The organism is Streptomyces sp. NPDC051555, assembly GCF_044454405.1.
Classification (GTDB): domain Bacteria; phylum Actinomycetota; class Actinomycetes; order Streptomycetales; family Streptomycetaceae; genus Streptomyces.
Genome location: NZ_JBITDP010000013.1, coordinates 57,092 through 254,627, shown reverse-complemented (window position 1 = coordinate 254,627; position 197,536 = coordinate 57,092). Strand labels below are relative to the sequence as shown.

General features: G+C 71.9%; 170 protein-coding genes, 14 tRNA genes, 1 rRNA gene, 1 other RNA gene and 2 pseudogenes (1 of these 188 only partly in view). 95 read left to right on the top strand and 93 right to left on the bottom strand.

Going from position 1 to position 197,536, the window contains the following annotated elements:
• Positions 1–136: 136 nt before the first annotated feature.
• Together ACIBEA_RS26005 and ACIBEA_RS26000 are read right to left on the bottom strand one after the other, a co-directional pair.
• A complete protein-coding gene (locus ACIBEA_RS26005) occupies positions 137–1,906 on the bottom strand; it encodes a SpoIIE family protein phosphatase (RefSeq protein WP_399264836.1) in 1,770 nt (589 codons plus the stop codon).
• 131 nt (positions 1,907–2,037) lie between these two features.
• Positions 2,038–3,456: an NAD(P)/FAD-dependent oxidoreductase gene (locus ACIBEA_RS26000; protein WP_399264795.1), complete on the bottom strand. Its 1,419-nt coding sequence runs from the start codon at positions 3,454–3,456 to the stop codon at positions 2,038–2,040.
• A gap of 343 nt (positions 3,457–3,799) precedes the next feature.
• Here ACIBEA_RS26000 and ACIBEA_RS25995 point away from each other — a divergent pair, with 343 nt between their 5' ends.
• Together ACIBEA_RS25995 and ACIBEA_RS25990 are read left to right on the top strand one after the other, a co-directional pair.
• The gene (locus ACIBEA_RS25995) at positions 3,800–4,582 is read left to right on the top strand and encodes a TetR/AcrR family transcriptional regulator (protein ID WP_399264793.1); all 783 of its coding nucleotides are present in this window, start codon (positions 3,800–3,802) and stop codon (positions 4,580–4,582) included.
• Positions 4,583–4,845: 263 nt separating this feature from the next.
• Positions 4,846–6,816: a sigma-70 family RNA polymerase sigma factor gene (locus ACIBEA_RS25990; protein ID WP_399264791.1), complete on the top strand. Its 1,971-nt coding sequence runs from the start codon at positions 4,846–4,848 to the stop codon at positions 6,814–6,816.
• A 287-nt stretch (positions 6,817–7,103) separates the two neighbouring features.
• Here the strand turns inward: ACIBEA_RS25990 and ACIBEA_RS25985 are convergent, their stop codons facing one another.
• Positions 7,104–10,490, bottom strand: coding sequence for an ATP-binding protein (locus tag ACIBEA_RS25985; protein WP_399264789.1), 3,387 nt, complete (start codon positions 10,488–10,490; stop codon positions 7,104–7,106).
• 184 nt (positions 10,491–10,674) lie between these two features.
• Positions 10,675–12,933, bottom strand: coding sequence for an asparagine synthase-related protein (locus ACIBEA_RS25980; protein ID WP_399264787.1), 2,259 nt, complete (start codon positions 12,931–12,933; stop codon positions 10,675–10,677).
• Positions 12,934–13,524: 591 nt separating this feature from the next.
• On the opposite strand from ACIBEA_RS25980, the gene ACIBEA_RS25975 reads away from it, so the two are divergent.
• From ACIBEA_RS25975 to ACIBEA_RS25960, 4 genes are all read left to right on the top strand, one after another.
• Positions 13,525–15,210 carry a sporulation protein gene (locus ACIBEA_RS25975; RefSeq protein WP_399264785.1) on the top strand — a complete coding sequence of 562 codons (1,686 nt, stop codon included), beginning with the start codon at positions 13,525–13,527 and terminating at the stop codon, positions 15,208–15,210.
• Between the two features lie 76 nt (positions 15,211–15,286).
• On the top strand, positions 15,287–16,483 hold the full coding sequence (locus ACIBEA_RS25970; RefSeq protein ID WP_399264783.1) for an FAD-dependent oxidoreductase: 1,197 nt from the start codon (positions 15,287–15,289) through the stop codon (positions 16,481–16,483).
• Between the two features lie 103 nt (positions 16,484–16,586).
• Entirely contained in the window at positions 16,587–17,393 is an 807-nt protein-coding gene (trmB, locus tag ACIBEA_RS25965) for a tRNA (guanosine(46)-N7)-methyltransferase TrmB (protein ID WP_399264781.1), read from the top strand.
• A 56-nt stretch (positions 17,394–17,449) separates the two neighbouring features.
• On the top strand, positions 17,450–18,868 hold the full coding sequence (locus ACIBEA_RS25960; protein WP_399264779.1) for a PrsW family intramembrane metalloprotease: 1,419 nt from the start codon (positions 17,450–17,452) through the stop codon (positions 18,866–18,868).
• Here ACIBEA_RS25960 and ACIBEA_RS25955 read toward each other — a convergent pair.
• From ACIBEA_RS25955 to ACIBEA_RS25940, 4 genes are all read right to left on the bottom strand, one after another.
• Positions 18,777–19,874 carry a M23 family metallopeptidase gene (locus tag ACIBEA_RS25955; protein WP_399264778.1) on the bottom strand — a complete coding sequence of 366 codons (1,098 nt, stop codon included), beginning with the start codon at positions 19,872–19,874 and terminating at the stop codon, positions 18,777–18,779. The two genes, ACIBEA_RS25960 and ACIBEA_RS25955, sit on opposite strands and share 92 nt — an antisense overlap.
• Positions 19,875–20,169: 295 nt before the next feature.
• Positions 20,170–21,270, bottom strand: coding sequence for a PP2C family protein-serine/threonine phosphatase (locus ACIBEA_RS25950; RefSeq protein ID WP_399264834.1), 1,101 nt, complete (start codon positions 21,268–21,270; stop codon positions 20,170–20,172).
• Positions 21,271–21,576: 306 nt separating this feature from the next.
• Positions 21,577–21,653 (bottom strand) — tRNA-Met (locus ACIBEA_RS25945).
• Between the two features lie 72 nt (positions 21,654–21,725).
• The gene (locus ACIBEA_RS25940; protein ID WP_399264776.1) at positions 21,726–22,220 is read right to left on the bottom strand and encodes an FBP domain-containing protein; all 495 of its coding nucleotides are present in this window, start codon (positions 22,218–22,220) and stop codon (positions 21,726–21,728) included.
• Between the two features lie 87 nt (positions 22,221–22,307).
• On the opposite strand from ACIBEA_RS25940, the gene ACIBEA_RS25935 reads away from it, so the two are divergent.
• Together ACIBEA_RS25935 and ACIBEA_RS25930 are read left to right on the top strand one after the other, a co-directional pair.
• Positions 22,308–22,910 (top strand): TetR/AcrR family transcriptional regulator, encoded by a 603-nt coding sequence (locus tag ACIBEA_RS25935; RefSeq protein WP_399264774.1) that lies wholly within the window; start codon positions 22,308–22,310, stop codon positions 22,908–22,910.
• A 176-nt stretch (positions 22,911–23,086) separates the two neighbouring features.
• Positions 23,087–23,159 (top strand) — tRNA-Lys (locus ACIBEA_RS25930).
• 142 nt (positions 23,160–23,301) lie between these two features.
• On the opposite strand, the gene ACIBEA_RS25925 is transcribed toward ACIBEA_RS25930, so the two are convergent.
• The 3 genes from ACIBEA_RS25925 to ACIBEA_RS25915 are packed head-to-tail and all read right to left on the bottom strand — an operon-like array spanning position 23,302 to position 26,762.
• Positions 23,302–24,531: a hypothetical protein gene (locus tag ACIBEA_RS25925; RefSeq protein WP_399264772.1), complete on the bottom strand. Its 1,230-nt coding sequence runs from the start codon at positions 24,529–24,531 to the stop codon at positions 23,302–23,304.
• Positions 24,532–24,555: 24 nt separating this feature from the next.
• Complete coding sequence (gene xerC, locus ACIBEA_RS25920; RefSeq protein WP_399264770.1) at positions 24,556–26,094, bottom strand: tyrosine recombinase XerC; 1,539 nt, start codon at positions 26,092–26,094, stop codon at positions 24,556–24,558.
• Positions 26,091–26,762: a helix-turn-helix domain-containing protein gene (locus ACIBEA_RS25915; protein WP_399264768.1), complete on the bottom strand. Its 672-nt coding sequence runs from the start codon at positions 26,760–26,762 to the stop codon at positions 26,091–26,093. Before ACIBEA_RS25915 ends, xerC begins: the two co-directional genes overlap by 4 nt.
• A 129-nt stretch (positions 26,763–26,891) precedes the next feature.
• Between ACIBEA_RS25915 and ACIBEA_RS25910 the strand changes: the two genes are divergently transcribed.
• The 6 genes from ACIBEA_RS25910 (at position 26,892) to ACIBEA_RS25885 (ending at position 33,234) form a co-directional block, all read left to right on the top strand.
• Positions 26,892–27,086, top strand: a complete 195-nt coding sequence (locus tag ACIBEA_RS25910; RefSeq protein WP_399264832.1) for a hypothetical protein — start codon at positions 26,892–26,894, stop codon at positions 27,084–27,086.
• Positions 27,087–27,316: 230 nt separating this feature from the next.
• A complete protein-coding gene (locus tag ACIBEA_RS25905) occupies positions 27,317–28,600 on the top strand; it encodes a DUF3631 domain-containing protein (RefSeq protein WP_399264766.1) in 1,284 nt (427 codons plus the stop codon).
• Between the two features lie 413 nt (positions 28,601–29,013).
• Positions 29,014–29,796, top strand: a complete 783-nt coding sequence (locus tag ACIBEA_RS25900; RefSeq protein WP_399264830.1) for a DUF2637 domain-containing protein — start codon at positions 29,014–29,016, stop codon at positions 29,794–29,796.
• A gap of 96 nt (positions 29,797–29,892) precedes the next feature.
• Positions 29,893–30,546: a plasmid mobilization relaxosome protein MobC gene (locus ACIBEA_RS25895; protein WP_399264764.1), complete on the top strand. Its 654-nt coding sequence runs from the start codon at positions 29,893–29,895 to the stop codon at positions 30,544–30,546.
• Complete coding sequence (locus tag ACIBEA_RS25890) at positions 30,547–32,214, top strand: relaxase/mobilization nuclease domain-containing protein (RefSeq protein WP_399264762.1); 1,668 nt, start codon at positions 30,547–30,549, stop codon at positions 32,212–32,214.
• 150 nt (positions 32,215–32,364) lie between these two features.
• Entirely contained in the window at positions 32,365–33,234 is an 870-nt protein-coding gene (locus tag ACIBEA_RS25885) for a ParB N-terminal domain-containing protein (protein WP_399264760.1), read from the top strand.
• A gap of 93 nt (positions 33,235–33,327) precedes the next feature.
• Here ACIBEA_RS25885 and ACIBEA_RS25880 read toward each other — a convergent pair whose 3' ends face one another.
• Together ACIBEA_RS25880 and ACIBEA_RS25875 are read right to left on the bottom strand one after the other, a co-directional pair.
• Entirely contained in the window at positions 33,328–33,741 is a 414-nt protein-coding gene (locus tag ACIBEA_RS25880; RefSeq protein ID WP_399264758.1) for an NUDIX hydrolase, read from the bottom strand.
• Complete coding sequence (locus tag ACIBEA_RS25875; protein WP_399264756.1) at positions 33,738–34,397, bottom strand: NUDIX hydrolase; 660 nt, start codon at positions 34,395–34,397, stop codon at positions 33,738–33,740. The genes ACIBEA_RS25880 and ACIBEA_RS25875 overlap by 4 nt, the downstream gene beginning before the upstream one ends.
• Positions 34,398–34,804: 407 nt before the next feature.
• Here ACIBEA_RS25875 and ACIBEA_RS25870 point away from each other — a divergent pair, with 407 nt between their 5' ends.
• The 7 genes from ACIBEA_RS25870 (at position 34,805) to ACIBEA_RS25840 (ending at position 40,079) form a co-directional block, all read left to right on the top strand.
• Positions 34,805–35,314 carry a nucleoside-diphosphate kinase gene (locus tag ACIBEA_RS25870; protein WP_327253757.1) on the top strand — a complete coding sequence of 170 codons (510 nt, stop codon included), beginning with the start codon at positions 34,805–34,807 and terminating at the stop codon, positions 35,312–35,314.
• A gap of 80 nt (positions 35,315–35,394) precedes the next feature.
• On the top strand, positions 35,395–35,694 hold the full coding sequence (locus ACIBEA_RS25865; RefSeq protein ID WP_399264754.1) for a hypothetical protein: 300 nt from the start codon (positions 35,395–35,397) through the stop codon (positions 35,692–35,694).
• A gap of 164 nt (positions 35,695–35,858) precedes the next feature.
• Positions 35,859–36,443 (top strand): CYTH domain-containing protein, encoded by a 585-nt coding sequence (locus ACIBEA_RS25860; protein WP_399264752.1) that lies wholly within the window; start codon positions 35,859–35,861, stop codon positions 36,441–36,443.
• Positions 36,444–36,484: 41 nt separating this feature from the next.
• Entirely contained in the window at positions 36,485–37,249 is a 765-nt protein-coding gene (locus ACIBEA_RS25855) for a hypothetical protein (protein ID WP_399264751.1), read from the top strand.
• A 2-nt stretch (positions 37,250–37,251) separates the two neighbouring features.
• Positions 37,252–38,646, top strand: a complete 1,395-nt coding sequence (locus ACIBEA_RS25850) for a hypothetical protein (RefSeq protein WP_399264749.1) — start codon at positions 37,252–37,254, stop codon at positions 38,644–38,646.
• Between the two features lie 60 nt (positions 38,647–38,706).
• Positions 38,707–39,444 (top strand): class I SAM-dependent methyltransferase, encoded by a 738-nt coding sequence (locus ACIBEA_RS25845; protein ID WP_399264747.1) that lies wholly within the window; start codon positions 38,707–38,709, stop codon positions 39,442–39,444.
• A 113-nt stretch (positions 39,445–39,557) separates the two neighbouring features.
• Positions 39,558–40,079 (top strand): ATP-binding protein, encoded by a 522-nt coding sequence (locus ACIBEA_RS25840; protein ID WP_399264745.1) that lies wholly within the window; start codon positions 39,558–39,560, stop codon positions 40,077–40,079.
• Between the two features lie 90 nt (positions 40,080–40,169).
• Here ACIBEA_RS25840 and ACIBEA_RS25835 read toward each other — a convergent pair whose 3' ends face one another.
• Positions 40,170–40,832 carry an HAD-IA family hydrolase gene (locus tag ACIBEA_RS25835; protein WP_399264743.1) on the bottom strand — a complete coding sequence of 221 codons (663 nt, stop codon included), beginning with the start codon at positions 40,830–40,832 and terminating at the stop codon, positions 40,170–40,172.
• A gap of 399 nt (positions 40,833–41,231) precedes the next feature.
• Between ACIBEA_RS25835 and ACIBEA_RS25830 the strand changes: the two genes are divergently transcribed.
• Together ACIBEA_RS25830 and ACIBEA_RS25825 are read left to right on the top strand one after the other, a co-directional pair.
• Positions 41,232–42,062 (top strand): DUF6192 family protein, encoded by an 831-nt coding sequence (locus tag ACIBEA_RS25830; protein WP_399264741.1) that lies wholly within the window; start codon positions 41,232–41,234, stop codon positions 42,060–42,062.
• Positions 42,059–42,499 (top strand): hypothetical protein, encoded by a 441-nt coding sequence (locus ACIBEA_RS25825; protein WP_327305441.1) that lies wholly within the window; start codon positions 42,059–42,061, stop codon positions 42,497–42,499. The genes ACIBEA_RS25830 and ACIBEA_RS25825 overlap by 4 nt, the downstream gene beginning before the upstream one ends.
• Before the next feature lie 276 nt (positions 42,500–42,775).
• Here the strand turns inward: ACIBEA_RS25825 and ACIBEA_RS25820 are convergent, their stop codons facing one another.
• Complete coding sequence (locus ACIBEA_RS25820) at positions 42,776–43,753, bottom strand: BsuBI/PstI family type II restriction endonuclease (RefSeq protein ID WP_399264739.1); 978 nt, start codon at positions 43,751–43,753, stop codon at positions 42,776–42,778.
• Positions 43,750–45,210 carry an Eco57I restriction-modification methylase domain-containing protein gene (locus ACIBEA_RS25815; RefSeq protein WP_399264737.1) on the bottom strand — a complete coding sequence of 487 codons (1,461 nt, stop codon included), beginning with the start codon at positions 45,208–45,210 and terminating at the stop codon, positions 43,750–43,752. Before ACIBEA_RS25815 ends, ACIBEA_RS25820 begins: the two co-directional genes overlap by 4 nt.
• 115 nt (positions 45,211–45,325) lie before the next feature.
• Here ACIBEA_RS25815 and ACIBEA_RS25810 point away from each other — a divergent pair.
• The 3 genes and pseudogenes from ACIBEA_RS25810 to ACIBEA_RS25800 all read left to right on the top strand — a co-directional run.
• Positions 45,326–45,753, top strand: a pseudogene (locus ACIBEA_RS25810) (DNA translocase FtsK); the annotation flags it as partial.
• A gap of 176 nt (positions 45,754–45,929) precedes the next feature.
• A 5S ribosomal RNA gene (gene rrf, locus ACIBEA_RS25805) occupies positions 45,930–46,046 on the top strand.
• A 510-nt stretch (positions 46,047–46,556) separates the two neighbouring features.
• A complete protein-coding gene (locus ACIBEA_RS25800; protein ID WP_399264735.1) occupies positions 46,557–47,480 on the top strand; it encodes an exonuclease domain-containing protein in 924 nt (307 codons plus the stop codon).
• Positions 47,481–47,780: 300 nt separating this feature from the next.
• Here ACIBEA_RS25800 and ACIBEA_RS25795 read toward each other — a convergent pair whose 3' ends face one another.
• From ACIBEA_RS25795 to ACIBEA_RS25760, 8 genes are all read right to left on the bottom strand, one after another.
• Positions 47,781–50,363, bottom strand: a complete 2,583-nt coding sequence (locus tag ACIBEA_RS25795) for an ABC transporter permease (RefSeq protein WP_399264733.1) — start codon at positions 50,361–50,363, stop codon at positions 47,781–47,783.
• Positions 50,364–50,444: 81 nt separating this feature from the next.
• Positions 50,445–51,230, bottom strand: a complete 786-nt coding sequence (locus tag ACIBEA_RS25790) for an ABC transporter ATP-binding protein (protein ID WP_399264731.1) — start codon at positions 51,228–51,230, stop codon at positions 50,445–50,447.
• A 126-nt stretch (positions 51,231–51,356) separates the two neighbouring features.
• The gene (locus tag ACIBEA_RS25785; RefSeq protein WP_399264729.1) at positions 51,357–52,694 is read right to left on the bottom strand and encodes an ATP-binding protein; all 1,338 of its coding nucleotides are present in this window, start codon (positions 52,692–52,694) and stop codon (positions 51,357–51,359) included.
• Positions 52,691–53,398, bottom strand: a complete 708-nt coding sequence (gene cseB, locus ACIBEA_RS25780; protein ID WP_399264727.1) for a two-component system response regulator CseB — start codon at positions 53,396–53,398, stop codon at positions 52,691–52,693. Before cseB ends, ACIBEA_RS25785 begins: the two co-directional genes overlap by 4 nt.
• 291 nt (positions 53,399–53,689) lie before the next feature.
• Complete coding sequence (locus tag ACIBEA_RS25775; RefSeq protein WP_399264725.1) at positions 53,690–55,888, bottom strand: DEAD/DEAH box helicase; 2,199 nt, start codon at positions 55,886–55,888, stop codon at positions 53,690–53,692.
• Between the two features lie 287 nt (positions 55,889–56,175).
• Entirely contained in the window at positions 56,176–56,715 is a 540-nt protein-coding gene (locus ACIBEA_RS25770) for a hypothetical protein (RefSeq protein WP_399264723.1), read from the bottom strand.
• A 115-nt stretch (positions 56,716–56,830) separates the two neighbouring features.
• Positions 56,831–57,208 (bottom strand): fluoride efflux transporter CrcB, encoded by a 378-nt coding sequence (gene crcB / locus ACIBEA_RS25765; protein WP_399264721.1) that lies wholly within the window; start codon positions 57,206–57,208, stop codon positions 56,831–56,833.
• The gene (locus tag ACIBEA_RS25760; protein WP_399264719.1) at positions 57,205–57,711 is read right to left on the bottom strand and encodes a CrcB family protein; all 507 of its coding nucleotides are present in this window, start codon (positions 57,709–57,711) and stop codon (positions 57,205–57,207) included. The genes crcB and ACIBEA_RS25760 overlap by 4 nt, the downstream gene beginning before the upstream one ends.
• 101 nt (positions 57,712–57,812) lie before the next feature.
• On the opposite strand from ACIBEA_RS25760, the gene ACIBEA_RS25755 reads away from it, so the two are divergent.
• From ACIBEA_RS25755 to ACIBEA_RS25740, 4 genes are all read left to right on the top strand, one after another.
• Entirely contained in the window at positions 57,813–58,163 is a 351-nt protein-coding gene (locus ACIBEA_RS25755) for a metallopeptidase family protein (RefSeq protein WP_354378996.1), read from the top strand.
• A 122-nt stretch (positions 58,164–58,285) separates the two neighbouring features.
• Positions 58,286–58,358 (top strand) — tRNA-Glu (locus ACIBEA_RS25750).
• A 39-nt stretch (positions 58,359–58,397) separates the two neighbouring features.
• A tRNA-Asp gene (locus ACIBEA_RS25745) sits at positions 58,398–58,471 on the top strand.
• Between the two features lie 22 nt (positions 58,472–58,493).
• Positions 58,494–58,567, top strand: a tRNA-Phe gene (locus ACIBEA_RS25740).
• A gap of 40 nt (positions 58,568–58,607) precedes the next feature.
• Here the strand turns inward: ACIBEA_RS25740 and ACIBEA_RS25735 are convergent.
• From ACIBEA_RS25735 to ACIBEA_RS25725, 3 genes are read right to left on the bottom strand one after another with little or no spacing between them, the layout of a single operon-like run.
• Positions 58,608–59,462 carry a cytochrome c biogenesis CcdA family protein gene (locus tag ACIBEA_RS25735; RefSeq protein ID WP_399264717.1) on the bottom strand — a complete coding sequence of 285 codons (855 nt, stop codon included), beginning with the start codon at positions 59,460–59,462 and terminating at the stop codon, positions 58,608–58,610.
• Positions 59,459–60,214 (bottom strand): DsbA family protein, encoded by a 756-nt coding sequence (locus ACIBEA_RS25730; RefSeq protein ID WP_399264715.1) that lies wholly within the window; start codon positions 60,212–60,214, stop codon positions 59,459–59,461. Before ACIBEA_RS25730 ends, ACIBEA_RS25735 begins: the two co-directional genes overlap by 4 nt.
• Positions 60,215–60,274: 60 nt before the next feature.
• On the bottom strand, positions 60,275–60,670 hold the full coding sequence (locus ACIBEA_RS25725; RefSeq protein ID WP_399264713.1) for a hypothetical protein: 396 nt from the start codon (positions 60,668–60,670) through the stop codon (positions 60,275–60,277).
• Between the two features lie 118 nt (positions 60,671–60,788).
• Between ACIBEA_RS25725 and hrpA the strand changes: the two genes are divergently transcribed.
• From hrpA to ACIBEA_RS25710, 3 genes are all read left to right on the top strand, one after another.
• The gene (hrpA, locus tag ACIBEA_RS25720) at positions 60,789–64,712 is read left to right on the top strand and encodes an ATP-dependent RNA helicase HrpA (protein ID WP_399264711.1); all 3,924 of its coding nucleotides are present in this window, start codon (positions 60,789–60,791) and stop codon (positions 64,710–64,712) included.
• 78 nt (positions 64,713–64,790) lie between these two features.
• Positions 64,791–64,864, top strand: a tRNA-Asp gene (locus tag ACIBEA_RS25715).
• Between the two features lie 138 nt (positions 64,865–65,002).
• Positions 65,003–65,194, top strand: coding sequence for a DUF6274 family protein (locus ACIBEA_RS25710; protein WP_399264709.1), 192 nt, complete (start codon positions 65,003–65,005; stop codon positions 65,192–65,194).
• A gap of 348 nt (positions 65,195–65,542) precedes the next feature.
• On the opposite strand, the gene bldC is transcribed toward ACIBEA_RS25710, so the two are convergent.
• Both bldC and ACIBEA_RS25700 read right to left on the bottom strand, forming a co-directional pair.
• The gene (bldC, locus tag ACIBEA_RS25705; RefSeq protein ID WP_003949541.1) at positions 65,543–65,749 is read right to left on the bottom strand and encodes a developmental transcriptional regulator BldC; all 207 of its coding nucleotides are present in this window, start codon (positions 65,747–65,749) and stop codon (positions 65,543–65,545) included.
• A gap of 512 nt (positions 65,750–66,261) precedes the next feature.
• Positions 66,262–67,116, bottom strand: coding sequence for a hypothetical protein (locus ACIBEA_RS25700; protein ID WP_399264708.1), 855 nt, complete (start codon positions 67,114–67,116; stop codon positions 66,262–66,264).
• Positions 67,117–67,320: 204 nt separating this feature from the next.
• Between ACIBEA_RS25700 and ACIBEA_RS25695 the strand changes: the two genes are divergently transcribed.
• Positions 67,321–68,427, top strand: coding sequence for a Leu/Phe/Val dehydrogenase (locus tag ACIBEA_RS25695; protein WP_399264706.1), 1,107 nt, complete (start codon positions 67,321–67,323; stop codon positions 68,425–68,427).
• A 348-nt stretch (positions 68,428–68,775) separates the two neighbouring features.
• Positions 68,776–69,045: a DUF3073 domain-containing protein gene (locus ACIBEA_RS25690; protein ID WP_399264704.1), complete on the top strand. Its 270-nt coding sequence runs from the start codon at positions 68,776–68,778 to the stop codon at positions 69,043–69,045.
• A 118-nt stretch (positions 69,046–69,163) separates the two neighbouring features.
• On the opposite strand, the gene purM is transcribed toward ACIBEA_RS25690, so the two are convergent.
• Positions 69,164–70,234 carry a phosphoribosylformylglycinamidine cyclo-ligase gene (purM, locus tag ACIBEA_RS25685; protein ID WP_399264702.1) on the bottom strand — a complete coding sequence of 357 codons (1,071 nt, stop codon included), beginning with the start codon at positions 70,232–70,234 and terminating at the stop codon, positions 69,164–69,166.
• 49 nt (positions 70,235–70,283) lie between these two features.
• Positions 70,284–71,801 carry an amidophosphoribosyltransferase gene (purF, locus tag ACIBEA_RS25680; protein WP_399264700.1) on the bottom strand — a complete coding sequence of 506 codons (1,518 nt, stop codon included), beginning with the start codon at positions 71,799–71,801 and terminating at the stop codon, positions 70,284–70,286.
• Between the two features lie 158 nt (positions 71,802–71,959).
• On the opposite strand from purF, the gene ACIBEA_RS25675 reads away from it, so the two are divergent.
• Positions 71,960–72,055: a putative leader peptide gene (locus ACIBEA_RS25675; protein ID WP_399264828.1), complete on the top strand. Its 96-nt coding sequence runs from the start codon at positions 71,960–71,962 to the stop codon at positions 72,053–72,055.
• Positions 72,056–72,165: 110 nt separating this feature from the next.
• Positions 72,166–73,611 (top strand): sulfatase-like hydrolase/transferase, encoded by a 1,446-nt coding sequence (locus ACIBEA_RS25670; RefSeq protein WP_399264698.1) that lies wholly within the window; start codon positions 72,166–72,168, stop codon positions 73,609–73,611.
• Positions 73,612–73,622: 11 nt separating this feature from the next.
• Here the strand turns inward: ACIBEA_RS25670 and ACIBEA_RS25665 are convergent, their stop codons facing one another.
• The 5 genes from ACIBEA_RS25665 to purS all read right to left on the bottom strand — a co-directional run bounded on the left by ACIBEA_RS25665 (position 73,623) and on the right by purS (position 78,296).
• Complete coding sequence (locus ACIBEA_RS25665; protein WP_399264696.1) at positions 73,623–74,414, bottom strand: sterol carrier family protein; 792 nt, start codon at positions 74,412–74,414, stop codon at positions 73,623–73,625.
• Positions 74,415–74,458: 44 nt separating this feature from the next.
• Positions 74,459–74,998: a hypothetical protein gene (locus ACIBEA_RS25660; protein WP_399264694.1), complete on the bottom strand. Its 540-nt coding sequence runs from the start codon at positions 74,996–74,998 to the stop codon at positions 74,459–74,461.
• Positions 74,999–75,121: 123 nt separating this feature from the next.
• Positions 75,122–77,371, bottom strand: a complete 2,250-nt coding sequence (purL, locus tag ACIBEA_RS25655) for a phosphoribosylformylglycinamidine synthase subunit PurL (protein ID WP_399264692.1) — start codon at positions 77,369–77,371, stop codon at positions 75,122–75,124.
• Positions 77,368–78,048 carry a phosphoribosylformylglycinamidine synthase subunit PurQ gene (gene purQ / locus ACIBEA_RS25650; RefSeq protein WP_399264690.1) on the bottom strand — a complete coding sequence of 227 codons (681 nt, stop codon included), beginning with the start codon at positions 78,046–78,048 and terminating at the stop codon, positions 77,368–77,370. The genes purL and purQ overlap by 4 nt, the downstream gene beginning before the upstream one ends.
• A gap of 2 nt (positions 78,049–78,050) precedes the next feature.
• Positions 78,051–78,296, bottom strand: a complete 246-nt coding sequence (purS, locus tag ACIBEA_RS25645; RefSeq protein WP_030009438.1) for a phosphoribosylformylglycinamidine synthase subunit PurS — start codon at positions 78,294–78,296, stop codon at positions 78,051–78,053.
• Positions 78,297–78,623: 327 nt separating this feature from the next.
• On the opposite strand from purS, the gene ACIBEA_RS25640 reads away from it, so the two are divergent.
• The 8 genes from ACIBEA_RS25640 to ACIBEA_RS25605 all read left to right on the top strand — a co-directional run bounded on the left by ACIBEA_RS25640 (position 78,624) and on the right by ACIBEA_RS25605 (position 83,318).
• Positions 78,624–78,941, top strand: coding sequence for an Lsr2 family protein (locus tag ACIBEA_RS25640; protein WP_354378979.1), 318 nt, complete (start codon positions 78,624–78,626; stop codon positions 78,939–78,941).
• Positions 78,942–79,029: 88 nt separating this feature from the next.
• Positions 79,030–79,101: transfer RNA gene (locus tag ACIBEA_RS25635), tRNA-Gly, on the top strand.
• A 93-nt stretch (positions 79,102–79,194) separates the two neighbouring features.
• Positions 79,195–79,267: transfer RNA gene (locus ACIBEA_RS25630), tRNA-Gly, on the top strand.
• Positions 79,268–79,454: 187 nt separating this feature from the next.
• Positions 79,455–80,402 carry an ABC transporter ATP-binding protein gene (locus ACIBEA_RS25625; protein ID WP_399264687.1) on the top strand — a complete coding sequence of 316 codons (948 nt, stop codon included), beginning with the start codon at positions 79,455–79,457 and terminating at the stop codon, positions 80,400–80,402.
• A complete protein-coding gene (locus tag ACIBEA_RS25620) occupies positions 80,399–81,208 on the top strand; it encodes an ABC transporter permease (protein ID WP_399264685.1) in 810 nt (269 codons plus the stop codon). The genes ACIBEA_RS25625 and ACIBEA_RS25620 overlap by 4 nt, the downstream gene beginning before the upstream one ends.
• 15 nt (positions 81,209–81,223) lie before the next feature.
• Complete coding sequence (locus ACIBEA_RS25615; RefSeq protein ID WP_399264683.1) at positions 81,224–82,516, top strand: sensor histidine kinase; 1,293 nt, start codon at positions 81,224–81,226, stop codon at positions 82,514–82,516.
• A gap of 110 nt (positions 82,517–82,626) precedes the next feature.
• A complete protein-coding gene (locus tag ACIBEA_RS25610; RefSeq protein WP_399264826.1) occupies positions 82,627–83,223 on the top strand; it encodes a response regulator in 597 nt (198 codons plus the stop codon).
• A gap of 22 nt (positions 83,224–83,245) precedes the next feature.
• A tRNA-Gly gene (locus tag ACIBEA_RS25605) sits at positions 83,246–83,318 on the top strand.
• Between the two features lie 113 nt (positions 83,319–83,431).
• Here the strand turns inward: ACIBEA_RS25605 and ACIBEA_RS25600 are convergent.
• The 6 genes from ACIBEA_RS25600 to ffs form a co-directional block, all read right to left on the bottom strand.
• The gene (locus ACIBEA_RS25600) at positions 83,432–84,343 is read right to left on the bottom strand and encodes a phosphoribosylaminoimidazolesuccinocarboxamide synthase (protein ID WP_399264681.1); all 912 of its coding nucleotides are present in this window, start codon (positions 84,341–84,343) and stop codon (positions 83,432–83,434) included.
• 85 nt (positions 84,344–84,428) lie between these two features.
• Positions 84,429–85,904 (bottom strand): N,N-dimethylformamidase beta subunit family domain-containing protein, encoded by a 1,476-nt coding sequence (locus ACIBEA_RS25595; RefSeq protein WP_399264679.1) that lies wholly within the window; start codon positions 85,902–85,904, stop codon positions 84,429–84,431.
• Positions 85,905–86,194: 290 nt separating this feature from the next.
• Entirely contained in the window at positions 86,195–87,871 is a 1,677-nt protein-coding gene (locus ACIBEA_RS25590) for a hypothetical protein (RefSeq protein ID WP_399264677.1), read from the bottom strand.
• Between the two features lie 308 nt (positions 87,872–88,179).
• The gene (gene purD / locus ACIBEA_RS25585; protein WP_399264675.1) at positions 88,180–89,433 is read right to left on the bottom strand and encodes a phosphoribosylamine--glycine ligase; all 1,254 of its coding nucleotides are present in this window, start codon (positions 89,431–89,433) and stop codon (positions 88,180–88,182) included.
• 60 nt (positions 89,434–89,493) lie between these two features.
• Positions 89,494–91,662 (bottom strand): DNA polymerase III subunit gamma and tau, encoded by a 2,169-nt coding sequence (locus ACIBEA_RS25580; protein WP_399264673.1) that lies wholly within the window; start codon positions 91,660–91,662, stop codon positions 89,494–89,496.
• Between the two features lie 123 nt (positions 91,663–91,785).
• Positions 91,786–91,884, bottom strand: an RNA gene (gene ffs / locus ACIBEA_RS25575) — signal recognition particle sRNA small type.
• Between the two features lie 128 nt (positions 91,885–92,012).
• Here ffs and ACIBEA_RS25570 point away from each other — a divergent pair.
• A tRNA-Ser gene (locus tag ACIBEA_RS25570) sits at positions 92,013–92,100 on the top strand.
• Positions 92,101–92,517: 417 nt separating this feature from the next.
• On the opposite strand, the gene ACIBEA_RS25565 is transcribed toward ACIBEA_RS25570, so the two are convergent.
• The 3 genes from ACIBEA_RS25565 to ACIBEA_RS25555 all read right to left on the bottom strand — a co-directional run bounded on the left by ACIBEA_RS25565 (position 92,518) and on the right by ACIBEA_RS25555 (position 93,721).
• The gene (locus tag ACIBEA_RS25565) at positions 92,518–92,793 is read right to left on the bottom strand and encodes a hypothetical protein (RefSeq protein WP_399264671.1); all 276 of its coding nucleotides are present in this window, start codon (positions 92,791–92,793) and stop codon (positions 92,518–92,520) included.
• Between the two features lie 257 nt (positions 92,794–93,050).
• A complete protein-coding gene (locus ACIBEA_RS25560; protein WP_354378972.1) occupies positions 93,051–93,344 on the bottom strand; it encodes an SCO5918 family protein in 294 nt (97 codons plus the stop codon).
• A 173-nt stretch (positions 93,345–93,517) separates the two neighbouring features.
• Positions 93,518–93,721 carry a cold-shock protein gene (locus ACIBEA_RS25555; protein WP_399264669.1) on the bottom strand — a complete coding sequence of 68 codons (204 nt, stop codon included), beginning with the start codon at positions 93,719–93,721 and terminating at the stop codon, positions 93,518–93,520.
• Positions 93,722–94,095: 374 nt separating this feature from the next.
• Here ACIBEA_RS25555 and ACIBEA_RS25550 point away from each other — a divergent pair, with 374 nt between their 5' ends.
• Positions 94,096–94,527: a TOBE domain-containing protein gene (locus ACIBEA_RS25550; protein WP_399264667.1), complete on the top strand. Its 432-nt coding sequence runs from the start codon at positions 94,096–94,098 to the stop codon at positions 94,525–94,527.
• 27 nt (positions 94,528–94,554) lie between these two features.
• Here the strand turns inward: ACIBEA_RS25550 and ACIBEA_RS25545 are convergent, their stop codons facing one another.
• Positions 94,555–96,033 carry a PucR family transcriptional regulator ligand-binding domain-containing protein gene (locus tag ACIBEA_RS25545; protein ID WP_399264665.1) on the bottom strand — a complete coding sequence of 493 codons (1,479 nt, stop codon included), beginning with the start codon at positions 96,031–96,033 and terminating at the stop codon, positions 94,555–94,557.
• A gap of 275 nt (positions 96,034–96,308) precedes the next feature.
• Here ACIBEA_RS25545 and ACIBEA_RS25540 point away from each other — a divergent pair, with 275 nt between their 5' ends.
• The 3 genes from ACIBEA_RS25540 to ACIBEA_RS25530 all read left to right on the top strand — a co-directional run bounded on the left by ACIBEA_RS25540 (position 96,309) and on the right by ACIBEA_RS25530 (position 100,547).
• Positions 96,309–97,196, top strand: a complete 888-nt coding sequence (locus ACIBEA_RS25540; protein WP_399264663.1) for an FAD binding domain-containing protein — start codon at positions 96,309–96,311, stop codon at positions 97,194–97,196.
• Complete coding sequence (locus ACIBEA_RS25535) at positions 97,193–99,961, top strand: molybdopterin-dependent oxidoreductase (protein WP_399264661.1); 2,769 nt, start codon at positions 97,193–97,195, stop codon at positions 99,959–99,961. The genes ACIBEA_RS25540 and ACIBEA_RS25535 overlap by 4 nt, the downstream gene beginning before the upstream one ends.
• Positions 99,962–100,043: 82 nt before the next feature.
• Positions 100,044–100,547, top strand: coding sequence for a molybdopterin-dependent oxidoreductase (locus ACIBEA_RS25530; RefSeq protein WP_399264659.1), 504 nt, complete (start codon positions 100,044–100,046; stop codon positions 100,545–100,547).
• 159 nt (positions 100,548–100,706) lie between these two features.
• On the opposite strand, the gene ACIBEA_RS25525 is transcribed toward ACIBEA_RS25530, so the two are convergent.
• On the bottom strand, positions 100,707–101,855 hold the full coding sequence (locus tag ACIBEA_RS25525; RefSeq protein ID WP_399264657.1) for an alpha/beta hydrolase family protein: 1,149 nt from the start codon (positions 101,853–101,855) through the stop codon (positions 100,707–100,709).
• A gap of 146 nt (positions 101,856–102,001) precedes the next feature.
• Between ACIBEA_RS25525 and ACIBEA_RS25520 the strand changes: the two genes are divergently transcribed.
• Complete coding sequence (locus ACIBEA_RS25520; protein WP_399264655.1) at positions 102,002–102,517, top strand: SRPBCC family protein; 516 nt, start codon at positions 102,002–102,004, stop codon at positions 102,515–102,517.
• 29 nt (positions 102,518–102,546) lie between these two features.
• Here the strand turns inward: ACIBEA_RS25520 and ACIBEA_RS25515 are convergent, their stop codons facing one another.
• Positions 102,547–103,359 carry a VOC family protein gene (locus ACIBEA_RS25515; RefSeq protein ID WP_399264653.1) on the bottom strand — a complete coding sequence of 271 codons (813 nt, stop codon included), beginning with the start codon at positions 103,357–103,359 and terminating at the stop codon, positions 102,547–102,549.
• 140 nt (positions 103,360–103,499) lie between these two features.
• Between ACIBEA_RS25515 and ACIBEA_RS25510 the strand changes: the two genes are divergently transcribed.
• Positions 103,500–104,105: an HhH-GPD-type base excision DNA repair protein gene (locus tag ACIBEA_RS25510; RefSeq protein ID WP_399264651.1), complete on the top strand. Its 606-nt coding sequence runs from the start codon at positions 103,500–103,502 to the stop codon at positions 104,103–104,105.
• Positions 104,106–104,168: 63 nt separating this feature from the next.
• Positions 104,169–104,675, top strand: coding sequence for a cupin domain-containing protein (locus ACIBEA_RS25505; RefSeq protein ID WP_399264649.1), 507 nt, complete (start codon positions 104,169–104,171; stop codon positions 104,673–104,675).
• On the opposite strand, the gene opcA is transcribed toward ACIBEA_RS25505, so the two are convergent.
• Together opcA and ACIBEA_RS25495 are read right to left on the bottom strand one after the other, a co-directional pair.
• Positions 104,624–105,556 carry a glucose-6-phosphate dehydrogenase assembly protein OpcA gene (opcA, locus tag ACIBEA_RS25500; RefSeq protein WP_399264647.1) on the bottom strand — a complete coding sequence of 311 codons (933 nt, stop codon included), beginning with the start codon at positions 105,554–105,556 and terminating at the stop codon, positions 104,624–104,626. The two genes, ACIBEA_RS25505 and opcA, sit on opposite strands and share 52 nt — an antisense overlap.
• A gap of 131 nt (positions 105,557–105,687) precedes the next feature.
• On the bottom strand, positions 105,688–107,271 hold the full coding sequence (locus ACIBEA_RS25495; protein ID WP_399264645.1) for a helicase HerA-like domain-containing protein: 1,584 nt from the start codon (positions 107,269–107,271) through the stop codon (positions 105,688–105,690).
• An 88-nt stretch (positions 107,272–107,359) separates the two neighbouring features.
• On the opposite strand from ACIBEA_RS25495, the gene ACIBEA_RS25490 reads away from it, so the two are divergent.
• Positions 107,360–107,656: a type II toxin-antitoxin system VapB family antitoxin gene (locus ACIBEA_RS25490; RefSeq protein ID WP_330331599.1), complete on the top strand. Its 297-nt coding sequence runs from the start codon at positions 107,360–107,362 to the stop codon at positions 107,654–107,656.
• A gap of 158 nt (positions 107,657–107,814) precedes the next feature.
• A complete protein-coding gene (locus tag ACIBEA_RS25485) occupies positions 107,815–108,486 on the top strand; it encodes a LytR C-terminal domain-containing protein (protein WP_399264643.1) in 672 nt (223 codons plus the stop codon).
• 151 nt (positions 108,487–108,637) lie between these two features.
• Here ACIBEA_RS25485 and upp read toward each other — a convergent pair whose 3' ends face one another.
• Positions 108,638–109,273 (bottom strand): uracil phosphoribosyltransferase, encoded by a 636-nt coding sequence (upp, locus tag ACIBEA_RS25480; protein WP_399264641.1) that lies wholly within the window; start codon positions 109,271–109,273, stop codon positions 108,638–108,640.
• A 284-nt stretch (positions 109,274–109,557) separates the two neighbouring features.
• Between upp and ACIBEA_RS25475 the strand changes: the two genes are divergently transcribed.
• The 9 genes from ACIBEA_RS25475 (at position 109,558) to ACIBEA_RS25435 (ending at position 115,739) form a co-directional block, all read left to right on the top strand.
• Positions 109,558–109,755 carry a hypothetical protein gene (locus ACIBEA_RS25475; protein ID WP_354378963.1) on the top strand — a complete coding sequence of 66 codons (198 nt, stop codon included), beginning with the start codon at positions 109,558–109,560 and terminating at the stop codon, positions 109,753–109,755.
• Positions 109,756–110,104: 349 nt separating this feature from the next.
• Positions 110,105–110,662, top strand: coding sequence for a hypothetical protein (locus ACIBEA_RS25470; RefSeq protein ID WP_399264639.1), 558 nt, complete (start codon positions 110,105–110,107; stop codon positions 110,660–110,662).
• A 104-nt stretch (positions 110,663–110,766) separates the two neighbouring features.
• Entirely contained in the window at positions 110,767–111,195 is a 429-nt protein-coding gene (gene tadA / locus ACIBEA_RS25465) for a tRNA adenosine(34) deaminase TadA (protein ID WP_399264824.1), read from the top strand.
• Positions 111,196–111,325: 130 nt separating this feature from the next.
• Positions 111,326–111,412: transfer RNA gene (locus ACIBEA_RS25460), tRNA-Ser, on the top strand.
• A gap of 230 nt (positions 111,413–111,642) precedes the next feature.
• Complete coding sequence (locus ACIBEA_RS25455) at positions 111,643–111,933, top strand: hypothetical protein (RefSeq protein ID WP_399264637.1); 291 nt, start codon at positions 111,643–111,645, stop codon at positions 111,931–111,933.
• A 437-nt stretch (positions 111,934–112,370) separates the two neighbouring features.
• Positions 112,371–112,532 (top strand): hypothetical protein, encoded by a 162-nt coding sequence (locus tag ACIBEA_RS25450; RefSeq protein WP_351050749.1) that lies wholly within the window; start codon positions 112,371–112,373, stop codon positions 112,530–112,532.
• 470 nt (positions 112,533–113,002) lie between these two features.
• Positions 113,003–113,788, top strand: a complete 786-nt coding sequence (locus tag ACIBEA_RS25445) for an RNA polymerase sigma factor SigF (protein ID WP_399264822.1) — start codon at positions 113,003–113,005, stop codon at positions 113,786–113,788.
• Positions 113,789–114,008: 220 nt separating this feature from the next.
• A complete protein-coding gene (locus tag ACIBEA_RS25440; protein ID WP_399264635.1) occupies positions 114,009–114,869 on the top strand; it encodes an RNA polymerase sigma factor SigF in 861 nt (286 codons plus the stop codon).
• A gap of 84 nt (positions 114,870–114,953) precedes the next feature.
• Positions 114,954–115,739 (top strand): hypothetical protein, encoded by a 786-nt coding sequence (locus ACIBEA_RS25435; RefSeq protein WP_399264633.1) that lies wholly within the window; start codon positions 114,954–114,956, stop codon positions 115,737–115,739.
• Positions 115,740–115,832: 93 nt separating this feature from the next.
• Here the strand turns inward: ACIBEA_RS25435 and ACIBEA_RS25430 are convergent, their stop codons facing one another.
• Positions 115,833–116,051, bottom strand: a complete 219-nt coding sequence (locus ACIBEA_RS25430; RefSeq protein WP_399264631.1) for a hypothetical protein — start codon at positions 116,049–116,051, stop codon at positions 115,833–115,835.
• 120 nt (positions 116,052–116,171) lie between these two features.
• Here ACIBEA_RS25430 and ACIBEA_RS25425 point away from each other — a divergent pair, with 120 nt between their 5' ends.
• Positions 116,172–116,618, top strand: a complete 447-nt coding sequence (locus ACIBEA_RS25425) for a MarR family winged helix-turn-helix transcriptional regulator (protein ID WP_399264629.1) — start codon at positions 116,172–116,174, stop codon at positions 116,616–116,618.
• Between the two features lie 15 nt (positions 116,619–116,633).
• On the top strand, positions 116,634–118,316 hold the full coding sequence (locus ACIBEA_RS25420; protein WP_399264627.1) for an MDR family MFS transporter: 1,683 nt from the start codon (positions 116,634–116,636) through the stop codon (positions 118,314–118,316).
• 60 nt (positions 118,317–118,376) lie between these two features.
• On the opposite strand, the gene ACIBEA_RS25415 is transcribed toward ACIBEA_RS25420, so the two are convergent.
• The 11 genes from ACIBEA_RS25415 to ACIBEA_RS25365 all read right to left on the bottom strand — a co-directional run bounded on the left by ACIBEA_RS25415 (position 118,377) and on the right by ACIBEA_RS25365 (position 128,343).
• A complete protein-coding gene (locus ACIBEA_RS25415) occupies positions 118,377–118,988 on the bottom strand; it encodes a TetR/AcrR family transcriptional regulator (RefSeq protein WP_399264625.1) in 612 nt (203 codons plus the stop codon).
• A gap of 93 nt (positions 118,989–119,081) precedes the next feature.
• On the bottom strand, positions 119,082–121,238 hold the full coding sequence (locus tag ACIBEA_RS25410) for an ArnT family glycosyltransferase (RefSeq protein WP_399264623.1): 2,157 nt from the start codon (positions 121,236–121,238) through the stop codon (positions 119,082–119,084).
• 16 nt (positions 121,239–121,254) lie between these two features.
• The gene (locus tag ACIBEA_RS25405; RefSeq protein WP_399264621.1) at positions 121,255–122,523 is read right to left on the bottom strand and encodes a glycosyltransferase; all 1,269 of its coding nucleotides are present in this window, start codon (positions 122,521–122,523) and stop codon (positions 121,255–121,257) included.
• Between the two features lie 25 nt (positions 122,524–122,548).
• On the bottom strand, positions 122,549–124,201 hold the full coding sequence (locus ACIBEA_RS25400; RefSeq protein WP_399264619.1) for a sensor histidine kinase: 1,653 nt from the start codon (positions 124,199–124,201) through the stop codon (positions 122,549–122,551).
• The gene (locus tag ACIBEA_RS25395) at positions 124,201–124,968 is read right to left on the bottom strand and encodes a response regulator transcription factor (RefSeq protein ID WP_399264617.1); all 768 of its coding nucleotides are present in this window, start codon (positions 124,966–124,968) and stop codon (positions 124,201–124,203) included. The genes ACIBEA_RS25400 and ACIBEA_RS25395 overlap by 1 nt, the downstream gene beginning before the upstream one ends.
• Before the next feature lie 114 nt (positions 124,969–125,082).
• Positions 125,083–125,991, bottom strand: a complete 909-nt coding sequence (locus ACIBEA_RS25390; protein WP_399264615.1) for an amidohydrolase family protein — start codon at positions 125,989–125,991, stop codon at positions 125,083–125,085.
• 46 nt (positions 125,992–126,037) lie between these two features.
• The gene (locus tag ACIBEA_RS25385; RefSeq protein WP_399264612.1) at positions 126,038–126,916 is read right to left on the bottom strand and encodes a DUF2797 domain-containing protein; all 879 of its coding nucleotides are present in this window, start codon (positions 126,914–126,916) and stop codon (positions 126,038–126,040) included.
• Positions 126,917–126,933: 17 nt separating this feature from the next.
• Positions 126,934–127,368 carry an Lrp/AsnC family transcriptional regulator gene (locus tag ACIBEA_RS25380; RefSeq protein ID WP_399264610.1) on the bottom strand — a complete coding sequence of 145 codons (435 nt, stop codon included), beginning with the start codon at positions 127,366–127,368 and terminating at the stop codon, positions 126,934–126,936.
• Between the two features lie 118 nt (positions 127,369–127,486).
• A complete protein-coding gene (locus ACIBEA_RS25375; protein ID WP_330331580.1) occupies positions 127,487–127,852 on the bottom strand; it encodes a PH domain-containing protein in 366 nt (121 codons plus the stop codon).
• An 87-nt stretch (positions 127,853–127,939) separates the two neighbouring features.
• Positions 127,940–128,012: transfer RNA gene (locus ACIBEA_RS25370), tRNA-Arg, on the bottom strand.
• A gap of 240 nt (positions 128,013–128,252) precedes the next feature.
• Positions 128,253–128,343: transfer RNA gene (locus ACIBEA_RS25365), tRNA-Ser, on the bottom strand.
• Between the two features lie 189 nt (positions 128,344–128,532).
• On the opposite strand from ACIBEA_RS25365, the gene ACIBEA_RS25360 reads away from it, so the two are divergent.
• From ACIBEA_RS25360 to ACIBEA_RS25350, 3 genes are all read left to right on the top strand, one after another.
• Positions 128,533–128,961, top strand: a complete 429-nt coding sequence (locus ACIBEA_RS25360) for an SSI family serine proteinase inhibitor (RefSeq protein ID WP_399264608.1) — start codon at positions 128,533–128,535, stop codon at positions 128,959–128,961.
• A 130-nt stretch (positions 128,962–129,091) separates the two neighbouring features.
• Positions 129,092–132,379, top strand: a complete 3,288-nt coding sequence (locus ACIBEA_RS25355) for a PAS domain-containing protein (protein WP_399264606.1) — start codon at positions 129,092–129,094, stop codon at positions 132,377–132,379.
• Between the two features lie 13 nt (positions 132,380–132,392).
• The gene (locus ACIBEA_RS25350) at positions 132,393–132,968 is read left to right on the top strand and encodes an antibiotic biosynthesis monooxygenase (RefSeq protein WP_399264603.1); all 576 of its coding nucleotides are present in this window, start codon (positions 132,393–132,395) and stop codon (positions 132,966–132,968) included.
• A gap of 51 nt (positions 132,969–133,019) precedes the next feature.
• Here ACIBEA_RS25350 and ACIBEA_RS25345 read toward each other — a convergent pair whose 3' ends face one another.
• From ACIBEA_RS25345 to ACIBEA_RS25275, 15 genes are all read right to left on the bottom strand, one after another.
• Positions 133,020–134,669, bottom strand: a complete 1,650-nt coding sequence (locus ACIBEA_RS25345; RefSeq protein ID WP_399264601.1) for a long-chain fatty acid--CoA ligase — start codon at positions 134,667–134,669, stop codon at positions 133,020–133,022.
• 118 nt (positions 134,670–134,787) lie between these two features.
• A complete protein-coding gene (locus tag ACIBEA_RS25340) occupies positions 134,788–135,369 on the bottom strand; it encodes a SigE family RNA polymerase sigma factor (RefSeq protein WP_399264599.1) in 582 nt (193 codons plus the stop codon).
• 171 nt (positions 135,370–135,540) lie between these two features.
• Positions 135,541–136,707: a lipid-transfer protein gene (locus ACIBEA_RS25335; RefSeq protein ID WP_399264597.1), complete on the bottom strand. Its 1,167-nt coding sequence runs from the start codon at positions 136,705–136,707 to the stop codon at positions 135,541–135,543.
• Complete coding sequence (locus tag ACIBEA_RS25330; protein WP_399264820.1) at positions 136,704–137,096, bottom strand: MaoC family dehydratase; 393 nt, start codon at positions 137,094–137,096, stop codon at positions 136,704–136,706. The genes ACIBEA_RS25335 and ACIBEA_RS25330 overlap by 4 nt, the downstream gene beginning before the upstream one ends.
• 18 nt (positions 137,097–137,114) lie before the next feature.
• Complete coding sequence (locus tag ACIBEA_RS25325; protein ID WP_399264595.1) at positions 137,115–138,170, bottom strand: acyl-CoA dehydrogenase family protein; 1,056 nt, start codon at positions 138,168–138,170, stop codon at positions 137,115–137,117.
• Complete coding sequence (locus tag ACIBEA_RS25320) at positions 138,170–139,114, bottom strand: bifunctional MaoC family dehydratase N-terminal/OB-fold nucleic acid binding domain-containing protein (RefSeq protein WP_399264818.1); 945 nt, start codon at positions 139,112–139,114, stop codon at positions 138,170–138,172. Before ACIBEA_RS25320 ends, ACIBEA_RS25325 begins: the two co-directional genes overlap by 1 nt.
• Positions 139,115–139,209: 95 nt before the next feature.
• The gene (locus tag ACIBEA_RS25315; RefSeq protein ID WP_399264593.1) at positions 139,210–140,376 is read right to left on the bottom strand and encodes an acyl-CoA dehydrogenase family protein; all 1,167 of its coding nucleotides are present in this window, start codon (positions 140,374–140,376) and stop codon (positions 139,210–139,212) included.
• Between the two features lie 154 nt (positions 140,377–140,530).
• A complete protein-coding gene (locus ACIBEA_RS25310; protein WP_399264591.1) occupies positions 140,531–140,842 on the bottom strand; it encodes a hypothetical protein in 312 nt (103 codons plus the stop codon).
• Between the two features lie 753 nt (positions 140,843–141,595).
• Positions 141,596–141,937 (bottom strand): DUF6344 domain-containing protein, encoded by a 342-nt coding sequence (locus tag ACIBEA_RS25305; protein ID WP_399264589.1) that lies wholly within the window; start codon positions 141,935–141,937, stop codon positions 141,596–141,598.
• A 209-nt stretch (positions 141,938–142,146) separates the two neighbouring features.
• Positions 142,147–142,233 (bottom strand) — tRNA-Ser (locus ACIBEA_RS25300).
• Positions 142,234–142,279: 46 nt separating this feature from the next.
• Positions 142,280–143,233 (bottom strand): trypsin-like serine peptidase, encoded by a 954-nt coding sequence (locus ACIBEA_RS25295; RefSeq protein ID WP_399264587.1) that lies wholly within the window; start codon positions 143,231–143,233, stop codon positions 142,280–142,282.
• A gap of 252 nt (positions 143,234–143,485) precedes the next feature.
• Positions 143,486–144,538, bottom strand: coding sequence for a YeiH family protein (locus ACIBEA_RS25290; RefSeq protein ID WP_399264585.1), 1,053 nt, complete (start codon positions 144,536–144,538; stop codon positions 143,486–143,488).
• Positions 144,538–145,092 (bottom strand): cysteine dioxygenase, encoded by a 555-nt coding sequence (locus tag ACIBEA_RS25285; RefSeq protein WP_399264583.1) that lies wholly within the window; start codon positions 145,090–145,092, stop codon positions 144,538–144,540. The genes ACIBEA_RS25290 and ACIBEA_RS25285 overlap by 1 nt, the downstream gene beginning before the upstream one ends.
• 101 nt (positions 145,093–145,193) lie before the next feature.
• Positions 145,194–146,099: a LysR family transcriptional regulator gene (locus ACIBEA_RS25280; RefSeq protein WP_354378917.1), complete on the bottom strand. Its 906-nt coding sequence runs from the start codon at positions 146,097–146,099 to the stop codon at positions 145,194–145,196.
• 116 nt (positions 146,100–146,215) lie between these two features.
• Positions 146,216–147,799 carry a S1C family serine protease gene (locus tag ACIBEA_RS25275; RefSeq protein WP_399264581.1) on the bottom strand — a complete coding sequence of 528 codons (1,584 nt, stop codon included), beginning with the start codon at positions 147,797–147,799 and terminating at the stop codon, positions 146,216–146,218.
• A 241-nt stretch (positions 147,800–148,040) separates the two neighbouring features.
• Between ACIBEA_RS25275 and ACIBEA_RS25270 the strand changes: the two genes are divergently transcribed.
• The 3 genes from ACIBEA_RS25270 (at position 148,041) to ACIBEA_RS25260 (ending at position 150,775) form a co-directional block, all read left to right on the top strand.
• Complete coding sequence (locus ACIBEA_RS25270) at positions 148,041–148,877, top strand: glycerophosphodiester phosphodiesterase (RefSeq protein ID WP_399264579.1); 837 nt, start codon at positions 148,041–148,043, stop codon at positions 148,875–148,877.
• 85 nt (positions 148,878–148,962) lie between these two features.
• The gene (locus tag ACIBEA_RS25265) at positions 148,963–149,565 is read left to right on the top strand and encodes an ATP-binding protein (RefSeq protein ID WP_399264577.1); all 603 of its coding nucleotides are present in this window, start codon (positions 148,963–148,965) and stop codon (positions 149,563–149,565) included.
• A gap of 235 nt (positions 149,566–149,800) precedes the next feature.
• Positions 149,801–150,775, top strand: a complete 975-nt coding sequence (locus tag ACIBEA_RS25260; protein ID WP_399264575.1) for a DUF5926 family protein — start codon at positions 149,801–149,803, stop codon at positions 150,773–150,775.
• A 256-nt stretch (positions 150,776–151,031) separates the two neighbouring features.
• Here ACIBEA_RS25260 and ACIBEA_RS25255 read toward each other — a convergent pair whose 3' ends face one another.
• Positions 151,032–151,580, bottom strand: coding sequence for a hypothetical protein (locus ACIBEA_RS25255; RefSeq protein ID WP_399264573.1), 549 nt, complete (start codon positions 151,578–151,580; stop codon positions 151,032–151,034).
• Positions 151,581–151,766: 186 nt separating this feature from the next.
• Positions 151,767–152,570 carry a bifunctional DNA primase/polymerase gene (locus ACIBEA_RS25250; RefSeq protein ID WP_399264571.1) on the bottom strand — a complete coding sequence of 268 codons (804 nt, stop codon included), beginning with the start codon at positions 152,568–152,570 and terminating at the stop codon, positions 151,767–151,769.
• 406 nt (positions 152,571–152,976) lie between these two features.
• Between ACIBEA_RS25250 and ACIBEA_RS25245 the strand changes: the two genes are divergently transcribed.
• Both ACIBEA_RS25245 and ACIBEA_RS25240 read left to right on the top strand, forming a co-directional pair.
• Positions 152,977–154,533: a PP2C family protein-serine/threonine phosphatase gene (locus ACIBEA_RS25245; protein WP_399264569.1), complete on the top strand. Its 1,557-nt coding sequence runs from the start codon at positions 152,977–152,979 to the stop codon at positions 154,531–154,533.
• An 86-nt stretch (positions 154,534–154,619) separates the two neighbouring features.
• Complete coding sequence (locus tag ACIBEA_RS25240; protein ID WP_399264567.1) at positions 154,620–156,086, top strand: aminopeptidase P family protein; 1,467 nt, start codon at positions 154,620–154,622, stop codon at positions 156,084–156,086.
• Positions 156,087–156,153: 67 nt separating this feature from the next.
• Here ACIBEA_RS25240 and ACIBEA_RS25235 read toward each other — a convergent pair whose 3' ends face one another.
• Positions 156,154–156,645 carry an ATP-binding protein gene (locus ACIBEA_RS25235; RefSeq protein WP_399264565.1) on the bottom strand — a complete coding sequence of 164 codons (492 nt, stop codon included), beginning with the start codon at positions 156,643–156,645 and terminating at the stop codon, positions 156,154–156,156.
• Between the two features lie 201 nt (positions 156,646–156,846).
• Between ACIBEA_RS25235 and ACIBEA_RS25230 the strand changes: the two genes are divergently transcribed.
• From ACIBEA_RS25230 to ACIBEA_RS25190, 9 genes are all read left to right on the top strand, one after another.
• The gene (locus ACIBEA_RS25230) at positions 156,847–157,650 is read left to right on the top strand and encodes a hypothetical protein (protein WP_399264563.1); all 804 of its coding nucleotides are present in this window, start codon (positions 156,847–156,849) and stop codon (positions 157,648–157,650) included.
• A gap of 114 nt (positions 157,651–157,764) precedes the next feature.
• Positions 157,765–158,487, top strand: coding sequence for a YcnI family protein (locus ACIBEA_RS25225; RefSeq protein ID WP_399264562.1), 723 nt, complete (start codon positions 157,765–157,767; stop codon positions 158,485–158,487).
• Positions 158,488–158,533: 46 nt separating this feature from the next.
• Positions 158,534–159,184, top strand: a complete 651-nt coding sequence (locus tag ACIBEA_RS25220) for an SCO family protein (protein ID WP_399264560.1) — start codon at positions 158,534–158,536, stop codon at positions 159,182–159,184.
• The gene (locus ACIBEA_RS25215; protein WP_399264558.1) at positions 159,181–159,654 is read left to right on the top strand and encodes a copper chaperone PCu(A)C; all 474 of its coding nucleotides are present in this window, start codon (positions 159,181–159,183) and stop codon (positions 159,652–159,654) included. The genes ACIBEA_RS25220 and ACIBEA_RS25215 overlap by 4 nt, the downstream gene beginning before the upstream one ends.
• Positions 159,655–159,677: 23 nt before the next feature.
• Positions 159,678–161,612, top strand: a complete 1,935-nt coding sequence (locus ACIBEA_RS25210) for a copper resistance CopC/CopD family protein (protein WP_399264556.1) — start codon at positions 159,678–159,680, stop codon at positions 161,610–161,612.
• Positions 161,613–161,617: 5 nt separating this feature from the next.
• Complete coding sequence (gene efeB, locus ACIBEA_RS25205; protein WP_399264554.1) at positions 161,618–162,877, top strand: iron uptake transporter deferrochelatase/peroxidase subunit; 1,260 nt, start codon at positions 161,618–161,620, stop codon at positions 162,875–162,877.
• Between the two features lie 42 nt (positions 162,878–162,919).
• Positions 162,920–163,855 carry a prephenate dehydratase gene (gene pheA / locus ACIBEA_RS25200; RefSeq protein WP_354378902.1) on the top strand — a complete coding sequence of 312 codons (936 nt, stop codon included), beginning with the start codon at positions 162,920–162,922 and terminating at the stop codon, positions 163,853–163,855.
• Between the two features lie 557 nt (positions 163,856–164,412).
• On the top strand, positions 164,413–165,702 hold the full coding sequence (gene serS / locus ACIBEA_RS25195; protein WP_399264552.1) for a serine--tRNA ligase: 1,290 nt from the start codon (positions 164,413–164,415) through the stop codon (positions 165,700–165,702).
• A complete protein-coding gene (locus ACIBEA_RS25190; RefSeq protein ID WP_399264550.1) occupies positions 165,699–166,511 on the top strand; it encodes an HAD family hydrolase in 813 nt (270 codons plus the stop codon). The genes serS and ACIBEA_RS25190 overlap by 4 nt, the downstream gene beginning before the upstream one ends.
• Before the next feature lie 129 nt (positions 166,512–166,640).
• Here the strand turns inward: ACIBEA_RS25190 and ACIBEA_RS25185 are convergent, their stop codons facing one another.
• The 5 genes from ACIBEA_RS25185 to ACIBEA_RS25165 all read right to left on the bottom strand — a co-directional run bounded on the left by ACIBEA_RS25185 (position 166,641) and on the right by ACIBEA_RS25165 (position 170,920).
• Complete coding sequence (locus ACIBEA_RS25185) at positions 166,641–167,342, bottom strand: rhomboid-like protein (protein WP_399264548.1); 702 nt, start codon at positions 167,340–167,342, stop codon at positions 166,641–166,643.
• 85 nt (positions 167,343–167,427) lie between these two features.
• Positions 167,428–168,147, bottom strand: coding sequence for an ABC transporter permease (locus ACIBEA_RS25180; protein WP_399264546.1), 720 nt, complete (start codon positions 168,145–168,147; stop codon positions 167,428–167,430).
• A 16-nt stretch (positions 168,148–168,163) separates the two neighbouring features.
• Positions 168,164–169,075, bottom strand: a complete 912-nt coding sequence (locus ACIBEA_RS25175; RefSeq protein WP_399264544.1) for an ABC transporter ATP-binding protein — start codon at positions 169,073–169,075, stop codon at positions 168,164–168,166.
• Positions 169,072–169,959, bottom strand: a complete 888-nt coding sequence (locus ACIBEA_RS25170; RefSeq protein ID WP_354378896.1) for an ABC transporter permease subunit — start codon at positions 169,957–169,959, stop codon at positions 169,072–169,074. Before ACIBEA_RS25170 ends, ACIBEA_RS25175 begins: the two co-directional genes overlap by 4 nt.
• Positions 169,949–170,920: an ABC transporter ATP-binding protein gene (locus tag ACIBEA_RS25165; protein ID WP_399264542.1), complete on the bottom strand. Its 972-nt coding sequence runs from the start codon at positions 170,918–170,920 to the stop codon at positions 169,949–169,951. Before ACIBEA_RS25165 ends, ACIBEA_RS25170 begins: the two co-directional genes overlap by 11 nt.
• A 223-nt stretch (positions 170,921–171,143) precedes the next feature.
• Between ACIBEA_RS25165 and ACIBEA_RS25160 the strand changes: the two genes are divergently transcribed.
• Genes ACIBEA_RS25160 through ACIBEA_RS25145 form a run of 4 tightly spaced genes read left to right on the top strand, consistent with a single transcriptional unit; the run spans position 171,144 to position 175,737 of the window.
• Positions 171,144–172,058: a M24 family metallopeptidase gene (locus ACIBEA_RS25160; protein ID WP_399264540.1), complete on the top strand. Its 915-nt coding sequence runs from the start codon at positions 171,144–171,146 to the stop codon at positions 172,056–172,058.
• A gap of 5 nt (positions 172,059–172,063) precedes the next feature.
• On the top strand, positions 172,064–173,827 hold the full coding sequence (locus ACIBEA_RS25155; RefSeq protein ID WP_399264816.1) for an SDR family oxidoreductase: 1,764 nt from the start codon (positions 172,064–172,066) through the stop codon (positions 173,825–173,827).
• Complete coding sequence (locus ACIBEA_RS25150; protein ID WP_399264538.1) at positions 173,824–174,726, top strand: metal-dependent hydrolase; 903 nt, start codon at positions 173,824–173,826, stop codon at positions 174,724–174,726. Before ACIBEA_RS25155 ends, ACIBEA_RS25150 begins: the two co-directional genes overlap by 4 nt.
• A gap of 54 nt (positions 174,727–174,780) precedes the next feature.
• The gene (locus tag ACIBEA_RS25145) at positions 174,781–175,737 is read left to right on the top strand and encodes a MerR family transcriptional regulator (RefSeq protein ID WP_385773651.1); all 957 of its coding nucleotides are present in this window, start codon (positions 174,781–174,783) and stop codon (positions 175,735–175,737) included.
• Positions 175,738–176,117: 380 nt separating this feature from the next.
• On the opposite strand, the pseudogene ACIBEA_RS25140 reads toward ACIBEA_RS25145, so the two are convergent.
• Positions 176,118–176,864, bottom strand: a pseudogene (locus tag ACIBEA_RS25140) (aquaporin); the annotation flags it as partial.
• Positions 176,865–177,007: 143 nt separating this feature from the next.
• Here ACIBEA_RS25140 and ACIBEA_RS25135 point away from each other — a divergent pair.
• The 3 genes from ACIBEA_RS25135 (at position 177,008) to ACIBEA_RS25125 (ending at position 182,856) form a co-directional block, all read left to right on the top strand.
• The gene (locus tag ACIBEA_RS25135; protein ID WP_399264536.1) at positions 177,008–177,547 is read left to right on the top strand and encodes an RNA 2'-phosphotransferase; all 540 of its coding nucleotides are present in this window, start codon (positions 177,008–177,010) and stop codon (positions 177,545–177,547) included.
• A 246-nt stretch (positions 177,548–177,793) separates the two neighbouring features.
• Complete coding sequence (locus ACIBEA_RS25130; RefSeq protein WP_399264534.1) at positions 177,794–179,695, top strand: HSP90 family protein; 1,902 nt, start codon at positions 177,794–177,796, stop codon at positions 179,693–179,695.
• Entirely contained in the window at positions 179,692–182,856 is a 3,165-nt protein-coding gene (locus ACIBEA_RS25125) for a hypothetical protein (protein WP_399264532.1), read from the top strand. Before ACIBEA_RS25130 ends, ACIBEA_RS25125 begins: the two co-directional genes overlap by 4 nt.
• A gap of 103 nt (positions 182,857–182,959) precedes the next feature.
• Here ACIBEA_RS25125 and ACIBEA_RS25120 read toward each other — a convergent pair whose 3' ends face one another.
• A complete protein-coding gene (locus tag ACIBEA_RS25120; RefSeq protein ID WP_399264530.1) occupies positions 182,960–183,862 on the bottom strand; it encodes an LLM class flavin-dependent oxidoreductase in 903 nt (300 codons plus the stop codon).
• Between the two features lie 69 nt (positions 183,863–183,931).
• On the opposite strand from ACIBEA_RS25120, the gene ACIBEA_RS25115 reads away from it, so the two are divergent.
• Positions 183,932–184,816, top strand: a complete 885-nt coding sequence (locus ACIBEA_RS25115; protein WP_399264528.1) for a Cof-type HAD-IIB family hydrolase — start codon at positions 183,932–183,934, stop codon at positions 184,814–184,816.
• A 38-nt stretch (positions 184,817–184,854) separates the two neighbouring features.
• Here ACIBEA_RS25115 and ACIBEA_RS25110 read toward each other — a convergent pair whose 3' ends face one another.
• The 4 genes from ACIBEA_RS25110 to ACIBEA_RS25095 form a co-directional block, all read right to left on the bottom strand.
• Complete coding sequence (locus ACIBEA_RS25110) at positions 184,855–186,570, bottom strand: GAF domain-containing sensor histidine kinase (protein ID WP_399264526.1); 1,716 nt, start codon at positions 186,568–186,570, stop codon at positions 184,855–184,857.
• 63 nt (positions 186,571–186,633) lie between these two features.
• Positions 186,634–190,185 (bottom strand): thiol reductant ABC exporter subunit CydD, encoded by a 3,552-nt coding sequence (gene cydD / locus ACIBEA_RS25105; protein ID WP_399264524.1) that lies wholly within the window; start codon positions 190,183–190,185, stop codon positions 186,634–186,636.
• 31 nt (positions 190,186–190,216) lie between these two features.
• Positions 190,217–191,218 carry a cytochrome d ubiquinol oxidase subunit II gene (gene cydB / locus ACIBEA_RS25100; protein WP_399264522.1) on the bottom strand — a complete coding sequence of 334 codons (1,002 nt, stop codon included), beginning with the start codon at positions 191,216–191,218 and terminating at the stop codon, positions 190,217–190,219.
• Positions 191,219–191,236: 18 nt separating this feature from the next.
• Positions 191,237–192,742, bottom strand: a complete 1,506-nt coding sequence (locus ACIBEA_RS25095; RefSeq protein ID WP_399264520.1) for a cytochrome ubiquinol oxidase subunit I — start codon at positions 192,740–192,742, stop codon at positions 191,237–191,239.
• Between the two features lie 188 nt (positions 192,743–192,930).
• Here ACIBEA_RS25095 and ACIBEA_RS25090 point away from each other — a divergent pair, with 188 nt between their 5' ends.
• A complete protein-coding gene (locus ACIBEA_RS25090) occupies positions 192,931–193,299 on the top strand; it encodes a cyclophilin-like fold protein (protein WP_385773669.1) in 369 nt (122 codons plus the stop codon).
• A gap of 37 nt (positions 193,300–193,336) precedes the next feature.
• Here ACIBEA_RS25090 and hisC read toward each other — a convergent pair whose 3' ends face one another.
• The gene (gene hisC / locus ACIBEA_RS25085) at positions 193,337–194,419 is read right to left on the bottom strand and encodes a histidinol-phosphate transaminase (protein WP_399264518.1); all 1,083 of its coding nucleotides are present in this window, start codon (positions 194,417–194,419) and stop codon (positions 193,337–193,339) included.
• Positions 194,420–194,769: 350 nt separating this feature from the next.
• On the opposite strand from hisC, the gene ACIBEA_RS25080 reads away from it, so the two are divergent.
• From ACIBEA_RS25080 to ACIBEA_RS25070, 3 genes are all read left to right on the top strand, one after another.
• Entirely contained in the window at positions 194,770–195,885 is a 1,116-nt protein-coding gene (locus tag ACIBEA_RS25080) for a LacI family DNA-binding transcriptional regulator (protein ID WP_354378879.1), read from the top strand.
• A gap of 175 nt (positions 195,886–196,060) precedes the next feature.
• Positions 196,061–197,344, top strand: a complete 1,284-nt coding sequence (locus ACIBEA_RS25075; protein ID WP_399264516.1) for a metallophosphoesterase — start codon at positions 196,061–196,063, stop codon at positions 197,342–197,344.
• Between the two features lie 147 nt (positions 197,345–197,491).
• Positions 197,492–197,536 carry the 5' portion of a hypothetical protein gene (locus tag ACIBEA_RS25070; RefSeq protein WP_399264514.1) on the top strand. The gene runs 765 nt beyond the window's last position, so only the first 45 of its 810 coding nucleotides appear in the window; its start codon is at positions 197,492–197,494; the stop codon falls past the right edge of the window.

Here is a 197,536-nt window from a genome sequence, read left to right as displayed (position 1 = left end):
GGGTGGGGGGGGGGGCGGCGGGCGGGCCCCGCGCGGGGGGGGGGGGGGGGGGGGGGGGGGGCCGGCGGGGCGGGGGGCCGGGCGGGGGGCGGGGGGGGGGGCCCCCCCCCCCGCGTCCTGCTCCTCGCCCTCGCCCCTACTCGCCCGGCTTCTTGTCCGGGAGGGCGAACTCGCACCAGACGGCCTTGCCGCCGCCCGGGGTGCGCCGGGTGCCCCACGAGGAGGCGATGGTCGCGACGATCGAGATGCCGCGGCCCGTCTCGTCGGCCGGTTCGGCGCGGCGGCGCCGCGGCAGGTGGTCGTCCCCGTCGGTGACCTCGATGATCAGGCGGCGGTCCGTACGGCGCAGACGCAGGCGCATCGGCGGCGTGCCGTGCTGGAGGGAGTTCGCCACGAGTTCGCTGGCGGCCAGCACGCCGAGGTCGCACAGCTCCATCGGGAAGCGCCAGGAGGCGAGGACGCCCTGGGCGAAGGCCCGGGCGCGCGGGGCCGCCTCGATGCCGCCCAGCAGCTCCAGGGCCGCGTTGTGGAAGAGCTCCGCCTCCGAGCCGACGCGGGCGGGCTGCTGGAGGACCATCACGGCGACGTCGTCGTCGTGGTCGGCGTCCACGCCCAGGGCGCGCATCAGCCGGTCGCAGATGACGGCGGGGGTGCCCAGGGCGCCGGAGAGGGCGCGTTCCAGGGCGGCCACGCCCTCGTCGATGTCCTCGCCCCGGCGCTCGACGAGGCCGTCGGTGTAGAGGACCGCGGTGGAGCCGGGGCCCAGCGCGATGGTGCCGGAGGTGTGCAGCCAGCCGCCGGTGCCGAGCGGGGGCCCGGTGGGGTCGGCGGCGCGCCGGACGGTGCCGTCCTCGTCGCGGACGAGGATGGGCAGGTGGCCCGCGGAGGCGTAGGCCAGCAGGCCCTCGCTGGGGTCGTGGACGGCGTACACGCAGGTCGCGATCTGGCTGGCGTCGATCTCGGCGGCGAGTCCGTCGAGGAGCTGGAGCACCTCGTGCGGAGGCAGGTCGAGCCGGGCGTAGGCGCGCACCGCGGTGCGCAGCTGGCCCATGACGGCGGCGGCGCGGACGCCCCGGCCCATGACGTCGCCGATGACGAGGGCGGTGCGGCCGGCGCCGAGGGTGATGACGTCGTACCAGTCGCCGCCGACCGCGGCCTCGGTGCCGCCGGGTTGGTAGGTGGCGGCGATGCGCAGGTCGTCGGGCTGTTCCAGCTCCTGCGGGAGCAGGGAGCGCTGGAGGGTGACGACGGCCTCGCGCTGGCGGCGCTCGGCGGTGCGCAGCCGTTCGACGGCTTCGGCGTGGTCGGTGACGTCGGCGAGGTGGATCAGTACGCCCGCGCTGCGGCCCGCGCCGTCGGCCTCGGGGAAGTCCACGGGGGTGCAGGTGGCGGTGTAGGAGCTGCCGCCGGGTGCCTTGCGGTTCTTGGCGGTACGGGGCTTGCCGCTGCGCAGGACCTGGTCGAGGAGCGGGAGCAGCCCGAGCTCGCCGAGTTCGGGCAGGGCTTCGTGGGCGGCGGCGCCGGTGGGCCGGGGGCCGAAACCCGCCGTGTAGGCGTCGTTGACGTAGGCGATGCGGTGCTCGGGACCGTGCACGAGCGCGACGCGGGCCGGGAGGCACCCGAGGACCTCGCGCACGGAGAGCACGTCGAGGGAGGGCACCGCGGCGAGCGCTGCGGCGGATCCGGTTCCGGTCCCGGAGACGGTGGGGTCCGTGGGGCCGGCGGGGCCGCCGTCCTGGGTGGACGGGCTCCGCTCGGTGCCACTGCCGGTGGGGTCGGCGCGGACGCCGCGGGCTGCCGGGACGGAGCCTTCGCCCCGCTTGGCCTGGGCTGCGGCATGTTCGGTCCGGGCGGCGGCGCGGCGCTGCGTTCCTGGAAACCGGGCGCTCCAGCGCGTGAAGTTCACTGCGTTCAAGCCTCGTGGTGTCGCTATTGGTCGCTACATCGCTCGTGGTCGGTCGCTCGGCGGTGTCACTCTGTGCAGGTGTGAGCCCACCTATGGTCACACGTCCAGTGTGGCCGACCACACTGACAACGTCAGCGCTGGCTGTCCTTCGGGGGGTTGGGGGCGGACGGGGGTGGGGGTTCCTTGGGTCCGCCGCCCGCGGCGAGTTCGAATTCGGCCCTGGGGTGTTCGAGGGACCCGAGGGAGACGATCTCGCGCTTGAACAGCCCGGAGAGGGTCCATTCGGCGAGGACGCGCATCTTGCGGTTGAAGGTGGGGACGCGGCTCAGGTGGTAGACGCGGTGCATGAGCCAGGCCGGGTAGCCCTTGAGCTTGCGGCCGTACACGTGGGCGACGCCCTTGTGGAGGCCGAGGGAGGCCACGGAGCCGACGTACTTGTGGGCGTACTCGGTGAGCACTTCGTCGCGCAGGGCGTGGATCAGGTTGTCCGCGAGCACCTTGGCCTGACGGACGGCGTGCTGCGCGTTGGGGGCGCATTCGGTGCCCGGTGCGGCGGCGGTGATGTCGGGGACGGCGGCCGCGTCTCCGGCGGACCAGGCGTGTTCGACGCCCGCGACGGTGAGGAAGGCGGTGCAGGCGAGCCGGCCGCGTTCGTTGCGGGGCAGGTCGGAGGCGGCGAGGACGGGGTGGGGTTTGACGCCCGCGGTCCACACGACGGTGCGGGTGGGGAAGCGGGCTCCGTCGCTGAGGACGGCGACGCGGTCCGCGCAGGATTCCAGGCGGGTCTCCAGGCGCAGGTCGATGTTGCGGGCGCGCAGCTCCCGGATCGTGTACTTGCCCATGTCGGGGCCGACCTCGGGGAGGATCCGGTCGCTGGCCTCCACCAGGACCCATTTCATGTCTTCGGGCTTGATGTTGTGGTAGTACCGGGCGGCGTAACGGGCCATGTCCTCCAGCTCCGCGAGAGCCTCGACGCCCGCGTATCCGCCGCCGACGAAGACGAAGGTCAGGGCCGCGTCGCGGATGGCCGGGTCGCGGGTCGAGGAGGCGATGTCCATCTGTTCGATGACGTGGTTGCGCAGGCCGATGGCCTCTTCGACGGTCTTGAAACCGATGGCGTACTCGGCGAGTCCCGGAATGGGGAGCGTGCGGGACACCGAGCCGGGGGCGACGACGATCTCGTCGTACTCGATCTCGACGGCGCCGGTGCCCTCCTCGGCGGTGGCGAGGGTGGTGATGGTCGCGGTCCGTTTGGCGTGGTCGATGCTGCGGGCCTCGCCCACGACGATGCGGCAGCGGTCCAGCACGCGGCGCAGCGGTACGACGACGTGGCGCGGGGAGATGGAGCCGGCGGCCGCCTCCGGGAGGAACGGCTGGTAGGTCATGTACGGCTCGGGACTGATCACCGTGACCTCGGCCTCGTCGGCTCTCAGCTTTCGCTGGAGCCGGAGCGCCGTGTACATGCCGACGTAACCTCCGCCGACGACGAGGATGCGTGTCCGGGGCGGGGTGCCGGGGGCCGAGCCCCGGGAGTTAGCAGCCTTCACCATCCCATGACGCAACGTGGCCGGGAGTTTGTCCACAGGCTCGACAAATTGTGTGACCGGAGGTGGGGGTGTGAAGGGCTGGTTCACAGATGTGGATGGGAGGTGAGGTGCGCAGGTCAGGCAGTGCGGAGGGGGTGATTCCGGGGGCTTGGAACGGAAAAGTGGGGGTCAATGCTCCGATCGAGCGATGGTCCGTACGGAGCTGCCTCTTCTGAATTGACTCTGGCTCAACTATGTTCGTAGCCCGTCGAGGAGTTAGGACCAGGGCCCACATGACTGTGGCCCCCCTCGACACGAAGGCGGGGACTGTCTCCGGGGGGAGACAAATGATTACCGGGGGAAACATATGAACATTTCCGATTTCCATGGGTCTGCGACCGCGCTCTCGGCCGAGGGCGCCACTCGTGTGATCGCTGGTGGAACCTCGCACGGCGTGGGCCGCTCCACGCCCCTGCGGGTCGACGCACAGCGCAACCTCGAACACGTCCTGCGCGCCGCGCGCGAGGTGTTCGGTGAACTGGGCTACGGGGCTCCGATGGAAGACGTCGCGCGGCGCGCCCGCGTCGGTGTCGGCACCGTCTACCGGCGCTTCCCGAGCAAGGACGTCCTGGTCCGGCGCATAGCCGAGGAGGAGACCTCCCGGCTGACCGAGCAGGCCAGGGCCGCGCTCGGCCAGGAGGAGGAGCCGTGGCAGGCGCTGTCGCGCTTCCTGCGCACCTCCGTCGCCTCGGGCGCCGGGCGGCTGCTGCCGCCGCAGGTGCTGCGGGTCGGCTCGACCAACGAGGACGGCCAGGACGTGCTGGAAGCCGTGGACACGGCGCGGGTGCCGCAGCAGCGGCAGGCCGTGGTGGTCGGCGGTCAGCCGGACCTGCGGGTCGTGGGCGGGCGTACCTCGATCGAGGACGAGCCGTCGGAGGACGCGGGCGCCGGTGCGCTCCTGGAGGTCGTCGGCCGGCTGGTCGACCGCGCCCGGGAGGCCGGTGAACTGCGCCGCGACGTCACGGTGGCCGATGTCCTGCTCGTCATCGCGACGGCCGCGCCCGCACTGCCGGACCCGGCCCAGCAGGCGGCCGCTTCGGCCCGACTGCTGGACATCCTGCTGGAGGGGCTGCGCTCGCGGACCGTCTGAGCGGACCGGCACGGCTGAGTCACCTTCGCGCGGTCGGTCCGCCGGGAAACCGGGTGGACCGGCCGCGCGTTCGGCTCCCGCGGGTGAATCCGTGGAGCGGGCCCCTCGAACGGACGGTCACCCGGACGGGTGAGGTGGGGTGCGGGAACTCGCCGAATCCTGCCCGGATGAGTGGATGCCGTCCGGAGCGGTCCGGTGCGCGGTCGCCGTGTGACACGCTGGTTCGGTGTACCGGCTGAGTGTGTCCTGCGGGGGCTTGCGCGATGGGCGTTGACGGGCGGGAAGATCCGGTCTCCGGTGCGGCGGGCCCCGGCGGCGAGTCCGACGCGGGTGAGTTGCCCGCCCGGCAGGTCCCCGCCCAGCGCGAACCGAGCGGCGCCCGGACCTCCGCTGCGAGCGCGGCGTCGGCGGGCTCTGCCGGTGCGGCCGGTGCGGAACCGCTCTCGTCCGACGCCGAGTTGATCGCGCGGATGCGCGGGGGTGACGACGGCGCCTACGAGGAGCTCTTCCGGCGGCACGCCGATTCCGTACGCCGCTACGCGCGCACCTGCTGCCGCGACGCCCACACCGCCGACGACCTGACCGCCGAGGTGTTCGCCCGGACCCTCCAGGCGGTGCGCGGCGGAGCCGGGCCCGACCAGGCGGTGCGCGCGTACCTGCTCACCACCGTCCGTCGGGTCGCCGCGGCCTGGACGAAGACCGCCAAGCGGGAGCAGCTCGTCGAGGACTTCGCCCTGTTCGCGGAGCAGGCCGGCGCGGGAGCCGAGGCGGGGACGGGTCTGGCGCCCGGCGCGGACACCCTGGAACTGGGCGCGGACGTACGGGCCATGCACGAGGCCGAGCAGTCGCTGGCCATGCAGGCCTTCCGCAGCCTGCCCGAGCGGTGGCAGGCCGTGCTGTGGCACACCACCGTCGAGGAGGCCTCGCCGAGCGCGATCGCCCCGCTCTTCGGGCTGACCCCCAATGCGACGGCGGTGCTGGCCAGCCGGGCCCGGGAGGGGCTCAAGCAGGCCTACCTCCAGGCCCACGTGAGCACCGCGCTGAGCGAGGGCGGGGACTGCGCCCGCTACGCCGATCGGCTGGGCGCCCATGCCCGGGGCGGGCTGCGGGTGCGGGCCGAGCGGGGGCTGCGCAAGCACCTGGAGGAGTGCGTGAAGTGCCGGCTGGTCGCCGGTGAACTCAAGGACGTCAATGCCGGGATCCCGGCGCTGCTTCCGGTCGCGGTCATCGGGTGGTTCGCCGCCGGGTACGCGGTCAAGGCGGCCGGGGTGGTGGCCGGCGGGGTCGTGGCCGCGGGCGGTGCGGGGGCCGCCGCGGCGGCCGCGGGCGGTTCGACGGCCGGGGCCGGGGCCGGGGCCGGGGCGGCGGGGGCCGCCGGTGGGTCCGGGGCCGGTGCCTCGGGGGCGGGGGCGCTGGCCTCCGAAGGGCTGGGGCTGCCCGCCAAGGCCGCCATCGCCGCCGGTGTGGTGGTGGCCGCCGCGGCCGGGGTGGTGTTCGCGCTGGCCGGGGACGACGCGAAGCCCGAGGCCCAGGTGGCGCCGAAGCCGACCGCCGTCGCGCCCGCGCTCCCGCACGCCCCTGCTCCCCTCTCCCCTGAGCCCGATGCGCCCGCGCCGCGGCCGCCGGTCGTGCGGGCGCCCGTACCGTCGCCGCGCGGTTCGGCGCCGCACGCGCCCTCGCCGTCGCCGCCCCGGTCGTCCTCGCCGCCCGCGCCGACCCCCGCGAAGCCGAGCCCGCCGCGGGCGACGCCGAGTCCCCCGCGGCCTTCGCCCAAGCCGAGTCCGTCGCCCGCCCCCGCGACCGGCTACCAGCTGGTGCGACTGGAGCAGTCCGCGCTCGGCGACCACGACGGGCCCGAGGTGCAGACCTGGCGCAGCAGCTGGGTGTGGCAGCGGTGGGGGCTGGTGGTCGGCGACCGGCGCTACGGGCACGGGATCACCGTCAACGCCCGGTCCTCGGTGGAGATCACCCTGAACCGCGTGTGCCGCTCCTTCTCCGCGCGGGCCGGGGTGGACGGGCTGTCCCTGCCGGGTGACGGGGCCGTGCGCTTCTCCGTGTACGGCGACAGGGTGCGGCTGTGGCGGTCCGCCCCGGTCTCCTACGGCGAGCCCGCGGTGCCGGTCGAGGTCCCGCTCACCGGTCGCAAGACGCTGCGGCTGGTCGTGGAGCATGCCGATCGGCGCGCCGACCTGACGTTGGCCGCCTGGGCCGACTCGGTGATCAGCTGTCGGTGAACCGGCCGAGGGCGCCTGCGGCTGGGGGCGCCAGCGGCTGGGGGGCGCCAGCGGCTGGGGGCGCCAGCGGCTGGGGGGCGCCAGCGGCTGGGGGCGCCTGCGGCTCGGTGGGCCCTCCGGGGGCGCCTCAAACGCCGGCGGGGCTGGGATGGTGCGGCTCGGGTGCCAGGGCGGCGGGGGCTGGCCAGGAGGTGGGCGCTCCAGGGGTGCCTCGAACGCCGGCGGGGCTGGGGTGGTGCGGCTCGGGTGTCGGATCGTGGCGGGCTCGAAGGCTGGGGACGGGGTGGTCAGGGGGTGTTCAGGTCCGAGAGCAGAGCGCGGGGGGACAGGGCCGCGCCCGCCGCCGCCTCGCGGTCGTAGGCGACCTGGCCGAGGGTGGAGCTGTTGCGGGCCGGTAGGGCGTGCACCAGTGCCTCTTCGGGTACGGACCGGGGGAACCCGCCGCGCCAGGCGGTGGCCGCGGCCAGCGCGCGTACGGACCCGGCGGGCCGGTCCACGTCCGCCAGCAGCGCCGCGGTCGTTTCGGCGAGGACGGCCAGCACCCGTTCCGCGCAGTGCTCGGTGAACGCCTTCTCCAGCGTCGGCACGATCACCGCCAGTGCGGCGGCCGGACCCTCCTCCAGCGCCTTGAGCCGGGCGTCCAGGTTCGCCAGGCCCGCCACGAACTGCGGCGGCACGTTCGCCCGGAGCGACTCGACCCCGGCCCGCTCGTGCTCGGCGCGCGCCCGGACGGTATCGCCCTGGTCGAGCGCGATCATTCCGCCGAGGAGGTGGGAGAAGGCCAGGACGTCGGTCACTTGGGTGTCGTACGCCTCGGCGTCGGCCTCCGCCAGCAGCCGCAGGGCGTCCGCCGAGTCGCCCAGGCAGTAGGCGGTCTCGGCGATCCGGGCGAGCGCGAACGGCGCCTCGAAGTGCGAGCCGACCTCGCGGGCGAGGCGCAGGCACTCCTCGTACTCGGCGCGCGCCCAGTCGAACCGGCCGCGCGAGAGCGCGACCTCGCCGGCGGCGCTGGAGACCTGGGCGCGGGTCCAGCGGTCACCGACGCGACGGGCGATCTCGTGGAGCTCCGCCAGGTCCTCGTCGACCGTCGTCAGTCCGCCGGTGATGTCGATGGCGACGTGCGTACGGAGCATGAGGGTCACCCCGAGCTCCCACTCGCCCGCGTGCTCACGGCAGTTGGTGACGGTCTCGTCGAGCCCGGCGTGGAAGTCGAGGGAGTCGCCGGTGAGGTAGCAGGTCAGCGGCCACAGCATGCCGGGGAAGCGGGCGGCCTCCGGGCCGGGTCTGCGGAAGGCCCGCTGGATGCGATCGGCCATGGCCAGGCGCTCGGGCGTGCGGAACTCCCCGGCCGGGAGGGTTTCCGACAGCAGGAACACGTGGAGGAGCTGGAGGCGCATCCAGCGCCAGTACGCGGGGGTGTCGGCGGCCGGCTCCACCGGGTCGAGCTCGATCACCCGACCGGTCCACTCGGCGCCCTCGGTCCGGTAGTTGCGCAGCCACCAGAACCAGCCCAGGGCGAAGATGAGCCGCTGGGAGGTCTCCCGGTCGGCGTCGGAGACCGCTGCGGTGAAGGCGGCGCGCAGGTTGTCCAGCTCGGTCTCGATCCGCACGATCCAGGGAAGCTGGGCCGAGGAGCGCAGGCGGGGTTCCGCTTCCTCGACCAGGGCCGTGAAGTGGGCGGTGTGCCGGCGGACGGTGGCGGCCAGGTCGGCGGGGACCTCGGCGGCGCGCTCGGCGGCGTACTCGTGGATGGTCTCCAGCATGCGGTAGCGCATCGCGGTGGCGCCCTCGGCGGCGGAGGAGACCCCGGGCGAGACCCGGACCGGGGCCGGGTCGGCCACGACGAGGGACTTGTCGACCAGGGCGCCGAGTACGTCGGCCACATCAGCGATGTCGGTCCCGGACCAGGCGTCGGGTTCGGAGTCGGAGTCGGAGTCGGGGTCGCGTCGTGCGCAGACGGCTTCGGCCGCGGTCAGGTCGCAGCCGCCGGCGAAGACGGACAGGCGGCGCAGGACCGTGCGTTCGTCGGCGTCCAGCAGTTCCCAGGACCAGTCGACCACCGCCCGCAGCGTCTGCTGGCGCGGCAGCACCGTACGGCTCCCGCTGGTCAACAACCGGAACCGGTTGTCCAACCGGTCCGCGATCTGCCGCGGGGTCAACAACCGCAGCCGCGCCGCCGCCAACTCGATCGCCAACGGCAACCCGTCCAACCGGGCGCAGATCTCGGCGACGGCGGCCGGGTCGTCGGCCACGGCGAACCCCGGCCGGGCGGCGGCGCCGCGCTCCGCGAAGAGGCGGTGCGCGTGGTCGGGCGGGAGGGGTTCGACGGGGCGGACGTTCTCGCCGGGCACGCCGAGGGGTTCGCGGCTGGTGGCCAGGATCCGCACGCCCGGACAGTGCGTGAGCAGCCGCTCCGCCAGCTCGGCGGCGGCCCCGATGACGTGCTCGCAGTTGTCGAGGACGAGGAGGAGGCGGCGCTGGGCGCAGTGTTCCAGCAGTTGGGTGGTGGGGTCCTGCGCGACGGGCTTCTCGCGGCCGACGAGGACGGTGTCGCGCAGGCCGAGGACGCTGAGGACCGCGCCGGGGACGGCCGCCGGGTGGTCGAGGCGGGCCAGCTCGACCAGCCAGACCGGTTCGGCGGGGGTGGCCGGGGTGGCGGGGTCGGTGCGCTCGGCGTGGCGGGCGGCCGCGTGTTCGGCGAGGCGGGTCTTCCCGGAGCCGCCGGGGCCGGTGAGGGTGACGAGGCGGGCGCGGGACAGGTCGGTGTGGAGGGCGGCGAGTTCGGGTTCGCGGCCGACGAAGGAGGTGAGGCGGGGGCGGAGGTTGCCGCGGCGCTCGGTGGGGGCGGGGCCGGGGGCGGGGGGTGTGGTCGTGGGCGCGGGTGCCGGTATGGGGCGCAGGAGGTCGGCGTGGAGGGCGGTGAGTTCCGGGCCGGGGTCCGTGCCGAGGCCGTCGGCGAGGGCGCGGCGGGTGCGGTCGTACGCGGCGAGCGCGTCGGCGGTGCGGCCGGCGGCGCGCAGGGCGCGCAACTGCTGGGCGCGCAGGGGCTCGTCGTACGGGTGGACCGCGATCAGCGCCTCGATCTCGGGGAGCAGAGAGGCCGGATCGGTGGTGGGGGTGCGCAGTTCGGCCTCGATGAGGTCGCGGACGGCGGCGGCGCGCCGGGCCTCCGGGCCGATGGCGTGCGCGGCGCGGGTGGCGGGGTCGGGGAGGTCGGCGAGGGCCGGGCCGCGCCAGAGGGCCAGGGCGGTGCGGAGGATGTCGGCGGTGTGGAGGATGTCGGTGGTGCCGAGGACCTCGGCGGGGGGCCGCGCTCCGGGCGGGGGCGCGGAGAGGGCCTGGGCGGCCTGGCGGGCCAGGCGCTGGAAGACGTACAGGTCCACGTCGTCCCGGGTGGCGGACAGGCGGTAGCCGCCGGTGGGGTCGGCCTGGACCGTGTCCTTGCCGCCGAGGGTGCGGCGCAGGCGGGATACGAGGGCCTGCAGGGCGGCGGGTGCGTCGTGGGGCGGGTCCTCGCCCCAGATCTCGTCGATGAGGACGGACACGGGGACGGCGGGGCCGCCGGCCCGGAGCGCGAGGGCGGCGAGGAGCGCGCGGAGGCGGGCGCCGCCGATGGGGAGGGGGGCGCCGGAATCGTCACGGGCTTGGGTGTTGCCGAGGATCAGGTACCGCACAGGGTCATTTTGCCTTGGGGGTGAGGGGCGGGGGGCATGGGTGTGGGGGGCGGGGGGTGCGGGGGCGCTGCGCGGGGCCGGCCCTTCCCCGCCCCTTCCCGAGACCGGGCTCCGCCCGGACCCGCGCCTCGATCTCCCCCGGCCACCGCTGGGAGGTACCCCCGAGCGGACGGGCGGGCGGTGGTCAGGAGAGGGCCGGGCGGCGGAGGGGGATGCCGGTGGGGACGGCGCGGCGGCGGGGGGAGGAGGTGCCCGTCCAGCAGGTGCCGCGGCGGCCCAGGAGGCGGCGCAGCCACAGTTCCACGGAGACCAGTTCGGCGAGGCCGTCCAGCGGGACCGGATGGCCCTGCGCCGCATCGATCAGGGCCTGCTGGATGACCCGCGCCTCGATCAGGCCCGCGTCCGCCAACAGCGGTGCGGTGAAGAGCGCCAGCAGCGGGTCGAGGGCGGCGCGCAGCCCGAGCCGGACCGCCGTTTCGTTGGCGGAGTGGGCCGGGGCGCCCCAGCCGGGCGGGAGTTCGCGCACGCCCGTGCCCGCGAGGACGGTCCGCAGGATCGCGGCGCGGGCACCGGGCTGGACCCGCAGGGATTCGGGCAGGGCGCGGGCCGCGCGGACGACCTGGTTGTCGAGGAACGGGGCGTGCAGCCGCTGGCTGCGGACCTCCACGGCCTGTTCGAAGACCCGGTGGTCGGCCGCGTGCCGGGCCAGGACCGATCGGGCCCGGGCCTCCCCGGGGCGCAGCGAGAGCGGGGGGCGGCCCGCGGCCGCGGCGAGCCGGACGGCGACCTCGGCGAGGGCTTCGCCGGTCAGCCAGCTCGCGGCGGGCCCGGGCCGGCACCAGGTGAGGGCGGCGAGGGAGGCGTCGAGCGGGGTGGCGGCGCCCCGGGGCAACAGGCCCTCGCGCAGCCGGGCGGCGGCCGCTTCCATGCCCGCGCGGTAGGGCGTACGGGCGAGGCGGCGGGCGGCGGAGTACACGGTCAGGGGGACGAGCAGCGACTGGCCGGAGGACTGGCCTTCGGCGCCGACCGAGCGGGCGAGGGCGGCGACGGGCCGCAGCAGGTGGCGTCTGCGGCGGTCCATGAGGAGGTCGGCCAGCCGGGCGGGGTGCGCGTCGAGGACCTGGCGGGCGCCGTGGCCGACGAAGTGGTCGGCGCTGCCCGAGGCCAGTCGGCGCCGGTCGCGGGCGGCGAGGACGAGGGAGGGGCCGGGTTCGTCGGTGAGGGGGCCGTCGAGGTCGGCGTACGGGAGGGCCTCTTCGGCCGCGGCGACGACGACGTGGTGCAGGCGGGGGTCGGCGGCGATGGCGTGGGCGCGTTCGAGTTCGCCCTCGCGGCCCTGCGGGGTGGTGAGGTCGTTGAAGGTGACGGCGAGCAGGCGTTCGCCGGCTCCGGAGCCGTGCCCGAGGACGGTGCCGGGGGCGCCGGGCAGTCCGGCGGCGAGGAGGGCGAGGGTGGCGGAGGCACTGCCGCCGGAGAGGTCGGCGCCCACGCCGGCGGTGGGGGCGCCGCGGGCGGCGCGGCGGTCGGCGGGGCCCATGCCGGGAACCGGCCCGGGGTCGTGGGGCAGGGTGTCGGGGGCATGGCGGGGCGCCGTGAGCCGGGCGCGCACCGCGTCGACGAGTGCTTCGCGCACGCCCTCGGTCGCGGCCTCGGCCTCCATCTCGGGCGCGGCGACGGCGAGGGAGGCGACGGGCTCGTAGCCGGTGATCTCGCGGGAGCCCTCGCGCAGGATGATCGCGTGCCCGGGCGGGATCCGGCGGACGCCCGCGTACGGTGTGCCGTCGCCCAGTGCCTCGGGGCTGTCGGGACAGGCCAGCAGGGCGGCGAGGTGGCCGATGTCGAGCTGGGCCTCGATCAGGTCGGCGAGGGGAAGGGCCGCGGTGGCGTACGCCGTTCCGCCCGCCCAGGGGGTGTAGAAGACGGGCCGGGCGCCGGCGAGGTCGCCGACGACGGTGATCCGGCGGCCGGCCTGGACGACGGCGGTGTAGCTGCCGGGCCACTGGGTGAGGTGGCGCAGGGCGCCGCCCCGGGCGGCGTAGAGGGCGCGGCGCAGTTCGGCGTCGCCGGCGCCGCAGCAGCCGAGGACGGCGAGCCGGGTGAAGGGGTCGGCGGGATCGGCGGTGACGGTGCGGATCTCGTCGGGGCGCCAGTCGCCGACGGCCCACAGCGGGTCGGGGTCGCCCCACAGGAGTTGGGCGCCGACCGGGTGCAGGGTGCGTTCGGTGTATTCGTCCGGCTCGCCGTAGGCGCCGCCGTACGCGCCGGCGGATCCCGGGGAACCGACCGGGCCCGTGGAAGCGTAGGGGGTTTGGGAGGCGTACGAGGTGCGCGGGACGTCCGCGAGGCCGCCGCGCAGCCCGTCGGGCCCTCGGCCGGGTTCGCCGACGCGCCCGGCCGTGCCGAAGCTCGCGGCGATACTGCTCCAGCCCACCAACCACCGCATAGCCGTCTCCCCAGCCCGTGGGCATGTGACCGGGGCCGGACGGCCGGACGGCGGGACCCCGGGTGGCTCGGGTCCATGCTGCCACGAGACAGGCGTGCGAGAGTGGTTAAGGGGGGCGCACATGCAAACGAACACGCCCCGCCCACGCGGTATTTGGCGTTCCGTGCCCACCGCCCCATAGGTCGGTTTCGGCCATTCTTCGGCCGTACTGAGTGCCCGCGCGGGGGCGCGGTCCGGGAAGCGGCGTCCACCTCCCGGACCGTACCGCCACCCGCGGGGATTGAGGCGGCGGTCCCTCCCGGCCCGCCGGATCCACGCGTCGGGCCGACCCACGCACCGCACATCGAATCGCCGGGCCCCGGGGCGGGGCAGAGCGCACGGGCGGGCGCACGGCCACACGGGCGGAGCACGCACTGACACGTGCGCCCCGGGCACGACCCCGGTCCCGACTGTGCGTACGGACAACAATCTCGCCATCCGGAAGGCGGGGCCTTAACGCTTGGGATGCGGCGAACTACGCTGGGTTTACGTTGCCGGGCGCCTATGCCCCGACGACGGTCTGCGTTCCACGTGTGTGACGAGGGGTGGCGCATGTCCAGGGAGCTCCGTGAGCCGAACGAGAAGCTCGGCGCCGTCCTCGCCCTCGCGGGCATCAGCAACGCGGGGCTGGCCCGGCGGGTCAACGACCTCGGGGCGCAGCGTGGACTGACGCTCCGGTACGACAAGACCTCGGTCGCCCGGTGGGTGTCCAAGGGCATGGTGCCGCAGGGTGCGGCCCCTCATCTCATCGCCGCCGCCATCGGCGCCAAGCTGGGGCGGCCGGTACCGCTGCACGAGATCGGACTGGCGGACGCGGACCCCGCGCCCGAGGTCGGCCTCGCCTTCCCGCGCGACGTGGGCGCGGCGGTGCGCTCGGCCACCGACCTCTACCGTCTCGACCTCGCGGGCCGGCGCGGGGGCGGCGGGATCTGGCAGTCCTTGGCCGGCTCCTTCTCCGTGGCGGCGTACGCGACGCCCGCCTCGCGCTGGCTGATATCTCCGGCGGACGGCTCGGTCGCGCGTGAGGCCAATGCTCCGGCCCCCCTTCTCTCGGACGGTGCGGCGGGAGGTGCGGGCGGTACGGGTGCTGCGGGTCCTGCGGGTTCTGCGGGTTCTGCTGGAGGTACGAGCGGTACGGGCGGCACGAGCGGCACGACGGGCGGCAGCACGTCGGGCGGCGCGGCGAGCGGCGCTCCGGGCGGTGGCCCCGTGGTCCCGGTCACATCGCCGCCGACCTCCTTTGTGCCCGCGCAGTCCGGCGCCGAAACGCCGCGCGCACCAGGCCAGTCGACGGCCGCGCACTCCCCGGACCCGACCCCGCAGCGGGTCGGCCACAGCGACGTGGCCAAGCTGCGCGAGGCGGCCGAGGACGCGCGCCGCTGGGACTCCAAGTACGGCGGCGGGGACTGGCGTTCCTCGATGGTCCCCGAATGCCTCCGGGTGGACGCGGCCCCCCTGTTGCTGGGCTCCTACACCGACGAGGTGGGCCGGGCGCTGTTCGGGGCGACCGCCGAGCTGACCCGGCTGGCCGGGTGGATGGCCTTCGACACCGGCCAACAGGAGGCGGCCCAGCGGTACTACATCCAGGCGCTGCGCCTGGCCCGCGCGGCCGCCGACGTACCGCTCGGCGGGTACGTCCTGGCCTCGATGTCCCTCCAAGCCACCTACCGGGACTTCCCGGACGAGGGGGTGGACCTCGCGCAGGCCGCCGTCGAGCGCAACCGGGGGCTGGCCACGGCCCGCACCATGAGCTTCTTCCGGCTGGTGGAGGCCCGGGCGCACGCGAAGTCGGGCGACCCGGTGGCCGCCGGCGGGGCGCTGCGGGCGGCGGAGGGCTGGCTGGAGCGGGCGCGGGAGGGGGACCCCGATCCGACCTGGCTCGGTTTCTACTCGTACGACCGTTTCGCGGCGGATGCGGCGGAATGCTACCGGGACCTCAAACTGCCCCGGCAGGTGCGGCGGTTCACCGAGCAGGCACTGTCGCGCCCCACCGAGGAGTACGTGCGCTCGCACGGGCTGCGGTTGGTGGTGAGCGCGGTCGCCGAGCTGGAGTCCGGCAACCTCGACGCCGCCTGCGCGGCCGGGACCCGGGCGGTGGAGGTCGCGGGCCGGATCTCCTCGGCGCGCACCACGGAGTACGTACGGGACCTGCTGCACCGGCTGGAACCGTACGGCGACGAACCGCGCGTCGCCGAGCTGCGCGAGCGGGCCCGGCCGCTGCTGGTGACTCCGGCGTAGCCGCTTCCGCGCACCGCTCCCGCGCCGCGTTGTCAGTGGTGGGGTGCAGTATGCGGGGGTGGGAGGTGGCAGCGACGTGGACTGCGATGTGCTGGTGATCGGCGGGGGGATCGTCGGCCTGTCGACGGCGCACGCGCTGTCGCGCCTCGCCCCCGGCACGCGGGTCGTGGTGCTGGAGGAGCGGGGGGCCGACCCGGTCGGGCCCCGCGACGGGCTCCACGGCGGGGCTACCGACGACGGGGCCGTCGACAGCGGGGTTGTGGACAGCGGGGCCGTCGGCAGCGGGGTCGTGGACAGCGGGATCCACCACCGGCCCGGATCGCTCACGGCCCGCTTCGCGGTGCGGGGCGCGGCCGAGATGGCCGCGTTCTGCGCGGAGCACGGCATTCCGCACGAGGTGACCGGGAAGCTGGTCGTCGCCACCGAGCGGGCCGAGCTGCCGCGGCTGCACGCGCTGGTCCAGCGGGGCCGCCGGCTGGGGGTACCGGTGCGGGAGCTGGGCCCGGAGCAGATCAGGGAGTACGAACCGGAAGTCCGCGCACTGGCCGCGATCCGGGTCGGGACGGCCGCGGTCGTGGACCACGGCCGGCTGGCGGCGCAGCTCGCGCGGTCCTCCGGCGCGGAGATCCGGTACGGGGCGCGGGCGGAGGGCATCCGGCGGCGGCCGGGCCGGGTCGCGGTGCGGACCGCCTCCGGCGAGGTGCTGCGGGCGAGGGTGCTGGTGAACTGCGCCGGGATGCGCAGCGACCGGGTGGCCCGGCTGGCCGGGGACGACCCGGGGGTGCGGATCTCGGCGTTCCGGGGGGAGTACTACGACCTGGCGCGGCCCTCGCTGCTGCGCGGCCCGATCGACGCGCTCCCGGATCCCACGCGCCCCTTCCGCGGTGTCCACCTGCTCCGCGGGATCGACGGCGAGGTCCACATCGCGGCGGGGGCCGATCCCCGACCCGCTGCCCGAGCCGGGGCCCGGCACGGAAGCGGAACCGGAACCGATGCCGGGGCGGTGCCGGTGAAGCGGGAGTTCGTGGAGGCGGTGCGCAAGGTGTTGCCCGGGGTGTCGGAGGCGGACCTCGTCCCCGCGGCGGGGGCCGCCGGGCTGCGGGCGCGGGCCGTCCGCCCGGACGGGACGCAGGTGGACGAGGTCCTGGTCCGGGAGACGCCCGGCGCGGTGCACGTGGTGGACGTGGCGCTGCCCGGGGTGACGGGCGCGCTGCCGGTGGGGCGCGCGGTGGCCCGCCGCGCCCTGCGGATGCTGCGGATGCCGCGGGACTGAACCGGCCCGCCCGGGTCGGCGCCCGGCCCGGACCGGCGGACCCGGTCGGGGCGGGGGCCTTCGAAGCGTGGGGGAGACGGGCGGGTCGTAGAATCGGGGCATTGTGTCTGAGTCACTGAATCCGCAGCCCGGTACCCCCGACGCCCCCGAGGGGGCGGCTCCCCACGTTCCGCCGCGCTGGCGCACGGAGCCCCGGTTTCCCGACGGGCCCGCGCCCGACCCGGCGGGCTCGCACCACGAGCGCCGGATCCGCAGCTTCCAGCCGCGCCGCAGCCGGGTGACCACCGGCCAGGGCGAGGCACTGCGCCGCAAGTGGGGGACCTGGGGCCTGGACATCGACGGGCACGAGGTCATCGACCTGAACAAGCTCTTCGACGGCCGCCCCGTCGTCCTGGAGATCGGCTTCGGCATGGGCGAAGCCACCGCGCAGATGGCCGCCGCCGACCCGGACACCGGGATCCTGGCCGCCGACGTGCACACGCCCGGTCAGGGCAACCTGCTCGCGCTCGCCGAGCGCGGCGGCCTCGACAACATCCGGGTCGCCAACGGCGACGCGATCATCCTGCTGCGCGAGATGCTGGCGCCCGACTCCCTCGCCGGACTGCGCGTCTACTTCCCGGACCCGTGGCCCAAGGCCCGCCACCACAAGCGGCGCCTCATCCAGCCCGAGTTCCTCGACCTGGCCGGGACCCGGCTGGCCCCCGGGGCCGTGCTGCACTGCGCGACCGACTGGGAGCCGTACGCCGAGCAGATGCTCGAAGTCCTCGGCGCGCACCCCTTGTTCGAGAACACGCAGGCGGACGGCGGTTACGCGCCGCGCCCCGACTTCCGACCGCTCACCCGCTTCGAGGGCCAGGGGCTCGACAAGGGGCACGTCGTACACGACCTCCTGTTCCGCCGTACCCCGTAACGGGGATAACGGCCAACGTCACCGCACGTGTCGGACCCGCTCGCTAGGGTGATGACGTGTTCCGAGCGCTCCCCGGTGTGCTCGCACGTCCGTCGGGCGCGGTCCGCACGTGCGTGCTCGTCGCCCTGCTCTCCTGCGTGACCCTGTCCGGCGTGGCCATCCTGGAGCTCGTGCGGGAACAGACCGGCACCGCCGGGTTCTTCGTCGGGCTCGGACTGGCTCTGCTCCCGGTGGCACCGCTCATGGCGGCGTTCCGGTGGCTGGGGCGGGCCGCGCCGCTGCCCTGGTCCCGGCTGCTGTTCTGCGCGGGGTGGGGGGCCTGCACCGCGGCGCTGATCGCCATAGTGGCCAACAACTTCGCGAGCGAGTGGATGGCCGCGGCCGCCACCGACCCCTCCGCCGCCGACCGGCTCGGCTCGGTGGCGGTCGCCCCCGTCGTCGAGGAGAGCGCGAAGGCGGCCGCCCTGCTGCTGGTGTTCACGTTCCGAAGACGACACTTCACCGGTCCCGCGGACGGGCTGGTCCTCGCCGGTTTCACCGCCACGGGCTTCGCCTTCACCGAGAACATCCTCTACCTCGGCAACGCCTTCGGCGAGGACCTGGACAGCGGCACCACCGTGCTCGACTCCACGACGGCGGCCACCTTCTTCGTGCGGATCATGCTGTCGCCCTTCGCCCACCCGCTGTTCACCGCGCTGACCGGGCTTGGCCTGGGCCTGGCCGCGCGCAGCGCCCGCCGCCCGGTCCGGACCTGGTTGCCGCCGCTGGGGCTGGGGCTCGCCATGGGCGCGCACGCCCTGTGGAACAGCTCGTCCGAGCTGGGCGCGTACGGCTTCTACGTCGTCTACGGCTGCGTGATGGTCCCGGTCTTCGCGGCGCTGGTGGGGCTGGCCGTCCGGATCCGCCGCGGCCAACTGCGTACGGTCGCGCGCGAGCTGAGGGTCTACGCGGGCGCCGGATGGCTCGGCCCCGCGGAGGCGGCCGCGCTCGCGTCGGTACCCGCCCGCTCGCTGGCCCGTGCGCTGGCCCGGAGCGCGGGCGGTCGCCCGGCGGCCCGGGCGGTCGCCGCCTACACGGCGGACGCTGCCGCCCTCGCCCTGCTGCGCGACGGGGCCCGTAGCGGCGGTCCGCGGCGCGTGGCGGACTTCGCGGACCGGGAGCGGGAGTTGCTGGAACGGCTGTGGCGGGCCCGGGCGGCCGCGGGCCCGGCGCTGGCCAGGGCGGCCGTCATGGAGGAGCTGTGCGCGGCGCCGCCGGCGCGGACGACGGCCGCGGGGCTGCCGATGCGGGCAACGCCTTTGGCGCACGAGGTCATTCGACCCCCGGAAGCGGAAGAGATCGCGGCTGCGGTCGCCGCTCCCGTCACCGCCCCCGTTCCCGGTCCTAGACGTTCAGGCCCTTGCCCTGGAGCCACGCCAGCGGGTCACGCGTCGCCCCGTCCGTACGCACTTCCAGATGGAGGTGGGGTCCGGTGACGTTGCCGGTGGCCCCGACCCGGCCGATGGTCTCGCCGGTGGCGACCGTGCCCGAGGTCACCGACATGGAGGAGAGGTGGCAATACCAGACCTCGGTGCCGTCGGAGAGTTGGAGCACGATCCGGTAGCCGTACGAGCCGGACCAGCCCGCAGAGATGATCTTCCCGTCGTGCACCGCCTTGACCGGGGTGCCGGTCGGCGCGGCGAAGTCGAGCCCGGTGTGCATGCCGGAGGACCACATCGAGCCGGCGTCGCCGTAGTGCGAGGTCAGTGTGTAGGCCGAGGTGGGGAGCGCGTACCCGCCGGCGGTCGGGGCCGTGGAACCGGACGGGCCGGAGGTGGACGGGCCCGCGTCGGCCGACTGCTGCTGCGCCGCGGCCGCCTTCGCCTTCGCCTCTTCCTGGGCCTTGGCCTCCGCCTCCGCCTTGGTGCGCGCCGCCTCCTCGGCGGCGACCTGCTGCTGCTTGGCCTCCTCCGCGGCGGCCTGCTGCGCGGTCCGCTCGGCCTCCGCCTTGGCCGTGGCCGCGGCGGCGTCCTGCTGGGACTCGGCCTGCTGCAGGATCCGGTGGCGCAGCACCTCGCCCGCGTCGAAACCGGAGGCCCGCTGCTCCTGGCCCCGACCCGCGCCCGCGTCGAAGCCCTGGTGCGCGCCCTCGGCGCCGCCGCGGACGATCCCGTTGGCCGAACCGTCCCCGGCGCGCCCCGCGCCCTCGACCGCCGCGCCGTCGGAGCCGGTCAGGTCGCTCAGGTCGCCCAGCGACGGGATGCTGATGGCCACCTGCGGGCGGCCCTGCGCGGTGGCGATGCCGCCCGCGCCGACGGCCGCGATGACGCCCACCCCGAGCACGGTGGAGCTGCGGGCCAGTCCGCCGCGCTGGCGCGCCACGCGGTGCTTGCCGCGCACCGGGCGGGCCGAGTCCTCGGTCGGATTCCACTCACCCCACGCGCCGGCGGTGGGGGATTCCTGGACCTCGACGCCGTCGGGGGCGGGCAGTTGGGACGGCACCGGGGCACACTCCTCGAAATCCGCGCGCACGCGCACTGTGCCGTCTCTTGCGACGGTTGTGGCGACCGCGCTGCGTTATCGAACGGTAATAGACACCAGGGAGTGATTCCAAGCAGTTGCGATTGATCGTTCATACCAATCGGCCACCTACCGACCGGCTTTGGCCTGGACTTTCTAGGGCTTTACTTAATAAACAGCGACAAAAGGTCACACCTTTTTGTGTACCTCCAGCCACACGCTCTTCATGATGGTCCGTCAAATGGGCTGCGGAGCGCGCCCTTTCGCTCACCCACCGTCACATTGCATCATCGTCACGTCGCACCACCGGTACCGTCCTCCGCCGCATCGGCTGCCCCTCCCCCGGCCGGGCCACCGCCAACAGCGCCAGGTCGTCCGTCGCCCCGCCGCCGGTGTGGCGGCGCACGTCGGTGATGAGCGCGTCCAGGACCTCCTCGGGGCCCGGGAAGATCCGCCCCCGCAGTCGGGCCGGCGGATCGTAGAACTCCCCCGCCCCGTCCCGGGCTTCGCTCAACCCGTCGGTGTGCAGCAGCAAGGTCGCGCCCGCCGGGAAGGCCCACTCCTCGGCCCGGTCCGGCCAACTGCCCAGCTCCCCCATGCCCAGTGGCAGCGCCGGCTCGCCCGGGTGGAGCACCGCCAAAGAGCCGTCCGGGCCGAGCAGCAGCGGTTCGGGGTGCCCCCGGTTCACGATCCGCAGGGTCCCGGTCCCGCGGGGGATCTCGGCCAGCACACAGGTGGTGAACCCCTCGACGGCGTCCAGGCTGTCGCGCCGGTTGCCCTCCCGGGCCAGCGCCCGCTCCAGGCGCCGGGCCACCCCCTCCAGCGCGGGCTCCTGCTCGGCCGCCTCCCGGAAGGCCCCGAGGACCACCGCCACCGCTTCCACCGCGCCCAACCCCTTGCCCCGTACGTCGCCCACGGCCAGCCGCACGCCGTACGGGGTGTCCTGTACGGCGTACAGGTCCCCGCCGATGAAGGCGTCCGCCTCCGCCGCCACGTAGCGCGCGGCGATGTGCAGGCCCGCGATCCGGTCGGCGGGCGTCGGCAGGACCGCGCGCTGCGCCGCCTCGGCGATGCCGCGCGCGGAGGCGAGCTGGGCGCCGCTGCGCCGGACCACCCGGTTGATGAGGATGGCGAGTACCGAGACGGTCAGGACGGTGACCAGCTCGGTGATGGCCTCGCCCCGCCAGGTGGTGCCGTTGCGGACGTGCAGCGCGACCACCGCGAGCGAGGCGAAGGCGCCGGTCAGCACGGTCGTACCGAGGGCGAAGAGGGGCGCGGCGACCAGCGGGGCGGCGGAGAAGAACGGCGAGCCCGTGTAGTTGGGCGGGGTGGCCACGTCGAAGACCAGGCCCAGCAGGACCAGCAGCACCGGGAGCATCCGCACGAAGCGCCGGGTCAGCCGGCTCGTGCCGGTGGTGACCGTGCCGCTCTCATCGCCCTGTTGACCCAGCCCCACCAAGGTGTTCTCCTGCCGGCTCCCTCGCACGGGCACGGGCCGCTGCCGCCTCGCCCCCCAAGACTGTGGGCTCCGGCGGCGTCGGGCGAGGCGGCCGGAGCGTCCGGGTGAACCGCACCCGCGGGACCACCCCACACCGACATGCACCGGCATGCACGGAAGCACGCGGGAACAACGAAGGCCCGGATCCGTGAGGATCCGGGCCTTCGTCTTCGCCCCTGAGGGCTTTGGTAGCGGGGACAGGATTTGAACCTGCGACCTCTGGGTTATGAGCCCAGCGAGCTACCGAGCTGCTCCACCCCGCGTCGGTAAACCCAACTCTACGCCATCCGGGACGGCCCCTCGACCACTTGACGACCGGGGGGGCCGTCCGGGCCTCACAGCTTGGCCAGAAACCCGGACAGATTGCCCGTCATCCGCTCGATCTGCTCGTCCACGGTCAGCGTCTCCTCGAACCGGCCGCCCGCCTCCGGCAGCTTCTTGCCCCGCACGTAGAGCGAGCAGGCCAGGTCGGTGCACATGTAGAGGCCGAGCGAGTTCCCCTCGCGGCCGTCCTTGCCGCGCTTGCGGGCGGTCATCAGCGAGACGCCGCTGCTGGGGTGGATCGTCAGGCACAGGCCGCACATGCTGCGGTGCAGCGCCCCGCGCTTGACGGACGGGAAGCGCAGCGTCACCCCGACCGGTCCGCCGTCGTCGGACCCGCCGGTCACCAGGTAGCTGCGGTCGGGGGCGGACAGGTCGCGCCAGCCGAGGAAGTCGAGGTCTTCCCACGGCCGGGTGGCGAGGTCCCGCGGCAGCGGGATCCGGGCCGCCTCGCCCTTGGAGCAGTTCACGAACGAGCCCCGGATGTCCTTCTCGGTCAGTGCCTTCATGACACCCACGGTAGATTTACCTAGGACATCTAGGCAAATGATTAATACTTATCGTCGATCGCAGAGACCCACCCAAGGAGCCGGACGTTGTCCCGAGCAGGCCTCACCCCCGACCGGATCGTCGAAGCGGCCGCCGAGCTGGCGGACTCCGCGGGCCTCGACCAGGTCACCGTCTCCGCCCTGGCCCGCGGCTTCGGCGTCAAGGACGCCAGCCTCTACTCCCACATCCGCGGCCTCGACGACCTGCGCACCCGCCTCGCCGTGCGGTCGGCCGCCGACTTCGCCGACCGGCTCGGCGAGGCCCTGGCCGGCCGCGCCGGGGAACAGGCGCTGACCGCCTTCGCCGACGCCTACCGCGCCTACGCCCTCACCCACCCCGGCGGGTACGCCGCCACGCAGCTGCGGCTGCCACCCGACGTGGTCGCCGCCTCGCCCGGGCACCAGCGGATGATCGAGTTCACGGTGTCGATGCTGCACTCCTACGCACTGCCCGAACCCGACCTCACCGACGCGGTCCGGCTGCTGCGCAGCACCTTCCACGGCTTCGCGGCCCTGGAGGCCACCGGCTCCTTCGGCCACCCGCGCGCCGTCCCCGAGTCCTGGAGCCGGATCACCGCGGCCCTGCACACCCTGCTGACCGACTGGCCGCGCACGGAACCGCGCACCGACCCGAACACCCCGGGTGCTTAACTCGGCTCCCGCACACAGGGTTTGACGCATCGGGCGGCGCTACCCCGACGAACCCGCCACCCGCACCCGGCCGTTCGCCCGAACGGGCCGTGGCGGGAAACCGCCGGAGCCACTCCGGGCGATACCCGATCGGCCTCGCGTCCCTCTCCGGCTATGCTCTGGGGTGAGCACTCCGCGGGCCATTAGCTCAATTGGCAGAGCAGCGGACTTTTAATCCGTTGGTTGTCGGTTCGAGTCCGACATGGCCTACTGCTCGCAGGCGGGGGACACGTCCTCTGACCTGCTACTGAGCGCCCCACCCGATTCCGATTGGGTGGGGCGCTCAGTCGTTTCTGGGCCCGTGCGTGAGCGATGCGTGAGCGGACGGCCCTGGACGGGGCGCCATACAGCCCTACGAGACGGGCTCGCCCGGTACCGGCGGTGTCTCCAGAGCAGCTTCGATGGCCTCTACGGCATCCGCGAGGCGGCGGTAGATCTGCGTCGAGAGTCCCGTCCGCTTCAAGCCGTGCTGGAGGGGATCGCGCATGTGCTTCTCGCAGACGACGAAGTCCGCGTACCCGGCCGCACAGGACAGATAGACCATGTCCGTCAGATCGTTCGGGCGCCACGTCGTGCCCTTGTTGAGGTGCCGGCTGTGCAGCATCTCCCGGAAGAGCCCGAGAGCCGGAGACCCGCCGACCGCTCGGACCAGCCCGTTGAAGCCCCATTCTCGGAACAGCTCCTTCGGAACGTCTGCCGCGGCTGCCTCCTCGGCCAGCTCCTGCTGCAGATCGTTCAGAAGATGGATATCGATGGCCCTGCGCTTCTGCTGAGAATCCTGATCCAGCCCGTCCAGCCAGTCGCTGAACCGCTGGCTCAGCGCCGTCCACCCGGTGTCCGGCCCCGGCTCCACCTGCTGGGTATCGAGCATCGAGTCGATGGAAACGGAGGCGGCGAGCAGCGCCTCGTACTGGAAGGCGAAACCGCTCTGGAACCTTGGCGGTACATCGGGAGCGGTCCAGCGAGTGGGAGAGAAGAGGGCATCCGGGGCGAGGCTGATGACCGGGGCGGAGCGCGCGCTGCCGGAGCGGTTCATGCGGTGGCAGAAGGCATCGTGAAGCTCGTTCCGCCGGACCTGTAGTGGATCGCGCATCTGCCAGCCACGGCTGTACTGCAAGATCGTCAGACCTAGGGCGTATCGCTTCTCCGTGCTGAAGCGCTTGCTGGTCTCGTAGTAGTGGCCGGCAGAAGCGGGGAGGACGATGCGGCGTTGGTCCACCCAGCCCCTGAGCTTCTGGGCAGCGGCTTGATCCGCCTCGCTGCTCTTCTCGCTGCCCCGATCGGCATTGCTCAGCAGGCTCCACTGGTTCTGGTCGAGGTACACGACGAGTCGCCCTCCGAGCTGGTCCCCAACTCCTTCCAGCGGCAACTCGAACAGGACCTGGTCCCCTGTCAGGGTGGTGGCGAGGAGGGCTCCGTATGCCGGGGTGAAGTCCAGCCTGGCCACGACACTCGTGTCTTCGAACATGGAGGTGTCCAGCGGGAACCGCGCCTCCTTCCCGTCAGAGCGGGTGAAGACGGTGCAGGCCGCTGCGCGATCCATGGTGATCAGCGTGATGGACAGGTTGCTCTCGTTTGCCACGAGAGCAATCGTGCGCGGATTTCCTCAGGATGTGACCTGGTTTGTTTCCGAGGCCGTCGCCGAGCGAGCGCGAGGCACCAACTGGGCCGCTGCTTCGGCCGCTGCCTGGTCGACCTCCGGGAGCAGGCTCGTGTACGTGTCCGAGGTCAGCGTGATCGTGGAGTGCCGGAGCGTCTCCTTGATCGTGTGGAGGTCGCCGCCACCGCCGTGGGTGAGGGTGGCCGCGACGTGGCGTAGATCACGAAGGGTGATCGGCGGCAGGTCCGTGCGGGCCAGGATCTGCCGGAAGGTCTCCGAGGCGGTCTCGGGGTGGAGCCAGGAGCCGTCTTCTTGGGTGAAGACCTTGCCTGTGTCCTGCCAGGCCGGGCCCCACTTCTCCCGCTCGGCGAGCTGGCGTTCGCGGTGCTCACGCAGGGCGGTCACGTTCAGGCTGTCCAGCGCGATGGTGCTGGCGCTGCCGTCCGTCTTCGGTGCGGACTCGTACGGGTCCCAGCCGTCCACCACGATCTCCTTGGCCGGCGTGATCTGCCCGCCCTCCAGGTCGACGTCGGACCACTCCTGGCCGACGCACTCGCCGCGCCGCAGACCGCGGGTGCCGGAGAGGTGGAAGAAGGCGTACAGCCGGTCGCCCTCGGCCTCGTCGAGGAAGGCACCGAACTGGGCCGGGGTCCAGACCATGACGGGGGAGGGCTTCTCGCCGGTGAGGCGCCACCGGGCCACGCGGGCGTCCGTCCACAGCAGGGGCTTGGGGCGCTTGCCGGACTCCAGCTCCACGTGGGACGCCGGGTTGAAGATGATGAGCTGTTGGCGTATCGCCCCGTTCAGCGCCGCCCGCAGGGTGCGGCGGATGCTCTGCCGGGTTGAGGGCCCGGTGGGCTTCCGGAAGGGCTCCATCGCGGCGAGCTTGGCCCGCTCGGCGGCCAGGAGCGCCCGCTCGGCCGCGACCGGTCTGCCGGCCTTGCTCGGCTTGCAGCGGGCGATCTGCTCGCGCCGGGCCAGGTTGTGGGCCTCGATCGCCTCGTTGGCATCGGCAAGGGCGTCGAACATCTCGACCAAGTGGGCGACGTTCAGCCGGTCGAGGCGGAGGTGCCCGATGCGGGGCCGGAGGTGGACGCGGATGTGGGAGGCGTAGCCGTTCGTCGTGGTCTTGCGCGTCTTCTTTGACGCGAGCCAGCGGTCCAGCCATTCGCCGACGGTGATCGACCCGAGGAGAGAGGTTCCGGCCCGCAGTCGGCGCCGGGTCTCCTCGACGTCAGGGAGCGGCGCCTTCTCATCGGCCACTTGCTCCAGGAGCGCCGCGACGCTGGCGACGCTCTCGGGGTCGTCCGCCGCCGGTATGCCGAGGAGAGCACGTACGTGGTCCAGGTCGGCCTGCGCTGCCTTCAGGCTCTCGTACCCGGCGCGGTTGAAGGAGCGGCGGGTGCCGTCCTCGCGGGGCGGGAGTTCCTGGCGTACGGAGTAGGAGCCGTGCCTGCGGCTGGAGAGCTTGGGGCACGTCTTGCCTAGCGGCTTGCCGGTCTTCGGGTCGCGGCAGTAGCAGCGGCGGTGGGTGGAGCCCTTCAAATGTCGTCCTCTTCGTCGGTGTCGGGTGGGTCGATGTCGGCGAGTGCCGGTGGCAGCTCTGGCGGGGTGGCGGCTTCGTCGCGGATCTGTCCGCGGACCATCTGGAGTTGCCAGGTGGCCTCTTTGACCTGTGCGTTGTAGCTGTCCCTCTTGCGTTCGGCTTCTTCGCGCTGGGCGGGGTTGGCCGCCGTCTCGGCGGCGAAACCGGCCCGTTCCGCTTCGCGCAGGGCGGCCTCGATGGTGCGGACCAGGCTGGCGTGGCGGTTGAAGTCGGGGATCAGCCCGGCATCGGAGTAGTAGCCCGGTTCCTCACCGGTGAACATCCGCATGGCGTCCCAGGTCGAGATGGGGTGGCTGAAGGGAAGTTCCTGGGTCTCCTCGACGTAGCCGATGGGGAAGATCAGGCAGATCGGGGACGTATACAGGGCGGCGGCCAGGATCATGACGTCGACCAGGGGCAGGTTGGCCCTGCGGCCTGACTCCAGGTTGGCGATCACGTTGCGCGGGATGGGATGGCCGAGCTCCTCGCATCGCCCTGCCAGCCGCTGCGCGCTCCATCCCATCTCCTTCCTCCGCCGGCGGACTTCGCCGGCGACGTTGTTCTTGATCCGGTCGACCCATTCCGGGACGTCGTCCTCGTCTCCATCATCCAAGCGATGTTGTGTCATGCAGACACAATAACTTTCTTACCGTGGAAGTCATACGCCTGGAGCCGGACGCGATGACGTGTTCGCCGTGGGCTGTGACGAGAGGAGCGCCTCGTGCGCGACGAAAGGACCGCAAGCCGGGTGAAGGGGATGGGCCGTGAAGAGCTACTGGCCCTTCCTGTGGCCGTTGACCTGGACACGGGCAACCGGGCTCTGGGTCTCGGGCGGAGCAAGGGGTACGAGCTGGCGAAGCGAGGTCAGTACCCGTGCAAGGTGCTGCGGATGGGCAATGCCTACCGAGTGGTGACCGCAGACCTGCTGGGCCTGCTGGGTCTGGCGGCTTGAGGGGGCGGCACGTTAACAGACGATTCTGCGCGGAGCTGACACAGAAACGCTGGACTGTCCCCGGGGTCGTACGTACTGTTCGTGTTCCCCCGGCGCGGCCAAGTGCCCCTGGGAAATGGGCGAGCCCCCGACGCGCCAACGTCGGAGGCCCTGGCAATACCCACACACGCGATCACACGGTCGACCCGAGTGGCCTGCACGCACGCGGCCACAAGAGAAGGAGCTGCCTCTTGAAACCTACGACATCCACGCCCCCTGCCGCACCCGCCAAGACGGACTGGCCCGTGACCGCGATCCCCGGCCAGCCGGGTGCCCACCTGCACGGCGAAGAGGACGAGGGACTCGACGCAGCAGCCGAATCCTCTGCCGAGGCCGACAACCCTCCGGAGTCGCAGGCCCCCGCCTCGGAGGGGGAGCGGATCCTGGACGAGCTGCGGACCACGATCCGCCGCTATGTGGTCATGCCCAGTGAGGAGGCTCTGACAGCCACCACGCTGTGGGCGGCAGCCACCCACTTGCAGACGGTGTGGCAGCACGCCCCGCGCCTGGCGGTCGTGGGACCTGCGAAGCGGTGCGGGAAGTCGCGGCTGCTGGAGGTCCTGATCGAGACCGTCCACGATCCGCTGATCACGGTCAACGCGTCAGCGGCGGCGATCTTCCGATCGATCGACGGGAGCAACCCGCCCACCCTGCTGGTGGACGAGGTCGACACGATCTTCGGGTCGGCGAAGGTCGCGGAGAAGAACGAGGAGATGCGCGGCCTGCTCAACGCGGGGCACAGCCGCAACCGGCCCACCCTCCGAGTCTCTGGGCCGAACCACGAGGTGCAGAAGTTCTCCACCTACGCCATGGCCGCCCTGGCTGGGATCGGAGACCTGCCGGACACGATCATGGACCGGTCCGTGGTCATCCGCATGCGTCGCCGCGCCGGCAACGAGAAGGTGACCGCCTGGCGATACGGCCGAGACGACGTGGTGGTCCGGGAACTGCGGGAGCGGCTGGCCGCCTGGCTGGGCGGCCTTCACGACGAGGCCAGGGCCCTCGAACCCAAGCTCCCCGTCGATGACCGCGCCGCCGACACGTGGGAGCCGCTGATCAGCGTCGCCGACCTCGCGGGCGGCGAATGGCCGCGGATGGCCCGCGCCGCATGCAAGGTGATGACGGACTACGAGTCCGGTCGTGACGAGGACGGCGGGCTGAAGATCCGCATCCTCACGGACATCCGGCGTGCTTTCGCAGGCGAAGGTAACCCGCCGGCTCTGCGGACCAACCGCCTGCTGGACATCCTCAACGCCGACCCAGAGGCGCCGTGGGCCGAGCACAGTCCCAAGGGACTGACCTCGCGTGGGCTCCAGATCCTGCTCGACGACTACGGCATCGGCTCGGGCAACCGCCGCTTCCCGGGCGGGAACCAGGCCAAGGGCTTCACCCCGGGCCAGTTCGCCGATGCCTGGATGCGGTACTGCCCGCCGGAGAATCCCGCCCCCGAGGCCGCGCCCGCCACCGGCGCCTGACCCTCCACGAATCGTCCCACCCGTCCCCGCGCAGGTCAGCGCGGGGACGGGTGAACAGCCCGCAACGAGTCGACTCGACATCAACAGGCGGGTTGACCTCGTCAAACGCCCCCGACGAGTTTCGTACCCGCCTGCTTGGGCGCCCGCCGCCCTGCCACGAGGCGCCACCCGTACCAACTCGTCCCCACTCGTCTCGCCGACCGCCCCGACGATCGTGTGGCGTTTCGTGCAACGAGTCGAGTCGACATCAGCCGCTCACCCGTACCTGCCCTGACCAGCGACGGGACGAGTGGGACGAGTCCGCGCCCTTCTCGGCCACCCGCCCCGGTGGCCCCCGCCAACTCCCTGGAGCCCCACGCTTGCCCTCGCACGCCATCCCCTCTTTCCCGGTCTCACCCCCGGCTAGGCCCGCCCTGGCCGTGGCGATCCGTACCGGGGTCGCGCTCATGGCACTCGGCGCGTTCGCGCTGTCCTACGACGCCCTGCGTCAGATGGCCGCCGCCAGCCACGTCCACGCAGCCCTCACCTACGTCTTTCCCCTCCTCGTGGACGGCTTCATCGCCCTGGGCATCGGCGCGCTCTTGGTCCTGCACGCCGGCCCCCTGCGCGCCCGCCTCTACGTGGCCACGCTGGTCGCACTCGCCACCGTCACCAGCATCTGGGCCAACGTGCTCCACGCGATCCGCCTCAACCAGCAAGCCCGCCACACCGGGCTCCCGCTGGACGACATCACCGTCGGCGCCATCTCCGCCATCGCCCCGCTCGCGCTGGCAGGCGCGGTCCACTTCTACCTGCTCGTCCAACGCCAACCCGCCACCCGCCACAACACCGCAGACACCGAAGTCGCCACCCGCCACAAGCCCGCCGCTGTGCCCGAACCTCGCCAGGCGCCGGCAGCCGACGCTGCTGCGCCAACACCTGTGGAAACGAGCCGGGATGTGCCCGAGCCCGCACGGAAACAAGAGGCGGAAGCCGCTACCCCGCCCAAGCGCAAGGGACGCAAGTCCAGCGCCACCTTGGAGCAGGCCGTCGAGATAGGCCGCACCACGCAGCCCGGCCGGGAGGGACACGCCTCCCGCCGTCGCATCGAGGACGCCGTCCGTGACAAGGGCTTCACCATCAACAAGGACCTCGCCGAGAAGGCCAAGGACATCCTCCAGGCCGAACTGGACGAGCACGCCGTCGCCGTCCGCTGATCCAGCCCTGCCCCCTCGCTCCGGCGCCGTGGGCGGGCTGGCGCTCTCCCCGCACAACGCCCGCTGAGGCGACCCCACCTCCGAAGGAGGCCCGGCATGCCGGACCTGCACACCCCCGATCCCACCGTCCACCAGCAGCAGAACACCCGTACTCCAGCCCCAGACCAGGCAGCAAGGTATGACGTTGGACCGTCCAAGGGCCGGTCCAACACTGCCTCCGCCCCAGGGGTGGCGGAGGCAGGACCCCGGCGCGAGGGCGCACCGGGGCAGGAGGCGGTCGGTGCCGACGCCGGCCTGCCCGTCGTCGTCCGGGCCGCCGACGAGGCCGCGCTGTACCGGGTTGCCCGCCGCCGCGCACGTCAGAAGGTGCAGCGCAAGGAGCGCGTCGACGTCCGATACAGCGTCGCCGAGAAGCAGGCGATCCTCGCCGAGGCCCGCAGCCTGAACCTGGCTGGCGCGCACCTCGTCGGCGCCCTCGTCGTGGCCCACCTGAACGGCGACCTCGCGCTGCCCGGCCAACGGACCTCGCAAGATGACCTGATCGACGAGCTCGCCGCCCTGCGGTTCCAGGTGGCCGCCATCGGCAAGAACGTCAACCAGATCGCCTTCAAGCTGAACTCCGGCGGCCATCCACACCCTGGGGACGCAGCCCTCCTCGCCGAAGCCCGATGCGTCCTCGGCCTGGCCCGTGATGCCGCCAGGTCGATCGATGTGGCAGCGGACAACGCCGCCACGTCGAAGGCGGCCTGATTGATCACGAAGATCAGCAAGGCCGGCGCCAACACCCACGGCGTCCTGCGCTACCTCTACGGGTCAGGCCGCGCCAACGAACACACCGACCCCCACCTGGTCGCCTCCTGGGACGGCTTCGCTCCCGACCCCGGCCGTGACGAGGCCTCCACACTCGCCCAGCTCGCCACGGTTCTTGACCTGCGGGTGAAACAGGCCGGCGACCGCGCACCGGACAAACACGTGTGGCACTGCTCGGTCCGGGCCGCACCCGAGGACCGGATCCTGACAGATGACGAGTGGGCGGTGATCGCCCGCCGGATCCTGAACGCCACTGGCATCGCACCGGCCGGCGACCCCGATGCCTGCCGGTGGGTCGCGGTCCGCCACGCGGAGGACCACATCCACATCGTCGCCACCAAGGTCCGAGGCGACCTCAGCACACCCCGCAACTGGAACGACTACCCACGTGCCGACAAGGAGTGCGCCGCGATCGAGAAGGAGTACGGCCTACGCCAGGTCGTGCGTGGCGACCGCACCGCCGCCAAACGCCCCACCCGCGCCGAGCAAGAGAAGGCCCGCCGCACCGGCTCCGCCACAACCCCGCGCGAGCGTCTGCGCACCACCGTCCGCACCGCTGTGGCGGCTGCCACCAGCACCGAGGAGTTCTTCACCATCCTCCGCAACACCAACATGCTCGTGGACGTCCAGCACTTCCCCTCCGGCGACATCCGCGGCTACAAGGTCGCCCTCCCCGATGACACCAACGCCAAGGGCGAGCCTGTGTGGTTCTCCGGATCCACCCTCGCCCCCGACCTCTCCTACCCCAAGATCAGCGAACGCCTCGCGCCCACCGAACCTGCCCCCACTGATCGGCACACTGGTCGTCGGCGTACGGCGTGGCAGCAGGTCACCGCAGCGGCCGACCGTATCCCCGATCTGCTGGCGGAGACTGATGACGCTGTGGGCCAGGCGCACATCTCCGTGCTCGCCGAAACCCTCGACGCCCTCCCCCTGATCGCCCCCGCCGCCTACAAGCCGCAGCTGGCCCAGGCAGCCGCGGCCTTCGAGCGGGCCAGCCGCTCCCGCATCCGTGCCCGCCACCAGCAGGCCGAGGCCACACGGCGGGCGATCAAGGCGATCGTGCGTGAACCCGCGCCCAAGGACGGCGCCCTCCTCGCGATCCTCCTCGACGCCGTCCTCCTAGCGGTCGTCGCAGCCCAGCACTGGCACGACACCCGCCACCACGACCAGCAGGCCGAAGCCGCCCGCCAGGCAGCCGAACACCTGCACGCCGCCTACCAGGCAGCCACCCTCCAGCCCCTGACGGTGTTCCACCAGCGCGGCCTGAGCCTGGCTCTACCCGTGCAACAGAGGCAGGCCGTCCTCGTCCGCCAGGCCCTGCCGGACCTGGCCGAGCAGATCCTCGCCGAACCCGGCTGGCCCGTCCTCGCCGCCATCCTCTCCGACACCCAGAGCGCCGGCCACGACCCCGCCGCCCTGCTCACCCAGGCCGCCCGTTACCGGGAGCTCGACACCGCCGGCTCCGTCAGCGAAGTCCTCGTCTGGCGACTGCACCGCATCGCCGACCTGAACCCGCAACCCGCCACAGGTGCCGCACGAAGGTCAGCCCCGCCCCTGGTCACCAAGCCTGCCACGTCCGCCGACCGCCCCCGCAGGACCCGATGACACCAGCCGCCCCACCGCGTCCCTCAGCCCGAGCTCCCCCCAGCAACGGCATACCTCAGCCCGCACCCGCCGCGCCCTCCCGGGCCTGCGGCAACACCAGCCGACAAGGAGTCACCCCTGAAGATCCACCCCTACGCCGACACCTTCCCGATGCTCACCGAGGCCGAACTGTACGATCTCGCCGAGTCCATCAAGACCGAGGGCCAGCACAAGCCGATCATCCGCGACCGCGACGGCGTCGTCCTAGACGGCCGCAACCGCCTCGCCGCCTGCAAGCGCGCCGGCATCGAACCCCGCTTCACCACATACGACGGTGACAACCCCACCCGCCTGATCTTCAGCAACAACGTCGTCCGCCGGCACATCAGCAAGGGCCAGCAGGCCATGATCACCGCCATGGCGTGTTCCGTTTCGGGACACTCCCTGCGGACCCAGGCCAAGCTCCACGACATCAGCCGCAGCCGCCTCTCCGCCGCCAACGTCGTACTCCAGCACGCCCCCGACCTCGCCGAACGAGTACGCCTCGGCACACTCGGCCTCGACGCCGCCCACGACCAGGCCCGCGAACGCAAAACCCACACCGAAGCCCTCCTCGCCCAGAACGAACGCCTGCAACAGCACGCCCCCGACCTCGCCGAGAAGGCCGCCGAGGGCCACCTCACCCTTGACGCCGCCATCGCCGCCCTCGACAGGCGACTCGAAGAGGAACGGCTTCGCCAGCTCGCGAGGGACTCCGACGCACTCCGCCTCGCCGACCGCGATGCCACACCCGCCCTCAGCCCGCTCGCCGAACGCGGCGACATCACCTGGGGCCAGGCAGCCCAGCTCGCCGAGGAACACCTCACCCGGCGGCACGAGGCCATCCTCCGCACACAGCAGGCCCTGCAACTGATCGCCGAGAACTGGGCCGCCGTCCACGACCTCGCAGCCCGACCCGACACCCCCTACACACAGGAGATACTCGACGGCCTCACACCAGAAGCACGCGCTCTCGTCGCGCGACTGATGGCCCGAGGCTGACACCGTGAACATGCCTCAGGGCCAACGTTCGACGCGTTGGCCCTGAGGCGGCACTCGTGGCCGAAGGCTTGGGTGAGGGGGGCTTGCGCGTGGTCAGCGCTGAAGAGCGGAGTCCAGGTGCTGCTGGACCGGGCCGAAGAGGCCGTAGGGGACGTACTGCGGGATCTCGGCATGGGCAACCCACGCGAGCTCGGCCAGCTCGTCGGTGTCCGCTACGTAAGCACTGCCACCGACCACCTCGCAGGCCGTGTAGGACATCAGCCGACCCGTGACCGGGTGGATCCGCTCACCGAGGAGCTTGACCGCCTTCACCGTCAGGCCCGTCTCCTCCTGGGTTTCGCGAACCGCGGCGTCCTCGCGGGATTCGTCGGGCTCGACTTCGCCGGCGGGGAACTGCCAGGAGAGCTGGCCCTCGCTGACCCGGCGCCGGACCATGAGCACGCGGCCTGCGTGCACCACGATGGCCGCGGCGATGCCCGGTCGCTCCTCAGCGTTCTGCTGCGTCACGTCTGCTCCTCCAGGACAGCCAGGATGGGTGGGAAGATCGTATCGACGGGGATGAACCGGGTCAGGGAGTTTTTCGGAACCCACATGACGTCAGCGTTCTCCTCGGCGTCGGCATTGGCCGCCTCTCCCGCCAGGTACTCGCAGAGGAAGTAGTCGCAGAGCACTCCGGTCACCGGGTGGAGACGGCTACCCAAGTGATCGCGTACGGCGCAGTGGACTCCTGTCTCGTCCAGGGTTTCCCGCACCGTGGTGGTCTCGGCCTTGCCCCCGGGCTTGATCACACCGGCGGGGAACTGCCAGGTGATGCCGGACGCGTCGTCGTGCCGTCGGCATACCAGTAGGACCTGATCGTCACGGGTGACCACGGCGATGGCGATCCGCAGCGCCTGGGCGCCGACGGGGTCCGGCGCGGCCGGTCGGTGCTCGTTCGCGACCAAGAGGGAGAACCGCTGACGGGCTGCCGGCGTGGCCTGCTCGTGGGCTGAGTCCAGGAGTTGTTGCATCTCCTTGCGCGGCACGACGGTGGAGTCGGCGTGCCAGGCCGCGACGGTGCGGACGGCGATGCCGAGCTGGGCGGCGAACTGTTCGTTGGTGAGCCGGAGCGCGGACTGAAGGATGCATGCGTACCGTCCGCTCCAGAGCTCGATGACCTCCACGCGCCGCCCCTTCGTCGTCGCAGCTCTCGGTGCAGGAACCCGCGTGCCGAAGGTGCACTCCCACTGCACTGGCGCTTCATGGTCGCGCGGCGCGCGTCCCGGAAGAATCGGAGTCACCGGGGCAAGGAATCATCTGATCGACATTCCGGATCCAGGGCCCTATCGAGAGGCGCACGGGCGCCGGACGACCACAGGGAGATTTTAGATGCGCGCTCGCTTCGGATAGGAGGGAAAGGGAAGTTGGCTGAATTCGATTGCCTGATCCAGTCTCCGCGGAGGCCGCATCCGCCTCTGATCGCCACGGGACACCGCTGCTCGTCCTGGCCCCTTCGTCGACGCCGGTAACCTCAGCGGGTGACGGCTGATCGCCCGTCATCTCCGGTTGCTAGCAAGGCGAAAGGGAGACAATGCCCGAGGATCAGGCACACACCGTGGAGCGCACACTCGTCCTGCTGAAGCCCGATGCGCTGGCGCGTGGCCTGGCAGGCAGGATCATCACGCGATTCGAGGACGCCGCGCTGAAGATCGTCGGAACGAAGATGAAGTGGATGGACGCGGAATTCACCCGCCGCCACTACTTCGACCTGGAAGAACGACTCGGGGCGGAGGTCTACAACGTCACCTCCACATTCATGCAGCAGGGTCCGGTCATCGCCCTGGTGCTGGAGGGCTACGACGCCATCGCCACGGTCCGCAAGATCGTGGGCAGCACCTACCCGAACCAGGCTCCCGCCGGCACCGTGCGAGGCGACCTGTCGCACTACAGCGCCGCAGCCAGCATCGCCTCCGGCAAGGCCGTCGCGAACCTCGTGCACGCCTCCGGCAACGCGGAGGAGGCCAAGCAGGAGGTGGAGCTGTGGTTCGACAAGGACGAGCTGCAGGACTACAAGACGCTGGCCGAGATCTACACGTACTGATGGCGGAGTACGGCGTCACCGGTGGGACGCCGATGCGTTGAACACCACTGGGGTACGACCGTCTGATCTGAGAGGGCACCATGACCAACCAGACCCGCCTGGCCTCCACCGACGAGCTGGAGTCGATCTTCCAGCGTGAGCTGGTGAGCGACCGCTGGGCGGCGACCGAGACCGCCTACGCCCTGGCGGTACGCCACCGCGATCTGGGCAACTGGCCCACGTCCCGTGAGTGGGTCCAGCAGTGCCTCCGGCTCCTGGAGGGCTTCCCCAGCGAGACGGAGGAGCAGGTCGCCACGAGCCGCTCGTCGGTGGGCGGCGTCCAGCTGCCCACGTACCTGCACTCCGGTGTGGTCCAGGCCCGCTTCGGCGACCTGGGCTGACACAGCAGAGCTCCACGAGCGGTGCGGCGGGGCCCGGCCCGGCCGCACCGCTAGCCCCACCCCCATCCCGAGCCCCAATTCCATAGCGCCTGGCCAACCGGACAGGGCCCCCACGGCAGGGTCCGGCTGGCTTCGCCATGCCTGAAACGAGGAGACACCACCCCGTGGCCATCGAGATCGAGATGCGGGCCCGCTTCCCCAAGGAGTCCCACGACCAGCTGGTCGCCCGCCTGAAGGCGGATGGCGAGGACCTCGGCAACGACGACAAGCACATCTACTTCTACGTGCTGCCCGACCAGCTGCTGAAGGTCACCGACAACAGCGCCGCCGGCACCGCCAAGATCACCCTCAAGGGGAGCAAGATCGGCCAGGGCTCCGCATTCGCGGAGACGGAGTTCGCGATCTCCCCCGCCGACGTGTCCGCCGCAGTGAAGGTGTTCAACAGCCTCGGCTTCGAGCCCGCCATGCACGAGGCGTTCAATTTCCGGCACAACTACCGCTTCGACGGCGTCGAGATCGCAGTCAAGTGGAGCGAGGCGTGGGGCTACCACGCCGAGTTCGAGCTGCTGCTCGACGACGGCGCCTCGGACGCCGCCCGCGACGAAGCAGCGGCCAAGATCATGGATGTGGCAGCGGAGCTGGGCATCACGCTGATGACCGAGCAGGAGCTGGCCGATTTCACCGCTGCCTTCGAGGCCGCGGAGCAGGAGCGGAAGGAGCGCGAGCAGCAGGCCGCGCCCCTCAGGTAGGAGCACGTCACCGCGGAGACCACCAAAGGGGGTGGGCACACATGAGCACGACCCCAGCAACCGCAACCCTGATCGACCAGGCTGCCCGTCGGCAGTTGCCGCTCCACCAGTACATGGACCGGGCCACCGTTGAGTGGATCGAAGAGAACCGGCCCGACTTCACGACGACAGCGCAGCCGGCCTTGGCTTCGGCCGCGCGGGGTCTACTGAAGCAGTCCGCGCTGCCAGCCGCCTGGATGGCGACGCCTCGCCTGTACACCTCGATCCACGGCGTCCGTCACAGCATGCGCACGGCAGCGCTGGCCGCCGTGCTCGCCGAGGCCCACGGGCTCGACGACGCCGACACCGCCACGGTGGTCGTGGCCGCGGCCGTCCACGACTGCCAGCGCCGTCACGACAAGGACGACCAGGGGCATGGCGCCCGGGCGGCCATCTGGCTCGCCGCGAACGCCGACACCGTATGGGGCCACTTCGGCCTCACGGCCACCCCCCGCCGGATCGTGCAGGCGGCGACCGCCGTCCGCCTGCACGACGTCCCATACGACGCCTTCACCGCCGACGACTGGCACGACCACTCGAAGGCGGAGTCGCTGGCGGACATCCTGAAGGCCGCCGACGCCCTCGACCGGTACCGGCTCCCGAAAGCCACTTGGTGGCCGGACGCCCGGCACGTCCGCGAGCCGGCCTTCGACCAATACCGCGGCCTGGCCTTCGACATGGTCCTCACCGCCGAGAAGGCCCACCTGGCAGGAGCCAGCAGCCCCGAGGCCGTCCGCTTCGGGCTGGCCCAGGCAGGGCTGGTGTGACCATGGACTTCCTCGATGCCTACCACCTGTGGGCCGATGCCCACGCCTTCTACGGCAGCGGCCTCATCCCCAGCCCTGCCGACCCCGTCGACCCGCTCGCGGCCCAGTCCGCCGCATGGGACCAGCGCCTCGCGGAGGGCACCCCGAACGGCCACTTGCTGCGCCGCAACGCCCTCTTCGACGCCCTGAGCGGCGAGGACAAGCTGCACCTCCTCCACGTCACCCACGCGCTGGAGGAGATCAACCAGGAGGGCATGCTCTACCCCTCCGGCGGCTGCCTCGTCGGAAGTATCTACTGCGCCCCGCTCACACCCACCGAGCAGGGCTTCCGCATGCACAACCTGGCCTCGTACGTCCTGACCAGGGAGGCGCCGGCCTTCCTGGCCAAGCTCGGCATCACCGACCGCAGGCCCACCCCGCTGATCATCGAGATCGACACGCCACCGGAGTCGTACCGGGGGCTGGCCGGCATCGACTACCTCAGGCTGGGCTTCATCCACCTGCAGATCTACAGCCACCTCGAGTACCTGCTCAGCAAGAACGAGCGGCACCAGCTCCGCGAGACCGTCGTGGCCCGCGTCAAGAACTCCGCCGCCTTCCTCGCCACCGCGGCCACCGTGGCCTACCAGGGCACAGCCATCGCCCCGAAGGCGTTCCTCCAGCAGCTCGACGAGACGATCCCCCGCCTGCCGATCCTCGGCTACCTCTATTTCGAAGCCGTGGCGGAGTACCTGATGCTCCACTCCACGTCGCGCCACACTCGCCGCCTGGCGGAACTGGGGGAGCTGAACAACTGGCTCTACAAAGAGCTGCTGTTCGCCTCGTTCCCTGCTCTGTCCGGCAAGTTCGACCTCGCGAAGTTCCGCCCCCGGCCCGACGAGCTGGCCACGCTCCTCCGCCGTGTCGATCCCGCCATCGACCCCGAGCACGCCGCCACGTACCTCGTCGAGCGCATCAGCCACCTCGTGGCCGCGCGGCTCTTTACCCCCGGCGAGATCCCCGAAGCCTGGCACCACACCCGCTGGGAGTTCGACGCCCTCGCCACCCAGCTCGGCCCGCTCCTGGGCCACCTCATCCACCGGGAGCTGCGGACCTTCGGCCGCTACCCCGACTTCTACTTCTACTTCGACCAGTACAAGGCGCTGCAGGCCTGGAACTACTGGAACCACATGGACATCGTCGCCCCGTTCAACGGCACGATGCCCAAGGGCGAGATCGGCATCAACCCGGCCTACCCCAACCTGGCTTACCGCATCTGGCGCGCCGAGCTGGACGACACCGGCCACCTCCACCCGGCCGAGGAGCTCTCCCTCACCATCGCCCCGCGCCTGGTGGACATCAAGTACACGCTGATGCGCAACAAGCAGTGGACCGCCCCGGCACCCAGCGCCGCATAATCCACCGCCTCACCAACAGCACCACCTCACCCCGCCCCCTTCATGAGCAGGAGTCCTGTCATGAGTACCTCCGGCATGCCCTCGGTCGACCTCCTCGGCGAGCAGATCGCCTCCCTCCTCGACGACCCGGCGACCACCCACGGGCTGGCCCGCGGCCTCCGCGCCGCCGCCCGTGAGATCGAACTCCACCGCTACCACCACACGAGCCGGCGCGCCTGGCCGAACGGCCGGATCGACCACAAGCCCGCCAAGGTCCAGATCGGCGGCGGCGCCCACCGGATCGACGGCTTCTTCAACATCGACGCCGTCCCGCCGGCCGACCTTCTCTGGGACGTCCGCGAGGGCATCCCCCTGCACGACAACACCGCCCGGACGCTGTTCTCCGAGCACTTCCTGGAGCACATCGACTACCCCCGCTCGGCCAAGCAGTACGCCATCGAGGCCCACCGCGTCCTCGCGCCCGGCGGCCAGATCATCACGGGCGTCCCCGACGCCGCCTTCGCCCTCAGCCGCTACCCCGGCTCCCTCGACACCTCCGCCGAGATGATCGAGCGCTGGTACGCCAAGCGGAACTGCCTCGGCGACATCAACACCCAGCTCGACCTCGTCAACCTCGTCTTCCGCGACCAGGACGACGACCCCAAGTACACCCAGCACCTGTGGGCCTACGACCACGAGAAGCTCGTCCAGCTCTTCACCGAGGCCGGCTTCACCACCGTCGAGCCGTGGACCTTCGACTCCACCAAGGCCAACCCGAAGCGCCGCTGGGGCAGCGTCTACGTGATCGCGACGAAGTAGCCCGCGAGACCGGCGAGCCCCCGGGAGGCACCCCTCGCGCCGCCCGGAGGCCGCCCCCTCAGCCCACGGCACACCGCCCGCCACCCGGCCACGCCGTCGAGGAAGCCACCCGCATGAGCCAGCCCCTGCCTCCCGTCAGTGATCTCGCGCTCGCAGCCATCCCGAACGCCGCCTTCTGGGCCCGTTGCCACACCGTCGACGTGCTCCGACGATGGCACTTCCCCGACGAGGGCATAGAGGTGGCCCGTCTTCTCGTTTCAGAGCTCACCACCAACGCGATCGAGCACGCACGTCCACTGGGGCCGCCAGACGCCGCACGGCCCGCTCCAGACACGATCCTCCTGCGCCTCTGGCCGACCGAGACGGGCGTCATCCTGCAGGTCGGCGACAACGACCCCCTGCCGCCGACACCACAGGCCCCCAGCGACAGCGCCCTGGGCGGCCGCGGCCTCCTGCTCACCGCCACCATGGCCACCCGCTGGGGCTACCACCCCCGCCGTCCACAGCCTGGCAAGTTCGTCTGGGCAGAGGTACCGGCCCGGCCTACGGCCACCCTCGGCGAACCGTCTGGCAGCCGACCGCATACGACCCCACTCTTGCTGGGGCAGGTCTTGACCGCGCTTCGGGAGCTCTAGCAAGTCAGCCATGGCAGCAACGTACTGGTCCGTATTGAGGTTGGACCTGTGTGGTGGGAGCGGTACCCCTTGATTATCCGGAAGTTGGGGTCACGCGGCGAGTACCGCACTGACCCCCAGGAGGGCCTCAAGCTCCGCAACGGCCTCGTCCTCACGGATGGCGTGGACGGTGGTGATTCCCAGCTCGGCGGCCGGCGGAAGGTTCACGGCGTGGTCGTCCACGAACACGCACTGCTCGGCGGGCAGGCCGATGCGGTCTAGGGTCAGCCGGTAGATCTCCGGATCGGGTTTGGCCATGCCGACCAGCTCGGAGACGACGTGCAAATCGCACAGGTCCCAGATTCCGACGTGCTCGTACGGGTTGAATGGGTCCAGGCCGAAGCTGTTGGACAACAGAGCGACTCGATGACCAGCCGCCCGTGCCGCACGGGCGAGGGCAGCCATCCGACGAGCTGCGGGCACTCTGGCCCACGCCCGGCCCATCAGGTTCGCCGGGTCCACGTGCGCACCCAGCAAAGCGGCAGTGCCCTCATTCCACTCCGCCTGCCCCATCTCCCCGACCTCCAGGGCCGCGTACAGGCGCCGGCCCTCTGGGTGGTCGTTGAGGGTGCTGCGCCACGCCTCCGGGGCCAGCCCTTCCGACACGCACCAGGCACGGTGGACAGCGAGAGGGCTGGCTGTGAGCACCCCGGCGAAGTCGAGGATCAGGCCGAGCTGTTCCTGTCGGTCGGCGGTGTCAGTGCTGTACGCCATCCAGTGACCGTCCCCTCGGCGCGATTGGTCTCACAGGGGACGCTACCGCGCACCCCGGACACGCGGAGGACGCGGCAAGGCCCGCAGACGTGCGCGGGTCTCATCCGGTTGCTCCCCCGAAGCCGCGGTACCAAGCTTCCCCTCTTTGCGCCGAGAAGCGCGCCTCCCGGCGGGTGCTGTCGAGCAGGACGCTGCCGACGGCACAGTCAGGTCTCGTGGGCGCGGCTTTGGCCGCCTGGGGCGTTCTCCTGCACCTGGCTTCATTGACAAGCACGGGAGCCCTGCATGCCTGCCCTAGAGGTCCCAACTGGATTCACCCGCGACGAGTGGACGACGTACGTCCACCGTGCCCGTCGGATCGTACGCACCAAGAGCACGAGCAACTTCGAACTCGGGGACATGCTCAACGAGATGCTGGATGGTCGTCCGCGCGGTGGCGGGGAGATCGGCCACATCATGTCGCTCTTCGCCAAGCAGATCAGGGTGAAGGAGAGCACCCTCGTGACCTACCGCTGGGTCGCCCGCGCCTGGCCGGCCGACGAGCGCAGGGCGGACGTTCCCTGGAGCGTGCATCAGCGGCTGGGCGCCGTTCCTGACCGGTTCCAGCTTCTCCGTCAGGAGCCTTCAGACGACCTGGACCCGAACGAGCGCGGTGTCTGGCACTCCGACGCCGCGCGCCGTGCCAGGCACTCTCTGCCCGAAAACCCGGCCACAGCAGGCGAGCGCATCGAGACGGCGAAGCGGCTGCTCCGTGACACGAGTGAGGCAGCCGAGGCCATCACGCAGCTCGCCGATCGGACGGAAGTGCTCAAGCAGGCTGTCGAGGATCCACGTTTCCGGCGCGCCGTCCGAGATGCCAATCGCGACCGCGCGCACAGGCTGGAGGCGGGAACTGAACTGCCGCGCACCCCTGGTGACCTGGGCACGACACAGCAGGACCACGGCGTCCCCGGTACGTTGTCGAGCCCCACCGTCAACTATCGCGAGACGCCGTCCGCAGTGCTCAGGATCCTGGGCCAGTGCACCAGCTTCTGCGTGTCCATGCAGAATGCCGTCGTGCTGGCCCAAGAGGAGTTGCTGACCACTGAGGAAGAGGAAGCCGTCCTCGACAGCATCAAGAAGGTCCGGGCGGTCTGCGACTGGTGTGAGCACGTCGTCACCACCGGCCAGACCGACATGGACGACGAACTCGCCCGGCTCCTCGGTGGCGGGGAAGGGGATCAGCTGTGAACTCCCGACGCAGGTCGCCGTCCGATCTCGGCCTCGAACTGTGGGACCTCGTCAAGGAGGCCGGCGAAGACGGTATGCCGCGAGAGGCCGCTCTTGACCACATGACCCCCAGCCAGTTCGAAGTCGCCAAGGTCTGGGACCGGGACAACATGTGCGAGAAGGAGCACGAGTGCTTCCTCTACGTACTCGGGCAGTACCTCATCACCCGCGACCCCCAGATGTCCGTCCTCGCCCTCAATCGCGAGATCGAACTGCTCTACCGGCGCGCCGTCCGACTGCACCGCAGCTCCATAGCCCCGCTCGGCGAGAGCGGCCGACAAAGCCCACAGCTCCGGGTGGCACACACCGCACTGGCTGGCATGATCGAGGCCGCCGCGCCGCTGCGGCACGCCGGCTTCTCGGCTGACGTCGTGGTCCGCCACGGCTCAGGGGCCTGAGCTGGCTCGGGGCCCGAGGCTGAGGGCGGTCCACGGGCGGGGAAGCTAGACGACGACTCCAGACAAGCGTCTCACCGCGGACAAGGCCAACCCGTCCTACACCTGCTGCTGAGCGGCATACCTATGCACCTCGGACCGGCTGAGGTGCATAGGCCGGCAGTCATGTCCGCCGGCTCCCCGAGACTCTGTTGAAGGAGGAGCTGTTTGCGCCACTGACCGCTGGGTTGTCCTCGCGTGCATCGGACAGGTCACGACCGTGGCCTGGGGTTCGCCCAGTCAGAGCGCGAGCTTGAAAGGCCCCTCATAGGGGCCGAGGAACCGCGAGCCGTTCAGGTGGATCAGGTGATCAGGCGCGTCAGCCACCCAGGCTTCGGTCTCCCATGCGAGGTCGGCCAGCCACTTGCGCATCGTGGCGCGGTCCGGGAAGCAGTTCACGAACACCAGCCCCGCTTTGTCCGTCGCGAAGAGTTTCTTAAGGTGCTCACGCCGTCCGAAGTCGATCGGTCCGTGAGAAGTGACGGCCTCCATCAAGAAGAGCCAACCGCGCTTCTCGTCATAGACCACGAGGTCCGGGTTCTTGCCGTGCTCGTCGAAGGTCAGCCCGAGACGTGCGAAGGCGTCGTCATGGCGGATGTCGTAGCGGTGATCCTTGGCGTCCCCCAGATAGAGCAACTGTCCGCCGCGGGCGAAGCGAGGGCAGAACTCCTCGACCATGTCCCGGATCAGGGGGTTCTGGCCACCAGGAGAGAGTCGGAACACAGAACCGTCGGGCAGCTTGACTGGGATCATCTGCATGTCGCGGGTGGCCTTGTAAGCGGCCTGCTGGGTGGGAGCTTCGGCTATCCAGGCGTCGAGGGCGCCTTGGAACCCTTGGGTGCCGAAGAGACGCACTACGGACAGAGCGGCCGGAGCGATCCGGTAATTGTTCTTGGAGGAGTTGACCGCGCGCCCTTCGGGGGCGTCGGAGTTGTGCTCGGCGAACCCCGCGTCGACAAACTGGTGGAGCGTCTGCTTGCGGAAGGTCTCACGCGAGTTCGGGGCGTACGTTTTACCCCACTTCTCCGCAATGACGCCCATGATTTCTGTGACGCCGAGACGCTGGTTGGTCGCCGCGTCCCACGGCTCGCCAGGTTCCAGGCCGAGCAGCGCGAGAGCTGTCAGGGCGGACCTGCTATTGCAGCGGACCTTGTCGAAGCCGAAGGCTTGCAGGAGGACGCCGGCGTTTTCGACGGATGCTTCTAAGGTGCTGGTCACTCTGCGGAGCCTACGACAGGGGGGAACAAGTCAGCTACGAGGGCGTCGAGCTTCGCCTGTTCTGGGAGCCATTCCGGCGCGTTCTCCGCCAGGCGCACCAAGTCGTCACGGGAGGGGAAGGGGAGTGTCTTGACGTCCCCGGCGTTGACCTGAGTGTGCCCGGAGAAGGTGCGGAAGATCGCGTCGAGCGTCGAGGAGTTCAGCCAGAGCATCAGCCCGTGCGCGAGCTGAGGGTCGATAGGCCCCTTCTTCTCGTGCAGGTAGTTGGTCTTGTTGTCCAGGGCAACCGGGCCGTCATGCTTCCAGACGCCAGCGACCACGCGCCGCTTCTCCTCCTTCGCAGAGAAGCGCTTGATGACGACGTAGTGCCCTTCGGGCAGCAGCAGCTTGCGGGCGGCCTCGGTGCTGGGCAAGAAGCCCTGCGGCTTTTTCGTGGGGCGCTGTGGCCACTCGATCTCTCCACCGCGCACGTTGGCCTGGTAGATCATCGGCACGACACCGTCGGCACCGAGGTCTTCGGTCAAGTGTTCGCGGTTGCGGAAGTCGACGACCTTGCCCGTGCTGACGCCCAAGCCCAGGTCGGCCAGGGTGAACGAGACGGCCGACGGCACGATGGCGGAGTCGTCGAAGCGGACGAACTGCTCGCTATCCCCGGGCAGGACCACCGCGTCGAACGGGACGGTGCGGCGCAGCGGGGCGTCGTGGTGCGCAATCGAGGCCGACAGGACGACCTGTCGCTGCTGGTCACCCCGCGTGCCAGCCACGATGACGTTTTCCTGGAGAACGCCAGTGTCGGCGAAGACCGTGTTGCGGCTCTCGAAGACGTGTAGGAGGTCGAGGCTGGTGCGGTCGAGCATCCACTGACGAAAGGCTCGGTGGTATGTGCCGTTGGCCCAGGAGCGGGGCACGATGATCGAGATCTGGCCGCCGGGTGCGAGGGTAGCTGTGGCCCTGGCCCAGAAGGCCGTGTAGATGTTGCTGGCATCGACCAGGTGGTGCGCAGTGCGCGTACGGTGCAGGCTGCCTGCGGCGAGCTTTCCATAGGGTGGATTGGCGACGACGAGGTCGAACGGCCCGTCGATGAGTGCGTCATCGTCGATGAGGTAGTCGCCCTGCACGAGCTCGAACGCGGTGCCGTAGGTTGCCTTGCATTCCTCGAGTGTGGCCCGCAGGTAAGGCATGACCTGCGGGTCGGTCTCCACAGCAACGACATGAACATTCAGGTCAGGGCGCTCTTCGTGCAGCCGGGTCACCAGTGCGGCGGTTAGCGAGCCGACGCCGGCACCAGGATCCAAAACGCGCACGGTATTGCTCAGGGCGCCTAGACGAGGCATCGAGGCGATCAGGCCGGCGGCTGGGGCAGGGGTAAAGAACTGCCCCAGGGCGGCCTGGGTCCGAGGGTCAAGGACACTGAGCGCCTCCACCCGTCGTGCCTCGGTGTTCTCGATCAGTTTCACGTCCGCGATCCTCTCACGGGGCACCCCCGTGAAGCCGTTTGATGGAGATACATACTAAGCCCGCCATTCCCTGGCAACCTCGAGAGGCAATTACTGAAGCGCGAGAGAGCCCATGGCGCCCGGGAACCGTGTGTCATTCGTTGATCACCGACTCTCGGTGGACATGGTGACCGATCTGATCAAGGCGAATGTGCTCTCGCGGATGGCCTTCGCCGTCTCCTCCCTCGCCGACAGCCGGGCGAACCTGGACCAGCCGGGCGCCGAGAAGCTGGTCGACAAGGGGGGCAGGCTGGTCCTGCCGGTGGGGCGAACAAGCCGGTCCACCTACAGAGCGCCTTCGTGGCCGGGACCTGCTGTGCCGGGCGGCCGAGCTGGCGTCTCGACGCAGGTCGGGTCCACCTCGGTGCTTCAGCGCAAGGCCGGGCGGCTGATGGGCCTCATGGAGTCCCAGGGGTTCGTCGGACCGATCGAGGGGGCGAAGGCGCGCGACGCGCTGCTGAAGGCGACGAGCTGGTCATGGTGCTCGCCGCCATTCGGGGGAAAAGACCATGTGGTGAGGCGAGGCTGGCGTCACCAGATCCTTGGAGTGCCTCTCACGCCCGCCACTGTCGGTTCCGTGAGCCGATGGTCCGACAACCGCCACAGAGGCGCCATCAGCGGCATGTAAGATGTCGCCTAGGCAAAGGGAAGCTGCTCTGAGTAGCTACCTGCCAAAACACTTCGGTGGTCATAGCGTTGGGGAAACGCCCGGTTACATTCCGAACCCGGAAGCTAAGCCCGATAGCGCCGATGGTACTGCAGGGGGGACCCTGTGGGAGAGTAGGACACCGCCGGTTTCTTCATATAGCTAGACCCCGCAGCATGCTGCGGGGTCTAGCTATATGTGGTGCCGGGATGCGGGGGCCGGGCGGGTACTGGTTGCCACGGCCGTCGCGCAGAGCCCGGACAGCTGCCTCACGGACGGCCTCCAAGGGCTTCGCGCCGGTCGCCGGTTGCCGGCAGTCCGGGACGTCACCTGGAAATCGGTGCCCTGGGAGCCCTCGCCGAGGTGCCGGTACATCGTCTCGCTGGGCCAGGCCACCTGGCCTGAAGCCGCCAGACCTGCCTCCGCCGTCGAGCGCGACAGCTTCCGCGTGGCGCCCTAATTGTCCACGGTCGTGATCACGATCAAGAAGTCAGCCATGAGGGCAACGTACCCGCTTCCGCCGTGGATCCAGTTCAGATCCGGCAAAGCCGTGGAGGCGAGTGCGTGGCAGCCCCTGGGTCCTCCCGGGAGGCGAATTCAGCCTGGGTACCGGCGACTTTTGACCCTGGTGTCTCGTAAGCCTCCCCACGAGACTTCAACCATGTCTTCCTGGGTAGCGATCGATTTCGAGACGGCGAACGAGCACCGCGGCAGCCCGTGCTCCGTCGGCATGACAGCAGTTGACGGTCACACCGTCACCGGCACCTGGAGCACGCTGATACAGCCGCCCAAAGGGCTCGGCTACTTCAACCCGTACAACGTCCGGGTCCACGGCATCACGGCAGGCGATGTAGCGACCGCACCCGCCTGGAAGGCCGCGCTCGCCGAGATCGTCGCGTTCGCCGACGGGCGCCCCCTGGTCGCGCACAATGCCGGCTTCGACTTCAGCGTCATCCGCGCCGCCTGCGATGCCGAAAGCATCGCCTGGCCGGAACTCCGGTACACCTGCTCGCAGGTCGTCGCCCGCCGGACCTGGCAGCTGCTGTCCTACGGGCTGCCCCACTGCATGGACGCCGCCGGCCACGCCTTCACCGATCACCACCAGGCGGAAGCCGACTCCCGCGCATCTGCCGAGATCATGCTCGCGGCGATGCGCGAGTCCGGCACGACGACGCTCGACGAGCTGCTCGACAAGCACCAGATCCGCTGGGGTTCCATGACCGCCGACGGCCAGTGGCGCGGCAGCCAGTACCAAGGCTCTGGGCGCCGTGACCGCTTGCCCGTTCCCGGGGCCAACCCCGATGCCGATCCCGACGGAGCCTTGTACGGGCTGACCGTGTGCCTCACCGGCACGCTCACCTCGATGGAGCGGGCCGAGGCCTTCACCCGCCTCGCGGAGGTCGGAGCCCAGCCGACGAAGACCATGACCAAGAAGACGGACCTCCTGGTCTCCGCGACGCAGACTCAGCTGAAGCCGGGAGACACCCTGAGCGGCAAGCTGAAGAGCGCGCAGGCCCTGCTCGAAGCCGGCCAGGCCATCGAGGTCGTGGACGAGGACGAGTTCCTCCGCCGTCTCGGGGCCTGACCGGCCCCTGCGGGCGCCAAGAGCCCAGGTCACCAGGGTCAGATGCGTGAGCGATGCGTGAGCGGACGCGACGGGAAGGCGGGGTCTGGAGTGGACGCAGCAGCACGGCGCATCCGTCTGACCAGGAACTTCTGGACTCCACCGAACTGAGCGGGAGGGCCCGGCATGATCTTGCCGGGACTTTTAATCCGTTGGTTGTCGGTTCGAGTCCGACATGGCCTACAGCTCACAGAGCGCCCCACCTGGTTTCGGCCAGGTGGGGCGCTCGTTCGTTTCCGGGGCGGGCCGCGGGGGTGTCGGCTACTGCTCCGTCATCGCCGCCGGGATGTCGACGCGGGAGGCCCTGCGGGCGGGCCAGAGCGAGGCGAGCAGTGCGCCCGTCATGGCGATGAGCACGCCGAGCGCGAGGCGACCCCAGGGGATGACCAGGGCGTAGCCCGCGACGTTCTCCTGGAGGGTGTGCCCGAGCGCCCAGCCGAGGAAGACGCCGAGGACGGTGCCGACCGAGGCGCCGAGCGCGCCGAGGACGAGGGCCTCCAGGCGGATCATCCGGGCCACCCCCGGGCGGTCCACGCCGAGGGCGCGCAGCGTGCCGATCTCCCTACGCCGTTCGAGTACGGACATGGCGAGCGTGTTGGCGATGCCGAGGGCCGCGATCGCCAGGGCCATGCTGAGCAGCGCGTAGAAGACGTTGAGCTGCTGGCCGATGCCGCCGCTCTCGCGGGTCTGGAGGTCCGCCGCGTCGAGGACGGCCAGGGCGGGGTTGTCGCCGAGGGCGCGGGTGACCTTGCCGAGCGCGGCCCGGTCGGCTCCGCCGTCGGTGGCGATCAGGATGCCGTCGGTGTGCGGGGTGGGGTCGTAGCGGGCGACCAGGGAGTCGGGGGCGGTGATGCTCGGCAGCAGCTTGCTCTGCTCGTCCGCACGGTAGATCGCGCCGATGGTGACGGAGCCGCGCTGGGTTCCCGCGTCCTGCTTGCCACCGGGAGCACCGGCGTCCTGCTGGGGCTTCGGTCGTTCCAGGGGGAGGCTCTGGCCGACGTGCCAGCCCTCCTTCGCCGCCTTGAAGTCGGCCACGGCGATCTGGCCCTTGGCCAGGGAGTCCAGGGAGCCCTCGACCATGTCGTAGCGCAGCAGCCGCCCGATGGTGGCCGGGTCGACGCCGGTCAGTACGGACGGGGCGCCCGCCAGCCGGTACTGGGTGGACTGGTTGAGCGGGCTGAAAGCGAGCCCGGGCACCTTGGCGAGCGGCGCCGCGGTGGTGGGGGTCAGCTGCGCGCCGCCTTCGGCGGGCTGCACCAGGTAGTCGGCGGCGAAGTCGTGGGTGGTCGCCCGGTCGAGGTACTGGGCGGCGGAGGCCCCGAGGACGGACAGGCCGGAGGCGAGGGTGAGGGCGATGGCGAGCGCGGCCGCGGTGGCTCCGGTACGCCGGGGGTCGCGCACGGTGTTGCGGGCGGCGAGGTCGCCGTACACCGGGTGGAGCCGGGTCAGCAGCGGCCGTAGGAGGGCGACGAACGGGCGCGACAGCAGCGGGATGAAGCCGATCGCCCCGGCCAGGGTGAGGGCCGCGCCGCAGCCGATGACGAGCCGGTTGTCCTCCGCCGTGCTGAGGGCGCCGTAGATCACGGCGACGGTGCCGGTGAGCGCGAGCGCGGCGCTGAGGCCGGTGCGCAGGGAGGCGGTGCGGGCGGGCGCCGCGGGCTCGGCCGCGCTGAGCGCGGCGACGGGCGGGATGGCCATGGCACGGCGGATCGGCAGCCAGGCGGAGACCATCGGCAGGGCGGTGCCGACCAGTAGGGCCACGATCACGGTCGTCGGGGTGAGGACCAGCGGGGCGGCCGGCGCTCCGTCGGTGGCGAAGGCGCTCTGGAGCACCAGGGCGACCCCCGTGCCCAGGGCGATGCCCGCCGCGGAGGCGAGCGCGCCGACGAGCAGGGTCTCGGTCAGCAGGATGCGGCGCACCTGCTGGCGCGAGGCGCCGACGGCCCGCATCAGGGCCAGCTCCCTGGTGCGCCGGGCGACCAACATGGTGAAGGTGTTGGAGATGAGGAAGGTGGCGACGAAGAGGGAGACCGCGGCGAAGCCCAGCAGGATCTGGCTCATGGTGTCGCTCTCGCCGGTGGCGAGGTTGGTCCGGATCCGGGCGAGCTGGGCTCCGGTGACCGCGCCGAGGCCCTGCGGCAGCTTCGCCTCGACCCGGCCGAGCAGCTGCTGGGCGCTCGTGCCGGGCGCGGCGGTCAGCGCGACGCTCTCGAAGCGGCCGCTCTGGAGGAAGAGCCGCTGGGCGGTGGCGTCGGTGAACAGCGTCAGGCTGTCGCCGGTGGAGGTCTCGGGCCCGTCGGCGCGGAAGATCCCGCTGAGGGTGTAACTCGCGGCGCCCTCGTTCGTACCGACGCGGACGGTGTCGCCGACGCGGAAGCCGCCCTTCGCGGCGGTCTTCTCGTCGAGGGCGATCCGGTCGTCGCGGGTCGGGCCGGAGCCCTGGGTGAAGCGGTAGGCGGGGTCCTTCCCGTCCGGGCCCGGAGTGAAGTTGCCGGCCTTGTGCTCCACGCCGCTGCCGAGCAGACGGCCGCTGCGGTCGGCGACGGCGGCGAAGCCGTCCACCCGGCCCGAGGCCGTGCCGACGCCCTCGATCCTGGCCAGGGCGGCCACGGTCGCGGCGTCGACGCCCGCCCGCGGTCCGCCGCCCGCGCGGGTGTCGTGGGCGGAGACGCTGACGTCGACGCCTCGGAAGGCGTCGGTCACCCGGGCGGTGGCGGCGCGGTTCAGGCTGTCGCCGTAGACGAGGCTTCCGGTGATGAAGGTGACGCCGAGCATGACCGCGAAGGCGGTCATCACCAGGCGGGCCTTGTGCGCGAACACGTTGCGCAGAGCGGTTCGGAACATGGGGTGCGGGTCCTGTGAGGGGTGCGGGCTCGGCGGATGCGAGCGGGCGGACGGGCGGGCGGCCGGTACGGTTCCGGGCGGTCAGCCGGCGGCGTGCGCGCGGGTGTCGAACGCCTTCATCCGGTCCAGGACCCGCTCCGGGGTGGGCCGCGCCATCTCGTCGACGAGGCGGCCGTCCGCGAGGAAGAGCACCCGGTCCGCGTAGCCCGCGGCGATCGGGTCGTGGGTGACCATGACCACGGTCTGGCCCAGCTCGCGCACCGAATCCCGCAGGAAGCCGAGGACCTCGGCCCCGGCCCGCGAGTCGAGGTTGCCGGTGGGCTCGTCGCCGAAGACGATCGCGGGGCGGGAGACCAGCGCCCGGGCCACCGCGACGCGCTGCTGCTGACCGCCGGAGAGCTCGCCGGGCCGGTGGCCGAGGCGCTGGGCGAGGCCGACCATGGCGACGACCCGGTCCAGCCAGGCCCGGTCGGGCCGCCGGCCCGCGACGGTCAGCGGCAGCGTGATGTTCTCCAACGCGGTCAGCGTGGGCAGCAGGTTGAACGCCTGGAAGATGAACCCGACCCGGTCGCGGCGCAGTTGGGTGAGCTGGCGGTCGTTCAGCGCGCCCAGTTCGGTGGTCCCGATGCGCACGGATCCCGAGCTGAAGGAGTCGAGCCCGGCGGCGCAGTGCATCAGGGTCGACTTGCCGCAGCCGGAGGGACCCATGATCGCGGTGAACTCGCCCTCCCGGAAGGAGACGCTGACCCGGTCCAGGGCGACGACGCGGGTGTCGCCGCTGCCGTAGACCTTGGTCAGGTCCGTGGTGGCGGCCGCCGTCCCGGGACTCACGTGCGGTGCGTACGGGGCAAGGGGATCGACGGTCACGAAGGACTCCTCTACGGGCGCGGACGGTGCACTCCGAAGGGTGTCCGGGGAACGTATCGGCCGCCCGGTCCGTCGTGTATCGGCCGGCGCTCCGGCGCGTACCGGTCGTGTAGGGGAGGCGGGATCTCAGCCGGGCAGCCGCAAGGTGGCGACGGCGCCGCCGTCCGGCGCGTTCTCCAGGAGCAGTTCGGCGCCGAGGACCTGGGCCTGGCCCATGGCGATGGTCAGGCCCAGCCCGTGGCCCGTACCGCGCTCGGCGGCGCCGGTGTGGAAGCGGCGCGGGCCGCCGGCCAGCAGGTCCGTGGGGAAGCCGCGCCCGTGGTCGCGCACCACGACCGTACGGGCGCCCGCGTCGACGGTGACCCGCACGGGCGCGCCCCCGTGCCGGTGCGCGTTGACGACGAGGTTGGCGACGATCCGTTCGAGGCGGCGCGGATCGGTCTCCACGGTCGCACCGGCGCCGGCCCCGCCACCCACGTCGCCCCCACTGCCCCCACCGCCCCCACCGCTCCCGTCGGCCTCGGTGACCTCGGTGACCTCGGCGTCGAAGCCCGTACGGGCCACCGCCTCCGTGACCACCGCGGCGAGCGGGACCCGGGCGCGGACCGGCCGCTCGGCGCCCGCGTCCAACCGGGAGATCTCCAGCAGGTCCTCGACCAGGCCCCGCAGGTCGCGCACCCGGGCCCGCAGCAGGTCCTCCGTCTCGCCCTCCGGCAGCAGATCGGCCGCGGCCAGCAGGCCGCCGACGGGGGTGCGCAGCTCGTGGGCCACGTCGGCGGTGAACCGGCGTTCGTCGCGCAGCCTGCGGCTGAGGGTGTCCGCCATCAGGTCGACGGTCGCGGCGATGTCGGAGACTTCGTCACCCCCCTTGGTGGGGCCGGTACGGGCGTCCAGGTCCCCGGCGGAGATCCGGGCCGCGGTCTCGGAGACCCGCCCCAACCGCCGGCCGAGCAGCCCCGCCCCGAACACGGCCAGGGGCGTGGTCACGGCGAGGGCGATCACCGAGGCCACGGCCATGGTCGCGTCGAGCCGGTACAGCTCGTGGAACTCCGTGGTGATGGCGACGTGGACGGCGAGCACCGGGCTGCCCGGCCCGCCGGTCCGCTGCGCGCCCCAGACCGTCGGGTCCATGCTGCCCGGGAGGCTGCCGCCGTAGGAGACGTGGCGGTCGCCGTCGGTCGGGTCGCGCAGGGCGTAGGGCAGTTGGGGCGGATCCAGCTCGGCGCCCCTGGGGAGGGCGCCGGTGCGCCGGTAGGTGTCCATGGCCGCGTACACGCCGTTGAAGACGTCGCGCTCGGCCCGCTTGCGGATGTCGTGCGCGGTCCACGCGTGCACCAGCAGGCCCACCGCCACCGCGACCAGGCACGCCGTGGCGGCGGCCAGCGCGGCGATCTTCCAGCGCAGGGGCAGGCCGCGCGGCGGCCGCGGTCCGCCCGGGGGACGCACCGCGCTCAGCGCGCTCACCGCCTGAACTTGTAGCCGAAACCGCGGACCGTCTCGATCCGGTCCCGGCCGACCTTGCCGCGCAGCCGCTGCACGCACAGGTCCACGACCCGGCTGTCGCCGTCCCAGCCGTACTCCCACACCTCGCGCAGCAGCGTGTGCCGCTCCAGCACGATGCCGGGGTGGGCGGCGAACTCCAGCAGCAGCCGCAGCTCGGTCGGGGTGAGTGCCACCGGGCTGCCGGCGAGGGAGACCTCCAGGCCGCCCGTGTCGATGGTCAGGTCCCCGAAGACGAGCACATCCCCCTCCGGGTCCGCGGACCGGCCCGGGGGCGCGGTGGGCGCGTAGGTCGCCCGCCGCAGCAGCGAGCGGATGCGGGCCACGAGTACGTAGGTGTCCACGGGCTTGACCACGTAGTCGTCCGCCCCGGCCTCCAGACCGGCGACGACGTCGAGCCCGTCGCCGCGGGCCGACATCATCAGGATCGGTACGAGGCTGGTCTCCCGGACCTTGCGGCACAGGCCGATGCCGTCCAGGCCGGGCAGCATCACGTCCAGGACCAGCAGGTCGAAGGCTTCCTCGCGGAAGAGCTCCAGCCCCGTCAGTCCGTCGGCGGCGGCCTTCATCCCGTAGCCGTAGCGCTCCAGGGCGATGGTGAAGGACCGGCGCATCAGGTCGTCGTCCTCCACGAGGAGCACGCGCACGGGGGGCTCGGGCGAGGACACTGCGGGCGGCTCCTGTTTCGGGCGGCGCGGGCGGGGTGGCCCGTGAAGGGCGGGGCCCGTGATGAACGATAGGCAGAGCGCGGCTCCGGCCGCAGCCGCGCGCCGCGCGGCGCGCGGAACCGATGGCCGACCAAGCGGTCCCCGATGCCCGCCCGATACAAAGCCCGCCGGGAACCGCCGGAGCCGGCCGGGAGCCGGCCGCGAAACGCGCTCGGCCCCCACCGCACCGGAGTGCCGTGGGGGCCGAGCGGACGCCTGGGGTCAGGCGTCAGGTGTCACAGGTGCTGACGATCAGCCGTTGCGCTTCCAGCGCGGCTTGTCGTCGCGACGGCCGGCGCCGGCGGCGCCGCCGCCGAAGGAGCCGGAGCCGGAGCCCGACGGGCGGTGGTCGTCACGACGGCCGTAGGGACGGTCGCCGCCACCGGAGCGGAAGCCGCCGGAGGGACGGTCGCCACCACGGTCGTCACGGTTGAAGCCGCCCGAGGGGCGGTCGTCGCGACGGAAGCTGCCACCGGACGGACGGTCGTCACGACGGAAGCCACCACCGGCGGGACGGTCGCCACCGGAGCGGAAGCCGCCCGACGGACGGTCGTCGCGGCGGAAGCCGCCACCGGCGGGACGCTCGTCACGACGGTCGCCACCGGAGCGGAAGCCACCGGACGGACGGTCGTCACGACGGAAGCCACCGGAGGGGCGGTCGTCGCGACGGTCGCCACCGGAGCGGAAGCCGCCACGGTCGCCACCGCGGTCGCCACCGCGGTCGTCACGGTTGAAGCCACCACGGCCGCTGCGCTCGCCGCGGTCGTCGCGACGCTCGAAGTTGCCACGGTCGTCGCGGCGCTGCACGGCCTGCGCCTCGGCGGCGGCAGCCGCGGCGGCGGCCTCGGCCGCCACCTCGGCCTCGGCGGCCTCGGCGACCTCGGCCACAGCGGCCTCCGGGTCCTCGCCACGCTCACGGGCGGAACGGGCGACGAGGCGGTCGGCCTCCTCGCGCAGCTCCACGGCGCGGCGCTGGACGCGCTCCAGCTGCTTGGTGAGGTCGGCGACCTCGCGCTCGGCCTGCTTCGCGGCGTTGTTCGCGGAGTCGGCCTGGACCTCGGACAGCGAGCGGGCACCGGTGATCTCGGCGACCTCGGGCTCGAACGCGCCCGCACCACCGACGATGTGGCGCGAGGCGTCGACGCCCGCGTCCTCCATCAGGCGGAAGATCTGGCGGCGCTGGTGCGGCAGGGACAGCGAGACCACGACGCCCGACTTGCCGGCGCGGGCGGTACGGCCCGAGCGGTGCAGGTAGTCCTTGTGGTCGCCGGCCGGGTCCACGTTCAGGACCAGGTCGATGCCGTCGACGTGGATGCCGCGGGCGGCGACGTCGGTCGCGACGAGCGCGTTGACGTAGCCCTTCTTGAAGTCTTCCAGGACGCGGGTGCGGGCACCCTGCGTCATGCCGCCGTGCAGCGCGTCGGCCTTCACGCCGGACTCGATGAGCTGCTCGGCGATGCGGTCGGCGCCCAGCTGGGTGCGGACGAAGATGATCGTGCGGCCCTTGCGGGCGGCGATCGCGGCCGTGACCGGCGCCTTGTCCTTCGGCTTCACGACGAGGACGTGGTGGGTCATGGTCGAGACGTTGCCCTGCGCGCTGTCGACCTCGTGCGTGACGGGGTTCGAGAGGTAGCGCTTGACGAGCGTGCCGATCTCGTTCTCCATGGTGGCGGAGAAGAGCATGCGCTGGCCGCCGCCGGGGATCTGGTCGAGCAGCTCGGTGACCTCGGGCAGGAAGCCCAGGTCGGACATCTGGTCGGCCTCGTCGAGGACGGCGACCTGGACGTTCTCCAGCGAGCAGGCGCCGCGGTTGATGATGTCGCGCAGACGGCCCGGGGTGGCGACGAGGACGTCGACACCGCGCTCCAGGGCGTAGATCTGGTTGCCCATCGAGGTACCGCCGCAGACGACCTTGAGCTTCAGGCCGAGCACGTCACCGTACGGCTGGAGCGCGTCGGCGACCTGCATGGCGAGCTCACGGGTCGGCGTGAGGATGATCGCGCGGGGCTTCTTCTTCTCGGTGGTGCCGCCGGCCAGCGAGGCCAGGGTCGGCAGACCGAAGGAGAGGGTCTTGCCGGAGCCGGTGCGGCCACGGCCGAGGATGTCCTTGCCGGCCAGGGCGTCCGGGATGGTCGCGGCCTGGATCGGGAAGGGGGCGGTGACACCGTTCTGCGCGAGCTTGCGGACGATCCCGTCCGGCAGACCGAGGTCGCCGAAGGTGATCGTGGGCTCGGCGTCGGCGGCCTCGTCGGCTGCAACGGCGTCGATGGACTGGTCGTTCGTCATGTCGGCCTCAATTGCATCGATGTCGGCGGCGAGCGAGTCGGTGAGGGTCGGGTCGATCACGTGGGTGTCGACTGCTTCGACGATCTCGACGGACTCGACGGCCTGGGCGGCGTCGATGGAGTCGTTCTCGGGCATGACGGGACGGTCAGAACTGGAAATGGACATGCGAAATGCGAAACCTTCCGGAGTCTCGGCACGCGCCCAAACTCCGTGAATCGCAAATCGACCGCCTCAATGCGGTCAGCCACGGTTGGGGAGAGTACGCGCCACGCGGCGCTCTTCGGAGTCGGCGCCGGGCAATGGGATCAAACGATCTATAACCATACACACCCTCCCCCCACTCTGGCAAGTCACCCCGACCAACAAGCGGCTGACCTGCAAGAACGTCACTGCGTCGAACGGGAGTACGTATCAAGCGCACCCGCGCGGCACGACCCGGAGAGGGCCCCGGACTACACCCCGGGACTCGCCGAGGGCTCCGGCGACGGGGGCGTGGGAGTGGGCGGAGTCACAGGCGACGGCTCCGGCGTGGGCGTGGGAGAGGGCTGTGAACCTCCACCCGTCCCACCCGCCCCCGTGGTCGTCCCGCCCGCCGAGGGCGGCAGCTGGGTCCCGGGGCCGGGGCCCACCGGTCCGCCCGTGCCCCCGCCGGCCGCCGCGCCCGGTCCGGCCGACGGCGAGGGGCCGCCGGGCAGCCCCGCCGTCACGGCGCCGGGGCTGGCCGAGGCGCCCGGGGGCAGGGCCTTCCCGTCGGGGCCCACGGCGCTCCCCTTGTCGCCCGCACCGCCCTTCTTGTCGTGCCCGCTGCCGTGCGCCCCACCGGCCCTGCCTCCGGAGGAGGCGCCCTCGGAGTCGGCGGCGGCTCCCCGGCGGCCTGCCGGGGAGGTGGCGCCGGGCTTGGCGGCGTCGGCGCCGACACTCATGCAGCCCGCCGTGGCCGCGAGCGCGAGGGTGGCGACGGCCAGTCGGACGGAAGCGGACAAGTGGCGCACGGGTGGCACCTCCGGGACAGGGCAGGGTTCCGCGGTGAACGGGTCAATGTGCCCAACTCTCTTTGCCCCGTAAGAGACACGCCCCTTGCGCCACCGGCTGCACGCGCCCCGGCGCTCAGCCCCCGGCCAGCGCCCGCGCCACCTGCGACCCCAGGTGTACGGCGCCCAGTCCGACCAGCACGGAAGCGGCCACGTTCGCCACCGCGAGGAACTTCCAGCCCCGTTCGGCCAGTCGGAGGGTCTCGTAGGAGAAGGTCGAGTACGTGCTCAACGCCCCGCACAGGCCCGTCCCGAGCAACAGGCTCAGCCTCGACGAGGCCGCCCCCTCCAGCACGGCCCCCGTGAGCGCGCCCAGCACGAGGCAGGCCCCCGCGTTCACCACGAACGTCCCCCAGGGGAAGACGGAATCGTGGCGCGCCTGCACCGCGCGGTCGGTCAGATAGCGCAGCGGAGCGCCCACGACCGCGCCCAGGACCACCATGAGCCAGTTCACCGGGCCGCCCGTTCCCGCCGGTCGCCCAGCGCGAGCCGGGTCAGCCGGGCCGCCGCGAGGACCGCGCCCAGCGCGGCCACCACCGTGAGGCCGGCGTAGGCCAGCGCGGTCCCGGCCTCACCGGCGTCCAGCAGGCGCTCGAAATCCACGGCGTAGGTGGAGAAGGTGGTGAACCCGCCGAGCACCCCCACCCCCAGGAAGGGCCGTACGAGGGGGTGCGCCGACCGGCCGCCCTCGCTGATCAGCACCATCAGTACGCCGATGAGCGCGCAGCCCACCGCGTTGATCCAGAGGGTCCCCCACGGGAAGGCCCCGGGCGCCGCCGGCCACAGCAGCCCGACCGCGTACCGCGCCGAGGCACCGGCGGCGCCGCCGGCCGCCACGACCGCGAGCACCCGGCGCTGCGGTTCGGTGCGCTGCGCCGGGACGTGCAGGTCGACGTCCGGGTCGATCGCCTCGGCCCCTTCGCCCCGGGAGGCCCCGCCCTCGGCCGGCCGGGTCATCCGCGCCGCCCCTCGCCCATCGACACTGTCGCCACCGGTCCATTCTCACGCGCCGGGGCGCATCCCTCCCGGTCGGCGCCCGGCTCCCGGACAATGGACGGGTGCTGCAGATGACGCGCGACGACTTCGAAGAGCTGGTGGCCCAGGCCCTGGACCGGATCCCGCCCGAGCTGACCCGGGTGATGGACAACGTGGCCGTGTTCGTGGAGGACGAACCTCCCGCGGACGATCCGGAACTGCTGGGCCTCTACGAGGGGACGCCGCTCACCGAGCGCGGCGAGTGGTACGCCGGGGTGCTGCCCGACCGGATCTCCATCTACATGGGCCCGACCCTGCGCTACTGCGAGGCGCCCGACGACGTGGTGCACGAGGTCGCCGTGACCGTCGTGCACGAGATCGCCCACCACTTCGGCATCGACGACGAACGGCTCCACGAGCTGGGCTGGGGCTGACCCGCAGGCAGGGGCGGCGGACCCGCGGATCGGGCGGGGGAAACCGTTTTGGCGATCGCCGCCCCGATCCCATATGCTTCTCACGTCCCCGACGCGCTGGAAAGTGCCTAGGCGGGCCTTTAGCCCTCATCGTCTAGTGGCCCAGGACGCCGCCCTTTCAAGGCGGTAGCACGGGTTCGAATCCCGTTGGGGGTACGCAACACCATGTGCGAGACTTGCGCTCGCACATAGCAAGGACCTGTGGAGCAGTTGGTTAGCTCGCCACCCTGTCAAGGTGGAGGTCGCGGGTTCAAGTCCCGTCAGGTTCGCTGAAGCTCGTAAGAGTTTCGTGGCTGGGTAGCTCAGTTGGTACGAGCGATCGCCTGAAAAGCGATAGGTCGCCGGTTCGACCCCGGCCCCAGCCACTAGAAAGAAGGCCCCGTCCATCGGACGGGGCCTTCTTCGTCATCCCTCCTCCGGCTCCGTCCCGTCGACGTCGACGGGGCGGGCCTTGCGGCGCCACTGCACCAGGCCCGCGACCAGCGCCCCGGCCACGACCAGCCCGAGCAGCGCCCAGTCCGGCACCGCGTCCGCGGCGGAGCGCACCCATTCCTCCACCGCGAACGAGTCGTCCACGTCCAGCAGCCCCGGCAGTGCGCTCGCCCCGTCGTAGGCCAGGAACATCGCGCCGAGCGCGATGAAGAACAGGCCGGACAGCAGCGAGGTGGTGTGCAGTTCGAAGCGGCCCGCCCGGACCACCCGGCCGCGCAGCCAGCGCCGCCGCCCGAGGTCGAACCGCTCCCAGAGCAGGGCCAGCAGGAAGAGCGGCAGGGCCATCCCCAGCGCGTACACCGCGAGCAGCAGGCCGCCGTAGACCGGGCTGCCGCTCACCGCCGCGACGGTGAGGACGCTGCCCAGGATCGGCCCGGCGCAGAAGCCGGCCAGCCCGTAGACCGCGCCCAGCGCGTACACGGACAGCACGGTGGTCGGGCGGATCCGACCCGACAGCTCCGAGATCCGGCGCGGGGCGAAGCCCAGGCCCAGCACCTGCGCCAGACCGAGCGCGATGATCAACCAGCCGCCGAAGAGGACCAGGGCGTCCCGGTTGCCGTGGAAGAAGCGGCCCGCGTACGAACCGGCCGCGCCCAGCGGGACCAGGGTGGTCGCGAGCCCGGCGTAGAAGATCCCGGTCCGGGCCAGCAGCCGGGAGGTGGAATCGATGGAGTACGCGAAGAAGGCGGGCAGCAACAGCGCGCTGCACGGGCTGAGCAGCGCGAGGAGACCGCCCAGCAGGGCGGCCAGGTAGCCGATGTCGCTCACTTCGCCGCCGCCCGCGCGGCCTGCTCGGCCTTGGCGATGGCCGAGGTGAAGGCCGAGATCGGCTGGGCGCCCGCGATCGGCTGCCCGTTGACCAGGAAGGACGGGGTGGAGGTGACCCCGATGCGGTAGCCCTCCTCCTGGTCCTTGCGGACGGCGGCGGCCGCCGGCTCGCCGCCCATGTCCTTCGCGAAGCGGTCCAGGTCGGGGACCCCGGCCTCCTTGGCGATCTCCAGCAGGCGGGGCTCGCCGAAGCCCTTCTCCTTGGCGCCGTCCGCGTAGGCGGCGGCGTGGAAGGCGGCGAAGCGGTCCTGCTGGGCGGCGGCCCAGGCGGCCTTCGCGGCCGCCTCGGACTCGGCGCCGAAGATCGGGAAGTTGCGCCATTCGATGCGCAGGGTGCCGTCCTCGACGTACTTCTTCACCAGTTCGGGTTCGGTGTCGCGGGCGAACTTGCCGCAGTAGCCGCACTTGAAGTCGGAGTACTCGATGAGGACGACGGGCGCGTCGGCGCGCCCGGTGGTGAGCTTGTCGTTCGCGTCGCGCCGGGCCAGTTTCATCAGCTCGGCCCGGCCGTCGGGGACCTCGGGCGCGGACGCCGAGGAGGGCGCCGAAGCGGCTGCGGGGTCCTCGGTGGAGGTGGCCTGCCAGGAGACGATGCCGAGGGTGACGGCGGCGAGCGCGACCCCGGCACTGATCAGCAGGGGCTTGCGGGACGGGCGTCCGGCCCCCTTGGAGGGGGAGGAGGAAGAGGACATGAGGGTGCTCCGGAGTGACGTACGGGAAGGGACGAGGACGGACCAGGGGTACCGGTCGGCCTAGACCCGCATCACGGACAGCTCCAGCGGCCCCGGCGCCGCCCGGTCCGGCCCGCGCGCGGGCGCTCGTACGGGGGCGCCCCGGGCGTGCTCGACCTGCTCGGGGGCGCACCGCGCCAGCGGCGTGCAGCCGTGGTCCCCGGGCCCGCGCAGCGGCAGTGCGGGCACCCGCCCGCGGTCGGGGTCGCCCGGCGCGCAGGAGGGGCCCCGCTCGGGCGAGACCTGCGGCTCCGCGGCGGCGCGGGTCCCGACCGGCCCGTCCGCCGCCCGGGCGAACGCGGTCGCGGGGGCCGGCGCGGAGGCCGGCGACCGCGCCGGTACCTGCGCCGCACACCCCAGCAGCACCGCGAGAACGGCGCTCCACAGGCACCACAGGCGCGGACCGGGGCGGGACATGACGGGCCTCTCACGGGAACGACGGAGTTACTTGGGGTGACTCGTCCGGAAATGGTACGGGGCCGCCCCACAAATGCGTTCGCCACCCGGCGCCCACGGGTGAGATCCTCGACCAGGTATGTCTACTTCCTTCGCCGCCCTGCAGACGCTTCTCGGTGAGATCTCCCTCCGCGACGCGCACCGCCTCGGCCGCCGCCTCGAAGGCGCCCGCCGCATCCGTAAGCCCGAGGCCAAGCAGGCCGTGCTCGACGAGATCGCCGCGGAGGCCGAAAAGGCCGCCGCGCGACTGGCCGGCCGCGCCTCGCGCATGCCCGAGGTCACCTATCCCGAGAACCTTCCGGTCAGCCAGAAGAAGGACGAGATCGCCGAGGCGATACGCGACCACCAGGTCGTGATCGTCGCCGGCGAGACCGGCTCCGGCAAGACCACGCAGATCCCCAAGATCTGCATGGAGCTGGGGCGCGGCGTCCGGGGCATGATCGGGCACACCCAACCCCGCCGGATCGCCGCCCGCACGGTCGCGGAGCGGATCGCCGAGGAGCTGAAGTCCGAGATCGGCCAGACGGTCGGCTGGAAGGTCCGGTTCACCGATCAGGTGGACCAGGACGCGACCTTCGTGAAGCTGATGACCGACGGCATCCTCCTCGCGGAGATCCAGACGGACCGCGAGCTGCGCGCCTACGACACGATCATCATCGACGAGGCCCACGAGCGGTCGCTGAACATCGACTTCCTGCTCGGGTACCTGGCCACGCTGCTGCCCAAACGCCCCGACCTCAAGGTGATCATCACCTCGGCGACGATCGATCCCCAGCGCTTCTCCCGGCACTTCGGCGAGGCCCCGATCGTCGAGGTCAGCGGCCGTACGTACCCGGTCGAGGTGCGCTACCGCCCGCTCCTGGAAGAGGAGGGCGACGACAGCGACCGCGACCAGATCACCGCGATCTGCGAGGCGGTCGACGAGCTCCAGTCCGAGGGGCCGGGCGACGTCCTGGTCTTCCTCTCGGGCGAGCGCGAGATCCGCGACACGGCGGACGCCCTGAACAAGCGCAACCTGCGCTTCACGGAGGTCCTGCCCCTCTACGCGCGCCTCTCGCACGCCGAGCAGCACCGCGTCTTCCAGCAGCACACGGGACGCCGGATCGTCCTCGCCACGAACGTCGCCGAGACCTCGCTGACCGTCCCGGGCATCAAGTACGTGATCGACCCGGGCAATGCCCGGATCTCCCGCTACAGCCACCGCACCAAGGTGCAGCGGCTGCCGATCGAGCGGATCTCGCAGGCCAGCGCCAACCAGCGCAAGGGCCGCTGCGGCCGCACCTCCGACGGCATCTGCATCCGCCTGTACTCCGAGGACGACTTCGAGAGCCGTCCGGAGTTCACGGACGCGGAGATCCTGCGCACCAACCTCGCCTCCGTCATCCTCCAGATGACCGCCGCGGGCCTCGGCGAGATCGAAAAGTTCCCCTTCATCGACCCGCCGGACCACCGCAACATCCGCGACGGCGTGCAGCTGCTCCAGGAGCTGGGGGCCCTCGACCCGGCCGAGAAGGACCACACCAAGCGGCTCACGCCCATGGGCCGCCAGCTGTCCCAGCTGCCCGTGGACCCGCGGCTGGCCCGCATGGTGGTCGAGGCGGACAAGAACAACTGCGTGCGCGAGGTCATGGTCATCGCCGCCGCCCTGTCGATCCAGGACCCGCGCGAGCGGCCCTCGGACAAGCAGACCCAGGCCGACCAGAACCACGCCCGGTTCAAGGACGAGACCAGCGACTTCCTCTCGTTCCTCAACATGTGGCGCTACGTCCGCGAGCAGCAGAAGGAGCGCGGCTCCTCCTCCTTCCGCCGGATGTGCAAGCAGGAGTACCTGAACTTCCTGCGGATCCGCGAGTGGCAGGACATCTACTCGCAGCTGCGCACGGTCGCCAAGACGATGGGCATCCACGTCAACGAAGCGGATGCCCCGGAGCAGCACATCCACGTGTCGCTGCTGGCGGGCCTGCTGTCGCACATCGGGCTCAAGGACACCGACAAGAACGAGTACCTGGGCGCGCGGTCGGCGAAGTTCGCGATCTTCCCCGGTTCGGCGCTGTTCAAGAAGCAGCCGAAATTCGTCATGTCCGCGGAGCTCGTGGAGACCTCGCGGCTGTGGGCGCGGGTCAACGCGAAGGTCGAGCCCGAGTGGGTCGAGCCGCTGGCCCAGCACCTGATCAAGCGCACGTACAGCGAGCCGCACTGGGAGAAGGACCAGGCGGCGGTGATGGCGTACGAGAAGGTCACGCTGTACGGCGTCCCCATCGTCGCCCAGCGGAAGATCAACTACGGCCGGATCGACGCCGAGGTCTCGCGCGAGCTCTTCATCCGCAACGCCCTGGTCGAGGGCGACTGGCGCACGCACCACAAGTTCTACGCCGACAACCGCAAGCTGCTGACCGAGGTCGAGGAGCTGGAGAACCGGGCCCGGCGCCGGGACATCGTGGTCGACGACGAGACCCTCTTCGACTTCTACGACCAGAAGATCCCCGAGCACGTGGTCTCGGGCGCGCACTTCGACTCCTGGTGGAAGCACAAGCAGCGCGACGAGCCCGAGCTGCTCGACTTCGAGCGCGAGATGCTGCTCACCGAGAAGGCGGCCGGGGTCACCAAGGACGACTACCCGGACTCCTGGCGCCAGGGTCCGCTCAAGTTCCGCGTGACCTACCAGTTCGAGCCGGGAGCGGACGCCGACGGCGTGACCGTGCACGTCCCGCTGACCGTGCTGAACCAGGTCACCGACGAGGGCTTCGACTGGCAGATCCCGGGGCTGCGCGAGGAGATCGTCACCGAGCTGATCCGCTCGCTGCCCAAGCCGATCCGCCGGCACTACGTGCCCGCGCCCAACTTCGCGACCCGCTTCCTGGACACCGCCGTCCCGCTCCAGGAGCCGCTGACGGTGACGCTCGCGCGCGAGCTGAAGCGGATGGTCGGGGTCCCGGTCACGGCCGAGGACTTCGACCTGAGCCGGATCGCCGACCACCTGAAGATCACTTTCCGGATCGTCGACGAGCGCCGCAAGAACCTCGCCGAGGACAAGGATCTGGAGGCCCTGCGGCTGCGACTGCGGCCCAAGGCCCGCCAGGCCCTCTCCCAGGCCGCCGCGGCGACCGCCGAGCGCGCGGGCGGCGAGACCATCGAGCGGACCGGGCTGACGGACTGGACGATCGGCACCCTGACCAAGGTCTTCGAGACCCGGCGGGCGGGCCAGCCGGTGAAGGCCTATCCGGCGCTGGTGGACGCGGGCGCGAGCGTCTCCGTACGGCTCTTCGACACGGAGGCCGAGCAGCAGCTGGCGATGTGGCGCGGGACCCGGAAGCTGATCCTGCTCAACATCGCGGTGAACCCGGCCAAGTTCGCCTCCGACAAGCTGGGCAACCAGGCGAAGCTGGCGCTCTCGCGCAATCCGCACGGCTCCATCCAGGCCCTGTTCGACGACTGCGCGACGGCGGCGGCCGACAAGCTGATCGCCGACCACGGCGGGCCCGCCTGGGACGAGGCCGGCTTCCGGAAGCTCTACGACGCGGTGCGGACCGACCTGGTGGACACGACCGTACGCACGGTCGCCCAGGTGCAGCAGGTGCTGGCCGCCTGGCAGGCCTGTGAGCGCCGCCTGAAGGCGACGAACAGCCTGACCCTGGTCAAGAACGTGCAGGACGTGCAGAAGCAGCTGGCGGCCCTGGTGCCGGCCGGCTTCGTGACCCTCACCGGGCTGCGGCGACTGCCCGACCTGATGCGCTATCTGGTGGCGGCCGACCGGCGCCTCCAGCAGATGCCGACCTCGGTCCAGCGCGACACCACGCGCATGGAGAAGGTCCACGAGATGCAGGACGAGTACGCCTGGCTGCTGGAGCAGTTGCCCCAGGGCCGGCCGGTGCCGACGGCGGTCACGGACATCCGCTGGATGATCGAGGAACTGCGGGTGAGCTACTTCGCCCACGCCCTCGGGACGGCCTATCCGGTCTCCGACAAGCGCATCGTGAAGGCGGTCGACGCCCTGGCGCCGTGACGGCCGCGTGATCGGGTTCGACCTCACCCCCCAGCTGTTGTACAGTCGGTTTCGCAGCCACCAAGTGGCCGCGAACGAGGACCTGTGGAGCAGTTGGTTAGCTCGCCACCCTGTCAAGGTGGAGGTCGCGGGTTCAAGTCCCGTCAGGTTCGCAGTAACGACAGGGCCCGTATCCCCCAGGGATACGGGCCCTGTCGCATTCCCCGACGGCACGGCACGGCGCGCACGACCGGCCCGGAGGATCACGGGCCGTACAGCCGCCGCAGGCACGGGAGGTGTTGCTTTCCCCCATGAACGCCCGTGACGAGCTCAGAGCGCTCCTGAGGGCCCACCTGGCGGCCTCGGGCGGACGCCGCCACCTCACGCGTCACTGCCTTCTCTGCAACCGGCTCATGCGGCTCGCACGGGAGGCCGCGCGGGAGGCGGAGCGGCGGACGGAGGGGGAAACCCCGCCGGGGGTCGAAGGTCCCTCTCCGGCATGACTTCTGCCGTCCGGCCGGCCCCATTACGGGCGCAATGCCGGATGTACAAGAGTTGTTAGCTGTGACGGGAGTCACCACATGAGTTTTTGAGATGCCCACGTTTATCACGCGCCTACGCCTCTTCGATTTAATATGTGCAATGGCACCCCCTCTCAGGGGACCCCACCGACGCGGCACCCGCACCCCGCGTCAGGGCATAAAAAAGATCGCGCTGGACCCGGCGGAGTCCAGCGCGACCGACGGCTGAAGAACCTGTTGGGGCAGGTCCGGTGGCCGCATGAAGCTATGCGGGTTTCATCGGATTGGGGGATCCGATATCAACCCGGTAAAAGGTTGTGCTGCGGGACCTCAGGCCTCGCTGCGCTGCTGCGGAATTCCCGCGAGCAGAGCGCGAACCTCGGCCTCGCGGTAGCGGCGGTGCCCACCCAGGGTGCGGATGGACGTGAGCTTGCCAGCCTTGGCCCAGCGAGTGACCGTCTTCGGGTCCACGCGGAACATCGTGGCAACCTCAGCCGGGGTCAGCAGCGGCTCGGCATCAGGGGTGCGAGCGGTCATGAGCGGCCTCCTCGGGAGAACCGAACCATCTCGGTTCTTTCCTCTAAATTCTGCACCTTGGCCCTCGTTGCCCGAAATGGACAGACGAAGGCCGAGTCGGTTATAGGACGAACGGCTTGTCCTCGGCACTACAACTACACCATCTGTCCAGCCTCGTCGGCCAAACCGATGGAATTGCCCTCCGAGGTGTTCATCAGCGGCGGAAGCCGATGGACCGTCCCATAACGGACAGTCACCCCACCGTAACGATCAGTCACAGAGCGACCAGGAGTCGCGAGACCCCCCATAGCGTGCAATGTCGAGCAATCCGCCCAAAGTTGGGCGGAAGGAACCCTCCCCGGACTCCTTGTCCTATTTTGGCACGAGGGTAGGGGAAGGGCGCAAGGGTGTGGAAAGTGCGGTCCGTCACGCTTGAGCCAATGGCCCGGATCGGGACGTAGGTCCTGGCACTAAGACCCTAATGAGTGAATCGTCCTGAAGTACCACGGGTTGTGGCCGTTCGGACGATACGGCTAGTTGGCGAACAGTCTCTCCCGAACAGCCCGCCAACGGTCGGCCAATATGACGTACGTCTCTACGGCGCCTTCGGTGTCCCCCGCCCGCAGCGCCGCGATCCCCGCCGCCAGTTCCGCCGCCGACCGGTCCTCGGCCAGCCCCGCCGCCGGCAGTCCGTGGACCAGCCCGCCGTAGTCCAGCTCGACCATCGAGCGCGGATGGAACTCCTCCAGCCAGCTGCCGACCTCGACCAGGCCGTCCGCCAGCGCCCCGTACCCCTCCGCCTCGCGCAGGGTCCGCAGCCCGCGCGCGAGCCTGCGGCGCGCCTGGACCATCGGCGTCCGGTAGCGCAGCACCTCCCCGGGCACGTACTCCCGCTCCTCGTCGGCGACCAGGACGAACCAGCGCAGGGGGACCTGCCAGACCGCCGTGCGGATCCACGGGCGCGCGTCCGGGTTCCGCTCCCGCCAGGCGTCGTACTCCTCGGCCGCCCGGCGGCGCACCACCGGTGGCAGGGCCGCGTCCAGCACCGGGCGCGGGAAGTCGGCCACCAGCTCCTGGAGCGCCAGCCAGCCGCGCAGCCGGGTCCGCCACGGGCACACCAGCAGCACCCCGTCCCACTCCGCGGTGAAGGCGTCCGCGCTCTCGTGCGCCGGCACCCCCACCAACGGCACGCGCACCAGGTCGGCCAGCGACCGGCGCAGTTCGTCCTGGGCGGTCGGGGTGTGCCCGCGCCGGGCGTAGTCGGCCCAGTGCGTGCGCTCCGGTTCCGCGAAGGCGGCCAGGGGTTCGTACACGCGCAGGTAGGACGCGTAGGGGATGGTCGGGGCCTGGCGCGCGGCGGGCAGCCGGGGATCGGGGGATTCGCTCACGCTCTCGTACTCCCCCGCGCCGGGCGCCCGTACGCGGCCGCGCGCCCCCGATGGGGAGAAATCCGCTCAGAAGTCCGAACGGCCGTCCGATCCCCGGACAGGGCGCTCCGGCGCGGCCCGCAGGTCTTACGCTGCTCCCAACAACGCCCTCCCCACCCGCAGGAGGGCGCTTCCCGCCGCATCTCATCCATGGGAGTCACCACCGTGACCGAAATGACCGACGGCGTCCTGCACACCCTGTTCCGCACGGAACAGGGCGGCCACGAGCAGGTCGTGCTCTGCCAGGACCGCGCCAGTGGCCTCAAGGCCGTCATCGCCCTTCACTCCACCGCACTGGGCCCCGCGCTCGGCGGTACGCGCTTCCACGCGTACGCCTCGGACGAGGAGGCCGTCCTCGACGCCCTCAACCTCGCCCGCGGCATGTCGTACAAGAACGCCCTCGCCGGGCTCGACCACGGCGGCGGCAAGGCCGTGATCATCGGCGACCCGGCCAGTAGGGATCAAGGTGGTCTCAAGAGCGAGGAACTCCTGCTGGCCTACGGCCGGTTCGTCGAGTCCCTCGGCGGCCGCTACGTGACCGCCTGCGACGTCGGCACCTACGTCGCCGACATGGACGTGGTCGCGCGCGAGACCCGCTGGGCCACCGGCCGCTCCCCCGAGAACGGCGGCGCCGGCGACTCCTCGGTGCTCACCGCCTTCGGCGTCTTCCAGGGCATGCGCGCCAGCGCCCAGCACGTGTGGGGCGACCCGACCCTGCGCGGCCGCAAGGTCGGCGTCGCGGGCGTCGGCAAGGTCGGCCACCACCTGGTGGAGCACCTCCTGGCGGACGGGGCGGAGGTCGTCATCACCGACGTCCGGGCCGAGTCCGTACAGCGGATCCTGGACAAGCACCCGGGCAAGGTGACGGCGGTCGCCGACACCGACGCGCTGATCCGGCTGGCGGGACTGGACATCTACGCGCCCTGCGCGCTCGGCGGCGCCCTCGACGACGTCACCGTGCCGGTCCTCACCGCGAAGGTGGTGTGCGGCGCGGCGAACAACCAGCTCGCGCACCCCGGCGTGGAGAAGGACCTCGCGGACCGCGGCATCCTCTACGCGCCGGACTACGTGGTCAACGCGGGCGGCGTGATCCAGGTCGCCGACGAGCTGCACGGCTTCGACTTCGACCGCTGCAAGGCCAAGGCGACGAAGATCTTCGACACCACGCTGGCCATATTCGCACGTGCGAAGTCGGATGGGATTCCGCCGGCTGCGGCGGCCGATCGGATCGCCGAGCAGCGGATGGCCGAAGCGCGCGCCGCGCGGGGCTAGTCGACGGGTTCGACCGACGGGTCGGCGCCCGGTGGAGACCGGCGCCGGCCGCGGTTCGGGACGGGTTCGGGGCGTGTGTGCACCCGCCGGGGTTGCGGAGAGACGGAACTCACTGCGCTTCGGCGGGTCGCTCGCCAATATAGGGTTAAAATCGCAGCTGACCAGCGAGTACGGGGCGTCTCGCAGGCACTGTGCCGGGGCACGTCATGCGGGCGGCGTACCGTATGGCCGCGGAAGCAGGTACCGTTAAAGCCCTACGGACGGTCTCTCCACGGAGAGCCCGCTCCGAACCATGAACGCGTGTCAGACTCTGGGGCCGTCGAGCCCCGTCACCGAGGGGGTCGAGCCATGGGGCGCGGCCGGGCCAAGGCCAAGCAGACAAAGGTCGCCCGCCAGCTGAAGTACAACAGCGGCGGGACTGACCTCTCGCGTCTGGCCAATGAGCTGGGCGCATCGCCGACGGAGCCGCTGCCTGTCAGCGCGCCCGTCGAGGTCGATGACGAGCTGGACGACGACGATGACGACGACCCGTACGCCAAGTACGCGAAGTTGTACAACGGCGATGACGAGGACGAGGACGAAGAGTCCGGCCCGTCGGCGCAACGTCGCGGCGCTTGACGCATCCAGCGTCTACACCGCACCACCAGCATCTGAACAACAGTGAAACCCGGTCCAGGGCCAAGCCCCGGACCGGGTTTCATTGTGTTCCCGGCGCCTCGCGCCAGGTCCTGCCGGGTCAGCTCGCGTAGTCGCCCGTGAGGGTCGAGCCCTCGGTGTGCGCGCCGCGGTCAAGGATCTCGCCGGCGACCCAGGCGTCGACGCCCCGGTCGGCCAGCGCGGTCAGGGCCACGTCCACGGATTCCTGCGGCACCACGGCGATCATGCCGACGCCCATGTTCAGCGTCTTCTCCAGCTCTAGGCGCTCGACCTTGCCGGCGCGGCCGACCAGGTCGAAGATCGCGCCGGGGGCCCAGGTCGAGCGGTCGACCGTGGCGTGCAGGTGGTCCGGGACGACCCGGGCGAGGTTGGCCGCGAGGCCACCGCCCGTGATGTGCGAGAAGGCGTGGACCTCGGCGGTGCGGGTGAGGGCCAGGCAGTCCAACGAGTAGATCTTGGTCGGCTCCAGGAGCTCCTCGCCCAGGGTCCGGCCGAGCTCCTCCACGTGCCCCTCCAGCGCCATCTTGGCGCGGTCGAGGAGGACGTGGCGGACCAGCGAGTACCCGTTCGAGTGAAGCCCGGACGAAGCCATCGCGATGACGGCGTCCCCCGTACGGATGCGGTCCGCGCCGAGCAGGGCGTCGTACTCGACGACGCCCGTACCGGCGCCTGCGACGTCGAAGTCGTCCGGACCGAGCAGACCCGGGTGTTCGGCGGTCTCGCCGCCCACCAGGGCGCAGCCGGCCAGGACGCAGCCTTCGGCGATGCCCTTGACGATGGCCGCGACCCGCTCGGGGTGGACCTTGCCGACACAGATGTAGTCGGTCATGAAGAGCGGCTCGGCGCCGCAGACGACGATGTCGTCCATGACCATCGCGACCAGGTCGTGGCCGATCGTGTCGTACACGCCGAGCTGGCGGGCGATGTCCACCTTGGTGCCGACGCCGTCGGTCGCCGAGGCCAGGAGCGGGCGCTCGTAGCGCTTGAGGGCGGAGGCGTCGAAGAGGCCGGCGAAACCGCCGAGGCCGCCGAGGACCTCGGGGCGCTGCGTCTTCTTCACCCACTCCTTCATCAGCTCGACGGCGCGGTCGCCCGCTTCGATGTCGACGCCCGCGGCTGCGTAGCTGGCACCGGTGGTCTTCTCTGTCATGACAGGGATGAGCTTTCGTGTCGTTACTGCGGTTACTGCGGGTGCGTGATCAGGGACGACGGAGCGCGTCGGCGGCATCCTTGCCACCGGCCAGCTCGGACTCCAGGAGCTGCTTGCCCAGCAGCTGCGGGTCGGGCAGCTCCATGGGGTACTCGCCGTCGAAGCAGGCCCGGCAGAGGTTGGGCTTCTGGATGGTCGTCGCCTCGATCATCGAGTCGAGCGAGATGTACGAGAGGGAGTCGGCACCCATGGAGGTGGCGATCTCGTCGACCGTCATGCCGTTGGCGATCAGCTCCGCACGGGTGGCGAAGTCGATGCCGAAGAAGCAGGGCCACTTCACGGGCGGGGAGGAGATCCGGATGTGGATCTCGGCCGCGCCGGCCTCGCGGAGCATCTTGACCAGGGCGCGCTGGGTGTTGCCGCGGACGATCGAGTCGTCGACGACCACCAGGCGCTTGCCCCGGATGACTTCCTTGAGGGGGTTCAGCTTCAACCGGATGCCGAGCTGGCGGATCGTCTGCGAGGGCTGGATGAAGGTCCGGCCGACGTAGGCGTTCTTGACCAGGCCGACGCCGTACGGGATCCCGCTCGCTTCGGCGTATCCGACGGCGGCGGGCGTGCCGGACTCCGGTGTCGATATCACCAGGTCGGCGTCGGCGGGGGCTTCCTTGGCCAGGCGACGGCCCATCTCGACGCGCGAGAGGTAGACGTTGCGGCCGGCGATGTCGGTGTCCGGGCGCGCCAGGTAGACGTACTCGAAGACACAGCCCTTGGGCTTCGCTTCCGCGAATCGGGAGGAACGCAGACCGTTCTCGTCGATCGCGATCAGCTCGCCCGGTTCGACCTCGCGGACGAAGCTGGCGCCGCAGATGTCGAGGGCGGCGGTCTCGCTCGCCACCACCCAGCCGCGCTCCAGGCGGCCGAGGACCAGCGGGCGGATGCCCTGCGGGTCACGGGCGGTGTAGAGCGTCCCCTCGTCCATGAAGACGAGCGAGAAGGCCCCCTTGACCTGCGGGAGGACCTTGGTGGCCGACTCCTCGATGGTCAGGGGGCGGCCGTCGTCGTCCGTCTGCCCGGCGAGCAGGGCCGTCACGAGGTCCGTGTCGTTGGTCGCGGCCACCTGGGTGGCACGGCCGTCCTGTCGGGGGAGGTCGGCGACCATCCCCGCCAGCTCGGCGGTGTTCACCAGATTTCCGTTGTGACCCAGGGCAATGGAGCCGTGGGCCGTCGCACGGAAGGTGGGTTGCGCGTTCTCCCAGACGGATGCTCCGGTGGTCGAGTAGCGGGCGTGACCGACCGCGATATGACCTTGGAGGGATCCGAGAGAGGTTTCGTCGAAGACCTGGGACACGAGGCCCATGTCCTTGAAGACGAGGATCTGGGAACCGTTGCTCACAGCGATTCCCGCGGACTCTTGTCCGCGGTGCTGCAGTGCATACAGTCCGAAGTAGGTGAGCTTGGCGACCTCTTCACCCGGAGCCCAGACACCGAAGACGCCGCAAGCGTCCTGGGGGCCCTTCTCACCGGGGAGCAGGTCGTGGTTGAGTCGTCCATCACCACGAGGCACGCTTTGAGTGTAGGCGAGATCGACCACTGGTCCGAATTGGCGAAGGCCAGGAAATGTCACAGTGCGGACAGTCCGGTAAACCGGACGCAGGGTGACCATCTCGATATCCGGGATGCCCTGGTTGACAGGTACCTGTGGGTTCGCACAAGCTCCACTCCATGCAGTCCCTCGGTGACCAGCGCGTCACCCTCGTTGAGCGCCGCCACGTAGACCTGGTCCGTGTCGCGAGCGCTATCTGTCGCTGTTCCGCGTAACCACTCACATTTCGCGGTTCTTTTCCCTTTTCTGACCCTTTCTGGGTCTTTTCTGTCTGGGCCGGCCGGAGACTTCCGTCGGCGGCTCCGCCCTGGACTGGAGTACCTCTGTGAGCACGAACCGATCCGAGCTGTCCCGGCGCGCCTTCGGCGGTGCGGTAGGGGCCGGCGCGGCCACCGCCGCCGTCGCACTCGCCGCCTCCCCGGCGCAGGCGGCTCCGGCCGCCGGTCCCACGCCCGAGGCGCAGTACGCGCAGCCCCGGGAACGGGAGTTCAAGGCGGCCCGCGGCCGCTCCGGGCGCCGCCCGAACATCCTGTTCATCCTCGGCGACGACCTGGGCTGGGCCGACCTGTCCTCCTACGGCGCCCCGCACATCAAGACCCCGAACCTGGACCGACTGGCCCGCCAGGGCGTCCGGTTCACCGACGCCTACTCGGGGTCGGCGACCTGCTCGCCGACCCGGTTCAGCCTCTACACCGGTCGCTACCCGGGCCGTACCAAGGGCGGACTGGCCGAGCCGATCGCCGACAGGACGGCGGGGCTGGAGCCCACCCACCCCACGCTGGCCTCGCTGTTGCGCTCCTCCGGCTACGCCACCGCGCTGATCGGGAAGTGGCACTGCGGCTACCTCCCCGACTACAGCCCCACCAAGTCCGGCTGGGACGAGTTCTTCGGCAACTTCGGCGGAGCCCTGGAGTACTACTCCAAGCTGGGCCTGGGCGGCGAGTACGACCTCTACGAGGGCGACGCCGAGTACAAGGACCTGCGCTACTACACCCGGATCCTGACCGAGCGCGCGAGCGAGTACGTCGGCCGCCGCCACGACAAGCCGTGGCTGCTGAACCTGAACTTCACCACCCCGCACTGGCCTTGGATAGCCGACGGCGACACCGAGGCGAGCAAGGAGGTCGTCCGCCGGATCAAGGCGGGGGACGGGCGCGCGCTGTGGCACCAGGACGGCGGCTCGGTCGAGAAGTACACGCAGATGGTCGAGGACCTCGACCGCTCGGTCGGCGAGGTGCTCGCCGCGCTGAAGCGCTCCGGGCAGGAGGACGACACCCTGGTCTTCTTCGCCAGCGACAACGGCGGCGAGCGCTTCTCCTACAACTGGCCGCTGAGCGGCAACAAGGCCGTCCTGCAGGAGGGCGGGATCCGGGTCCCCACCCTCGTCCGCTGGCCCGCCCGGATCGACGGCGGCCAGGTCAGCCACGTCCCGGTGGTCACCCCGGACTGGACGGCGACCCTGCTGGAACTGGCCGGGGCCCGCCCCGACCGGGCCTACCCGCTCGACGGCAGGAGCCTGGCCGGGTACCTGCTGCGCGGCGAGAAGGCCCCGCAGCACGACCTGTTCTGGCGGGTGCGCGGGGAGCGGGCGCTGCGCCGCGGCGACTGGAAGTACTACCGCGGCAAGACGGGCCGCGACCAGCTCTTCAACCTGGCCGGGGACATCCGCGAGCAGGCCGACAAGGCGGCCCTGGAGCCGGCCCGCCTCGCGGAGTTGCGGGCGGCCTGGGAGAAGACGGACGCGGGACTGCTCCCCTACCCGACGACCTGATCCGCACCCGGTCAGCTCATCAGGGGGAGCAGCGCGGAGAGGTCGGCGCGCTCGCCGCTGGCCCGGACCCGGGCGTCCGCCAGGGCCTCGGCCCAGCCCTCGCGGCCGGTGGCGAGCCGGATCCAGGTGATCGGGTCGGTCTCCACCACGTTCGGCGGGGTGCCCCGGGTGTGCCGGGGGCCCTCGACGCACTGGACCACCGCGAACGGCGGCACGCGGAACTCCACCGCTCCGCCCGGCGCCTTCACCGCGAGGGCGTCGGCGAGCAACCGGGTGCAGGCGGCCAGGGCCTGGCGGTCGACCGGAACCTCCACCCCGGTGGCGCGCCGCAGGTCATCGGTGTGCACGACCAGCTCGACGGTGCGGGTGACCAGGAAGTCGGCCAGGGTCATGGCCCCGATCCACAGGTCCAGGACCCGGCTGCCGGGGTGCGATTCCAGCGCCTCGGCCAGCCGGGCCCCGGCCCGGTCGTAGAGCTCCGTGAGCGGGGCCCCCTCCAGGGTCTCCTTGGCCGCCTCGGCGATCTTACCCGCCAGGGAGGCCGTGGCGGAGGGCCACTCCTCGGCGGCCAGTTCGGCGACGGCGGCGGGTGGGCGGGCGAGTCCGGCGGCCAGCGAATCGGCGATCCAGGCGATGTGCGCGGCGAGTTCGGCGACGGACCAGTGCCCGACCCCACTCGGCCCGGCCAGCTGTTCGGGGTCCAACCCCCTTACGGCGTCGCGGACATGACCGAACTGTGCGAGGACGGCCGCGCGGGTCTTGGCGAGGTCGTAGGTGCGCGGCTTCTTCTTGGCGGGCGGCATGGGCCGACCCTACGCGCCCCGGGTCCGCCGGGACGCGCGCGCCGTCAGGACTTCGGGGCCGCCGGCAAGGTGGCCGCGCAGCCCGCCTCCGCCGCCACGCGCAGGGCGGCCCCGCGAGCCAGTCCCGCCAGGAAGCCGGGCTCGCCGCGGCCCGGACCGTCCCCCTCGGTCGCCGCGGTCACCCGCAAGGAGGTCACCGCGCCCGACGCCGTCGGGTCGGCGCACTTCGCGACCGCCGTGACGCTGCGCGGGCCCTGTTCGAAGCGGCTGTCGCCCGGTTCGGCGTCCTTGGAGGAGGTCACCGTGAGGGAGAGGAACTCCGCCATCTCCTGCTGCCCCTCGAAGGTCACCGCGCGCCGCAGCACGCACAGGTGCACCCCCGCCGGGCCCGCGTCCACCGTGTTCCCGCCGACCCGCATCACCTCGTCCGGGTCGACCAACCCCCGGCAGGCCGCGGTGATCTCGGACCGGCTCGTCGCGCGCTCCCCGTAGCGGTCGTAGACGAACCAAGCGGCCACCCCGGCGGCCACCAGGACCACCGGCATCCCGACCCCGAGGAGCCATCGGCCCCGACTCTGCGACATCTCGCCCCCGTTCCCCCGCCGGCCCCGCACCGACGACGGTGCGGGCTGCCCGCTCGACCGAACGGACGAGCCCCCGCCCGGAACGGTTCCGGACGGGGGCTCGGCTCGCGACGGAGCGGCGGCTCAGGCGAGCAGCGCCGGGATGGTCGCCTCGTGCGCGGTGCGCAGTTCCTCCAGGGTGAGCGTGAACTCGCCCTGGATCTCGATCTCTTCGCCGTCCACGACACCGATGCGGGTGGCGGGCAGGCCGCGCGCGCCGCACATGTCGGTGAAGCGGAGTTCCTCGCTGCGCGGCACGGCCACGATGGCCCGGCCGGCGGACTCGGAGAAGAGGAAGGTGAAGGCGTCCAGCGCCTCCGGGACCACGATCCGCGCGCCGTTGCCGCCCTTGAGGCAGGACTCGACGAGCGCCTGGACGACGCCGCCGTCGGACAGGTCGTGCGCGGCGTCGATCATGCCGTCGCGCGAGCCGGAGATGAGGATCTCGCCGAGGAGCTTCTCGCGACCCAGGTCCACCTTGGGCGGCAGGCCGCCGAGGTGCTGGTGGACCACCTCGGACCAGGCGGAGCCGCCCAGTTCCTCGGCCGTGTCGCCCAGCAGGTACAGCAGCTGGCCGGCCTCCGCGAACGCCATCGGCGTGCGGCGGTTGACGTCGTCGATCACACCGAGGACCGCCACGACCGGAGTCGGGTGGATCGCGATGTCACCGGTCTGGTTGTAGAGCGAGACGTTGCCGCCGGTGACCGGGGTGCCCAGCTCCAGGCAGCCGTCCGCGAGACCGCGGGTGGCCTCGGCGAACTGCCACATGACGTCCGGGTCCTCGGGGGAACCGAAGTTCAGGCAGTTCGAGATCGCCAGCGGCTTGGCGCCGGTGGCCGCCACGTTGCGGTACGACTCCGCCAGCGCGAGCTGCGCGCCCGCGTAGGGGTCGAGCTTCGCGAAACGACCGTTGCCGTCCGTGGACATCGCCACGCCGAGGTTGGTCACCTCGTCGATGCGGACCATGCCGGCGTCCTCGGGCTGCGAGAGCACCGTGTTGCCCTGCACGAACCGGTCGTACTGGTCGGTGATCCACGACTTCGACGCCTGGTTCGGGGAGGACACCAGGGCCAGGACCTGCGCGCGCAGCTCCTCGGAGGTCTGCGGACGGGCCAGCTTGTTCGCGTCGTCCGCCTGGAGCGCGTCCTGCCAGGAGGGGCGCGCGTAGGGCCGGTTGTAGACCGGACCCTCGTGGGCGACCGTGCCCGGGGGCACGTCCACGATCTGCTCGCCGTGCCAGAAGATCTCCAGGCGCTCGCCCTCGGTCACCTCACCGATGACGGTGGCGATGACGTCCCACTTCTCGCAGATCTCCATGAAGCGGGCCACGTACCGCGGCTCCACGATCGCGCACATGCGCTCCTGCGACTCGCTCATGAGGATTTCCTCGGGCGAGAGCGTCGCGTCGCGCAGCGGGACGGTGTCCAGCTCGACGCGCATGCCACCGGAACCGGCCGAGGCCAGCTCGGAGGTGGCGCAGGAGAGCCCGGCGCCGCCGAGGTCCTGGATGCCCGCGACCAGCTTCTCCTTGAAGATCTCCAGGGTGCACTCGATGAGGAGCTTCTCCTGGAAGGGGTCGCCGACCTGCACGGCGGGGCGCTTGGTGGGCTTCGTGTCGTCGAAGGTCTCGGACGCGAGGACCGAGACGCCGCCGATGCCGTCGCCGCCGGTGCGGGCGCCGTAGAGGATGACCTTGTTGCCGGGGCCGGAGGCCTTGGCGAGGTGGATGTCCTCGTGCTTCATCACGCCGATGCAACCGGCGTTGACCAGCGGGTTGCCCTGGTAGCAGGCGTCGAAGACGACCTCGCCACCGATGTTCGCCAGACCCAGGCAGTTGCCGTAGCCACCGATGCCCGCGACGACGCCCGGCAGGACGCGCTTGGTGTCGGGGTGGTCGGCGGCGCCGAAGCGCAGCGGGTCCACGACCGCGACCGGGCGGGCGCCCATGGCGAGGATGTCGCGCACGATGCCGCCGATGCCGGTGGCCGCGCCCTGGTAGGGCTCGATGTACGACGGGTGGTTGTGCGACTCGACCTTGAAGGTGACCGCGTAGCCCTGGCCGACGTCGACGACACCGGCGTTCTCGCCGATCCCGACGAGCATCGCGTCGTTCTCCGGGATCTTCTCGCCGAACTGCTTCAGGTGGACCTTGCTGCTCTTGTACGAGCAGTGCTCGGACCACATGACGGAGTACATGGCGAGCTCGGCACCGGTGGGGCGGCGGCCGAGGATCTCGCGGATCCGGGCGTACTCGTCCTCCTTGAGGCCGAGTTCCTTCCAGGGCTGGGAGGCGTCCGGGGTCTCGGAGGCGTTCTTGACGGTGTCGAGGCTCATGCGCTGACCAGCTTCTTCAGGACCGAGGTGAAGAACGGGAGGCCGTCGGTGCGGCCCGTCCCGATCAGCGGTTCCACCGCGTGCTCCGGGTGCGGCATGAGGCCGACCACGTTGCCCGCGGCGTTGGTGATGCCCGCGATGTCGCGCAGGGAGCCGTTCGGGTTCACGTCCAGGTACCGGAAGGCCACGCGACCTTCGGCCTCCAGTTCGTCGAGCGTGTGCTCGTCGGCGACGTAGCGGCCGTCCATGTTCTTCAGCGGTACGGAGATCTCCTGGCCGGCGGCGTAGTCGCCGGTCCACGCGGTCTCCGCGTTCTCCACGCGCAGCTTCTGGTCGCGGCAGATGAAGTGCAGGTGGTTGTTGCGGAGCATCGCGCCCGGCAGCAGGTGGGCCTCGGTGAGGACCTGGAAGCCGTTGCAGATGCCGAGGACGGGCATGCCGGCCCGCGCGGCGTCGACGATCGTCTCCATCACCGGCGAGAACCGGGAGATGGCTCCGGCGCGCAGGTAGTCGCCGTAGCTGAAGCCGCCCGCGAGGACGACCGCGTCGACCTGGTGCAGGTCCTTGTCGCGGTGCCACAGCGAGACCGGCTCGGCCCCCGCGAGGCGGACGGCGCGCAGCGAGTCACGGTCGTCGAGCGTTCCGGGGAACGTGACGACTCCGATGCGAGTGGTCACCGTCAGGCCTCGACCTTCACGGTGAAGTCTTCGATGACGGTGTTGGCGAGGAACGTTTCGGCCATCTTGTGGATGCGGTCGAGGGCGGCCTGGTCGACCGGTCCCTCCACCTCCAACTCGAAGCGCTTCCCCTGGCGGACGTCGGCGATCCCCTCGAAGCCCAGACGCGGCAGCGCACGCTGCACCGCCTGGCCCTGGGGGTCGAGGATCTCCGGCTTGAGCATGACGTCGACTACGACGCGTGCCATCGGGCACTCCCGTGTGGTGGTTGGTGCGAAGGCGGTTCCATCAGCGTACCCGGCCAAAATTTCTACGCGGGTAGATATCGGACGAGGGGGCCCGCCGAGCGGTTTCGGCTTCACCAACGCTTCGCAAAATCCCTCGGAAAAACACGCACCCGGGATTGCGGCGGGACACGCGGAGCGAATTAACTGGGCTTCGCTATACAACGCGAATCACGGTACAAAGGAATCCCCCCGAAAACCGGGGGAAAGAAGCAATGCTCCGAAGCATCCACACAGTCGGCATCACCCCACGTCAACCCGTGCCGGTGCCGCACGAAGGGACCGATATCCGTGGCGCAGCGCGTAGTAGTCACGATCTCCGACGACATCGACGGCGGAGAAGCGGCGGAAACGGTCGTCTTCGCTCTGGACGGTAAGTCGTACGAGATCGACCTCAATGTCGCCAACGCAAAGAAGCTCCGCAAGGGTCTGGCTCCTTACGTGGCGGCGGGGCGCCGGCAGTCCCGCTCCGGGAAGACCTTCAAGCACACGTCGATCGCCCCCGACCCGGCGGTCGTCCGCGCGTGGGCGCGCTCCAACCAGCTCGACGTGCCGCCCCGCGGCCGCATCCCCAAGAAGGTCTACGAGGCGTACAACGCCGCCCACTGACCCCCGATTTGCCATCCACCCCCAGGGATCGGCTAGTGTGTGGATCACGCCGAGGGGCCAGACCGCAGGTCAAAGCCCCGAAGGTCGTGCGGGTGTAGTTCAGTAGCAGAACATCCCTCTTCCAGGGGGAAGGCGCAGTGTGCAATTCCTGTCACCCGCTCTGCACGCTTTACCGACCACTGTGGTGGATCGGGTACAGTGATGCTCGCAACCGCTTGATGGCCCCCTTACGGGAAGCGATCATCGCGAGTTTGCGGACGTAGCTCAGTTGGTAGAGCACCACCTTGCCAAGGTGGATGTCGCGAGTTCGAGTCTCGTCGTCCGCTCTTGATTCAAGAGTTTCATCAGAAGGCCCCAGTCATCGACTGGGGCCTTCTGCGTTGGCGCTCGCACCCCACGGTTCCCACCGGCCCCCGAGCGCCCCATGCCCTCCCGACCTGCGATGACAAATGTCATCGGTCGTGGTGACAGCGCGCACTGAGCCGCTTCCGGAAACGGCCGGAGGCTGGGGTCATGACTGACACCGAGCGGACAGTGATCGAAGCCGAGGAGCTGCGCCGCGGCTACTCGGGCGGGTTCGAGGCCGTGCGCGGCGTCTCCTTCTCCGTCGCCCGCGGCGAGATCTTCGCCCTCCTCGGCACCAACGGGGCCGGGAAGACCTCCGCCGTCGAGCTGCTGGAGGGGTTGGCCGCGCCGAGCGCGGGCCGGGCCCGGGTCTTCGGGCTCGACCCCTTCCGCCGGCGGGCGGCCGTACGCCCCCGCACCGGGGTGATGCTCCAGGAGGGCGGCTTCCCCTCCGACCTGTCCGTCGCGGAGACCGTCCGGATGTGGTCCGGGGTCACCAGCGGCGCCCGCCCGGGCACGGAGGTGCTGGAGCTGGTCCGGCTCGGGGAGCGGGCGAACGTACGGGTCAAGCAGCTGTCCGGCGGGGAGCGGCGGCGGCTCGATCTGGCGCTGGCCCTGCTCGGGCGGCCCGAGGTGCTCTTCCTCGACGAGCCGACCACCGGCATGGATCCGGAAGGGCGCCGGGACACCTGGGCGCTGGTGCGGGCGCTGCGGGACGAGGGCACCACGGTGCTGCTGACCACGCACTACCTGGAGGAGGCGCAGGAGTTGGCGGACCGGCTGGCGATCCTGCACGAGGGGGAAATCGTCCTGTCCGGCACCCCGGCCGAGGTGAGCGCGACCCGGCCGGCCCGGATCCGCTTCACCCTGCCCGCGGAGGTGGCGGCGGCCCGGCTGCCGCTGGCCCTGCGGGCCGCCGCGGACGGGCAGCGGGTGGAGATCCGTACCGACCGGCTCCAGTCGGCGCTCGGCGAGCTGCTGCGCTGGGCCGACGAGGCCGCGGTGGAGCTGGCCGGGCTCGACGCCCGGTCGGCCTCACTGGAGGAGGCCTTCCTGGAGATCGCCCGCAGCCACCGCGCGGACGGGCGCGCCGACGCGACGGCGGGAAGCCGATGAGCACGAACGGCTCGGCCGCGACCCGCGGCGCGACCGGCGGCCCGGGCGGCCCGCGCCTCCCGGACCTGAGGCTGCGGCGGCTCGCCGCCCTCGGCCGGTCCGAACTCACCCTTCTGGTCCGCAACCGGGCCGCGCTGTCCGTGGCGCTGCTGATGCCGCTGGCGCTGGTCCTCTCCCTGCGCTCCACCCTCAGCGCGAACGGCGCGGCCGCCGTCGGCGAAGCCACCCTGACCGGCGGCATCGGCTCGGTGCTGCTGCTCGTCGTCTACATGAACCTCGTCTCGGCGTACGTCGCCCGGCGCGAGGAGCTCGTCCTCAAGCGGCTGCGCACCGGCGAGGCCGGGGACCTGGAGATCCTGGCCGGGACCGCGCTGCCCGCCACCGTGCTGGCGCTGGCGCAGAGCGCCGTCCTGGTCCTCGCGGGGGCGCCCGTACTCCACGTGCGCGGCCCGCGGGACCCCGCGGTGCTCGTCCTCGCCGTCCTCGCCGGGATCGTGCTGCTGGCCGGACTCTCGGCCCTCACCAGCGCGTTCACCCGCAATGTGGAGAGCGCGGGCCTGACCACCCTCCCGCTCCTCCTCGTCTCGATGATCGGCTCCGGGCTGTTCGTACCGGCCGACTCGCTGCCCGACGGCGTCGCCCGGGTGGCCGAACTGCTGCCGCTGAGCGGGGTGATGATCCTGGTGCGGGCAGGCTGGGCGGGCGGGGACGCGGCCCTGCTCGCACCCGCCGCGACCACGCTGGCCTGGATCGCCGTCACGGTGTTTGCTGTGGGTCGGTGGTTCCGCTGGGAACCGCGGCGCTAGGCGGAGGGCGGGCCTTTGTCCAGGTTGACCGGGTGGTGGAAGGACCGCGGGAGCGCGGCCAAGGTCGAGCTGTACACCCGCGGTTCGTTCCACTTCTTCGCGGCCACGGAGGCGCTGTCGATCGGACTGTTCCCGGTCATGTCGGCCGAGCACGGTGGCCGACTCGGCGTCCTGGTCCTCCTGTTGGTCTGCGCGCACGCCGCGCTGTGCGGGCTGCTCACCTCGCGCGCGCTGGACCGGGTGGTGGGCCGGCGCGAGCGCCCGGCGCGCCTGACCCTCGCGACCTCGCTGGTCACCGGCGCGACGGCGGTCGTCCCGCTCGCCCTGATGACGGACCCCGCCCTGCTCGACCTGAAAGTGGGCACGACGGTGGTGGTCGGGACGGTCGGCTTCGGCACCGCGGCGGTGACGATGGCGCTGGAGTCCGCCCGCCGCGCGCGGTACGCGCCCCCGGCCGCGGCGCTCGCCACGGCGCTGGCGGCCCTCGCACTGGGCCACTCCGCCGGGTTGGCGCTCGGACTGCTGGTCGGGGTGCTGCTCAGCGGCCCGCTGCTCTACTTCACCCACGCCTTCTCCACCTGGCTGCTGGCCACGGTGTGGGAGCTGGACCGGGCGCGGGAACTCCAGGCCCGGCTGGCGGTCGCCGAGGAGCGGCTGCGCTTCGGCCGGGACCTGCACGACGTGATGGGCCGCAACCTCGCGGTGATCGCGCTCAAGAGCGAACTGGCGGTCCAACTGGCGCGGCGCGGGCGCGCGGAGGCGGTGGACCAGATGGTCGAGGTGCAGCGGATCGCGCGGGAATCGCAGCGGGAGGTTCGGGACGTGGTGCGGGGCTACCGGGAGGCCGATCTCGCGGTGGAGCTGGAGGGAGCGCGCGGGGTGCTGAGCGCCGCCGGCATCGACTGCCGGGTCGAGCTGTCGGAGCCGCCGGAGCTGCCGGTGGCGGTGCAGTCCGCGCTGGGCTGGGTGGTCCGCGAGGCGACCACCAACGTCCTGCGGCACGGGGACGCCCGCGGCTGCCTGATCCGGTTGGCGGGCGGCGACGCGGGGGCGGTGGTGCTGGTCGTCGAGAACGACGGGGCGCCGCCGGAGCCGGCCGGGGCCGGTCGGGAACGGGGGTCGGGGCTCGCGGGGCTGCGGGAGCGGCTGGCGGCGCTGGGGGGTTCGCTGGAGGCGGGGACCGTGCCGGCCGCGGGTGCGGCGGGTCCGGCGGGTCCGGCCACCGCGTCGGGCGTCTTCCGCCTGCGGGCCGAGGTGCCCGGGCAGCGGCTGCGGGCGGAGAACGCGCACGAGGAGGCACGGACGTGAACACGGGCAGCGCGGGCGCCGCCGTCGGTACGGGCGGTACGGGCGGGACGGGCGGTACGGGCGGTACGGGCGGTACGGGCGGTACGGGCCGCGCGGAGGGGCCCGTACGGGTGCTGCTCGCCGATGACGAGCACCTGATCCGGGGCGCGCTGGCCGCGCTGCTGGGGCTGGAGGACGACCTCCTGGTGGTCGCCGAAGCGGCCACGGGGCCCGAGGCCCTCGCGATGGCGCGGGCCCACCGGCCGGACGTGGCGGTGCTGGACCTCCAGATGCCGGGGGCGGACGGTGTGAGCGTGGCCACATCCCTGCGGGCCGAGCTCCCGGGCTGCCGGACCATGATCGTGACCAGTCACGGCCGCCCCGGGCACCTGAAGCGGGCCCTGACCGCGGGCGTGCGGGCCTTCGTGCCCAAGACCGTGTCGGCGCAGCGGCTGGCCGAGATCATCCGGACCGTGCGCGCCGGAGGGCGGTACGTGGACCCGGAGTTGGCGGCCGACGCGATCAGCGCGGGGGACTCCCCGCTGACCGCCCGGGAGGCGGAGGTGCTGGAGCTCGCGGCGGACGGGGCACCGGTCGCGGAGATCGCGGAGCGGGCCTCGCTGTCGCAGGGCACCGTCCGCAACTACCTCTCCTCGGCGGCGGCGAAGCTCGGCGCCGAGAACCGGCACACGGCAGTGCGTCTCGCACGCGCCCGGGGTTGGGTATAGTAGGTCTCGCCTTACGGCGCTTGCGGACATAGCTCAGTTGGTAGAGCACCACCTTGCCAAGGTGGATGTCGCGCGTTCGAGTCGCGTTGTCCGCTCTGTAAGGAAGAAACCCCTGGTCATCGACCAGGGGTTTCTTCGTGTCCGGCGACCCGGGCCCTGCCCTCCCGGCCCCGCCGCAGCGCATGGCGGCGGGCCCGGGAGGCGCGGATCAGGTCCAGCTCTTCCAGCTCTGGCCGGTGAGCCGCTCGTACGCCTCGATGTACTTGGCACGGGTCTGCTCGACCACGTCCTGCGGCAGCGCGGGCGGCGGGAGCTCACCGTGGCGGTCCCAGCCGGAGGCCGGGGAGGCCAGCCAGTCGCGGACGTACTGCTTGTCGTAGGAGGGCTGCGCGCGGCCCGGCTCCCACAGGTCGGCGGGCCAGAAGCGGGAGGAGTCCGGGGTCAGCACCTCGTCGGCGGCGACCAGGGTGCCGTCCTTGTCGAAGCCGAACTCGAACTTGGTGTCCGCCAGGATGATCCCGCGGTCCCGGGCGATGTCGCGGGCCCGCCCGTACACGGCGAGGGTCGCCTGGCGCAGCAGCGCCGCCGTCTCGGGACCGGTGGTCCGCGCGACCTCCTCGTAGGAGACGTTCTCGTCGTGCTCGCCGACCGCGGCCTTGGCGGCCGGGGTGAAGATCGGGGCGGGCAGCTCGGAGCCGTCCACGAGGCCCTCGGGGAGCGCGAGGCCGCACACGGTCCGGGTCTGCTCGTACTCGGCGAGCCCCGAGCCGGTGAGGTAGCCGCGGGCCACGCACTCGACGGCGATCATGTCGAGGTTCTGGCAGATCAGCGTGCGGCCCGCCCAGTCGGCGGGGGCGCCGGCCGGCAGCTCGGTGCTGATGACGTGGTTCGGCGTGATGTCCGCGAGCTGGTCGAACCACCAGAGGGAGAGCTGCGTCAGGACGCGGCCCTTGTCCGGGATCTCGGTGGGCAGCACCCAGTCGAAGGCGGACATCCGGTCGCTCGCGACCATGACGAGGTTGCCGTCCCCGTCGCGGTAGAGGTCGCGCACCTTGCCGGTGTGGAGGTGGACGAGGCCCGGCACCTGCACCGGCTCGGGCTTTTCGACGAATCCGGACACGGGGTCTCCCTGTGGTTCTGTACGAGCGCAGGCCCATTCTCCCGCATCGGGTGCGGCGTGCCGGCCCAGGGGTCCCGCGCCCCCGTCAGTCGCGCTTGCAGATCCGGTCGAGGAGGTTCGCGGTGGCCTTCTGCACCCGCTCGTCGACGTGGCCGGGGCGGTCGAGCGCCGGGGACCACGCGAAGGTGCCGGAGGCGAAGACGAGGGCGCCGCTGGGCGCGCGGTACAGGGAGGTCTCCTGATGGCGCCGGTGGCCCTCGGTGTCGTCGTACGGGGAGTGCGCGAGCAGGATCCGGTCCTGGTGCTCGGGCAGCTGGGTGCGCGGGAAGTAGCGGTCGGCCTCGCCGGCGACCAGGCCGGGCAGCTCGTCGTTCTCCGTGGCCCCGGTGGAGTCCCAGAGCCAGTGGGTGGCGTTGCGCACGATCATGGGCGCGGGTTCGGGGACGCGGCCTGCGTACTGGATGCCCAGCAGCTGCTGTTCCGGCCGGTCCACCTCGCGCCAGAGGGCGGGGCGGCCGGGGCCGCGGCGTTTTCGACAGGTCAACAGCCGGTCGGGGATCCCGGACGGCGAGGGGGAGAGCTCCACCTGCCAGTACATGGTGTTGGCGGAGAGGAAGACCAGGGAGGTGCCGTGGCTGCGGGCCCGCTCGGCCGTCCGGCGCATCGGGACCGACCAGTACTCGTCGTGGCCGGGGAAGACCAGGCCCCGGTAGCGGGTCGGGTCGACGCGGCCCGCGTGCAGGTCGTTGGTGTCGGCGTAGGCCAGGTCGTAGCCGTAGCGCTCGGCCCAGCGGATGAAGTCGTAGGCGTGGCCGACGTGGAGCGGCAGGCCCGCGCCCGCGTAGGGGCGGTCGTAGGAGACCGTGATGGCCGCGTCCTCCTCGCCCAGGAGGCGGCCCTCCTCGTCCCACGCGTGGTAGAGGCTCGCGCCGGTGCGGCCGTCCTCCGGGTAGAGGTTGTAGGCCTGCCAGGTGATGTCGGGCAGGAGGAGCAGCAGGTCGGCGGGGTGGTCGTCGCGGACCGTGAAGGGGATGTGCGAGCGGTGGCCGTCGTCGGTGGTGAGGACGGCGACGTACGCGCCGAGGTTCCAGTACGAGGGCACCTGGAGCCGCCACGACAGCCACCAGTGGTGACAGGAGACCGTGCGGTCGGCGGTGAGGGGGGCGGGCTGGACGATGCCCGACAGCCGCGGACTGGAGTGGATCTTCGAGGCGCCGTCGCCGCCGTAGTGGCCGATCCGGTAGATGTCGACCGAGAACTGCTGGGGCGGGTCGACGGTGATGCGGAAGTCGATGGCCTCGCCGGGGGCGACGGCCCCGGTGGAGGCGAAGCCCTTGATCTGGCGGTGCACGTCATCGGCGGTGCGGGGGCCGCTGGTGCGGGCGCGGGGGACCTGGCCGGGCGCCAAGGAGGGGTCCACGTACCAGGGGAGCACCTGGCCGGTGTCGCCGATGTACACCTCGCTGCCCCGGAACCAGGGCAACGGACCTTGGCCGAAGGGGTCGTTCACCGCATGCGCGAGCGCACCTGACTCCCAACGCCGGATCTGGTCCGCACCCATACCGTTCCCCTCCCTCGCTCCCCCGAACGCGTATGCCCGACCTCGCCGCGTCCATGCCCGCGACCGGTCCCAGCACATCACATAACGCACGCACTCCGTCACCGTTCGTCGCGAATTGACGTGACCGGAACATACACATCCGCTTACCCGTGCGACCCGTACTCCTCCGCGGCCCGACGCGCTCCCCTCCGCGCCCTCGTCCGGGGCACGGAGGTCGCGCCCGGCGCGCGGGCGCGGATAGCGGCCCCGGGCGACGGGCACGCGCGACGGCCGCGGCGGGCGACCGGCGCTCAGACCAGTCGCACCGGCTTCTCGGGCCGGATCCCCAGGTCCGCGAGCCACTCGCGCAGCGGGGCGGGGTCGCCGTCCTCCACCAGGGCGAGCACCGGCGGCGCCAGGTCCGCACAGCGCGCCCCGGCGACCAACAGCACCGGTCCGTCCAGCCAGTCCAGGCCCGGCGCACCGCCCGCCGAGTCCACGGCCGCGCAGCACACCATCGCCATGACGTGGTCGGCCAGCAGGTCCCGGCCACTGCGCGGGGCCTGCAGCGGGAACAGCGGGACCGCGTCCACACCGCGCGCCTTCGCCCCGGCGCCGGCCGCGCCGGCGCCCACGCCGGCCCGCTCGGCGACGGCCCGCTCCTCGCGCGCCAGGTCCGCGCTGAGCCGCCCGGCCAGTGCGTCCGCATCGGCGCCGTCGGCCCCGGCCGCCCCGTCGGACGCGAGGTGGCGCAGTACGCGCTCCAGCGTCGGTCCGGTCACCGCGTCCCCGGCCTGCGCACCCTGCGGCGCGGCCCCGGCCAGGACGTCCAGCGAGCGGTGCAAGCGGGCCGCCTCCGTGCGCCACTTGCGGTCCACGACCTCCTCCGGATACGCCGCCCAGTCCACCGGCGACCAGTCCGGACCCACTTCGGCCGGACCGCCGTGGAAGAGCCGCGCGGCCAGCAGCGACGCCGCCTCGTCGACCACCCCGGGCTGTTCCAGCAGATCGCAGGCGGGACGCTCGCCGAGGCGGGAGGTGAACCCCTCGGCCAGCCGGTCGCGCCGGGACAGCTCGGTCAGCGCGCGGACCACCCCGGTGTCGAGGTGCGCGGGCCAGCGGCCCATCCGCCAGGCGGGCAGTGCGACCCGGGTCAGCAGCCGGTCCCAGCCCGCGTAGGCGAGGCCGACCTGCTCCTGGGCGACGATGCGCAGCCCGTAGTCCACGCCCTGGGCCCGGTCCGCGGCGGCCGCGGCCACCCCGCGCTCCATCTCGGCCGCGTCCGTGCGGCAGAGCCGCAGCAGCAGCCGGGCCGTCCGCCCGATCCAGCCGAGGCCGGGCCGGTTGCCGACGTCGGCGGCCGCGTCCAACCCGCGCACGAAACGGCGGGCGTCGGCTATGTCGGGGTGGGCGGAAGGGCCCGTGCCCGCGACGACGGGGGCGAGCACCGCCCGTAGCTCGGCGACCCGCATCCACCACAGGAACGGCGAGCCGATCACCAGGACCGGAGCCGCGCCGGGCACCGTCTCCGGGGCGGCCGGCCGGCCGGCGACCGCGCTCCGCCTGCGGTGCGCGGCGTGGGTACGGTCCTCCAACCAGCTGTCGCAGTCGGGGGTCAGTGCTATCGCGGAGGGCGCCGGCACCTGCATCCGGTCGGCCAGCTCCCGCACCATCCGGTAGAGGTCGGGCGCGGCGGCCTCGGCCAGCGCGACCGTCGGCGTCACGGCCGGCGCGGCCCGCAGCACCACCGCGCCGAACACGCCGGCGACCAGCAGCACGAGCGCCGCGACGGCGCAGACGACGAGGGTGACGGTGCCCCAGGGGTCACCGGCCAGCCGCCCGGTCGTACGCGCGGCCACCAGGACCACCGCGAAGGCGGCGGGCAGGAGTGCGAGGGCCAGTGCCCTGCTGCGCACGCGCAGCACGGCCAGGGCCCGGGAGCGCGCGGACTGCGCGCCCACCTCCTTGGTCGATACGGTTCCGGACACGGCCGGACGTCACCCCCTCTGCCCTGCGACGGTCTTGGTCACTCCCTCACTGTGACACCCGCCACTGACATCGCAATGCCGGTGGGCCAAGTGCCGGAGTGCTTGCGCCGCACCATAGTTGGGGCCGGGGCGGCCGTCAGGCGGACCGGGCATCGATCACCCGATGGAATGGCTTTGGGTAAAGCTGGGTGCGTTCGAACGCGGCCGGATGCAGTCGCACGCGCGGGCCCGGAGCGCGTCGAGTGCGCTCCGGGCCCGCGTGAAGGATGGTGGGGGAGACCCCGCTGGTCAGTGCTCCGCGGCCGACTTCAGCGGCCTTCGGCGGCCTTGGCCGCGATGTCCGTGCGGTGCTGCGAACCCGCCAGCCGGATCCGCGCGACGGCCTTATACGCCCTCTCGCGGGCCTGCGCCAGATCGGAACCGGTCGCCGTCACCGACAGCACGCGGCCGCCCGCACTGACGACGGCGTCGCCCTCCCGGCGGGTGCCCGCGTGCAGCACGTACGCCGTCGGGGCGTCCTCGGCCGCGACCTCGGCCAGGCCCTCGATCGGGTCCCCGGTGCGCGGGGTCTCCGGGTAGTTGTGGGAGGCGATGACGACCGTGACGGCCGCGTCCGCGCGCCAGGACAGCGGCGGCTCGGCGTCCAGCGTGCCCCGGGCCGCGTTCAGCAGGACGCTCGCGAGCGGGGTCTTCAGCCGGGCGAGGACGACCTGGGTCTCGGGGTCGCCGAAGCGCGCGTTGAACTCGATGACGCGCACGCCGCGCGAGGTGATCGCGAGACCGGCGTAGAGCAGGCCGGAGAAGGGGGTGCCGCGGCGGCGCAGTTCGTCCACCGTCGGCTGGAGCACGCTCGCCATGACCTCGTCGACGAGCTTGGGGTCGGCCCAGGGCAGCGGCGAGTAGGCACCCATGCCACCGGTGTTGGGGCCCTCGTCGCCGTCGAGCGCGCGCTTGAAGTCCTGCGCGGGCTGGAGCGGCAGCACGGTGACGCCGTCGGTGATGGCGAAGAGCGAGACCTCGGGGCCGTCGAGGAACTCCTCGATGACCACCCGGTCGCAGGCCAGCGCGTGGGCGCGGGCGGCGGCCCGGTCATCGGTCACCACGACGCCCTTGCCGGCGGCGAGTCCGTCGTCCTTGACGACGTACGGGGCGCCGAAGGCGTCGAGGGCCTCGTCCACCTCTTCGGGGGTGGTGCAGACGTAGGAACGGGCGGTCGGGACACCGGCCCCGGCCATCACGTCCTTGGCGAATGCCTTGGAGCCCTCCAGCCGCGCCGCCTCCGCGGAGGGGCCGAAGACGGGGATGCCGACCGCGCGCACGGCGTCGGCGACCCCGGCGACCAGGGGCGCCTCGGGCCCGACGACGACCAGACCCGCCCCCAGTTCGGTGGCCAGCCGGGCCACGGCTTCGCCGTCGAGGGCGTCCACCGGGCGCAGCTCCGCCACCTCGGCGATGCCGGCGTTGCCGGGGGCGCAGTAGAGCGCACTGACGTCGGGGTCGAGGGACAGAGAGCGGCACAGGGCGTGTTCGCGGGCGCCGCCGCCGATGACGAGGACCTTCACGGGTGCAGCCTAGCCCGCCTGCGACGATGCCTTTCGTGCGGCCACCCCAATGACGGGGCCCTAGTCGTTCGTATATTCCTCCACCACGGTGGCTCCGAGCTCGCGCACGATCAGGTCGTGTCCGGTCAGCGCGCTGTCCACGAGATCCGGATCATCCTCTTCCGGTACGTCGTCCTCGGGGCGTACGGGCTCCCGCATCGGAACGGGCGCGGGCGCGGCCGGGGGCTGCTGCTGGTGGCCCTGGGCCTGCGGCGGCTGGTACGCCGGGGCCGCCGGCTGCTGCGGGGCCGCGGCCTGCGGCGGCTGGTACGCGGGGGCCTGGGCGGGGGGCGCGTACGACGGCGGCGGGGCCGCGTAGGAGGTGGAGACGGGGGCGGGCTGACCGCCGCCCACCACGGCCTCGATCTTCCAGTTGACCTGGAACTGCTCGGACAGGACCTGCTTGAGGACGTCCTCGCTGCCGCTGCTCGCGAAGTTGTCGCGGGCTCCGGGGTTGGGGAAGCCGAGCTGGAGGACGGCGCCGTCGAAGCCGACCACCTGGGCGTTCTGGCTGAGCAGGATCCAGGTGAAGCGGCGCTTGTTCTTGACCGCCTCCAGGACGCCGGGCCACATCGCCTGGACCTGTCCGGCCCCGGCGGCCATCCCGGGCCCGGAGGACACCGGAGCGACGGGCGCGGGAGCCGCGGCGACCGGGGCCGGGGCCGGCGCCGCAGGAGCGGCGGCGGGCGCCGGGGCGCCGGGCGCGGCGGCGCTGGGCCACGCCCCGCGCGCGGGCTGCGCGGCGCCGGGCCAGGCGCCCGGGGCGGGGGCCGCGGGCGCGGGAGCAGCGGCGGCGGGCTCGGGGGCCGCGGGCGGGGCCGGGACCGGGGTCACGGGCGCCATGGCGTGCGCCTCGGGACCGGCGACGTAGCCCATGGCGGGAGCGGCAGCGGCGGCCGCGGGCTGCGCGACCGGGGCGGCAGCGGGAGCCGGGGCGGGCGGGGCGGCGTACACGGGCGCGGCGGGCACGGCGGCGGGCAGCGGGGCCACGGCAGCGGCCCCCGCGCCGACGCCCGCGCCCGCGAAGGCGGCTCCGCCGCGCTCCAGCCGGTCGAGCCGGGCCTGGAAGGACCGTTCGTCGTCGAAGGCGGCCGGCAGCAGCACCCGGGCGCAGATCAGCTCCAGCTGGAGCCGGGGCGAGGTCGCCCCCCGCATCTCCGTCAGCCCGGTGTTGACCAGGTCGGCGGCGCGGCTCAGCTCGGCGGCCCCGAACACGGAGGCCTGGGCCTGCATTCGCTCCACCACGTCGGCGGGGGCGTCGATGAGCCCCTTCTCCCCGGCATCGGGCACCGCCGCCAGGATCACCAGGTCGCGCAGCCGCTCCAGCAGGTCGGCGACGAAGCGGCGCGGGTCGTTCCCGCCCTCCACCACCCGGTCCACGACCTCGAAGGCGGCGGCCCCGTCCCCGGCGGCGAAGGCGTCCACGACGGAGTCGAGGAGCGAGCCGTCGGTGTAGCCGAGCAGGGAGGTGGCCATGGCGTACGTCACACCGTCGGAGGTGGCGCCCGCGAGCAGCTGGTCCATGACGGACATCGAGTCGCGCACGGAACCGGCGCCGGCGCGCACCACGAGCGGCAGCACCCCGTCCTCGACGGTGGCGCCCTCGCGGCCGCAGACCTCGCCGAGATAGTCGCGCAGGGTGCCGGGCGGCACGAGCCGGAAGGGGTAGTGGTGCGTGCGCGAGCGGATCGTCCCGATGACCTTCTCGGGCTCGGTCGTCGCGAAGATGAACTTGAGGTGCTCCGGCGGCTCCTCGACCACCTTCAGCAGGGCGTTGAAGCCCGCCGAGGTGACCATGTGCGCCTCATCGATGATGTAGATCTTGTACCGGCTCGCCGCGGGCCCGAAGAAGGCCTTCTCCCGCAGGTCACGGGCGTCGTCCACGCCACCGTGAGAGGCGGCGTCGATCTCGATGACGTCGATGGAACCCGGCCCGTTGCGCGCGAGGTCGCGGCAGGACTGGCACTCCCCGCAGGGCGTGGGCGTAGGGCCCTGCTCACAGTTCAGGCAGCGCGCCAGAATGCGGGCGCTGGTGGTCTTGCCACACCCCCGCGGCCCGCTGAACAGGTACGCGTGATTGACCCGGTTGTTGCGCAGGGCCTGCATCAGCGGGGCAGTGACATGCTCCTGCCCGATGACCTCGGCGAACGATTCGGGGCGATAGCGGCGGTACAGCGCAAGGGACGACACACTCACGAGGTTATCCGGGCCCGCCGACAACGCGACGCAGACGAGGAACACGGGCGCGCACGGGCGAGGTCCACGGGGCGCCGCGGGAGTCCCGCCCGGCGCCGGCACGGCACCCGCCCCGGAACGCAAAGCGCCCCCCACGCACCCGCCAGAGCCCACTTACCCTTGCTGCCTTCCGGCCCTGGGGGAGTTGGGTGAGATAGCGCCACGTGAGGGGCTGACCCCACCCTAGCCGATGGAAGCCCCCGGAATCGAGCCGGACCCCATACGGACCCCACCCGGACCTTCCGCGGACCTCCGCGGACGATCACGTTCGCGAGCACCCCCCAACGTCTTGTATTGTTCGTCCCGGAGGATTCGCCTAGTGGCCTAGGGCGCACGCTTGGAAAGCGTGTTGGGGGCAACCCCTCACGAGTTCGAATCTCGTATCCTCCGCCATTGCTCTCACCGGGCAATACGTCGAAGGGCCCCGCAGCTTGCTGCGGGGCCCTTCGGCGTTGGCGGTCCGGGCGGATCCTTCTGCGCTGCTTGGTCTCAGTTCCGGTCCGGCTCGGCTGCCCCGCACTCCCAAGGGTTCAGCAGGAGCGCGCCCGACCGCGCCAGATGCTTGATGTTGCGGCTCACCAACGTCCAACCGTTCGCCAGGGCAGTGGCGGCGATCAGCGCATCCGGGGGGGGCGATGCTGGTCCCGGTACTGATCGCGCATGTCCGTCAGCGCGCGCTCGAAAACCGTACGCCGCACCGGATCAACGGTTCCCTCAACGCCTGTTTCGATCTCCGCAACCGTGATCACACTCAGGTAGAGGGAAGGGGACGGAACCGATCGAGCCCATGCGACGACGGCCGGGGCGGGATCACTCGCCGTCCGCCGCATCGTCGGAGGACCGCTGCCCGAACTCCAGGCCCTCGAAGGGGGTCGCCGCGAGATGCTCAAGGAATCCGTCGCTGCCCAGAGTCGCCCAGCGGTGGAGCATGTCGGGCAGGGCATCGATGTCGGTGTCCGCCAGCTCGGCGTCGAAGTGCCCCAGCTGGTGCTCGGGAAGAGACTCCCGGATCTCCCGGATCGTCCGCAGCGGATGGGACTCCTCGGGTCTGCGCGGCGGGAGCGGCAGATTCGGGGCAGTGCTCATGATCGGCTCCTCCACGCTGTGGTGACGGGCTCACGCCTGAAGACCAGCCTAGGCGGGGCGGCCCGGGAGAAGGGCGCGAACGACCCGAACCCCCGGCTTCACCGGCATCCTGGTCCCACAGCGCTTCGTCGGCCGCAGCCCGGAGGCCCGCACACACGTCAAGGACCTTCGCGCCGCCCACTCACCGCCCCGCACCGGGCCGCCGGCCGGGGCTGCGGGAGTCCCCGCCCGGAGGCCGTGTCACGCGGGGAGGGTGGCTACCAGAGGTTGACGCCGTCGCCGGACGGGGGCGCCGGCTCCTCGGGGGCGAGTGCGGGCTGACACGTGAAGCCGAGCCGGGTCAGCGCCCTGACCACTTCGTTGGCCGTGAAGTCACGCGGGTCCTGGCGGGTGATGACCTGACCGACCTGCTTGACCGGGTACACCCGGCGGCCGATGGTCACCGAGGCCACGGAGGCGACGGTGATCGGCTGGGGTGCGACGCCCTTCATGGACGCCTCCACTTCGCCCTTGCTCAGGTCGAAGGGGAAACGGGCGATCACAAGACGCATGGTGGTACCTCCTCGGGCCGGAAGCGCCCCCGCCCGGCAATTCCGGTCAGGGGTCCTACTGGTGACGCGGGTGGTGAAGGTCCTCCTGGCACGACGTGACGCAGGGATGGACGGAGATAAACGAACCGGGGCCCGCACCCAAGGTGCGGGCCCCGGCGAATTCGCCTCGGCGATCAGGCGCTGACGATGTTCTCCGCCTGCGGGCCCTTCGGCCCCTGCGTCACGTCGAACGTGACCTTCTGGCCTTCCTGGAGCTCGCGGAAGCCCTGGGAAGCGATGTTCGAGTAGTGGGCGAAGACGTCGGCGCCGCCGCCGTCCTGCGCGATGAAGCCGAAGCCCTTTTCAGAGTTGAACCACTTCACGGTGCCAGTAGCCATGCCACTTCTCCTTCAAACGGGGGCAGTTCCGGGGGCCGCACTGTGCGAGCCCCGCATCGCCGCGATGATTGCCCCGTACCCGGAAAGCACCGGAAACAAAAAGCGCGTCCGCCGGGAGAACACCAGGTCGGAAGCGCTTGTCGTCTTTTGGGAACCACAACTGCAACTGATTCGACAGTACCACGGCCTTGAGCGGCACCGCTGTGGTTCAGTTATTCGAATTAGCATGATCGGGCGGCTGCTTGAACACAGTTTCGGTATCCGCGACAGCAGGTATTACGCCAGTCCATAGGTCGACAAAAGCACCGCGAACCATCCGTGGATTTCCCGGGCCCTCGAACAGTCCGTGCCGGGCCGACCGCTACAGTGCGGGCGTGCCGTCGTACTCGATCGGGCAGGCCGCGAACCTGCTGGGCGTCAGTCCGGAGACCGTCCGCCGCTGGGCGGACAGCGGTCGCCTGCCCGCTTCCCGACCGCCCGACGGCGCGGGAACGACCGGGGCCGGACCCGGGGCCCGGGTCATCGACGGGGTGGCGCTCGCCGCCTTCGCCAAGGACCGCGCCGCCGGGCTGCGTCCGGTGCCCGAGAGCGGGGTGAGCACCTCGGTCCGCAACTCCTTCGCCGGGATCGTCACGGGCCTGCGCGTGGACGACGTGGCGGCCCAGGTGGAGATCCAGTCCGGCCCGCACCGCCTGGTGTCCGTGGTCACCCGGGAGTCGGTCGAGGAGCTGGGCATCGAGGTCGGGGTGACCGTCACGGCCCGGGTGAAGTCCACGAACGTGCACGTCGACCTGCCGGCGCACTGACCGCGGACCGCGGCCCTCCCGGGTCCCCTACGCGCAGTGCAACGCCGCGTACAGGTCCAGCTTGTGGTCCAGCCGGGACAGGTCCCGACCGGTCAGCGCCTCCACCCTTTCGATGCGGTAGTGCACGGTGTTGACGTGCAGGTGCAGCGCCTCGGCCGTGCGCGCCCAGGAGCAGTTGTGCGCGAGGAACACCTCCAGGGTCTCCCGCAGCATCCCCTCCCCGAGCGCCCCCAGCGTTCGCGCGCCGAACACCGATCTGACCTCGGCCGGTACGCCCGCCAGCAGCGCGGCCAGGGTGTCCAGTTGGTCGATCACCCGGACCGCGGACCCGTCCCCCGCCGCGGTCAGCGCGAACCGTGCCTGGTTCAGCGAGGCCCGCAGGTCCTCCGCGCCCCGCGCCACCGCGCCGACGCCCACGCGCAGCTCCGCCTCCGGACGGCAGGCCCGGAGCAGCGGCCACAACTCGCTCAGCTCCGCGCCCAGGTCGACGCCGGGGACACCCTCGGGAGCGGGTCGCGAGGCGCCCTCGTGGAGCACCGCGACCGTCCCGCCGACCGCCGCCGCCCCGCCCAGGTGCCGCAGCGCCTCGGCCAATGCGTCCCCGGAGGTGGCCACGAGCACCCGGTACGGGCCGCGCGCGGGCAGCCCGGCCGCGACCAGCGCGTCCTCCAGCGCCCCCGGGTCGGCGCTCGCCGCCCCCTCCACCAGGGCGACCAGCTCCTCGGCCCCGGCCCGCTCCGCCGCGACCCGCCGCGCCTGGCCGTCCCGGTACTGGGCGAGCACCTCGGCGATCTCGTGCAGCACCCGCGGCGGAGCCGCGTCCGCGTCCGGCAGGTGCAGCCGCCAGGCGTCGTACGGCGTGCCCTCGGCCTCGACGTTCAGCCAGACCCCGCCCATGGCGCCACCCACCGCCCCCGCCCCGCGCTGCGCCGGGAGGGCGGGCGCGGACGGCGTACGGGCGATCGTGCGCCCGCTCGCGGTCAGCAGGTAACAGGGCACCCGGCCCAGGTGCGCGCAGGCCCGATCGAGGAGTTCGGCCGGTCCCGCGCCGCGCTCCAGCAGGCCGCTCAGCTCGCTGCGCACGTTCTCCGGCAGCGCGAAGAGCCGGGTCGGGCGGCGGCTCAGGTCCCCCCACTGGCGCAGGTACACCGCCTCCGTGACGGCCCGGAAGCTGGTGCGCGCGGGCACGGCGACGATCGGCACGCGGCGGGCCCGGCAGGCGGCGACCAGCTCGTCCGGGACCCGGCCGTGGGTCTCCTCGCCGGCGAGGAGGGCCGTGGCCCCGGCATCCGCGAGCGCGGCGACGAACCGGTTGGCCTTGTCGGGGTCGTCCCGCGCCCACCAGACCAGTCCGCTGAGCACCAGCTCCCCGGGGCCCAGGAAGCGGCCCGGGTCCTCCAGGTCGGTGGCGGTGACCCCGCTGACCTCCTGGCCGAGAAGGGCGTCCTCGCCCCAGAGCAGGGTGAGGCCCAGGTTTTCGGACTGGAGCAGGTCGAGGACGTGCACGGCGGGGACTCCTTGCGGCAGGTGGGACTCCATACGGCGGGTGGCAGCCCACATTCGCCAGGCAAATACAGGGGGGCCCATAGTAAATGCCAGGGCAAGAGCCTCATAGTCCTCTTGGTTGATAATCCAGGGCGAGAGCCGTCGGGTCCGTTCGTTTCCGTGCCCGTGACCAGTCGTCCCGCCCCCCGCGCCATTGCTTCACTGGCTGGAAACCTGCGGATCAACCGCGCGACGCACGCGCGACGGAGGGGAACAGAAGGGGCTGGTGGCCGACCTTGGACCTCAACACCGTGCTCGATGTGCGCGACCCGCGGCGCCGCGAACCCTGGCGGCCCGGCGACGCCTACCTCGGCGGGGGCACGTACCTCTTCTCCGAGCCCCAGCCCCACGTCCGCCGCCTGATCGACCTCTCGCGCATGGAGTGGGCGCCCCTGTCCTGGACCCCGGACGGGTCCCTCGACATCTCCGCTACCTGCACGATCGCCGAGCTGTCGCGCTTCGGCCGGGCCCTGCCCGCCACCGCCGCCCCGCTCATCGAGCAGTGCTGCCGCGCCTTCCTGGCCTCCTTCAAGATCTGGAACATGGCGACCGTCGGCGGCAACCTCTGCAACGGCCTGCCCGCGGGCCCGATGATCTCCCTCACCGCCGCGCTGGACGGCGTGTGCCTGCTCCGGGGCCAGGACGGCGTGCTGCGCCGGATCCCCGTCGCCGACTTCATCACCGGCGCCGGCCGCAAGGACCTGGGCGAGGGCGAACTGCTGCGGTCCGTCCGCCTCCCCGCCCGCGCGCTGGCGGGCCGCACCGCCTTCCGGCAGGCCTCGCTGTACGGGCTCGGGCGCTCCGCGGCCCTGGTCATCGGCGTCAGCGACCCCCGGGACGGCTCGCTCACCGTCACGATCACCGCCGCGACCGTGCGCCCCTTCCGCTTCTGGTTCCCGCTGCCGCCCAGCGCCGCCGAACTGCGCGCCGCGATCGAGGCCGGGGTCGCGGAAGCCGACTGGTTCGACGACATCCACGGGCTCCCCGCCTGGCGCCACCACATGGGACTGCGCCTGGCCGAGGAGGTCCGCCGCGAGCTCTCCCCCGATCCCCACGACCGCGCCGATCCCCACGCCCGCACCGGCTCCCGCACCCGCGGTGACTTCTCGGAGGTACCCCGATGAGCTTCGAGATCGACATCAACCGGCGCCGCTGCGAGGTCGCGCCGCGCCCCGGCCAGTGCCTGCGCACCTACCTGCGCGACCAGGGCTGGTTCGGCGTCAAGAAGGGGTGCGACCAGGGCGACTGCGGGGCCTGTACGGTCCACGTCGACGGTCGCCCGGTGCACAGCTGCCTCTACCCTGCTGTCCGCGCCGAGGGCCGCTCCGTCACCACCGTCGAAGGTCTGGCCCGGCCGGACGGCGAGCTCCACCCGACGCAGCAGCGCTTCCTCGACGCCCAGGGCTTCCAGTGCGGCTTCTGCACGGCCGGGTTCCTGATGACCACCACCGCCCTCGAAGCCGAGCGCGGCACGCCCGCCGACGACGGCAAGCTCGACGACCTGCCGCGCGCCTTCAAGGGCAACCTCTGCCGCTGCACGGGCTACCGGGCCATCGAGGACGCGGTGCGCGGGGTCAAGCACACCGAGTCCCCGGAGGCCGGGCAGGCCGTCGGCAGGTCCCTGGGCGCCCCCGCCGGCCCCCAGGTCGTCACCGGCACCGCCCGCTACACCTTCGACGTCGAGGTGCCCGGGCTGCTGCACATGAAGCTGCTGCGCTCCCCGCACCCGCACGCCCGGATCGTCTCCATCGACACGGCCGACGCCCTGCGGGTGCCCGGCGTGCGCGCGGTCCTCACCCATCACGACGCCCCCGACCGGCTGTACTCCTCCGCCCGGCACGAGCACCCCACCGAGGACCCGATGGACACCCGGGTCCTGGACGACGTGGTCCGCTTCGTCGGCCAGCGGGTGGCGGCGGTCGTCGCCGACAGCGAGGGGGCGGCCGAGGAGGGGTGCCGGCGCGTGATCGTCACCTACGAGGAGCTGCCGTACGTGATCGACCCCGAGGAGGCCATGCTCCCCGGCGCCCCCGTCCTGCACCCCAAGGGCCCCGAGTCGGGCATCTTCCGCGCCGAGAACAACGTGTGCGGCGAGGTCCACCACACCCTCGGCGACATGGAGCACGGGTACGCGCAGGCCGCCGTCGTGTACGAGGAGACCTTCCGGACGCAGCGGGTACAGCACGCGAGCCTGGAGACCCACGGCAGCGTCGCGTACTTCGAGCCCAAGGAGGACGGCGAGGGCGAGCGCATCACCGTCCGCTCCTCCACCCAGGCCCCGTTCCTGACCCGGCGGGCCCTGTGCGCCCTCTACGACCTCGGCGAGGACGAGGTCCGCGTCGTCGCGGGCCGCGTGGGCGGCGGTTTCGGCGGCAAGCAGGAGATGCTCACCGAGGACATCGTGGTCCTCGCCGCCCTGAAGCTGCGGCGCCCGGTGAAGCTCGAATTCACCCGGGCCGAGCAGTTCTACGGCGCCACCACCCGCCACCCCTTCAAGATCACCATCAAGATCGGGGCCGAGGCCGACGGCACGCTCACCGCGCTGCGCATCCGCGTCGTCTCCAACACCGGGGCGTACGGCAACCACGGCCCGGCGGTGATGTTCCACAGCGTCGGCGAGTCCTTCGCCGTCTACAAGGCGCCGAACAAACAGGTCGAGGCGTACTCCGTCTACACCAACGTGGTCCCGGCGGGCGCCTTCCGCGGCTACGGCCTCGGCCAGGTCCTCTTCGCCCTCGAATCGGTCATGGACGAGCTCGCGATCCGGCTCGGCATGGACCCGCTCGCACTGCGCGAGAAGAACGTCATCGGCGCGGGCGACCCCATGGTCACCCCGATCGGTCACGAGGAGGACCTCTTCATCGCCTCCTACGGGATGAAGCAGTGCATGGACGTCGTCCGCCGGGCCATCACCGAGGACCGCAGTCACGAGGACGTTCCGCCGGGCTGGCTGACCGGGACGGGCGCGGCGGTCGCGATGATCGCGACCGGCCCGCCGGGCGGCCACTTCGCCGACGCCAGGGTCGGCTTGCTGAGCGACGGGACGTACGACATCGCGGTGGGCACGGCCGAGTTCGGCAACGGCACCACGACCGTCCACAAGCAGATCACCGCGGGCGCGCTGAACACCACGGTCGAGCGGATCTCGGTCCGCCAGTCGGACACGGACGTCGTGCGCCACGACACCGGGGCCTTCGGCTCGGCGGGCACGGTGGTGGCGGGCAAGGCCGTGATGCTGGCGGCCCAATCGCTCGCGGAGCGCCTGGTGACCTTCGCGGCCCGGCACACGGGCGTCGCCCGGCACCTGTGCGCGCTCGGGGCCGAGGCCCTCGACTGCGCGGGCCGCGTCGTCACCCTCAAGGAGCTGTACGAGGCCGCGCACGAGAAGGGCGCGCCGGCGGAGATCGCGGCGGACGGCCACTGGGGCGGCTCCCCGCGCTCGGTGGCCTTCAACGCCCAGTGGTTCCGCCTCGCGGTGGATCCGGACACCGGCGAGACGAAGATCCTGCGCAGCGTCCACGCGGCCGACGCGGGCAAGGTCATGAACCCGATGCAGTGCCGCGGCCAGGTCGAGGGCGGGGTGGCGCAGGCACTGGGCGCCACGCTCTTCGAGACGGTGCGGGTGGACGAGCGCGGGGAGGTCACCACGGCCGCGTTCCGGCGCTACCGGCTGCCGCAGTACGCGGACGTCCCGCGCACCGAGGTGCACTTCATGGAGACCTCGGACGCGATCGGGCCGCTGGGGGCCAAGTCCATGTCCGAGAGCCCGTTCAACCCGGTGGCCCCGGCCTTCGCGAACGCGCTGCGGGACGCGACGGGGGTGCGGTTCACCGAACTTCCTGTCACCCGGGACGTCATCTGGCAGAAGATGCAAGGCCACATCGAGTAGTCCTCGCACAGATGCCACCCACATCGTGAGATGGGCCTGGCAGATGAGTTCTGACGGAGCTCCGCCCGGGCATGACATCGGCATGGCCAAACTCATGCTGCACGGAGACCTGGACCACCCGGCCGTCCTCAGCGTCGCGGACCTGCGGGACCGGCCGGCGCACCGGGCCGAGGTGACCTTCGACTGCGCCACCAACGGCCCGCAGCACCACGTGTTCGAGGGCCCGCTGCTGCGCGAGGTCGTGGCGGACGCGGGCCCGGCCTTCGACGCCCGGCGCCGCAAGGACCGCTCGCGGTTCCTGCTCGCGATCAGCGGCGGGGACGGCCACCACGCGGTCCTGGCGTGGGCCGAGCTGGACGCCGACTTCGGCGCCAGCCCGGTCCTGCTGGCCACCCGCATGGACGGGGTGGACCTCGACGCGGTGGGCAGCCAGCTGGTGGTCCCCTCCGACCGCTGCGGGGCGCGCTACGTCAGCGCGGTCACGCACATCTGGTTCGGCGCCCTGACGGCGCCGAACCTGGGGAGCCGACCGCCGTCCGCCCCGCGGCCCTACGGCGCCGCGGCGCGCAGCCGGGCCACGGCGTAGAGCGGCGCACCGAGGGTCAGCAGCCGGAAGGTCACCGCTCAGGCCGTGGCCACTGCCGCCGTCGGCACCGGCGCCGGCGCCGTGCTCGGGATCGGGACCGGGACCGGGGGTCTTCGACATGGGCGTGCGCTCCTCGGATCGACGGGACGGGCCCGCTGCTCAGCGGCGGTGGAAGACGACCTCGGGGTCGGTGGCCGTCTGGCCGTCCAGGCGGGGGGCCGGGACGCCGCGCAGGTGCAGGTCGAAGAAGTCACCGACGTACGCCCGCGTGATCTGCTGGGAGCGGGTGCCCGAGAGCGGGGTCTCCGGGTGGTCGTAGCCCACCTGGTCGCCGAGCACCGGCCAGTCGGTGAAGCCCGGGTGACCCGCGCCCGTGACCGTCAGCCAGCGCTTCCAGCCGTCCAGGCGGGGCCAGGTGTCCTCCCAGGAGGTGTCGGGCAGGTCCGGCGGCACCAGGGCCGGGTCCTCGGCGAGCATCAGGAAGGGCCGGCCGCCGAGGCCGCCCTCGGGCACCGGGGTGAAGAAGGTGCCGTCCATGTTCACCCCGGCGTCCACGCGGGGGTCGGCGGCCATGGTCGCCGAGGCCGCGGCCCCGCCGATGGAGTGCCCGGCCATGCCGATGCGCCGGGGGTCGATCAGTGCGGAGTGGCGCCACGCGGCCCGCGGGCCGGTGAGCCGGTCCAGGACGAAGGAGACGTCGCGGGCCCGGCCGTCGGAGACCCGGCGCAGGGACCCGTCGGGGAAGACCTGCCCGCAGGCCGTGCAGGGCAGCAGCCGTCCGCCGGGGAAGAGCGTGCCGTCCGACTCGTAGGCGTGGTCCACCGCGGCCACGACGTACCCGCGGCTGGCCAGGTCCTCCGCGAGGGTGCTCAGTGTCGCGCGCGGCATGGTGAAGCCGGGGGAGAGCACGATCAGCGGGTAGCGCCGCGCGGCGGGCCGCGGGAGCGCGCCGGACCGGGCGTGCGTGCGGGTCGCGGCGAGGCGCTCGGGGGTGACGTACTCGCCGAGCCGCCCCCGGTCGGTCAGCAGCGCCTTGGCCTCGGGAACGGCCAGGTAGGGGGCGGGAGTTCCGGTGTGCGCGAGCGCCGGGTAGTAGAGCGACAGCAGTAACTCCCGGTCGGCCGTGGGCACCCAGGGGTCCTTGCGGTCGTGGTCCACGAGGTGGAGCGTGTCGCGGCCCACGGCCGACGGGCCGGTGGGGGCGGGGAGTTCGAGACGCGCGACCGGGGCGGGCGCCGCGAGGGCGGCGGGGGTCGAGAGCGCCAGAGCGGCCGCCGCGGCGGCCAGTGCGCGGATGATCCTCTTCATGGCCCCACCCTAAGACGAATAAGGCAAGGCTTACCTAACTATTCTCGATTCCAAGCGACTCCGACGGGAAATACCCCCTCGACAACGGTTACCGATGAGTAGCAACGGCGGTAGCGTGAGCCGCCGAGAGACGAGATCGGAGTGCCATGCCCCGCACCTTCAGCGTGTCCGACAGCATCCTCATCGACGTCAGCCCGGCCACCGCCTACCTGCGGGTCTCCGACCCCGTCGACATGGGGAACTGGAGCCCGGAGAACCTGGGGGCGACCCTGCGCGACGGGCGCCGGGAGGGCGCGTACGTCGGCATGGCCTTCGACGGCCACAACAAGCGCGGCGCCTTCCGCTGGACCACCCGCTGCACGGTCACGGCGGCCGACCAGGACCGGCTCTTCCGCTTCCGGGTCCACTCCATCGGCTTCAAGCGACCGCGACTGCCCGGACCCATCGCCACCTGGGAGTACCGCTTCGAGGCGGCCGAGGGCGGGACCCGGGTGACGGAGACCTGGACCGACGACCGCCGCTCCTGGCCCGATCCCGTGGCCCACGCCTTCGATCGGGTGGCGACCCGCGGGCACACCTTCGCCGACTTCCAGCGGCGCAACATCCGGACCACCCTGCGGAACCTCAAGGCGGCCCTCGAAACGGCCCCGCCGGCGCGCTGAGCGGTCCCGGCGCGCCGGCGGCGGCGCCCTCAGCCCAGCTTCGGCATCTCACCCACCGTGGTCGTGACGTCGATCAGGGCGAGGGCCGCGCCCTGCGGGTCGGTGACCGCCGCGAACCGGCCGAAGGGGCTGTCCATCGGCCCGAAGTGCAGCGTCCCGCCGAGCTCGGTGGTCTTGGCGACCGCCGCGTCGCAGTCCGGGACCGTGAAGTAGACCTGGACGTAGGACGGGATCTCCGGCGGGAACTCGGAGCCCATCGTCATCCGCCCCAGCACCGGATTGTCCGGGCCGCCCAGGCCGAAGACCTTGAAGTCCATGCCCTCGGCCTCCGGGCCGTCGCCCAGGTCGACCTGGTGCGCGGTGTACGGGAACACCTTCGGCAGGAAGGCGTCCGCCGCGGCCGCGTCCCGGGTGAAGACCTCCGCCCAGCAGTACGCGCCCGGCTCGGCCACCTTCTCGAAGCCCTTGTGCTCCCCCGGCTGCCAGACGCCGAAGACCGCGCCGCTCGGTTCCTTGGCGATCGCCATCGTGCCGAAGGTGCCGACCTGCATCGGCTCCATCAGGACCTCGCCGCCCGCCGCCCTGATCTTCGACGCGGTCGCGGCCGCGTCGGGCGAGGCGAAGTAGAGGCACCACTGCGAGGCCCCCTCCTGCCCCGGCATCGGCGGGACCACGGCCGCCACCGCCTTGCCGTCGGCGTAGGCCTGCGTGTAGTTGCCGTACTCGCTGGAGGCATCGCCGAAGGTCCAGCCGAGCACTGCGCCGTAGAAGCTCTTGGCACCCTCCACGTCGGTGAACATCGCGTCCACCCAACAGGGCGCGCCTTCCGGGAAATCGGTCATCGCCATCGACTCCTGAGTCTGTTCCCTCACCGGGTTCCTCACCGGGTCCCCCACCCGGTCCCTCACCGGTCATCCCTCCCACGCTAGGCGCGCGGTGCGTCCCCCGCGCGCGGAGCACGGGCGCGCGGGACGCTGGAGCCATGGACATCACGATGCGCCTCGCCCAGCAGCCGGAGGCCGACGCCCTGCTCGGGCGCAGCCCGCTGGCCGCCCTCGTCGGCATGCTGCTGGACCAGCAGGTACCGATGGAGTGGGCGTTCACCGGCCCCTACACGATCGCCCGGCGGATGGGGGCGGACGACCTGGACGCGCACGCGATCGCCGCCCACGACCCGGACGCCTTCGCGGCGCTGCTGTCCGAGAAGCCGGCCGTCCACCGCTATCCGGCGTCGATGGCGAAGCGGGTGCAACAGCTGTGCGCGTACCTGGTCGAGCACTACGACGGGGACGCGGCCGCTGTGTGGACCGGCGTCGGGACCGGCGCCGAGTTGCTGCGACGCCTGAAGGAGCTGCCGGGCTTCGGCGAGCAGAAGGCCACGATCTTCCTGGCGCTGCTGGGCAAGCGGCTCGGCGTACGGCCGAAGGGATGGCGCCGGGCCGCGGGGGGCTACGGGGACGCCGGGGTCTACCGGTCCGCCGCCGACATCACCGGGCCGGAGTCCCTCGCGAAGGTACGGGCGCACAAGCAGGAGGTGAAGGCCGCCGCCAAAATGGCCGCCCACGACGTCCGACCCGCCGGGAATTGACCGGAGAAACAGTGGTGGAATTGGCCCCTGAATCCGGTCAACAAGGCCCGTAGATTAGGGGACATGAACACCGAAGCCGCACAGCAGACCGCGCACCTGACCCGCTCCGCCACCGCCGAGGCCATCTCCGACGCCCCCGGCAGCCTGATCACCCTGCTCGCCGACTCCGACACCACCGGCGGCGCGCTGACCTGCAACACCGCGGTCTTCGAGGAGGGCGCGGCCGGCGCCCCGGTGCACTTCCACACCAAGGCGACCGAGTTCTTCTTCGTGACCTCGGGTCAGCTCGACGTGCTGGTCGGCGACGAGGTCCGGACGCTGGGCAAGGGCGACTTCCTCGCCGTCCCGCCCGGCGTCAAGCACGCCTTCGCGCCCGCCGCCGGGCACACCGCGGACGTCCTCGTCGGCTTCACGCCCGGCATGGGCCGCTTCGACTACTACCGGCTGCTGGGCCGGGTCAACGCGGGCGAGGCCACCGTCCAGGACATCAAGGACTCCTCGCCCGTGTACGACAACCACTACGCCGAGAGCGCCGCCTGGAGCGGCCGCCGGCGCAGCGCCGAGCCGTAGGTCTCGTCGGCGTCCAGGCGCCGCAGCTCCTCCGCGATCAGCTCGGCGTCGCTGCGGATCTTCAGCGCGACCGTACGGTCCGGACTCCCCGGCAGCACCAGCGTCGCCAGCGCCCCCTTGGGCCGGTCCACCCGTATCTCGCCGCCCGTGGTCTCCAACCGGACGCGGGTGATGACGGGGCCCTCGGTGGTCACCCGGGTGAAGGGCACCCCGAGCCGGTCCTCCAGCCAGCGGGCGAGCAGCTCGGCGCTCGGGTTGTCCGCCTCGCTCTCCACGGACCCGCCGGTCACCGGGAGCGGCTTCTGGTCCAGCGCCGCGGCCAGCAGCGCCCGCCAGGGCGTCAGCCGGGTCCACGCCAGATCGGTGTCACCGGGGGCGTACACCGCGGCGCGCTCGTCCAGCACCGCGACCGGGTCGAGCGCCGCCTGCGCGTCGGTGATCCGGCGCTTGGCCAGCGCGCCCAGCGCGTCCCGGGCCGGATCCGCCGGGGCGTCGGCGGGCCACCAGGCCACGACGGGCGCGTCCGGCACCAGCAGCGGCAGCACCACGGAACCGGGGTGGCCGGTCAGTTCGCCGTGCAGCCGCAGCAGTACGACCTCCCCGCTCCCCGCGTCCGAGCCGACCCGCAGCTCCGCGTCGAGCCGGGTCTGGCGCAGCTTGTGCGGACCGCGCGAGGTCCGCTTGATGACCGCGATGATCCGGCAGGGGTGCTCGCGCGAAGCCTCCGAGGCCGCGCGGACGGCGTCGTAGGCGTTCTCCTCGTCGGTGACCACGACCAGGGTCAGGACGAGGCCCATGGTCGGGCTGCCCACGGCCCGGCGGGCCTCCAGGAGGGCCCGGTTTACCTGGCTGGACGTGGTGTCGGTGAGTTCGGTCCGCATCCCAGGAGTCTCTCAGCGTCCGGTACGGCGGCGTCACCCGGATGGCTCGATTCCCCCTGGAAGCGCCGGTCCGGGGCCCCTGGGAGGGCCCGCCCGCGGCCCACGGGAGCGCCCGCCCGCGGCCCGGGACCTCAGCGGCGCCGCTTCGCCGTGCCGAAGATCGAGCGGGAGATCTCCCGGCCCAGCTGAGTCCCGATCGAGCGGGCCAGCGAGCGGAACAGCCCACTGCCCACCACCTGTTCGGCCAGCGAGGGATCCGGCTTCGGAGCGCTGCGCGCCGCCTTCTCGGCCGCCTTCGCCTGCTTCTCCGCCTCCACCGAGGCAGCCGCCGCCTCCGCCGCGGCCTCGGCGGCCGCCTGTTCGGCGCTGATCTTCTCGTACGCCGATTCCCGGTCGATCGGTTCGGCGTAGCGCGAGTAGAGCAGCGATGCCTTCACCGCCTGGTCCAGGACGGCCGGCTCGACCGGACCCATCAGGGACTGCGGCGCGCGCAGCCGGGTCGCGGCCACCGGCGTCGGCGCGCCCTGCTCGCTCAGCACGGTGACGACGGCCTCGCCGGTGCCCAGCTGGGTGAGCAGCTCCTCCAGGTCGTACTCCGAATGGGGGAACGTCTTCACCGTCGCCTTCAGGGCCTTGGCGTCGTCCGGGGTGAAGGCGCGCAGCGCGTGCTGGACCCGGTTGCCGAGCTGCGCGAGGACGTCGGCGGGCACGTCCTTCGGCGTCTGCGTCACGAAGAAGATGCCCACGCCCTTGGAACGGATGAGCCGGACGGTCTGGGTGATGGAATCGAGGAACGCCTTGGACGCGCCGTTGAAGAGCAGGTGCGCCTCGTCGAAGAAGAAGACGAGCTTGGGCTGCTCCAGGTCGCCGACCTCCGGCAGGTCGGTGTAGAGGTCCGCGAGGAGCCACATGAGGAAGGTGGAGAAGAGCTGCGGTTTGTCCTGGACGGCGGGGAGCTCCAGCACGGAGACCGTGCCGCGCCCGTCCGCGGCCGTACGGAGGAATTCACTGGTGTCGAATTCCGGCTCCCCGAAGAACTCCGAGGCACCCTGCTGCTCGAACGCCGTGAGCGCGCGCAGGATCACCCCGGCGGTGACCGTGGAGAGCCCGCCGATCCCCTTCAGCTCGGGTTTCCCCTGGTCGGAGACGAGGAATGCGACGGTGGCCCGCAGGTCCTTGAGGTCGATGAGTTCCAGGCCCTTGGCATCGGCGTAATGGAAGATGAGGCCGAGCGACTGTTCCTGCGTCTGGTTGAGCTGGAGCACCTTCGACATCAGTACCGGACCGAAACTGGTCACGGTCGCCCGGACCGGAATTCCCGGGCCGATCCCGCCCAGCGCATAGAACTCGCAGGGGTGGCCCGTGGGCTGCCAGTCCTGCGCCACGTCCTTCGCCCGCTCCTGGACCTTCTCGCCGGGCGCGCCCGGGGCCGAGATGCCGGAGACGTCGCCCTTGACGTCGGCGAGGAAGACCGGCACCCCGTTCGCCGAGAGCTGCTCGGCGATCAGCTGGAGGGTCTTGGTCTTGCCGGTGCCGGTCGCACCCGCGACCAGGCCGTGGCGGTTGAGCATGGACAGCGGGATGCGGATCTGGTGGTCCGGCAGGCAGGTCCCGTCCCAGAGCAGGGCCCCCAGATCGAGTGCCGGTCCGGTGAAGGCGTACCCGGAAACGATCCGGTCGGCCGATTCGCTGCTCTCGTGGCTGCTCTCGCTCATGCATCACTCCCGTAATAGGGCTATCTGTCACTTTTGCACCAGGGAGGCAAGGCTGCGCCCGCAGGCCCTTGACCGGTAGGCTTTCCGTGTGATCTTCAAGCGCATCGGAAGCGGCCGGCCGTACCCCGACCACGGCAGGGAAACCACCCGGCAGTGGGCGGACGTAGCCCCGCGCCCGGTCCGGCTCGACCAGCTGGTGACCACCAAGGGGCAGCTGGACCTCGAAACGCTGCTCGCCGAGGACTCGACCTTCTACGGCGACCTCTTCGCGCACGTCGTGAAGTGGCAGGGCGACCTCTACCTGGAGGACGGGCTGCACCGCGCCGTCCGCGCCGCGCTCCAGCAGCGCCAGGTGCTGCACGCGCGCGTCCTCGAAATGGGCTGAGTCCCCGCTGCGTCCCGGCTGAGCCCCGGCCGGGTCCCGGCCGGACGTGGCCGGGTCGGGTGCCGGGAATCCCCGGGATTGCGCCTTTCGGGTCTCCCTTGGCCTATGAACAGATCATTTAGTAGGCATCGTCACCGGGCCGCACTACGCTGCCGCCCATGAGCATGCTCACTCCCCCCGGCATGGGCGGAAAGTACCGCGTCACGGGAGCTGCCTACCCCCGCATGCACCGTCCCCGGCGTCGCCGGAGGATCGTGTTCGCCGTGCTCGGTGCGGTCGTCGCGCTCGCGCTGCTCGGCTACGGGGCACTGCAGCTCATCGGCGTCTTCAGGGGCGACAGCAAACGCCCCGCGGCCATGGCCGCCAAGGACTGTACGAAGGTCGCCAAGGCCGGGACCGCGGGCGGCGCGCGGGGCGAACCGGCCGCCGCGCCCAAGGCCAGCCCCCCGGCCGTCGCGCTACCGCAGCCCGGCCAGATCACCGTCAACGTCTACAACGCCACCCCGCGCGCGGGGCTGGCCAAGGCCGTCGGCGACGAACTGAAGAAACGCGGCTTCGTCATCGGCCAGGTCGGCAACGCCCCGGCCGACTTCGACAAGAAGGTCACCGGAGCCGGGATACTGCTGGGCTCGCCCAAGACCGACAAGGCCGTCTTCTCCGTGCTCGGCGCCCAGCTGGCCGGCGCCACCCCGCAGACCGACGCCCGCGAGGGCGCGGACGTCGACCTGATCCTCGGCGACTCCTTCAAGGAACTGACGAAGAAGGAGGACGCGGACAAGACGCTGGCCCTCCTGGCCCACCCGAGGCCCGCGCCCGCCGCGACCTGCTGACGTGCCGGGGCGCTGACGTGCCGGGGCGCTGACGTGCCGGGGCGCTGACGTGCCGGGGCGCTGACGTGCCGAGGCACTGACGCGCCGGAGCGCCCCCGAGCCGTGCTCGGGGGCGCTCCGGTGTGGGGGCCCGCTGTTCTCCGCTGTTCCGCTATTCCGCGGAGCCGTACATGCGGTCGCCCGCGTCGCCCAGGCCCGGCACGATGTAGCCGTGCTCGTTGAGGCGCTCGTCCACGGCGGCCGTCACGACGGTCACCGGCGCGCCCGCCAGCTCGCGCTCCATGACCTCGACACCCTCGGGCGCGGCCAGCAGCACCACGGCGGTGACGTCGTCGGCGCCGCGCTTGATCAGTTCCTGGATCGCCGCGACCAGCGTGCCGCCGGTGGCGAGCATCGGGTCGACGACGTAGACCTGGCGCCCGGAGAGGTCCTCGGGCATGCGCGTCGCGTACGTGGAGGCCTCCAGGGTCTCCTCGTTGCGGACCATGCCCAGGAAGCCGACCTCGGCGGTGGGCAGCAGCCGCACCATGCCGTCGAGCATGCCGAGACCGGCGCGCAGGATCGGCACCACGAGGGGGCGCGGGTAGGAGAGCTTCACGCCCGTCGTCGGGCCGACCGGAGTCGTGATGTCGCTCTGCTCCGTGCGTACGTCCCGGGTGGCCTCGTAGGCGAGCAGGGTCACCAGCTCGTCGGCGAGCCGCCGGAAGGTCGGGGAGTCCGTGCGCCGATCGCGCAGAGTGGTGAGTTTGTGCGCCACCAGCGGGTGGTCGACGACATGAATCCGCATGACTCCACAGTAACCGGGCGGACCGCCTCCGGAGCCCGCGCGAACGGGCCGCGGCCTGTGACCTACCTCGTGGCCCGATCCGGGACCTGCCTCGCGACCCGCCCCGGGCCTGCCCCGTGGCCCGCTCTTCGGATCCACCGCCCGGACGGCCCGGCCACTCGCGTGACCTGCCGAGATGCCGCGGATCCAGTGGCATCAACCCGCAGGTCCGGGGGAAGGTGGGTGGCGGGGGGACTGCTTCGCGACGCGGAGGAGGACGACCGGACCAGCCGGGGTGGTGGCCGATGCCCGACGTTCAGCCGACCGAAGAGGACAGGGAAGCACCGCAGCCGCAGGAGAGCGCCGCGCAGCGAAGAGCGCGACGCGCGCAGTTCCTGCGCGATCTCAACGAGGCCCGCGAGCTGCGCGACCGGGTGCAGCCCCGACGCGCCCGCGCGGCCCGGATGCGCCAGCAGATGCGGATGCGCACCTTCCGCTGGTGACCGGTGCATGGGCAGCGCCCGCGCACCCGCCCGCCCGGTGTCCGCACGGGGATCCGTGCGACCGCGCACGGCCTCCGCCACGCCCGCCCGTACGCCGCCCGCGCCACCCCGGACGCCCCCTGCACAGGCCCCCCGAGCGACCCGCGCGCCCCCGCCGGACACCCCCCGAGCAGCCCACCGGCGACACGGCACGGCACGACGCAAGCGCGGAAGACCTCTCGCAAAGCCGCTGTTTCTGCCACGATGCCGATTGGGCGGGGCACGACGGCGAGCACGACGGCCGTTCGACCCCATCCTCCGGCCGGGGGGACCTCCATCCGGCACGCCTATCACCAGTGGGAGAGTCACGGTGTACTTCGCCGCACTGCTCGCGCGCACCGAAGACGGGTGGGAAGCGAGCGACACGGATCTCGACAACGTCGAGTCGCTGACCGATCTGATCGATCTCGCCCGTTCCACCGCTGTCGATGACGACACGGTGGTCGCCCTCATCGAGCAGGAGGACGCCTGGTTCGGCGTCGTCCGCGTGGACGGGGAGGAGGACCCGCGGATCTTCGTCTCCAACGCCGCCGCGGCCTCCCGCAGCTCCTACGGCTCGATGCTCACCGAAGAGCTGCTCGGCAGCGACGAGGAGGAAGACGAACTCGACGAGCTGGACCTCGACGGCACCGAGGACGGCGAGACGGAAGTGGTCGCCGTGTTCGAGCAAGGGTCCTCCACCGAGGACGACATCGACGACGACGAGGACACGGGCGTCGAACCGGTGCCCGCGGGGCCGCTCGGCGACCCCCGGCTGCTCGACGACCTCGGCGTGGGCCACAAGGAACTGCTGGACCTCGACGGGGACGCGCTCTCGCAGATCGCCGAATCGCTCGGCGCGACCGAGGTGCTGGAGGCCGTCCGCTAGTGGGCCCTTCGCACCACCCCGTCCCCGACCCCCCTGTCCACCCCGACACCGACACCGACCCCGGCGCCGGATCCGATCCGGTCCGGGACCCGTGGCGGACCTCCATGCGCCTGGCGCTGTCGGAGGCCGCCCGGGCGGTACCGGCCGGTGACGTACCGGTCGGCGCCGTCGTGCTCGGCCCGGACGGCAGCGTCCTCTCGACCGGGTACAACGAGCGCGAGGCGACCGGTGACCCGACCGCGCACGCCGAAGTGGTCGCCATCCGCCGGGCCGCCGCGCGGCTCGGCGAGTGGCGGCTGCCCGGGTGCACCCTCGTGGTGACCCTGGAGCCCTGTGTCATGTGCGCGGGCGCGCTCGTACAGTCCCGGGTCGCGCGCGTCGTCTACGGCGCGAGCGACGAGAAGGCGGGCGCCGCCGGGTCGCTCTGGGACCTCGTGCGGGACCGCCGGCTCAACCACCGGCCCGAGGTGATCGCCGGCGTGCTCGCCGAGGAGTGCGCGCAGCAGCTGACGGGCTTCTTCCGGAACCGTTGACCGGAACCTCTGACCGGAACCTCTGACCGGAACCTCCGGCTGACCCTCCGGCTGACCCTCGGAGGGGACGGCTCACCCCCACCGCCTATCGATTTCAGAGCACGGCCCACCGTGGGCTAAGCTCTCTCTCGGTAGCGTGTCCGAGCGGCCGAAGGAGCACGCCTCGAAAGCGTGTGATGGTGCAAGCTGTCCGTGGGTTCAAATCCCACCGCTACCGCTCTGAATCCGAGAGCCCCGCCCCGCAAGGGTCGGGGCTCTCGGCGTTCCAGGGCCCGACGATCGGCGCCGCCGGGCCCGGCAGCCGGCATTCCGAGGCCCGACGATCGGCACTCCGGGGCCGGCTCCGCGCCGCATCCCGGCACCCCCGACGTACTCCGCACCGGTGAGCCCCGGGCCGCGTCGGACCGGGCGGGCGTGACCGGGCGGGTACTCGGCCGTTGACACGGCATGACCAAGACCCAGCGCATGCTCGCCGCCCTGGCCCTCGCGGGCGCCACGGCGGGCTTCGCCGCCGCCACCGCCCCCGTCGCCTCCGCCGCCCCGATCACCCTGCCGGACCTGCCGGTCGCCGCCCCCGGGATGCCCGAGGGCGCGACGCCGGGATCGGTCCAGGAGATCGGCGCGAAGGTCAGCGAGCCGCTGCAGCAGCTCAACCAGCTGATGACCCTCCCCGACCAGCTCTCGCCCCTGACGGACACGGTGTCGCCGGTGACCAACCTCGCGACCGGCATCGAGTAGGTCGAACAGGCCGAACGGATCGGACGGATCGGACGGATCGAATAGGGGCCAACGCGCAGAAGCACAGAAACACAGAAGGCCCAACGCGCAGAAGGCCCCGACCGGAGTCGGGACCTTCATACGGTTGGGACGGGGGAAGTGACATCGGGGGGACAAGTCACTTCCCCCGATGAGGACGGAACCTGCCAGCCCGAGCCGCAGTCAGGGGGGAAGCTTGCGGCTCGGACCCCGCAGTGAGGTCCTGTCCCTAGCTCACCGATTTCCTGCCAGAACCGGTGGGCTCGTCTTCAATCCTGCCCCTCCCGCCCCCGCCCCTGCAGCGGCAAAGGGCCTGGACCGTCGGGTCATTGGTCCTTAAAGGACAGGTGAGTGATCGAACCCGAGCGGTTAGACTCACTCGACGTTGCAAGGATTGGCAGGGGAGGCCGAGCCCGCTCGTGGACATCAAGAAGATCGTCGTGGGCGGACTCGTCGTCTTCGTGCTCTATGTGATCATCACTCAACCGGTCAAAGCGGCGGAATTCGTTCAGATCGGATTCCAGGGCATCTCGGATGCCGCTTCCGGTATCGGCCAGTTCATGACCGAACTGGTGCGCTGAACCCGTACGCTGTTGCGGCTTCCGGACCTCCGGTCCCCCACTCCGACGGGTGGGGGACCTTTTGCGTTCTCCGTCCGCTTCCCCTCCGCGTTCCCCGTTCGCACTCCCGGCCATACGCGCCGTTCGATTTCACATTGCCCCTGAATACCCGCCAAATGCCCAACTTGCCCTCAACACGGCGATATACGGTGCTTGCGCACAGTGCACATGTCTTGTGATGCTATGACCGCTTTTGACTGATTGGTTAACTTGACTGAAGGGGTGGCGTGACCGTGCCGGCCAGTACTGCGCCTCAGGTGCCACCCCAGCAGGACCCCCAGGACGATCCGCCGTCCGACGCGGTCGGCACCCTCCTGGCCCTGGCAGCCGCCGACACCGCGAACGGGGCCACCGCCGTGGACACGGCAACCGGCGCGGACACGGCAACCACCACCACCGTCACCACGGTGACCACCGCCCCCTTCGCCCCCATGGCCCCCCGCGCCCCCAGCACCCGGGGCGCCGACACCCGGGCCCTCACCCAGGTGCTCTTCGGCCGGCTCAAGGGCCTGGAGCCGGGCACCAGCGAGCACAGCCGGGTGCGGGGGGCCCTCATCGAGGCGAACCTCCCGCTCGTCCGGTACGCGGCCGCCCGCTTCCGCAGCCGCAACGAGCCCATGGAGGACGTCGTCCAGGTGGGCACGATCGGGCTCATCAACGCGATCGACCGGTTCGATCCGGAACGCGGGGTCCAGTTCCCCACCTTCGCCATGCCGACCGTCGTGGGCGAGATCAAGCGGTACTTCCGCGACAACGTCCGCACCGTGCACGTACCGCGCCGCCTCCACGAGCTGTGGGTCCAGGTCAACGCCGCCACCGAGGACCTCACCACGCTCCACGGCCGCATGCCCACGACCCCCGAGATCGCCGAGCGGCTGCGCATCGGCGAGGACGAGGTGCTGTCCTGCATCGAGGCGGGCCGCTCGTACCACGCGACCTCGCTCGAAGCCGCCCAGGAGGGCGACGGTATGCCCGGCCTGCTCGACCGGCTCGGCTACGAGGACCCCGAGCTGACCGGGGTCGAGCACCGCGACCTGGTCCGCCACCTGCTCGTGCAGTTGCCCGAGCGCGAGCAACGGATCCTGCTGCTGCGCTACTACAGCAACCTGACGCAGTCGCAGATCAGTGCGGAGCTGGGCGTGTCCCAGATGCACGTGTCCCGACTGCTCGCCCGGAGCTTCGCGCGACTGCGGTCCGCAAACAGGATCGAGGCGTAACCGGAACGGGTGAAAGCCTCCGGACGCTTTACCGACAGAACCGCTGACACCCCTTCTGTCGCTGGAGTTATATGTCGACTTGGCGCTACAGCGTGTTGCCGACATGTGACATTCTGCTGGAACCGCGTTTGCCGCAGCCCCGCCTCCGGTATTCAGGTGGAGGCTGCGTTCCTCCGACGGGCGCGCCCGCCGCGACCGTCCGCGATCCCAAGGGGGTGGCATGTCCGTAGAACAGGGCAGCTCCAAGGTGCTCACGCTCGTAAAGAGCGAGACGCCGGCTGTGTCCGACCGCACGGAAGCCCCGCCAGCGCCCAAAGCGCCCAATGACACCCGCACGCTCTCCCGCTCCCTGTTCCACCGGCTCGCCGCGCTGGACGCGGACAGTCCCGACCGGGCGTACGTGCGCGACACCCTGATCGAGCTGAACCTGCCCCTGGTGCGCTACGCGGCGGCCCGCTTCCGCAGCCGCAACGAGCCGATGGAGGACATCGTCCAGGTCGGCACGATCGGCCTGATCAAGGCGATCGACCGGTTCGACTGCGAACGCGGCGTGGAGTTCCCGACCTTCGCCATGCCGACCGTCGTGGGCGAGATCAAGCGCTTCTTCCGCGACACCTCCTGGTCCGTCCGCGTCCCGCGCCGGCTCCAGGAGCTGCGCCTCGCGCTGACCAAGGCGAGCGACGAGCTGGCCCAGAAGCTGGACCGCTCGCCGACCGTGCCCGAGCTGGCCGCCGTGCTCGGGGTCTCGGAGGAGGACGTCGTCGACGGCCTCGCCGTCGGCAACGCGTACACCGCCTCCTCGCTGGACTCGCCCTCACCGGAGGACGAGGGCGGCGAAGGCTCGCTCGCGGACCGCCTCGGCTACGAGGACACCGCGCTCGAAGGCGTCGAGTACCGCGAGTCGCTCAAGCCGCTGCTCGCCAAACTGCCGCCCCGGGAGCGGCAGATCATCATGTTGCGCTTCTTCGCGAACATGACCCAGTCGCAGATCGGCGAGGAGGTCGGCATCTCGCAGATGCACGTCTCCCGGCTGCTGACCCGCACTCTGGCGCAGCTGCGCCAGGGCCTGATCGGCGAGTAGCCCGGACCGCGGGCACGTCGGGCGAGCCGGGTAACCATGCCGCGGGCGCTTCCCAATTGACGATCCGTCAGGAAAACTGGCGCGATGCGAAAGGGATCGCTCACCCTGCTTGCCGTGTGCGTGACCGCCGCGACCCTGACGGGATGCGGCGGTCCGCCGCGCGACGGTTACGTCGCCGTGGGCGCCGTCGCTCCCGGCCCCGAGCGGGGCGCGGGGGAGACCGTGGCCCCCAAGGGCGCGGTGGAGTACCAATCCCTCACCGGCCCCGCGGGCGCTTCCGCCCCGTCCAGCGGTACGTCGCCCGATGCACCGGGACACCCACCGACCGCCGGCTCCGGCGCGGGTGGAGCCGTCCCGGGCGCCCCCACGGGCTCCGCGAGCGCCCCCGGATCCACCGCGGCGGGCGGACCCGGCGACGCCCCGGGCACCACCGCACCCCCACCCACCGCGGGCAACGGCGGCACGGGCACGTCCGGCGGCTCGGGTGGCACAGGCACGTCCGGCGGCTCCGGCACGTCCGGCGGCTCGACCACGCCCCCGCCGTCCAAGCCCCCGGCGGCGACCCCGGCCCGGCTCCAGCTCGGCGCCCCCGCCCGGTCGGCGGCCGCGGACCGCTGGTGCGAGCGCGTCGGCATCACCTTCACCAACACGGGCACCACGGCGGCCCGTTCGGGCACGGTGACCTTCTCCACCCACATCATCGGCGCGCTCGGCATCGACTGGGCCACCATCACCTCGACCCAGCCCCTGCCCGCGCCGATCGCGGGCGGGGCGGCGAGGACGCAGACGTACACGGTGTGCGTGGATTCCTGGCGGGTGCCCCTGGGCATGCACATCGAGACCCAGCGGGTCACCGCCACCTGGAGCTGAGCCGCCCAGCGCGAGCCTTCCGGCCCGGCGCGAGCCCAGCGCTCGTCGGGGCCGGCCCGGCGCTCGTCGGGGCTAGCCCAGCACTCGTCGGGGCTAGCTCAGCGCGAGCCAGGCGACGACGCCGATGACGACCGCGAGTGCGACCACGACGGCCAGCCACACCCCCGTCCTGGAAGCCTGCTGCCGGTGCGAGGCGGCCGCGGCCGCCGGACGGGCGGCCTCCGCCTCGTCCACGAAGGCACGGAACATCTGGGTGCTGCCCGCGGGGTCGTAGTTGCCCTCGGGGCCCTGGGAGTTGGTGTGTGCAGCCATGGCTCAGGACCCTAGCGGGTTTTCCGATTCCTTTACCGCCCTCCACCCCAGATTCATTTGCCTGTAGCAACCATCTGCTTCTATGGTTGCTCAAAGCAACAAGATGGGGAGGGGAGCGCGGTGCTCACGCGAGACGAGACACGGACCGGCACGCAGTACGAGCTGTACGAAGAGCTGGCCCGCCAGCTCACGGGGATCGGCGCGATCAAGCGCGACCTCGCCCGTACCCTCCCGCCCGACTGCCCGCCCGGTTCCGCCGCCGTGCTCACCGTCCTCGACCGGCACGGCGAGATGCGGCTGAGCCACCTCGCCGAGCGGCTCGCCATCGACATCTCGGTCACCAGCCGCCACGTGGCCCACGTGGCCGAGCGCGGCTGGATCGCCCGCGAGGCCGACCCCGGCGACGGCCGTTGCCGGATCCTGCGCCTCACCCCGGCGGGCCGGAGCCTGCTGCGCGAACTCGGCGTCCGCTACACGGCCGCCCTGGAGCGGACGCTGGGCGACTGGTCCGCCGAGGACGTCACCACCTTGACCACCCTGCTGGCCCGACTCCGATCGAGCTTCTAGAACATAAGGATTCACATGGCTACGACCACACCCACCGGTGTGCGGGGAGGCGGCCAGTCGGAGCCCATGCCCGACGGCGCACCCATGACGCACCCGCAGATCATGAAGGCGCTGTCCGGGCTGATGCTCGGCATGTTCGTGGCGATCCTCTCCTCCACGATCGTCTCCAACGCGCTGCCGCAGATCATCAGCGATCTCGGCGGCACCCAGTCCTCGTACACCTGGGTGGTCACCGCCGCCCTGCTGTCGATGACCGCCACGACCCCCCTGTGGGGCAAGCTGTCCGACCTCTTCAGCAAGAAGCTGCTGGTCCAGATATCCCTGGTGATCTACGTCCTCGGCTCGGTCGTCGCGGGGCTGTCCCAGAACACCGGCATGCTGATCGCGTGCCGGGTGGTCCAGGGCATCGGCGTCGGCGGCCTGTCCGCCCTCGCCCAGATCGTGATGGCCGCGATGATCTCCCCGCGCGAGCGCGGCCGCTACAGCGGCTACCTCGGCGCGGTCTTCGCCGTCGCCACCGTCGGCGGACCGCTGCTCGGCGGGGTCATCACCGACACCGAGTGGCTCGGCTGGCGCTGGTGCTTCTACGTCGGCGTGCCCTTCGCGATCATCGCGCTGATCGTGCTCCAGAAGACCCTGCGGCTCCCGGTCGTCCGCCGCGACGTCAAGGTCGACTGGCTCGGCGCCTTCCTCATCAGCGCCGCCGTCTCCACGCTGCTGATCTGGGTCACCCAGGCCGGCACCTCGTACGACTGGGTCTCCTGGCAGACCTGGACGATGACCGGCGGGGCCGTGGTCCTCGGCCTGCTCTTCCTCCTCGTCGAGTCCAAGGCGAGCGACCCGATCATCCCGCTGCGCCTCTTCCGCAACAAGACCATCACCCTGGCCTCGGCCGCCTCGCTGTTCGTCGGCGTCGCGATGTTCTCGGGCACCGTGTTTTTCAGTCAGTTCTTCCAGTTGGCCCGCGGTGAGAGCCCGACGATGTCCGGAATCCTCACGATTCCGATGATCGGCGGCCTGTTCATCTCCTCCACGGTTTCCGGTCAGGTCATCACCAAGACCGGCAAGTGGAAGGCGTTCCTGGTCTCCGGCGGCGTCCTGCTGAGCGCCGGACTGGGCCTGCTCGGCACCCTGCGCTACGACACCCCGTACTGGCACATCGCGATCTACATGGCGCTGACCGGCCTCGGTCTCGGCATGATGATGCAGAACCTGGTCCTCGCCACCCAGAATCAGGTGGCCCCTCAGGACCTGGGCGCGGCCAGCTCGGTCGTCACCTTCTTCCGTTCGCTCGGCGGCGCCGTGGGCGTCTCCGCGCTCGGCGCGGTGATGGCGAACCGGGTGACGCACTACGTCAAGGACGGCCTGGCCGAGCTCGGCCCGAAGGCCGCGGCGATGGGCCACGGCGGCACCGGCGGCGGGGCCATCCCCGACCTGAAGACGCTGCCCGCGCCCTTCCGCACGGTCATCGAGTCCGCCTACGGCCACGGCGTCGGCGACGTCTTCCTCTACGCCGCCCCGACCGCGCTGCTCGCGCTGGTGCTGGTGGTCTTCATCAAGGAGGTCGCGCTGCGCTCGAAGCCGATGGCCGAGGCTCCGGCCGCCGCCTCCCCCGCCGCCGGCACGGCCGCCGTTCCCGCGGTCGCGGAGGCCCAGGTGCCGGCCCAGGTACCGGCCCGTTCCGAGTCGAACGGTTGAGTCGATCGCCTCAGGTGATCGATTGAGGCGATCGATTGAGGCGATCGACGAGGTGATCGATCAAGGCCCCGTCTTCGCCTCGATGCCCGCGATGAGGACATCGAGGGCGAAGTGGAAGTCGCCCTCGGGCGCCCGCCGGACCGGACCCCCACAGCCGTGCAGGAACTGCGACACGGCGAGGTGGGCTCCGGTCCGGCCGCCGTTCGTCAGCCCGGTGGCGTCGAGCAGCCGCAGCAGCGCCGCGTCGAAGGCCCGGGCGTGCGGGCCGATGTTGGGGTACTCGGCGGCCAGCGTCGCCACCCACGGCCGTTCGGCGAGCAGCCCGCGGTATCCGCAGGCCAGCGACCGCAGTCGGCCGGGCCATCCGGCCGCGGGTGAGTCCGCGGGCAGGGTGAGCTCCCCCAAGGCGCTGTCCAGGGCGAGTTCCAGCAGGTCGTGCTTGGTGTCGACGTACCAGTACAGGGACATCGCGGTCACTCCGAGACGGCCCGCGAGGCGGCGCATGGAGAAGCGGGCGAGGCCGTCGGTGTCGAGCAGCCCGACCGCGGCGCCGGTGATCCGGTCCCGGTCCAGTCCGGAGGTGTCCTCGCTGCGCCGTCTGGCCCCGGACGCGGGCCGCGCGGCCAGCCACACGCTGGTCCGGATGGTCACGGGGTCCGCCGTGGTGGCCATGGAGGCACCCTCCTCAAGACGGGTGGATCGACCCGGAATGCCCGGTCCGCCCTCTTGCTGATGCTAGAGGGTGCCCCTCGTGTTGTGGTCGCTTCAGGACGGGGTGAGGTCGTAGAAGGTGGCTCCCCCCACCGTGGTGGGCCGGTAGTTGGCCTTCACCCAGGTCTCGATGGAGCTGCTCGCACCGCCTCCGGGGCCCCCGCCGCCGCGGGTGACGGCCCGGCCGCCGGCCCCTGCTTCGGCGCCCTCCTCCGTACCCTGGCCGATGAAGTAGTGGATCTTGCCGGCCTTCACGTACGCCTGGAACTGCGCCAGGGTCGGTGACGGGTCGCTGCCGTTGAAGCCGCCGATCGGCATGACCGGTGCCCCCGAGGCCAGCTGGTAGCTCGCGGCGTTCTGCGCACCGACGGCCGCGGCCGCCCAGGTGTATCGGTCCGCGTCCGCGCGCAGGGCCGCCGTGGCCGCCGCGCTCGTCCTCGTACCGCCCAGCAGCCCGCCCATGCCCCCGCCGCCACCCGCGCGGCTCCCGCCGAAGCCGCCCTCGGCCCGGGCGCCCGTACCGCCGGTGCCGCCCGGGGCGCCCTGGCCCGCGGGCCCACCGCCCGGCATTCCCGCACCCGGCCCGGTACCCCGGCCCGCCCCCCGCGGCGGTGCGCCCTGCGGGAAGCCACCCTGACCGGGACCGCCTTCCGTCCCGGCGAACCGCGGACCCATGCCGCCCGGCCCCCGGCCGCCCGCGACCGCGGGACCGGCCGTGACGATCGAGCCCGTGTGCGCCGTACCCACCGTGTCCACGGTGTAGGCCAGGGGCCCGGCCAGTACGGCGGCGACGCCCACCGCGGCCGCGACCAGCACGGCCCGGCGTCCGAGGCGGGCGCCCAGCAGCAGCGCCGCGGCCGCGAGGAGCCCGGCCACCAGCACCGTCCAGCGCAGCCAGGGCAGATAGCCCTCGGCCCGGCCGAGCAGGACGTAGGACCACACCGCGGTCAGGGCGAGGACACCGGACAGGGTGATACCGGCGGCCCGGCCGCCCCGCTCCTCCCACAGCACGGCCACTCCCATGCCGGTCAGCGCGGCCACGTACGGCGCCAGCGCCACGGTGTAGTACTCGTGGAAGATGCCCTGCATGTAGCTGAAGACGAGTGCGGTGATCAGCAGGGAGCCGCCCCAGGCCAGGAAGGACGCCCGGGCCATGCTCTCCAGGGAGTCGGTGGCCCGCCGGGCGCGCCAGGTGATCACCAGTCCGGCGACGAACAGCACCAGGGCCGCGGGCAGCAGCCAGGAGATCTGGCTGCCGATGTTGGCCGAGAAGAGCCGATCGATGCCGGTCTCGCCCCAGCCACCGCCCCCGCCGCCGCCCGCGCCGCCACCGGCCCGCGCGCCGCCGCCCACGCTGCCGGTCTCGTCGCCGTTGATCCGGCCGAGTCCGTTGTAGCCGAGGGTGAGTTCCAGGAAGGAGTTGTTCTGCGAACCGCCGATGTACGGGCGGGAGGACGCGGGCCACAGCTCGACGACGGCCACCCACCAGCCTCCGGCGACCACCATGGCGACTGCGGCGAGGCCGAGTTGGCCGAGCCTGCGGCGCAGCCGGGTGGGCGCGCAGACGGCGTAGAGCAGGGCGAGCGGCGGCAGGACGACGAACGCCTGGAGGGTCTTGGTGAGGAAGGCGAAGCCGACCGCGACCCCGGCCCAGACCAGCCACTTGGTGTGGGCACCGTCCAGGGCGCGCAGGACGCAGTAGACGGTGACGGTCATCAGCAGGGCCAGCAGCGCGTCGGGGTTGTTGAAGCGGAACATCAGCGCGGCCACCGGGGTGAGCGCGAAGACCGAGCCGCTCAGCAGCCCGGCCACCGGGCCGAACCGGCGGCGTACGGCGGCGTAGAGGACGGCGGTGGTGCCGACTCCCATGAGGGCCTGCGGGACCAGGATCTGCCAGCTGCCGAGGCCGAAGAGCCGGACGGACAGGGCCATCGGCCACAGGGCGGCCGGGGGCTTGTCGACGGTGATGGAGTTCCCCGCGTCGGAGGAACCGAAGAAGAAGGCCTTCCAGCTCTCGCTGCCCGCCTGGACGGCGGCGGAGTAGAAGGAGTTGGCGTAGCCGGAGGCGCCCAGGTCCCACAGCATGAGGACGGCGGTGACGAGCAGGAGCGCGCTGAGGGCGGGGCGCTCCCAGCGGGGCCGCAGCGGGATCGCGGCAGCCGGAGCGCGCTCGGGGAAGGGTGAGTCCAGCAGGGGCACGGCCGTGGTCATCGGAGGTCGTCCTTGGTCATCGGAGGGTGTCCTTCACAGGGGCGGAGCGGTCCGGGAAGACCCAGGCGCGCAGGAGCAGGAAGCGCAGCACGGTCGCGGCGAGGTTGGCGGTCACCAGGACGGCCAGCTCGGTGCCGTGCGCGGGAGTCGTGGTGGCCGCGCCGAGGGCGGCCAGGGAGCCGCTGGTCAGGGCCAGCCCGATGGCGAAGACCACCAGGCCCTGGGCCTGGTGGCGCACGGCCCGGTCACGGCCGCGGACGCCGAAGGTCAGTCGGCGGTTCGCGGCGGTGTTGGCGACGGCGGAGAGCAACAGGGCCGCGGCGTTGGCGAGCTGGGGTCCGACGCCCGCGCGGAAGGCGGAGTAGAGCGCCAGGTAGAGCAAGGTGCTCAGGAGGCCGACCGCGCAGAAGCCCATGAGCTGGCGGGCCAGGCCCCGGGGGACGCCGCCCAGCGCGCGGTCGCGCGGGTCGTCGCCGAAGGGGCGGGCGATCCGGTCGAGGGGGAGGGCGCCGACCGCGAGGGCCCGGCCCACCCGCCAGACCCCTTTGAGGTCCTCGGTGGCGGTGCGGACGATGTGGACCGTGGAGTCGGGGTCGTCCACCCAGTCGACGGGCACCTCGTGGATGCGCAGCCCGGCGCGCTCGGCGAGGACGAGCAGCTCGGTGTCGAAGAACCAGCCGGAGTCCTCCACCAGGGGCAGCAGCCGCTCGGCGACGTCGCGCCGGATCGCCTTGAAGCCGCACTGGGCGTCGCTGAAGCGGGCGGAGAGCGAGGAGCGCAGGATCAGGTTGTAGGCGCGGGAGACGAACTCGCGCTTGGCGCCGCGCACCACCCGCGAGGAGCGGGCGAGCCGGGTCCCGATCGCGAGGTCGGAGTGCCCGGAGATCAGCGGGGCGACCAGCGGGAGCAGCGCGTTGAGGTCGGTGGAGAGGTCCACGTCCATGTAGGCGAGGACCGGGGCGTCGGAGGCGGACCAGACCGTGCGCAGGGCCCGGCCGCGGCCCTTCTCCAGCAGCCGGGTGCTGCGGACCCCGGCGACGGTCCGGGCCAGGGCGTCCGCGACCTCGGGGGTGCTGTCGGTGCTGGCGTTGTCGGCGATGGTGATGCGGAAGGCGTAGGGGAAGGTGCGCGTCAGGTGCTCGTGGAGCCGGCGCACGCAGGGGCCGAGGTCCTTCTCCTCGTTGAAGACCGGGATGACCACGTCGAGTACGGGCGCGCCGGGCACGGGGGCGAGCGGCGCCCGGGCGGGCAGGGTCCCCGTCCCGGGGAAGAGGTCGGTTGGCATGCACCGACTCTCGCGGGGCGGGCTGTCACGGCTGTGTGGTGAGCCTGTGGCCCGTCTGTGAGTGGCCGGCCTCCGCGTGGCCGGCCTCCGCGTGGCCGGCCTCCGCGTGGCCGGCCTCCGCGTGGCCGGCCTCCGCGTGGACGGCCTCCGCGTGGCCGGCCTCCGCGTGGACGGCCTGTGAGTCCATGGCCGCCGGAAGTCCGGGCTCGGTGTGGAGGGGGAGCCGGACCTCGAAGCGGGTCCGTCCGGGCGTGCTGCGGACGCCGACCGTCCCGCCGTGGGCCGAAACGACGGCCTGCACGATGGCGAGCCCGAGCCCGGTGGAGCCCGCGTGGCGGGAGCGGGAGGCGTCGCCGCGCGCGAAGCGCTCGAAGACGTGGGGGAGCAGCTCGCTCGGGATGCCGGGGCCGTTGTCCTCGATCTCGACGCGGACGGAGGTTGTTTCACGTGAAACACGGGCGGTGACGGTGGTGCCGGGCGGGGTGTGGGTGCGGGCATTGGCCAGCAGGTTCACCAGGACCTGCTGGATCCGGGCCGGATCGGCGGCCACCGGCGCCGCCTCGGACGGCAGCTCCAGTCTCCAGTGGTGGTCGGGTCCGGCCGCCCGGGCGTCGCTGACGGCGTCCACGACCAGGGGTGCCAGGTCGGTGGCGGCGTAGGACAACGGGCGGCCCGCGTCGAGCCGGGCCAGCAGCAGCAGGTCTTCGACCAGCCCGGTCATCCGGGTCGCCTCGGACTCGATCCGGCCCAGGGCGTGCCGGGTGTCGGGGCCTGGTTCCTCGCGGCCCCGGCGGGTGAGTTCGGCGTACCCGCGGATGGAGGCCAGCGGTGTGCGCAGTTCGTGGCTCGCGTCGGCGACGAACTGCCGGACGCGGGTCTCGCTCTGTTGGCGGGCGGTGAGCGCGGCGGAGACGTGGCCGAGCATCCGGTTGAGGGCGGCGCCGACCTGGCCGACCTCGGTCCGGGGATCCGCCTCCGCGTCCGGGACCCGCTCGTCGAGGGCGGGCTCGCCGCTGTGCAGGCGCAGTTCCGAGACCCGGGTCGCGGTGGCGGCCACCCGGCGCAGCGGCCGCAGGGCCACGGCGACCAACGCCTGCCCGGCGAGGGAGGCGGCGATCAGGCCGGCGAGGGTGACACAGACCTCCACGCCGATCAGGGTGTTCACGGTGGAGTCGACCCCGTCGAGGGGGAAGCCCAGCACGAGGCTGCCGTCGGCGGCGGTGAGCACGCGGTAGTCGCCCAGGCCGTGCAGGCGTACGTCGACGGGCCGTTCCTCGCCCGCCCTTGCCTCCCCGGCGGCCGCCAGCAGGGCCTTGGTCTGGGGATCGGTGAGCGTCTGACGGTGGTCGGGGGCGGGCCCGTCGGCGGGCACGCTGCGGGCCGCCGCGATGACCTTGCCGTCCGAGTCGAGGCGCACTCCGGCGGCGCCGAAGGGGCTGCCGGGTCCCAGGACGAAGGCGAGGGTGTCCCGTGACGACTTCTCGGCTCCGGGTCCCCGGGAGGCCATGTTCACCGAGGTGGTGAGCTGACGGTCGAGCTGGCCCACGAGGTAGGAGCGCAGGACCAGGATGGTGACGGTACCGATGGCCGCGCCCACCACCGCGATGAGCAGCACGGCCGAGACGACGAGCCGGGTCCGCAGGGACCAGGGCCGCCGACCGGGGATCCGCAGCGCCACTACTCGCTCGGCTTGATCAGGTATCCGGCGCCGCGCCGGGTGTGGATCAGCGGGGGGAGGCCGGGGCCGCTCTCCAGCTTGCGCCGCAGGTAGGAGATGTACAGCTCGACCACGTTGGCCTGGCCGCCGAAGTCGTAGGACCACACGCGGTCCAGGATCTGCGCCTTGCTGAGCACCCGGCGCGGGTTGCGCATGAGGTAGCGCAGCAGCTCGAACTCGGTGGCGGTCAGGTGGATCTCCCGACCGCCCCGGCTCACCTCGTGGCTGTCCTCGTCGAGCCGCAGGTCGCCCACGGCCAGTACGGATTCGCCGCGCGCGGCCTGGGCCGCGCCGGAGCGGCGGACCAGACCGCGCAGCCGGGCCACCACCTCTTCCAGGCTGAACGGCTTGGTGACGTAGTCGTCGCCGCCCGCCGTCAGACCGGCGATGCGGTCCTCGACCGAGTCCTTCGCGGTGAGGAAGAGCACCGGGACGTGCGGGAGCCGGCGGCGCAGCTGGCCGAGGACGGCCAGCCCGTCCATGTCCGGGAGCATGATGTCGAGGACGACCACGTCGGGATGGAACTCCGCCGCTGTCCGCACCGCACCCGCTCCGTCACCCGCGCTGCGGACCTCACAGCCCTCGTAGCGCAGGGCCATGGACAGCAGCTCGGACAGCGATGCCTCGTCGTCCACGACGAGGACCCGGCACGGGCCGCCATCGGGCCGGACGAGGGCCATGGGGTTGCTGGTGGACGTGGACGCGTGGGAAGTGGTCGTCGCAGTCATGGCGCCCACGCTCGCCTGCGCCGGTGAAAGCCCCCTTGGCCCTTTCTGTGATTCTCCTGAGAATCCCCGGCGCGGGCCGTGGGGGCGCCGGGTCCGCCGGGGCGGCCGGAAGCGCTACGGGAGGTCGAAGAGCCAGGCGGCGTTGTCGTGGCAGACGGCGCGCAGCCAGTCGTCCCCGAGGCCGAGTCCTTCGAGGGCGGCCAGCTGGTGTTCGTAGGGGTAGGGGATGTTCGGGAAGTCGGTGCCGAGCAGGATCCGGTCGCCGAGCGCCGCGAGCCGCCCGAGCTCCCGGACCGGGAAGGGGCTCATCCGCTCGGAGAAGTCGGTGAAGGCCATGGTGGTGTCGAAGCGGACCTCCGGGTGGCGGTCGGCGAGGTCCAGGAACTCGGTGTACTCCGGCATCCCCATGTGCGCGATGACCAACGGCAGCCGGGGGTGCCGGGCGAGCAGCCGGGCCACCGGCTCGGGCCCGGTGAACTTGGCCGGGGTGGGCATGGAACCGCAGTGGATCACCGTGGGGACACCGGCTTCGGCGAGCAGCCCCCAGACGGGGTCGAGCAGCTCGTCGTTCGGGTCGTACGCGCCGACCTGGAGGTGTGCCTTGAAGACGCGGGCGCCGCCCTCCACCGCCCGGCGCACGTATCCCCCGGCCCCCGCCTCGGGGAAGAAGGTCGCGGTGTGCAGGCAGTCGGGGGTGCGGGCGGCGAACTCCGCGGACCAGGAGTTGAGCCAGGCGGCCATGGCGGGCTTGTGCGGGTACAGCATCGCCGTGAAGGCCCGGACGCCGAACTCCCGCAGCAGGGCCACCCGGTGCTGCTCCTCGTGCCGGTAGGTGATGGGCCATCGCGTGCCGGTCAGCGGACCGACTGCGTCGAAGTAGTCCCACACCTTGGCCAGCACGCGCTCGGGCATGAAGTGCGTGTGGACGTCGATCAGCCCGGGGAGCCCGAGCCGCTCCCGGAAGGCGCGGACCGCCCCGGTCGTACCGGGCGCGGCCGCCGCGCCGCTCAACTGGTTGCTCATGGCACCCACCTTCGACGGCGGCCCCCTCGCGTGTCCATGCCCGGGGTCAGAAGAGCCCGTCCTGCTCGGCGGCGGGCGGGGGCGCGAGGTCCGTCCACGGCGCGGGTACCGGCGGATGCGGACCCTGCGGGGCGGCGAGCGCCCAGCCGGCCAGCAGCCGGGTGTCCACCACCAGCCCGTCGGCGAAGTGCAGGTCCGGCCCGGCCGCGCCCACCAGCAGTCCTTCGACGGCTCCGCCGGGGATCATCCCGGTGATCACCCGCGCGGGCACCGGCAGGGCGTCCAGCCGGAACAGCCCGGCGTGGTCGGCGACCTCGCACCCCGTGCGCTCCAGCGACTCGGGCCAGCCGGCGAGCGCGCCGGCCCGCGCGTGCAGCTCGGCCACCTCCCGGGCCCGCTCCTCGGCGGGCGGCAGCTGCGCCCGTACGACGCGCTTGCGGGCGTAGGCGATCCGGTCGGGCACCCCGAGGGCGGCCCGCAGCAGTTCCTCGGTACGCCGGGCCGCCATCAACGGTCCGCGCCCGAGCCAGCTCCAGGTCACCGCTCCCTGCTCGCGCAACCGGTCCGGACCGCGCTCCTCGGCGGTGATGCCGACCTTGACCAGGCCGGGCCCGAACCAGGCGAGGTAGACGCGGTAGGTGCGCGGATCCGCGACGTTGGTGTCGGCGGCCACCGAGAAGGACCGGTCCAGCCGGGCGCACTCGGGGCACTGGGCGTTGCCCGCGCGCTCGGAGACGGTGGCGGCGGTGGGGCAGGGCGTCCGCTTCCCGGCCCGGCGGACCCCGAGGCAGCGCCGCTCGCCCCGGCCGACGAAGGACAGGCGCTGCCCGTAGGCGAGCACGCTCCTGCGCTCACCGGCCCCGTGGCCCGGGCCGCGGCTCTCGGCGTACCAGCCGATGGAGGGCTGCCCGCCGCTCCACCCCATGCCGGTGCACCGCCAGGTCACAGCGGAAGCGGCCGCTCGAAGAAGGTCTCCAGGACCACGGTCGCCTGCGTACCGCTCACACCTTCGATGGCGTAGAGCCTGCGCAGGACGTCCTGGAGCCGCTCGGTCGTGGCCGTGCGGACCTTGACCAGGACCGAGGCGGTGCCCGCGATGATGTGGGCCTCCTGGATCTCCGGGATCGCCGCGAAGGCGGCCTCGGACTCACCCATCCAGGCGGTGGAGTCGACGTGGACGTAGGCGAGGACCCCGCTGCCGACGGCCGCGGGGTCCACGTCGATGGTGGTCCGCCGGATGACCCCGCGCTCGCGCAGCTTGCGCACCCGCTCGTGGGTGGCCCCGGCGGACAGCCCGACGGCGACGCCGAGGGCGGCGTAGGACTGTCCGGCGTCCTCCTGCAGTCGCAAGATCAACGCCCGGTCGATGTCGTCCACGTGTGCCTACCGCCCCGCCGGTGTCCCGCGGGCCCCGGCGACTCCGGCGACCCTCATCGAGACGGTACCCCATCCTGCAATACCACCATCAGGCCAAATTTCATTCGGCCCGCCCCCGCTAGCGTGCGACGAACTGCGTCAGGATCGCCTGGACCTCATAGATGTCGACGCCCTTGGTGAAGGTCTTCTGCAGGGGCGCCGCGGTGCCGGAGATCCAGATCTTCAGCTCGGCGTCCAGATCGAAGTGCCCGGCCGTCTCCACGGAGAAGTGCGTGATGCTGCGGTAGGGCACCGAGTGGTACTCCACCTTCTTGCCCGTGATCCCCTGCTTGTCGACCAGCACGAGCCGCCGGTCGGTGAAGAGGATCGTGTCGCGTATCAACAAGTACGCGGCGTGCACCTGCTCCCCGTGCCCCAGCAGCCGCGCGTAGTCCCGCTGCGCCGACACGGGGTCGACCGTGTGCGCGTTCCCGAACAGACCCATGAGGGCCCCCCTCGTTCCGTTGACAGGCTCACCGACAGGTTCAACGCAAGAGGCCCCCTGGATTTCTCCAGGGGGCCTCTTGGGCTGTGCACTCGGCAGGATTCGAACCTGCAACCTTCTGATCCGTAGTCAGATGCTCTATCCGTTAAGCTACGAGTGCTTGTGCTTCCCGGGGTTTTGCGCCCCGTTGGCCTTGCGAGAACAACAATACATGGACCTCGGCGGGACGCGAAATCCATTGGCCACATGGCCTCTGACCTGCGGAAACACCCTGGAACGGGTGATTCCTCGGCGGGCGTCCCCCACGCCTCCACGGCCGGATCGCGAGGGTCTGCGCCGCCTTTCGCGCCCGGAACGCACCGAAGCCCCGGTCCAAGAGGACCGGGGCTTCGGCGAGGTGCGGAGGCGGAGGGATTTGAACCCTCGATGGGGGGTAAGCCCCAAACCGCATTAGCAGTGCGGCGCCATAGACCGGACTAGGCGACGCCTCCAGCACACCTCCGCGTACGAAGGTGCGTGCAGATGATGACACAGGCGCAGGGCCGCTCACCAATCCGCTCTCACGGTACTAGGCAGCAAGCCCCCAGGGCAAAGCCTTAAGAGCACGCATTGCCCACGGAACATCGGGGCGGGCGCGTCGTTGGGCAGGTGTACGACGTACGGACGACCTGGAGTGCCCCATGCTGCGTCTCGCCGCCTTCGCCGTCACCACCTCCGCCCTGGCCGCCGCCGCCACCGGACCGCTCCCACCCCTGCCCCTGGGCCTGCTGGCACCACCCGACCGGCTCACCGTCAGCGTGTCCGCCACCGGCAATCCGCGCGCCGACGGGGAGTACCGACTGGAGTGCGGTCCGCCGCCGAGCGGTACGCACCCGCAGGCGGCCAAGGCGTGCGCGCGGCTCGCCGAATTCGCCAAGGAACACAAAGACCCCTTCGCCCCGGTCTCCAAGCGGCAGATCTGCACCCTGCAGGACGGCGGTCCGGCGACCGCCCGGGTCACCGGAACCTGGCACGGACACGAGGTGAACGCCCGGTTCGACCGCAGCAACGGGTGCGAGATCCACCGGTGGAACGACTTGGAACCTCTGCTTCCGAGTGCGCGTTCCTGACCAGGGAGGATGCGGTCGGGATGCGGGATATGCCCGACTCGGGCACCGCATCCGCCGTCCCGCCGGGGGGAGGTGGCCTTAGACTCCTCCCGTGACATGCCGGTAGTCGTGGTCAGGGAGGAAGCTCGTCGTGAGCAGCAGGCCATCCCGAGGCGCTGCTCGCCTCGCAGCAATACTCGATGCTCTTCCTGACGCACTGTTGCTCGTGAACGCCAACGGCACAGTCGTCAACGCCAATTCGATCGCGCTCGAGATGCTGGAGAGTCCCGGAACGGGACTCGTGGGGCGCGGAGTGCTCGACCTCCTGCCCGGATTCGACTCGAAGCTGATCCCGGGTTCCATGCGCCGTCCCGACGAGGACAAGGAACAGCGCGCCACGCCGACGCGCATGGTCGCGCGCCGCACCGACGGCAACGAATTCCCGGTCGAGGTCACCAGCGCCAACCTCGACGGCCGCGACGCCTACCGCGACCCGAGCCCCGGCTACACGGGCGACGAACTGCTGATGCTCGTCGTGCGCGACCTCACGGGAACCCTCGACACCGAGAACGAGCTGGCCCGCTCGCAACGCCAGACCGAGATGATCCTGCGCGCCGCCGCCGAGGGCGTCGTCGGCACGGACACCGACGGACGCGTGGTGCTGGTGAATCCGGCCGCCGCGCAGATCCTCGGATACCGCGCGACCGACCTGGGCAACCGCGAACTGCACGGCCTGATCCAGCACTCGCGCGCCGACGGTTCCCCGTTCCCCTTCGACGAGTCCCCGCTCGCCGACACCCTGCGCAGCGGACGCAAGCACCGGGTGCGCGGACAGGTGCTGTGGAACAAGAGCGGCAAGCCCGTCGCCGTCGACCTGACGACCTCACCGGTGCGCGACGGAGAACTTCTGGTGGGGGCCGTGATGACCTTCACCGACCGGCGCCCCTACGACGCCCTGGCGGCGCGCCACGCGCAGCTCCTGGCGGTCCTCGGTGACTCCCTGCGGGGCCCGCTGGAGGAGCTGCGGGGCGAACTGGCCACCCTGGCCGCGGACGACGCCGGGCAGTTGTGGCCCGAGGCGAACCAACTGCTGCACCACCTGTCGGCGGGCTACGCCCGGATGACCACGCTGGTCGACAACGTGCTGGCCTTCCAGCGGCTGGACTCGGGCACCGAGAAGCTCGCGAAGAAGAAGGTGCTGATCGACGAGGTCGTCACGGCCGGTGTCGACGGCGCGGTCGAACTGATCGGGCCGGGGCGCGTGCAGTTCGCCGTCCACGCCCCGACCATCGAGGCCGAGGTGGACGCGGACCGGATCTCCACGGCGCTGGCCCACCTGATCGCGGACGTCGCCGGGGTGGACGCCACCGGCAAGACCCCCCAGGGCAGCGGCTACACGGACTCGACGATCGTGGTCGCCGCCGCACAGCGCGGCAAGGTCGTACGGATCGAGGTGCGCGGCCCGTACAGCGGGGGCAACGCGGTGCACGAGCCGATCGTGCGGGGCATCGTGGCCGCGCACGGCGGAGTCCTCCAGACCGTGAAGGTGCCCGGCGCGCCCGGCGGCGCATTCGTCCTGGAACTTCCCCTGGGGGCGGGGGCGGGCACGGTGACCCTGCCGGACCCGCCGCCCGAGCCCGCGGCGGTCGGCCCGGGCAAGGACGACGCGGGCAAGGACGGTCCCGGTGGCCGTCGGGCCCGGCGCGGCGTGGACGCCTTCCTCGACGACGAGGTCCGTTCCGGTCGGCCCCCCGCGGGAGAGCCCGCTACGGGCGGCGCGCTCGCGCTGCCGTCCGGGCGACGCCGCGCGGGCGATGCCGTGGAGGCCGCCGACACCCCCGCGGGCGGCGGTCTGGCCCAGTCCCCGGTGAACCCGGCCGGTCTCGGTACGGGTCGCAGGCGCGGCCGTGCCGGTGACGGCGACAGCGGTGACACGGAGGGCGGCAACGGCGGCAACAACGGCCACCGACCCGAGGACGGCCCGGCCCGGCGGCCGGTGCCCCCGCAGGGCATGCCCGCCCTTCCGCCCGCTCCCGTGCAGGGACCGCCCGGCGAGGCCCCCGCGGGCCGCCGCCGCGCGCTGGGCCCCGCACAGGGCAACGACGGAGCGGACCGCCCCCAACAGCCCGTACCGGCCACGGGCCTGGCGCCCGCGGCTCCCGTGCCCGGCACCGGGACCAGCAACGCCGGTGTCCGGCGGGCGCTCGGCAGCCCGCAGGCTCCCGCACCGCAGCCCCCCGCACCGCAGACCTCCGCTCCGCAGGCTCCCCTCGCGCCCCCGGCACCGGCCAAGGCCGCGCCGCTGGTCGAGGCGGAACCCGACGCTTCCCCCGAGTCGCCCACCGGGCGGCGCCGGGCCCTGCCGGCCACCCCCGCCTGGCCGGTCCCGGCCGCGCGGACCGCTCCCGAGGACGAGGAGCCGGCCGCCGCGGTGGCGCTGCCCGGTGCCCGGCAGTCCGCGGACACCGCGGCCCCTGCTCCGGCCGGCCAGCCGATCAGCGTGCGTCCCCTGGGCAGCACCCTGGGCCAGGGCATTGCCGTGGACTCCGGCTCCGGCCGCAGGCGGCGGCTGTCCGAACCCGCGCCCCAGGGTCGGGCCTTCGCCATAGGAGCACCCGAAGCCGGCGCCGCGGAGGGGCCCGAGCCGCTCGACGGGCCCGGTGGCGCCGTCGAGGTGGTCAACCGGCCCGCACCGCGCCCGATGGACGACGAGCTGCCGCCCGAGCCGCTGGACAACCCGCGGCGGCTGTTGGTCTGGCCCGCCCCGGACGTACAGACCGAGCAGGCACTGAGCGAGCGCGGCTACCGTCCGGTGATCGTGCACTCGCGCGAGGAAGTGGACGCGCAGATCGCCGCGTTCCCCGCCGCGCTGTTCGTGGACCCGCTGACCGGACCCATCACCCGGACGGCCCTGCAGTCGCTGCGCCAGGCCGCCGTGGCAGCCGAGGTGCCCGTCCTGGTGACGGCCGGGCTGGGGCACGCGACGCGCGAAGCGGCGTACGGCGCGGATCCCGCCGTGCTCCTCAAGGCGCTCGCTCCGCGCGACAGCGAGCAGCACCCCTCCCGCGTGCTGCTGATCGAGCAGCACGACGAGATCGCCACCGCGCTCACCACCGCCCTGGAGCGGCGCGGGATGCAGGTGGCACGGGCGGGCGCCGACACCGACGCGGTGGACCTGGCCAGCCGGATGCGGCCGAACCTCGTGGTCATGGACCTGATGCAGGTCCGTCGGCGGCGGGCCGGGATCGTGGACTGGCTGCGCGCCAACGGGCAGCTGAACCGGACCCCGCTGGTCGTCTACACGACTGCCGGGATCGACCCGTCCGATCTGCCGCGGCTGGGCTCCGGCGAGAGCGTGCTGTTCCTCGCCGAACGGTCCACCACGGCGGAGGTGCAGGGCCGCATCGTGGACCTGCTCGCCAAGATCGGGACCAATTAGCCACCCTGGTCCGATGGCCATCATCGACACGACCGAGCACACCGTCCCCGCCGACAACGGAGAGGTGAGCCTCCTCATCGCCCGGCAGGTGGAGCCGGGCCACGAGGAGGCGTTCGAGGTCTGGGCGCGCGGGATCCTGGAGACCGCGGCGACCTTCCCGGACCACCTCGGGTACGGCTTGTTCCGCCCGGCGACCGAGGGCGGGCCGTGGTTCCTCGTCCACCGCTTCCGCCATCAGGCGGCCTTCCAGCGGTGGCAGGACTCGGCCGAGCGGGCCGAGTGGTTCGCCAACTGCCACGGCCATCAGCACACCGAGATAGCCCGGCGCGAACTGCACGGCATGGAGACGTGGTTCGCCAAGCCCGGTACCACCCGGCCGGCGCCGCCGCGCTGGAAGATGGCGGTCAGTTCGGGCCTGGCCATCTTCCCGATCTCGCTGCTCGGCAACGCGCTGCTCGGGCCCTACCTCGCGAACGTGCACTTCGTGCTGCGGACGGCCGCCTTCGCCGTCGTCTTCAGCACCCTGATGACGTACGTCGCCATGCCCGCCGTCAGCAAGCTGCTGCGGCCGTGGCTCACGCGCGGCTGACCCCGGGGGCCCGGAACCTTCCGGGCCCCCCGTCCTCAGCCGCGGGGCCGGCTAGTCGAGCGTGGTGACGTCCAGGGCGCCTTCCGCGTACTGCTTGCGGATCACCTTCTTGTCGAACTTGCCGACGCTCGTCTTCGGTACGGACTCGATGATCGACCAGCGCTCCGGCAGCTGCCACTTGGCGATGGACTGGGCGAGGAAGGCCCGCAGGCCGGCGTAGTCCACCGTCGCGCCCTCCTTGAGGACCACCGTGGCCAGCGGTCGCTCGCCCCACTTCTGGTCCGGGACGGCCACCACGGCCGCCTCGGCGACCTCGGGGTGGGCCATGATGGCGTTCTCCAATGCGACGCTGGAGATCCATTCCCCGCCGGACTTGATGACGTCCTTGGCCCGGTCCGTCAGCGTCAGGAAGCCGTCGGGGCTGATCACGCCGACGTCACCCGTCTTGAGCCAGCCGTCGGCGCTGAACTTGTCGTCGGGGCGCAGCGGTTCACCCGTCGCGCCACCGAAGTAGGCGCCCGCGATCCAGTTGCCGCGCACCTCCAGCTCGCCCGCGGACTCGCCGTCCCAGGGGAGCACGTCGCCGCCCGGGCCGACCAGCCGCGGTTCCACGCCCGCCGGGAAGCGGCCCTGGGTGAGGCGGTACGGCCACTCCTCCTCGGCGCTCAGACCGGCCGGCGGGTGAGCCATGGTGCCCAGCGGTGAAGTCTCGGTCATGCCCCAGGCGTGGCAGACGCGGACGCCGAGCTTGTCGTACGCCTCCATGAGGGAGGGCGGGCAGGCCGAGCCGCCGATGGTCACGTGCTTCATGGAGGTCAGGTCGCGCGGATTCGCGGTGACCTCGGCGAGCAGCCCCTGCCAGATGGTGGGGACGGCCGCCGCGTGTGTGGGGCGCTCGCGCTCGATCATCTCGGCGAGCGGAGCGGCCTGCAGGAAGCGGTCCGGCATCAGCATGTTGATGCCGGTCATGAAGGTGGCGTGCGGCAGGCCCCAGGCGTTGACGTGGAACTGCGGGACCACGACGAGGCTGGTGTCGCGGTCGGTCAGACCCATCGACTCGGTCATGTTGACCTGCATGGAGTGCAGGTAGATGGAGCGGTGGGAGTAGATGACGCCCTTGGGGTCCCCGGTGGTGCCGGAGGTGTAACACATGGCGGCGGCCTGGCGTTCGTCCAGCTCCGGCCAGGCGTAGGCGTCCGGGCGGCCGGCCAGCAGGTCCTCGTACTCGTGCACCTGGACGTCCAGGCCGTCGAGCACCGAGCGGTCACCGATGCCCGACACCACGACGTGGTCGATGGTGGGCAGGTGCGGCAGCAGCGGAGCCAGCAGCGGCAGCAGGGTGCCGTTGACGAGCACGACCCGGTCGACGGCGTGGTTCACGATGAAGACCAGCTGCTCGGGAGGCAACCGCAGGTTCAGCGTGTGCAGGATCGCCCCCATGGAGGGGATCGCGAAGTACGCCTCCACGTGCTCGGCGTTGTTCCACATGAGCGTGGCCACGCGGTCGTCCTGCTGGACACCCAGCTCGTCCCGCAGGGCGTTGGCCAGACGGGTGGCACGGACACCGATCTCCGCGAAGCTGCGCCGGTGCGGCTCGGCCTCCCCGGTCCAGGTCGTGACCTGGGACTTTCCGTGGATCGTCATGCCGTGTCGAAGTATGCGGCTGACGAGCAGTGGTACGTCCTGCATGGTGCTCAGCAAAGCGTCCTCCCGGTGGGCGCTGCAGCGCTGCGGCGGCTACGGATGCTGCCGATTCTGCTCACGTACCGGTCGGCATGTCACTACCCGGAGAGGGCGAGTCACTGTTTCACGTGAAACATCAGCGGACGGGAGTGAGCTCCGGATCCTCGCGCAGCTTGACCAGGGCCCGGGAGACGGCGCTCTTGACCGTGCCGACCGAGACCCCGAGCAGCTCGGCGGTCTGGGCCTCGCTCAGGTCCTCGTAGTAGCGCAGCACCACCATGGCCCGCTGCCGGTCGGGCAGCCGGGTCACCGCGCGCCACATCGCGTCGCGCAGTGCCTGCGCCTCGGCGGGATCGGCGGCCGGTGCCACGTCCGTCTCCGGCAGCTCGTCGCAGGAGAACTCGTCGACCTTGCGCTTGCGCCACTGGGAGGTGCGGGTGTTGACCAGGGTCCGGCGGACGTAGCCGTCGAGGGCCCGGTGGTCCTCGATCCGGTCCCATGCGACGTAGGTCTTGGCGAGGGCCGTCTGCAGCAGGTCCTCGGCATCGCACGGGTTGGCGGTCAGCGAGCGCGCCGTACGCATCAGGGACGTCCCCCGGGTCCGTACGTACGACGAGAACGACGGGTACGACGGGTAGGACGGGTAGGACGGGGAGGACCGGTGCGACGACGGGTGCGACGACTGGTTCGATGCGTACGTGCACACTGGCGTGGTCATACCCCCCACGCTAGGAGCGGCGGCAGCTCGGGGGATCGGCCGCAGGTGCCGAAACCGCGTCCCTCTCAGGTTGTAGGCCGGGGGTTTCCCCCACCTCCTGTAGGTGGAGGAGGTGGGGGACCGCGCGCCTGGGGCTCCGCGGCGTACCCGGCCCCGGGCCCTGGAGCCGACCTAGACGTCCACGCCCAGGACCAGGCCGGAGGTCGGCACCCCGGTTCCGGCCGTGACCAGGGCGTGGGCCGCGCCCGCGACCTGGTTGACCGAACTCCCGCGCAGTTGGCGCACCGCCTCGGCGATGCCGTTCATGCCGTGCAGGTACGCCTCGCCGAGCTGGCCGCCGTGGGTGTTGAGGGGGAGCGCGTCGGCGGCGACGTAATCGGCGGCCTCCCCCGGCTTGCAGAAGCCGAACTCCTCCAACTGCATCAGCACGAAGGGCGTGAAGTGGTCGTAGAGGATGGCGACGTCGATGTCGGAGGGGCGCAGCCCGCTGGTCCGCCACAGCTGCCGGGCCACCACGTCCATCTCCGGCAGGCCGGTGAGGTCGTCCCGGTAGAAACTCGTCATCGCCTCCTGGCGGCGTCCCGCCCCCTGCGCCGCCGCCGTGACGACGACGGGTGCCCGGCGCAGCTCGCGGGCCCGCTCCACGCTCGTGACGACGATCGCCTGACCGCCGTCCGTCTCCTGACAGCAGTCCAGCAGCCGCAAGGGCTCGACGATCCAGCGCGAGGCGGCGTGATCGGCGAGGGTGATCGGCTTGCCGTGGAACCAGGCGGCCGGGTTGGTGGCGGCGTGCCGGCGGCCGGTGACGGCCACGTGCCCGAAGGCCTCGGGGGTCAGCCCGTACGCGTGCAGGTAGCGCTGCGCGGCCATCGCCACCCAGGAGGCCGGGGTGAGCAGGCCGAAGGGCAGGGACCAACCGAGCGCCGCGCCCTCCGCGGACGGCTCGCGCTGCTGCACCCCGGACCCGAAGCGGCGGCCGCTGCGCTCGTTGAAGGCGCGGTAGCAGACGACGACCTCGGCGACTCCGGTCGCCACGGCCAGCGCGGCCTGTTGCACGGTGGCGCAGGCCGCCCCGCCGCCGTAGTGGATGCGGGAGAAGAAGGACAGTTCCCCGATGCCCGCGGCCTGGGCGACGGTGATCTCGGGACTGGTGTCCATCGTGAAGGTGACCATGCCGTCCACGTCGGCGGGGGTGAGCCCCGCGTCGTCGAGCGCGGCGTGCACGGCCTCGACGGCGAGGCGCAGTTCGCTGCGGCCCGAGTCCTTGGAGAACTCGGTCGCGCCGATCCCGGCGATGGCGGCGCGGCCCCCGAGGGAGTCCCGGGCGTGGACGCTCATACCGCGCCCTCCGTCAGGGTCGCGGTGACCGTGCCGGTGACGTGGTGGCCGATGCCGTTGGCGCCGACCACCTTGATCTCGACGGTGTCCTCGGCGACGGCGGTGACCGTGCCGGTGAGGGTCATCGTGTCGCCCGGATGGTTCGGCGCGCCGAGGCGGATCGCCACCCGGCGCAGTACGGCGCCCGGCCCGAGGTGGTCGGTGACGTACCGGCCGACCAACCCGTTGGTCGTCAGGATGTTCATGAAGACGTCCGGAGAGCCCTTCTCCCGCGCCAGCGACGCGTCGTGGTGCACGTCCTGGTAGTCGCGGGAGGCGATCGCGCCCGCGACGATCAGCGTGCGCGTGACCGGTATCTCCAGCGGCGGCAGGCTGTCGCCCACCCTCATCGCGTCGGCTCTCATCCCTCAGACCTCCCGCGCCAGTACGGCGCCCAGTTCCGCCAGTAGTTCGCTGCCACAGCCGAGGTACGCGTCCAGCTGACGCCCCCAGAGGAAGTGCCGGTGGACGGGGTGGTCCAGGTCGGCGCCCATCCCGCCGTGCAGGTGCTGGCCCGCGTGCACGACCCGCTTGCCCGCTTCCGAGGCCCACCAGGCGGCGGTCACCGCGTGCTCGTGCGCGGGGAGCCCCTGGTCGATGCGCCACGCCGCCTCGTACGCCGTCACCCGGATGGCCTCGGTGTCCATGTACGCGTCCGCGGCGCGCAGCATGACTGCCTGGTTGGTGGAGAGCGGGCGGCCGAACTGCTCGCGTTCGCCGGTGTGGGCGACGGCCCGGGCCAAGGAGCCCGCGCAGACGCCCGCCTGGAGGCCGGCGAAGGCGGTGCGCGCGCTCGCGAGCACCGCTGCGTACGCGTCGCCGTCCCCGCCCGCGTCGCTGGCACCGCCGCCGCCGAGTCGTTCGGCTTCGGCGCCGTCGAGAACCAGCCGACCGGCCGACCACGGGGCGGTGGTCTCCTGCGGGGCCGTCTCGGCGCCGGACGCGTCCGTCCGTACGAGCCACAGCTGCCGGTCGGCGCTGGGGACCAGTACGTGCGTGGCATCGCGCAGCCACGGCACGGCCTGGGCCGTACCGGTCAGCCGGCCGTGCGCGTCCGCGGTGAAACGGCCGCGCGCCGGGAAGGCGCCGGTGGCCACCGCCTCGCCGGCGGCGAGTGCGGGCAGCAACCGGGCGCGCTGCTCGGCGCTGCCGTGGGCGGCAACGGCGAGCAGCCCGTACGTGCAGGTGGCGGCGAAGGGGACCTGGGCGGTGGTGCGGCCCTGCTCCTCCAGCAGCAGCACCAGGCCGAGCAGTCCGACGTCCTCGACCGCGGCGATCAGCCCGGACCCCGCCAGGGCCTTCCACAGCTCGGCGTCGGTCCCGGTGCCCGCGGCCGCGAGGCGCTCGTGGGTCGCCAGGTCCCGGAAGATCTGCGCGGCGAGACCGACGGCGGCGGCCTGCTCCTCGGTGGGCCGGAAGTCCATCAGCCCTCACTTCCCCGGAAGACGGGCAGTTCCAGTTCCTCGTCGACGCGCAGGAACTCCAGCTGGACGGGCATGCCGATGCGCACCTTGTCGTAGGGGACGCCGGTGATGTTGCTGACCATCCGGACGCCTTCGGCGAGTTCGACGACCGCCACCGCGTAGGGGGGGTCGAAGGCGGGGAAGGGCGGGTGGTGCATGACGACGTAGCTGAAGACCGTCCCGGCGCCGGACGCCTCGACGGTGTCCCAGTCCAGGCCCGCGCAGTCGTTGCAGCCCGGCAGCCAGGGGAAGCGGAGGGTCGCGCAGGAGGCGCAGCGCTGGATGAGCAGCCGGTGTTCCTGGACCCCGTCCCAGAATCCCCGGTTGTCGCGGTTGACGACGGGGCGGGGGCGCAGGGCCTTGGCCTTGGCTCGGGCCTGGGTTTGGGCCTGGGTTTGGGCCTGGGCTCGGGCCGGGTCTTCGGGTCGGGGGGCGGGGGCGTACTTCAGGATGCGGAAGCGGTGGGTGCCGGCGGGTTCGCCGTCGGCGCGGACGTCCATCCGGGTCGTCACGAAGTGCCCGGTGCCCAGCTTGGTGGTCTTGCGCGGGGAGACGGATTCGATCACGGCGTCGAAGGTGACCTCGTTGCCGGGGCGCAGGGGTCGCAGGTACTCCTGCTCGCAGTCGGTGGCGACCACGGAGGTGTATCCGGCGCCGTCGAGGAGGGCGAACAGCTCGTCGTAGGCGGAGGAACGGTCGGTGTGGCCGGAGAGCCCGCCCATCGTCCAGGCCTGGAGCATGGTGGGCGGGGCTATCGCCTCGGGACCGGTGTAGGCCGGGTTGGTGTCGCCCATCGCCTCGCACCAGTGCCGGATCATCGGCTCGTTGACCGCGTCCTTGCCCCGGCCCGCGGTGGCGGCGGCCCGCCCTTCGAAGGCCTTGAGCAGCGGGTACAGCGTGTCCACCGGCCCGCTTCCGGTCTCCGACCGCTCTTGTCCCTGGCCCTGGCTGTGGCTGTGGCCCTGGCCCTGGCCCTCGCCCTGGCTCCGTGTTGTCGCGGTCACCGCTTCCTCCCCTTCATGCCGAGCCGCATCATGGCGACGATCTCGCGCTGGACCTCGCTGACCCCGCCGCCGAAGGTGTTGATCTGCGCGGCGCGGTTCATCCGCTCCAGCTCGCCGCCCGCGAAGGCTGCCGGACCGCGTACGAGGGCCTCCTCGCCCACCACTTCCTGGCACATCCGGTACACCTCGACGGTCGATTCGGTGCCCAGGAACTTCACTCCGCTCGCGTCACCGGGGGCCAAGCTGCCGGCGCCGACGTCCTGTACGAGGCGCCAGTTCAGCAGGCGTACGGCGGCCAGCCGCGCGTGTGCCTCCGCGAGCCGGGACTGCACCCAGGGCCGGTCGGCCGGGCGCTCGCCGGTGACGGGGTCCGCGGTGCGGGCATGGGTCAGGGCGGCGTCGTAGAAGTCCTCGGCCTGCATCCCGATCGCGGCGAGGGCGACGCGCTCGTGGTTCAGCTGGTTGGTGATGAGGCCCCACCCGCCGTGCTCGGGGCCGACGAGGTTCCCGGCCGGCACGCGGATGCCGTCGTAGTAGGTCGAGGTGGTGGTCAGACCGCCGACGGTGTCGATGGGGGTCCACGAGAAGCCCGGGGCGTCCGTGGGCACGAGGATGATGGAGATGCCCTTGTGCTTGGGGGCCGCCGGGTCGGTGCGGCAGGCGAGCCAGATCCAGTCGGCGTTCTGGGCGTTCGAAGTGAAGATCTTCTGCCCGTCGATCACCCACTCGCCCTGCTCCGCACCGGCGTCGTCCCGCACGGCCCTGGTGCGCAGGGAGGCGAGGTCGGTGCCGGCCTCCGGCTCGGAGTAGCCGATCGCGAAGACGATCTCTCCCTTGAGGATCCGGGGGAGGAAGAACTCCTTCTGCTCCTGGGTTCCGTACCGCATCAGTGTCGGGCCGACGGTGTTGAGCGTGACCATGGAGACGGGCGCTCCAGCCCGGTACGCCTCGTCGAAGAAGACGAACTGCTCGTCGGGTCCGCGCCCTTGACCGCCGTACTCGACGGGCCAGCCGAGGCCGAGCAGACCGTCGGCGCCGATGCGCCGCAGCAGCGCGCGCTGCCCCGCGGGGTCCTGCGGCGCACCGTCCGGCATCACGTTCTGGAAGTACTCGCGCAGTTCGGCACGCAGCCGCAACTGGTCTTCGGTCGGGGCGAGGTGCACGGCGCTGGCCTCCCGGCATCACACATCATCAAGTGGACCTGACTGTCCGTCAGATTCACTGTCGATGTCAAGGTCGGGAACGCGCGAGGGCGCCCGCGCCTACCGGACCCCAGCCGGTCCGGTCGCGCGGGCGCCCTCAGCGCTCAGGGGGCGGCTACCACCAGGGGTGGAAGTTCACCGCGACGTTGCTGTTCGACTGATGGATCGCGGTGAAGGCGGAGCCGTTGACCTGCGCGGAGTTGTTCTGGTTGGACGCGCCGGCGCCGGTGGCCACCTGCTGCGTGGTGGCGGAGTTGCCGTGGTTGTTCCCGCCCACGCCGCTGCCGATGATGCTGGCGACGCTCGCATTCGACCCGTCGTTCGCGAAGCCGCCGTTGTCGGCGTGCGCCACCCCGCCGAAGAGGGCGAGGGCGAAGGGGAGCGCGGCGACGGTGGCGATGACGCGGGCGGTACGGATGCTTGCCATGTCTTTATCCTCCAGAGAACCTGAAATGGGGGTGTTTTCAAGGCAGTTGGCCGACCGCCTCGATCGTTCTGTGGTGACGACGTCGCTGGACCAGAGTTGCCCACCGAATCCCCGGCGAACCACCCCGGAGCCCACGATTCCCCCGCAAGCATGAGCAACATCGGATAAACCCCATTCACGCCCCCAGAGCCCCTGATCAGCGCACGCGCAACGGGCGAAACCCCCGGCGCACAAGAGGCGAAGCGTTCCGCCAATCCCACTGGCCCCAGGCATGCCAAAGAGGACCGCTCCGTCCGGGAACCCCACCGTCTCCCGGGTCTGCGGTCCTGCACACGCGCTCGCGCGCCCCCTGCACGCCCCCGGCGCTCGCCGGGGTGGCCGAGCGGTACGCCCCCACGGGCGCTCTCGCCGACCTGATGTCCACCTGAAGTCACTGCCCGACCGTGCGCGAACGACCGGCGCACCACCTGATCGGGCTGGCTGTCCCACGAAACCTGCGTACTGCGTACTACCTGCTACCTGCTACCTGCTACCTGCTACCTGCTACCTGCTACCTGCTACCTGCTACCTGCTACCTGCGAACGGTCCGACCTGGTCCGACGTGACGAGCAAACCCACTTCTGCACCACTGGACTGCTGCACCACTGAACTGCGGTACCACCGCGCTGCCGTACTTCTGCGCTGCCTCGTTCTGCACTGCTTCCGAGCCGCTTCCGCACCGCTTCCGCACCGCTTCCGCACTGCCGACCCACGTCAGGCGACGAGTTCCAGCGCGTCCCGGGACCGGTCCGACTGGGCGTGGGCGGCGGCGGTCGTGGAGCGGCTGCGTACGGAGGGGGTGGAACCGTGGGCTTCGGCGCGGATCCGCTGGGCGATGGTCGGCGGCAGCGATCCGCCGCGCATCATCGCCCTCCAGCTCCGCCGGGACGGCACCGCCGTCGTCCGCGCCACGGATCCGGCCGGGACGGCGGGAGCCGAGACGGAAGCCGCGACGGGAGCGGCGACGCTGCCACCGAGACCCAGGGCTGCGAAGAGCGCCACGAGTGCGGCGAGGACACTGGTCCAGATCGACTTGAAGGTGCTGCTGTTGGCCATGACGAACCCCTCATTCCAGGATGTTCCGACGGGCGGATCTGAATACATTCGTCATGATGTGACCGCAAGCGCAGCGAGCCCCACACCCGCGCCGATCTTCCGACAAACACCACTCGGTCGGCCCATCACCGCTTGCGGAGTTCCAGCGGGACCGGACGCAGAACGGCCCCTGACCGGGTTTTCCGGTCAGGGGCCGCTCGTTTGCAGTGCGGTGGGTGTGGGATTTGAACCCACGGTGACATCGCTGCCACGACGGTTTTCAAGACCGTTCCCTTAGGCCGCTCGGGCAACCCACCTGGCGGGTACAGAGTACCGGGCAGGTGGGGTGCACGGGGGCTGCGGTCAGGAGGAGGTCTGGGCCCTGTCGTAGGCCGCCTTCACCTCGTCGCCGAAGTACGGGCCGTACATCCGGTTCGGCAGGAAGGTGTAGCCGAAGCTGTTCACCGAGACCTGCGTGCCGAGGCCGGTGGCCTCGTCGAAGTTCTGGAGCCAGGGGCCACCGCTGGAGCCACCCGTCATGTTGCAGGACAGGCTGTGGTCCTTGGTGAGGAGGAAGTCCTTGCCCGTGTTGCCGCTGCAGTAGACGAGCTTCGTGCCGTCGTACGGAGCGGCCGCGGGGAAGCCGAAGGAGTACATCTTCTTGTTGTAGCCACCGTTGAACTGGATGCCCTGGGCCCCGACGACCTCACTGAGCTTGCGGCCGCCGAGCGGGGCGACCACGGCGAGGCCGACGTCCATGTTCATGTCCTCGCTCGCCACCCACTGGTCGGTCGAGAAGGTCTTGGTGGCGGACCACTGGCCGTACGGCGCGCTGCCGTTGTTGTAGGCCGGGACGAAGATCCAGTTGGTGTGCCAGGCGCCCTGGTACTTCACGCAGTGGCCGGCGGTGATGACCGTGCTGCCGTTGGCGCTGGTGATCGAGTCGCCGGAGCAGGAGGCCGTGCGGTCGCCCATGGTGAAGAAGACCCGGCCGGAGGTCTTCACGATCGCGCCGCCGCCCGTCCAGGCGCCGCCCGCCTGCGGGAACGCGCTCGGGGACGCGTCTTGGGCCGACGAGGCGGACGGAGCGGTCGGGGCGAACGTCGTGGGGCCGGCGACCGCCGTCGGGGCGCTGCGGGTGGATCCGGGGGCCGCCGTCACGTCGAGCGGGGTGGCCGCCCTCATCCGGGCCGCCGTCCAGAAGCCGGGGTCCGGGGTGAGGGGGGACGCCGCGGACGCGGGCGCGGCCGTGAGCACGCCCGCTATCAGGGCGCCTGCGGCCAGGAGGACGGACGCGGCCGTTCGATGACGATTCACGCATGACTCCTTCTGCCGTGCCCTGGGCCCGTCGGACCCGGGCAGGGGTGGGGTAGGAAGAGTTGTCGGTGCGGATCGGCAGTGCGGCAGTGCGGCAGTGCGGCAGTGCGGCAGTGCGGCAGTGCGGTGGTACAGCAGTGCGGCGGTGCGGCTTGCCCGGGCAGCGTGGCACGGTGGTGCGTGATTGTCAGCGGGGTGTCGCACCGATTGGCCGGTTCGGCCCGCTACGGCCGAACTCTGCCTCGTCGAGCGCTACATGGTGAGCAGGACCCCGGCGTACGAGACCCCCGCCACCACGGCCCACGAGCTCAGGCCCAGCACCGCGGCCCGCCCTCCGGTCCGCGCCAACGTCGGAAGGTGCACCGCGCTCCCCAGACCGAACAGCGCGGCGGCCAGCAGGGCCTCCTGCGCCGAGTGGGCCCACCCCAGTGCGGCCTCGGGCACGACCCCGGTGGCGCGCAGCGCGGCCGCCGCCAGGAACCCTACGACGAACAGCGGAACCGGTGTCGGCCGCCGCCCCGAGGCGGTGCGCATCCCGCGCCGGCGGGCCCGTACCGAGAAGGCCACGGCGGCCACCAGCGGGGCCAGCAGGGCCACCCGCATCAGCTTGACGAGGACGGCTTCCCCGAGCGCGTCCGGGCCGGCGGTCTGAGCGGTGGCCACGACCTGGCCGACGTCGTGCACGCTGGCCCCCACCCACCGACCGAACTCCGGGTCGGTGAGCCCCAACGGCCCCTGGAAAAGCGGCAGGACCGCGATGGCGAGGGTGCCGCACAAGGTGACCAGTGCCACCGAGGCGGCCACGTCCTCCTCGTCGCTGCCGGAGACCTCGCTGACCGCACCGATCGCCGAGGCTCCGCAGATCGAGTACCCCGTCGCGATCAGCAGCGGCTGGTCTCCGCGCAGCCCGAGCCGCCGGCCCAGCCACAGAGTGCCCAGGAAGGTCGCGGCGACCACGGCGACGACCATGGCCACCGTGGCCCAGCCCAGTCCCAGCACGTCGTCCAGACCGAGCCCCAGGCCCAGCAGGACGATCCCGATCCGCATCAGCCGTCGGCCGGCGAGCGACAGGCCCGGCCGGGCGGCTCCGCGGACGAAGGTACGTATCCGGGGCAGATGCGCGGCGGCGATGCCCAGCACCACCGAAGCGGTGAGCCAGGGCACGCCGGGCACGAGCCGATGCACGGCCCAGGCGATCGCGGCCCCGACCACCGCGGCGGCCAATCCGGGCCAGGGAGTGGGTGTTTCACGTGAAACAGGCCGGTCCCCATCGACGCGCGGTGTGGACCGGTGCAGCAGCGCCATCAGTCGGTGGGGAGCGTGTAGACCCGCCGGACGCTGCTTCCCAGGCGGGCGACGTCGGCGCCGTAGACGTGGAGGGATATCGCCTTGGTGCGACAGGAGTTGCGCACCTTGTGGATGTCCCCGGGGGGCGCGAACCCGCAGACGTCGCCGGGGCCGTTGAGGATCTCCTCGGTCGCCACCAGCCGGGCTCCCGCGGTGCCCGTCGCCGGGGCGAGCCGGTAGCGCCGTTCGCTCTCCGTGCCCTCGTGGACTCCGGCCACGCACCACGAGACGTGGTCGTGGATGCTCGTCTCCTGGCCGGGCAGCCACACCAGTGCCACCACCGAGAAGCTGCCGTCCGGCTCCGCGTGCAGGATGTGCTGCCGGTAGCGGTCGGTGTGGCCCTCGCGCTGCTCGTCGGTGAGCAGGTCGGGCGTACCCAGCTGCGGCGCGACGAGCTCTCCGACCAGATAGGCGGTGAGGTCGGGTGCGAGCCCCCGGTCCACGACCGTACGGATCTCAGCGACGAGGGCGGCCATCCTCGCGGTGGTACGGGCCGGTGTGGTGGTGGTCATATCGGCAGCATCCGGCAGCCGATCCATCACGTCCAACGACAGTTTCGACCCGAAATCCCAAGTGCCGCTTATGGATTGGGGGAGAGGTGGTGTTCGTCGGGTCAGCAGCCGACGCGGTTGGCGGCCACTCGCTTCAGCTCGTCCAGGACGGCCGCCGTCGCCGGTATTCGCAAGTGGTCCCGGTAGACGTAGGCGGCGATGTGGCGGCGGGCCATCGGCGCCAGCGGCCGTCCGCACACCTTGTTCAGGGAGAGCGAGGGAAGGACCAGCGCCGGCATCATGGCCACACCGAGCCCCTGGGCCACCAGGCTCTGCACGACGAGGTTGTCGTCGGTGGAGAACCGGATGTCGGGGACGAACCCCAGCTCGGCGCACTCGTGCAGCAGGTTGGCCCGGCACCGCGGGCAGCCCGCGATCCAGCGCTCCTCCGCCAGGTCCGCCAGGTGCACGGCGCGCCGGCGGGCCAGCGGGTGGCCGGTCGGCAGCAGCACCGTCAGCTGGTCCTCCAGCAGCTTCACCTCGGCCACCTCCTCCGGTATCTCCTCGTGGAGACCGGGGTAGGTGAAGGCCAGCGTGATGTCGCACTCCCCGCGCTCCAGCCTGCGCAGCGAGTCCGGGGGTTCCCCTTCCAACAGCTCCACCTGGACGCCGGGGTGGTCCTTGGCGAGCCCGCTCAACGCCTCGGGAACGAGGGTGACATTGACGCTGGGGAATCCGCACAGCCGGACCCTTCCGGCACGCAGTCGCGCATAGGCCTTCATCTGCGCCTCGGCGGCGGAGAGCGATCCGAGGATCGACTCCGCGTGCCTGGCCAGCGAATTGCCCGCCTCGGTGAGCTGCATGCGGCGGCCGACCCGGGTGAAGAGCGGGGTGCCGACGGCCCGCTCCAGGGCCTTCATCTGCTGGGTGATCGCGGGCTGGGTATAGCCCAGGACGCGGGCGGCCGCCGAGTACGACCCGGAGGCGACCACCTCGTGAAACGTGCGTATGTGCCGCGAATCGAACACGACCGAAGCATAAGCGGACGTTGGGAGGGGCCGTAGGCACAATCGTGCCTACGGCCCCTCCCGACAGGATTTCCTGTGGCCCGGACTATCCGTCGCCCGGGATCACCGGCCCGGAATCACTTGTCGCCGACCCGCGACCCGAGCGTGATGTCGACCGTGGTCGGCTTTCCACCGCGCAAGTACGTCAGCTTCACCGTGTCGCCGGGCTTGTACGTCCAGATCTCGCTGATGAGCGTCGGGCCGCTGTCGATCGTCTTGTCACCGAACTGGGTGATCACGTCGCCGGGCTTGAGGCCGGCCTTGCCCGCCGGACCGGCCGGGTCGACCAGCTCGTTGGCCGCGGCGCCCTGCTCGGAGATCTTCGCGCCGTCCGTCTTGGACTGGAGGTCCACGGAGACGCCGATCACCGGGTAGGTCGGCTTGCCGGTCTTGATGAGCTGCTGGGCGACGTTCTTCGCCTGGTTGATCGGGATCGCGAAGCCGAGGCCGATCGAACCGGCCTGGCCGCCGCCGAAGCCGCCGTTGCCCGCCGACTGGATGGCGGAGTTGATGCCGATGACCGCGCCGCGCCCGTCGAGCAGCGGACCGCCGGAGTTGCCCGGGTTGATCGAGGCGTCCGTCTGGAGGGCGCTCATGTACGAGTTCTTGTTGCTGGCGCCGTCGCCGGAGGCCACCGGGCGGTTCTTCGCACTGACGATGCCGGTGGTCACCGTGTTCGACAGGCCGAAGGGCGCGCCGATCGCGATGGTCGTGTCACCGACGGCGACCTTGTCGGAGTCACCGAGCTGGAGCGGGTTGAGCCCGGTGGGCGGGTTCTTCAGCTTCAGCACGGCCACGTCGTAGCCCTGGGCCCGGCCCACGACCTCGGCGTCGAACTTCTTGCCGTTGGAGAAGGTGGCGGAGAGCTTGCCGCCGTTGGCGGCGGAGGCCACGACGTGGTTGTTGGTCAGGATGTGGCCCTCCTGGTCGTAGACGAAGCCGGTGCCCGTACCGCCCTCGCCGTCACCGCCCTGGGCCTCGATGGTCACGACGCTGGGCAGCGCCTTGGCCGCCAGGCCCGCGATCGAACCGGGCTCGCGCTTGAGGTCCTTGGGCGCCTCGCCGGAGGAGCTGACCGTGGTGGAGCCGGAGCCGTCGAGGCTGCCGTCGGCCAGCTTGTAGCCGATGCCGCCGCCCACCCCACCCGCGAGCAGGGCGGCCGCGAGCACGGCCGCGATCAGGCCGCCCCGGCCCTTCGCCTTGTGCTGCGGAGCGCCGTCGCCGAGCGGGGGCGCGCCCCAGACCCCGGCGCCGTCGCCACCGTCGTGGCCCCCGGCGCCGTACGCCGGAACGGCCGGCGGAGGCGGCGGCCAGGCCTCGGCGCCGTGCGCGGCGGGAGCGCCGTACGGAGCCGCGGGCGGGCCCGGGACCGGAGCCGTGGCCGGAGCCCCGTACGGGTCCGCGGCGGGGGTCGGCGGCAGCTGCTGGGTCGGCTCGGCCCCGGGCGGCGGGGTCGGCGGGAGCTGCTGGGTCGCGGGCTCGGCGGCGTACCCCTGGTCGGCGGCGACCGGTGCCTTGCCCATGTCCACGGGGGGCGCGTCCGCGGGGGCCGCATCCGCCGGAGCCACCGGCTCAGGGGTCGGCGCGGCCACCGGCACGGGAGGTGCGGACGGGGCCGCGGGGGGCGTCGGGGCCGCGGTGCCCTCGTTCTCGGTGCTCACAGCGCTCTCTCCTCGTCACACACGGCGTGCTGGATATCGGACGGTACATCCGGCGGGACATCGGTCCGGGTGAACGTTCGACCGGTCGTACAAGTTCCTGGGCGAAGCCTTTCCCATCAACCGTCAGAGCACTGTAAGCCGGACCTGTGTGTCCTGACCCCATCCTTTATGCCGGGCATTTCGGACGCATCTCCAGGGGCCCGCCCCGCGCCGGAGGGCCGGACCCTGGCACCATGACCCGGTGACCCACGCAACGCCGCGCCCCATCCAGGTCGTCGCCCACCGCGGTGCCTCGGAGGACGCCCCCGAGCACACCCTGGCCGCCTACCGCAAAGCCGTCGAGGACGGAGCGGACGCGCTCGAATGCGACGTCCGGCTCACCGCCGACGGCCATCTCGTGCTGGTCCACGACCGCCGGGTGAACCGCACGTCCAACGGCCGCGGCGCGGTCTCGGCCCTGGAACTGGCCGATCTCGCCGCCCTCGACTTCGGCTCCTGGAAGGATCGCGAGGAGTCCCCCGACTGGGACGCCGGAGCGGGCGCCGCCGGTGAGTACGGCAAGGAGCCCGATCCGGAGCGCACCTCCGTGCTCACCCTGGAGCGGCTGCTGGAGCTGGTCGCGGACGCCGGGCGGCCGGTGCAGCTCGCGATCGAGACGAAGCACCCGACCCGCTGGGCCGGACAGGTGGAGGAGCGGCTGTTGTTCCTGCTCAAGCGCTTCGGCCTGGACTCCCCGCCCGCCGAGGGCCCCCACCCCGTACGGATCATGAGCTTCTCCGCGCGCTCCCTGCACCGGGTCCGCGCGGCCGCGCCGACGATCCCGACCGTGTATCTGATGCAGTTCGTATCGCCCCGGATGCGCGACGGGCGGCTGCCCGCCGGGGTCCGGATCGCCGGGCCGGGGATGCGGATCGTCCGCAACCACCCCGGCTTCATCCGCAAACTTCAGGCCGCCGGGCACTCGGTCCACGTGTGGACCGTGAACGAACCCGAAGACGTTCAGCTCTGCGCTGATCTGGGTGTGGAAGCAATCATTACGAACCGACCCCGCCAAGTTCTGTCACAACTTGGACGCTGACGCACCCTTTTGCCCACCCGTCCCCTCTTCATCTCCCGTGACAGGGTGTGCCCCGGCGTATCCGCTCCGCATTCAGTCGTCATGAATGCGTCAGAGGCTCCCTCCACAGCGGTTTCCGGTCCAGGCCAATGGGGCATCCAGACCATGGCGTGGGGCTAAGGAGGTTCCGGGGGTGACGTTGGTGATGGCACAGGAAGTGCCCACGTCGTCGTGCATGGCCGTACCCCATGGCCCTGCGGGCGTGGGTACGGCGAGGCACCGCATGCGTGAGCAATTGCGTATCGGCGGACTGCCCGATTCGGTCGTGGACGACGCCGTCCTGATCCTTTCCGAACTGCTCAGCAACGCCTGCCGGCACGGCAGGCCCCTGGGCGCTCAGGAGATCGGCGACGGGGACATACGCGCCGCATGGCGCGTCGACAAGGCGGGGCGACTGACGGTCGAGGTCACGGACGGGGGCGGGCCCACCCGTCCGGTTCCGGCCACGCCTTCGGTCACCGCGCGCGGCGGCCGGGGGCTGAACATCATCAGCGCCCTGGCCCAGGACTGGGGCGTCCGGGACGGCGCGGGCGGCGAGGTCACCGTATGGGTGACGGTCGCGTGCGGACCCCGGCACGACGATTTCGCTACGCGCGTCGCTGCGCCCGCGATCGGCTTCGGCGCCCCCTTCGACGACCTGGATCCCTGACCCGATCTCGCACCCGAGCTCCGAGCCGGACGCGAACCCGAGCTCCGACCCGAACGCGAACCCGAGCTCCGACCCGAGCTCCGACCCGAACGGGAACCGAACGCGAACCCGGGAGCGCACGCCGACCGTGCTCCCGGCCGCGCTCCCGGCCGCACCCGCCCGGTTGCGGCGGTACGAACGGCTAGGCTCGCGCCGTCACGTACCGACGTACCGCCGCAACCGGGAGACACCCACGATGGCCAAGAAGCGCCCCGCAGCGAAGACTGCAAAGCCGCAGCTCAAGGACGGGGAGATCCCTGTGGTGGGCGCCCGCGAGCCCTGCCCCTGCGGATCCGGGCGCCGCTACAAGGCCTGCCACGGCGCCGCCGCCTCACACGCCGTCACCGAGCTGGTGCAGCGCCCCTTCGAGGGCCTGCCGTCCGAGTGCGACTGGGTGGCGCTGCGCGAGCTGGTGCCGGCCGCCACCATCCCGCTCACCCTCAAGGGCGGCCTGCCCGAGGGCGTACCGTCCGTCACGCTGGTGACCGTACTGCCCATGGCCTGGCCGGCGCTGCGCCGCGAGGACGGCTCCGTCCTGCTCGGCCTGCAGAACGAGTCGTCCAGCGGGAACCTCTCCCGCGACCTCGCCGACACGCTGGAGCGCGCGCTCGTCGCCGAGCCCGGCAACCCGGTCGCCGCCCGCCGCGTGCCCGCCGAGGGGCCCCGACTTCAGGATCTCCTGGACCCGGACGGCGTTTTCGAGCCGGTTGTACACAGCGGCTTCGAATTCTGGATTCCGGATGCGGAGACCGCCCAGGCCTCCTCTCCGGAGATCGCCGCCTCGCTGGAGCGCGCCAACGCGGCCGCCATCCCGACCGTCAAGCTCACCGGCGTCGACGCGGCCTACTGGTGCGAGACCCCGGAGAAGAACCACCTGCGCTGGGTCATGCCGCACCCCGAGGAGCAGCTGCTCGACGCCCTGGCGCGGCTGACCGCGGCGGGCGGGTCCTCGCTCGGCGAAGGCACCAAGCTCGTCGGGTCCTTCCGCGCGCACGGCCTGATGGTCCCCGTCTGGGACCTGCCCGTCGGCTACACCGCCGACCAGGCGGAAGAGCCCGCGGCCCGGCTGGCGGAGCGCCTCGCCAAGGCCCTGACCACGGACGCCCCGCTGACCCCGGAGGAGCGCCGGGCACGCGGTGGCCTGACCAACCGCCAGGTCACCCTGAGCTGACCTCCTGAGCTGACCTCGGGTGTCCGTGCGGGCCCACGACGGGCCCGCACGAGCCCCGAAGGCGCCCCACGGGCCCTCCCGGAGCGCGCCACGGGCGGTGACCGGAGTCACAACTCCCGCTAATCGTCTGCAAATCGATGTCCGAATATCCGAGATCGAATTTGCGAACAGGCGATCTCTTGTTACCGTTCTTGTAGCCCGGTCGCTGGTGCATCCCCCGTCGCCAGCGACCGGGCCCTTCCATTTCCGGTGGCGCTCAACCGCCGCCCGGTCCCGGTGAGTTGCTCCCGGACCGCAGGAGCAGGGGTCCTTCAGCATCCGGAACTGCAAATTCCGCTACTGCGCTGTACCGGTCCGGGGTCCCCAGGGAGTCCTCCTTGGGCGTCTCGCACAGACCCGGTTCGTCGCCCGTCCCGATCGCGCAGCGGATCTGCACCGTCCGACCCGCCGGACCCATCACGGTCAGCACGGATTCCAGCGCCCGCCCGCTGGTGTTGCGGTAGTAACTGCGCCCCCAGCTCTGCCCTTCACCGGTCAGCACGCACGTCTGCGCCTCGACCCCCTGGGGCGAGGAGAGTTCGGGGCCGCAGCGCGAGTCCGTGCGGGGCTGCTCGGCCGGTCCGGGCGGCGCCGGCTTCGCCCCGCCCTGGCGGCCGGAGGGATCCGACAGTCCCAGCGAGGAGAGCAGTCCGCCGCCCTTTCCGTCGTCCCGAGCGGCGAGGTCCGGTCCGGCGATCGCACCCGCGAGCGGAAGCGACAAGATGATCAGCACACCGGCGCCGATACCGATCAGGCGGAGATTCATTCGCCGAAGATAGCGATGCGGCGATGGACCGAGGAGATGCCCGCGCCCAATTCCCTTGGAATCGGGCACTGGTGACACCCGTTCGAGTGATCCGGCGGTCGGGCCTGTCGCCAAGGTCGGGTCGGCGCCCGCGGGGCAGCCCGGACCTCGACGACAGGCCCTACCGCCGGTGCGCCCGTACGCGCGTCAGTACGCAAGTCGGCTGCCGCCGCCCGGCGCCCCGCTGCTCGCCTCCACCAGCGCGTCCACGACCGCCTCCACCTCCGGCAGCCACGGCGGCCCGTCCTGCGCCACCGGTTCCCGCTCCCAGCGCACCTGACCGCCGCAGGACGCGGCGGAGGGCGGCAGCAACAGGTATCCGCCCTCGCCGTGGAAGCGCAGCGAGGACGGCACGTGGTCCTTGGCGTAGAGGAGTTCACCGAGCCGCTCCAGCGAGTACGGCGCCACCAGCAGCGACCAGCGCGTGGGCGTGGCGACGACCGGACCGAGCCGCAGGCCGCGCTGGTCGAGCCGGACCAGCGCCCGCGCGGCCGCCGCCGCCGGCAGGCTCACCGCGCAGGGTGCGGCCCCGCCGGTGGCCAGGAGCAGGGGAGCGCTCGGCCGGTTGGTCCACCACCAACCCACCATCCGGGGATCGGTGGTGGCCGCGAGGAGACCCGGGTCGAAGGGGTGGGCGCCGGGAACCACGCAGTCCGGGTCCGGGCAGGCGCAGCGCGCACCGTCCGCGCCGGCCCGGCCCACACCGGGGAGCACGGGCCACGCCCAGTCGGCGGCACACACCAATGCGGCGTCGAGGGACGGCGGGTGGGCGGGGGCGGACCCCGGCCGGGACCCGGCCCGCTGGGCGAATCGGAGGGACTGAAGGGTCCGGAGAGGCTGGAGGGTCCAAAGGGACTGGAGCGTCCGAAGGGGCTGGAGCGTCCGAAGGGACTGGGCGGTCCGAAGGGAACTGCGGAGTCGCTGGAGACGCCTTCCGAGGATCTCGCGCATGAGCGCTCGTTCCTTTCCGTTGAACGCCGAGGGCCACATCACACCATGTATGCGGTGTTTCACCACACGTACACGTTTCGCGTCACTGTCCGCCAGAAGCAGGTTCACACGGTTCGTGCAGTTTTCGTACGGGTCCATGGAACGTCCAGCAAGGGCGGTGCGCGACCCGTGGCGGGCCGCGCCCAGCCGCCGCCGCTAAGGACGGCGGCCCGTACCGGACGGTTCCCGGCGGGTCCGGGGTGGCGTCAACTCACCCCGCGCACCACCGTTTACGTACCCGTGCCGACGGAGACGCCCGCCCAGTCGACCGCAAAAAGGCATCCCATCCAACCTTTTCCGGCCAAGTTTTACCCTTGACTGAACGGTGAGTTGTCGTCCCACGGACACCAGGATTCCCACCTGGGCAATGCTGGACATCGATCCACGTGTGCGTGTAGATGTGGATCCATTGATGGCGGCGCAGAACGATCTGGGGGTTTGCGATGCTATTCGGCGAATCGCACCAGGTGGAAAGCCGGACGCCATGAGCGCCCCGCATCCGCCGAAAGTGGCTGGAATCGATTCAGTAGTTACGGCTTCCCCTCACACTGCGGCACCCGTGCCCCCGCGCACCGCTCCCGCACCGACCGCGGTACCCGCCCCCAGCACCCTGATCCAGGACCGCCTGGCGGGCATGGTCTCCGACCTGACCACCCTGCACGAGCTGACCGAACGCCTCGCCCGGTCCGCCGGCCTCGACGCCTGCCTCCAGGAGTTCCTGCGCGCCGGAGCCGCCCTCGTCGGCGCCCGTCGTGGGCTGATCGTGCTGGAGCCCGCCGACGGACTCGGCCCCGCCACCACGATCGGGCTGGGCCTGGGCCGCGCGGACCTCGGTCACATCGAGACCGTGCCGCGCGCCGCCACCTCGTACGGCCGCATCCTCGACGGAATCCCCGGCGCCGCCGGCGGCTCCGAGGTGCTCCCCGAAGTCGGCGCGCCCCCCGGTTCCGGCGGGTACGCGACCCCTGTCGACCCGCAGCACCGGGAGGTCGCGGCGCGTCTGGCGTACGCCGCCAGCTACGCGCTGCCGCTGACCGCCGAGGCCACCGGCCGGCTCGGCGCCGTCGTCTGGCTGTACGACGACCAGGTCGAGCCGAGCGACCGCCAGCGCGACCTCGTCGGCCTCTACGTACGCCACGGGGCCGAGCACCTGGCCCGCGTCCTGGAGGCCCAGCGCGCCCGGACCCGGCTCGCCATCGTCACCGAGGAACTGCTGCCGAGCAGGCTGCCCCGGGTACCGGGGGTCCAGCTCGCCGCCCGCCACCACACCGGACCGCACGGCGGCGGCGATTGGTACGACGCCCTGCCACTGCCCGAGGGCGCCCTCGGACTGGCCATCGGGTCCGTCACCGGAGCCGGGCCCAGCGCGATCGCCGCGATGGGACGGCTGCGGGCCTCGCTGCGCGCGTACGCCGTGATGGAGGGCGAGGACCCGGTCGCGGTCCTGTCCGACCTGGAGCTGCTGCTGCGGCTGACCGAACCCGCGCGATCGGCCACCGCGCTCTTCGCCTACTGCGAGCCGGGATCCCGGAAGATCGTCCTGGCAGGCGCCGGACACGCGCCGCCGCTGCTCATCGGCGAGCACCGCACCGAGTACGTGGAGACCACGCTGTCCGCGCCGCTCGGCATGCTCGCCTGCTGGGAGGCGCCGAGCGTGGAGATCGAGCCCGCCGCTGGAGAAACGGTGCTGCTCTACACCGACGGGCTGCTGCGCCGTACCGGTGACGCCATGGACCGCGCGTACGCACGGCTGCACGCGGCCGCCGCCTCGGTACCGCGGGCCGCCCGGGAGGACCCGGCCGCGATCGTGGACCACGTCCTGCGCACCGTGCTGCCGGACGAGGACTTCACGGGCGGGACCGGAACCGGGTCGACGAGCGGCGCCGCCGAGGACATCGTCCTACTGGCTGCCCGGTTTGACTGATTTATCACAGCCCTGCGGGGCCACTTCCTCTCGCACATACGATGGACGGGGTCCGTACCCGGTCCTGTCGTAGCTGAGGAGATGACGTGGCTGACGAGCTCACCCCGGAGACCCCGGAAGAAGAGCAGCCCAAGAAGACGCACAAGCAGCGCAAGAACGGGCTGTACCCGGGCCTCAGCGACGAACTCGCCGAGAACATGCGCACCGGCTGGGCGGACACCGAGCTGCACGGCCTGGAGCCCATCGCCCAGGCCGCGCACACGGCCGCGCGCCGCGACACGCTGTCCGCGAGCTTCCCCGGTGAGCGCCTCGTCGTCCCCGCAGGTCGCCTCAAGACGCGCTCGAACGACACGGAGTACCCCTTCCGTGCCTCGACCGAGTACGCCTACCTGACCGGCGACCAGAGCGAGAACGGCGTCCTGGTCCTGGAGCCCACCGGCGAGACGGGCCACAGCGCCACCATCTACCTGCTCCCGCGCTCCGACCGCGAGAACGGCGAGTTCTGGCTGTCCGGCCAGGGCGAACTGTGGGTCGGCCGCCGCCACTCCCTCACCGAGGCCGAGCAGCTCCTGGGCATCCCGGCGAAGGACGTCCGCACCCTCGCCGAGGCCCTGACCGAGGCCACCGGCCCGGTCCGGATCGTGCGCGGCCACGACGCGGTCATCGAGGCGGCCCTGGCCGACAAGGTCACCGCCGAGCGCGACGGCGAGCTGCGCACGAGCCTCTCCGAGGCGCGCGTGGTCAAGGACGCGTTCGAGATCGGCGAGCTGCAGAAGGCCGTCGACTCCACCGTCCGCGGTTTCGAGGACTGCGTGAAGGTCCTCGACAAGGCCGAGGCCACCAGCGAGCGCTACATCGAGGGCACCTTCTTCCTGCGCGCCCGCGTCGACGGCAACGACGTCGGCTACGGCTCGATCTGCGCCGCCGGCCCGCACGCCTGCACCCTGCACTGGGTCCGCAACGACGGTCCCGTCCGCTCCGGCGACCTGCTGCTGCTGGACGCCGGCGTGGAGACCCGGTCCCTGTACACGGCCGACGTCACGCGCACCCTGCCGATCAACGGCCGGTTCACCGAGATCCAGCGCAAGATCTACGACGCGGTGTACGAGGCCCAGGAGGCCGGCATCGCCGCCGTGCAGCCGGGCGGTAAGTTCCGCGACTTCCACGACGCCGCGCAGCACGTGCTCGCCGAGAAGCTCGTCGAGTGGGGTCTGGTGGAGGGTCCGGTCGAGCGTGTCCTGGAGCTGGGTCTGCAGCGCCGCTGGACCCTGCACGGCACCGGTCACATGCTCGGCATGGACGTCCACGACTGCGCGGCCGCCCGCACCGAGGCCTACGTGGACGGCACCCTGGAGCCCGGCGTGTGCCTCACCGTCGAGCCCGGCCTGTACTTCCAGGCCGACGACCTGACCGTGCCGGAGGAGTACCGCGGCATCGGCGTCCGGATCGAGGACGACATCCTCGTCACCGAGGACGGCAACCGGAACCTGTCCGCGGGTCTGCCGCGCCGGTCCGACGAGGTCGAGAGCTGGATGGCCGCGCTGAAGGGCTGACCCTTCCGCCGCCGCACCACCGCCGATGGGCGGGGTCCCCTGTACCGGGACCCCGCCCATCGGCCGCTCAGGACGCCTTCAGCAGCGCTCCGTCCTGCCATTTGAGGATCTTGTCGAAACTGACGACGGCTCCCCGGCCCGGGCGGTTGCGGAACCGGGCGTGATCGGCCAGCTCGGCGATCAGCGACAGCCCCCGGCCGTGCTCCGCCAGCGAGGGTCTGCGGCGGGAGACCGTCGTGGGCGGGAAGCCCGGGCCCGAATCGGTCACCTCGATCCGGCAGCGGTCGCCGTCGAGATAGGCCGTGACGCGGTACGCCGCACAGGCCGCGGGATCGGCGGGAGCCGGCCCGACGCCCCCGGCGGGAGCGTCGTCACCGTCCCCGGCCACCGGCCCGCCGTGCTCCACCGCGTTCGCGCACGCCTCGCTCAGCGCCACCGACAGGTCGAAGGAGATGTCGGGGTCCACCCCCGCGGTCTCCATCGTCCCCAGCAGCAGTCGCCTGGCGAGCGGAACGCTCGCGGCCTCGCGCCTCAAGTGGAGAGACCACCAGATGCTCATACCGTTACCTATTGCCGCCCGGAGCACTGTGTAAGCCCCGTGCGGCCGTCGGAGCGCTCGTTCGGCCGATGCGACCCGCCCGGACGCCGGTGTATGCGGCGGTCCGGTGGGCCGGCGGGCGGACTCCGTCCAGGGGGACTCAAGGGACCTTCCGGACCTGCCGTATGGGAGACCTAAGCGCAGTGCGATGATGGCCCGGCCATGACTGCCCCCCACACGATGCGTGCAGGAGCCGGGCTCCGGATCCTGCGGGCCGCGGTGTTCACCGCGGTCTGCGTCGTGCTGTCCGCCGTCGGGCACGCCCTCGCCTCGTGCGCCACTGTTCCCTGGTGGACGCTCTGCGCGGGCTTCCTGGCCGTGTTCACGGTCGCCTCCCTGCTCGCGGGCCGCCGGCGCACCCTGCCGGGTCTCGCCGCCGCCCTCGCCGTGGGCCAGCTGGGGCTGCACACGCTGTTCGGCCTCGGCCAGCACGGCGCCGCCACCGCGGGCGCTTCCGCGCAGGCGGCCTCCGACACCTCGCTCGCGGCGCTCGCGGCCCGGCTGGTCTGCGGGGGCAACTCCGTACCGCTCAGCCCCTCCGACGCCCGACAGGTGCTGGAGAGCGCGGGGCTGAATCCGGCCGCGCTCGCGGTCCCCGCGCACGACGCCCACGCCCACATGGCGCAGGCGGTCACGGCTCCCTCGACCGGGCTGCTCAGCCTGCCGATGCTGCTGGGCCACCTGGTGGCCGCGCTGGTCGCCGGCTGGCTGCTGAGCCGCGGGGACGCGGCCCTGTTCCGGCTCGTCGAACTGTCCCGGCTCGCCGCCCCGGCCGCCCCGATCCGCGCCCTGCGGACCGCCCTGGCCCTCGTGCGCATCCTGGGCGCCGGACTTCCGGGCACGCCCGGACGTACCCCGCGGTCGCCGCGCAGCACCCCGGACCGGGCCGTGGCCCCCGGCCGGACGGCACTCCACCACACGGTGATCAGGCGCGGCCCACCAGCGGCCCTCGCCCTCGCAGCCTGACGCGGCACCACCTCCACTCCCCGGGACACCCGGCGGAGCACCGGTGCCGCGAACTCCGCGCGCGCCTGTGCGCCGGAGCCACCGTCACCCCTGCTTCCGTGGAGTGTTCCTGCCATGAAGACCTCTCGCGTCTCCTTCGCCGCCGCCCTCGCCGCCGGTACCGTCCTCGTCCTGTCCGGCACCGCCTTCGCCCACGTCGGCATCCAGCCGGGCGAGGCCGCCAAGGGCGGCTACGCGACGATCAACTTCAAGGTCCCGAACGAGCGCGACAACGCCGCGACCAACAAGCTCGAAGTCAGCTTCCCGACCGACCACCCGCTCTCCTCGGTCATGCCGCAGGACGTCCCGGGGTGGACGGTCACCGTGGAGAAGAGCAAGCTCGACAAGCCGCTCACGGTCCACGGCAAGCAGATCAACGAAGCCGTCACCAAGGTGACCTGGACCGGCGGCAAGATCGAGCCCGGTAAGTTCCAGCAGTTCCCGCTCTCGATCGGCCAGCTCCCCTCGGACGTCGACAAGCTCACCTTCAAGGCCGTCCAGACGTACGACAACAACGAGGTCGTCCGCTGGATCGAAGAGGCCAAGGACGGCGCCGCCGAGCCGCAGAACCCGGCGCCCGTGCTCAAGCTGACGGCCGCGGCCGGTGGCGACCACCACGACGACGGTGCGAAGAAGACCGACGAGGCCAAGAACACCGACCACGAGAAGGGCGCCGGCGCCGAGAACACCGCGTCGGCCGGCTCCGACACGACCGCGCGCGCCCTCGGCATCGCCGGGATCGTCGTCGGCCTCGGCGGGGTCGCCTTCGGCGTGGCCTCGCGCCGTCGCACGTCCTGACCGCGTCCGCAGATATCCGAACCACCCCCGATCTCAGGGACATCCCATGCGCACCACACGTGTGACGGTCGCCGCCCTCGTGGCGGCGACCGCCCTCGCCCTCACCGCCTGTGGCAGTGACACCGGCAAGAGCACGTCGCTCGCGGAGGTCAACGCCCCCGCCAAGAGCAAGCCGGGCACCGTGCTCGACCGCCCCTTCGACAAGCCGGACCTGGTGCTCACCGACACCAACGGCAAGCCGTGGAGCCTGCGCGAGCAGACCAAGGGCAAGCCGACGCTCATCTACTTCGGCTACACCAAATGCCCGGACGTCTGCCCGCTGACGATGAGCAACCTCGCCGTCGCCAAGAAGGCGCTGCCCAAGGCCGACCAGGACAACCTCCAGGTCGTCTTCGTCACCACCGACCCCGACCGGGACACCCCCGAGTCCCTCGGCCAGTGGCTCAAGTCCCAGGACCCGGCCTTCATCGGACTCACCGGGGACTTCGCCAAGATCCAGGCCGGTGCCCGCAGCCTCGGCATCGGCATCGAGGCCGCCAAGAAGGAGGCCAACGGCGACATCGTCTCCATGCACGGCGCGCAGGTCATCGCCTTCTCGCCGAAGACCGACGAGGGCTACGTCCTCTACGGGGAGTCGACCACCGTCGAGGACTACACCAAGGATCTGCCGAAGATCATCAAGGGAGAGAACCCGTGAACCGCCGCACCACCCGCACCCTCGCCGCCGTCCTCTCCCTGTCGGCAGCGCTCGCCATATCCGGCTGCTCCTCCGATTCCGACGCGGGCGACGGCAAGCCCGAGCTGAAGGTCAGCGGCGGGTACATGCCCGAACCGATCGACGACAAGATGGCCGGCGCGTTCATGGTCATCAAGAACGACTCGAAGGCGGCGGACAAGCTCACCGCCGTCACGAGCACGCTCTCGGGCGACGTGACGATCCACGAGACCAAAGACCAGAAGATGCAGCAGGTCCAGGCCCTCGACGTGCCGGCCAACGGCGCGCTGAAGCTCGCGCGCGGCGGCGACCACATCATGTTCATGGGCCTGAAGAACAAGCCGAAGGTCGGCGACAAGGTGACCGTCGAGCTGCGCTTCGAGAAGTCGGATCCGGTCAAGGTCGAGCTGGACGTGAAGGAACGCACGTACCAGCCGCAGAAAACCAACTGACGGACCGAGGGACTGACAACGCCATGACGGCCATCGCCCCCGCCCCTTCCACGGCCCGCACGGCCGCGGCGGCATTCCTGCCGCGGCTCCTGCTGGTCCTCGCCGCTCTGGCCGCGGCCCTGTTCACCGCGGCCGGACCGGCCTCGGCACATGCCGCGCTCACCGCGAGCGACCCCAGGGACGGGGCGGTGGTCGCCACGGCCCCCGCCCAGGTCACCCTTTCCTTCTCCGAAGGCGTCGCCATGAACGGCGACTCCATCCGGGTCATGGACCCCCAGGGCAAGCGGATCGACACAGGGGAGCTGCGCGACCTGTGCAGCGGCTCCACCATCCGTTACGGCACCGCGTTGCACAGTGGCCTGCCCAATGGCACCTACACCGTGGCCTGGCAGGCGGTCTCCGCCGACAGCCACCCGGTCTCCGGCGCCTTCACCTTCTCCATCGGCGCCCCCTCCGCGACCAGCGTCTCGGTGTCCTCACAGGTGGCAGGCGGCGGACCCGTGGGCATCGCCTACGGCATCGCGCGCTACGCCGCCTACGGCGGGTTCGCCGTGCTCGTCGGCGGCGCGGCCTTCATCCTGCTGTGCTGGCGCCGGGGCGCCGCCGAACGGCCGCTGCAAAAGCTCGTACTGCGCGCCTGGGTGACGCTGACGGCCGCCACGCTCGCCATGCTGGTGCTGCGCAACCCCTACACCGGCTCGGGCGACTTCTCCGACGTCTTCGACCTCGACGGCCTCAAGGCCGTCCTGGAGACCAAGACCGGAGCCTCCCTGGTGTCGCGGCTGCTGCTGCTCGGCGCCGTGGCCCTCTTCATGGCCGTCCTCTTCGGTACCTTCGCCCGCAAGGTGCAGGGCAGCGGCGCGAGCGAGGAAGACGCCAAGGACACCAGCGACCTCACCTTCGGGCTGGCCATCGGCGGGGCCGTGGTCGCCGCCGGCATCGCCGCCACCTGGTCGCTGTCCGAACACGCCTCCACGGGCATCCAGCCGGGCATCGCCATGCCGGTCGACATCGTCCACCTGCTGGCCGTCGCCACCTGGCTCGGTGGTCTCGCCGCGCTGCTGATCGCCCTGCACAAGGTCCCGGACATCGAGCGGGAAGCCATCCGGCGCTTCTCCCGCGTCGCCTTCGTCAGCGTCCTCGTCCTCACCGCCACCGGTGTCTACCAGTCCTGGCGCCAGCTCGGCAGCTGGTCCGCGCTGACCGGCACGGAGTACGGCCGGTACCTCCTCATCAAGGTCGGCCTGATCGCCGTCCTGGTCGCCATCGCCTCCGTCTCGCGGAAGTGGACCGGCCGGCTGGCCGGGGACGCGGCCGGCCGCGCCCCGCAGGTCGCCGCCCAGCGCGATGTTTCACGTGAAACAGAAGCGCCGGTCACCGTCCCGCCGAGCGCCAAGCGCGCCGCCCAGCTGGCCCGTCAGCGCGCTGCCCGCGAGAGCGCGCGGGACAAGCGGATCCGGGACGCCGATCCCGATCGCGCGGGACTGCGCCGGTCCGTCCTCGCCGAGGCGGCCGTCGCTGTCGTCCTGCTCGCCGTCGCCACTCTGCTGACCGGGACGGAGCCCGGCCGGGCCGCCGAGCTGGAGGGCACTCGCGCCGTCACCGCCGTACCCGACCGCGCCGTGAAGATCACCCTGCCCTTCGACACCGGCGGCCAGAACGGAAAGGGCAGCGTCCGGATCGAACTGGACCCGGGCCGGGTGGGCGCCAACAGCCTCCACGTCTGGGTGGACTCCCCGGACGGCCGGCCCTTCGACATCCCCGAGGTGAAGGTCGCCTTCACCCTCCCCGCCAAGGACATCGGCCCGCTGCCGCTCGCCCCCGATCACTTGGCGCCGGGGCACTGGAGCGCCTCCGGCGTCCAGCTGCCGCTGGCCGGTGAATGGCGCATCGACGTAAGCCTCCGTACCTCCGACATCGACCAGACGACCGTCCAGAAGACCGTCAAGATCGGCTGAACAGCATGACCGAGAGCAACCCCGACATCGAGATCTCCCGGCGCCGGCTGCTGGGCACCGTAGGTGCCGCGGGCGCCGTCGGTCTCGCACTCGGCGCCACCGGTGGCGCCCTCGCGCATGCCGCGATCGCGGGTACCGACGGCAGCGCCCCGGCGGCCTCCGTCGGCGCCACCGAGATCGACTTCCACGGCGAGCACCAGGCGGGCATCACCACGCCGCTCCAGGCCAAGGGTCATGTACTGGCCTTCGACCTGGCTCCCGGGGCGGGCCGCAAGGAAGCCGTCGCCCTGATGCGCCGCTGGTCCGACAGCGCCCGCCGGCTGATGGCCGGCGAAACGGCGGGGGCGGCCGACTCGGGGATCGCCCTGGACGCCGGACCGTGCTCGCTCACCGTCACCTTCGGCTTCGGCCACTCCTTCTTCGACCGCACCGGCCTCACGGCGCGCCGGCCCGTCGCGCTCGATCCGCTCCCCGAGTTCTCGGCGGACCGGCTCGATCCCCAGCGCGGCAACGGAGACCTGTGGGTCCAGATCGGCGCCGACGACGCACTCGTCGCCTTCCATGCGCTGCGCACCCTGCAGAAGGACGCGGGGCAAGCGGCCCGCGTCCGCTGGCAGATGAACGGTTTCAATCGGACGCCGGGAGCCACGGCCGAGCCGATGACCGCCCGCAACCTCCTGGGCCAGATCGACGGCACGGGCAACCCCAAGCCGTCCGAGGCCGACTTCGACAAGCGGATCTTCGTGCCCGGCGCCGGCCCCGGCCCGGCCGAACACGCGTGGATGGCCGCGGGCTCGTACGCCGTCGTCCGACGCATCCGGATGCTGCTCGACGACTGGGACAAGCAGCCGCTCACCAAGCAGGAGCAGGTCATCGGCCGGAAGAAGGCGGACGGGGCGCCCCTGACCGGCGGCACCGAGACCACCAAGCTGGACCTCGACAAGTTCGGCGGCGACGGCAAGCCGGTCATCCCCTCCAACGCCCACGCCCGGATCTCCGCCCCCGCGCAGAACGGCGGGGCCGCCATGCTCCGGCGCCCGTTCTCCTTCCACGACGGCATCGGCTCCGACGGCACCCCCGACGCCGGTCTCCTCTTCATCTGCTGGCAGGCCGACCCGATGCGCGGCTTCGTCCCCGTCCAGCGCAAGCTCGACCGGGGTGACGCGCTGTCGGAGTTCATCCGCCACGAGGCGAGCGGGCTGTACGCCGTCCCGCGCGGCCCGCGCACCGAGGAGTACGTGGGACAGCCGCTGCTCGAAGGATGAACAGCACCTCGGGGCACGGGGCAGCGGCATTAGGCTGATCACATGTCGGCCACCCGCTTCACGTATCTCGGTCCCGAGGGCACCTTCACCGAAGCCGCCCTGCGCACGCTGCCGGAAGCCGCGACCCGGGAACTCGTTCCCATGGTGTCGGTCCCGGCGGCACTCGACGCCGTAAGGAACGGGGAGGCGGCAGCAGCCCTGGTTCCGATCGAGAACTCCGTGGAGGGCGGCGTCACCGCCACCCTCGACGAGCTGTCCTCCGGCGAGCCGCTGATGATCTACCGCGAGGTGCTGCTGCCCATCGCCTTCGCCCTGCTGGTGCGGCCGGGGACCAAGCTGTCCGACGTCAAGACGGTCACCGGGCACCCGGTCGCCCAGCCGCAGGTGCGCAACTGGCTGCGCGCCAACCTGCCCGACGCCGTGTGGGAGTCCGCCGCCTCCAACGCGGACGGCGCGCGGCTCGTCCAGGAAGGCCGCTTCGACGCCGCCTTCGCCGGTGAGTTCGCCGCCGCCACCTACGGGCTGGAGCCCCTCGTCACCGAGATCCACGACGCGGAGAACGCCGAGACCCGTTTCGTCCTGGTCGGCCGACCGGCCCGGCCCGCGGCGCCGACCGGAGCGGACAAGACCTCCGTCGTGCTCTGGCTCGGCGAGGACCACCCCGGCGCGCTCCTCGAACTCCTCCAGGAGTTCGCCGTCCGCGGGGTCAACCTGATGTTGATCCAGTCCCGGCCCACCGGTGAGGGCATCGGCAACTACTGCTTCGCCGTCGACGCCGAGGGCCACATCTCCGACCGCCGGGTCAGCGAGGCCCTCATGGGTCTCAAGCGCACCTGCCCGCAGGTCCGCTTCCTCGGCTCCTACCCCCGCGCGGGGGTCGCTCTGAGTGAGGTGCGCGCGGCCCGCCCCGGAACCTCGGATGGCGATTTCACGGCCGCTTCCGACTGGCTGACCCGCTGCCTGGACGGCCGGGCCTAGCTCGCACACAGGACGGCGTCACTTATCCACAGAGTTATCCACAGGAGCGTGTGGAGACCTGGGGACAAGTCGACAGTGCGGCGCGACAAGGTCGACAAATCGGTCGGGGGCCCAGGTTTCGCGCTGGGGATCGGAGGGTGAACGGCGTCACCCACGCATCGCTGATCAACTCTTTGGGGCGAGCCATTCCCACCCGAATGAGTGCGTGAGGGGGGTTTGAACCCCGATTCGCCCCCGAGCCGCATCGCCCGGGAATGATCTCTTTTCGTGTCCACAGATACGGCACACAGCCTGTGGATAAGCCGGCCGGGATCGCAATTCCTGTGGACAAGAGGCCGCTTCGCCCCTGCTCAGCCCCAGGGGCGGGAGCGGTCGATGCGCCCCATTTCGGGGATTCGGGCAGTTTTATCAGCCCGGGATCAGGTGTGGATCGGACCGGTGCGGAGGTCCACTTCCGGCCACGTGTCAGGAGTTTTGCATTCGCGGCAATTGGGACATAGCGCCACGCAGCGTTATATCGGTACGAGGCCTCGAAGCCGGCCCGGTAGCCTGGTGGGGTGATTGACCTCCGGCTGCTCCGTGAAGACCCTGACCGTGTCCGCGCCTCGCAGCGCGCCCGTGGAGAGGACGTCGACCTCGTCGACGCACTGCTCTCCGCCGACGAGCGCCGCAGGTCCTCCGGCACCCGCTTCGACGAGCTGCGCAATGAGCAGAGGTCCCTGGGAAAGCTGATCCCCAAGGCCTCGCCCGACGAGCGTGCCGAGCTGCTGAAGAAGGCCGAACAGCTCAAGACCAACGTCAAGGCCGCCGAGGCCGAGCAGAACGAGGCGGACGAGACCGCCAAGCGACTGCTGCTCCAGCTCGGCAACATCGTGCACCCTGACGTCCCGGTCGGCGGGGAAGAGGACTTCACCGTCCTGGAGACCCACGGCACCATCCGTGACTTCGGCGCGGAGGGCTTCGAGCCCAAGGACCACCTGGAGCTCGGCGAGTCCCTCGGCGCCATCGACGTCGAGCGCGGCGCGAAGGTCTCCGGCTCGCGCTTCTACTACCTCACCGGCGTCGGCGCCCTGCTGGAGCTCGCCCTGGTGAACGCGGCGATCGCGCAGGCGGGCGAGGCCGGCTTCATCCCGATGCTCACCCCCGCGCTGGTCCGCCCGCGCGCCATGGAGGGCACCGGCTTCCTCGGCCAGGCCGCGGAGAACGTGTACCACCTGGAGAAGGACGACTTCTACCTCGTCGGCACCTCCGAGGTCCCGCTCGCGGCCTACCACATGGACGAGATCCTGGAGGCGGACCAGCTGCCGCTGCGCTACGCCGGGTTCTCGCCGTGCTTCCGCCGCGAGGCCGGCACGTACGGCAAGGACACCCGAGGCATCTTCCGCGTCCACCAGTTCGACAAGGTCGAGATGTTCTCGTACGTCGCACCGGAGGAAGCCGAGGCCGAGCACCAGCGTCTCCTGGAGTGGGAGAAGCAGTGGCTCACCGCTCTGGAGCTGCCGTTCCAGGTGATCGACGTCGCCACCGGCGACCTGGGCTCCTCGGCCTCCCGCAAGTTCGACTGCGAGGCGTGGATCCCGACCCAGGGCAAGTACCGCGAGCTGACCTCCGCCTCGAACTGCAACGGCTTCCAGGCCCGCCGCCTGTCCGTGCGGATGCGCGAGACCAAGGACGGCAAGAAGGTCACGCGCCCGCTGTCCACGCTCAACGGCACCCTGTGCGCCGTCCCCCGCACCATCGTGGCCATCCTGGAGAACCACCAGCAGGCCGACGGTTCGGTACGGGTGCCCCCGATCCTCCGTCCCTACCTGGGCGGCCGGGAAATTCTGGAGCCGATCGCCAAGTGACCCCTGCACCGTTCCCGTACAAGCTCGTCGCGACCGATCTCGACGGCACGCTCCTGCGCGACGACGACACGGTCTCGGAACGCACCCGCGAGGCCCTGCTCGCGGCCACCGCGGCGGGTGCGGTGCACATCATCGTCACCGGGCGCGCCGTGCCCTGGACCCGGCACGTGCTGGACGACCTCGGCTACAAGGGCATCGCGGTGTGCGGGCAGGGTGCACAGCTGTACGACGCCGGTGCCCGCAGGCTCCTCACCTCGGTGACGCTGGACCGGCAGTTGGCCGGTCTGGCGCTCGCCAAGATCGAGGCCGAGGTGGGGCCGCTGGCCCTCGCGGCGAGCCGTGACGGGGTGGACGGCGAGGTGCTGTTCGGTCCCGGGTACCAGGTGCAGGAAGGGCTTCCGGCGGTGTACCTGCGGGACCCCGCGGAGGTCTGGACGGCTCCGCTCAACAAGCTGTACATCCAGCACCCCGAGCTCGACGACGACGAGCTGGTCCGTGTGGCCCGCGCGACCGTCGGCAGTCTCGTGGACGTGGTGATGGCCGGACCGGGCGTCGTGGAGATCCTGCCGCTCGGCCTGAGCAAGGCCACCGGCCTGTCGCTGGCGGCCCGTCGGCTGGGAGTGAAGGCGGCGCAGACCATCGCCTTCGGCGACATGCCCAACGACATCCCGATGTTCGGATGGTCCGCGCACGGAGTGGCGATGGCCAATGCCCACGCGGAGCTGAAGGCGGTGGCCGACGAGGTGACCACGTCGAATCAGGCCGACGGCATCGCGGTGGTACTGGAGCGTCTGCTCGGCGCCGCCTGAGCACGAGGACCGCAGGGAAGGTCCGGGACGGCCCGCGCCGCGAGGCGCGCTCGAAGTGGCCGCCCCGGACCTTTTTGTTGCTCCCCGCACAGCTCACTCTGCCCCCGGGCCGTGTCCCTTACCAGCGAATTACCGCCGGTCGGCGGGGCGCGGACCACTTCCTGTTTCACGTGAAACACGGTGGTGGTGCGCGTCGGAGTGCACGTGCGGGTGCGGGTGCCGGGTGAGCGGCCAGGCGATCAGGCCGATGGAGAGCGCGATGGCGTGCCCGGCGTCCGTGAAGGTGCCGCCGGTGAGCAGTGGGAGCCCGAAGAAGGCCACGGCTCCGGCCAGGTAGAGCCACCGCCAGGGGTTCGGCAGCCGGTAGGCGAGGACGCCGATGGCCGCGGCGAGGCCGTAGCTGACTCCGATGTCCACGACGTGGGCCATGCTCCGTGGGGCACGGTGGTCCTGGATCGCCGTGAGGACGAGCTTCTGGCTGATCAGCGTCGCGACGATGTGCGCACTGGCGACGATCATCAGCCAGCGCAGGGTGCCCAGCCAGCGTTCCACCGAGGCGTGGAACACCTCGAAGAGCACGGCGTAGAGGGCCAGTGAGGCCGGGTTCTCGATCCAGAAGGCGCTGCCGATCAGCGCCTGGAAGGGGTGCTTGACGAGCTGGTGGATGTTGCTGCTGTTGCGGTGGAAGAGGAAGTGGTCGACCGCGTCGGGGGAGACGGCCACGATGATGCTGGTGACGGCGATGATCAGGAGCCAGACGTGCGTACCGGGCGAGGCCCGGACCCAGGACCACAGGGGCCTGGAGGGCTCGGGCTCGGAGTGCGACAGCATGTCCCGATCATGACCCGCAAACCTGTGCCCCGCCCGGCATGTGGGCCGGGCGGGGCACGGGTGACGCGGTGCGGTGCGGCGGAGCCTACTCGTCGCCCGCGAGGGTCAGACGGCGCAGCTTCTGACCGGCGTAGACGGTGGCGCCCACGGTGACGGCGGCGAGCAGGACCACTGCCGTGGTCAGGCCGACGGAGGAGTCGACGTACCCGGGACCGCTCACCTTCTCGGCGAGCGCGAGCGCCCACTGCTGGACGCTCAGGGTCTTCGCTCCCTCGACCAGGCTGCCGAAGAGCGACTCCCAGATCAGGGCGTAGACCAGGCCGAAGACGACCGCGTGCCGGCTCACGGTGCCCAGCAGTAGGAACAGCGCGCTGTAGGCGATCGAGGCGACGAGCGCAGCGATGGTGTAGGCGACGGCGATCTGCTGACCGTTGCCGTTGAGGATGAACCCGGCGATCAGGGTGGGGATCGCGGAGAAGGCCATGGTCACGGCGATCGCGACGATCAGCTTGGTCATGATGATCGTGGGCCGCTTCACCGGCTTGGCGAGCAGGTAGACGATCGAGCCGTCGTCGATCTCCGGTCCGATGGCGCCCGTACCGGCGATGACGCCGATCAGCGGAACCATCGTGGCGAGGGCGAAACCGCCGAGCAGATCGGCGGCGACCTTGTCGTCGACGCCGGTCAGGGTGCGGACGGCGATGGAGATGACGATCAGCAGGGCGGGCAGCGCGAAGAGGATCAGCGCGCGGCGGCGGCCGAGCAGGGCTCGGTAGGTGAGCCGGGCAACGGTGGGGTTGTACATCGGGTGCCAGCTCCTTTCAGGCCGCGACGAGGTAGGAGAAGACCGATTCGAGGGACTCGTCGGAGGGCGAGACCGTCATCAGTCGGATGCCGTGCGCGCGGGCGACCCGCGGGAGCAGCTGGGTGAAGCGCCCGAAGTCGACGGCCTGGATCCGCAGGGCGCCCTCCTTGAGGTCGACCTCGATCCCGGCGGTCGACGGATCGGCGATCAGGGCCGCGGCGAGCGCCCGGTCGTCGGAGGAGCGGACCAGGTAGCGGTGGGGGCGGTCCGTCATCAGCCGGCGGATCTTGCGGAAGTCACCGGAGGCGGCGTGCCGCCCGGCGACGACCACCTCGATGTGGGAGGCGAGTTGTTCGACCTCCTCCAGGATGTGGGAGGAGAACAGGACGGTGCGGCCTTCGTCGCCCATGCGCCGCAGCAGCTCCATGAGCTGCATGCGCTGGCGCGGGTCCATGCCGTTGAACGGCTCGTCGAGCAGGAGCACGGACGGGTCGTGAACGAGGGCGGAGGCCATCTTCACGCGCTGGCGCATGCCCTTGGAGTAGGTCGAGATCTTGCGGTCCTGGGCGGACTCCATCTCGACGGTGGCCAGCGCCCGCTGGGCGGCCGCGTCGTCGAGCCCGTGGAGCTCGGCGTTGGCGACGACGAACTCCCGGCCGGTGAGGAAGTCGTACATGGCCTCGCGCTCGGGCACGACGCCCACGCTCTTGTAGACCTGCTCATTGCGCCAGATCGGCGCCCCGTCGAGCTTGACGGTGCCGGTGGAGGGGGCGAGGAAGCCACCCATCATGTTGATGAGGGTCGACTTCCCGGCCCCGTTGGGGCCCAGTAGACCGGTCACGCCGGGACCGATGCGCATGGTCACGTCGTTCACGGCGACGACGTTCCCGAACCAGCGGGAAGCGTGGTCGATGTCGATGATGCTCACAGCCCGGCCTTCCGGTAGCGGGCCATCAGCGCGGCGTAGGAGCCGACGATGAGGCCGAGTACGACCAGCAGATAGACGAATCCGACGCCGACCGTGGGTCCTTCGCCGCCGGGGAACGCGGAGGCGCCGTCGAGGAAGGCGGTCTGGACGCCGTCGATCAGGGTGATCGGGGAGAACAGGCCCATCCACTGGACCGCTTCGGGCGTACCGGTGTTGTAGGCGACGGCCTGCACCGTGGTGACGGCGCCGTAGGGGATGATCAGCAGCCCGATGACGGCGGCGACGCCGAAGCCGCGCCGCGGGGTGAGGGCTGCGGCGACCAGCCCGAGGCCGGAGAAGAGCAGCGAAAGCAGCAGGACGGACACCAGACCCTGCCCGAGCCCCTTCGCCTGGTGGGCGAAGTCGAACTTGGCCAGCAGGGCGCCGATGAACATGATCAGCAGCGGCGTGGCCGTGAGGATGAAGAGCGCGCTGGCCATCGCCGCGAACTTGGCGAGGACGTAGTCGACGCGTTCGATGGGCCGCGAGAAGTAGAGCGGGACCGTCTTGAACCGCAGGTCGCGGGAGACGGACTGCGGGGCCTGGGAGGCCAGGTACAGCCCGATGATCATCTGCGTGGTCAGGGCGTACGTCGTGTACTTGATCGGCAGGTCCGTGTTGCCCGGCACCGCGATCGCCACCGCGACCATGATCAGGGCGGGGACGCACATCACCGCGAAGAGGATCATCGGGAGGACCTTGGACTTGGCCGAGCGGCCGAGCCCGTAGGAACCCCGGAGGGACTGGGAGAACAGCGAGGTGCGCGCGTAGGCGCGGCCGAGCCGGGAGCCCTCGTAGGACCGGTAGCCGATGTTGTGGATCTGGGTCGAGGTGTCAGGCGCCATCGGAACCGGCTCCCTTCTGCTGGTCGTGGTCGCGGAAGACCTCCGCGATGTGGTGGCGGCGCTGTTCCATCCGGACCAGGCCGAGGCCGAGGTCGGACACGATGTCGCGGATGGTGTCGTTGGTCTCCTCACCGACGGCCTCGACGAGGAGGATGTGGCCCGCACCGGGCAGGCCCTGCTCCTGCGCCGCGTGGAGGGTCAGGCCCGCCCCGGTCAGCGCCTCGCGCAGCGCGGCGGTCCCGTCGGGGTGGGCGTCGGTGTCGGTGACCTCGACCGCGAGGGTCGTCGTGGTCTGGGTGAAGTCGCTCGTGGAGCTGGAGCGCAGCAGCTTGCCGCCGTCGACGACCACGACGTGGTCGCAGGTCCGCTCCAGCTCGCCGAGGAGGTGGGAGGTGACCAGGACCGAGATCCCGAAGTCGGTGTGGACTCGGCGGATCAGGTCGAGCATCTCGTCGCGGCCGACCGGGTCGAGGCCGTTGGTGGGCTCGTCGAGGAGGACCAGCTGCGGGTCGTGGACCAGCGCCTGGGCCAGCTTGACGCGCTGCTTCATGCCGGTGGAGTAGCCGCCGATGGGGCGGTACCGCTCTTCGTAGAGCCCGACGTGGCGCAGCGTGTCGGCGGTCCGCTCGCGGGCGGCGGTCGGCGGCAGCCCCGACATGCGGGCCATGTGCACGACGAACTCGGTGGCCGAGACGTCGGGTGGCAGGCAGTCGTGTTCGGGCATGTAGCCGACGCGCTCACGGATGGCACTGCCATGCGTGGCGACGTCGAGCCCGAGCACGGCGGCACGGCCCTCGGTGGCGGGGGACAGTCCCAGCAGAATCTTGATCAGCGTGGACTTGCCGGCTCCGTTGGCACCCACGAGACCCGTTACGCCGGGCCCGATGTCCAGGGAGAGCCGGTCGAGGGCGGTCACTCGGGGGTACCGCTTGCTCAGGCTTTCGGTCGCGATGACAGTCACGGAACCGACGTTAGTGGCCGGTTGCGCGCGGATCGTCAGACCTGGAGCGGGACCCCGTCTCCGCCTTCAGGCGTACACGGCCTGTCGGAAGGCTGATGCGGCTGTCCACATCGCAGGACTTTTCCACAGGTCCGTGCACGGGCCTTGACGTGATCTCCAAGCATTGTCACATTCATCAGTGTCAAGTTACGGACGCGTACGGCTACTCGGACGGACGGCTGGCATGGCAGGGGACACCAAGCAACGGAGCACCGCGCGGGCGGCCGGAGTACGGGCGCCGGGCGGGTCGAAGGCCGGCGTAGGGACCGGCCTACGGGCCGCGGATCTCGACGGATTCAGGGAAGTGCAGCGCCTGTCGTACGCGTGCGCGGAGGCGGTCGCGGCGCAGCTGCGGCCCGGGGTGACCGAGCGCGAGGCGGCCCGGATGCAGCGCGACTGGCTGCGCGAGCGCGGGGTGCGGGACTGGTTCCACATGCCCTTCGCCTGGTTCGGGGACCGGACCGCCTTCGTGAACTTCCGGATCCCGCTCCAGTTCTTCCCCACCCACCGGAAGCTGGAGCCGGGGATGCCGTTCATCCTCGACATGGCACCGGTCTACAAGGGGTACACGGCGGACGTCGGGTACTCGGGCTGTCTCGGGCTCAATCCCGTGCACGACCGGCTGCTGTCCGACCTGAGGGCGCACCGCGAGCTGATCCTGGAGCAGGTGCGCGAGCGCCGTTCGCTGCGCGACATCTACGAGGACGTCGAGCGGCTCATGGTCCGCCAGGGGTACGCGAACCGGCACCGCGCCTATCCCTTCGGGGTGATCGCGCACAAGGTGGACCGGGTCGCCGAGCGGCGGTGGTCGCCGACCGTCTTCGGCTTCGGCACCCAGGCCCTGAAGGGGCTGGCCAGTGACGCGCTGCACGGGCACCGTGAAGGATGGTCCCCGTTGTGGAGCCCGTACTCCTTCTCCGACCACCCGCCGCAGCCCGGCTTGTGGGCGGTGGAGCCGCACCTGGGCTTCCGCGGCACCGGCGCCAAGTTCGAGGAGATCCTGGTCGTGACCGACTCCCGGGATCCCGCGGAGGGCGCCTTCTGGCTGGATGACGATCTGCCGCACGTGCGGCGTTGGGCGGAGGAGAAGGCGGCGTGAGCGAGATGGGACTGGCAGGAGCGCGGGAGCGCCGGGTGAGCACCGGCGGGATCGAGCTGTGCGTCGTGGAACTGGGCGACACCGAGCGGCCGACCGTGGTGCTGGTGCACGGCTACCCGGACAGCAAGGAAGTCTGGTCGGAGGTGGCCGAGCGCCTGGCGGAGCACTTCCACGTGGTGCTCTACGACGTGCGCGGGCACGGCAGGTCCACGGCGCCCGTGCCGCTGCGCGGCGGCTTCACGCTGGAGAAGCTGACCGATGACTTCCTCGCGGTCGCGGACGCGGTGAGCCCCGACCGCCCGGTGCACCTGGTCGGGCACGACTGGGGGTCCGTACAGGGCTGGGAGTTCGCGACCGTACGGCGCACGGAGGGTCGGATCGCCTCCTTCACCTCCATGTCGGGCCCCTCGCTGGACCACTTCGGGCACTGGATCAAGAAGCGGATGTCCCGGCCGACCCCGCGCCGGGCCGCGCAGCTGCTGGGGCAGGGCGCCAAGTCCTGGTACGTGTACCTGCTGCACACCCCGGTGCTGCCGGAGCTGGCCTGGCGCGGGCCGCTCGGCAAGCGGTGGCCCATGATGCTGGAGCGGCTGGAGAAGATCCCGTCCGGTGACTACCCGACCGCTTCGCTCGCCTCCGACGCGGCGCACGGCGCCTGGCTCTACCGGGACAACATCCGTCCCAGGCTGCGCCACCCGCGGACCGACGCCTACGCCCACGTGCCCGTCCAGCTGATCACCCCGACCGGGGACTCCTTCCTGTCCGAGCGGCTCTACGACGACCTGGAGCTGTGGGCGCCCGATCTGCTGCGCCGGACCCTGCCGGCCAAGCACTGGATCCCGCGCACCCGACCCGACCAGCTGGCCGCGTGGATCGGCGAGTTCGTCACCTCCCGCGAGGAGCCCGCGACCCGGGCGCCGGAGCGGAAGGCCCCGGGGCGCTACGCCGACCGCTTCGGCGGGCAGCTCGTCCTGGTCACCGGCGCGGCCAGCGGCATCGGGCGGGCCACGGCCTTCGCCTTCGCCGAGGCCGGCGCCCGCGTGGTGGCCGTGGACCGCGATGGCGAGGGCGCCGCCCGCACCGCCGAGATGGCCCGGCTCGTGGGCGCCCCGCAGGCCTGGGGCGAGTGCGTGGACGTCAGCGACGAACAGGCGATGGAGAAGCTCGCGGCGAAGGTCGCCGCCGAGTACGGCATCGTCGACGTCCTGGTCAACAACGCCGGGATCGGGCTCTCCGGGCCGTTCCTGGAGACCAGCTCGGAGGACTGGAAGAAGGTCCTCGACGTCAACCTGTGGGGCGTCATCCACGGCTGCCGGATCTTCGGCAAGCAGATGGCCGACCGCGGTCAGGGCGGCCACATCGTCAACACCGCCTCCGCCGCGGCCTACCTGCCCACCAAGAGCCTGCCCGCATACAGCACCTCGAAGGCGGCGGTGCTGATGCTGTCGGAGTGCCTGCGCGCCGAACTGGCGGGCCGCTCGATCGGCGTCTCGGCGATCTGCCCCGGCATCGTCAACACCAACATCACCGCCACCTCCCGGTTCACCGGGGTGGACGCGGCGGAGGAGAAGCGCCGCCAGCAGAAGTCCTCCCGGCTCTACGGCCTGCGCAACTTCCCGCCGGAGAAGGTCGCCGACGCGATCCTGCTCGCCGTGGTGAAGAACCAGGCGGTGGTTCCGGTGACCCCCGAGTCCAAGGGCGCCCGGTGGATGTCCCGCTTCGCCCCCGGTGCGCTGCGGGCCTTCGCGAAGCTGGAGCCCCGGCTGTGAGCGGGGCGTACCGGATCGCTCCGCGCCGGGTGGCCTTCGACTGGCGGACCACCCCGCTGCACTGGATACCGGACGAGCCCACCGCCACCCACGTGATCAATGTGCTGCACCTGCTGCTGCCCGCCGGGGAGCGGTGGTTCGTCAAGGTCTTCAAGGAAGCCCTGCCCCTGGTCACCGATCCCGGGCTGCGCCAGGAGGTCAAGGGGTTCATGGGGCAGGAGGCCACGCACAGCGTGCAGCACTCCTACGTCCTGGACCACCTCGCCGAACAGCAGCTCCCGACGGCGGAATTCACCCGGTACGTCGATTTCCTCTTCGAGAAGCTGCTCGGTGAGACCCCGCCGTTCGGCGCGCCGCTGCCCGCACAGGAATGGCTGCGCTTCCGGCTCTCGCTGGTCGCCGCGATCGAGCAGTTCACGGCCGTGCTCGGCGACTGGGTGCTGCGCGCCGAGGGGCTCGACCGGGCGGGCTCGGACGAGATCATGCTGGACCTGCTGCGCTGGCACGGCGCGGAGGAGGTGGAGCACCGCTCCGTCGCCTTCGACATGTACCAGCACTGCGCAGGCACCGGCGCGGCCCGGTACGCGCGTCGGATCGAGGGCATGGCCGTGGTCGCCCCGGTACTGGCCTGGCTGTGGGTGTGGGGGACGGCGTACCTGATACGCAACGACCCGGAACTCGCCGGCCGGCTGCGGTATTCACTGCGCGCCCACAACCAGGCCGTGGCCAAGGGCCTGCTACCGACCTGGAGAGAGCTGGGCGCGGCCATACCCCGCTACTTCCGGCGGTCGTACCATCCCTCGCAGGAGGGCTCGCTGCGCAGGGCGGTCGAGTACCTGACGACTTCGCCCGCCGCCCGCGCCGCGGCGGGCGCGGTCGGCCGAGCCGCCGTGTCGTAGGGCCTGTCGTGGGCCCCTGGTGGGCCTGTCGTGGGCCTGTCGTAGGGAGTGGGATTGTCCGATCAGGCGGTAGCCGAGTACCGGATCGAGGACCTGGCGCACCACAGCGGGGCGACGGTGCGCACGATCCGGGCGTACCAGGACCGAGGCCTGCTGCCGAAGCCGGAGCGGCGGGGTCGGTCCAACGTGTACCGGGACACCCATCTGGCCCGGCTGCGCCAGATCGCCGACCTGCTGGACCGCGGCTACACCCTGGCCTCCATCAAGGAGCTGCTGGAGGCCTGGGACGCGGGGCGCGGGCTGGGCGGCGTACTCGGTCTGGTCGCCGAGGTGCACGGGCCGTGGACGGACGAGGAGGCGGCCCGGATCAGCCGGGCCGAGCTGAACGAGCGGTTCGGCGGCAAGCCCGACGACACCGCGGTGGACGAGGCCTGCGAGCTGGGTGTCCTGGAGCGGATCCCGGGGCGGGAGGACGAGTTCCTGGTCCCCTCGCCCCAGGAGCTGGCGGTGGCCGCCGAGCTGTATGCGGCCGGGGTGCCGCTGGCGGCGATCACCGGGCACCTGCGGGAGCTGCGCGGCCAGGTCGAGCACATCGCCTCGCGCTTCCTGGAGTTCACCACCGAGCACGTCTTCGCCCGCTACCTCGGTCACCACACCGACGCGACGGCCGCGATCGACCCCGCCTGCGCCGTGGAGCTGACCCTGACGGACGCCGCGGCGACCGCCGCGGCCGCCATGGTGCGCAGGCTGCGGCCGCTGGCCCAGCAGACGGTGGACGCCGAGCTGGCCCGGGCCATGCGACTGTTCGCCACCCGGCACCTCCAGCGGCACCTGGGTACGGTCGGTCCGCCGCAGCCTCCCGGGCCCACTCCGGTGGTGCTGCCGGCCGAGACCGTACGGGCGGTACAGGAGCTGGTCGGGGCCGATCACGTGGCGGCCTTCGTCCGGGCCGCGACGGAGCGGGAGTTGCAGGCGAGGACGATGAACGAGCTGGCGCGGCGCGGCGGTTAGTTTCCACAGGCTGGTCACCCGTTTGCCGACAAACCCCACCGAATCAGCTGTGGACAAGTAGGGATTTCCTGTGGACGGACCCTCCGACGCCGATGCCGGGCCCTCCGATGCCGGGCCCTCCGACGCCGGGCCCTCCGACGCCGGGCCCTCCGACGCCGACGCCGGGTGCGCCGGCCCGTACCGGCTCGACCGGCGTCGGCTCAGCCGGCGCGCGCGTAGTCGGCATCGGGCCCGGCCGCCACGCCCTTGGCCGCCACGACGACCACCTCGCCGGCCCCGGCAGCCGCCGCCTCGCCCTCGCCGGACCCTGAACCCGACCCCGACCCCGACCCCGACCCCGACCCTGAACCCGACTCCGCACCCGCACCCACACCCGCACCCCGCCCGTACAAGAAGGCCGCGAGCAGCAGGCCCAGCACCCCGCCCACCAGCTGCGCCAGGACGAACCCGGGCAGCGAGCGCGGCGCGATCCCGGTGAAGGAGTCGCTGAAGGCGCGCCCGACGGTCCCGGCCGGGTTGGCGAAGGAGCCCGATGAGGTGAACCAGATCGCGGCGGCGATGTACGCGGCCACCGCCACCGGTATCAGCCGCGACCGCCCGATCCGCCCCAGTCCCTGGATGACCAGGACCAGCCCGGCCGTGGCCACGACCTCGCCGACCAACAGGTGACCACCGCCCCGCACCTGGGTGGCGAAGTTCCCCGGCACCCGCCCGAACATGGCCTCGGCGAGCACCGCGCCGCCGATCGCCCCCAGCGTCTGGGCCACGGTGTAGACGAGGGCCTCACGACCGTCCAGGCCCTCACCCCCACCCCGGCGCGCCCACCAGGAGGTGAGGCTGACGACGGGATTGAGGTGCGCTCCGGACAACGGCCCGAACAGCGTGATGATCAGGCCGAGGCCGATCGCCGAGGCCAGGGAGTTGGCCACGAGGGCCACGCCCACGTCCCGGCTCAGGGCGGCGGCCTGTATTCCGGAACCGATGACGACGACGAGGAGCCCGCCGGTGCCGATGAGCTCGGCAGCCGCGCGGCGCGGCAGCGAGGCCGCGGCGGGTGCGGTCACAGCCGGTGCGGCGGGCGCGGCCGATGCGGTCACCGCGGGTGCGGTCACGACGGGTGCGGTCATGGTGTCTCCCCCAGGATTCGAGTCCAACGGAAAAAGTATTCCGTATGCCGAAAGCGCGATAGAGGGGTCTCACCGGGAGCCGGAGGGCCCGAGGGAACGTAAAGCCGTTGGCAGGCCGCCCTCCACCGGGCAACCTGGCGTCCATGGACGAGAAACGCACCGTGAAGGTGTCCAAATACGTCTCGAAACACCTGCGACATCAGCCGGAACGGATCGGACTGGTGCTCGACGCCCAGGGCTGGGTCGAGATCGACGACCTCCTGCGCGCGGCCGCGGACCACCGCTTCCCCATCACCCGCGCCGAACTCGACCACGTCGTCGCCGCCAACGACAAGCAGCGCTTCGCCGTGGTGGGCACCCGTATCCGGGCCAACCAGGGCCACACCGTCGACGTCGACCTGGACCTCCCCGAGGCCGAACCGCCCGCCTACCTCTACCACGGCACCGTCGCGGCCGCCCTGGACCCGATCCGCACCGAGGGCCTGCGCCCCATGCGGCGCCACCACGTGCACCTGTCCCCCGACCGGGAGACCGCCACCCGGGTGGGCGCGCGGCGCGGCCGGCCGGTGGTGCTCAGCGTGGACGCGGGCGCGATGCGGGCGGCCGGGCACGTGTTCCGGGTGAGCGCCAACGGGGTGTGGCTCGTGGACGCCGTCCCTCCGGAATTCCTGCGCCTGCCGTAGCCGGGCGGACACCGCCCGACCCCGGACCCCGCCCGGACCCCGGACCCCGGACCCCGGACCGCAGACCGCAGACCGCAGACCGCAGACCCCACGCCCCACAACCCCACGCCCCCGCTCCTCCGCATCCCCCGAGAAATTGCCGGGGCGCCCTGTCAGGACCGCCCCCTACCCTGGTGCGCACGGTCGGTTGAGAGGGGGGTACCTCGCGATCACCGGACAACCCCAGCACACGCGAGGTGACTTTCCATGACGTCCACCATCCCGCCCACCGGAGCTGCGGACACGCCGTCCGAAGCGGCTGCCAACTCCTTCCAGGTCGACCTGCGCGGACTCGTCGACCTGCTCTCCCACCACCTCTACTCCAGCCCGCGCGTCTACGTCCGCGAGCTGCTCCAGAACGCGGTGGACGCCGTCACCGCCCGCCGGGCGCACGATCCGGACGCGGTCGTCCGCATCCGGCTGTCCGCCGGTGCCGGGCGCGTCACCATCGAGGACACCGGCATCGGCCTGACGGCCGCCGAGGCGCATTCGCTGCTCGCCACCATCGGCCGCAGTTCCAAGCGCGGCGGCGAGCACGGCCTGGAGACCACCCGCCAGGAGTTCCTGGGCCAGTTCGGCATCGGCCTGCTGGCCTGCTTCGTCGTCGCCCGGCAGATCCGCGTCGTCACCCGCTCCGCCCGCGACCCGCAGGCCGCGCCCGTCGAGTGGCTCGCCACCGACGACGGCTCCTACACCGTGCGCGAACTCCCCCACGAGGCCCTCCCCGAGCCCGGCACCACCGTCCACCTGGAAGCGCGTCCGGGCGCCGAGGAATGGACCGTGCCCGCCAAGGTCGAGCAGCTCGCCCGCGACTACGGCTCCCTGCTGCCCTACGACATCACCTTCGAGGAAGAGGAAGCGGCGCGGGCCACCGCCCCGGGCTCGGTCGGCGCCGCCCGCCCGATCACCGACCGACCCGCCGTCTGGGACCGCCCGTACGCCACCCCCGACGCCCGCCGGGTCGCCCTCGCCGGACACTGCACGGCCCTCTTCGGCTTCAGCCCCCTCGACAGCATCGACCTCGACCTGCCCGTCGCGGGCGTGCGCGGCGTCGCGTACGTGCTCCCCGAGTCGACCAGCCCCGCCCACCGCGCCGGTCACCGCGTCCACCTCAAGGGCATGCTGCTCACCGACCGGGCCGACAACCTGCTGCCGGACTGGGCCTTCTTCGTCCGCGCCGTCCTCGACACGGACACCCTGCGGCCCACCGCCTCCCGCGAGAACCTCTACGACGACGAGACCCTCGCCGCCGTGCGCGAAGCCCTCGGCGCCCGCATACGCACCTGGCTGGCCGAGCTCGCCGCCAGTGAGCCGGACCGGCTGGCCGCCTTCCTGCGCGTCCACCACCTCGGCGTGAAGTCCCTCGCCCGCCACGACGCCGAGCTGCTCGGGCTGATGCTGCCCTGGCTGCCGTTCGAGACGAGCGACGGCTCCATGAGCCTGGAGGAGTTCGCCGCGGCACACCGCGAGATCCACTTCACCCGCACGGTCGAGGAGTTCCGCCAGATCGCCCCGATCGCGGCGGCCCACGGCCTGGGCGTCATCAACGCCGGATACACCTACGACGCCGATCTGTTGGCCCTGCTGCCGACCGTCCGCCCCGGCATCAAGGTCACCGAGCTCGACGCGGGCGCCGTCACGGACCGCCTCGACCCCGTTGCGGCCGAGGCCGAACTGGCTCTCACCGCCTTCCTCTCCACCGCGCGGATCCGGCTGGAGGCGCAGAGCTGCGACGTCGTGCTGCGCGCCTTCCAGCCCGTCTCCGTGCCCGCGCTCTTCCTCGACGACCGCCGGACCCGGCAGGAGCGGGACCGGGCGAGCGCGCAGGAGAGCGCCGATTCGCTGTGGAGCGGCATCCTCGGCTCGCTGCGCGGCGCCGCCCCGCGCGCCCGGCTCGTGCTCAACCACAACAACCCGCTGGTCCGCCGGATCGCCTCGATCCCGGACCCGGCACTGGCCGGTACGGCGGTCGAATCGCTGTACGGACAGGCCCTGCTGATGGCGCAGCGCCCGCTGCGCCCCGCGGACTCCAGCCTGCTCAACCGGGCCTTCCTCGGACTCCTGGAATGGGCGACCCACTCCACCGGAACCGAAGGGACCCAGAAGTGAGCGCGATGACCCCCCACGAGATCCGCCAGGCCCTCCAGGCCAATGCGAGCACGCCCAACGGCGCCGCGCGCAACGCGCGCGCGGAGGAGATGAGCGCCGCCGCCGAGGCCTGCGGCGACCGGGCGCTCTTCCGCACGGCCCTGGACCAGCAGATCAACGCCTACGAGTACTCCTCCGAGCGGCCGCGGATGCTCGTGCCCTTCGCCCGGCTGCTCCAGGAGTACGACCGCGATCCCGGCGCGTTCGCGCAAGGGGAGGTCAGATCCCTCTTCTGGCAGTTCAAGTGGGTGGCCTCGGCGATAGCCAACTCCCCCGAGATTTCGCTCGACCAGGCCAGCGGCTGGCTCACCGAAATGGAACGCCGCTACCGGCTCGCGGGCTACACGGAACGTCCGGTGCGCGAGGCCGAGCTGTTTCTCGCGGACGCCCTCGCCGACGACGAGCGCGCCGAGCTGGCCGTCTCCCGGTGGATGGCCGCCGATCGGGACAGCATGACGGACTGCCACGCATGTGAGATCAACGTCCAGGGCTGGTTCCGGGTGCACAAGGGCGACGATGCCAAGGCCATCGAGGTCTGGCAGCCGGTCCTGGCGGGCGAACAGGTCTGCGCGGAGGAGCCGCACCGGGTGCTGGCCCAGTCCCTGCTGCCGCTGCTGCGCCTGGGCCGCCTCGACGAGGCCCGCTCGCACCACCTGCGGGGCTACCGGATGGCCCGGGGCAACGACAGCCTGCTGCGCTCGATCGGCAAGCACATCGAGTTCTGCGCGCTGACCGGCAACGAGCCGCGCGGACTGGAGATCCTCGCCGAGCACGCGACGCACCTCGGCCGGCCGAACGACGTCGACGCCCTGGTGGTGTTCTACGGGGGCGTCCTCGTCCTGTTGCGCCGACTGACCGAGCTGGGCCTCGGCGACGGACCGGCCGTCGCCCACCAGGGAGCCGTCCGGAGCGTGCGCGAGCTGTACGCGCTGCTGCACGCCGACGCGTGGGAAGGCGTCCGGCGCTTCGACGCGCGCAACGGGAACTCCCGGGCCTCCGACCGGTTCACGGCGCGGATCGAGCAGGCACCGCTGGCGCGGGCACTGCCGCTCGGGGTGCGCAGCGCCCCGCTGCCCGGTGCCCGCCCGGACGGGACCGCGGCCTCGGCCTCGGCTGCGGATCCGACCACGACTGCGGCTTCGACTCCGGCTGCGGTCGCCGCGGGGACGGCCCCGGGGGCGATCGGTTTCGCGGAGCTGGTGGCCCGGGCCCGGGCGGCGCGGGCCGAGGGCCATCCGGGGGCGCCGGCGCTGTGGGCCCAGGTGGCGGCGCGGGCCGCGACCGCCCCGGTGGACGGGGCTGCTCGGGAGGAGACCAGCGCGTCCGACCCCGCCGCTCCGGTGGACGCCGCGCTGGCCGCGGACCTGCTGGAGCACCGGGCCCTGACGGCCGCGCGGACCGCGGGCCAGGAAACGGCCACGGGGGCGACCGCCGGCGACGCCGGGCCCGAGCGGGTACGGGTCCTGCTCGCGGAAGCCCGCGACGCCCAGCGAGCCGCCGGCCAGCCGGACCGGGCGGCTCTGGCGCAGCTGTGGCTGGTCAGCGCGGCCTTCCAGGCAGGCGCCGAACCGGCCGAGCTGCGCGAGCTGCTGGCGGCGGCCGTCGGCGCCGCCGCGGCGCTGGACCCGGCCGATCCGCTGCGCGCGCGCCGGATCGCGTCGGCCGAGCTGACCCGGATGCGCGTGGAGTCGTACCTGCGCGCGGCGCAGGACGACCACGACCACCGCGAGGTGGACCCGGAGCTGAGCGCCGGGCTCGACGCCCTCGTCGCCGCCACCACGGGCACGGACCTGTCCGACCTGGCGGCCGACGCCGAGGAGCTGCTGGCGCGCCTGCGGCTCCAGGAGGGCGACGCGCAGCGGGCGGTGGCCCTGCTCGCCTCGGCCGCCGAGCACGGTGTCGGGGTGGGCCGGCCGTGGCTGGCGGTGGACCCGCTGGCCCTGCGGGCGCAGGTGCTCCTCTCGCTCGGGCGCCCGGCGGAGGCCGAGGAAGCGGCGCGCTCCGCCGTGGCGCACTCGGCCGAGGTGACCGACGCCGAGACGCACGGCTCCGTACGCCTGACCCTCGCGGAGATCCTGCTGCGCGGGGACGAGGAGGCCGTGGCGGAGGCCGCCCGGCACGCCCTGGACAGTGCGCACTGGTTCGATCTGGCCGGCCTCGCCGAGGCCGGCGGGGCGCGGGCCCGGCTCCTGCTCGCCCGCGCCTACGCGGCGGCCGGGCGCACGGTCGAGGCGGTGGAGGTGCTCCAGTCCGCGGTGGCGGACCTCGCCGGACAGGGGGAGTACCCCGAGGTACAGGCACGGGAGCTGCTCGGTGACCTGCTCGGCGCGCTGCACGACGCGGCGGGCGCGGCCGAGCAGTACCTGCTGGCCGCCGACGTCACCAAGGGCTGGGAAGATCCCCGGCCCCAGGCCCACCTCGCTCAGTCGGCGGCCGACGCCCTGTCCACCGCCCGCAGGTGGTCGGACGCGGTCGCCGCCTACGAGCGGGCGCTGGAACTGCGCCGGGCGATCGGCGACAACCCGGTGTCCGAGGTGCGGATGCTGCGCTCACTGGCCTGGCTGACGGTGCAGGGTCAAGGGCAGGACAAGCAGGGGGAGAGCGCCGACGAGCGGTTCGCCCGGGCCCGTGCCCTGATGGAGGCGGCGGTGGCCGTGCTGGAGGCGGCGGCCGGGGAAGCGTCCGGTGAAGCGGCCGACGACCCGCAACTGCGCTTCGAACTCGCCCAGACCTGGCAGCAGCTCGCCCAGCTGATCGACCGCCGGCTGGCACCCGAGGACGAGGGCCTCATCGACGAGGACGTCGATGAGGGCGAGGAGGAGAACGGCACCAACGGGTACCTGCCGCTGACCGAAACGGAGGTGCGGCTGCTCAGGGAGGAGCAGGTCGACCTCTGGGACCGGGCGGCCTCGCGCTACGCCGGACTCGGGTCCGAGCGCGTATCGGAGCGGTTCTGGTGCGTGCGGAGCGCCGCCCGGGCGGACCGGGAACTGGGCCGAGCAGAGCGGGCGACGGCCCGGCTGACCACCCTCGTCGAGGACCTGCGCGCGCTGCCGCAGGGGGCGGCGCCGGACTGGCTGCTGACCCGGGCCGAGGCCGCACGGGACCAGCTGGCGCCCTGAGGACGATCGGGGTGGGCGGTTCGGGACGGGCGACGAACCGCCCACCCCGAACCGCCCGCCACCCGAACCGCCCGGGCACCCGGCGCGTCAGGCACCCGGCGCGTCAGGCCAGCTGTGCGAGCCCCTCGGTGGCGATCTTCTCGAACACGTCCTGGTCCACCGCGAAGTCCGAGTCGGGGATCGGCGCGTGGATCACCAGCTCGCTGAAGCCCAGCTCACGGTGGCGTCCCACGAAGTCGACGAACGCGTCGAGCGAGCTCATCATCGTGTTCGCCTCCGGGGTGAACCCGGTCAGCAGGATCTTCTCGACCGACCCCGGATCCCGGCCGATCTCGGCACAGGCCTTGCCCAGCTTCTCGATCTGACCCCGCAGCGCCTCGACCGACTGCTCCCCGGTGCCCGCCTCGAAGAGCTTCGGGTCGCCCGTGGTCACCCAGGCCTGCCCGTGCCGGGCGGCCAGCTTCAGCCCGCGCGGGCCGTTGGCGGCCACCGCGAACGGCAGCCGGGGCCCCTGGACGCAGCCGGGGATGTTGCGGGCCTGGTCCGCGGAGTAGAAAGTGCCCTCGTGCGTCACCGACTCCTCGGTCAGCAGCCGGTCGAGCAGCGGCACGAACTCCGCGAACCGGTCGGCCCGCTCGCGCGGGGTCCACGCCTCCTGCCCGAGCGCGGTCGCGTCGAAGCCGTTGCCCCCCGCCCCGATGCCGAGGGTGATCCGGCCGCCGGAGATGTCGTCCAGCGACATGAGGTCCTTGGCGAGGGTCACCGGGTGCCGGAAGTTCGGCGAGGTCACGAGGGTGCCCAGGCGCATCCGCCCGGTCGCGGCGGCCGCGGCGGTCAGGGTGGGCACGGCGCCGAACCACGGGCCGTCGCGGAAGGTCCGCCAGGAGAGGTGGTCATAGGTATAAGCGGTGTGGAAGCCGAACTCCTCGGCTCGCACCCACTGGTCGCGGCCGCCTTCGTGCCAGCGACGTACCGGAAGAATCACAGTGCTCAGACGCAGACTCATGCCCCAGAGCCTACGGCGGTCCGGACGAGCACCCCGTCCGCCGCGGCCCTGGTCGGGCCGGGCGGGCCCATGGGCGAAGATGGAGCGGTGACCTCGGCTCCCCAGCGCCCGGACGGGCCCGCACCCACGCCCCGCCTCATCGCCACCGACCTCGACGGCACCCTGCTGCGCGACGACAAGTCCGTGTCCGACCGCACCGTCGCCGCCCTCGCGGCCGCCGAAGAAGCCGGCATCGAGGTGTTCTTCGTGACCGGCCGGCCGGCGCGCTGGATGGACGTCGTCGCCGAGCACGTGCACGGCCACGGCCTCGCCATCTGCGCGAACGGCGCCGCCGTCGTCGATCTGCACGCCGGCCGGGAATTCGTCCAGGTCCGCGAACTGCCCCGGGCCGACGCACTGACCGTCGTGCACGCGCTGCGCGCCGCCGCCCCCGGCAGCTCCTTCGCCGTCGAGCTGACCACCGGCATCCACTACGAGCCCGCGTACCCGCCCTTCTACCAGGACCCGGGCGCCACGGTCGCCACCGCCGAGAAGCTCCTGTACGCGGACCCGGCCACGCCGGCCGCGCCCGTGCTCAAGCTGCTCGCCCACCACCCCGAGCTGTCGCCGGACGCGTTCTTGACCCTGGCCCGGGCCGCCGCGGGGGAGTTCGGCTCGATCACGCGCTCCAGCCCGACCGCGCTGCTGGAGATCAGCGGCCTCGGCGTGTCCAAGGCCAGCACCCTGGAACTCTGCTGCGCCGAACGCGGCATCTCCAGCGCCGAGGTCGTCGCCTTCGGCGACATGCCCAACGACGTGGAGATGCTGAGCTGGGCGGGCACCTCGTACGCGATGGGCAACGCCCACCCCGCCGTGATCGCGGCCGCGTCAGGACGCACCGTCGCCAACAACGAGGACGGGGTCGCCCTCGTCATCGAGCAGATCCTGGCGGACCTGGCCCACCGCCCGCACTGACGCGGGACGCCCGACCGCCCCGGTCACAGGCGTCCCGGTCAGAGCGGGGCCTCCCACACCAGGGTCGTCCCGCCGCCGTCCTCGCCGATGCCCGGGCCGTACGAGCTGGACCCGCCCAGCGACTCCGCCCGGCGCCGCAGGTTCCGCAGCCCGCTGCGCCGACCGCCCTCGGGGATGCCCACCCCGTCGTCCGCGACCTCCAGCCGGACACCGGGCCGCCCGTCCGCGAGCGTGATCGTCGAGTCCAGCACCACCTCGATCCGGCCCGCCTCCGAATGCCGGAACGCGTTGGACAGCGCCTCGCGCAGCGCGGCGATCAGGTTCTTGCCGACCAGCTCGCCGACCACCGCGTCGATCGGCCCCAGGAAGCGGTGCGCGGGCTTGAAGCCCAGCGGTACGGCCGCCATGTTGATCTCGCGCAGCACCCGCGTGCGCAGGCCCGACGGGGCCTCGGCCGGACCCTGCTGGAGGGCGAAGATCGCGGTGCGGATCTCCTGGATCGTCACGTCCAGCTCGTCGACGGCCTTGCCCACCCCGTCACGCACCTCGGGAACGATGGAGCGGCGTTGGGCACCCTCCAGCATCATCCCGGTGGCGAACAGCCGCTGGATGACCAGGTCGTGCAGGTCACGGGCGATCCGGTCGCGGTCCTCGAACACCGCGAGCCGCTCCCGGTCGCGCTGGGCTTCGGCCATCATCAGGGCGAGGGCGGCCTGCGAGGCGAACTGCGTGGCCAGGGTCCGCTCCGCCTCGCTGAACGGCCGCTTCCCGCGTGCCCGGGGCGTCACGAGCGCGCCCAGCACCCGCCCGCCGCTGTGCAGCGGGAGCATCATGCAGGGTCCGTACTGACTGGTCAGGCGGCCGATCATCCGCGGGTCCGCGGACGCGTCGTCCACGAACACCGGCTCCCCGTGGAGCAGCTTGTCCACCACGGGGCTGTCGCCGGGGATCAACACTCCGAGCGAGTTGCCCGGGTGGTCGGCGGAGACCGCCACGATCTCCATCCCGCCCTCCTCCGAGGGCAGCATGACGATCCCGGCCGCCGAGTCCGCCAGCCGACGGGCCTGTTCCGCGACGACGGCCAGCGCGTCGTCGGCGTCCCCGCCCGACAGCAGCGCGGTGGTGACGGCCACCGATCCGTCGATCCACCGCTCGCGCTGGGTGGCGGCCTCGTACAGGCGGGCGTTGCCGATGGCGATGCCCGCCTCGGTCGCCAGCACCCGGACCATGTGGACGTCGTAGTCGTTGAACTCGGCGCCGCCGTGTTTCTCGGCGAGGTACAGATTGCCGAAGATCTCCCCTTGGACGCGGATCGGTACGCCGAGGAAGGTCTTCATCGGTGGGTGGCCCGCCGGGAAGCCCGCCGAGCGCGGGTCGCTCGACAGATCGGCGAGGCGGACCGCGTCCGGATGCTCGATCAGCGCCCCGAGCAGGCCCCGCTTGCCGTCGGGGCGGTGCCCGATGAGCCGGGCCGTCTCGTCGTCGATGCCGTAGGTGACGAAGTCGGAGAGGCCTCGGCCCTCGGTGTCCACCACGCCGATCGCCGCGTAGCGGGCGGCGGCCAGCTCCGCGGCGGTCTCGCAGATCCGGTCCAGCGTGGAGTGCAGTTCGAGGCCGGTGCCGACCGACCGCATCGCCTCCAGCAGCTGCGGGACACGGGCGGTGAGCTCGGTGGACAGCCCCTGCAGACTCCGGGTGGCCTGGGTGGCGGCCTCCATCGGGTCCGGCGATTCCTGCGACTCCTGCACTGACATGTCCTTGAGACTAGTTAGTCCCTTTTGCTGGGGAAAGTCGGCACCGGCCTTCCCACCGCCCGATCAAGCCGATTCCAGCTGCCCGGCACCGGCCAGGTCCCCTTCCCGTTCCCGCTCGACCATCCGCCGCAGCGGGCCCGGTACGGCGACGAGCTCGGTGTACGAACCGCGCTGCACCACCCTTCCGCCGTCCAGCACGAGGATCTCGTCCACCGCGTCCAGGCCGGCCAGCCGGTGCGTGATCAGCACCGTCGTCCGCCCCTCGGTCGCGTGCAGCAGGTCCTCGGTCAGCGCGTCCGCGGTGACCACGTCCAGATGCTCGGCGGGCTCGTCCAGGACCAGTACGGGGAAGTCGGCCAGCAGCGCCCGGGCCAGGGCGAGCCGCTGGCGCTGACCGCCGGAGATCCTCTCGCCGTGCTCGCCGACGAGCGTGTCCAGCCCCTCGGGCAGCCCGTCCGCCCACTCCAGCAGCCGGGCGGCGGCGAGGGCCGCGCGCAGCTCCGCTTCGCTCGCCCCGGTCCGCGCCAGGCGCAGGTTCTCCCGGACCGAGCTGTCGAAGATGTGCGCGTCCTGCGCGCACAGGCCGACGCTGCGGCGTACGTCGTCCCCGTCCAGGGTCCGTACGTCGACCCCCGCGACGGTGTACGCGCCCTCGGCCACGTCCAGGAACCGCAGGAGCACCTGGGCCAGGGTGGTCTTGCCCGCGCCGGAGGGTCCCACGACGGCGACCCGGCGGCCCGCTTCGAGGGTCAGGTCGATCCCCCGCAGCGCGTCGCTCTCCTGCCCGGGGTGGCGGGCGGCGAGCCCGGCCAGCCGCAGCGGGAAGGCGGACGCGGGCGCCCGGCCGGGCGCCGCAGGCTCGACGACCGGCGCCGGGGCGTCGATGACCTCGTGGACCCGCTCCGCACTGCGCCGCACCCGCTGGCGGTACTGGACGGCCAGCGGAAGCCCGTTGACCGCCTCGAAGGCGGCGAGCGGGGTGAGCACCGCCACGGCCATGGCCACCCCGCCGAGCCGGCCCTGGTGCACCGCGCCCGCGGCGACGGCGGCGGCCGCCGCCACGGTCAGGCCGCAGATCAGGGCCGACAGCCCGCTGCCGATGCCGGTGGCCGCGGCGCCCCGGGCGGCGATCCGTGTGAGGACCGCGTCGCTCTCGCGCGCCCGCTCCTTGCGGCTGCCCAGCGCCCCGGCGACGGTCAGCTCGGCGGTGCCGGACAGCAGATCCGCCACCCGGGTGGCCAGCTCGCCGCGTGCGGGGGCGAGCCTGCGCTCCGCCCGCCGTGCGCAGGCACCACTGACCAGGGGCACCACGATCCCCGCGGCCAGCAGCCCGACGGCGAGGACGGCTCCGGCCTCCGGCAGCAGCCAGGCCGTGAAGCCGACCGAGCCGAGCCCGACGAGCACGGCGGTGCCGACCGGCAGCAGCCAGCGCAGCCAGTAGTCCTGCAGGGCGTCGGCGTCGGCCACCAGACGGGTCAGCAGGTCACCGCGGCGCCGCTCGCGCAGTCCGCCGGGCGCGATCCGCTCCAACCGCCGGTACACGGAGACCCGCAGCTCCGCGAGCATCCGCAGCACGGCGTCGTGGGAGACCAGCCGCTCCGCGTAGCGGAAGACGGCACGGCCCATTCCGAAGGCCCTGGTCGCGGTGACCGCGACCATCAGGTAGAGCACGGGAGGGTGTTCGGAGGCCCGGGAGATGAGCCAGCCGGAGACTGCCATCAGAGCGACTCCGCACCCGACGGCCAGCGCGCCGAGGAAGAGGCCGAGCCGGAACCGCCCCTGCCACTGCGCCGCGGCCGCCCGCACCCGGGCCAGCGGGTGGTCTCCACCGCGCCCGCCACCGGTCACGGCGGCCGCCTCCCGCTCGGCGACCTCCCCGAGGATCCAGCCCCCGGGTTCGGCATGCGGCTCCGCCGGCGCGTGGGGCGCCCGGGGCGACGCGGGCACCGGGGTCGCCGATGCGGCTCCGGTGCCCACCGTCACCACCCGGTCCGCCACCGCCAGCAGCGCCGGCCGGTGCACCACGAGCAGTACCGTGCGACCGGCGGCCAGTCGGCGCACGGCGTCCACCACCGCGGCCTCGGTCTGCCCGTCCAGCGCGGCCGTGGGCTCGTCCAGCAGCAGCACCGGCCGGTCCGCCAGGAACGCCCGGGCGAGCGCGAGCCGCTGCCGCTGGCCGGCGGAGAGGCCGACCCCGCCCTCGCCCAGCAGGGTCCCCGCTCCGGCCGGCAGCGCGGCCACGAACTCCTCGGCCCCCGCGTCCCGCAGCGCCCGTGCGACCTCTTCGTCCGAGGCCCCCGGGCGGGCCAGCCGTACGTTCTCCGCGATGGTCCCCGCGAACAGGTGGGGGCGCTGCGGCACCCAGGCGATCCGCTCGCGCCACTGCTCCAGGGAGAGCTCGGACAGGTCCACGCCCCCGATCCGTACCCGCCCCTCGGTCGGCGTCACGAATCCGAGCAGCACCTGGAGCAGGGTGGACTTGCCCACCCCGCTGGGACCGGTGAGCGCGACGCACTCCCCCGGCGCGACCGTCAGCGAGACCGGCCCGGGCGAGGGCTCGGCCCGGCCCTCGTAGCGCACGGCGACGCCCTCGAAGCGCAGTCCGGCGGTCGCGACGGGCGCCGGGGCGGCCGTCCCGCCCGTGCCGGTCACCGGCGTCTCCAGGACCTCGAAGATCTCTTCCGCCGCCGCCAGTCCCTCGGCAGCCGCGTGGTACTGCGCACCGACCTGGCGCAGCGGCAGGTACGCCTCGGGCGCCAGGATCAGGATGACCAGCCCGGTGTACAGATCGAGGTCACCGTGCACGAGCCGCATGCCGATGGTCACGGCGACCAGGGCCACCGAAAGGGTGGCGAGCAGTTCCAGCGCGAAGGACGAGAGGAAGGCGATCCGCAGCGTGCGCATCGTGGCGCGCCGGTAGTCGTCGGTGATGGTCCGGATGGACTCGGCCTGGGCCTTGGCGCGGCCGAAGACCTTCAGCGTCGGCAGTCCGGCGACCACGTCGAGGAAGTGGCCCGAGAGCCGGGACAGCAGCCGCCACTGGCGGTCCATCCGGGACTGGGTGGCCCAGCCGATGAGGATCATGAAGACGGGGATCAGCGGCAGCGTCACCACGATGATGGCCGCCGAGACCCAGTCCTCCGTGACGATCCGGGCGAGGACCGCCACCGGCACCACGATCGCGAGCCCGAGCTGCGGCAGGTACCGGGAGAAGTAGTCGTCGAGTGCGTCCACGCCCCGGGTGGCCAGTGCCACCAAGGAGCCCGTCCGCTGCCCGCTGAGCCAGGACGGGCCCAGGTCCGCGGCCCGCTCCAGCAGTCGGCCGCGCAGTTCCGACTTGACCGCGGCGCTGGCCCGGTGGGCGGCCAGCTCGGTGAGCCAGGCCACCAGGCCCCGGCCCAGGGCCACCGCCGCGAGCAGCAACAGGGGCGTCCGGAGCGCCTGCCCGTCGAGCCCGTCCTCGAAGGCGCCGACCACGATCTCGGCGATCAGCATCGCCTGACCGACGACCAGCCCCGCTCCGGCGAGTCCCAGAGCCACCACGGCCCCCAGGAAGAGGCGGGTGGAGCGGGCGTACCGGAGCAGGCGCGGGTCGATCGGTTTCACGTGAAACATCCCCCAAGGAGGGTCGGGCAGGAGAGTGGGATCAGTGCGCGTCGGCGATGTGCTGCGTGCCGATCCGCTTGCGGAACACCCAGTAGGTCCAGCTCTGGTAGAGCAGGACGAGCGGCGTGGCCACTCCCGCGCACCAGGTCATGATCTTGAGGGTGTAGGGCGTGGACGAGGCGTTGGTGACCGTGAGGCTCCAGGCGTCGTTCAGCGACGAGGGCATGACGTTCGGGAAGAGCGTCAGGAACAGCATCGCGACCGCGGCCGCAATGGTGACCCCGGACAGCGCGAACGACCAGCCCTCACGGCCCGCCAGGTTGAAGCCGAGCGCGCCGACCAGGGCGAGCACCGCGATGGCCATCGCGACCAGGCTCGCGCCGTCGCCCTTGGTGACCTGGGTCCAGATCAGGAAGACGAGCGCCAACACGGCGGTCACCACACCCAGCCGGGTGGCCAGCGTCCGCGCGCGGACCCGGATGTCACCGACCGTCTTGAGCGCGGCGAAGACCGCGCCGTGGAAGGTGAACAGGGTGAGGGTGACCAGACCGCCGAGGATCGAATAGACGTTGAGCAGGTCGAAGAAGGTGCCGACGTACTCCTTGTGCTCGTCGATCTTCACGCCGCGCACGATGTTGGCGAAGGCGACGCCCCACAGGAAGGCGGGGATCAGCGAGGTCCAGAAGATGGCGTGTTCCCAGTTGGACTGCCACTTGTCCTCGGGCCTCTTGTGCCGGTACTCGAAGGCCACGCCCCGGATGATCAGGCACACCAGGATGATCAGCAGCGGCAGGTAGAAGCCCGAGAAGAGGGTGGCGTACCAGTCGGGGAAGGCCGCGAAGGTCGCGCCTCCCGCGGTGAGCAGCCAGACCTCGTTGCCGTCCCAGACGGGCCCGATCGTGTTGATCAGGACCCGCTTCTCCTTGCGGTCCCGGGCCAGCAGCTTGGTCAGTACGCCGATCCCGAAGTCGAATCCCTCCAGGAAGAAGTAGCCGATCCAGAGGACGGCGATGAGTACGAACCAGACGTCGTGGAGTTGCATGGTGTGGTCTCCCCAGCCTCAGTACGAGAAGGCCATCGGCCGGTCGGCGTCGGCGTCGTCGCCACCGATCCTGGTGGGCGGGTTGAGGTCGGCCTCGGTCAACTCCGGCGGCCCGGCCTTGACGTACTTCACGAGGAGCTTCACCTCGATCACGGCGAGGACGGCGTAGAGCGCGGTGAAGACGACCATCGAGGTGATCACCTCGCCCTGGGAGACCGACGGCGAGACCGCGTCGGCGGTGCGCAGGACCCCGTAGACGGCCCAGGGCTGACGGCCCATCTCGGTGAAGATCCAGCCCCAGGAGTTGGCGATCAGCGGGAAGCCGAGCGTCCAGATCGCACCCAGCCAGTAGAGCCGGGTGAGCCGCGGGCTCAGGGCGCTCTTGAAGAGGACCAGGTGGGGCCGCTCGTCCTCGCCGGTCCGCAGGGCCGGTGGGAGCAGGAACTTGCGTCGGGTCAGCCAGAGCCCCAGCGCGCCGATGGCGAAGGAGGTCATGCCGAAGCCGATCATCCAGCGGAAGCCCCAGTAGGCGACCGGGATGTTCGGGCGGTAGTCGCCGGGCCCGTACTTCTGCTGCTCCGATTTGTTGACGTCGTTGATGCCGGGCACGAAGGAGTCGAAGTCGCTGTCGGCGAGGAAGGACAGCAGGCCGGGCAGCTCTATGGCCACCTTGTTGTGGCCCTTGTCCACGTCCCCGACGGCGAAGACCGAGAAGGGCGCGCTCTTCTCCCCGTCCCACAGCGCCTCGGCGGCGGCCATCTTCATCGGCTGCTGCTTGAACATGACCTTGGCGAGGGTGTCGCCGCTGATCGCGGTCAGCAGGCCACCGATCACCACGGCGACCAGACCGAGGCGCAGCGAGGTGCGCATCACGGCGATGTGGTTCTTGCGCAGCAGGTGGAAGGCGGCGATGCCGACCATGAAGGCGCCGCCGGTCAGCAGGGCCGCCGTCAAGGTGTGGAAGACCTGGCTGAGCGCGGTGTTCTGGGTCAGCACGAGCCAGAAGTCGGTCAGCTCCGCGCGGCCGGTCTCCTTGTTGAAGCGGTACCCGACGGGGTGCTGCATCCAGGAATTGGCCGCGAGGATGAAGTAGGCGGACAGGATGGTGCCGATCGACACCATCCAGATGCAGGCGAGGTGGATCTTCTTCGGCAGCTTGTCCCAGCCGAAGATCCACAGGCCGATGAAGGTCGACTCGAAGAAGAAGGCGATGAGCGCCTCGAAGGCCAGCGGGGCGCCGAAGACGTCACCGACGAACCGCGAGTAGTCGGACCAGTTCATGCCGAACTGGAACTCCTGGACGATGCCGGTGACGACGCCCATCGCGATGTTGATCAGGAAGAGCTTGCCCCAGAACTTGGTGGCCTTGAGGTACTTCTCCTTCTCCGTCCGCACCCATGCCGTCTGCAACACCGCGACGAGGGCGGCGAGCGAGATCGTCAAGGGGACGAAGAGGAAGTGGTAGACGGTGGTAATGCCGAATTGCCATCGCGCCAGGGTCTCCGGTGCCAAAGCTAGGTCCACGTCGTCTTCTCCTTCGCGTCGCCGTGGTCACAGCCGCAGTGTGTCCCTTACATCCCACCCAATACGGGATGAACAAGACACGCTTGTGAAAGCGTTCACATTCACAAGCATTATGTCGCACACCTGTCGGCATCTTTGCGGCGGGGTACCTCTAGCCAATTGATTCAACAGATTGTTGAATGCGGCCCATGCAGATACGAATCTCCTGGCCCTCCGGCCAGCTCACCGCGACCCTCGACGACACCCCCACGGCCAAGGCCCTGCTGGAGGCACTCCCGATCTCCGCCTCCGCCAACACCTGGGGCGAGGAGGTCTACTTCGACACCGGGGTCTCCGTGGCGCTGGAGGACGACGCCCGGCAGGTCGTCGACCCGGGCACGGTCGCCTTCTGGACCGAGGGCGACGCGCTCGCGCTCCCCTACGGCCCGACCCCCATCTCACGGGGAGGCGAGAGCCGCCTGGCGAGCCCCTGCAACGTCCTGGGCTCGTTCGACGGCGACCCCCGCCTGCTGGCCACCGTCCATGACGGCGACCCCATCCGCGTGGAACTGGCGTAACAGTTCCACGCGGGGCGCGGCCTGCGGCCGCAGCCCCTCACAGCTCCTTGAAGAAGGCCTCTGCCGTGTGCAGGAACAGGTCGTTCGCCTCGGTCTCACCGATCGTGACCCGCAGGCCCTCACCCGCGAAGGGTCGGACCACCACACCGGCCTTCTCGCAGGCCGCCGCGAAGTCCGCGGTGCGCTCCCCCAGTCGCATCCACACGAAGTTCGCCTGGGTCTCGGGAACCACGGACCAGCCCTGCGCGATCAGCGTCTCGTACACCCGCGCACGCTCGCCGAGCAGCGAGCCGACCCGGCCCATCAGCTCGTCCTCGGCCCGCAGCGACGCGACCGCCGCGTCCTGGGCGAGCTGGCTGACGCCGAAGGGAACCGCCGTCTTGCGCAGCGCCGCCGCCACGGGCTCGTGCGCCACCGCGAAGCCGACCCGCAGGCCGGCCAGCCCGTACGCCTTGGAGAAGGTCCGCAGGACCGCCACGTTCGGCCGGTTCCGGTAGATCTCGATCCCGTCCGGCACCTCGGCGTCGCGCACGAACTCGCGGTAGGCCTCGTCCAGCACCACCAGGACGTCCGAGGGCACCCGGTCCAGGAACCGCTCCAGCTCCGCCCGGCGCACGACGGTGCCGGTGGGGTTGTTGGGGTTGCAGAGGAAGATCAGCCGGGTGCGCTCGGTGATCGCGTCGGCCATCGCGTCCAGGTCGTGCACGTCACCCGCGGTCAACGGCACCTTCACCGAGGTCGCCCCGGAGATCTGGACGATGATCGGGTACGCCTCGAAGGACCTCCAGGCGTACATGACCTCGTCGCCCGGACCGGCCGTGGCCTGGATCAGCGACTGCGCGACGCCGACCGACCCGGTGCCGGTCGCCACGTGCTCGACCGGCACGCCGAAGCGGTCGGCGATCTCGTTGACGAGCCCCGTGCAGGCCATGTCGGGGTAGCGGTTGAAGTCCCCGGCCGCCGCCACGACGCTCTCCAGTACGCCCGGCAACGGCGGGTAGGGGTTCTCGTTGGAGGACAGCTTGTACGCCACCGGGCCTCCGGCGGCGGCGGGCTTCCCCGGCTTGTAGGTGGGAATGCCATCCAGCTCGGCGCGCAGCCTCGGGCTCTTCTCGCTCACCGCAGGTCCTCCTCGACCATCCCGTGCAACTCAATACTGCTCACCTTATGAGGATTCCGCGCTCCCGAGAATGGCCGGCGCCGGGAATGAGGGGGAGCGCATGCATATATGCGTGCGCCGGTGGCCTGCGCCGTGGCGCGCGTCCCTCGTGCAGGTGAGTTGAGACCGGTCCGAGACCTCCTCACTTTGGCATGCTCGTACCCGACGACAAGCGCCATGGTCACTCATTGCTACTAAATGCCTTTATTTCCAAGGTCATTGGGGGTGGCGAACCATGCAGAACCGTTCCTGTCAACGCCTGCATATGCATACGGACCAGCCACCCCACCGAGCCCTACTATCGGCTCGCCATGACAGCAGCAGGGAAGCATCAGGTGAGCCGGACCGACACCCCCCGGCGGACCGCAGGCCGTCCGGGCCGCGCGGGAATCAGGGACGTGGCCGCCGCGGCCGGCGTCTCGATCACGACCGTCTCCGACGCGCTCAATGGCAAAGGGCGGCTCCCGGACGCCACCCGCCGCCACGTCCGCGAGGTGGCCGACCGGCTGGGCTACCGCCCTTCCGCCGCCGCCCGCACCCTCCGTACCGGCAAATCGGGCCTCATCGGCCTGACCGTGACCACGTACGGGGATGAACCTTTCACCTTCACCGAGTTCGCGTACTTCGCCGAGATGGCCAGGGCGGCCACCTCCGCCGCGCTCGCGCGCGGCTACGCCCTGGTCATCCTCCCCGCCACCTCCCGACACGACGTCTGGTCGAACGTCGCCCTCGACGGCACCGTCGTCATCGACCCCTCCGACCACGATCCCGTCGTCACCGAGCTGGTCCGCCAGGGCCTGCCGGTGGTGTCGGACGGCCGCCCCGCGGGGTCGCTCCCCGTCACGGCCTGGGTCGACAACGACCACGAGGCCGCCGTCCTCAACCTGCTCGACCACCTCGCCGCCGCGGGAGCCCGTCGCATCGGACTCCTCACCGGCACCACCACCGACACCTACACCCGGCTCTCGACCACCGCCTACCTCAGCTGGTGCGAGCGGGTCGGACAGGATCCCGTCTACGAGTCCTACCCCGCCCACGACCCGTGCGCCGGAGCCGTGGCCGCCGACCGGCTGCTCGCGCGCCCCGACCGCCCCGATGCCGTCTACGGGCTGTTCGACCCCAACGGCACCGACCTGCTGGCCGCCGCCCGGCGGTACGGCCTGAGGGTCCCCGAGGACCTCCTACTGGTCTGCTGCAGCGAGTCCACCGTGTACGCCACCACCGAACCGCCCATCACCACCCTCTCCCTCAAACCGCGTCGCATCGGCACGGCCGTCGTGCAGTTGCTCATCGACGCGATCGAGGGAGTGGACACCGGACGACCCGTCGAACAGGTGGTTCCGACCGAACTGATCGTCAGAACTTCCTCACAGCGCAGGCAGCCGCGCACCACCGTCAGTCCGCCCCGATCCCCGGCCGGAGACTGACCTTCGAGGATTCCCGCACCATCCCGCAACACACATATCGGAAGAAATCGGCAGGAACGAACCGCTCCGGCCAGGATTCACCACCCCTGGTGCGTCACAGAGCGCGAGCCACATTCCTATGATGGGCGCACGACATCACGGACCCTCCGACCCTGGAGGTCAGGAGGGTCCGCAGATGTACGGCAGCGCGACGGTGGTGGAGGGGTCGATGACTCAGGGGGCCGGTCAGGGACCCGCGATGCGGACGGCGACGCTGCGGGACTTCCGAGTGCCGACCGCCCCACCCGTCGCGTACGGCACGGACACAGCTGCGGCCGCGATGCCCGGCGAGGTTCCCGTCTACGGCGAGTACCCGGCGTACTACGACGACGGCGCGCCCGTGCCGCCGCCACGGCCCGCCTACGCTCCCACCCCCGCCCCTGGGCACGGCCCCGCCCCGCACTCCGCTCCGGATCCCGACGTGGCCTTCGCCGCGGTGCTGCCCGAACACCCCGAGCAGCACGGCCGTTCCGATCACGGCGCGGACTCCGAGGACTACACGCCGACCCAGCGCGACCTCCCCGTCATCAGTCGCGGCGGACCGGGCGACACCGTCCAGGTCCAGTACGTCCACCAGGACGCGCCCGCCGACGGACCCGGGCCGCTCTACGTCGTCGGCGACGTGCACGGCTACCTGGACGAGCTGTACACCGAGCTCCAGGCCCAGGATCTGATCGACGCCGACGGACACTGGTCGGCCGGCAACGCCAGGCTCTGGTTCCTCGGCGACTTCACGGACCGCGGGCCCGACGGCATCGGCGTGATCGACCTGGTCATGCGGCTCTCCGCCGAGGCCGCCGCCGCGGGCGGCTACTGCAAGGCCCTCATGGGCAACCACGAGCTGCTCCTGATCGGCGCCAAGAGGTTCGGCGACACCCCGGTCATGTCCGGCGCGGGCACCGCGACCTTCCAGGCCGCCTGGCTCCTCAACGGCGGCCAGCGCACCGACATGGAGCGCCTGGAGGACGTACACCTGCAGTGGATGTCCCGGCTGGACGCGGCCGCCCTGGAGGACGGCCACCTGCTGCTGCACTCCGACACCACGGCCTACCTGGACTACGGCGACTCCATCGAGGACGTCAACGACAAGGTCCACGAACTGCTCAACCAGCACGACGCGGACGAGACCTGGGACCTGTTCCGCAAGTTCACCAAGCGCTTCGCCTTCCGTGATCAGGAAACCGGGCCGCAGGCCGTGCGCGAGCTGCTCGGTACCTACGGGGGCGGGCGCGTGGTGCACGGGCACAGTCCCATCCCGTACCTGCTGGGCGAAGTGGGCGCCGAGGACGGCGAGCACACCCACGGGCCCGAGTCCATCGACGGCCCCCACGTCTACGCGGACGGCCTCGCGATCGCCATGGACGGCGGGGTCACCATGGCCGGGAAACTGCTGGTCGTACAACTCCCGCTGAACGACTGAGTGTTCTTGGAGCTGGGTATTTCCGGAAAGCCCCTGTCACCGCGTGGCGTGGGCGCTCTACCATCGCACTGTCCGTAGCAGGCTCTCCTCCGTTTGTGCCGGCGCCCGGTCTACGCGGGCCAACCGGCCTCCACGGAGCATCGGGGGATGCACATGACCAGCGCTCCGCACCTGCTGACCGAAGACCGACCG

Bases quoted from the DNA above. Each gene is read 5' to 3' on its own strand.
- ACIBEA_RS26000 (WP_399264795.1), bottom strand. From the start codon at position 3,456: ATGGTGAAGGCTGCTAACTCCCGGGGCTCGGCCCCCGGCACCCCGCCC.
- ACIBEA_RS25995 (WP_399264793.1), top strand. From the start codon at position 3,800: ATGAACATTTCCGATTTCCATGGGTCTGCGACCGCGCTCTCGGCCGAG.
- ACIBEA_RS25990 (WP_399264791.1), top strand. From the start codon at position 4,846: ATGGGCGTTGACGGGCGGGAAGATCCGGTCTCCGGTGCGGCGGGCCCC.
- ACIBEA_RS25980 (WP_399264787.1), bottom strand. From the start codon at position 12,933: ATGCGGTGGTTGGTGGGCTGGAGCAGTATCGCCGCGAGCTTCGGCACG.
- ACIBEA_RS25975 (WP_399264785.1), top strand. From the start codon at position 13,525: ATGTCCAGGGAGCTCCGTGAGCCGAACGAGAAGCTCGGCGCCGTCCTC.
- ACIBEA_RS25950 (WP_399264834.1), bottom strand. From the start codon at position 21,270: ATGCTCCCGGTGCTGCTGGTCCTGCTGGGCCTGGTCTTCGACGTGGCC.
- ACIBEA_RS25940 (WP_399264776.1), bottom strand. From the start codon at position 22,220: ATGAAGGCACTGACCGAGAAGGACATCCGGGGCTCGTTCGTGAACTGC.
- ACIBEA_RS25915 (WP_399264768.1), bottom strand. From the start codon at position 26,762: ATGACACAACATCGCTTGGATGATGGAGACGAGGACGACGTCCCGGAA.
- ACIBEA_RS25910 (WP_399264832.1), top strand. From the start codon at position 26,892: ATGGGCCGTGAAGAGCTACTGGCCCTTCCTGTGGCCGTTGACCTGGAC.
- ACIBEA_RS25895 (WP_399264764.1), top strand. From the start codon at position 29,893: ATGCCGGACCTGCACACCCCCGATCCCACCGTCCACCAGCAGCAGAAC.
- ACIBEA_RS25885 (WP_399264760.1), top strand. From the start codon at position 32,365: ATGCTCACCGAGGCCGAACTGTACGATCTCGCCGAGTCCATCAAGACC.
- ACIBEA_RS25870 (WP_327253757.1), top strand. From the start codon at position 34,805: ATGCCCGAGGATCAGGCACACACCGTGGAGCGCACACTCGTCCTGCTG.
- ACIBEA_RS25865 (WP_399264754.1), top strand. From the start codon at position 35,395: ATGACCAACCAGACCCGCCTGGCCTCCACCGACGAGCTGGAGTCGATC.
- ACIBEA_RS25855 (WP_399264751.1), top strand. From the start codon at position 36,485: ATGAGCACGACCCCAGCAACCGCAACCCTGATCGACCAGGCTGCCCGT.
- ACIBEA_RS25850 (WP_399264749.1), top strand. From the start codon at position 37,252: ATGGACTTCCTCGATGCCTACCACCTGTGGGCCGATGCCCACGCCTTC.
- ACIBEA_RS25845 (WP_399264747.1), top strand. From the start codon at position 38,707: ATGAGTACCTCCGGCATGCCCTCGGTCGACCTCCTCGGCGAGCAGATC.
- ACIBEA_RS25840 (WP_399264745.1), top strand. From the start codon at position 39,558: ATGAGCCAGCCCCTGCCTCCCGTCAGTGATCTCGCGCTCGCAGCCATC.
- ACIBEA_RS25835 (WP_399264743.1), bottom strand. From the start codon at position 40,832: ATGGCGTACAGCACTGACACCGCCGACCGACAGGAACAGCTCGGCCTG.
- ACIBEA_RS25830 (WP_399264741.1), top strand. From the start codon at position 41,232: ATGCTCAACGAGATGCTGGATGGTCGTCCGCGCGGTGGCGGGGAGATC.
- ACIBEA_RS25800 (WP_399264735.1), top strand. From the start codon at position 46,557: ATGTCTTCCTGGGTAGCGATCGATTTCGAGACGGCGAACGAGCACCGC.
- ACIBEA_RS25795 (WP_399264733.1), bottom strand. From the start codon at position 50,363: ATGTTCCGAACCGCTCTGCGCAACGTGTTCGCGCACAAGGCCCGCCTG.
- ACIBEA_RS25775 (WP_399264725.1), bottom strand. From the start codon at position 55,888: ATGTCCATTTCCAGTTCTGACCGTCCCGTCATGCCCGAGAACGACTCC.
- ACIBEA_RS25760 (WP_399264719.1), bottom strand. From the start codon at position 57,711: ATGACCCGGCCGGCCGAGGGCGGGGCCTCCCGGGGCGAAGGGGCCGAG.
- ACIBEA_RS25730 (WP_399264715.1), bottom strand. From the start codon at position 60,214: ATGTCCTCTTCCTCCTCCCCCTCCAAGGGGGCCGGACGCCCGTCCCGC.
- ACIBEA_RS25725 (WP_399264713.1), bottom strand. From the start codon at position 60,670: ATGTCCCGCCCCGGTCCGCGCCTGTGGTGCCTGTGGAGCGCCGTTCTC.
- hrpA (WP_399264711.1), top strand. From the start codon at position 60,789: ATGTCTACTTCCTTCGCCGCCCTGCAGACGCTTCTCGGTGAGATCTCC.
- ACIBEA_RS25710 (WP_399264709.1), top strand. From the start codon at position 65,003: ATGAACGCCCGTGACGAGCTCAGAGCGCTCCTGAGGGCCCACCTGGCG.
- bldC (WP_003949541.1), bottom strand. From the start codon at position 65,749: ATGACCGCTCGCACCCCTGATGCCGAGCCGCTGCTGACCCCGGCTGAG.
- ACIBEA_RS25690 (WP_399264704.1), top strand. From the start codon at position 68,776: ATGGGGCGCGGCCGGGCCAAGGCCAAGCAGACAAAGGTCGCCCGCCAG.
- purM (WP_399264702.1), bottom strand. From the start codon at position 70,234: ATGACAGAGAAGACCACCGGTGCCAGCTACGCAGCCGCGGGCGTCGAC.
- ACIBEA_RS25675 (WP_399264828.1), top strand. From the start codon at position 71,960: ATGCAGTCCCTCGGTGACCAGCGCGTCACCCTCGTTGAGCGCCGCCAC.
- ACIBEA_RS25665 (WP_399264696.1), bottom strand. From the start codon at position 74,414: ATGCCGCCCGCCAAGAAGAAGCCGCGCACCTACGACCTCGCCAAGACC.
- ACIBEA_RS25660 (WP_399264694.1), bottom strand. From the start codon at position 74,998: ATGTCGCAGAGTCGGGGCCGATGGCTCCTCGGGGTCGGGATGCCGGTG.
- purL (WP_399264692.1), bottom strand. From the start codon at position 77,371: ATGAGCCTCGACACCGTCAAGAACGCCTCCGAGACCCCGGACGCCTCC.
- purS (WP_030009438.1), bottom strand. From the start codon at position 78,296: ATGGCACGCGTCGTAGTCGACGTCATGCTCAAGCCGGAGATCCTCGAC.
- ACIBEA_RS25625 (WP_399264687.1), top strand. From the start codon at position 79,455: ATGACTGACACCGAGCGGACAGTGATCGAAGCCGAGGAGCTGCGCCGC.
- ACIBEA_RS25620 (WP_399264685.1), top strand. From the start codon at position 80,399: ATGAGCACGAACGGCTCGGCCGCGACCCGCGGCGCGACCGGCGGCCCG.
- ACIBEA_RS25595 (WP_399264679.1), bottom strand. From the start codon at position 85,904: ATGGGTGCGGACCAGATCCGGCGTTGGGAGTCAGGTGCGCTCGCGCAT.
- ACIBEA_RS25565 (WP_399264671.1), bottom strand. From the start codon at position 92,793: ATGAGCACTGCCCCGAATCTGCCGCTCCCGCCGCGCAGACCCGAGGAG.
- ACIBEA_RS25560 (WP_354378972.1), bottom strand. From the start codon at position 93,344: ATGCGTCTTGTGATCGCCCGTTTCCCCTTCGACCTGAGCAAGGGCGAA.
- ACIBEA_RS25555 (WP_399264669.1), bottom strand. From the start codon at position 93,721: ATGGCTACTGGCACCGTGAAGTGGTTCAACTCTGAAAAGGGCTTCGGC.
- ACIBEA_RS25535 (WP_399264661.1), top strand. From the start codon at position 97,193: ATGAGCTTCGAGATCGACATCAACCGGCGCCGCTGCGAGGTCGCGCCG.
- ACIBEA_RS25530 (WP_399264659.1), top strand. From the start codon at position 100,044: ATGGCCAAACTCATGCTGCACGGAGACCTGGACCACCCGGCCGTCCTC.
- ACIBEA_RS25525 (WP_399264657.1), bottom strand. From the start codon at position 101,855: ATGAAGAGGATCATCCGCGCACTGGCCGCCGCGGCGGCCGCTCTGGCG.
- ACIBEA_RS25520 (WP_399264655.1), top strand. From the start codon at position 102,002: ATGCCCCGCACCTTCAGCGTGTCCGACAGCATCCTCATCGACGTCAGC.
- ACIBEA_RS25515 (WP_399264653.1), bottom strand. From the start codon at position 103,359: ATGACCGATTTCCCGGAAGGCGCGCCCTGTTGGGTGGACGCGATGTTC.
- ACIBEA_RS25510 (WP_399264651.1), top strand. From the start codon at position 103,500: ATGGACATCACGATGCGCCTCGCCCAGCAGCCGGAGGCCGACGCCCTG.
- ACIBEA_RS25505 (WP_399264649.1), top strand. From the start codon at position 104,169: ATGAACACCGAAGCCGCACAGCAGACCGCGCACCTGACCCGCTCCGCC.
- opcA (WP_399264647.1), bottom strand. From the start codon at position 105,556: ATGCGGACCGAACTCACCGACACCACGTCCAGCCAGGTAAACCGGGCC.
- ACIBEA_RS25495 (WP_399264645.1), bottom strand. From the start codon at position 107,271: ATGAGCGAGAGCAGCCACGAGAGCAGCGAATCGGCCGACCGGATCGTT.
- ACIBEA_RS25485 (WP_399264643.1), top strand. From the start codon at position 107,815: ATGAGCATGCTCACTCCCCCCGGCATGGGCGGAAAGTACCGCGTCACG.
- upp (WP_399264641.1), bottom strand. From the start codon at position 109,273: ATGCGGATTCATGTCGTCGACCACCCGCTGGTGGCGCACAAACTCACC.
- ACIBEA_RS25475 (WP_354378963.1), top strand. From the start codon at position 109,558: ATGCCCGACGTTCAGCCGACCGAAGAGGACAGGGAAGCACCGCAGCCG.
- tadA (WP_399264824.1), top strand. From the start codon at position 110,767: ATGCGCCTGGCGCTGTCGGAGGCCGCCCGGGCGGTACCGGCCGGTGAC.
- ACIBEA_RS25455 (WP_399264637.1), top strand. From the start codon at position 111,643: ATGACCAAGACCCAGCGCATGCTCGCCGCCCTGGCCCTCGCGGGCGCC.
- ACIBEA_RS25445 (WP_399264822.1), top strand. From the start codon at position 113,003: ATGGCCCCCCGCGCCCCCAGCACCCGGGGCGCCGACACCCGGGCCCTC.
- ACIBEA_RS25440 (WP_399264635.1), top strand. From the start codon at position 114,009: ATGTCCGTAGAACAGGGCAGCTCCAAGGTGCTCACGCTCGTAAAGAGC.
- ACIBEA_RS25435 (WP_399264633.1), top strand. From the start codon at position 114,954: ATGCGAAAGGGATCGCTCACCCTGCTTGCCGTGTGCGTGACCGCCGCG.
- ACIBEA_RS25430 (WP_399264631.1), bottom strand. From the start codon at position 116,051: ATGGCTGCACACACCAACTCCCAGGGCCCCGAGGGCAACTACGACCCC.
- ACIBEA_RS25420 (WP_399264627.1), top strand. From the start codon at position 116,634: ATGGCTACGACCACACCCACCGGTGTGCGGGGAGGCGGCCAGTCGGAG.
- ACIBEA_RS25415 (WP_399264625.1), bottom strand. From the start codon at position 118,988: ATGGCCACCACGGCGGACCCCGTGACCATCCGGACCAGCGTGTGGCTG.
- ACIBEA_RS25410 (WP_399264623.1), bottom strand. From the start codon at position 121,238: ATGACCACGGCCGTGCCCCTGCTGGACTCACCCTTCCCCGAGCGCGCT.
- ACIBEA_RS25405 (WP_399264621.1), bottom strand. From the start codon at position 122,523: ATGCCAACCGACCTCTTCCCCGGGACGGGGACCCTGCCCGCCCGGGCG.
- ACIBEA_RS25395 (WP_399264617.1), bottom strand. From the start codon at position 124,968: ATGACTGCGACGACCACTTCCCACGCGTCCACGTCCACCAGCAACCCC.
- ACIBEA_RS25390 (WP_399264615.1), bottom strand. From the start codon at position 125,991: ATGAGCAACCAGTTGAGCGGCGCGGCGGCCGCGCCCGGTACGACCGGG.
- ACIBEA_RS25385 (WP_399264612.1), bottom strand. From the start codon at position 126,916: ATGGGGTGGAGCGGCGGGCAGCCCTCCATCGGCTGGTACGCCGAGAGC.
- ACIBEA_RS25375 (WP_330331580.1), bottom strand. From the start codon at position 127,852: ATGGGTCTGTTCGGGAACGCGCACACGGTCGACCCCGTGTCGGCGCAG.
- ACIBEA_RS25360 (WP_399264608.1), top strand. From the start codon at position 128,533: ATGCTGCGTCTCGCCGCCTTCGCCGTCACCACCTCCGCCCTGGCCGCC.
- ACIBEA_RS25350 (WP_399264603.1), top strand. From the start codon at position 132,393: ATGGCCATCATCGACACGACCGAGCACACCGTCCCCGCCGACAACGGA.
- ACIBEA_RS25340 (WP_399264599.1), bottom strand. From the start codon at position 135,369: ATGACCACGCCAGTGTGCACGTACGCATCGAACCAGTCGTCGCACCCG.
- ACIBEA_RS25335 (WP_399264597.1), bottom strand. From the start codon at position 136,707: ATGAGCGTCCACGCCCGGGACTCCCTCGGGGGCCGCGCCGCCATCGCC.
- ACIBEA_RS25330 (WP_399264820.1), bottom strand. From the start codon at position 137,096: ATGAGGGTGGGCGACAGCCTGCCGCCGCTGGAGATACCGGTCACGCGC.
- ACIBEA_RS25325 (WP_399264595.1), bottom strand. From the start codon at position 138,170: ATGGACTTCCGGCCCACCGAGGAGCAGGCCGCCGCCGTCGGTCTCGCC.
- ACIBEA_RS25310 (WP_399264591.1), bottom strand. From the start codon at position 140,842: ATGGCAAGCATCCGTACCGCCCGCGTCATCGCCACCGTCGCCGCGCTC.
- ACIBEA_RS25305 (WP_399264589.1), bottom strand. From the start codon at position 141,937: ATGGCCAACAGCAGCACCTTCAAGTCGATCTGGACCAGTGTCCTCGCC.
- ACIBEA_RS25290 (WP_399264585.1), bottom strand. From the start codon at position 144,538: ATGGCGCTGCTGCACCGGTCCACACCGCGCGTCGATGGGGACCGGCCT.
- ACIBEA_RS25285 (WP_399264583.1), bottom strand. From the start codon at position 145,092: ATGACCACCACCACACCGGCCCGTACCACCGCGAGGATGGCCGCCCTC.
- ACIBEA_RS25265 (WP_399264577.1), top strand. From the start codon at position 148,963: ATGCGTCAGAGGCTCCCTCCACAGCGGTTTCCGGTCCAGGCCAATGGG.
- ACIBEA_RS25260 (WP_399264575.1), top strand. From the start codon at position 149,801: ATGGCCAAGAAGCGCCCCGCAGCGAAGACTGCAAAGCCGCAGCTCAAG.
- ACIBEA_RS25255 (WP_399264573.1), bottom strand. From the start codon at position 151,580: ATGAATCTCCGCCTGATCGGTATCGGCGCCGGTGTGCTGATCATCTTG.
- ACIBEA_RS25250 (WP_399264571.1), bottom strand. From the start codon at position 152,570: ATGCGCGAGATCCTCGGAAGGCGTCTCCAGCGACTCCGCAGTTCCCTT.
- ACIBEA_RS25245 (WP_399264569.1), top strand. From the start codon at position 152,977: ATGCTGGACATCGATCCACGTGTGCGTGTAGATGTGGATCCATTGATG.
- ACIBEA_RS25235 (WP_399264565.1), bottom strand. From the start codon at position 156,645: ATGAGCATCTGGTGGTCTCTCCACTTGAGGCGCGAGGCCGCGAGCGTT.
- ACIBEA_RS25230 (WP_399264563.1), top strand. From the start codon at position 156,847: ATGACTGCCCCCCACACGATGCGTGCAGGAGCCGGGCTCCGGATCCTG.
- ACIBEA_RS25225 (WP_399264562.1), top strand. From the start codon at position 157,765: ATGAAGACCTCTCGCGTCTCCTTCGCCGCCGCCCTCGCCGCCGGTACC.
- ACIBEA_RS25220 (WP_399264560.1), top strand. From the start codon at position 158,534: ATGCGCACCACACGTGTGACGGTCGCCGCCCTCGTGGCGGCGACCGCC.
- ACIBEA_RS25210 (WP_399264556.1), top strand. From the start codon at position 159,678: ATGACGGCCATCGCCCCCGCCCCTTCCACGGCCCGCACGGCCGCGGCG.
- efeB (WP_399264554.1), top strand. From the start codon at position 161,618: ATGACCGAGAGCAACCCCGACATCGAGATCTCCCGGCGCCGGCTGCTG.
- pheA (WP_354378902.1), top strand. From the start codon at position 162,920: ATGTCGGCCACCCGCTTCACGTATCTCGGTCCCGAGGGCACCTTCACC.
- ACIBEA_RS25185 (WP_399264548.1), bottom strand. From the start codon at position 167,342: ATGCTGTCGCACTCCGAGCCCGAGCCCTCCAGGCCCCTGTGGTCCTGG.
- ACIBEA_RS25180 (WP_399264546.1), bottom strand. From the start codon at position 168,147: ATGTACAACCCCACCGTTGCCCGGCTCACCTACCGAGCCCTGCTCGGC.
- ACIBEA_RS25170 (WP_354378896.1), bottom strand. From the start codon at position 169,959: ATGGCGCCTGACACCTCGACCCAGATCCACAACATCGGCTACCGGTCC.
- ACIBEA_RS25160 (WP_399264540.1), top strand. From the start codon at position 171,144: ATGGCAGGGGACACCAAGCAACGGAGCACCGCGCGGGCGGCCGGAGTA.
- ACIBEA_RS25155 (WP_399264816.1), top strand. From the start codon at position 172,064: ATGGGACTGGCAGGAGCGCGGGAGCGCCGGGTGAGCACCGGCGGGATC.
- ACIBEA_RS25135 (WP_399264536.1), top strand. From the start codon at position 177,008: ATGGACGAGAAACGCACCGTGAAGGTGTCCAAATACGTCTCGAAACAC.
- ACIBEA_RS25130 (WP_399264534.1), top strand. From the start codon at position 177,794: ATGACGTCCACCATCCCGCCCACCGGAGCTGCGGACACGCCGTCCGAA.
- ACIBEA_RS25120 (WP_399264530.1), bottom strand. From the start codon at position 183,862: ATGAGTCTGCGTCTGAGCACTGTGATTCTTCCGGTACGTCGCTGGCAC.
- ACIBEA_RS25115 (WP_399264528.1), top strand. From the start codon at position 183,932: ATGGGCGAAGATGGAGCGGTGACCTCGGCTCCCCAGCGCCCGGACGGG.
- ACIBEA_RS25110 (WP_399264526.1), bottom strand. From the start codon at position 186,570: ATGTCAGTGCAGGAGTCGCAGGAATCGCCGGACCCGATGGAGGCCGCC.
- cydD (WP_399264524.1), bottom strand. From the start codon at position 190,185: ATGTTTCACGTGAAACCGATCGACCCGCGCCTGCTCCGGTACGCCCGC.
- cydB (WP_399264522.1), bottom strand. From the start codon at position 191,218: ATGCAACTCCACGACGTCTGGTTCGTACTCATCGCCGTCCTCTGGATC.
- ACIBEA_RS25090 (WP_385773669.1), top strand. From the start codon at position 192,931: ATGCAGATACGAATCTCCTGGCCCTCCGGCCAGCTCACCGCGACCCTC.
- ACIBEA_RS25080 (WP_354378879.1), top strand. From the start codon at position 194,770: ATGACAGCAGCAGGGAAGCATCAGGTGAGCCGGACCGACACCCCCCGG.
- ACIBEA_RS25075 (WP_399264516.1), top strand. From the start codon at position 196,061: ATGTACGGCAGCGCGACGGTGGTGGAGGGGTCGATGACTCAGGGGGCC.